This window comes from Leucobacter sp. NPDC015123, assembly GCF_043080205.1.
Classification (GTDB): Bacteria; Actinomycetota; Actinomycetes; order Actinomycetales; family Microbacteriaceae; genus Leucobacter; species Leucobacter aridicollis_A.
The window spans coordinates 1-230,686 of the sequence record NZ_JBIBVH010000005.1; the positions used below are offsets into that span (position 1 = coordinate 1).

Consider the following 230,686-nt stretch of genomic DNA (forward strand, 5'->3'; position numbering starts at 1 on the left):
CTGACCCCGGTTGAGTTCGAAACTATAGTGAGAAGTGCGGTCGAGCTGGCTGCCTAGGAATGGAAACCCGGGTCAACTAAACCTTCAGCAGACCCCTGATCCAGGAACCGATCCGGGTACTGACCCTGGCACGGACCCAGGTACTGATCCGGGTACGGACCCTGGCACTGACCCGGGTACGGACCCTGGCACTGACCCGGGTACTGATCCGGGCACGGACCCCGGCACCGATCCTGGCTCTGACCCAGGTGTTGAGCCGGGTGTAGACCCTGGTGCGGAGCCTGGCGCTGACCCTGGTACCGATCCTGGAACTGATCCGGGTACGGACCCTGGCACCGATCCCGGCGCTGACCCGGGCGCCGATCCGGGTACTGATCCGGGCACGGAGCCGGGTACTGACCCGGGTACTGACCCTGGCACTGATCCGGGTACCGATCCGGGTGCTGATCCAGGAACCGATCCGGGTACTGACCCGGGCGCCGATCCGGGTACTGATCCAGGAACCGATCCGGGTACTGATCCTGGTACGGACCCCGGCACTGATCCTGGTACGGACCCCGGCACTGATCCTGGTACGGACCCCGGCACTGATCCTGGTACGGACCCCGGCACTGATCCTGGCACCGATCCCGGTGCTGATCCAGGAACCGACCCTGGTGCTGACCCAGGCGCGGATCCCGGTACTGATCCGGGTGCTGAGCCTGGTACGGACCCGGGCACGGACCCCGGCGCCGAGCCAGGCACTGATCCCGGTACTGATCCGGGTGCTGAGCCTGGTACGGACCCGGGTACTGATCCCGGCACCGATCCGGGTGCCGATCCTGGAGCTGACCCGGGCACCGATCCCGGCGAGGACCCGCGAGTAGACCCGGGCACTGAACCGGGTGCTGATCCTGGCACCGATCCGGGTACTGATCCAGGAACCGACCCGGGTACGGACCCCGGTACGGATCCGGGCACCGAGCCAGGCACTGATCCCGGTACTGATCCGGGTGCTGAGCCTGGTACGGACCCGGGTACTGATCCCGGCACCGACCCTGGTACGGATCCGGGTACTGATCCCGGCACCGATCCGGGTACCGACCCAGGTGCAGATCCCGCATCAGAGCCTGGCTCTGATCCTGCCGCTGACCCCAGCTCTGATCCCGGCAGCCAGCCGGGCGGCAAGCCAGGAGTGGGCTCGAAGGGTAACGGGAAGGGACACCCGCTGTCCGCGACAGGTGGAGTGGACCTTGGTGGCCTCGGCATCCTCACCGCCGCACTCCTCGTGGCGGGCGGCGCTCTGGTAGCTACTACCCGGGTGCGAGCCCGAGCACGAGCGACGCAGAGTGAGAGCTAAGCCATAGCGCAGCGCAGCGCGGCGATCCGGTGAGAAATACTGGGTCGCCGCGTTGCGCTTTTGCGCTACGGTGAATTCAGGCGGACTTTCAGAGAAGAAAGAGCGGGCAATTTGGCTACTTCAGATACTCCACGAGAACGCTCCTCGGGGGCTGTGAAAACAAGCTCGGGGAAGCGCGTCCCCAAAGCCGCTCGCGGCGTGGCTGCCGGCGCCATCGCGTTACTCGCGGTGCACATGTTTTTCACGGGGGTCTACAACACCCCATACACAGACCTCAAATATCAGGTGCTGCCGGGTGCTGCCGCGGATCAGTACGTGCGCCCCTACCTCGTTCAGGACTACAAGATCTTCGCCCCTGACCCGGTCGACACAGACAGACAGCTCTGGGTGCGCGCCTGGGTCGAAACCCCCGGCGGCGAGCGGACTCGTTCCGAATGGGTGAACGCGTCTGCTGTGGAGCTCGCCGAGCCCTACCGGCGCACGCTCCGCAAGCAGCTCTCCGTCGTCGGCGCGGAACGCCTGATGGCAACCTATCGGGCGCTGAGCGAGGAGCAGCAACAGGTTGCCTCCAAGAATCACCTCGACGGTGACGAACTCTACGGACTGCGAGACGCGCTGGTGGCTGCCGACGATTCGAACAGTGCAGAGGTGCGCGCGTTCATCCGAGCAACAAACTACACGGCCTCGTACGCGACCCAGGTTGCCCACGCGATGTGGGGTGACGCCGGCGACGTACAGGCCGTGCAGGTCCGGGCGGTGTACGACCCGGTGATTCGGTGGGCCGACCGTCATGATCCTGACGCAGAACGGCCTCCCGCCAAGTACACGGACCTTGGCTGGGTGCCAGCGATGGAGTGGCCAGGACAAGACCGTGAGGCCTTCGCTCGAAGCTTCCGGAGTTGGGCCGACAAGGCCGGTGTGGAAGCCGGGCTCGAGCCCGCGGGTGTGGTCGAAGAAGAGCAGGGGGAGTGATCATGGCACGTGCGATATCGAACACCTGGGATCGGCTCATGAACTGGTTCCTCGAAGCCAGGCACGCGACCTACGGTCTGGCGCTGCTGCGCATCGGGCTCGGCGCCTCAACGGTCGTGATCCTCGCCATGTATCTCCCGAACTTCTCATACACGTTCGGACATGGCTCGCAGTGGGGTTCGGCGATGTTCCGCGACTCGTCGGTACACTCCTACATCTGGCCCATCTCGGCGTTGTTCTCCCGAGCCGACCCCGACCCGCTGATCCTCGCCAAGATTCTCGTTCTCATGGCGGTCGCGGTGGCGTACACGCTGGGGTGGCGCATGCGGGTCGTGTCGCCGCTCTTTGTTGCGCTCTGGCTGGGGTTCACCACGCTCGACCCCGTGGTGACTAACACCGGGCACTATCAGACGTTCCGGCTCTTCATCATCTTCCTGCTGTTCGCCGACACTTCGTACCGCTGGTCGCTCGACGCGCGGCGGCGCGCGAAGCGTGTCGGTCGTCGGGGCCTCGATCCGCAGCGGTTGGGGGTTGGGAAGTGGCGGGTGCCGCAGTGGTTCCCAGTGCTGAGTAGCAACGTTGCGGTGGTGCTCATCGGCTACCAGCTCTGCGTCATCTACGTCACCAGCGCACTGTGGAAGCTGCAAGGCTCGACATGGGTGACGGGCGTCGCGTCGTACTATCCGCTGCAGGTCGAGGAGCTGACGCTCGTGCCGTGGCTGAATCACCTCGCCTGGCAGGTGACGCCGGCGGTGTTCATCGCGTCGTGGCTCAGTGTGTACGGCCAGCTGCTGTTCCCGGTATTGCTGCTCAACCGGTGGAGCCGCATCGTTGGCCTCGTGCTGGTGACGGGCATGCACGCGTCGATCGCGATTCTGCTCGCACTGCCCTGGTTCTCGCTGATGATGATTCTCGGTGACATGATCTTCGTCCGTGACCGCACCTGGCGGCGCCTCGCAGACTGGCTGAAAGCCAGGTTTGGGAAGTCGCCGCTGCACACCGCGCAGCGGGAGGCGGCAGAGCCTGAGCCGAAGCAGGCGGGGCTCGCCACACCCGCGGCGGCGGGCGCGCCGCCCGCGCCCGAACTCATCGCGAACTAGCGCGAGCGCGCAACGGCCGCGGACCACACCAGGTGGGCCGCGGCCGTTGCTGTGTGCCTGGGTAGACTCTGGCGACACGAGTTAGGAGTGTGTGACTTGAAAGTTCGGCGCGCCGAAGTCTATAGTTGTGACCGCCGATACTTAGCGGCGGTCGCGATTGAGGCCGCCGCGCGCCGACTCACCTGGAGGTCCCGTTGCCCAACACGTCCCACACTCATCACCGGCGCCGCGCGCCGCTTCTTGCGGCCACCGTCGCGGCCGCGGCGTTCCTCCTTGCCGGCTGCGCGAGCCCGGGCGCAGGCAGCCAGACCGGCGCCGGCGAAGGCGGGGCGCGCGGCAGCGGCGCCGACGACCGGCCCGTCGTGCTCACGACGTTCACCGTGCTCGCGGATATCGCCGAGAACGTCGCCGGCGGCCACCTGCGTGTCGAATCCATCACCAAGGTGGGCGCCGAGATTCACGGTTACGAGCCCACGCCGGGCGACATCCGCCGGGCGAGCGAGGCCGACCTCATCCTCGACAACGGGATGGGGCTTGAAGCCTGGTTCGAACAGTTCGTGAGCGGCCTCGACGTGCCGCACGCTGTGGTGAGCGACGGGATCGAACCGATCGACATCCGCGAGGACGCTTACAGCGGCATGCCGAATCCCCACGCGTGGATGAGCCCGCTCAACGTGCAGGTCTACGTCGACAACATGGCCGAGGCATTCGCGCGCATCGACCCAGAGAGCGCGGGGGCCTACGCGGCAAACGCCCAGGCGTACAAGGCCGAACTGCAGGAGGTGCAGGACGAGCTCGTGCTGTCCCTCGAAGCCCTGCCGAGACAGCAGCGGGCACTCGTCACCTGCGAGGGCGCCTTCTCGTACCTGGCCCGCGACGCGCGGCTCACCGAGAAATACATCTGGGCGGTGAACGCGGAACAGCAGGCGACGCCAAAGCAGATTGCCTCGGCGATCGAATTCGTGCGCGAGAACGATGTCCCCGCGGTCTTCTGCGAGTCGACGGTGTCAGACGCTCCGATGCGCCAGGTGGTGGAGGCGACCGATGCCGTGCTCGGCGACGTGCTGTACGTCGATTCGCTCTCGGAGGCGAACGGGCCCGTGCCGACCTATCTGGATCTCATCCGGCACGACGCCGACGCGATCGTCGCTGCGCTCTCGGGTGGAAAGCAGTGAGCGCCCCGGCGATCGTCGTCGACGACGTGACGGTGCACTACGGCGAGGTGCTCGCGCTTGACGGCGCATCGCTCACGCTCGAACGCGGCCGCGTCTGCGGGCTCGTCGGCATGAACGGCTCTGGCAAGTCGACACTGTTCAAGACAATCATGGGCATGGTCCGACCCGACCGCGGTTCGGTGCGGATCGATGGGCAGAGCCCAGCGCGGGTGCGCAAGACGGGCGCGGTCGGCTACGTGCCACAGAGCGAAGACGTGGATTGGGGCTTCCCACTCTCGGTGCGCGACGTCGTCATGACCGGCCGCTACGGCAAGATGGGGCTGACTCGCCGGCCGAAGGCAGTGGACCAGCGCGCCGTCGACCACGCCCTCGAACGCGTCGAGCTCACTGACTACGCCGATCGGCAGATCGGCCAGCTATCGGGCGGGCAGAAGAAGCGAACGTTCGTCGCGCGCGGGATCGCCCAGGGGGCGACGACCCTCCTGCTCGACGAGCCATTCGCCGGCGTCGACAAGCGCTCGGAGGCGACAATCACCCGGCTGCTGCGCGAGCTTGCTGGCGAGGGGGCGACGATACTCGTCTCGACGCACGATCTGCACGCGCTGCCGAGCCTCGCGGATGAGGCAATCCTGCTTATGCGCCGTGTGCTCATGCACGGCCCGCCCGACGACGTGTTGCGCCCTGAGAACCTCGCTCTCGCTTTCGGGCTCGACGTGCTCGACAGGAGTGCTGACCAGTGACCCTCATCGATCTTGTCCTCGAACCTTTGAGCTACGACTTCATGGTGCGCGCGCTTGCGACGACGCTCATCGCGGCGGTGGTGTGCGCGGTGCTGTCGTGTTGGCTGGTACTCATTGGATGGTCGCTGATGGGCGACGCCGTCTCGCACGCCGTGCTCCCCGGAGTCGTGCTCGCTTACATCGCTGGTGCGCCATTTGCGCTCGGGGCGGTGCTCTTCGGGTTCCTCGCGGTTGCACTCATTGGCGCGGTCAGGGATACGAGTCGGGTGAAGGAGGACGCGGCGATCGGGATCGTGTTTACCACGCTCTTCGCCCTTGGTCTCGTGCTCATCTCGGTGACGCCGTCGCAGACCGACCTCAACCACATCATCTTCGGCAACCTGCTCGGCGTCTCCGAGGGTGACCTGCTCCAGATTGTCGTGCTCGGCGCCATCACGCTCGTGGTGCTTGTCGCAAAGCGGCGCGACTTCACTCTGTTCGCGTTCGACCCGACCCACGCGCACGCGATCGGGCTGAACCCGCGGCTGCTCGGGGCCGCGCTGCTCGGGCTCCTCGCGCTCACCTCAGTCGTGGCCCTGCAAGCGGTCGGCGTGGTGCTCGTCGTCGCGATGCTCATCATTCCGGGTGCGACCGCGTACCTCCTTACCGATCGGTTCTCGCGGATGCTCGTGATCGCTCCGGCGATCTCCGCCGTTTGCGCGATCGCCGGGCTGTACTGCAGTTACTATCTCGACACAGCCTCTGGCGGCATGGTCGTTCTCGCGCAGGGCACCGTCTTCGCGTTCGTCTACCTGTTCAGCCCGCGGCACGGACTCATCGGCACGCGGCTGCTCGCCCGACGGCGGAGGCGGCGGGCTGCGGCGGGTCGGGCGGGCGAGCTCCAGGACGTTCGCTCGTAACGCACGCCTCGAGCCTGTCGGTGACGGGGCGCACGCGCAGGTCGTGGCGGCTCGCCGGCCCGACCTGCGCGGCGGGATTAGTCCGCGTCGGCCTCGGGCGCGACGGCAGGTTCGCCCTCGGCCTGCTTCGCGAGCTGTGCCCGCACGTCGTCCATATCGAGGCCGCGAACGGCATCGATGAGCTGGTCGAGCGTCGGCGCGGGCAACGCTCCGGCCTGCGCGAACACGTTGATACCGTCGCGGAACGCCATGATTGTCGGAATCGAGGTGATGCCGAACATGCCCGCGAGCTCCTGCTCGGCTTCGGTGTCGATCTTGCCGAATACGATGTCTGAGTTCGCCTCGGACGCGGTCTCGAAGACCGGGGCGAACGAGCGGCACGGCCCGCACCAGGCAGCCCAGAAATCAAGGAGAACGATCCCGTCCGTGCCGATGGTCTGCTCGAGGTTGTCTTTGGTGATTTCGACTGTAGTCATAGTGCTTGGCGGCGAGGAATCTCGCCGGTCCCCTCTCTGTTCCTTCCAGCGTACGCGGCGACCGGCCGCGCTGGGGAGCGGTGTTCTCGGACGGCTAAACCGTGCGCGCTCGGCCCCGCACAGGAGTATTCAAGCTCGGCCCGCGTACATTACTCAGCAACGCTGTCGAGTGCTCGGGCCGTCCCGCGGCTCGGTGAGTTCGTCGCGGCAATCGGCGGGGAAGGATAGGTCAGGTGGGTAGGGGCAGGAACGTTGCCGCAATGCGTCAGCGGAGTGAGCTCGCGTTGCGGGCGCTGCGCGCCTGGGGGCCGCGGCAGGTGTTCGTCGCGGCCGGGGTCGCCATCGGATTCGCCGTGCTTGTCGGGGTCGCGACTGTGCTGATCCCGAATCCGTGGTTTGCCCGGGAGATCGAGACAGTGTGGTGGAACTATCCGGTGTGGATCCTGACCGCGATCGGCGTCGGCCTGCTCACCGCGACCTACATGCGGCCAGCGGGGACTGGCGGGGTCACCGAGACCCCGACTGAGCGCAGGAGCACGCGCATGGGCCTCGCCGGCGGCGTACTCACCTGGTTCGCGGTCGGGTGCCCGGTGTGCAACAAGATCGCTCTTATCGCGCTTGGCTACTCTGGCGCGATCACCTGGTTCGCGCCGCTCCAACCGGTGCTGGCCGTCGCGGCGCTGCTCCTCACCGCGATCGCGCTCGTCTGGCGCCTGAGCGGTCAGGTCGCGTGCCCGATGCCGACGAAGCGGGAAGTGAGAGCGCGAGGCGCGGCCACGGAACTCGCCCGCTGACTCCCGCAGCAGCACGGCCTCGCAGTTCTCTGCACGTCCCGAACCGGGGGAGCCGCCAGATACGGCCGGACCACGGTTCTACTCGACCCCGAGGCCGCCCGACAGGCGCTCGTGCAGGGTGCGCGTCGCCGCGTTCATGCCGACAAGTTCGACCGTCGCGCCGCGCCGCGCGTACTTCGTGGTGATCGCGTCGAGCGCGGCGACCGAGGATGCGTCCCAAACGTGGGCCTCGCTCATATCAATGATGACGCGCGGCGGGTCACCCACGTAGTTGAACATCGTCGTGAGGTCGTTGCTGGACGCGAAGAACAGCTCTCCCGTGACACGGTAGGTAACGGACTCGTCGCCGGGTTCACGCTCGACAGCGACGACGTGCGCGACGCGGCGGACGAACAGTACCGCTGCGACGACGACCCCGGCGATCACGCCGATCGCGAGGTTGTGCGTTGCGAGGACGACAGCTACTGTCGCCACCATCACGAAGGTCTCACTCTTTGGAAGCCTGCGGAGCGTGCTCGGGGCGATCGAGTGCCAATCGAACGCGGCAACGGACACCATGATCATCACCGCGACGAGCGCAGCCATCGGGATGAGGGAGACGAGGTCGCCGAGCACGAGGATCAGGATCAGCAGGAACGCGCCCGCGAGGAAGGTAGAGACGCGGGTGCGGGCACCAGACACCTTCACGTTGATCATGGTCTGCCCGACGACCGCGCAGCCGCCCATCCCGCCAAACATCCCGGCGAGCAGGTTCGCGACGCCCTGCGCCCAGGTCTCGCGCGTCTTGTTTGAGGGGGTGTCGGTGATGTCATCGACGAGCTTCGCCGTGAGGAGCGACTCCATAAGCCCAACGAGCGCCATGCCGAGCGCGAAAGGACCGATGATGCTGAGCGTCTCCCATGTCAGGGGAACGTGCGGGAAGAAGAACTCGGGGAGGCTATCGGGCAGGTCGCCTTTGTCACCGACCGTTGGTACGTTGATCGCGAGAACGGCGGCCGCGGCGGTGATGATGATCACCGATACGAGTGGTGCAGGGACCGCCTTCGTGATCTTCGGCATGAGCACCATGATGACGATTCCCGCGGCCACGAGCGGGTACACGGCCCAGGGAACTCCGATGAGCTCGGGAAGCTGCGCGCCGAACACGAGCAGCGCGAGCGCATTCACGAAGCCAACCATGACGCTACGTGGGATGAACCGCATGAGCTTCGCGACTCCGAGGGCTGCGAGCCCAATCTGCAAAATGCCCGCAAGCAGAACAGTGGCGATGAAATAGTCAAACCCGTGGTCGCGCATCACCGGGGCGATCACGAGGGCGACTGCTCCCGTCGCGGCGGTGATCATGGCGGGCCTGCCGCCAAGAAACGCGATCGAGACCGCCATGACAAAGGAGGAGAACAGACCGACCTTTGGGTCGACGCCGGCAATGACCGAGAAAGCGATTGCCTCAGGGATCAGCGCGAGCGCGACAACTAGGCCGGCGAGGGCCTCGCGGAGGAGTAGGCGGGGCGAGCGCAGCGCCTGCAGTGTCGTCGGAGAGGCGATGGGTTGTGCGGCGGGCATAGCTATCGGGTCCTCTCAAGACACAGTGCAACGGTCTGTGAAGCGGAAGCCGCCACAGCGACGCCTCCAGTTACGGTCGTTGGTTCTGAACTGCCCACTCGTCAGCGAGGAGCGCGTACAGGACACCGTCGATCCATCCAAGATCGCGGTGCAGCGACTCGCGAACTGAGTACGACTCACGGCGCATTCCAACGCGCTCCATGAGGCGCCATGACGGCGCGTTGTCTGCGAAGGCCCCAGCCTCGACGCGGCGCAGCCCGAGCTGCGTAAAGCAGACTTCGATCACCGCACGAACGGCCTCAGTGGCGAACCCCTGACCGGCGACATCGGGGGAGAACGTCCAGCCAAGCTCGGCCTGCACGCCCGTCGCTTGGTCGCGCACCTCACGCTGGCCCCAGCCGTCTCCGGTGGCGAGCATGACGTCGCCGATAATCCGTCCGTCGAGCTCGACGACGAGGCAGTTGAGGTATTTCTCCGGGTATGTCGCAATCCAGTCTGCGTGGTCGACAGGATGCCACCCTAGCCACTTGCCGACCTCAGGGAGCTGCCTGTGTGCCCAGAGAGCTTCGGCGTCTGAGAGCTCGGCAGGCCGCAGCGATAAGCGCTCAGTCTGTAGCGGCCAGTCGAGGCTTCGGAACGCAGGCTGAGGTGCGGAATCGTCTGACACGAATGTAAGTGTAGCGGTTTGAACTTTTCCTGCTTCCTCCGTATCCGCCCAGGAAGCACGGCATGTACGGCACTTCGCATGGTTGGCCGGATAGTGTGAGCGAAGCGATCGGCAACCGCCCGTGGCTTGACCAGAGTGGCTTCCCGGCAACTCGCAACCGAATGGGTACTGATCTTGACGATGACCGTTACCCCCACGCTCGAGGGCCTCGGCCCGCTCCGCTACACGAGAGCGCGAGCGGAGGACTTCCCACCTGTCGCGAAGGCATACACGACGCTCTCGCAGATCGCGCGGGAGTCAGGCCTCTTTGCGCGTACCCCCTGGTTTTATGCGCTTGTAGGAGTTGCAATTCTGGTCGGTCTCGTCGCGACGACCGCCGGATCGATCCTGCTTAGAGACTCCTGGTTCCAGTTGCTGATGGCTGCGGCCTATGCCCTGCTCTTCACCCAGGTCGCATTTCTGACTCACGAGGCAGCTCACAGGCAGATCCTCTCGAGCGGGCCCTCCAACGACAGGCTTGCGCGCGTTCTCGCAGCGAGCATCGGCATGAGTTATGCGTGGTGGGACTCCAAGCACACACGGCATCACGCCAACCCGAACCGGGTGGGCAAGGACCCAGACATCGAGATCGACACGATCTCGTTCATTGAAGAAGACGCGGTGAAGGCGCGCGGATTCATTCGGTTTCTGACCCAACGCCAGGGCTGGCTGTTCTTCCCGCTGCTCACGCTCGAAGGGCTGAACCTGCACCGTCACTCCATCGTCTACCTGCTGCAGCGAGGGCCCGTGAAGGGTCGGTGGATTGAGCTTTCAATCATCGTCGCCCGCTTCGCATTGATCCTCGTGCCAGTGTTTATGTTTCTGCCCATCGGGATGGCATTCGCGTTCATCGGCGTGCAGCTCGCAGTGTTCGGCGTCTACATGGGTGCGTCGTTCGCTCCGAATCACAAAGGCATGCCTGTCATCGCTCACGACGCGAAGCTCGATTTCTTCTCGAAGCAGGTGCGCACGTCGCGGAACATTCGCGGTGGCTGGTGGGCGACCTCACTCATGGGGGGCTTGAACTACCAGGTCGAGCACCACCTGTTCCCGAGTATGGCGCGACCGAATCTCTCAAAGGTACGCGTGCTTGTGCGGGAGCACTGCGAGAAGCTTGGCGTTCCCTACACCGAAACCTCGTTGCTCCGCTCCTACGCGATCGTGATTCAGTACTTGAACCGCGTCGGACTTGCCGCGCGTGACCCATTCGAGTGCCCGATTACGGCGACCTACCGGAAAGCCTGACCAGGTAAGCCTCCCGCACTACACTCGGGAGCATGCAACCCTCACTCGGAGCAGCGGTCGTCGGCTCAGGGCCGAACGGCCTGGCAGCCGCGGTGACGCTTGCGCGTGCAGGGATCCCCGTTACGCTCTTCGAAGCAATGGAGAGCCTGGGTGGAGGCGCCCGAACGCTTTCACACGTCACCCCTGGAGTTGTGCACGACGTGTGCTCGGCGATCCACCCAATGGCGCTCGCAACCGGTTTCTTCCGAGAGTTCGAGCTGACCAGACGGATGAACTTCGTTGTACCCGACGCCTCCTACGCGCATCCCCTAGACGGCACTGCTGGGAGTACCGCCGCCGTCGCATACCGTGACATCGAGCGCACGGCGAGCGAGCTTGGCCGCGACGGCGCCGCATACGCGCGGCTCTACAAGCCCCTCCTTGAACGCCTCGACGGTGTGCTTGACGTTGCTCTTGGCGGGCCTGTGCTTCGGTGGCCAAGCGATCTCCTCGCTGCTGCTGCGTTTGGCGTGCGAACGCTTGAACAGGGCACCCCGCTCTGGGACTTGCGGTTCCGCGAAGAGCACGCCCCGGCGCTTGTCACTGGAGTCGCAGCGCACAGTATTGGCAGATTGCCCGCGCTCACACACGCGGGCGTAGCGTTCGTGCTCGGTGCGCTCGGTCACGCTTCGGGCTGGCCGGTGCCCGTCGGAGGCTCGCAGGCCATCACCGACGCGCTCGCCGCAGATTTCTTGATGCACGGTGGCCGTATTGAACTCGGCAGGCGGATCGCACATCTCGACGAGCTGGCAGGCTTCGAAGTCAAACTTTTCGACACGTCAGCTCGAGGGCTGGTGGAGATCGCCGGTGACGCGTTGCCGAGTGGGTATCGGAAGCGATTGATGGGGTTCAGGTACGGCAACGCCGCAGCCAAACTTGACCTTGTGCTTGACGGCCCGATCCCGTGGCGCGACGCGCGCGTCGAACAGGCGCCGACCGTGCACCTCGGCGGCACTCGGGCTGAGATCGTCGCCGCCGAAGCGGAGGTCGCGCGCGGACGCCACGCCGCACGTCCATACGTGCTCGTTGCGCAGCCGGCGGGCTGTGATCCCGGGCGGAATCCCGGTGGCGTGCACGCGGTGACGACCTACACCCACGTGCCAAGTGGCTCAACTGCCGACGTGACCGAGACAGTGCTGTCGCAACTCGAGCGCTTTGCGCCGGGGGTGCGTGATCGTGTCTCAGCGGTTCGGATGACGACTGCCGCGGAACTCGGGCGCGAGAACCGAAACTACGTCGGTGGTGACTTTAGTGCGGGGCAGGTGTCACTCCGTCAGCTTGTCGCGCGGCCTGTCCTTGGCAGTGAGCCATGGCGTACGCCAACGAAGGGCGTGTACCTGTGCTCGTCATCGACGGCGCCGGGACCTGGCGTACACGGCCTCGCTGGCTGGTATGCGGCGAAGTCGGCGCTGCTCCGTGAGTATGGACTCGATGTGCCATCGCTCGCTTTCGGCGGCTAGACATTCCAGATGCTCACGCGTGACGATCGCAGCACGTTGAAGCAACCGGCAGCCGTGGCCGTTGACAGCTAGCCTTCATGCGGGCCCGTGGCAGTTACGGCCGGAACGTCGAGGGGGAATGGTGTGGTGTGTGGAGAGTCGCAATATTTGGGGGAAGCGATGGGGGGAAGCCCACTCCCCACACACCAGACCTATCTCACCTGATACCACATTGGGGGAAGGTACCGTCATCATTGATGTGGGTGAGAAGTCCTACAGTGAGAATCACCGGGACTAATGAAACAGTACTTGAGTTCCGGCGGCTTCGGGAGTGCTTTGAGTGATATTGGGTGTCGAAAACCGACTCTTAAGTAGTGAAATCACTCCGCACAGCTGTCAATTATGAGTATTTAGGTGCAAATCTCACGCGAATAGGGGTAACGGCCCTCAGTCGTTAGCCGTACCCGCCGCCGCAATAGCGGATGACGGGAGTGCAGTACTCAGCTCTCGCCGGGATGACAGGCCGAGCTTCTTCATCGATCGGGCGATGTGGTTCTCAACGGTGCGGATGCTGAGGGTGAGTCGATCAGCAATCTCGCGATTGCTGAGCGTGGCAGTAAGCGGCGCTATCTCGAGCTCCCGGGGTGTGAGCGACTCCACCGCCGGCCGCCGTTCCGGGCGCGGACCTTGCGGCAGCGGCTCCTTGAACATGTGGAAGGCCTGTCTCGCCTCCGCGACGGCCTCCACATAGTCAGGGTCGATAGGTGCGCCGTTGTCTCGATGCGATTGTTCGATATCGTCGAGAAAGTCCGCCGCAGTGGCAATCTCAGACAGTGTCGTGAGGCGGGAGATGAAAAGAAAGATCTGGGGATCCTGTCTGAGCGCGGCTCTGGCGAACGTTGACAACCGGGTCGACCAGGCGTACGCAGGGAGCGCGGCGAGCTCGTCGAGGAAATCTAACGCGGCGTCGTTCGGGTTGAGCTGAAACGCGAACCTTGCCATCGACCAGCTGGCGTCGACGAATGACCGGTCGTAGCAGGCACGTGCCTCGGCGAGAAACGCCTCGCTGGCTGTGCGTGGCCCATCTTCAAAGAGCACCTCGAGCGCGTCGCCAAATTCAGGTCGCATCCCGGGCATCGGGCCGCGCAGCTCTGGGTAGGTGCGACTCTCTTTCAGGAGGGACTGAGCGATGTCGGTGCGACCGTCGCGATAGTGCAAAAACGCAGACCATCGCAGCATCGCCGCGTACAGCACCGCGAAGCGAAGATCGAGACTGCCAACCGAAAGTGCCTGGCTGAGCGTCGACCGCGCATCAGAGAGCCTGCCGAGGCCGAGGAGAATCTGTGACCTGACGTATGAGTCGACAAGAAACGGCACTGGATCGTCGCCAGGGAGCAAGCTGATCGGATCGGCGAGCAGGCGCTCGAGAGAGTCGTCCACCGCGCTGTGTCGAACGACTGTCATGAGGTGTGTCTGCTCCGCGATGAGTCGCTGCAGCGGAATCCTTGCCGGGGTGTCGGGTGCCTCAGCCATGGGGAAAATGCGGCCGGCCGACGCGTCGACATACTCAGCGATGGTCTGGCTGAACCCAACGGGGTCGACGCCGGGGTTGGCGAGCCACGTTTGAACACGTTCGGTGAGGCCGTCATTCGAGAATTCGGTGTACATGTCGAAAGCGTCAAGCGCCGCTGCGAAGTCTGCGTGACGCGCGCGAAGGGCAGAAGTGTGGCGCGAGCTCGAGCGGTGCCCGGGGGTGGCTAACGCCTGTTCGTGCAGTGCGAGCTGGAGCATCTCGACGGCGTTCTCGGAGGAATCGGGGGTGTGTTCGATGACCTCTGCTGCGGTGCCAGGGTAGCCCCCCGCCTGGACCAGCGCGTCGAGGTACGAGATTGCATGCGGCGGATTGGGGAGTCGTCGCCAGTCTTGGGCTGCAACCGCGAGCCGCTGTTCTGCTTCTTCACGAATGTAACGCGCGAGCCCCGCGTTGTGGGTCTCTTGCGCCGTCGTGTGTGGTGTGCGGGCTCCTGTGTGCTTGCCGGTCGCTGAAGGCGGCGATTGGCCTCCCGGCGGGAGCTGCGAGAGTTCCTCCAAGAGGTCTGATGCCGAAAGGTGCAGCACATCAGCCCGCCGCTGTCTAAAAAAATCGGTGATGAGCGCGGGGCGCGGCGAGATCCGTGACTCGCCCTGTGGGTCCCGGAACATCGTCACAAGTCCGCGGTGGGTGAGCATGATGGCTGAAGCGGGGTCGTAAGCGTGCACGCGTTCTGCGGGGAGACTGCCCGCGAGCGCCAAAGCGTGGAGCAGTCTGAATGCCTCGTCAGAGAGCTCAGCGATCACTCGCTCGACGCTTTCCTCGAGGTGAACGCTCCACAAGCGGCTCTGTGGTGAGGACCACTTTTCAGCCCCTGGGTCGATGAGGTTTGCCGCATGAGAGGCGCGAATAATGTCAGCAGCAATCCCGGTGATGCCAGATGACATTGAGAAGATCTCGGAAATAATCTCGGGGCTGACAGCTGACCCGAGAATGCTCTCAGCAAGCACCCCGACCTGCTCAAAACTGAGCGAATGTAGCTCTACTCGGGCGTCTGCCCTGATAAGACGAGATGCAGTGCGTTGCTCAGTGCTCAGCTGTCTGAAGGGCGCTGACGCTAGCACCCCCGCGACGGCGCCACGATTCATGAGTGGGGCGATTGCTTGCGTGGAGGCCAGGTCGAGCCACTCAGCGTCGTCGAGGAGAAGCACGGAATTTGTCGTGCGAGTGAGCTCTGCAGTAAGGGACGCAGTGACCTCAACCGGTGAGCTGGTCTGGTGGAACCGATCTGATGAGAACCACGACTCCCTGAGCGCGCCGTACTTCACAGAGGCGAGCGCCGGGTCTGCTGCGATACGCAGAACGTTGAAACCGAGCGCGCCCAGGGAAGCCTCGAGGTCGTTGAGTAGCGACGTCTTGCCAAGCTCCTGCCCGCCGACGAGCCGAACGGTCTCTCTGGCGCGTACATGGGCGAGTAGCGTGTCAAGTTCTTTGGCGCGCAAAGTCCGGCCCCTTTCTTTAGGCCAGGCGTCGCAGCCTGGTGATGCTGGAGCCCGAACCTAAGTTGCGATTGTGATGCAATTCTACCGCGCGCGTATGATCATGAATTTCGCTTGCTTGGATAATTCAAGCCGCGTGTGGGGCTATTAGTGCTTGGTGGCCCGGTCGGTTATGTGAAGATCGAGTCTGAAATCAACTACCCCAGTGGGAAAGAGGAGATTTCCGGCTCGGGTCGCGGCTGTACGCACAACTTCCGCAACCTGTGCTGCCTGTCCTTCAGGTGTGTGCACGATGATCTCGTCGTGCAGGAAGAATGCGAGGTGGGGGCGCCGTGAAAACACCGTGCCGGAGCCCTTGGCCGATTCGGACTCGGCGCACTCTGGGAACTCGGAGAGTTGCTTCCGGATCTCAGCGAGCCACGCGAGCGCCCACTCGGCGGCAGTGCCCTGAACGACGAAGTTTCGCGTGAATCTGCCGCGCTCGCGAGCGCTCCGCCTGGCGAGGTCCTCATCCTTACGAGTTGCTCCGGGAGCGCTTGCACGTGACTGAGCCTCATGCCATTCCGCGTCGGCTTCCGGCGACGACCGCCCGAGCCAAGTGGTGACGATTCCACCTCGCTCTCCAAGCTCTGCGGCACGGTCGACGAGGCCCATTGCTTGAGGAAAAACCCGCCTGAGCTGCGGCACGAGTCTGCCGCTGTCGCCCGACGTCGCCCCATACATTGCCCCGAGCATTGCCAGCTTTGCGTCGTCACGGTTCTCGATGGAGCTCGTTGCGACGATGCCGGCGTACAGGTCGGTATCGCGCCCAGCCGCCGCCATGCCGGTGTCTTGTGACATCGCGGCGAGCACGCGCGGCTCGAGCTGCGATACGTCTGCAATAACGAGTTTCCAGCCGGGATCTGCGCGCAGCGCTGGGCGCAACGCGCGGGGCAGCTGGAGAGCTCCTCCGCCGTTGGATGCCCACCGGCCCGTGACAACGCCTCCGGGGACATAGACGGGGCGGTACCGACCACACTGCACCCATTCGTCGAGCCACGCCCAGCCGTTGGCAGTCAAGAGTCGCGACAGCTTCTTGTACTCAAGCAGTGGTTCGAGTGCTGGGTGGCTGTGCTCCGCCAGCTCCCACTGAGATGTTGAGGATGTGTCCACTCCGGCTGCGCGCAGAGCGCGGAGCAATTTGGGTGGCGAATCCAGTGATAGAAGGGGATCGTCGAGTGCCTCGCGAACTCGTGCTGCTGCCGCGGCGAGCAACGCAGGCTTCTCTGCGTAGCTTGCGGGTCGGGGACCGAGGGCAGCGGTGAGGATTCTGTCGTGCTCTGCCGCATCCCACGGGATGCCAGCCTCCGCGAGTTCCGCCGCGATGAGCGAGCCCGCAGATTCTGCTGCCAGTAACAACGAGAGCCTGCCCGGGTGACTCGATTCGGTAACTGCAGTTCGCTGTCTGGAATACTCGGCAAGGACCTCTGCAAGCGTGGCCAGTTGACCGTGCCCACCTTGCGCGACGTCAAGGTCGAAGAGTGCTGGGCCTGAGGCGGCCGGGGCCGGGGGTTCGGATTCCAGGTCGACGTGCCACTGCCGCGCGGCGAGGAGCGGCGAGCGATCGCGCACATAGCGAGAATTGCGGAGGATCTGGTGGCACAGCCGGAGGTCGTGGCAGCGTGCAATGCTGATGCCTGCGGCGAGGAGCCGAGGATAGATTGCCGCTGCGCTCTGCCAGATCCAGCGCGGGGAGTGGGCGAGCTCGAGCTCTCGGATGAAGCCGGGAAGCTCACTGGCGGCGACTTCAACGAGTCCCGACTCGGTCCCGTCATCGTGGTGCAAGAGTGCTTCAAAATCGCCCTGCCTCGTGCGGCCAAGGGCGCACCAGCGCACAGCAGTGGCGGAGCTATTCGAACGCATGTTCTAACGTTAGTGGGTTCCGGTGGGTGTCGTGAGTCGACCCTGACAGTGACCGTTTTGCAATCGTGCCGGACCCGCTGCAGGGTTAGCGCATCGACAACGCAAAAGTTAAGGATTTATCACGAAACTTGCGTCAGCCGTGTTTTGGGCGGGCGTGCGGTATGGTTGCACGTATCGGCGCCTTCTTTCCGATCGCTTCGCCTCAGTGTCTCACAGCCGCTGGTGTGTTTCCCCGGGCTGTCCCGCTGATAAGTTCAATCCGCGCCTCGGCGCGACCATTATGAGCCGCCCCGGCGGCTCCGCATCACAAAGGAATGCTCTTATGGCAACCGGCACCGTCAAGTGGTTTAACAGTGAAAAGGGCTACGGGTTCATTGCACCCGACGATGGCTCGGCAGATCTCTTCGCGCACTTCAGCGCTATTGAGGGCACCGGCCGTCGTGACCTGGAAGAGAACCAGCAGGTCGAGTTCGACACCGAGGATGGCGCTCGCGGCCCGCAGGCCGTGAACATCCGCAAGCTGTCCTAAGCGACGTCTTCATGGGGGTGTCATCCGCGTTGCTCGCGGGTGGCGCCCCTTTTGCGTCTCCGCGGGGTTCGGTCTGAGCGATCCGGCGTCGACGCAGCAATTGCACGGCTCCCTCTGAAAGAATACCCACTATGGGTATCCGTACTGCTGTTCTCACGCTCCTCGCAGGCGCGCTCCTGCTCACCGGCTGCACTGCTGCCGCCGAGCCCGAGACGGAGGCTCCGGCCGCCGCTCTCGAACAGGTTGCCGCGCTTGGCCTCGCCACCAACGATGCACAGGCAATCGTGGAGGGCCTCGACAGGTTGCCTGTCGATAAGCGGCCGAGCCCCGACGCTCTCATTGCGTCAGTCCGTCCGACCGAGCTCGTCCTGCAGCCGGGAGACGTGACCCTCCCGCTGGAGGACGCAGGGTTCTACCTGTCGATCGCGCCGTACGTGAACCAAACGCACCCGTGCGACTTCCACAGCCTGACGACGTGCCTCGGCGAGTTGCAGAACACCCCTATCGAACTCACTGTCACCGACGCGCAGACGGGCGAGGTCGTGGTGAGTGAGATCACGGCAACCGCAGACAACGGCTTTGTCGGCGTCTGGTTGCCCCGTCACGGCGAATTCGATGTTCGCGTCGTCGGCGAGCAGGGGGTAGCCGAACAACGCGTGACGACAGGCGACACCGATCCGACCTGCCTGACCACAATGCAGCTACACGCCTAGTCCACCGAACAACGAAACGACTCCCCGGGGTATACCCCGGGGAGTCGTTGTGTGTTCGATGGCTATGAGAGCCGAGACGCTGCAGCCCGGTCGAGGACGTACACCACGTTCGGGTGCCGCTGCGCGACGCTCGCGGGCATCGCCTCGGTGACTGGCCCCTCGATCGCCGCGGCGACCGCCGCGGCCTTGGCCTCGCCAACAGCGAGGATCACGAGCTTGCGGGCCTCCATGATCGTGCCGAGTCCCTGCGTGATGGCCTCCGTGGGAACATCCGCCGCGCTGTCAAAGAAGCGCGCGTTGTCCTCGATCGTCTCGGCGCTGAGCGCCACGCGCCGTGTCCGCGAATCGAGCGCCGATCCTGGTTCGTTAAAGCCAAGATGGCCGTTCCGACCGATCCCGAGGATCTGCACGTCAACGCCGCCAGCCGCCGCGATCGCCTGCTCGTAGTCCGCCGCAGCTGCCTCCGTTGCCTCAGCGGACGGCACGAAGACCTGCTCCGGGGTGAGCCCGACAGGTATAACGACCTCGTTTGAGATAACCGAGTGGTAGCTCTCGGGGTGCGCCGGAGCGATGCCGGCGTACTCGTCGAGAGCAAACCCGCGTACCGCCGAGAGGTCCGTACCGCGCTCGCGTGCGAGCTCGGCCCAGGCCGCGTAGAGCGACAGCGGTGACGAGCCGGTTGCGAGACCGATCACAGCGTCAGCCCTCGTCTCTATCGCCTCGAGTACCTGCTCCGCTGCGAAGCGACCGAGTAAGACCGCGTCATCGAATACGCGTACCTCCACCGGGGCGAGCCTCAGTGTCCCTGTGCTGCGAGGCGCTCCTGCGCCTCGACGATCAGTCGCTCAGCCTCTGCCGCGGAGCCCCAGGCGTCAACCTTGACCCACTTGCCCTCTTCGAGATCCTTGTAGCGCTCGAAGAAGTGCGCGATCTCCTTGCGGGTGTACTCAGGGATGTCGTCGACGTCCTGAATGTGTGCCCAGCGCGGATCCTTGTACTGCACAGCGATGACCTTGTCGTCGCCACCCGCCTCATCGCTCATCTTCAGCACGCCGACGGGGCGAACCTTGACGCCAACACCGGGAAATACTGGGTAGTCGAGCAGCACGAGTACGTCGAGCGGATCGTTGTCCTCGCCGAGGGTCTCCTCAAAGAACCCATAGTCGGCGGGGTATACGAAGTTCGTGTAGAGCACACGGTCGAGGTAGACGCGCCCGGTCTCATGATCGATCTCGTACTTGTTGCGGCTTCCCTTGGGGATCTCGATGACGGCATCAAATGCGGCGGTCATGCGCGCTCCTTCGTGCTTGTGGTCGACACGTGTCGACCTGGTTGCGAATTATTGCCGAAGCTAAGGCTACCCGATGAGATGCTCGGGTAGCGTGGAGCCGTGGAGCATCCGAGGTTTATGCAGATTCGGCGGGCCGTGCGCCCCACCCTTGCTGCGCTCGGGGGCGTCGGGAAAGATGACGCGCTCGCACTCGTCGGGCTGTCTGGCGGGGCCGACTCGCTCGCGCTCGCTGCGGCAGTCGCCGCGGAGGCCGGTCAAGCCGGAGTGCGCGCTGGCGCGGTCATTGTCGATCATGCACTCCAATCAGGATCGAAGCGCGTCGCGGACAGCGCTGCAGCGCAGGCACGCGGGCTCGGGCTCGCGCCGGTGGTGATTCGGCGGGTTGAAGTCGCGGCAGCGGGTGGGCCAGAGGCCGCCGCCCGCGACGCGCGGTATGGCGCGTTCGTGACTGTGGCCGCGGAGCTCGGCGCCGCAGCGGTACTGACTGCCCACACTCGAGATGACCAAGCCGAGCAGGTGTTGCTCGCGTTGGCGCGCGGTTCAGGAACGAGGAGCGTTGCTGGCATTCCGAGCAGTCGTCCGCTTTCCGACGGCGTGGACCTGCTGCGGCCGCTGCTCGGTGAGACCTGGAAGATCACGCGTGCCACCACCGAAGCCGCGTGCGCCGAGCTGGGGCTCACGCCGTGGAATGACCCGCACAACCTTGACGCCTCGTATGCGCGAGTGCGCGTCCGCGAGACAGCGCTGCCGACGCTCGCCCGCGAGCTCGGGCCCGGCGTCGTCGCGGGGCTCGCACGAAGCGCAGACCTCGCCCGCGAGGATGCCGACGCGCTTGACGATTGGGCGGGCAGGGTCGTCGCGGCACTGTTGCCGACCGTACGGCCCCTGCCCGAGGGTGGGGAAGCAGCGCAGCGGCGGGCGGCGGAGGGCCCCGCACACCCTGGGCCCGCCCCCGAACGACAGGTCATCGACGCCGGGGGAGTGAGCGTGCTAGAGGGCCTCCCTGCCGCGGTTCGGCAGCGGGCGATTCACCAAATGGCGAGGGAGTACTTCGGGGCGGCCCTGACGCGCGAGCACACGTTGAGCATCGCTGCACTCATCACACATTGGAAGGGGCAGGGCCCTGTGTTCGTTCCCGGAATCAGGGTCACCCGGGTTGCAGGTGAACTGGTGTGCGACCCACAGAGCGGCTCGCCTCGAGACACGCACAGCATGCTCGCAGAAAGCTGATCGGACACTGCTTCTGAGCGCACTACGATGGACGCATGGACGCGAAACATCTTGGCGATAACCTCACTGTTGTACTGCACACCGAAGAAGAACTTCGTGTGCGCCTCGCTGAACTGGCGCGCGAAATTGAGCGCGACTACGCTGAAGAGCCACCGCTCCTTGTCGGTGTGCTGAAAGGCGCCGTCATGGTGATGGCTGATCTCGCTCGCGAGCTCAACTTCCACGCCCAGATGGACTGGATGGCGGTCTCGTCGTACGGCGTCGGCACCAAGTCGAGCGGCGTTGTCAAGATTCTGAAGGATCTGGACGCAGACATCACTGGGCGCGACGTGCTGATCGTCGAAGACATTATCGACTCGGGCCTCACGCTCTCCTGGCTGAAAGATAACCTCGAGAGCCGGGGGGCGAAATCGGTTCGTATCTGCACGATGCTGCGAAAGCCTGAGGCGTTGAAGGTTGAGGTCGACGTCGCCTATGTTGGCTTCGACATCCCTGTGGAGTTCGTTGTCGGCTACGGTCTCGACTACGCAGAGGACTACAGGAACCTGCGCGACGTCGCGATCCTCGCCCCGCACGTGTACTCGGGCAAGTAACGTTAGGTTCTCCGCCCTGAGCGGACAAGCGCACTGTGGCGGCAGAAGTGTCAGACGCCTCGGATACGCTTAGCTCGCTGTAATCTGCCGATCGAAAGGCCCAGACTTGGCTGAAAAATCGTCCGAGACGCCGACAAAGGGTCGGCGCCTGCTCAAGGGCCCGTTCGTGTATATCGCGATCGCGGTCGTATTCCTGCTGCTCGGGTGGTCATTCCTCTCAGGGAGTAATACACGGGAGGTGAGCACCGAACGAGGCCTCGAGCTCATCGCCGAGGGCAAGGTCAAGCAAGCTGAGATCATCGACGGTGATCAGCGCGTGAACCTTGAGCTGGCGAAGGCAGATAAGAAGGCGGGCAGCGACAACGTCTTCTTCTACTACGTCAACCAGCGCGGTGCAGAGGTGATCTCGGCGATCGACGAGGCACAGCCAAAGGACGGATTCAACGACGTCGTTCCGAAGCCGAATCCATTCTGGTCGCTCCTTGGATTCCTGCTCCCGCTCCTGCTCATCGGTGTGTTGCTGTGGTGGATGATGTCCTCCATGCAGGGCGGCGGCCGCGGTGTCATGCAGTTTGGTAAGTCGAAGGCCAAGCTTGTCTCGAAGGAGACACCTGTCGTGACGTTCGCCGACGTCGCTGGCGCCGATGAGGCCGTCGAAGAGCTCGAAGAAATCAAGGACTTTCTGCAAGACGCCTCTCGCTTCCAGGCTGTCGGCGCTCGCATTCCGAAGGGTGTGCTGCTGTACGGCCCTCCGGGAACCGGCAAGACCCTGCTTGCACGCGCGGTCGCAGGCGAGGCCGGTGTGCCGTTCTACTCGATCTCGGGTTCTGACTTCGTTGAAATGTTTGTCGGGGTCGGCGCGAGCCGCGTCCGCGACCTGTTCAAGGAAGCCAAGGCGAACGCCCCAGCGATCATCTTCATCGATGAGATCGACGCTGTCGGCCAGCGCCGTGGCCAGGGCATGGGCGGCGGTCACGACGAGCGTGAGCAGACCCTGAACCAGCTCCTCGTCGAGATGGACGGCTTCGACCCGAAGGCGAATGTCATCATGATCGCGGCCACGAACCGCCCAGACATGCTTGACCCTGCGCTGTTGCGTCCGGGCCGATTCGACCGCCAGGTCGGAGTCGACGCGCCTGACATGCGCGGCAGGCTCATGATTCTGCAGGTGCATGCGAAGGGCAAGCCGCTTTCGAAGAACGTCGACCTTGAGGTCGTTGCGCGAAAGACCCCGGGGTTCTCTGGCGCTGACCTCGCGAACGTGCTGAACGAGGCGGCTCTGCTTACCGCGCGCTCGAACGCTCAGCTCATCGACAATCGCGCGCTTGACGAGGCGATCGATCGCGTTATTGCTGGGCCGCAGCGCCGCACGCGTGTCATGAAAGACCAGGAAAAGCTCATCACCGCCTATCACGAGGGTGGCCACGCCCTCGTCGCGGCATCGCTGAACCACACGGATCCCGTGACCAAGGTGACGATCCTTCCACGCGGCAGAGCCCTCGGCTACACGATGGTTATCCCGCTCGAGGACAAGTACTCGGTGACTCGAAACGAGCTGCAAGATCAGCTCGCGTACGCCCTTGGAGGCCGCGTTGCTGAAGAACTCGTCTTCCACGACCCGACCACGGGCGCAGGCAACGACATCGAGAAAGCGACGTCAACTGCGCGCAAGATGGTGACTGAGTACGGCATGACGACCGCGGTCGGGCCCGTGAAGCTCGGACAGGCGCAGCCTGGCGCGTTCATGGGTGACTTCGGTCAGTCCCGCGATTACTCGGAGGGTCTCGCTGTGCAGATTGATGCCGAGGTGCGCGCGCTCCTTGAACAGGCGCATAACGAGGCTTACGAGGTGCTTGTGGCAAACCGTGACGTGCTCGACAAGCTCGCGCGGGAGCTGCTCGAGAAGGAGACACTCGACCACCTGCAGCTCGCTGAGATCTTCCGCGATGTGCGGAAGCTTGGGCCGCGTGCGACGTGGCTTTCCCACGGAGACCGTCCCGTCTCCGATCGGCCTCCGATCGAGGTGCCTGCCGCGGTGCGAACCGACGGACCGACAGCCGAGAAGGTTGCCCAGAGCGAGGGCGACTCACCAGCCCCAGCCGACGCCACGCAGCCAGACACACCCGGCGAGTAGGCGACGTGAGCGCAGGAGTGGATCGGGACCGGGTCGCGAGGGCAGTTCGCGAGCTGCTCAGCGCAATCGGTGCCGACCCTGAAAGTGACGAGTTGCGGGCAACACCCGGACGCGTGGCTGACTCGTACGCGGAGTTCTTTGCCGGAGTCGGGGTTGACCCACAGCAGTTTTTGCGCGACGCGGTACCCGTTGACGGTGAGACCGGCGAGCTCGTGCTCATGCGCGATATCGCCCTGCGCTCGATCTGCGAACATCACCTGCTCCCGTTTCGGGGGAGGGCGCACATCGCCTACCAGCCGCGCGACCGTGTTGTCGGGCTCAGTGCGTTACCTCGAGTCGTCGACGCCCTCGCCGCGCGGCCGCAGGTGCAAGAGCGCCTGGGCGAGCAGATCGTTCAGGCGATTGTCGATGGCCTCGATCCGATGGGAGTGCTCGTCGTGCTCGAGGCGAGCCACGGCTGCGTGGCAGACCGAGGAGTGCGTGAGACTGAGGCCGAGGCCGTCACAATCGCCTCGCGCGGCAACCTGGCAGAGGCCGCCGCGCGGTCAGAAATCATCGCGCTTATTGCGCCTGGCGGACCAAGGAACCCGTTGTGACAGAGACCCGAGTGCGCCCCGCCCCGCTCATCCTTGGCGTTCTCAACACCACCCCTGATTCGTTCAGTGACGGGGGAGAGTACCTCGATCCTGAACGCGCGGTCGCCCGCGCCCGTGAGCTCGTCGCGAATGGCGCTGACGTGATCGACGTCGGCGGCGAATCTACGCGGCCAGGGGCGACCCCTGTGCCGCGCGCCGAAGAGCTCGCCCGAGTTCTCCCGGTGATTCGCGAGCTGACCGCAGCAGGGATCGTCGTGTCGATCGATACGATTCACGCAGAGACAGCCGAAGCAGCCGTCGCCGCAGGCGCAAGCTACATCAACGATGTCTCGGGCGGCTTGAACGACGCAGACATGCTCAAGGTGGCTGCGCGCGCGGCTGCATCGTCGGGCACGAGGCTTATCCTCGGGCACTGGCGAGGCATCCCCGATCCCGCGAACGAGCGGTCTGTGTATGGCGACGTTGTTCGCGAGGTGCGCGACGAGCTTGCACAGCGGGCATCTGAAGCGATCGCTGCTGGAGTGGCGGCCGAACTCATCGTGCTCGACCCAGGGCTCGGGTTCGACAAGACTGGAGAGCAATGCTGGGAGCTGTTGCGCAGGCTCGGCGAACTCCAAGATCTGGGGTACCCGGTGCTCGTTGGTGCCTCCCGGAAGCGGATGCTTGGTGAGGTGCTCAGCGAGCTACCCAGTGCGCCTGCGGGTCCCGCTGGGCGCGACGGCGCGACAGCTGTCGTGAGCGCCCTCTTGGCGCGAGCCGGCGCGTGGGGGGTGCGAGTACACGACGTCGCCAGCACGGCGGCGGCGATCGCCGTCGAACGTGCGTGGTCAGGGCCAGCAATCGGCGACAGCATCACGCTCACTGGCCTCGAAGTGTATGCCCACCACGGCGTGTTTGACTTCGAACGTGACGCCGGGCAGCGGTTCTTCATCGACGCGACGCTGCACGTGGATCTCAGCGCAGCGGCGGCGGGCGACGATCTGGCGAGCACCGTGCACTACGGAGAGTTCGCAGATGCTGTCGTCGCAGCGGTCGCCGCTGACCCGGTCGACCTCATCGAGACCGTTGCTGAGCGCGTCGCCCAGCTCGCGCTTGAATACCCTGGGGTGAATAGAGCGCGCGTCACCGTCCACAAGCCCGACGCACCGATCCAGGCGCCGTTCGCCGACGTCGCTGTCACCGTTGATCGAGTTCGGGGGGCCAAATGATTGCCCAGGTCGTTCCAGTGCTCCTTGCGTTCGGTGCGAACCTCGGCGACCGCGGCGAGACAATTCGTGCGGCGCAGCGAGAGCTCGCCGGGCTCGACGGCATCGCCGAGTTTGTTGCCTCCCCGCTGCACGAAACAGTGGCACTCACGCTTGATGGGCCGGACCCGACCGCTCCGAAGTACATCAACGGCGTCGCGTCACTTCAGACGACCCTCGCCCCACACGAGCTGCTCGATGCTCTGCAGCGGGTAGAGACTGCGCACGGCAGGGTCCGAGACGCCAGATGGGGCGACCGGACGCTCGACATTGACCTCATTCTCTTCGGCGGTAGAGTAATCGCTGACGACAGGCTGACTGTGCCCCACCCGCGGGCGCACGAACGCGACTTTGTGCTCTCGCCGTGGCTCGCGCTTGACCCGGACGCGGTGCTCATGGGGCACGGACGCGTCAGCGAGTTGCTCGACAGAATCGGCGACACGACAGTGCCGCTCGCTCACTCTGCGGCGGACCCGCTCGAGCCACTCGCCACGCCATGTGAGGGCAGGCCAGAGTGAGCGGACAGCAGAAGCTTCGTGGGCTAAACCCGCTGCATCTTCTCGGGACGGGGGCCGTCGGGGCCGCGTTGGCGCTCCTCATCCAGGCATGGCTCTCTTCGCGGGGTCGCCCCTCGATTCTGCTGCCCTATTCAATGGCGATCACACTCATCGCACTCGCCGTAGTGCTCGTCGTGCTCGGGTTGAGGCTGCGCAAGCACGTTGCGAAGGGCACTGGCGCAGTGAACCCGTTCCAGGCCGTGCGGCTGCTCGCGACGGCGCGCGCAGGCCAGCTTGTCGGGGCGGTCTTTGCGGGCTTTGGCGGCGGACTACTGTTGTCCCTGCTCGGCCGGAGCGTGCCTGCACCCACCCCAACCTGGCTTCCGATGCTTGTCACTGCACTTGCCGGCGTCGTGCTTCTTGTGTGCGCGCTCGTCACCGAGCGACTGTGCCGCGTGCCGCCAAGCGACGACCCCGAGGGCGAAGGCGACGCGGGCCTGGCTACACTTGAGACGTGACCCACCAGACTTTTCCCGCGCTCGAGCCCACGTGGCACAGAGTTTCGCCAAAGTACGCTGTCTCTGATCTCATCATCAATGTGGTGATGTCGTTCTTTCCGCTCGTCGGAGTCATCATCGTGTCGCTCACGAACCACGGCGACGTTCCGCTCTGGCTGACGCTCGGCCTCTGGGGCCTCGTCGTGTTCTTCCTCGTGAATTCGCTCTTCGCGTTTCGTCGAGTGAAAGCGATCGGCTACATTCTGCGCGAAGACGATCTGCTGTTCAGGCGTGGCATCATGTTTGAGCGGGTTGTGGCTGTCCCGTACGGCAGGCTTCAGCTCGTCGACATTACGCGTGGACCGCTGCTTCGCGCTCTCGGTCTTTCGACCCTGAAGTTCGTAACGGCGTCCGCGGCAACGGGTGTGCAGCTGCCGGGCCTGACCGCAAGCGACGCAGAACAGCTGCGTGACCGCCTGGTTGAGCTCGCCGAGTCCCGGCGGTCGGGGCTGTGACGTCCCCAGGTTTCCCCGATCAGGATCCGTCGGCGCGCCACGGGGAGCAGCCCGCCGCGTCCGTCGAACCAGCCGGCGCCGACGCGATGCCAGGCACTGCAGACTCCGACGGCTGGCGGCGGCTGCACCCGATCTCGCCGCTCTTGCGCGGCGGGCTCGTGCTGCTCGTGCTCATCGGTGTCTTCATCGCGAACTTCCGCGATCTGTTCGTGCGAATGTTCGTCGCGGCTTCGACCCATGAGCCAGTCGAGGACGACGAGTTCACTGCGATTCTGGGGATGCTGTCGAACGGTCAGACTCTGCTGCTTGTGCTCGGTGGTGTGGTGTTGCTCCTGCTCGTCATCGTTGGAGCCTCCTGGGTGGCGTGGCGTTTTCACACCTATCGGGTCTCGGGTGAGGCAGTGGAGTCGCGCTCTGGCGTGCTCTTTCGGCAGCACCGTCGTGCGCCGCTTGACCGCGTGCAGAGTGTCAACCTGCAGCGGCCGCTCCTAGCGCGGCTTCTTGGTCTCACAAAGATCGAGGTGCTGACTGGCGGCCAGGGCGGCAAGGTTGAGCTCGCGTATCTCGGCCACCGCGATGCGAAAGCTGTCAGAGAGCGTATCCTGCAGCTTGCCTCCGCCCGGCGTTCCGGCGCCGCCCCAGAAGCAGATCCCGGTGTGATTGCTCCCGCGGCTGCGGTCTCGTACGACGGCACACGTTACGCGGAACCGTCAGACGCGCTCACAGGGCGCGTGCAGGACTTCGCAGATTTCGACGTCGACCCTGAGGCCGCCGCGGCCCAGGCCCTCGTGCGGGTGCCGCTCGGCCGGCTCCTCGGTTCGATCCTCTTGGGGTGGGAAGCTGTCATCACGGTGATCCTCCTGCTCGTCGCCGTGTTCTGGGGGCTGATCAGCTCGGCGATTGGCGCAGTGACCGGCAACAGCGGCTTCCTGGCTGCCGGTGGGATCTCGCTACTCACAGTCATCCCGCTCATTCTTGTGACTCTCGGCATGATGTTTGCCCAGTTCAACAAGGGCTTCAACTTCACCCTTTCGAGGGGGCGGGAGTCTATTCGGGTCGGCTCGGGCCTCACCTCGACTGTCACCGATTCGATCCCGTTCGGCAGGATCCACGCGATCGAGGCTCGGCAACCGCTGTTCTGGCGCCCGTTCGGATGGTGGCGGGTTCGTGTGACGCTCGCCGGTCACTCAGTCTCTGAGGCCGGCCAGAGCGTCACCCAGAACGTCGTGCTGCCAGTTGGCAGACACGATGACGTCGTCAGGGTGATTGAGACGCTCGTGCCGGGGGCGGCGACTGGCATCACTGAGGGACTTATCGGGACAGGTGAGGACTACGTTGGCGCTGGCAAACGCGCAGGTTGGCTGCTGTGGTTTGGCAAGCGTCGCGCGGGAGTTCGTATCGACGTTCCAGCGGATCCGGCAGCCCTCACCGACGCGACGCTTCGCATCAGGCGGGGCGCTTTGACCCGCTCGTTTGCGATCATGCCGATCGTTCGGGCGCAGTCCGTGCAGCTGAGCCGGCCGCTCTGGCACTACGTCTTCAAGCTCGCCTCGCTGCAGGCTCACACCGTGCTCGGGCCGGTGCGTGTCTCCGTGCGTGGGCTCGCACTCGACGATGCTCGCATCGTCTTCGATCGCCTGTCGGCCGCGGTGCTGGCGGTGCAGCGCGCGGAGTCTGACGGCCACCCGACAACGATGAAGCGAAACGAGACCGATGAGCGGCCTGCAATCTAGCCGACTCGGAATCGGTATTGTCGGCGCCGGCAAGGTTGGCCCAGTACTGGGACGCGCGCTCGCTGGCGCTGGCCACGCAATTGTCGGTATCAGTGCGCTGAGCGAAGAGAGCCGGGAACGCGCCGAGGCGATGTTGCCAGGCGTTCCCATCCTCGACGTGCAGGAAGTCGTCAGGCGGGCTGAGATGGTGTTGCTCGCTGTGCCGGGCAGCGAACTTCCTGGCCTGGTCTCCGGGCTCGCAAAGCTTGGCGCTTGGCAGCCAGGCCAGCTTGTCATTCATACGGCGCCTGAATACGGCACAGCGGTGTTCAGTGACGCCCCAGGGGTCATTCCCATCGCGCTGCACCCTGGCATCGTGTTCACCGGCACAAGCCTCGACCTCACACGGCTCTCGGGGGCGACTGTCGCCGTGACTGCCCCAGCAGTTGTGCAGCCGATCGGGCAGGCGCTCGTCGTCGAGATGGGTGCGGAGCCGGTGCTCGTTGCCGAAGCGGATCGGGCCGAGTACGCGCGCGCAGTCATCATGGCGAGTGAGGCAGCGCGGGCGTCGGCGGGGGAGGCGATTGCAGCGCTTGAGGGCATCGGTGTCGCCGGCGCCGATCGGGTCATCGGTGGGACCATGCGCGCGGCGCTCGAAGAGGAGCTGACCCGGCACTCGAGCGACCCTGGACTGCTCTCGTAAGAGTGTTCAACTGAGCGGGCCCGCGCGGCCTGAGGGGGCCGGGGACGTGCTGTAGGTAGTTGGCTTCGACTACGTACTACCAGTGCCTTGGCTGTGGGGCATAAATGCAATCTCCTACTTAGGGACCCTGCTGGGTAGGTCGTTGCAGATACTCAGTTGCGTATGGATTGCTACTCAGCGGCTCGTCAGCGTTGTCATTCGCAATACTCACCCCACATTCCTTCGGTCAGGCTGTTCTTGTAAGGGAAGAACAGCGATTGGAAGGGGACACCTCGACATGCGACATCGAGCGAGCACAGGCGGAGCGGCCGCAGCATCACGCCACGCGGCCGGACGTCTACACAGGCGGCGCGGAGGTGCGTTTGCTGCCGCCGCTCTCGCGGTAGCGCTGATCGCGAGCCCGTTCCTGCCGGCGTCGTCCGCTCAGGCTGTCACCCACACATTCGAGCTGAACTCGGCCGATGTGAGCGCCAATGCAAAGGACGCGAACCCCGGCGACGGAGTCTGCGCGACCGCGGCAGGTACGTGTACCCTGCGGGCTGCGCTTGAGGAATCGAACGCGTTGAACCTCGCGCCTGGCGCGGTGCTCATCACTCCGGCTCCCGGCTTCACTGGCAACATCGACCCTGTTGGTACGAGCTATCAGTACATGCAGACCGGGCTTGTGTCTAACCAAGACTCCGGGGTCCACTTCCTTGTGACCAGCCCGGTGACGATCGACCTCAAGAATGAGGTCACAGTTGAGGCGTCACGTGACGTTGGCGGTGCACTGTTCCACGTGAACGGCAAGGACATCGTGTTTAAGAACGTCACGCAGATGCTTTCTGCTGAGTCGTCATTTGTGATGGGGCCGAAGGCCGATGGTGTCACCATTGACGGCGGCTCTTCGGTGACTCAGGCCCACTACGGCCCCGAGCGCTTCATCGTGTTCCGCGAGGGCTCCAAGAACATCACCCTGAAGAACTACCGTGTGCAGGGGTTCTACGACGCTGGCACCGCGACGGGTCTGTTCTACTTCAATGCGCAAAACAACACCCCGATCGAGAATGTGACGATCGACAACGTGCGCGTCACCTATACGGTTGGCGGACGGTGCACAGCTAGCGATGGCTCTGGTTGCCGCACGAGCCTCATGCAGTTCCTGCCCCGCAATCAGAACGTCGTGCTTGATGGGTTTACGTTTAAGAACTCGTTCGTGTCGAACCTCACGAACCAGGTCGCATTCCCGTTCACGACCAACGCAGCCGCCGGCTACAGCGTTAAGGCCTCGAACATCAACATCACTGACAACGAGTTTATTAACGTTCAGGGCTACGGCACCGGAGTGTACAACGCGTTCATCACGCTGCCCTATGGGCAGATTGGTGGAAAGAACCAGATCACTGGGAACCAATTCGTGCGTGCGACGAGTGGGCAGAGCCACGCGATTGCCTGGAACGGCAACACGACCACTGGCAACGCCGGTGACATGCGCATCGCAAACAACTACTTCAACGGATACACCGGCAACTCGGTCTACCTGCAAAACACGGGCAATGTGAACGTGGAGAAGAACACCTTTGGTGCTCGGAGCGCGAGCCAGAACCGGCCGGGAACGGCTGAGGAAGGCCGCGACGGAGTGACTGCGCTCGTTGACAACAACACGAATGCGAACGGCCGCGTAATGACGTGGTACCCGACAGGTACCGCCGCGGTGCTCACCAATGATGCACCTGCAGGTTCGATCCAGGTCGAATCGCCGCTCGCTGAAGACGTGCCCGCATGTGTTGCGACGCTTGACGTATCGGCGCCGAGCGACCTCCCGCTCCCTGAGAGCACGGTCGATCTCGACCTGTACTGGACCGCGGACCGTACCGCAGAGGTATACCTCGGCCGCGTCGAGGGCCTCACAGGCGCAAGCGCCAAGCTGCTGCTTGACCTTCCTGTCGGCCCGCAGAAGTTCCCGTCGACGGTCGTCGGCGAGTTCGACGAGGCGACAATTGTTGATGCGAACACTGGTGCTGGCCAGGGCTATGTTCGAGTTCAGACCGTTGGCGCGACCACTGGTCAGTCATCGCAGTACTCGCGAATGGTCGGCTTCAGTGGTAACTGCCGCCCGGAGATCTCAATCGATCAGTCGGCGACGCAGAACGATTCGACAATGGCACGCGACCTGCACTACACAGTCAAGTCGTCGCTGCCGCTGAACCCCGCGAGTGTGACCGCTGGTGTCGTCGACGTGACCGCTGCTGCGGTCTCCGAGACCATCGATGCGGGCCGCCTGAACCCTCGTTCAGTGTCGGTGAAGCCAGTTTCGGGAAGCGCGAACCGCGAGTTCACCGTGATAGCACGGGTTGATGACTCGGCGAAGGTGACCGCTGGTATCGCGGCTGAGAAGGTGACGAGCTCGGGTGGGCTCACGAACCGTGACGCTGCGACGAGCACCGACCCTGACATCACGTTCATCAACCCCGTGCAGGCGAAGCCTGGCTCGTTCACGCTGGTAACGGGTGAGCCGTCTGGCAAACAGTACGAGTTCACGGTCTCGTCTGGCGCCCCGAAGCCCGCATCTGATCTGAACTTCGTTGCGACGCCTGACCAGGCTGCGACAGAAAACAGCGTCGAACTCTCGAACGTCAACGCGGTCATCGCAGCTGGCGCGACAAGCTCGGGCAAGATCAAGGTGACCGCTGCAGCTGGCGACGTCCCCGCGAATACGCCGGTGCGCTTCAGCCACACGGTGTCGTCTGACGACACCAACTTCGATGGGCTTGTCGTGAACGACCTTCTTGTGAAGCTGTTCTCGACGGATCCCTCGGTGAAGATCACCAAGCGTGCCTTCACTGACGTCACGGACGCGTCGTCGCCGGCGCAGATCATGGCAACCGGGACAGAGGCTCTTGCAGGGGCACGACTCACTGACGGCCAGGCTGTCTGCTTCGTCTACGAGGTGTCGAACATCTCAGCTGACGACTGGGCAACAGAGCTGACGGATATCACTGTCACAGACACTGACACCCGGCTGGGTGAGAACGGTGTCATCGGTACGGTTCCGTCGCTCGCGGTTGGCAAGAGCACCCTGCTCTCCGCCTGCGGCAGCCTGATCCCTGAGGATACGACTGTCGGTGGTTCCAGGTGAAACCCAGAAGCGCCTTCGGCGCGGCCCGAAAACGGGTCCAAGGAATGAGCTATAGAACACAGCTCATTGCGGGTGCGACGATCGCAGCGGTTGGCTTGCTCGCGACAGGTGGAGCCGCATACGCCCTCTGGAATGCGCAGGACAACTTCGCAGGCGGAAAGGTCGCGGCCGGTGACCTGAACCTGAGCTACGGCGAGGGTACGTGGGCGCAGATCACCCCTGAGGTGGCTGCCCCCGCCGCGGGCACACTGGCAGGCGGCACCGCCGGCTTCCACTCGATGCCTGGCGACATCGTCGAGATCCGAGTCCCGCTCACCACTGTGCTTCAGGGTGACAACCTCAACGCTCGCATGAACGTTGAGATGGGGTCGGGCGCGGAGCAGAGCATCGCGGACGGCACACTCGCGGCAACCTACGTTGTCGAGAATGCGCAGTCAGAGCCCGCCTCCGAGGAAGCAGAGCTCGGCGAGCCGGTACGCGTTGCTGGCCTCACCGGCAGCAACGACGGAGTGACCGCGAACTGGACCGTCGTAGTGACGATCGAGGTGCTCGGTGACTACCGCTGGACAGACAAGGCGCCACTCGACGACCTCGACAAGTGGTCGGTTGACGGCATCAATGTGACGCTCGAGCAAATCCGCTCAGGCGATGGCTACAAGAACGGGGAGGGCTGATCCATGAAGCGCAGTACCCGTAACGTAGTCACCGCCGGCGCGGTTGTCGTGCTCCTCGCTGGCGGCCTCGCGGCCGCAGCTCTCTGGAGCGCTCGGGTCGGTGCAACTGTCCCCGACGTATCGCTCGGCGCAGTCCGGTTTGGCGCTGCCTCTGAGACAGTGACTGAGCCTGGCTACTCGGCCGGTGGCGCTCCGGTGACTGTGACGCTGCCCGGCAAGAAGATCATCGAGGTGCTCGATCAGACCACCATCGACGCGGACCCGGTTATCTGGCGGTTCACCGCGAGTGGGAACGCGCTCGGTATTGCAGGGCTGAACTACGACGTCGCCGTCACTGAACAGGTGAAGGATGGCGAGGAGCCTCACAGCGTGGCCTCTGGCGTGGCGAAGCCTGGCACGGTGCTCGAAAAGTCGACACTCAAGGTGTTCCGCGCTGGTGACGGCGGTGACTGCTCTGCAGTTCCCGCGACTCCCGAGACGCCAGAGGGTGAGGAACCAAAGAACATCTATCTCTTTGGCAATGCTGATGTCGAACTTCAGGCTCCCGGCACCGCACTCGACGGCACCGAGACGAGCCAGGAGTGGTGTGCGGCGATCAGCTGGAACTCGATCGCTGACGGCACGTACATCAACGACGTACGGGTCACCAGCGTCGCGGAGGATGGCAGCGCGAACGGCGCCATCGCCCGCTGGCACTCCCAGGTCGGCTTCCCGCCGGCACTCGAACTTCTCGGCGTGTACCGCAACCTTGCGAACGTCGAGGCGACGGCAGAAGACACGACGAAGGCGAAAGCCTCCGCCGAGTGGGACGCCGATATTTACCCAGACCCGTCAGGCGAGCCAGACCTCGTCATCTCGCTTGACCCGATCGTCACGAACGTGAACCCCGCTTTTTCACCTCGCGACTAATCCCCCCCATAAAACGTGGCCTTGGCGCTGAGCGCCGACCGAGGTCTGCATCCCCCTGCGCTCAACCAACTAGGAGAAACACCATCATGTCGAACACGAACCACGACCAGGTCATCGTTGTCACCGAGCAGAACAAGCGCCGTAAGGGCTTCATGTGGGTAGCTGCAGGTACCGCTGCGCTCCTCATCGGCGGCTCGACCTTCGCCCTCTGGTCAGCATCCGACACGTTCTCGGGCGGCGACATCACCGCCGGTGATCTGAACCTCGTTCAGTCGGCCGACACCTCGTTCTGGGATGTGTCGAACGACCGTAAGGACGCAACTGACCCGGTAACCGGCACCGACGGCACCCAGCAGCCGGGCCACGAGATCACCGACGTTGCGACCTGGCGGATTGCTCCGGGCGACAAGCTCGCTGCATCCTTCAGCGCTACGGCCACGCTCGACGGCGACAACCTCGTCGCTCGCGTAGGGATCGACGGTCTTGACAAACTGCAGGAGAACGTCTCGGGCATCAACTACAGCTACGAGGTCTACTACGACGGCAAGCTGCTCGTCACTGAGACCGCGCTGCCGAAGACCGCTGACGCACCCCTCCTGTACCTCTCGGCTCCTGCAACCGGCCAGGACGCAGGCGCCGAGGATGCTACGAACGGCATCCTGGGTGCAGCAACCGCAGTAGGCGGCGCAGCAGCGCAGTCGGCAGTGTTCGGTATGCCGACAACCTCCGAGGACCTCACCGTTGTCATCTACGCTTCGTTCTACGAGGATCAGAACGGCGACTTCCGTTACCAGGACACCGATGTGACCGTTGAGGATCGCATCGACGTGACCGCTGTTGACACCCTCGGCGAGCTGACAGTTTCGCTGAACCAGGTCCGCGACACCGGCGCACAGTTCAACTAAGTGCCCCAGTTCGCGCATCGCGCGAGCACCAGGACCCCCGCAGGCCAGGCCACTGGCAGGGCCTGCGGGGTTCCCCCTCACACTTCATCCCGCACATCACGCACAGTCCTTGAGAGGAGGATCCGATGAGTACCGCTACGAACGCACGCAGGAAGCCTACGCGCTCGGTAGTCCGCAGGAAGACCCGCGACTGGTATGACTCGCCCTGGCAGATTGCTGCCCGCGCGATCGGGTCCGCCTTCGCCATTCTTGTCATCGCGGCTCTCGCGGCACTGCTTGTTGTGCCGCGGGTGCTCGGCGGAGACTCGCTGACCGTGCTCTCTGGCTCTATGGAGCCGACGTTCTCCCCGGGCGACGTTGTTGTCGTCAAGGGAACTGACGAGGCGAAGGTCTGCAACGACGTGTCGGTTGGGCAGATTGTCACCTACTTTCCAGAACCGAATGACCCGACACTCATCACACACCGCGTGATCGGTAAGACGATTGGCACTTTTGAGGATGGGACCTCCTGCCGTCTCATCACGCAGGGCGACGCAAACTCCGCTGTCGACGAGCCAGTTTCGCCAGCGCAGGTCCGCGGCGTATTCATGTACGGCGTTCCCGGGCTCGGCTGGGCCCGCCAGTGGGTATCGCAAAACCCGATGATCGTTGCAGCCATAGCTGCGGCAGTGCTGATCGGCTGGGGAGCGCTGAGTAGCTTCCGCAAGCCCCGCACGACTGTCGTCTCGGTGCCGCGGCCTCAGGGAACTGGGCCCGGAGCGCCTGGCGCCTCAGGAGCCGCGCCTGTCGCGGGATATCTCGCCCCGCCTGCGGAGCCGCGAGAGCAAGAGCTTCGAGAGCGAGAACTCGCGCTGCGTGAGCGGGAGATCGAGCTCAGGGAACGCGAACTTGCGTTCGCAATGGGCGGGCGAGACGCAGTCACAGAGGCAGAAGCCCTCCTGAAGTCAACCGAGCCCGAAGCGTCAGCTGCAGACGCGAAGCACTCACACGTTACGCCGAACCACCGAAACGAGGGATGACCTTGCGTATCTCCACAGACGACCACGCGACGCGCGCTGCCAGTACGGTGCTCACCGTCGACGCCGGCCATGGGATGAGCGCGCGAGGCAAGTTCATCGCCGGTATTCTCACTGTGTTGCTGCTCCTCGGAGCCGGTGTCGCGCTCGCGATGGCCGACTCGCTGCCGATGTTTGGTGGCCGTACGAACACTGTCGCCGCTGGCGGGACGCCGCAAGCGCCTGAGCGGTTGGGTAGCGGGACGACTGTACAGGGCGCGACAACGCTTCCCGCGGCGACGATTCAGGCGGAATGGGACGGCCCGGCCGTTCACCTGGATTGGACCGGAGCCGAGTACGCGCGGGCGGAGACCACATTCATCGGCGACCGGAAGGCGTCACCCGGTGACCGTGTGACCCGCACCCTGAACGTCGTGAACGCAGGCCCCGGTGAGGGCGTTGCCGCCGTGACGCTTGACGTGACCGAGCTCATCCCTGAGGGAGCGTTGAACCCTGAGCTTGCGAAGGACGTCACGCTGTTCTGGGATGTCGCTGGCGTGACTGGCGAGGAAACGTTCGAGGCGTTGAAGGCCGGTGACCGCGTTTCAGTTGCCGAGGTCGCGGTTGCGAAGGGCGCAACGGTGCCAGTCACATTCGGGTTCGCGATGGACGCGGGCGTTGAGACGTCGAACGCGTCTGGTGCTCCGTCGACCGAGCTGAGCTTTGATGTTGGTGTGAACCTCACGGGCGAAACGTCGACCCCCGAGATCAGTGTGACAGGCGGCACTGGCATGCTCGCCCTGATCTGCATCGCACTCGCGCTACTGCTCATCGGTTTCATGCTGTTCGCAGCGAAGCGGCGTCGTGATGACGAAGACGAGATCCAGATCGAGGCGAGCTAGACCCGGTTAGTCACAGGTCGCCTCGCGAACCGCACGGCAATGTAGACGCCCGCGGCAAGCGAGGCAATCCCGAGCGGAATGTGCAGCGCCATTCCGAGGCTCAGATGCCCAAGCGTGAACTGCACGAGCTCGAGCCCGAGTAGCATGAGTGACAAGTGGAACGCGTCGCGCGGCCACCCTGCCCGGCCCTTCCACGCTGCAAGCGTGACGAACACCTGCACGATGGCGATGGCGACGACCGTCATCGCGACAATCCGGTGCATCGTCTGCGGGCTCGGGCTCATCGCATCAAGCATCGCCCCCGCGAGAAACGGCTGCGCGGCGAGCAACGCCGCGTGCAGGATCAGAGTCCAGCGGGCGACCGCCGCAACCGCGCGGCCCGCCGGGATTCGATCAGTGGCCGGCATGTGAACCTCCATCGCCGATTGCTTGTGTGTCGAGCGGCCCGGCGGTTTCGCCCGGGCGCACGACGACGAACTGGGCCATCATGCCCTGATCTTCGTGCTGGAGCAGATGGCAGTGGAACATGTAGGGCATGTGCGGGTCTGTCGACGTGCCGAACTCAACATCAATGATGACTGTGCGGCTCGGCGGCGCGTACACGGTGTCCTTCCAGCCGCGCAGCTCAGCCGTGGGCTTTCGGCCATCGATCGAGTACACCCTGAAGCGCGCGTTATGGATGTGCAGATTGTGGGGGAGGAAATGCTCGTTCGTGATCAGCCAGCGTTCGCGACTGCCGACTGTGACGACCTCGTCGATCCGTGCCATATTCATCCGGCGATGATTGATCTTGTTGTCTTGCAAAGTGACAGTGCGCCGCACGTCGGGCTCGGGCGGATCTGTGAGTGGCGCGGCGAATGCCCCGCCCGCCGCAACCCAGGCGTTCATTTCCGTGAGCGTCGCGGGGGCTGTCGACGCCGTCCCCGGTGGCGCGCTGTCGTCCGCGTTGGCTCGGCTGAGTTCGAGCACGTCGAACGTGTCGCGGGTACCGCTCGCGCGTTCAGTGGTGCTCAGCAGGCCAAGCGTGTGCGGCACGGAGCGCAGCATTGCGGTCTGGCCAGGTTCGAGCGCAACGATAACCTCGGCGCGTTCTCCGGGGGTCAACGTGAGTCCGGCGACCGATACCGGTTTCGGCAGCAGCCCGGAGTCGGTCGCGACGAGCACTAGCGGGCCTGTATCGAGCTGGAAGCGATAGCTTCGCGCGGTGGAGCCATTGAGAATGCGCAGTCGCGTGAGTTCCCTCGTAGCGCTGAAGCGCGGCGACACGGTGCCGTTGACGAGGAGCGTGTCGCCGAGCATTCCCGAGGCGTCTCGCCTGCGCTCGTCGAACGCGCCGTCGGCCGTGAAGCTTCGATCTGTCACGACGACTGGGACGTCGTCGACGCCGTAGTCGCGCGGCAGCGGAAGGTCGGCCGGAGGCTTCTCATCCTCGATGAGGAAAAGCCCGGCGAGTCCGCGATACACGTGTGCCTCGGTTGTCCCGTGGTTGTGCGGGTGGTACCAGAGCGTCGCGGCGGGCTGTTCGACTGTCCACTCCGCTGTCCAACTGTCGCCGGGGACTATCGGCTGGTGTGGGCCGCCGTCGGCCGCTGCGGGAACCTTCATGCCGTGCCAGTGGGTCGTCGTCACCTCGGCGAGCTCGTTTCGCACGACGACGCGCACCCGTTCGCCCTGTGCCGCGCGGAGCGTCGGGCCGCCGAATGCACCGTTGTATCCCCACGTTGGCGTCTGTGTGCCCGCAACGAACGAACTCGTGCCGGCGCCCGCGACAAGCTCGAAGGCGCGCACGCCGTCAGCGCCAACCGTGCCGGTGTCAAGCCGGGGAATGGCGAGGTCTCTGCGGTCGAGAGCGTCTCCGGCTTGTGCTCCCGATCCTGACCCCGTCTCGGGCGAGAGAACCGGGCGCCTCGTCACCCGCCAGCCTCCGAGCGCGACGATCGACGCGGTCACCGCGCCCGCCGCTGCCGCAGCAAGCACACCCCTGCGCGTGAATCGCGATGAGTCAGGCATGAGCCTCCTTGAGCCAGTGATTGACGTTCACGCCACCCATCAAGTATCGCCCATCCGTTCGCCCGAAATGTGGGAACACTCTGCGCCTCGCGTAGGATGGATGTCTACGTCTACACTACGGAGGAACCCGCCAAATGAGCGAGCAGACTGCGCCGAACCCCGCCACTGAAGAAGTTCAGAGCGAGGAGGAAATCTTCGAGCAGAAGCGCATCCGTCTCGAGAAGCGGGAGCGGCTGAACGCCGCGGGTGACCTCGCAGGCGGCGCGTACCCGGTCGCCGTGCCTGTGACCACCACGATCCCGGCCGTTCGGGCAACGTGGGGGCACCTGGAAGAGAACCCCGACTCGGCGTCGGGAGAGATCGTCGGGATCGCTGGTCGTATCGTCTTCCAGCGCAACACTGGCAAGCTCTGCTTTGCTTCGATCCAGGCAGGCGACGGCACTCGCATTCAGGCCATGCTGTCGCTCGCCGAGGTTGGTGAGGAGTCGCTCGCCGAATACAAGGAGCTCACCGACCTCGGTGACCACCTGTTCGTGAGGGGGGAGGTCGTCTCGAGCCGCCGCGGCGAACTCTCGGTGATGGTCACCGAGTGGCAGGTCGCCGCGAAGGCCATCGCGCCACTTCCGAACCTGCACGCCGAGCTCAACGAGGAAACGCGGGTGCGCCAGCGCTACCTCGACCTCATCGCCCGCGAGCAGGCACGTGTCAACGTGATCACCCGCGCACGCACAATGGCGAGCCTCCGCGACACGTTCGCGAAGCGCGGTTTCATTGAGGTCGAGACGCCGATGCTCCAGACAATGCACGGAGGAGCTTCGGCACGTCCATTCGTGACGCACTCAAACGCGTTCGACATGGAACTCTACTTGCGCATCGCGCCTGAGCTCTTCTTGAAGCGCGCAGCAGTTGGCGGGCTTGAGCGTGTCTTCGAGATCAACCGCAACTTCCGCAATGAGGGCGCCGATTCGACCCACAGCCCCGAGTTCGCCATGCTTGAGTCGTACCAGGCATACACCGACTACAACGGTATCGCCGACCTCACGCAAGAACTCGTGCAGAATGCGGCGCTCGCTGCAAACGTCGGCTCCGAGCGCGAGGGCACTCACGTCGTGAAGTGGGCAGACGGTACGCTCTTCGATCTCGGGGGCGAGTGGAATCGTATCTCGATGTACGACTCCCTCTCAGAGGCCGCAGGCAAGCAGATCACGCCCGAGACGAGTGTCGCTGAGCTGCAGGCCCTCGCGGACGCCGAAGGCGTCGAGGTGCCACTCGCGAACCACGGCAAGCTTGTCGAAGAGCTGTGGGAGCACTTCGTGATTGACTCCCTCACGACCCCGACGTTCGTCATGGACTTCCCGGTCGAGACGAGTCCGCTCACCCGCCACCACCGTTCGATCCCGGGCGTCGTCGAGAAGTGGGACCTCTACATTCGCGGCTTCGAGCTCGCGACAGGGTACTCCGAGCTCATCGACCCAGTGGTGCAGCGCGAGCGCTTCATGCAGCAGGCCGCCGAGGGTGCGCGTGGCGATGTCGAGGCGATGAAGGTTGACGAGGACTTCCTCCGAGCGCTCGAGCACGCTATGCCTCCGACCGGCGGCATGGGCATGGGCATGGATCGTCTGCTGATGGCGCTCACAGGCCTGGGAATCCGCGAGACGATCCTCTTCCCGCTCGTCAAGTAGCGGCCGCGGAACACGGCACCGAAGGGCCCCGACCGCGCGGGGCCCTTCGTGCGCCCGGCCTGCGCTTTCCTGTGCGCGGCCGCGGTGCCGGATTGGCAGGGAACAATCGTGTCGCGCCCAGGTAATCCCAGGGGCGCTGGGGGTAAAGTTGGCAATTATGGATAACTGGTGGATGAATGCAGTCTGGTCGCTCACGCCGACCGTGCTCATCGGGCTCTTCTTCTGGATGGTTATGAGGCTCATTCTCCGGGCCGATCGCACCGAGCGACGCATCTACCGCGAGATCGAGAACGAGGAACGCCAGAAGGCTGGTCTCCCGGCCCGCGAGGAGTAGCTCCCGCTTTTTCGCTACAGTTAATGCAAGCGCGAGGCTTCGCGCAATCATTGCATTCTCAGGGAAAGGGCCGATATGGAGTTCTTTTCCGGCTGGAACTGGGCCTACATTGGCGCCGTCGTCGCCCTGATTATCGACAACGCGATCCGCATCACCGCGCTGTTTGTCGTGCCGCGCAACAGGCGTCCAACCTCAGGCATGGCCTGGTTGCTCGCGATCTTCCTGCTCCCTGTGCCTGGCCTGATCGTCTTCCTCATCATTGGCTCGAACCGGCTCCCCAAGCATCGCGAAGCGAAGCAAGACGCAATCAACGAGCTCGTTTCAAGCCTCGCGGAGCGCGAGAACCAGGGCCTGATCTCCGATATAGACGCGATGTCGCCCGGGCTCGAGAGCGCCGTCAGGCTCGGCCAGACCCTCGGTGCGCAGCCGATGCTGCGCGGCAACCTCGCGACCATGACGATCGACTACGAACTGTCGTTTCATCAGATCGCTGCCGCAATCGACAGGGCAACAGAGTACGTGCACGTACAGTTCTACATTCTCGTGCACGACGAGACGACCGACGTTGTCTTTGAGGCGATGCGAAACGCAGTCGGGCGCGGCGTGAAGGTTCGCGTGATGCTCGACCATATCTCGGCTGTGCGCAACCCGGGCCGCCGACGAACTGCGCAGAGCCTCGAAGACATGGGGGCGGAGTGGACATACATGCTCCCGGTGCGCCCGTGGCGCGGCGAGTACCAGCGCCCAGACCTTCGCAACCACCGCAAGCTCGTTGTCGTTGACGGCAAGGTCGGGTTCACGGGCTCGCAGAACCTTGTCGACTCGAGCTACAACAAGCGCGGCAATATTCGACGGGGCCTGCACTGGCGAGACATCATGGTTCGAGTCGAGGGTCCGATCGTGCTCGGCCTCGAGGCAGTATTCCAGGCTGATTGGTACCTCGAGACTGACACGTACCTCGAGCAGCTCGATATTGATTCGTTCGAGACTGAGTTTCCGGGCGACCTCGACTGCCAGATCGTACCGAGCGGCCCCGGCTACGCGGCAGAGAACAACCTGCAGGTCTTCGTGTCGCTGCTCTACACCGCGCGCCGCCGGATCAGCATCACGAGCCCCTATTTCGTGCCTGACGGCTCGATCATGAACGCGCTTCGGGCCGCGACTGCCAGAGGGGTTGAGGTCGAGCTTTTCGTCTCAGAGATCGGCGACCAGGCGCTTGTGTATCACGCGCAGCGCTCGTACTACGAGGAGCTTTTGAACGCCGGGGTGCGTATCTGGATGTACCGCCCGCCCTTCATTCTGCACTCGAAGCACTTCACGATCGACGACGATGTTGCGGTGGTGGGATCCTCGAACATGGACCCGCGTTCGTTCGGTCTGAACATGGAGATCTCGATGGTCGTACGCGGGGCGAGTTTCGTGCGCGACCTCGACGAGGTCACCGACTACTATCGGGCGAACTCGCGGGAGCTGCTTCCCGCCGAATGGGCGAAGCAACCCGTTCGGTCGCAGTTGCTCGACGGCCTCGCCCGACTGACCTCAGCCTTGCAGTAGCGGCTTCGCTTCGGCCGCTTCCAGTGGCGTCGCAGCGTAGCCTGTCGCCTCGCGCCGGAGTAGCCAGATTTCGCCGTTCAGGATCCGCGGCACGTCGACGCCAGTGAGCCGCTGGATGCCGGCGCGCAGCATTGCCCCGTGCGCAACAATAATGCCGCCGGGTGAGGTGTCGTAGAGGCTGGCGATCGCTGTTGCGGAGCGCTCGGCGACTTCCCTGAGCGGCTCCGCGCCAGGGATCCCGCTGAGGCCTGGCCAGCGTGCCTCAATGTCAGGAACTGAGAGTCCCTCGGCCTCGCCGAAATCGCGCTCCCACAGCCCATCGTTGATCGCGGGAGAGCCGAGGCCAAGGGCGGCCCCAATGATGTCTGCGGTCTCGATTGCGCGGCCGAGGGGTGAGGCGTGCACTGACGTCCAGGTGTGTGCCGCGAGGGCCGCGGCCGCGGCGCGAGCCTGCGCCCTGCCAGTGTCGTTCAGCGGCACCTCTGTGCGGCCCTGAATGCGCCTGGCCCGGTTCCACTCAGTCTCGCCGTGGCGGACGAGGGCGAGCACGGGCGTATCGGTGGCAGTCATACCTCAACGGTAGTCGGTGGCGCAGGCGCCCGTCCTGAGAAGCGTGCCGCTAGACAATTCAGTTAGTGACCGCTAACCTAATTGCGAACGGGTGCACGGACGCACCCGACCGTGAACCGGAAGGGGACGTCGATGGAGACTCTCGCGAGCCAGGCGAGACCTGCAAGTGCCGAGTACCGCGCGAACGAGGACGCACACAGGGCGGCAGTGAATGCGCTGCGCGAGCGCCTCGCTGAGATCGCGCTCGGCGGCAGCGAGGCGTCGCGCGAACGCCACGTCGGGCGTGGCAAGTTGCTCCCGCGAGATCGAGTCGAGCGCCTCGTCGATAGGGGGAGCCCGCTGCTCGAAGTCGGAGCCCTGGCTGCCGACGGTGTCTACGACGACGACATCCCGGCCGCAGGGCTCATCACCGCTGTCGGCGAAATCCACGGCCGCAAGGTCATGATCATCGCGAATGATCCGACAGTGAAGGGCGGCACCTACATGCCGCTCACGGTGAAGAAACACCTTCGTGCGCAGGAGATCGCGGCCGAGAACGAGCTGCCGTGCGTGAGCCTCGTCGACTCGGGCGGCGCCTTCCTGCCGCTGCAGGACGACGTCTTTCCAGACCGCGAGCACTTCGGCCGCATCTTCTACAACCAGGCCCGCATGTCGGCGCGCGGCATTGCGCAGATCGCCGCCGTGATGGGGTCGAGCACCGCCGGCGGCGCCTACGTTCCCGCGATGAGCGACGAGGTCGTCATCGTGCGTGAGCAGGGCACCATCTTCCTTGGTGGCCCGCCGCTCGTGAAAGCCGCGACGGGTGAGGTCGTGAGCGCAGAGGAACTCGGCGGTGGCGTCACGCACACCCGCGACTCAGGGGTCGCAGATCACCTCGCGGAGAACGACGAGCACGCGCTCGAGATCGTGCGCGACATCATTGCGCAGCTACCGGCCCCCCCGCCGCGCGCCTGGGATGTCACCGAGCCGGAGGAGCCGGCGGTCGACCCGAGCCAGCTCTACGGCGTCGTGCCGCCCGAGCCGCAGTCGCCCTACGATGCGCGTGAGATCATCGCGCGAATCGTCGACGGTAGCCGCTTCCATGAGTTCAAGCGCGACTTCGGCTCGACGCTCGTCACTGGTTTCGCCCGCATCGAGGGGCACCCAGTCGGCATCATCGCGAACAATGGCGTGCTGTTCGCCGAGTCGGCCCAGAAGGGCGCGCACTTCGTGCAACTGTGCGACACCCGCAAGATCCCGCTCGTGTTCCTCCAGAATCTCTCGGGCTTCATGGTCGGCCGTGAATATGAGCGCGGCGGCATCGCGAAGCACGGCGCGAAGATGGTGACAGCCGTTGCCTGCGCCCGCGTGCCGAAGCTCACTGTCATCGTCGGCGGATCCTTCGGGGCGGGCAACTATGCAATGAGCGGCCGCGCCTACTCCCCGCGCTTTCTCTGGATGTGGCCGACGTCGCGTATCGGCGTGATGGGCGGCCCGCAGGCTGCATCCGTGCTCGCGACAGTGAAGCGGGATCAGATTGAGGCAAAGGGCGGCACGTGGAGCGCAGAAGAGGAAGCCGAGTTTTCGCGCCCAACCCTTGAACGCTTCGCCGAGCAAAGCGACGCACGCTACGCGAGCGCCAGGCTGTGGGACGACGGGATCATCGATCCACTCGACACTCGCGCGGTGCTTGGCCTCGCGCTCGATACAGTTTCGCGGGCGCCGCTCGCGGATCAGGGCTACGGAATCTTTCGGATGTGATGGCGATGTTCTCTTCAGTACTTATTGCAAACCGCGGCGAGATCGCCTGCCGGATTATCAAAACCCTGCGCGAGCTCGGCGTCCGCTCGGTCGCCGTATACAGCGAGGTCGACGCGGAAGCGCCGCACGTGCGGCTCGCGGACGAGGCAGTCGCGCTTGACGGCTCAGAGGCGGGGAGTGCTGGCGGCTACCTCAGCGTCACGCAGATCGTCGCCGCCGCGAAGGCCACGGGGGCCGAGGCGATCCACCCGGGCTACGGCTTCCTCTCGGAGCAGCCTGCACTCGCACTCGCGTGCGCCGAAGCAGGGATCGTGTTCGTTGGACCCTCGGTCGAAGCCCTCGAAGTGATGGGCGACAAGATTCGCGCCCGCGAACGGGTCTCGAAGCGTGGCGTCCCTGTCGTACCCGGCGTTTCGGAGCCCGGGCTTTCAAACGATGAGCTCCTCTCGCGCTCTGCCGAGCTCGCTTTCCCAGTGCTCGTGAAGCCTGCCGCTGGTGGCGGCGGCAAAGGCATGCACGCAGTCGCGAAGCCCGAGGACCTCGCCGATGCGCTCGCGACTGCGCGGCGGGAAGCGAAGGCATCCTTCGGCGACGACACGCTCTTTCTTGAGCGACTCATCACGCGCCCTCGCCACATCGAGGTGCAGGTCGTCGCAGACAGCCACGGTACTGTGATCCACCTCGGCGAGCGCGAGTGCTCGCTGCAGCGCCGCCACCAGAAAGTCATCGAGGAGGCGCCAGCGCCGAACCTCAGCGACGAGTTGCGCGCCAAGCTCGCGGAGGCGGCTGTCGAGACTGCCCGTAGCATCGACTACCGCGGCGCTGGCACCGTCGAGTTCATCGTGTCGGCAGACGACCCGAACGACTTCGCATTCATGGAGATGAACACGCGACTGCAGGTCGAGCACCCAGTCACTGAGGAGGTCACTGGCGTCGATCTCGTCGCAGCGCAGCTGCGCGTCGCCGCTGGCGAGCCGCTCGGCATCGAACAGGCAGACGTGCGCCTCGACGGACACTCAATCGAGGCGCGCATTTACGCTGAGGACCCGCGCTCAGGCTTCCTGCCGACGGGCGGCGTGCTCGAGGCAGTCTCGCTGCCGCAGGGCGAGGGCATTCGAGTCGATGCGGCCCTGACCGAGGGATCAAAGATCACGTCTGACTACGATCCGATGCTCGCGAAAGTCATCACCTGGGCACCTGACAGGGACGGCGCGATCCGGCTGTTGCGCGGCGCACTCACAGACACCGTGACCCTCGGCGTCAACACAAACGTCGAGTTCCTGCGGCTGCTGCTCGACAATGCCGACGTCCGCGCTGGCTTGCTCGACACCGCGCTCATCGAGCGGGTCACACCCGAGCTCGCGTTCCGTGACCCAGACGATACTGTGTTCGCCGCGGCTGCCCTCGTGCTCTACTCGCGTGAAGCCGCAGCCTCGACACCCAGAGCCGCTGGGCTCGGCTGGCGCGTCGGCGAACACGCGGCGGCGCGCTTCCGCCTGCGAGTCGCAGGTCAGACTGAGACTGTGCGCACCGTGCACGTCGCGGGTGAGCCAGGCGTTGCGCGCGTGCGCGTCGAGGGGGGCGAGTGGCGCGCTGCGGGAGTCCGCGTAGCCGAGCGGGCAGACAGCACCCAGCGTCCGAGCGGAACCGCACAGGTCAGGATCGATGGGCGGACCGAGCACATCCACTTCGTCTTCGACCCCCGCGCCGTGAGCGCAAAACCAGGGGCGATTGATGGGGCGCTGCGACTTGCGAGCGGCGGTGCCGCCTGGAGATTCGAGGACGTCGTGCTCGAGCGCGTGACCCGCTCTGACGCTGCAGCCCCCGAACTCCTGTCGCCGATGCCTGGCGCAGTCGTCGCGGTGCACGCCGAGGACGGCGCAGCGGTGGCTGCTGGCCAACCGGTGCTCAGCGTTGAAGCGATGAAGATGGAGCACGTCCTTCGCGCTCCAGTCGCAGGCACGCTCGTGCTCCGCGTCGCCGCGGGGCAGCAGGTTGGCGCGAATGAGGTGCTCGCCGAGGTCACTCCTGACGCAGACGCCGCCGGGGCGGAGACGAGTGAACTAGGATCGGCGGAAGACACGCCGAGCGAGGCAGCCAAGGAGGGCGTAGCACGATGACGGGGCGCATTTTTGAACAGCGTGGTCGATACTTCGAAGAGTTCGAGGAGGGCGACGTCTACGTGCACGCGCCAGCCCGCACAGTCACCGAGGCCGACAACGTGCTCTTCACCACACTCACGATGAACCCGCAGTCGCTGCACCTCGACGCCGAATGGTCTGCGTCGACAGAGTTCGGTGAGCGGCTCGTCAACAGCATGTTTACCCTGTCAACAATGGTTGGCCTGTCGGTCGCGCAGCTCACACAGGGCACCATCGTCGCGAACCTCGGCATGACTGACATCCGTTTCCCGTCGCCGATGCGCGCTGGCGACACGATGACCGCCGAGACCCGCATCCTTGGCAAGCGCCTCTCGAAATCGCGACCGGGCCAGGGAGTCGTCGAGTTCGAGCACACTGCGCGCGACCAGCGAGGCAACGTCGTGGCAGTCGCCAAACGATCCACTCTCATGCGCTGCCGCCCTGAGGGAACTGCAAGCGTCGACGCGACTGGCTCCGCCGAGTCCTCGGCACATCGTACTGAGGGGGACGCGTGATTACAGGCCCTGCACTGCTGTTCTGCCCAGGGGATCGCCCAGACCGATACGCGAAGGCGTTCGAACGAGCCGACAGCGTCATCATCGACCTTGAAGACGCAGTCGCCCCTGGTGACAAGGAGACCGCGCGAGCTGCGCTTGTGGCGACGCCACTCGATACTGAACGGGTCATCGTGCGCGTGAACCCACGGACCTCCGAATTCTTTGCAGCCGACCTCGCCGCCCTTGCGCAGACGGCGTACCGTGCGGTCATGCTCCCCAAAGCCGAGCAGTCGAGCGACCTTGACGGGCTCGAGGGGTACGAGGTGATCGCCCTCTGCGAGACCCCAATCGGCATTCGCGACGTCGACGCGCTCGCCGTAGACCCGCGGGTGGCGGCGCTCACCTGGGGTGCTGAAGACCTCGTTGCCGGGATCGGGGGCTTCAAGAGCCGCACGCCAGACGGTCAGCTCGGGCAGCTCGCACAGTACTCCCGTTCGCGCGTGTTAATCGCGGCGTCGGCCGCGGGTAAGCCCGCCTACGACACAGTGCATACAGATCTTGCGAATGATGAGGGGCTTCGCTCGGAAGCCTCTGAGGCGGCTGCCTCCGGGTTTCGCGGCGCGATGTGCCTCCACCCGCGCCAGGTTCCGATTCTGCGCGAGGCCTACTCGCCAGACGCGACGGCGATCGCGTGGGCGACAGGGGTGCTCGACGCCGCGGCCTCCGCGGCGAGCGGTGTCTTTGCATACAATGGCCAAATGATCGACGAACCGCTCATGCGCCAGGCGCGCCGCATTGCAGAAGTCGCGGCATCTGCTCGTCGCCCCGACGCCGGGGGAGTCCCGGAGGGCTGAGGCTGACGCATGGTGTTCGAAGCGGGCGGGCAAGGAGCGGCTGAACAGTCGCCCTCGCCGGTTGTGCCGCGACGGTCGGCGTCGCTCCTTCTCGTGCGTGATGACCCGCTGAGAGTGCTCATGCTCAGGCGGGGGAGCACGAGGGGTGCGTTTCCATCGGCGCTGGTGTTTCCCGGGGGCGTGCTCGAAGCGGCTGACGGCGCTACTGCGGTCGCCCACGGACACGCCCACGACGACGAGTCGGCCGCGTTGCGGGCGACGGCGATCCGTGAGACCTGGGAAGAAGTTGGCGTGTTGCTTGCCCGCGACCCAAACGGCCGACTGCTGACAGCGCCGCAGGTCCCCACCCCCATTGCGGCGGGTGCCGCGGGGCTCGGCGGCGTGCTCGGGGCAACCGCGGCTCGGCTCGCCCTTGACGAGGTCGTACCGTTTGGGCGGTGGATTACCCCGCTCGGCGGCAAGCGCCGGTTCGACACCGATTTCTTCATTGCCCGTGCCCCCGAGGGGCAGGAGCCGACCGCTGATGGAGTTGAGGCTGTCGCGCTGCGCTGGGTCGAACCAGCAGAGGTGCCCTCGTTGACGAGCGAGATGCTGTTATTGCCGACGCGCATGAACCTCAGGAGGCTCGGCTCATTTCGCTCTGTCGCCGAAGCCGTTGACGCGGCACCCGGTTTGCCCCGCGTGGCGGTCATGCCGACCGTGGGGTTTGACGGAGCGGGCAATCCTGTCGTGCGAATCCCCGCAGATGCGGGCTACGGCATTACTGAGTTTCACCCGAAAGACCCAGGGCACTTCCAATTCGAACGATAGGAACTCAGGTACTGGTCCGGCTCCACCCCGACGCAGACCCAGGAAGGCTAGGGAGAATCGGCAGTGAAGAGCGCGCTGAGCGCGAGGTCGGCCAAGATGTCTCGCACCCTGGACGGTGATGCGAGCGAGCCGCTGTACGGGGTCGAATTGAGCAGGCCGAAGACGGCGTGCAGCCTGACCGTGAGATCCGCCCTGCTCGCGTCCGGCATGAGACGTTCGGTGATCTGCACCCATCCGTTCACGTAACGGCGCTGGAGGCTGCGCACTCGGCGGCGGGGCTCTTCCGGGAGGTTCACGAGTTCGCGCTCCTGCGCGAGGATCACGTCTCGCTCGTTCGTCGCAAAATCGAGGTGGAAGCGAACGAGTCTGCGCAGGGTTTCCTCGTCACCGAGCTTCTCCGCGATGATCGCCTCGTAGCCTGCGAGGAGCCGCTCACTCGCGCCGACGAGCAGCTGCGTGAGAATGTCTTCCTTGCTCGAGAAATGCCTGTAGAGCGCTGGGCCGCTGACTCCGACAGCTGAGCCGAGCAGATCGATCGAGACGCCGCTGAAACCCCGTTCGGCGATGAGGGCCGCCGCCGCCTCGAGGTAGCGCTCGCGACGCTCTGCCTTGGCGGCCTCCCTCGGTGAACTTGCCATGGCCTCATCGTATCCCAGGGTCACGACTTCCGCAGGATGCCGCGACTCGTCGGTTATCGCACGGTAACCTTGCCGGGTGCCGGGGGGTATGTGATGAGCCTGGTTCTTACTCAGTGACGACGAGCAGGTCTCCTACCTCGCACTCGAGGGCGCGACAGATCGCGGTGAGCGTCGTGAATCGAATCGCCTTTGCTCGATCGTTCTTGAGTACCGAGAGGTTCACGATGCTCACGCCGACGCGATCAGCGAGCTCGGTGAGCGTCATGCCGCGCTCCGTAAGGAGCTCGTCGAGTCTGCAGTGGATTGAGTGCCCGTCTTCGGGCTCGGCCGGGGTCATACGAGCCCCTCTGTTTCGCGCTGGAGGCGAGCGCCGACAGCGAAGGCTGTCGCAACGACGGCGACTGTGAAGGCAGTGAGGAGATAGACGAGAGGGTCGGCTGCGAACACTGTCGTCGCGAGGTTCTCGCCGGCGGCGGACCTGACGGCTTCGTTTGCAAGCATCGTGCTGGCGAGATTCGCGAGTGAGTAACCGATCAGGCCGGTGATGCCTGCGGTGACGACGAGCGCCGTGTTGCGCCGCGAGAAGATGCTCCCGCGAAGGATCGAGGCTGCGAGCGCGAGGAGGCACGCCGTCACAACGATCGTTGTCACCGCGGCGAGGATTGGGCCGGCGACGCCCGGGATGAGTGCAGGGGTGGGGAGCGTGTCAACCCGGATCGTGCCGCTCGCTTCGGTGAGTGCGAGTATCTTGCCGGTTCCCACCTCTACTGAGACGGTTGCCTCCGGGGGGAGTGCCACGAACACCTCGTGCGGGCCCTGGCTGAGTACCGCCATGGCTCGCGCGACAGCCTGGACGGCGGTGAACACAACTATTGCCGCGCCCGCGACGACGAATGCCCAAATCGCGACTCTGTCGCCCCGCGATACCTCTGGGGTGTGGTGTGTCTGTTGCACAAGCGGCCTCCGCTGTCGGGCCGAGCCTCGCGATGAGGCCCGGCGATCCTTATCGATAATCGTTGTTATCGCTAATCGATAACATACGTGAATCCGCGGCGCGGCGTCAAGCCTGCCGCCAGCGAAGGTGTGCTCCGGGAACGCGCAATCGGGCGCCGTAACGCCTCTGGCGAACACGGCCCCACAAAGCCCCCGGTGCGCGTAGCCTTTAACCATCGGCGGTTCCATACCCCGTGGACCGTCAAGGAGGGTATAGATGTTTGAGAGATTCACTGACCGCGCTCGCCGCGTGATCGTGCTCGCCCAGGAAGAGGCGAAGCTGCTCAACCACAACTACATTGGTACTGAGCACATCCTGCTCGGCCTCATTCACGAGGGCGAGGGTGTCGCGGCGAAAGCTCTCGAGCAGCTCGACATCTCACTTGACGCTGTGCGCGCGCAGGTCACCGAGATTATTGGAACGGGTCAGCAGCCGCCGTCGGGTCATATTCCGTTCACACCGCGTGCGAAGAAGATGCTTGAGCTGAGCCTGCGCGAGTCGCTGCAGCTTGGCCACAACTACATCGGCACAGAGCACATTCTGCTCGGCCTCATTCGCGAGGGCGAGGGTGTCGCAGCCCAGGTGCTCGTGAAGCTCGGCGCCGACCTGAACCGCGTGCGCCAGGCAGTCATCCAGCTTCTCTCCGGCTACCAGGCCGGCAAGGAGAACGCGACTGTCGGCGCTCCCGAGGCGGGCGACGCCCCCAAGGGCTCGCAGGTGCTCGACCAGTTCGGCCGCAACCTCACGCAGGCCGCCCGCGAGGGCAAGCTCGACCCCGTTATCGGGCGCGAGAAAGAGGTCGAGCGGGTCATGCAGATCCTCTCGCGCCGCTCCAAGAACAACCCCGTGCTCATCGGTGAACCGGGCGTCGGCAAGACCGCCGTCGTCGAGGGCCTTGCGCAGGCAATTGTTAAGGGCGAGGTCCCTGAGACGCTGAAGGACAAGCAGGTCTACGTGCTCGACCTGTCGTCGATGATCGCCGGTAGCCGCTACCGTGGCGACTTCGAGGAGCGCCTGAAGAAGGTCACCAAGGAGATCCGCAACCGCGGCGACATCATCATCTTCATCGACGAGATCCACACGCTCGTCGGCGCCGGTGCTGCCGAGGGCGCGATTGACGCGGCGAACATTCTGAAGCCGATGCTCTCGCGCGGCGAGCTGCAGACGATCGGTGCGACAACGCTTGACGAGTTCCGCAAGCACTTCGAGAAGGACGCAGCGCTTGAGCGGCGTTTCCAGTCGATCATGGTGAACGAGCCGTCGCTGCCGCACACGATCAACATTCTGAAGGGCCTGCGCGACCGCTACGAGGCGCACCACAAGGTCTCGATCACTGACGGTGCGATCGTCGCCGCCGTGAATCTCGCGGACAGGTACGTGCAGGATCGCTTCCTGCCCGACAAGGCAATCGACCTGATCGACGAAGCTGGCGCTCGCCTGCGCCTCTCGATCCTGTCGAGCCCGCCCGAGCTTCGCGAATTCGACGAGAAGATCGCCGTTGTCCGCGCCGACAAGGAGCAGGCAATTGAGGCGCAGGACTTCGAGAAGGCGGCGAACAAGCGCGACGAAGAGAAGAAGCTCATCGCTGAACGCCTCCGCCTTGAGAAGCAGTGGCGCGCAGGCGATGTCGCGACGAACGCCGAGGTTGATGAGGGACTCATCGCCGAGGTGCTCGCACAGGCGACAGGCATTCCCGTCTTCAAGCTCACCGAGGAAGAGACCTCGCGTCTGCGCTTCATGGAAGATGCCCTGCACCAGCGGGTCATCGGCCAGAACGAGGCGATCTCGGCACTCGCGAAGACGATCCGCCGCCAGCGTGCAGGGCTCAAGGATCCGAAGCGCCCCTCGGGCTCGTTCATCTTCGCAGGCCCCACGGGCGTCGGTAAGACCGAGCTCGCCAAGGCACTCGCCGAGTTCCTGTTCGACGACGAGGACGCGCTCATCTCGCTCGACATGTCCGAGTACGGCGAGAAGCACACGGTCTCACGCCTGTTCGGTGCCCCTCCCGGGTTCGTCGGGTTCGAAGAGGGCGGCCAGCTCACCGAGAAGGTGCGCCGCAAGCCGTTCTCGGTCGTGCTGTTCGACGAGATCGAGAAGGCACACCCCGACATCTTCAACTCGCTGCTGCAGGTGCTTGAAGAGGGGCGTCTCACCGACGGCCAGGGCCGCGTTGTCGACTTCAAGAACACAGTCATCATCATGACGACGAACCTCGGATCGACAGCGATTGCTGGCGGCCCGGTCGGCTTCCAGCTCGAGGGCGACTCTCAGGTCGGGTACGAGACGATGAAGGGCAAGGTGAACGAGGAGCTCAAGAAGCACTTCAAGCCCGAATTCCTGAACCGTGTCGACGACACGATCGTGTTCCCGCAGCTCTCGAAGCCCGAGCTGCTGCAGATCGTCGACCTGTTTGTGAAGCAGCTGAAGGACCGGCTGCTCGACCGCGACATGTACATCGAGATCACCACGCCTGCGCGCGAGCGACTCGCAGAGATCGGGTACGACCCGACGCTCGGCGCTCGCCCGCTGCGCCGCGCGATGCAGCGGGAGATCGAGGATCAGCTCTCAGAGAAGATCCTCGGGGCCGAGCTGCTCGCTGGTGACACAGTGATGGTTGACGTCAAGGAGGGCAAGTTCACCTTCGACACGAAGCGTGACCAGCAGAAGTCGCACGGCGAGGCTTCGGCTTCGGCAGCGGCTGCCGCGGCCTCGACGGGGCTCACGCCCGGTCAGGCCGAGTAGCCCGAGTTCGTCCACACCCAAGAGGGGGTCCGGCATCCAGCCGGGCCCCCTCTTGCATTGCTGGGGTCGTATCCGACGTATCGGCCGTATGCCTGGGATCTGCAGAGGGTATGCCGCTCTTACCCGGGACACGGCCTTCTGCTGCAGATCCCATACGATGCATTCGAGTGTCGAGCGCCCTTGCGCACAGGGCCAGCTAGGCGATGGCGCCCTCATGGTCGAGAAGCCGCTGCTTTATCGCCGAGCCGAACAGGTACTTGCCGACACCGCCATCGGCGCGCACGATGCGATGACACGGAACGATGACCGCGACAAGATTCGTGGCGCAGCCAGACGCCGCGGCCCTGACTGCACCGGGTCTGCCCGCAAGCGCGGCGAGCTTCGTGTAGGTCACTGCATCGCCTGCTTGTACCTTTCGCAGTGCCCGCCACACCTCCCCGCGGAAGGGGGTCTCACGCTGTGAGACGGTGATCGCATCGAGCGCCGTGAGGTCGCCGCCGGCGTATGCCCGAAGCGCGTCTGGCACGGCGCCAGCTGTCTCGGGCAGTTGGGCAAGCCCCCGCGCAGCGAGGCCTGGATCGCTTGCGATGAGTCGGTCCCAGAGCGGGTCGGCGGCGACGTCTGGGTGGGGCTCGTCTCGCGTCTGATCGGGGACCGCCAGGAACCCGGCAGCGCACACCGCGTCATCTTCTGGGCGCCACACCGCAAGAAACGGACTGCCGACAATGTCGACGATTGTGTATGACAGGGGAGTGCTCATTGCTGTTCCTTCTGAGAGTGTGGGGGTGCGGGTGCAGTTGCGCCTGGTGTTGCGCTGGCGAGGAAATCCGCCCACAGAAACTGGGTGGCGTATCCGCGGAACGGGCGCCACGCGTCAGCGGCACGCTCGGCCTCCTTCGCCCCGGCGACGCCGAGCGCCCGGCGTAAGATCAGGTCGCCCGAAGGGTACGCGTCAGGGTCACCGAGGGCGCGCATCGCGATCAGCTCGACGGTCCACGGTCCGATGCCCCGCAGCGCGATGAGTTCGGCTCGTGCCCGCTCGCGGTCTGCGCCGGGGGTGATGTCGAGGCCTTCCTCGAGCGCGAGAGCGAGGCCCTGCAGCGTCGCAGCGCGGGCATGTGTGATTCGGAGCGTCGATTGCAGCGCCTCGGGGGATTCACCGGCGATCCGAGATACGTCGACACGGCCCGAAAAGCCCCGTTCGGCGCGTCTGTTCGGCTCGGCGTACTCGGCGAACAGGCGGCCCTGTAGTGTGCGGGCAGCTGCAAGCGAAACCTGCTGCCCGAGCACAGTCGCGAGCGCGAACTCGTGTGGGTCGCGTGCGCCTGGCAGGCGGAGCCCCGGGCGGGCTGCGACGAGTGGACCGAGGACGGGGTCGGCGGAGAACGCCTCCGCGAGCTGCGCCGGGTCTGCGTCGAGGTCGAGCATGCGCCTGACGATCTGGATCGCAGGCATAGTGTCTGCGAGGCTCGGGAGGGCGAGCACGACTGGGATACCGAGCATGCCTGGTCGTTGGTTGGCGACCTCGGGAACGTCGGACCACGAGATTGTCGCGTGGGCCGTGCCGCCAGGCACGTCGATCGCGTGAGAGGTCTGCGCGGGCGCCCCTGTGCCTGTGTCAGTCCCAATGAAATCCCTGACTGGGATCGCGTGCGCGGCGAGGAACGACCGAGTCGCGCGTCCATCGAATGGTGCTCGCGTCTGGAGCCTGAGCGTCACCCTTGGACACTCCTTCGACTCGGGACCCGGAGGTGAGTGCTGCCCAGGGGAAGCAGCGCCGTCTGGCTTCGCGATGCCCTGCCCGGGGGCACTCTGCCCGGTGCGGCGGGTGATCGCCGAGGGCGGCATGCCGAACTCCTCGCGCATCGTATCGCCGAACTGGCGCACGCTTCCGAACCCGGCGGCGAACGCGACGTCGGTGAGTGACAGGTCTGTCTGTTCGATGAGGATCCGTGCGGCGTGTGCACGCCGAGTCCGCGCGAGCTGGAGGGGGGTTGCTCCGATCTCGTCAAGCAGCATACGGCGGAGGTGGCGCTCGCTCACCGCCAGCGACTGCGCGAGGCCTGAGACGCCGCCAGCGTCGACGGCGCCGTCTCGGATACCGCGCACCGCACGTGCGACGAGGTCACTTCGGTGATCCCAGTCTCGACTGCCTGGGAGAGCGTCAGGGCGGCATCGCTTGCACGCGCGAAACCCGGCAGCAACGCAGGCAGCGGCGCTCGGAAAGAATCTGCAGTTCTCTGGCTTGGGTTTGCGTGCGGGGCACGACGGGCGGCAGTAGATACCTGTGCTCGTCACTCCAAGGTAGAACCTGCCGTCCCAGCGCCGATCGCGGCCTGACGCGGCGCGATAGCAGGCGTCGAAGCTAAGGGGCAGAGCTGCGAGTTGAGTGGACACGGATTCATTCTGCCGGGAGCGGCCGAGATGGGCACGCGGAAATCGGACACGACGGTGGGAGTCTGTGTGCGGACTAGACTTTGTGCATGAGTGTCAGCGACATTAGCGCCATCCGTGTTCGGCCCGCGACGACCCACGACGTCGTGGGGATCGTGAACCTTATGGAACCGCTTGTCGCGAGGCGAATCTTGCTCGGCAAGGACCTTGTTGAGCTCTACGGTGCAGTGCCAGGTTTCATGGTCGCGGAGGACGCCGATGGCAACGTCATCGGGTACGGTGCGCTTCACGTGATGTGGGAGCATCTCGGCGAGGTTCGCACTCTCGGCGTTTCCGAGGAGTATCTCGGTAAGGGCGTTGGCCGGGCCGTGCTCCTCGCGCTCGAAGAGCGCGCGCGTGGGCTCGGGCTGCAGCAGCTGTTCTGTTTGACGTTTGAAACTGAGTTCTTTGGGCGCAATGGGTTCGAGGAAGTCGGTGAGGATACCGAGCTCGTCGCCGCCGAGGTCTATGCCGAGCTGCTCCGGTCGCATGACGAGGGCATTGCCGAGTTTCTTGATCTTGCCCGAGTGAAGCCGAACACGCTTGGCAACACCCGCATGTTGAAGCGCCTGTAGTCAGGGGTCGGGGGTACGCTGAGGCCATGGCCAGGCGACCAGTTCAAGATCCGTCGGAGCAGCACGGAGCGCGGTCGGCCCTGCGTGACCCGGTGGGACCGGAGGATCGAAGCGTCTACGTCAAGCGCAGACTCATCGTCTTGCTCGGCCTTGTCGCAGTCATTGTCGCGATCGTGTTGATCGTGGTGCGACCCGGGGCTGCGGCACCAGACGATGCACAGGATGTCAAGATTCCGTCTGATGTCGCTGAGACCCCGAAGGCTGACACCGCGAAGGCCGGTGAGCCAGTCGCGTGCGCGAAGGCGGCGCTCGAGGTGACGCCGGTGACAGATCTGGGCTCGTACGGCGAGGGCGAGTTTCCTCAGTTGTCGCTCACTGTGAAGAACACTGGCAAGGACTCCTGCATCGCCGACCTCGGCACAGCGGGCATGAGCTTCACCGTGTCGAGCGGCAGCGACGACGTGTGGCGTTCGACTGACTGCCAGACGAATGCTGAGTCGCTTCCCGTGGTGCTGAAGGCCGGGGAGACCTTGGAGAGTGAGCCTGTCTCCTGGGACCGCACGAGGTCGAGCACTGAGACTTGCGAGATCACTCGTGATCCTGTCGTTGCGGGTGGCGCCTCGTATCACCTGAGCGCCGGTGCTGGTGGGGCTGAGAGCGAGGAGACGGCTCAGTTTCTTCTGTACTGACGACCTGCATGCCGCGGACAGAGGCGAGGCGCCCATGCTTCACTGGGTTTCGATAGCAGCGCCCGCGTAGACTTGCGATATGACACAGCTGCCTCCTGACAACGACCCGAACCAGAAGCCCGAGGACGGTACGACCGACCCCAGCGCCCCTGCCGTCCAGTCGTTTCCGCAGCGGCCCGCACAAGCGTGGGAACAGCCGACCGGTCAGCCGACGTCTGAACAGCCGGGCGGCGCACAGCCGAGCTACCAACAGCCGAGCTACGCGCAGCCAGGATACGGCCAGCAGGGATACCCTGTCGGGCAGCAGTATGCGCCCGCCGCGCCGCCAACGAACGTCTTCGCGATCGTCGGGTTCATCGCCGTATTCTTCTCGGGAATCGTCGGCGTCATCCTCGGCCACATCGCGCTGAGCAAGATCAAGCGCACCGGCGAGGGCGGGCGCGGGCTCGCGCTCGCGGCGACGATCATTGGCTACGTGCGCATTGGGCTGAGCATCCTCGGCACGATTCTGTTCTTCGTCTTCATGGGCGTGTTTGGTGCGTTCGGTTCGGCGTACAACTCATCGTACGACTCCGGCACCTATGACCACGGAGACAGCGAATTTCACAACGGCGAGGTCGGCCCGGGCGACGGCATGATTGAGGAATGGGATCCGCGCTTCACCGACATGCCGTGGATCGGCTCCGAGAATGAGGCTGTCTGCACGGCGCTCCTCGCGCCTGAGGTCTCGGTCTTTGATGACCCCGCGACCTACTACGGTGAGCTGCTCGCGGTGTCTGACGACGCCGAGTTCTCGCAGGTCGTTTCTGACATGTTGACGTTTGCCGAGATGGAGGGCCAGCTGACTATGGACCAGTTGAAGCAGCGCGCTGATGCTCAGCAGCAGTGGGCGGAATCCAGCTCACAGCTTGCCGAGGTCTGCATGAACGAGGGCTCGAGCGAGCGCTAGCCACAGGTCCGACGGGCGATTAGCTGCTCCACAGCGCCGACAACGGCGGCTGGGCGCCGAGGATTCGCGCTGCCACACGCCGGCCGGACTCGAGGGCTGCGGTGACCGTAGCCGGATCCTCCTGCCACGTTGCCTCGCCCGCGAAGTGCAGCGTCGCCGACGACCACTCGCGCGCGACTCCCTGTGGCTCGGAAGGACCGCCAAGCGGGGTTGCGATCCGTTCGTGGTCGGCAGGCGACGACCCAACAGTCATGTAGGCGTAGGAGCCGCGCGAGAACTCGTCGTCTTGCCACCGTGTGACACGAACGCGACTGGGATCGGGGATGCTCGCGCCGTAGATGTCTCGGAGCGCGCTCATCACCGAGTCGGCAATGCGGTCGTCGCTCCAGCCACGCGTCGCGAGTGCGCAGTCAGCCGCGGCAAAGGTCAACAGCGTGGGCTCACCACTCAGCCGCGTGAGATCGTACCAAGAGTGCCACCACGCTGCGCGCTCACCCTGCCTTCGGATCGCGTACACGTCAGGTTCCCAGAACCGCTCGTCGAAATGCAAGAAGACTTTTTCGAACGCGTTCATCGTGAGGCGAGACAGCGGGCCGCTGACTTCTTCTGGCAGCGGCGGATCGAACGCAATCGCGCCTGATCTGAGTACCCCGACCGGCGCCGTCACGACCACCCGGTCGGTATGGAAACTTGCGCCATCGGTTGAGACAGCAACGGGTGCGACAGTTGAGCCGGGCGTAGGCGGGGCCGACCATCTGACTTGGCGCACAGCGTGTCCGAGCTTAATGTCGATCCCGCTCGCTATCCCGCTCGCGAGCGCGTCGTAGCCGCCAGGGAAAACGACCTCGTCACCCTCAACCTCGTCGTCGTCAAGCCCGTGCGCATCAAGTCGAGACGCGTCGACGCCGTACTGCTCCTCCGCGCGGTGCCGAAGATGCTCAACGACGCGGGTCGCCCGCTCGCCGTCCCAACCACCGGCACGCGAGACAGCGTCGACCGCGGTGGCCGCTGCCTCCGCGTACGTGTGGCCCGCGGGTAACGAGGCGATGACCGTCGACAGGCGTCGATCGACCGCGGCGACGTCAGCGACAAACGCGTCCCGGGCAGCGGCACTCAGCGGTTCGCCCGATGGGGCGTAGTAGGCGATGGGTCGCCCGCCTGCTTGGTAGCTGCCGACAGTGAACTCGACCATGTCAAGGCCGAGCCCCAGCGCGACGGCCCGAACTGAGCTGTCGGTGATCCCGTGAATCCAGGAGCCGCCAACGTCGGTGACGCTCCCACCGACATGCTCTGAGTGTAGCCTGCCGCCAACCCTGTCGCGTGCTTCGAGCACGGCGACCCGTTGACCAGCGTGCGCGAGCAGCCGAGCCGCGGTCAGGCCCGCGACGCCAGCCCCGACAACGATCGTGTCGTAGCGCTCCATGGGCTATCGACCTGCGACTGCGCGCCCTGCAGCGCGCCCCGAGAACAGGCAGCCGCCGAGGAATGTCCCTTCGAGCGCGTTGTAGCCGTGTACACCGCCGCCACCGAACCCGGCCGCCTCGCCAACGGCGTAGAGCCCCGGAATCGGCGAACCGTTCGTATCGAGCGCTCGCGACGACAGGTCAGTTTGTACCCCACCGAGCGACTTACGGGTGAGCACGTGCAGCTTGATGCCGACGAGCGGGCCAGCTGACTCGTCGAGAAGCTTGTGCGGCTTTGTCGTACGGGTCAGCCTGTCGCCGAGGTAGCGGCGCGAGTTATGCACGCTCATCGCCTGCGCGTCTTTCGAGAAAGGGTTCTCGAACTCGGCGTCGCGGGCGCGAATAACCCGCTCGACAGCCGCCGCATCGAGCAGCGGCTCGTCCGTGAGGTCGTTCATCTTCGCGACGAGCTCGGCGACGGACTCGGCGGTGACAAAATCCACGCCTCTGTCAATGAAGGCCTGCACAGGCCCCGGTGCCCCCTTCCCGAGGCGGGTCTTCATGAGCAGTTTCTTGTCTCGGTTCGTGAGGTCAGGGTTTTGCTCCGAGCCAGAGAGGGCGAACTCCTTCGCGGCAATGCGGCTCGTCACGATGAACCAGGAGTGGTCGTGCTCGGAAAGACCAGGGAGCGTGCGCAGCAGCTTCAGCGTGCCAAGAGTGTCATGGCCAGGCAGGCCCGGAGCTGGTAGGCGGCGGCCGAGTGCGTCGAGCCAGAGCGGCGACGGACCGGGCAGGATGCGAATCGCATGCTTCGGCCAGACGGGATACCAGTTCTTGATACCTTCGGTGTAGTGCCACATGCGATCCTGGTTGACGATTCTCGCTCCCGCATCACCCGTGATCGCGAGCATACGCCCATCGACATATGCAGGGACGCCTGTCACCATTTCCCGCGGGGGAGTGCCGAGGCGTTCGGGCCAGTGCTCGCGAACGAGATCGTGGTTGCCGCCGATGCCGCCGCTCGCGACGATGACGTTCGGCGCCCGCAACTCGAACGTATCGACCTCGTCGCGGTTCGACGCGGCACCGCGGTCGCCGTTGTCTGGCGCGAGCACCGCACCCCGCACGCCAACGACCGCGCCGCTCTCGACGATGAGTTCGTCGACCCGGTGCCTGTGCTTGAACTGGGTACGGCCCGCCGCGACAGCCTCCGATGCCGACTCTACGAACGGCCGCACGACCCCGGTCCCTGTGCCCCATGACACGTGAAAACGTGGCACCGAGTTTCCGTGACCCGTCGCAGTGAGATCGCCACGCTCGGCCCAGCCGACCATTGGGGTGAGATCAATCCCGACCTCGCGCAGCCACGCACGCTTCTCGCCCGCCGCCCATTCGACGTAGGCGCGACCCCACCGCGCCGCCCAGTGATCCTCAGCCGGTGGGCCTTCGGTCCCGCTCGGACCGTCGGCAGCGTCGGGGATCCTGTCCCACTTGGCGCTGCCCTGCCAGTCCTGCCAGGCGAGCTCGAACGAGTCCTTGACTCCGAGCCGGCGCTGCTCAGGGGAGTCGACGAGGAAGAGCCCACCAAACGACCACCATGCCTGGCCGCCGACGTTCTGCGGGCCTTCCTGATCAACGATGATCGTGCGCAGCCCGGCAGCGTACGCCTCCCGCGCGGCGACAAGCCCGGAGAGTCCAGCACCTACGACAATGACATCAGCGTCCATGCCGCAATGCTACGCGGAGGTGCTGCCTTCGGCGAACTTTTCGGCGCGATCCTGACCGGTGAGCTCGTGAATCGCCCCCATTATCCGCGCAGTCGCTTCTCGCCTCGCGCGGCCAGCGGGGAGGCCGCCGAGGTCGCGGAGATCGAGCGGGCCACCGAACTCGATCGACACCCGCGTTCGCCGCCCAGTGCGGGGGTCGCGCAACTTCCGATTCGTGCCGCGGAGCCCGACAGGCACGACAACCGCCCCGGTCTCGTTGGCGAGCCAGGCCGCACCGCTGCGCCCGCGGTAGAGCCTGCCGTCCTTTGACCGGCTGCCCTCGGGGAACACGACGAAGGCGCTCCCCGCGTCGAGCACCTCCCGGCCCGCGTCGAGTGCGGCCTGCGCGGTCGAGCTTGAGCCGCGGTGCACAGCAACCGCGCCAATGCCAGTGAAGAACCAGCGGCCGAGCCGACTGCCGAAGAGCGATGCCTTCGCGAGAAACTGCACGCGGCGCGGAGTGAACGACGGGATCAGGATCGTGTCGAGCATCGACTCGTGATTGCTCACCAGGAGGAGCGGGCCCGTGTGGGGGACGTGCTCGCGGCCGGTGATACGCGGGCGGTAGAGCACCCACAGCACGGGCTTTAAGATGGCGCGCCCGATAAAGAAAATGGGGCCTGTGCGCGCCGGTTTCGCGGGAGTAGTCACCGCACGAGTGTAGCGGCACTGGTATGCCGCGGCCGGGTGCGCGTGCCCGCGAGCGCTCCTGGACACCGCGCTGCGCGAGCTACGAATAATCCGGCGCCGCAGGCAGCCCAAAGAACTCCTCGAGCGTCGCAACCCCCTGCTCGCGCATCTCGAGCGCGAGCTCAGTGCCGACAAACCTGAAATGCCAGGGCTCCGGCATGAACCCGGTGACCTGCTCCTTGCCGTCTGGATACCTGATGACGAACCCGTAGTCCGCCGCGTGCTGGGCGAGCCAGGAGCCCGTGGGCGTATCCCCGAAGCAGCCGTCGAGGTAGCAGTCGCCATGGTCATCGAGATCGACGACGAGCCCAGTCTGGTGTTCCGAGTGCCCCGGCCGTGCCGAGTACCGGTCTGCAGCCTCGGCGCCGTCGCGGTCGACGTAGCCGTCGTAGAGGGCGACCTGGGTGCTGTAGTCGCGGTAGGCGCTGATGATCCACACGGTGTGGCCCGCATCGGAGGCAGCGCCGATGAGTGCCTCAACTGCTCGGGCAGCTGGTTCCCGCAGTGGCTGGGCGAACTCGTTCTCGACGCCAGATGTTGCAACGAGATCGCTCGGCGCCCAGTCAACCGGCTGCAACGGCCGTGTCTTGTTTGTTACGACCCAGAGCGATGCCGGGTCATCGATCGACTGCGCACTCTTGTCGAACCCTGGTTCCACCGGTGAAGGATCTGGTGTCTGCGAGGTCTCAGGCTTTGGCGAGGGCGTGGACCCTTGGGTATCCGGCGCTGCTGGCCCGCCTGAGGCACACCCTGTGAAGAGGGTCAGGCAGACGAGCGCGGCTGCGCCGGCCGAGGCAGCATTGCGACGCACGCCTGAGCGGCGCACAGCGCCTGTGGAGGCGGCCGTGACCGGGACGTTGCCGAGCGAGACGAGCTTCATAGGCTCAGCCTAACGAAGCCTTTAAGCTGAACCTGTGGCTGACAACACGCAACTTGACCCCCGCCGTAGCGATTCCGCTCGCCCGAAGCGCACCGCGCTCATCGCCGTCATCATCGCCGCAGTGCTGCTGCTCGGCGGGGCGGCGGTCGCCGCGGTGCTGCTGCTGGGAGGATCGAGCGATCCTGACCCCGCGCCGAAGCCCGCGCCCAGCCCGTCGCCGACGGCCGACTCGGCTGAGGAACCCGCCGGTCCGGCCCCAATCCACGTCATTGCCATGGGCGACATGCTGCCGCACGACTCCGTGAATGAGAACGCCAAGCAGCCCGACGGAAGCTACAGCTACGCACCGTTTTTCGACGGGATCAAGACGCAGCTCGACGCTGCAGATGTCACCTTCTGTAACCAGGAGGTGCCAAGTGCCGGCGTTGACTTCGGCATCAGCGGCTACCCGACATTCAACGCCCCGACAGAGTTTGCGCGCGACTTGCGCGAAGCGGGAGGGTGCGACCTGATTAACCTCGCGACAAACCATAACGCGGACAAGGGGATCGAGGGGATAGCTGCGACGCGCGCAGCGTGGGATGCGCTTTCGCCCGCAATTGTGAGCGGCGCAAATCGTAACGCCGAAGAGCAGGGAACCGTCGACATTTTCGACAAGGATGGGACGAGCATTGCCCTCGTTTCGTTTGCAGAGTTCTCAAACGCGCCGGTCGACAAGGTCTCCATGAACTTCATGGACGACGACGCGCTCGTCGACAGGCTGATGGCGCAGGCTCGCGAGAAGGCCGACGTTGTCATCGTTTCCGCCCACTGGGGCACCGAAGACTCGCATGAGGTCAACGATGCGCAGCGGAGCTTTGCAGCGAAACTCGCCGGGCTTGGCGCTGATGTGGTCGTGGGCACTGGCCCTCACGTGCTGCAGCCAGTGACGTGGCTCGATAAGGCGGGGGGCGGAAAGACTCTCGTTTGGTACTCGATCGGCAACATGCTGAGTACGCAGCTCGAACTCGATCAGCGCACTGGGGTCATCGCCGGGTTCGACGTCGTGCGAGGCGACGATGGAAGCGTGAAAATTGAGAATCCGACAGCGATTCCCACCTACATGCACTACGACTGGAGCGCGGAGCAGGAGATAGCCGGCGAACTTGCTGCACGCCACAATCTTTCACTCACTCCGCTCGCCGACTCAGACGACCTCCTGAAACGCACACGCTTTGGTGTCACCGCAGCCGCTCAGCTTGCAGCAACAACGAGCATTCTTGGCCCGGACGTGCGGGTCGTGGAGCGATAACCGGCGGAAGCGCCTGAAACGGATCTTTCACTGGCAGAATAAGAGCATGGCGATAGGAACCGCAGACCTTCCAGACCCCGACGGCCCGGAGGATCGCCCCGCGCCCGCAGGGAATCCGGGCTGGCTCAACGAGGAAGAACTGCTCTTCGTGCGCGGCCGGATTCCTGTGCTGTACGTCGAGGCCGTGCCAGTGAGGCTCGACGGCCTCGGCAAAGTCATCGAGGTTGGCTTGCTGCTCCGCAGCACACCGGAGGGACACCTGACGCGGGCATTCGTCTCCGGTCGAGTGCGGTTCGGGGAGCCGTTGCGTGAGGCGCTCTTTCGCCACCTCGAGAACGATCTCGGGCCGATGGCGTTTCCACAGATGCCGACGACGCTGATGCCCGCACAGGTCGCCGAGTACTTCCCGATGCCTGGCATCTCGCAGTACGTCGACGAGCGTCAACATGCCGTCTCACTCGTATACGTTGTGCCAGTGACGGGCAGCTGCGACCCCCGCCAAGACGCGCTTGAGGTGACCTGGATGACCCCGGAGGACGCGCTTGCTGCTGACACCCTTTCAGAGCTTCCAGGCGGGCGCGGCGAGCTGCTGCGCCAAGTTTTGAGCACTGTCGGCTGCTGAGGTGTTGAGGTGCTGAGGTGCTGAGGTGCTGCGGGCTGCTGGTCTGCGAATCGCGGGTACTTACGCGGCCCGGCGCTCCCACACGATGAGGTGCGCCCGTGAGAACCCCCTGGAGCACTTCGCGCACGACGCTTCGCGCACGGGCTTGCGGAACCGGTAGTGCTCGTGCCCGCCTGGGCAGCGACCCACCCAGGGCGCGCGCTCGTGGGCGATCTCGCCCTGATGCGTGCGCCCGCCAACGTATCCGAGATCGCGGGCGATGCGCGCCCACTTCGGTCCGTGAGCGGCTGCAGGCCCCGCGATCGCATGTGCGACCTCGTGGAGCAGGATTTGGTGGACCTCGTCGTCGTCAAATTTCTCGGCAAGATACTTCGAGACGCTGATGCGGCGATCCGTGTAGTTACAGAGCCCCGCACGCCGCTTCGCATTGTCGAATGCGAACGTCCATTCGCCGGACCCGAATAGCGGGTCTAGGTGATGCCTGATCAGCGCGTTGGCCCAGTGCCTGACGCGGTCGAGTTCACTCATTGCTAGGCGCCGAAGATGCCTGGCGAAGGCGCGGGAGAGTCGACGGCCGTCGCATCAGTGACGGCTCGGGTCGAACCTACGAGCTCTGTGAGCTCTCGGCCCTCCAGCAGCCGCGCCGGGTGAGGTCCGCCTGCGAGGAGCCGCGGGAGCCAGTCGAGCTCGCCAACGGGGGAGCCTGGAGCCGCGTTTGAGGCGATGATGACGACATTGCCAAACCGGCGGCCCTTCAGCACCTGGGGTTCGGCGACGGCGACGACCTCAGAGAACAGCGCTTTGAGCGTCGCAAGCTGGCCGCGCACGAATGGAAGTCCGGTTCCGTCAGCCGCGTTGACAACCACCAGACCGTTCGGAGCGAGGAGCGGGCGCACGAGCTCATAGAACTCCACACTCGAGACGTGGGCTGGAGTTTGGGAGCCCGAGAAGATGTCAACAACAACGAGGTCCATTGCGCCATGCATTCCCGCGGGGAGTTTGCCGAGTACGGCGCGCGCGTCGCCGTGGCGCACCCGGATACTTGCTCGCTTTGGAAGCGGGGCGGCCTCGCGTACGAGATCAACGAGCGCGCTTTCAAGCTCAACGACCTGCTGGCGGCTCCCAGGCCTCGTCGCCTCGACGTAGCGGGGAAGTGAGAACGCCCCGCCACCTAGGTGGAGCGCCGAAATGGGTTCGCTTGGGGGCCGAAACAGATCGATGACGTGGCCGATGCGCCGCATGTACTCAAAGAAGAGATCGGACGGGTCACGCAGGTTCACGTGTGACTGTGGGGTCCCGTCGATCACGAGCTCGATGGCGCCGTCGACCCACTTATCGGCCTCAATTGATGCCGTGCGCCCAGAGGCGAGTGTGACGGGCTCGGGGAGGATCACACCAGCCCAAGCTCGGCGAGCTTCGAGCGCATATCTGCATCGCTCGGCTCGACCTGATGGGTGCCATCTGGATACGTGATGACAGGGATATTCTTGCGACCGCTGATGTCGGCAGCAACGTCCGCCGCCTCCGGGGTCTCGACAAGGTCAATCCACTCGTAGGCGACCTGTGCTTCGCCGAACACACGCTTCGCGCGTCGGCAGTCGCCGCACCAGTCAGCGCCGAAGATGCGGATGCTGGGGGTCTCGGTCTGCTCGTTCTCGCTCATGCCGCTAATCTTACGTTCTTCACCATCGACGTGGGGCGGGCTTCGCGCACCTGTGGATTATCTCGTCGGCGGTCTGTGCCATACCCTGCGAGCGATGACAGCCGCGGAAACGCCGACAAGTGCGCCAGCGACAGTGTCGCTCAGATAGTGCACGCCGAGTGCGGTCCGGCTCCACATCATCGCAAGTGTCCAGGCGACAGCAGCGATCCAGATCCAGGCCACCGACGACTTTGTGACAAATGTCGCCCCGCTCTCGTACACGGAAGAGACCGCGTAGGCAAGCGATACCGCGAGCGCGGCCGCCCCCATCGAATGCCCAGACGGGAAGGAGGACCCATCCCACGGATACAGTGCCTCCATTGGACGCGGTCGCGCAACCAGGTACTTCAGAGTCTCTGAGAGTGCGACGCCGAGGAGCAGAGCGGTCGCGAGCGCGGCGGCCTCCCGCAGAAACCGGCGGGTGAGCAGTAGCGCGCAAGCGACGGCACCGCACGCAGCGACGCCGACACCCGAGCCGATCTCTGCCATGAACGCTGCGACAGTGAAGGAGACCGACCCCGGCGAAAGCCGTGCTGCCTCGCGCCATGAATTGTCGAGGGGGAGTGGTCCGCTCTGGACGAAATGGAAGTACGCACCGAGCCCGGCCACCGCGAGGATCGCGAGAGACGCCCAGAGAACTGGGAGCACGGGCTTGGAATGCATTCCTTCACAGTAACGGCCGTGCCTGCCGTGTGGCTGGTAGGGAGCTTCGGGGAAGCTGAACCCCGCGAGGATCAGCCGGGGTAGGGCCCCGGCGGATCAGTCGGAACCGGGCCAGCCGGTGGAGAGTAGGGGCCGGCCGTCGGTGTTGGCGGAGCTGGCGGCGCGGCGACAAACGGATCTGCAAGCTGTGCTGGCGCGTACCCGGCCGCCCGCGCTGAGTGATAGTTGTACAGCGAGAACGCCAGCGCATCGCTTCGCGTGCGAGCGTCAAGGTAGGCGTTCGCGGCCACAACGGCCGACACCGGCAGAAGCCCGGCGCTGCCGATGAACACGGGGAGGCTCCCGAGGTAGGTGGCGAGTACGCGCGGGCCGGTGATCCCTGTCTCTAAGACAGCGTTCGGCAAAAGCGCGGCGATAAGTACCACGACGATGAGCGTGAGCACGCCGACGAAGGCAATGTACGCGAGCCCAAGGAGGACGTACACGCCTACCAGCCGCCAGCCGCGCCCGCGAGTGAGCTCCCACGAACGCCGAAGTGCAGCCCACGCGGTGACATGCTCGCAGACGATGATGGCGGGGGCGAGGGTGATGCGCACCGACAGCCACGAGAGCGGGACCGCGATTCCGAGGCCCAGGAGCGCGAACAGCAGTAGGGCAGGGCCTACGGCCGAAGTCGCGGCGGCGACCGTAGCGACCACGAATGCAACAACGAACACGACGATACCCATGACAATGGCCAAGGCGATCCCGAACGCCAAGAGAAGGCCGCCGTACCCCATGAGCCTGCCAAGCTGCGCGCGAGTCGCCGCCCACAACTCGCCTGCGGTTGCGCGGTGCCCGAGTGCCTCAAAGCGCACGCCGTTGGCCACGTAGCCCTGCAGGACCGCTCCGCCAAGCATCGAGATCACGAGATAGATGATCGACGTGAAGAATGTCAGCAGGGCGATGCCGATAGTGCTTGCGTCTGCGCGGGGGCCACCTGGTTCCCCGATGCCAGCAGCATCGAACACTGCTGTCGGCACTGCAAACACAAGGTGAACCGCCAGGGGCAGAAGCATCGCCCACACCACGAGGGGTTTCAGGTTCTGGGTAACCGCGGTGAATCCTCGCGAGATGATCGTGCCGACTGAGAGTGGCCCGGGCAACAGGGGTGGGACGGGCGTGCCTACCGGGCGGGGGTTGTGCGCTGATGCGTGAGAAGTCACTCGCTTCACTGCTCCTGGGGTGCCGGAATGTTTGGTCCGTGCCCCCACACACGTTGTACAGTCTTGCACGCTTGCGGGAGACCCTCGCAACCGGGAGCAAAGAAGTCCTTGTCAGCAGGTAACGATGGTGTTACAGTAGAAAGCTGCACTATGGACACGAGTCTGCCTTCATATAGCGGAAGGCCCCGGGAGTTGGCGCGAAAGCGCATATGAACCCCGTGTGACCGCAGAGCATTTCTTCGCAAGACCAAGTCAATCGGCCCGACGGGGCCCACGGAGGTACTTCCTTGGCTGCTGCGCGCAACGCATCGTCCACCAATAATCCGAAGAACGGTCGCAACCACTCGCGACTCTCATTCGCCAAGATTTCCGACACGCTGTCGGTGCCGAACCTGCTGGCACTACAGCTCGAGAGCTTCGACTGGCTCGTCGGCAACGACGCGTGGTCTGCACGCGTCGAAGAGGCACAGGCTCAGGGGCGCGATGACATCGCGCTGAAGAGCGGTCTCGAGGAGATCTTCGAGGAGATGTCCCCGATCGAGGACAACGCTGGCACCATGCAGCTCTCGTTCGAGAACCCGATCCTCGACGAGCAGAAGTTCTCGATCGACGAGTGCAAGGAGCGTGGCAAGACCTACTCGGCTCCCCTCTACGTTGAGGCGGCGTTCTACAACACCGAGACCCAGGTGCTGAAGAGCCAGACTGTCTACATGGGCGACTTCCCGCTCATGACAGACAAGGGCACCTTCATCATCAACGGCACCGAGCGCGTCATCGTGTCGCAGCTCGTCCGTTCGCCCGGCGTCTACTTCGAGCGTCAGCAGGAGAAGACCTCCGATAAGGACGTGTTCTCGGCACGCGTCATCCCGAGCCGCGGTGCATGGCTCGAGTTCGAGATCGACAAGCGTGACCAGGTCGGCGTCCGTATCGATCGCAAGCGCAAGCAGTCGGTCACCGTGTTCCTGAAGGCGCTCGGCATGACAACCGGCGAGATCCTCGAGGAGTTCGCAGGGTACGAGTCGATCGCCCTCACCCTTGAGAAGGACGGCATCGTCGAGAAGGAAGGCGTCAGCCTTCAAGAGGAAGCCCTCAAGGACATCTACCGCAAGCAGCGCCCGGGCGAGCAGGTTGCGATCGAGGCTGCGCGCGCGCTCCTCGACAACAGCTACTTCAACCCGAAGCGCTACGACCTCGCGAAGGTCGGCCGCTACAAGATCAACCGCAAGCTCGGCCTCGAGGCTCCGATCACCGACTCGGTGCTCTCGCTCGAAGACATCGTTGCGACGATCAAGTACCTCGTCGGCCTGCACGCAGGCACCGAGACGCTTCCCGGCACCCGCGAGGGCAAGGCATTCGACAACCGCCTGGACACCGACGACATTGACCACTTCGGCAACCGTCGTATCCGCGCCGTTGGCGAGCTGATCCAGAACCAGGTCCGCACGGGCCTCAGCCGCATGGAGCGCGTCGTCCGCGAGCGCATGACCACGCAGGACATCGAAGCGATCACGCCGAACACGCTGATCAACACGCGTCCCGTGCTCGCAGCGATCAAGGAGTTCTTCGGAACCTCGCAGCTGTCGCAGTTCATGGACCAGAACAACCCGCTCGCGGGCCTCACCAACAAGCGTCGTCTGTCGGCGCTCGGCCCCGGTGGTCTCTCCCGTGACCGCGCAGGCGTCGAGGTGCGAGACGTTCACCCGTCGCACTACGGCCGCATGTGCCCGATTGAGACCCCTGAAGGCCCGAACATTGGTCTGATTGGTGCGCTCGCAACGTTCGCACGCATCAACGCCTTTGGCTTCATCGAGACCCCGTACCGTCGCATCGTTGACGGCACCGTCACCGACCAGGTCGACTACCTCACCGCCCACGAAGAGGACGAGTTCCTCATCGCGCAGGCCGGTGCTCCCGTCGACAAGGACGGCAAGTTCGCCGAGAAGCAGGTCCTCGCTCGCCCCCGTGGCTCCGAGGTGCAGCTCGTCGACGCCGACCAGGTTCAGTACATGGACGTCTCGGCCCGCCAGATGGTGTCGGTTGCGACTTCGCTGATTCCGTTCCTCGAGCACGACGATGCGAACCGCGCGCTCATGGGTGCGAACATGCAGCGTCAGGCTGTTCCGCTCGTTCGCTCCGAGTCGCCGCTTGTCGGCACCGGCATGGAGGGCTACGCAGCCATCGACGCCGGCGACGTTATCGTCGCTGAGCAGGCTGGCGTGATCCAGGACGTGTCGGCTGACGTAGTCACCGTGATGCTCGATGAGGGCGGCACGAAGAAGTACTACATGCGCAAGTTCGACCGCTCGAACCAGGGCACGAACTACAACCACCGCGTCATCGTCAAGGCTGGCGAGCGGATCGAGGCCGGCGAGGTTATCGCCGACGGCCCCGCAACCGAGAACGGTGAGCTCGCGCTTGGCAAGAACCTCCTCGTAGCGTTCATGCCGTGGGAGGGTCACAACTTCGAGGACGCGATCATCCTCAGCCAGAACCTCGTGAAGGACGACACGCTGTCGTCCATCCACATCGAGGAGTACGACGTCGACGCGCGCGACACCAAGCTCGGTAAGGAAGAGATCACTCGCGATCTCCCCAACGCGAGCATGGAAGCGCTGAAGGATCTCGACGAGCGCGGCATCATCCGGATCGGCGCAGAGGTCAACCCGGGCGACATCCTCGTCGGCAAGGTGACCCCGAAGGGCGAGACCGAGCTCTCGGCCGAGGAGCGCCTGCTCCGCGCAATCTTCAACGAGAAGAGCCGCGAGGTTCGCGACACCTCGCTGAAGGTGCCGCACGGCGTTGCAGGCACCGTCACCTCCGTGAAGGTGTTCGACGCTGAGAACGACAACGACGATGACCTCGGGTCGGGCGTCAACCAGCGCGTAGTGGTCTACATTGCGCAGAAGCGTAAGATCACCGAGGGCGACAAGCTTGCTGGCCGTCACGGCAACAAGGGCGTCATCTCGAAGATCCTGCCTGTCGAGGACATGCCGTTCCTCGAAGACGGAACGCCTGTCGACGTGATCCTCAACCCGCTCGGTATCCCGGGCCGAATGAACTTCGGTCAGGTCCTCGAGATCCACCTCGGCTGGATCGCGAAGCAGGGCTGGAAGGTCGACGGTTCGCCTGAGTGGGCTGCGAAGCTTGCTGAGTCGGCGCTCCAGGCTGAGCCGAACACGAAGGTTGCGACCCCCGTGTTCGACGGCGCCTCGGAGCTCGAAATCGCGGGTCTCCTCGACTCGACGACTCCGAACCGTGACGGTGAGCGCCTCATCGACTCGAGCGGAAAGACCCGTCTGTTTGACGGTCGCTCGGGCGAGCCGTACCCGTACCCGATCTCGGTCGGCTACATGTACATCCTGAAGCTGCACCACCTCGTCGACGACAAGATCCACGCGCGTTCGACTGGCCCGTACTCGATGATCACCCAGCAGCCCCTCGGTGGCAAGGCGCAGTTCGGTGGACAGCGCTTCGGTGAGATGGAAGTGTGGGCCCTCGAGGCCTACGGTGCCGCGTACGCGCTCCAGGAGCTGCTCACGGTCAAGTCCGACGACATCCTCGGCCGCGTGAAGGTCTACGAGGCCATCGTCCGTGGCGAGAACATTCCGGAGCCGGGCGTGCCCGAGTCGTTCCGAGTGCTCATGAAGGAAATGCAGTCGCTCTGCCTGAACGTTGAGGTGCTCGGAGCCGACGGCAACGCCGTCAGCCTGCGCGACAACGACGACGAGGCGCACCGCACAGCGGAAGAGCTCGGTATTAACCTGTCCACTCGCTTCGAGGCAGCTTCGGCTGACGAGATCTAAGTAGGCTGCGCCCCGCCTACGGGCGGGGCCGCCGCCGCTTCAGAAATTTTAAGTTTTCACCAAGGAGAACATTTTGCTCGAGGGTACGAGTTTCAATGAGCTGCAGATTCGTCTGGCGACCGCCGAAGATATCCGTGGCTGGTCGTTCGGCGAGGTCAAGAAGCCGGAGACAATCAATTACCGCACGCTGAAGCCTGAGAAGGATGGTCTGTTCGGCGAGCAGATCTTCGGTCCTAGCCGCGACTGGGAGTGCGCGTGTGGCAAGTACAAGCGTGTGCGTTACAAGGGCATCGTTTGTGAGCGTTGTGGCGTAGAGGTCACCAAGTCGAGCGTTCGTCGTGAGCGCATGGGCCACATCGAGCTCGCAGCTCCCGTGACCCACATCTGGTACTTCAAGGGCGTGCCGTCACGCCTCGGCTACCTGCTCGACATGGCGCCGAAGGACCTCGAGAAGGTCATCTACTTCGCCGCCTACATGATCATCGACATCGATGAAGAGGGCCGCCACGAAGACATGGCAGAGCTTGAGGCCGAGCTGCGGCTCGAGCTGAAGGCACTGTCCGATCAGCGTGACATCGCTGTTGCTCAGCGTCAGCAGCAGGCTGAGACCGATCTAGCTGCGCTCGAGGCTGAGGGCGCGAAGGCTGACCAGCGCCGCCGCGCAGAGGCCTCGGCTGAGAAGGACATGACCTTGATCCGCCGCGGCTTCGACGACGACATCGCTCGTCTCGAGCGCGTCTGGGACGACTTCCGCAACCTCAAGGTTGGCGACCTCAAGCCCGAGGACGCTGTCTTCGCAGACCTCATGGACCGCTACGGCGACTACTTCGAGGCCTACATGGGCGCGGAGGCCATCAAGAAGCGCCTTGAGGCGTTCGACCTTGAGGCAGAGGCCGAGACGCTTCACCTTCAGATCGCCGAGGGCAAGGGCCAGAAGAAGATCCGTGCGATCAAGCGCCTGAAGGTCGTCAGCGCCTTCCTGCAGACCGGTGCAAGCCCGGCCGCTATGGTGCTCGACGTCGTTCCCGTGATCCCGCCCGAGCTTCGCCCGATGGTGCAGCTCGACGGTGGCCGCTTCGCGACCTCGGATCTCAACGACCTCTACCGTCGTGTGATCAACCGCAACAACCGTCTGCGCCGCCTGCTCGATCTCGGTGCCCCCGAGATCATCGTGAACAACGAGAAGCGCATGCTGCAGGAAGCCGTCGACGCACTGTTCGACAACGGCCGCCGCGGCCGCCCCGTTACGGGCACCGGCAACCGTGCGCTCAAGTCGCTCTCTGACATGCTCAAGGGCAAGCAGGGTCGTTTCCGTCAGAACCTGCTCGGTAAGCGCGTTGACTACTCGGGCCGTTCGGTGATCGTCGTTGGCCCGCAGCTCAAGCTGCACCAGTGTGGTCTTCCGAAGCAGATGGCGCTCGAGCTGTTCAAGCCGTTCGTTATCAAGCGCCTCATGGACCTCTCGCACGCACAGAACGTGAAGGCCGCGAAGCGCATGGTCGAGCGTTCGCGCTCAGAGGTCTGGGACGTACTCGAGGAGATCATCCGCGAGCGCCCAGTCATGCTGAACCGTGCACCTACCCTGCACCGCCTCGGCATCCAGGCGTTCGAGCCGCAGCTCGTTGAGGGCAAGGCTATCCAGCTACACCCGCTCGTATGTGCAGCGTTCAACGCTGACTTCGACGGCGACCAGATGGCAGTTCACCTGCCGCTGTCGGTTGAGGCGCAGGCTGAGGCACGCGTGCTCATGCTCGCATCGAACAACATCCTGAAGCCGTCTGACGGCCGCCCGGTCACCCTGCCCTCGCAGGATATGATCATCGGTCTGCACCACCTCACCACGGTGAAGCCTGGTGCTGTCGGCGAAGGCCGTGCGTTCGGCTCGATCGCCGAAGCGATCCTGGCCATGGACGAGCACACGCTCGACCTCGGTGCGCTCGCGAAGATCCGCCTGACCGGATACACCGACGCTTCGGGTGTCACTTCGGAGAAGCCCGTGCTCGTCGAGACCACTCTCGGCCGCGCGATCTTCAACGAGGCGCTGCCCGCTGACTACGTGTACTTCGAGCAGGTTGCCGACAAGGGCACGCTCTCGACGCTTGTCAACGACCTCGCAGAGCGCTACCCGAAGGTGGAGGTCGCTGCGACCCTCGACCGCATCAAGGATGCCGGTTTCCACTGGGCAACCCGTTCGGGTGTGACCGTTGCGCTGTCTGACATCGTGACACCGTCGAACAAGGCCGAGATCCTCGCCGCACACGAGACCGAAGCAGCCGCAGTGCAGAAGCGCTTCGACCGCGGTCTCATCACCGAGCAGGAGCGTCACGCAGATCTCGTGAAGATCTGGACCCAGGCAACCGACGAGGTCGCCGAGGCCATGCGCGACGCATTCCCCGCAGACAACACCATCTTCCGCATGGTGTCGTCGGGTGCTCGTGGTAACTGGCTGCAGATCCGTAACATCGCCGGTATGCGTGGCCTCGTGTCCGACCCGAAGGGCGAGATTATCCCGCGCCCGATCATTAACTCGTACCGCGAGGGCCTGTCGGTGGCGGAGTACTTCATCGCGACCCACGGTGCACGTAAGGGTCTTGCCGATACCGCGCTTCGTACCGCCGACTCGGGTTACCTGACGCGTCGTCTGGTTGACGTCTCGCAGGATGTCATCATCCGCGAGGAAGACTGCGGCACGCGCCGCGGCCTCGACCTGCCGATCGCGGCTGAGGTTGACGGCCAGATCGTTCGCGACGAGAACGTCGAGAACTCGGTCTACGCTCGTACCCTCGCTGCTGACGCGGTGAACGCTGCAGGTGACGTTGTTGCTGCTGCGGGCTCCGACGTGGGCGACGTTGCGATCGACATGCTCGTCGGCGCTGGCGTGACCGAGATCAAGGTGCGCTCCGTGCTCACCTGTGAGTCTGCGGTTGGCGTCTGTGCGACTTGCTACGGCCGTTCACTCGCGACCGGCCAGCGCGTTGACATCGGCGAGGCCGTCGGCATCATCGCGGCACAGTCGATTGGTGAGCCGGGTACCCAGCTGACCATGCGTACCTTCCACACCGGTGGTTCGGCTTCGGCTGACGACATCACGCAGGGTCTTCCCCGCGTGCAGGAGCTCTTCGAGGCTCGTACCCCGAAGGGTGCGTCGCCGATCGCTGAGGCCGCAGGCCGTATCACGATCGAAGACACCGAGAAGAGCCGCCGCCTGATCCTCACACCTGACGATGGCACCGAGGAGAAGCAGTACCCCGTACTGAAGCGTTCGACGCTCATCGTCGAGGACGGTCAGCACGTTGAGCTCGGCCAGCCGTTCATCCAGGGAACGCTCGACCCGAAGGACATCCTTCAGGTCGGTTCGACCGAGGGCGGCAAGCACATCCCAGGTGAGCGCGCAGTGCAGAAGTACCTTGTTGAGGGCGTGCAGGGCGTCTACCGTTCGCAGGGCGTGCCGATCCACGATAAGCACATCGAGGTCATCGTTCGCCAGATGCTCCGCAAGGTCACCGTTGTCGACCACGGCGAGACAGAGCTGCTCCCGGGCGAGCTCGTCGACCGGTCGCGCTACCAGCGCATCAACCGCGAGGCACTCGTTGACGGCAAGCGTGCGGCGACCGCGCGCCCCGAGGTCATGGGTATCACCAAGGCATCGCTCGCGACCGAGTCGTGGCTCTCGGCGGCCTCCTTCCAGGAGACCACCCGCGTGCTCACGCAGGCTGCGATGGAGGGATCGAAGGATCCGCTCGTCGGCCTCAAGGAGAACGTCATCATCGGTAAGCTCATCCCGGCTGGTACGGGCCTGAGCACCTACACCGACGTCGAGGTTTCGGCTACGGAAGAGGCTCGCGCCGAGCGTTACCCGAACCGCATGTACGCGGGCGAGGGCACGTTCGACGAGAACGACTTCTCGTTCGTCGACTTCGACACCTTCACCTCTGACGAGTTCAACCCCGGCAACTACAGCTAGCGGGTTCGGCTGCCCGCCTCGCGGGTAGCCGGTCAGACCGAAAAGCGGGCCTCCACCTTCGGGTGGGGGCCCGCTTTTGTGTTCGTTGGGTGCTCCCGCGTGGGGGCACCTGGCCAAGTCGACCTCGTTCACTTGCTGCCGGCCTTGCAGCCCGGGGCGTCCAACAAGCGGTATGGGATCTGCAATTGTGATGTAGCTTCGGCGCTGAATCGACATATGGTGTGCAGATCTGCCGGGCACTGGCCGAGGGCCGGAGGTCGGCGGCTCGCGGGCAGGCGGTTGGTAGTTGTGGCTGGATTGACTGTGGAGACTGCCCTCACACGCAATGGGATCTGCAGTAACAATGCCTGTGTGGTGCCGGATCGACATTGGAATTGCAGATCTGCCGGGCGCGGGCCGGGGCCGGAAGCAGGGTGAGGCCACCGCCCCTGAGATGAGTTGCAGCGCCACCGGCTTGTTCGCGAGAAACACTGTTTCGCACCCCATTCCCGCGCGGGATCGCCCATTTTCACTGCGGAGCTTGTATCGTGGCGGCAGAAAGTAAGGCACGCGAGAGGTAGAGCGATGAGCGATGAGCGCGAGACACCCGTCGATCCCGGTGCGCCGGTCGAAGAACAGGCAGCCAGCGATACGGCTGTGCAGGACGCGGTCGACCGCGCGACGGGAGCCGTCGAGGACCCGGCAAAAGAGGTCATCGTCGTTGATGCATCGGGCGCAGTGGTCGACTCGTCAGTAGGCGACGCGCAGACGGCCGTGGCCGCTGGCGCTGAGGCTTTCGCTGAGCAGGCGCACCGTGAGCAGGCTGCAAGCGTGGATACGCAGCTCGATATTGAGACGCCGGGGGAGCAGCCGTCGCGCATCCCGCCCGTCGAGGATCTGCCGTCGGCCGCGGCCGCCCCTGAGGTACCTGTCGCCGCGCCAGGAGTGCAGTTCGCAGACCCTGCCCGTGATGGCGAGATCAGGATCAGCGCTGATCATCCGATGGCTGCGCTCTACATGCAGTCGCCGATGCCGCCAGACCTCAGGGGCAACCGCGCTGCGGGCGTGCTGATCGCGTTGCTCGGGGCCGTCGCCTTCGCCGTGCTGTACGCGGGCATCGTTTCGGCGATGATCGCGCGAGACTTCCCGCCCTCGACGTTCCTGACCGAGGGGCTTTTGCCGTGGGTCACTTCGTGGGGATTCATCGCGGGCGTTGTCGCGTTCTTCGTCGGGCTCGCGATTCTGGTGCTCATCTTTGGTCGTGCGGGCTGGTGGGCCTACGTGATCTTCAGCCTGTTCGTTGGCATTATCGTGTGGGTCGCGACGACCGCGACATTCGCGCTGACAGGCGGCCCGTACGAGGCTGTCGATGGGGCTAAAGGGTTTGTGGAGACAGCACGGCAGCTCGCGTTCACGGTGCCGACGCTCGGAGCCGCGATTCTCGCTCGCGAGGTCGCAGTGTGGTTTGGAGCCTGGATCGGTTCGCGCGGCCGCCGCATGACCGCGAAGAACGCGGCCCTGCTCGAGGAGTACGAGGCTGCCCTTGCCGAGGTGCGGGCGAAGCAGTAATGACCGAGGGCGCCAAGCGGGGAGTGACCCGAGGGTATGTCCTCGGGCTGCTTGGCGCGACCCTCGTGGTTGCTGCGGCGATCGTTGTCGCCGTGTGGGGGCTTCTCGGAATGGCGCTCGGGCGCGAGCCTATCGAGACTGAGGACGTGCCCCTCTGGTTCGGCATCGTCAGTATTGGGCTCGGGCTGGCGCTCCTTGGAGCGCTGTTGTGGCAGCAGGCGCTCTCGCTGCTGCGCGGCCGTAAGACCCCGGTGGGCGGAATCATGGTGGGGGCTGGGTTCGGTGTCTATCTCGTGTGGGGCCTCTGCGGCATTGCGGCCGGGCTGAGCACTGGCGAGACATGGTTCAGCCCGTTTGCGATCGTGCTGATCCCGATTTGGGTCATCGCCGTGACGTTGTTCTGGCTCGTGCTTGCGCGACGGATCTACACTGACCGTCCCACGCCGCAGTGGCCGTGGGAGCGGCGTGAGGGCCAGGAGTAGCTTCGGTGGGTGCGATTGATGAGCGCGTAGACAGTGCGGTTGACGCGTGGCTCGAGTGGGTTCCGAGATGGGAACCCGCCGGGTATCGGGCGCGCAGCCGGATCTGCCGTCGGTGCACTGGCTCTCCAGTGCTTGTCGCCTCAGGGATCCCAGACGGAACGCCACACCAGGTGAAACACGCCCTCGTGTCTCGAGTTCAGCGGATCATTGACCGCGTCGTTGACGAATACACGGCCGAGCACCTGCCGGTGCTTCACGCCGAGCTGAGCGGTGCCGACATGTGGCGCGTTGGCGGATACGATCCCGCAGCTGGCCTTGACCCAGAATACGACGGTCTCGACCCTGATCCCGAACCAACTGAAAGCGGGCAGCCCTTCCTCTTCACGCTCGCTGGCCTCGCCGCCGAGGTCCAGCCGGAGCCGCCGCTACCGCGGCCCCCGCTGAGCCATGAGGAGAAGGAACAGCTGCGCCGGGAGATTCACCTCGCCGACCTGCAGGCAACCAATGCGGGGAATGATGTGTGCTTTGCGCTCATGGCCCACCGTCCCAGGATCGCGGCAGCGATTAACAGGTTTGTCGAGCCGCAGGTGCAGGCGATGCTTGACGACTTGTCGCGGCAGCTCGAGCCGCCGACGTAGTCCGCGTACGCACCCTTGCGCCGAGACCTAACAACGCGTAAAGTTGTTCCTTGGTGCACTCCACCTGCTTCGCGCGTGCGCGGACGCGGGCGGAGGACTCCAAGGGTCACTCGCTCCCAGAGCTGAAACCCCCACGGCATAGCTGCACTCGGTTCTTCGGTTTCGGCCGGAGGTCCAGCAGCTCCGCGTGAGTGCAAGCTCGTGCAAATGCTCGCCCATTTGAAGCATTCCTGTCACCGTGCAGGACCTACTAGGAGAATCAGTGCCTACTATTCAGCAGCTGGTTCGCAAGGGGCGGACGCCGAAGGTCACCAAGACCAAGGCTCCCGCACTGAAGGCGAACCCTCAGCAGCGCGGTGTGTGCACCCGTGTGTACACCACCACCCCCAAGAAGCCGAACTCGGCGATGCGTAAGGTCGCTCGTGTGAAGCTTTCGAACGGTACCGAGGTCACGGCCTACATCCCAGGTGAGGGCCACAACCTGCAGGAGCACTCGATGGTGCTCGTGCGCGGTGGTCGTGTGAAGGACCTCCCCGGTGTTCGTTACAAGATCGTGCGCGGCGCACTCGACACGCAGGCGGTCAAGGACCGCAAGCAAGCTCGTAGCCGCTACGGTGCAAAGAAGGTGAAGTAATGCCCCGTAAAGGACCTGCTCCCAAGCGTCCCGTAGTCGCCGATCCGGTTTACGGCGCACCCATCGTCAGCCAGCTCGTCAACAAGATTCTTGTTGACGGCAAGAAGGGCCTCGCAGAGCGCATTGTGTACAACGCGCTCGAGGTCGTTGCTGAGAAGAGCGGCCAGGATGCCGTGGTCGTACTCAAGAAGGCGCTCGACAACGTGCGCCCCACCCTTGAGGTACGTTCGCGCCGTGTCGGTGGCTCGACCTACCAGGTGCCCGTTGAGGTCAAGCCGCACCGTGCGAACACGCTCGCACTGCGCTGGCTCACGAGCTACGCAAAGGCCCGTCGCGAGAACTCGATGACGGATCGCCTCACCAACGAGATTCTCGACGCATCCAACGGCCTGGGTGCCGCTGTGAAGCGCCGCGAGGACACGCACAAGATGGCAGAGTCGAACCGCGCGTTCGCTCACTACCGCTGGTAGTCATCTGAAGTGGGAGGTGGCTCGCTATCCGAACCGCCTCCCGCTTGCGGGTTCGCCCGCAACCCACACTCTTAAATCCCCACCCCGGAGGAGACCCCCGTGGCACAAGACGTGCTCACCGACCTGAGTAAGGTCCGTAACATCGGCATCATGGCCCACATCGATGCCGGCAAGACCACCACCACCGAGCGCATCCTGTTTTACACGGGTGTGAACCACAAGCTGGGCGAGACCCACGACGGTGGCGCGACGACTGACTGGATGGAGCAGGAGAAGGAGCGCGGCATCACGATCACGTCTGCCGCCGTGACCTGCTTCTGGAACAAGAACCAGATCAACATCATCGACACCCCCGGCCACGTTGACTTCACCGTCGAGGTGGAGCGCTCGCTCCGCGTTCTCGACGGTGCTGTCGCAGTGTTCGACGGCAAGGAGGGCGTTGAGCCCCAGTCGGAGACCGTCTGGCGTCAGGCTGACAAGTACGGCGTTCCGCGCATCTGCTTCGTCAACAAGATGGACAAGATGGGTGCCGACTTCTACTTCACCGTAGATACCATCATCAACCGCCTGGGCGCGAAGCCGCTCGTCATGCAGCTCCCGATCGGTTCGGAGTCTGACTTCATTGGCGTCGTCGACCTGCTCTCGATGAAGGCGTTCGTCTGGGAGGGCGACTCGAAGGGTGACGTTACTCTCGGGGCGAACTACGAGACCCAGGAGATCCCCGCTGACCTCGTCGAGAAGGCGAAGGAGTACCGCGAGAAGCTCGTCGAGACCGTCGCCGAGACCGACGACGCGCTCCTCGAGAAGTTCTTCGGCGGCGAGGAGATCAGCGTTGACGAGATCAAGGCTGGCATCCGCAAGCTCGTCGTCAACAACGAGATCTACCCCGTCTACTGCGGCTCGGCCTTCAAGAACCGTGGCATCCAGCCGATGCTCGACGCGGTTGTTGACTTCCTCCCGAACCCGCTCGACGTCGGCGCTATCGAGGCGCACGACCCGCGTGACGAGTCGATTGTCATCGAGCGCCTCCCGAAGTCGGACCAGCCGTTCTCGGCGCTCGCGTTCAAGGTTGCAGTGCACCCGTTCTTCGGTCGCCTCACCTACGTTCGCGTGTACTCGGGTCAGGTTGAGTCGGGCGCGCAGGTCGTGAACTCGACCAAGGGCAAGAAGGAGCGCATCGGCAAGATCTTCCAGATGCACGCCAACAAGGAGAACCCTGTTGACGAGCTCACCGCGGGCAACATCTACGCTGTTATTGGTCTGAAGGACACCACCACCGGTGACACCCTCTCGGATCCGAACAACCAGGTTGTGCTCGAGTCGATGACCTTCCCCGAGCCCGTCATCGAGGTTGCAATCGAGCCGAAGACCAAGGGCGACCAGGAGAAGCTCGGCACCGCGATCCAGAAGCTCGCTGAAGAGGACCCCACGTTCCGCGTGAGCCTCAACGCCGAGACCGGCCAGACCGTTATCGCGGGTATGGGCGAGCTCCACCTCGACATCCTTGTCGATCGCATGAAGCGTGAATTCAAGGTTGAGGCGAACGTTGGTAAGCCGCAGGTCGCATACCGCGAGACCATCCGCAAGGCTGTTCCCAAGTACGACTACACCCACAAGAAGCAGACCGGTGGTTCCGGTCAGTTCGCAAAGGTGCAGATCTCGCTCGCACCGCTCGAGGTCGAGTCGGACAAGATCTACGAGTTCGAGGACAAGGTGACCGGTGGTCGCGTTCCTCGCGAGTACATCCCGTCGGTCGACGCCGGTATCCAGGATGCAATGCAGTACGGCATCCTCGCTGGCTTCCCCGTCGTGGGCATCAAGGCGCAGCTGCTCGACGGCCAGTACCACGATGTTGACTCGTCTGAGATGGCGTTCAAGATCGCCGGCTCGATGGCCTTCAAGGAGGCCGCACGCATGGCTCAGCCCGTGCTGCTCGAGCCCATGATGGCCGTTGAGGTCCGTACTCCTGAGGAGTACATGGGCGACGTGATCGGCGACCTCAACTCCCGCCGTGGCCAGATCCAGTCGATGGAAGACGCTTCGGGCGTCAAGGTCGTCCGTGCGCTGGTTCCGCTTTCAGAAATGTTCGGGTACATTGGCGACCTCCGGTCGAAGACCAGCGGTCGTGCAGTGTTCTCGATGACCTTCGACTCCTATGCTGAGGTGCCGAAGGCCGTGGCCGATGAGATCGTTCAGAAGGCTAAGGGCGAGTAACATTGCCCCATCGATCGGGGGCGGGCGTGTCTCGCCCCTGATCACCCGGCTCAGGTCGCGCAGATAGGCCAGAGCTTGTAACATAAGTACACACCCTGTGATCGTGCCCTCTCGAAACCGTCAAGAGGGAAAACGGCACATGACTGTCCTGAGGAGGACCATAGTGGCGAAGGCCAAGTTCGAGCGGACCAAGCCGCACGTAAACATCGGAACGATCGGTCACGTTGACCACGGTAAGACCACCCTTACCGCAGCAATCTCGAAGACGCTCGCCGACAAGTACCCGTCGGACACGAACGTCCAGCGTGACTTCGCGACGATTGACTCCGCTCCCGAGGAGCGCCAGCGCGGCATTACCATCAACATCTCGCACGTTGAGTACGAGACCCCGAAGCGTCACTACGCTCACGTTGATGCACCCGGCCACGCTGACTACATCAAGAACATGATCACCGGTGCTGCTCAGATGGACGGCGCGATCCTCGTGGTTGCTGCTACTGACGGCATGATGGCTCAGACCAAGGAGCACATCCTCCTTGCAAAGCAGGTCGGCGTTCCTTACCTCCTCGTTGCGCTCAACAAGTGCGACCAGGTCGACGACGAGGAAATCCTCGAGCTCGTCGAGATGGAGGTCCGTGAGGAGCTCTCGAAGCAGGGTTACCCGGGAGACGACGTCCCCGTCGTCCGCGTTTCGGGCTACCAGGCCCTCCAGGGCGAAGAGAAGTGGGTTAACTCCGTTCTCGAGCTCATGGAAGCTGTCGACAACAGCGTTCCCGACCCCGTACGTGACCGTGACAAGCCGTTCCTCATGCCTGTTGAGGACGTCTTCACGATCACCGGTCGTGGCACCGTTGTTACGGGTCGCGCCGAGCGTGGCACGCTGAAGATCAACTCGGAAATCGAGATCGTTGGCCTGCGTCCCACGCAGAAGACCACCGTGACCGGTATCGAGATGTTCCACAAGCAGCTCGACGAGGCATGGGCAGGCGAGAACTGTGGCCTCCTGCTTCGCGGCACCAAGCGCGAGGAAGTTGAGCGCGGTCAGGTTATCGTCGAGCCCGGCTCGATCACCCCGCACACCAACTTCGAGGGCACTGCCTACATCCTGAAGAAGGAAGAGGGCGGCCGCCACAACCCGTTCGAGACGAACTACCGTCCGCAGTTCTACTTCCGTACGACTGACGTGACCGGTGTTATCACGCTGCCCGAGGACAAGCCGATGGTTATGCCCGGCGACACCACCGACATGACGGTCGAGCTGATCCAGCCGATCGCTATGGAAGAGGGCCTCGGCTTCGCTATCCGTGAGGGTGGACGCACCGTTGGCGCCGGCACCGTGACCAAGGTTATTTCCTAAGTCACAGCCGACAGTCTCTGAACTGTAAAAGAGCCCCGGAGGGAAACCTCCGGGGTTCTTTGCGTCTCCCGGGGAGTGCGTCCCGTGCACAGGCTCCACCGCGCTATCCTTGAACCTATTCATTCATAACGTTCGGGTTACGCCGAGCGTTTGGGGCCGAGTGCCCACGGAGACGAGGAGGGCGCGTGCGGAAGCCTGCGAGCGGTCGGTTTGCACACTTCGTTGAGACCTACGGTGGCCTGTACCTGCTCGACGTGATGGCGTGGGCGCTTGGCATCATCATCGCGCTCGTGCTTCGCTTTGACTTCGCGTTCACGCGCATTCACTGGGGGTGGACGCTCGCTGTCATCGGTGTTGCGGCCGCGTTGCAGCTTGTGTTCGGCTGGGTCTTCTGGGTGTATCGCAGCCGCTACCAGATCGGCAGCTTCGACGAAGTGCGAGCAGTGGTGTTTAACGTCACTGCGGTCACTGCGGTCACCTGGGTGTTCGCCTTCCTTGTTGGGTACGGCAATGGTATTCCGCGCAGCACGCTCGTCATCGCCGCGCCGATCACCTTCTCGGTGATGGGCGTCGCGCGCTACATCATTCGAATCTTGAAAGAGCGTAACCTGAAGCCGGCGAAGGCTGAGCGGGTGCTGCTGTATGGCTCTGGCTATCTGGGCGTGCAGACCGCGAAACGCCTCCTGACCGATGCGAAGTCGGAGTATCTGCCCGTCGGCTTTCTCGACGATGACCCCGATAAGAGCAACCAGGAGGTTCGCGGGGTCAAGGTCCTTGGCGGGATCCAGGATCTTGAGCAGGCGGTGCGCGCGACTGGTGCGACGGCGATTCTTGTGTGCATCGGCGACGCCGATGCGGGCATGCTCCGCAGGCTCGACGAGGACGCGGACAAGCTCGGCGTGAACGTGATGGTGCTTCCGCCACTCAACCAGCTGCTTGACAATTCTGCGTCTATCTCGAACGTGCGTGAGCTATCGATTGAAGACATTATCGGACGCCATCCGGTTCGACTCAGCACCGAGTCGATCGCGGACTACCTGCAGGGCAAGCGTGTACTCGTGACTGGCGCAGGCGGCTCGATCGGATCGGAGCTGTGCAGGCAGCTCATCAACTTTGCGCCGAAAGAGCTCATCATGCTCGACCGCGACGAGACTGCGCTGCAAGAGGTGCAGATTTCGATCGCTGGGCACGGCCTGCTCGACACGAACGATGTTGTGCTCGCCGACATCCGTGACGCCGAGGCAGTCCGTGAGATCTTCCAGGAGCGCCAGCCCGAGGTCGTGTTCCACGCTGCTGCGCTCAAGCACCTCCCGATGCTTGAGCAGTACCCGGACGAGGCATGGAAGACGAACGTCGTCGGCACGCTCAATGTGCTGAACGCCGCCCGCTCGGTGAACGTCGGCACGTTCGTGAACATTTCTACGGACAAGGCTGCGAACCCGACGAGTGTGCTCGGCCACTCGAAGCGGGTCGCGGAGAAGCTCACTGGATGGATGGCGGAACAGACTGGCGGCCGCTACCTCTCGGTACGGTTCGGAAATGTCATTGGCAGCCGGGGGTCTATGCTCCCCACGTTCCGCAATCTCATTGAGAAGGGTGGGCCGGTGACGGTAACACACCCCGAGGCGACACGCTTCTTCATGACGATCCCGGAGGCATCCCAGCTCGTGATCCAGGCAGGCGGCATTGGCCGCCCGGGGGAAGTGCTCATTCTCGACATGGGGGAGCCCGTGCGCATTCTGGATGTCGCGAAGCGCATGATCGCGCAGTCGGGTAAGGAGATTGACATCGTCTACACCGGTCTCCGCCACGGCGAGAAGTTGCACGAAGTGCTCACCGGCGACGGCGAGGGCAACGAGCGGCCATTCCACCCGAAGATCTCGCACGCGCACATCGGTGTGATTAGCCCCGACATTCTTGACCACGATGGCTGGGTTGCGCGCCTCGACCTCACCGACGAAGCAGAGGGGCGGGTCCAGTGAACATCTCGGGTCTCGCTTTCGGCGCCGCATTCATGTTGAGCGTCCTGTTGCCGTTCGCGGTCAGGCCGCTGCTCGTGAAGCTTGGAATCGTCGACGTGCCGAATCACCGGTCGTCGCACGAGCGGCCTGTGCTCCGCGGTCTCGGACTCGCAGTGCTCATCGCGGTTGTGGCCGTTGAAGCCTGCTTCACTTGGCTCGCGTTTTCGCTTGAGCCAGCTGGTGCCGACTGGCGCTTTCTGCTCACAGTCACGCTTGCGACGCTCGCCGCGGGGCTGCTTGGCCTGAGCGAGGATATCCGGGGGCTGAGCGTGCCGATTCGAAGCGCTGTGCTGCTCGCGATTGCAGCTGGCTCAGCGCTCGCGCTGCTCGTGCTCGCCCGAGCGGCGGATCGCGGAGCCGTACAGGGGATCGACGCGGCGACCCTCCCCGTGTGGGCGCTCGCGGCTCTCTTCGTCTACGCCGTGCTGTTCATCTCGAGCTACATCAACGTCGCGAACTTCATGGATGGGCTGAACGGAATCAGCGGGCTCCACGGGCTCATCGCTGGCCTCGCGTTTGCTGCCGCTGGATGGCTGAGCGGCCAGCACTGGCTCGTTATCGCTGGGCTCGTACTTGCCGCCGGCTGGGCGGGCTTTCTTCCGTGGAACCTCACAAAGCCGGGAGCGTTTCCCGGTGATGTCGGCAGCTACATGCTTGGCGGCGCAGTCGCAGTGACGAGCTTTGCCGCACTCCTCACCGGTGTTCCCGTTCTCGCGACGATCGGCCCGATGGTCATCTACTTCGGTGATGTCGGTACGACGCTCGTGAAGCGAGTGCGCGCCGGCCACAAGTGGGACGAGCCGCACAAGGAGCACGCGTACCAACGCCTGCAGCAGCTTGGCATGCCGCACCTAGCGGCTTCCGGCATCAACGCCGGGTTCACCCTCGCGGCTTCGGCTCTCGGACTTGCCTCGTTCTTCGTGGGGCCGATCTGGTGGCTCTTGCTGCTCGCGCTCGGGCTCGCGCTCGTTGTGGCGTACCAGCTCATGCCGCGGCTCCTCGAGAAGAAGTTTCCCGCATCGTCCAGCTGACTCATAGGATGAACCCTGTGAGTGAGACAACCCGAACCGTTTCAGAGCGCCTTGATGCGCTGTCATTTACCCGGAAGCACCTTCGCGTGCTCTCGGGATCGGGGCTCGGCTGGGCGCTCGACGCCATGGACGTCGGGCTGATCTCGTTCATCATCGCCGCGCTCACCCAGCACTGGGGGTTGACGAAGGGTGAGGGCGGGCTCATCGCCTCGGTCGGTTTTCTTGGAATGGCTATCGGCGCGAGCCTCGGTGGTCTTCTCGCCGACCGGATCGGGCGCAGGCAGGTCTTTGCGCTCACGCTACTCGTCTACGGCCTCGCGACCGGCGCGAGCGCGCTCGTGGGCGGGCTTGCGCTCCTGCTCATCTTCCGATTCCTCGTTGGTCTTGGCCTCGGCGCTGAGCTTCCTGTCGCCTCCACGTATGTCTCGGAGTTCGCCCCTGCCCGTATCCGCGGCCGCATCATCGTCATCCTCGAGGCGTTCTGGGCTGTCGGTTGGACAGCGTCCGCGGTCATCGGCTACTTCGTGGTGCCGGCCTCGGAGAACGGCTGGCGGTGGGCCTTCGCAATCGGTGCGGTGCCGGCGGTCTATGCGCTCGTCGTACGTCTTGGCCTCCCCGAGTCCCCGCGCTGGCTCGCCTCTCGGGGCCGCACTGCCGAAGCCGAGAGTGTCGTCGCCGAGTTTGAAGCCTCAGCGCCTCTCCGCGCCACCGCCGCGCACGCTGGCGCGGTCGGCGCCGAGACTGCAACTGCGTCGCGCAGCGAGGAGCTCGCTGAGCCTGCCGCATCTGTCCGAGCCGATGCAGCGGTAGTTCAGCCTGTGCGCAACAGACTCGCGGCGATCTGGGCGCCCGCGTATCGCACCCGCACGGCCGCGATCTGGGCTGTGTGGTTCTGTGTGAACTTCGCGTACTACGGTGCGTTCATCTGGATTCCGTCGATCCTTGTCGACGCTGGGTTTGGCCTGGTGCGCTCGTTCGGCTTCACGCTGCTCATCACGCTTGCGCAGCTCCCGGGCTATGCCGTGGCAGCTTGGCTCATCGAGAAGTGGGGGCGCCGACTCACCCTGTCGGTGTTCCTTGTCGGCTCCGCGGCGTCTGCGATTGCGTTCGGCACGGCGGAGACGGAGACAGCGATCGTCGCCGCGGGCATGGCGCTCTCGTTCTTCAACCTGGGTGCCTGGGGTGCGCTGTACGCGGTCACCCCCGAGATCTATCCAACGTCGCTCCGCGGCACGGGCGCTGGCTGGGCCGCGGGGTTCGGGCGAATCGCCTCGATCGCGGCGCCACTTCTCGTACCCGTGATGCTCGCGGCCGGCGGTGCAGGCCTGACGTTTACAGTCTTCGCTGTGTTCTTCCTACTCGCGGCGGCCGCAGCGTGGGCGCTCGTTGAATTCAGGGGCAAGTCACTCGACGAAGCCTAACTCTCGGGGGTGGGAGCCAGGGAGTGAAGGATCCCGGCGATTCTGCGTTCCCGGGTGTCGGATCGCTTGGCGCCGTTGACCGCTGCCACGTGCTCCTTGCGTTGCGTGTACGACAGCGCGTCGAACGCGTCACGCGCCCCGACGCGGTCGGCGAGGGCTGAGGCCAACTCGGGAGGCACCTCGACAGTGCGCTCGACAGCGTCGACAGAGATCGTCGCTGTCACTGTGTCGCCGATCTCAACGCCGAGAGCGACCCGGTTCGCTTTCGAGATACCGATGACGTAATCGCCACCCATACTCGCGATTCGCATGCGGGCGGTTCGGCCTCCGATGTCGACGACGACTGGGGCGCGCTTGCCCGCGCCGAGTAGCACGACCTGCTCCTCAGTGAGTGTGATCGCCGTTGCCGGGCCGACGGGTTCGAGGGTGAGAGTGACAATGAGGCTCATGGGCTCAAGTATGCACCCAGGCGCGCTGGACGTAGATGGAATTCGATCACGCGTAGATCTCGGCGAGAGACCCCGCAGATTGACCCGTAACCCGTGGGGGCACCCTGCGCGGCCTGTTGACTCGTATTCGAGGCCAGCGCGAATCGCACAGTCACTCGCACGGCCCGCTCACACACCCCCTGAGAAAGGTATCCCCATGGCTACGCAGACATCCACCAAGAAGAAGCTCGCGATCGCTGGCGGCTCGCTCCTGCTGATTGCCGGCGTCACGGTCGGCGGCGCGCTTGTCACCGCAAACAGCACGATTTTCGACAACGTGTTTGACACCAAGATCTCGGACACCTCCGCCGACGGCGAGCTCAAGGTTACCGGTGCCCCGATGACGAACACATTCACTGGCGGGATGGACGGCGAAGCCGTGACCGGCTACTACACGGCTACGAACACCTCGACGAACGCCACCCTCACCGTGACCCTCGCCTCGCAGCTGCAGCCGGGCGGTGTGAACGGCGCTCAACTCGCCGGTGCCCTTGACACCCGCGTCGCAATCGACGGTGGAGCGGTCGTCAGCACCGGAAAGCTCGCCGACATGCGACTCGACGGCGCCGACTCGTTCGAGCTCGCCCCGGGCCAGAGCGCAAAGGTACGCGTCGACGTGTTCGTTGAGGATGCAGCGGCGTTCAATGCCGCAAACCTCGACGAGTCGAAGGTGACTGCTGACTACCTCTTCAACAGCATCGCAAAGAGCAACTAGCAACGGATAAGTGACTAGACGCGGCGCCGAGCAGCCCCCCCCCCGATTCTGCTCGGCGCCGACGCGTATCGCCCGTAGCGCACACCAAACGAAACGTACCGACACCGACAAGATCACCACCCACCCTGGAGGACGACATGCGAAGCATCATCTTGACCCTGCGAACGCTCTCGAGCATCGCGCTCGTGGCCCTTGCGGTTCCGTTTCTCTGGTCGACAGTGAGTGGCGACTACTACATGACTGTCACCGGGGTCTCTATGCAGCCCACCTATGAGGTCGGCGATGTCCTCGTTGTGCAGAAGCCGACTGGTGACGAGCTCGAGACCCCTGGCCAGCCCGTGGTTGTCTCGTTTGCTGCCGGCGATACGTCGGACCAGTACGTGCATCGGGTGGAGACCGTGATCGACGGCGGCGCAATCTTGAAAGGCGACGGCAACGAGATCAGCGACCCACTGCCGGTTACGGCGGAGCAGGTGCTCGGCACGCCACGGTTTGCGCTCCAGGGAGCCTGGGCAACGCTGTTTCGCGTGTCCGAGCTGTGGGCGGTGCGGCTGATCGTCGGCGCTGTCTTTCTGATCGCGCTTTTCGTGCCGAGCAGGCGACGCGACCGCGAGGCACTCTCCGCAGGCGACGATTCAATGCCCCATGCCGCGCAGCGAGGCGGCTCCTCGGGCGGAACAGGTGCCGAGCTTTCCATGACGGGTCACGCCCGATGATGAGACAGCGGGCACTCGCGGCGCTCCTCACCGCGGGCTTCGGTGTTGCAGCCGCCACGGTGCTGATTGCCGCTCCTGCGCAGGCCGCGGCCCGGTCGGCGTCACTCACAGTGTCACCCGCCAGGCAGCTCTTCAACGTGACCCTGCATCCAGGCGAAGACGCGCGCGCAGTTGCCACCGTGCGAAACGACGCGGCTCAGGATCTCGAACTCGCGCTCACCCCGATCCTCACCCGCGAATCCGGAGACGGAGCGGGCGCCGACGCGCTCGTGCTCGCGTCGGAGCGTACGGTGGAGTGCTCCGCGGCTGCCATGGCCGGTGCCGACGAAGTCACGCTGGCTGCGGCCATGCCGTTACCGCAGGGCACGATCGCCTCCGGGGAAACGATTGATCTCTGCGTACAGGTGCGCTACCCGGCAGCCCAAGGTGCCGCAGGCGCCGCCGTCTCAATCGTCGACCTCGCCTTCACCGGCATCGAGCGTGCCACTTCTCCCGACGGGGGCCTCTCTGGAACTGGCGGCACGCCACAGAGCGCACTGCTGTTTGGGGCTGCGGGGCTGGTGACAGCGGGAGCGGCCTCGCTCATGCGCCACACCCGGCGCCCCAACCCTGCGAAGGAGAACTGATGCGCGGTATCCTGCCTGTACTGAATGAACGGGACGGACGGCCCATGTCGCTACTGCAGCGCGGGCTGCCTCCCTGGCAGCAGGAGGGGGAGCCTGTGTACGCTCGCAACACAGAAGTTCAGCGGATCGTGCGCTACGTGATCGACGGCACTTCAGTGTCTGTGATCGGACAGCACTGGTCTGGGAGAACTGAGTTGCTCAAGCGAGTCGGCGATGCTCTCCGCGGGATCGGGCTCGCGCTCGTGCAGTTGCGCGGCATCGAGCACGCCAGACCGCTTGAGGCCTTCAAAACCGCGCTGCCGAATCTGCCAGCGAGCCGCCGCCCTGACGCTGACCTATCGGTCGAACTGCCGCGCGCCGTCACCGAGCTGCTCACGGAGGGGCCGGCAGTCGTGCTCGTCGACGACATCGACCTGCTCGACGATGCGTCGTGGGTGCTGCTCGAACAGATCCATAAGGCAACTGGCGTGCCAATCGTCGCGACTGCGGAGTCGCGCGGCGATATCGACCCTGACGAGCGACTGCTCATCAGAATGGCACAGCCGGTGGTGAAGCTGACGCTCGAGGAACTGCGGCTCGACGCGATCCATGACCTGCTTGAAGAACGCCTCGGCGACCAGGTCGCCCCGTCGCTGAGCGGCAGGGTTCACATGAAGTCCGGTGGGCTGCCCGGTTACGCTATCGCATTCGCAGACAGTGCGAAACGACGCGCCAAGATTCGCAAGCAGGGGGGCGTGTGGCACGACGGCGCCGACCTCTGGTCTGACGAGCTCGAGGGCGCCTTCGAGTCGCTCTTGTACCGCTACCCGGAGGAGATTCGCGAGGCGCTCGAGATGCTCGTCGTGACCGGCCCGCTCGCGGTCGACCAAGCGACGACGCTCGTGGGTCAGGAGGAGCTTGAGCGCCTCGAGGGCCGCGGGCTTGTGCGACTCTTCACCGCGGGCGCTGGCCCACGGGTCACCGTGAATCCGCCGGGCGTCAGCGACTACTTCAGGCATCGGGCCCCTTCGGTGCGGGGGATCCGGCTCAGGCAGCAGATCGAGGAAGTGCTAGGGGCGGAGTTCGGCATCGAGATCGCTGAGCAGCCGCAGGTTCCGCGGCAGTTTGCAGACGTCATCCCGCAACCAGACATCCCGCTGCTCGCCCGTGCGTTTCGAGACGCCTTTGACGCGGACCTCAGCCGCACCTGGAACAACTGGTCTGAGCGGCCGACAGTCGGCAACGGCATCGCTGCGCTTGAGCTTCGCCTGACTGGTGACGCACCAGCCGGCCAGATCGAGGCGATCGTCTCGGAGACCCAACTCGATGATGCCGCGCCGGTCGAAGCGCTCTACTTCAGGTACCTCCACGCGAGGTGGCTCGTCACGCAGCTGCAGCCGCGTGAAGTCGTTGAGGAGGCACTCACCGGGACGGGTGACCTTGGCTACCCTGCGGCAATCGAAGCGCTGACGATCGGCTTCCACGCTGAAAGGACGGAGATCACCGAGCCGATGCTTGCACGTATCGAGGAGATCTCGGAGCTGCCGGGAGTGGAGGGCGACGTTGGCGGGCTGATCCTGATCGCCATGCACGCCCTTGGCGGGCGCCCAGCGACTGCGCTCGAGCAATTCGCGAAGCTCCCGAACACCGGCTGGGTGCCACGCTTTGCCGCGCCGTTGCGTGGCCTCGCGCTCGTGACCGCCGGACGACCCCAGGAAGCACTCGAGTGGGCCTCATCGCAGTTGACAGTCGCCCGCGAGCGTTTCGATCGTTCGGCGATCGTCGCTCAGGCGTACGTCGCGGTCATGGCGCTGCTCACGATGAGCCGCTATGCCGACGCGACCGCGGCAGGCAGCATCGCTGCGAGCGGCCAGTTCCAGGCGGCGAACTTGCTCTTCGGGCCCGATCGCGCGCTCATGAATGCGCTCGCGATCGCCGCCCGCCGAAGCGGGCGGATTAGCTCGGTCGGTACGCTCATCGAGCGAGGCGCATCGTATGCGGGGCGGAGCGAGGCCGTACCCATGGGCGCGGTCGGATTCCCGGCGGCGCTCGTCACTGAGATCGATGGGACCCCCGAAGAGACAAGTGCGAGCTATCAGGCGCTCGCGGGCGAGCTGCGTGAGCGGGGCTACGAGTTCTCCGCTGCGGGGTCATCGATGCTCGCAATGCTGCTCGACTTCGACGTCGACGCCGCCATCGCCGAGCGGGCCCGACTTGAGTATCTCGGCGGGACAGTATTCCTCGCGTACCTCGACGCGCGTATCGCGCACCACAAGCGCGATGCGCCCGGTCTCGTGGAAGCCGCGAGATGGCTACGACGCGAGCACGCGAACGATTCGGCGCTGAAGTACTTCCTTGCTGCAGCTCGGCTGTACCGCGAGGCGGGGGATGAGGACCGCGCCGCTGAAGTGCGGGAAGAGGTCGCTGCGCTCATGACGTCGGAGGACCCGGCGACCGAGGTTGCCCTCACCCAGGTTGAGTCGAGCCTCGGTTTCACCCAACGCGAGCGCGAGATCATTGACCTCGTCGCGGAAGGTATGAACAATCCTGGCATCGCCGCCGCATTGAACCTGTCGGTGCGAACTGTCGAGACACACCTGCGAAACATCCGCCGCAAGTCTGGCGCGCTCGAGCGCGAGGAGATCGGCGAGTATTCGATGCACAGGTAAGGCTTCAGGCCGTGTCCGCCACCCGCAGACGGTAGACCTGGCGATACCTTTTTGCCGGAAGCTCGGGCGAGGGCTACGCGGCAGCAACCGTGCACGTAGCCTAGGAGCATGAAAGCTCAGACAGTGTGGCAGGCGCTCATGCTGTCGCCATGGAGCTATCTCTCGTCAGGCTGGCCGTGGCGATCATTCGCGTTTGTCGTGTCGAGCGCGGTACTCACCCCGATCCTCATCGCCGTCTTCGTGCCGACGATTCTGCTGTTGCCTCTGTGGGGGATCGCGCTCGGGTGGCTCGACCGTCGGAGGCTCACACTCCTCGGACTGCCGCGCCCGCCGAGCGGGCACGTGCCAGTGCCGCGCGGCGAGCGCCAGAACTGGCTCGGTGTGCGCCTCACCGAGCCCGCGACCTGGCGCGAGATGCTGTCGCTTCTGACAGGTATCGGGTTCGGGGCGGTGTCGGTTGCTGTTGTCTGTCTACAAGGACTTGTTATCGGTGCGGGCGTTGCTCTTGTCGTCATGGCGCTGCAGGGCGCCGTGTCGGCGAACCTGTTCAGCGACATCGTCATCGAGCTCGGGCCCGAAAACTGGTGGCAACCGATTGTCGTCGTGCTGCTTTCGTTGCCGGTGTTCGGCTACGTGACCGGGCTTCTCTCGGCGCTGCAGGGCGGTTGCCTCCGGTGGCTGCTCGCGCCTCGGATCGCGGAGATTGACGAGCGTGTTGCCCGGCTCACGAGGTCCCGGGCCACGATCGTCGCAGCGAACGAAGCCGAGCGCCGCCGCCTCGAGCGTGATCTGCACGACGGCGTTCAACAGGAACTCGTCGCTATTGCAGCACGGCTCGGCATTCTCGAACTCGAGCTGAACCACGGGGATGATGCCGCACGCAGAACAGCGCTCGAAGCAGCCCAGCGGCAGACCGAGCGCGCGCTCGAATCGCTGCGAAACACCGTGCGGGGCATTCACCCAGCTGTGCTCTCGGACCATGGCCTCGCCGCCGCGCTCACTGAACTCGGTTCGCGAAGCGCGATGCCGCTGCGCCTTGAGGATCGCGGGTTTCCCAGGCTGAGCCCCGAGCGAGAGGCAGCCGCCTACTTCGTCGTCGCCGAGGCGCTCACGAACGCCGCAAAGCACACGTCCGCCTCCGTCGTTCGGGTTGCGCTCGCCGCAGACGAAGAACGCGCGTACGTGGTGGCGAGTGATTCCGGCCACGGTGGCGTAGACATTGACGGAGGGACGGGGCTCAGAGGGCTGCGTGAGCGTGCGGACGCGCTCGACGGTACCCTCACGATTGAGAGCCCGGTTGGCGGGCCCACTCGGTTGACGCTGTCATTCCCACTTGTCGAGGCTCAGCACTCGCTGCCGGGACGCGTGCGTGCGGTCGTCAGCCCGGCGCCTAAAGACGGGAGGGGCATCCGTGCGGATTCTGCTCGCCGATGACGCGGCCTTACTCCGAGAGGCGCTCCAGGCCCTGCTCGAACGGCTCGGGCACGAGGTCGTTGCCTCCGCCAGTGACGCCACGGAGCTCGTCGCCGTCTACGGGAGCCTGACAGTCGCGCCCGACCTCGTCGTGACCGACGTGCGTATGCCACCTACCCGCACCGATGACGGGTTACGTGCAGCGCTTCAGATCCGCGAGCTCGCCCCCGCACAGCCAGTGCTCGCCCTCTCGCAGTACGTCGCCGACAGGTACGCTCGAGTTCTTCTGACGCTGCCCGAGGGCGGCGTCGGCTACCTGCTCAAGGAGCGCGTCAACAGGGTCGCCGACTTCGACCAAGCGCTCGCAGCTGTCGCCGCTGGCGGCACGGTGATTGATCCGGAGGTCACGCGACACCTCTTGCGGCAGGACCAGCCCGGGCCGCTCGCCGTTCTCACGGCGCGCGAACGCGAGGTGCTCGAGCTCATGGCGAAGGGCGAGTCAAACGCCGAAATCGCGGCGCAACTGTACGTGAGCGATGCTGCCGTGCGGAAACACATCGGCAACATCTTCGCGCGCTTAGGCCTGCAGCCGAGCGACGAGAATCGGCGAGTGCGCGCGATCTTGACGTATTTGCAGGCGAGGTAGGCCCGCAGAGGTGCCGTTCGGCGGCACCGGATCGCGATGCTAGAGCGCGTCGTGCACGAACCGACCATCGACGACTGTCGCAGCGATCGCGAGTGACACGAGTTCGTCGGGAGTCGCGGCAACGGGGTCGCCGTCCCAGATCGTGAGGTCTGCGAGCGCGCCGGGGGCGAGCACACCGCGGTCATCGTACCCGCGAGCCAGGGCTGGCCACAGCGTGTACGCGAGAAGCGCCTCCTCCCCGGTCAGTCGCTGCTCGGGCTCGAACACGTGTGCATCAGCGACACCTGGAGTGCTGCGCCCGCGAGCCCATGCCATCCCGATGCGGGGGTCGTAGTGAGCAACGGGCCAGTCTGAACCGAGCGTCACGCGTGTGCCTGTCTCGAGAACGTCGCGAACCCGGTAGCCTGTCGCCGCGCGCTCGCCAAGCCGTACCGCCCAGTTGTCGCTGTCGTCGCCCTCTCGCCACTGCATGTGCAGCGGCTGCATTGACGCCGTGACGCCCGAGCCCGTGAGCTTCTCGAGGTCCTCATCCGCGAGCACCTCGAGGTGCTCGATTGAGTGCGGCCGCGCGTCGCCGCGAGCGGGGAGCTCAGCGTAGGCGTCGAGCACGCGATTCACGGCGAAGTCGCCGACAGCGTGCGTCGCGATGATCATGCCCGCGTCGTGATACGCCCGTACAACACTTCTGTAGCGGTCCCAGTCTGGCCAGAACGCGTGTGTGCCGTCGCCACAGGCGTCGGGCTGATGCAGCCAGGCAGTGCCGGTGTCGATGACGCCGTCACTGAACAGCTTGATGCCGTCTGACTCCCAGAGATTGCCGCGGCGATCTTTTGAGGCGATCACGCGCGCGACCGCCTCGTCGTCGTCGGTGACAGCGTGCCAGTGGTGTACGACGAGGCGATGGTCGAGTTCCCCGCGCTCATCGAGTTCCTCGATGAGATCGACTGTGCGCGGCTTGCCGTCCATGATCGCCCCGCCGGTGAGGCCCGCCGCAGCGAGTGTGCGGAACATGTCGCGGAGCGAGTCACGCTCGTCGTCGTGTGAGAGCGCCGGCACTGCGTCGAAGACGAGCTTGTAGGCGCTCGGCTCACGAAGCTCGCCAGTGAGCGTCCCCGCCTCGTCGACAACAACCTCAGACATGTCCTCGAACACCGGTGCCTCGGTGACCCCCGCTGCTGCAAGGGCGGCGGCGTTCGCGAGTCCCGAATGTAGGTCGTAGAACATCGCGGCGAACGGGCGGCCAGTGACGGCGGCGTCGAACAGGTCGCCCCGCACACCAGTCGCCTCGAACGGTTCGAATTCAAGGTTCCAGCCGAGCACCCAAGCATCTGCAGGAAGTGTCGCGGCGTAGGATGCGACGGCGGCCTGGATCTCCGTGATGGTTCCGAGCCCTCCGAGGTCGACGCCGCGTGTCACGTCGGCTGCCCAGTGCGGGTGGGTGTGCGAGTCGAAGAGGCCGGCCGTGACTGTCGCGCCGTTCGCGTCGCGGACTGGGTACCCGGCGGCGATCGCCAGCGCCTCAATCTCAGTGTCGTCACCGAGTGATGTGATCCGGCCGTGCTCGACAAGCAGGGCTGTCGCGCCAGCGTGGTCAGGCGTGTTCGTGATGAGGCGCGCGCCAGTGAGAGCGAAGCCTGTCGATGGGGTGAGCGTCATGAGCGCATTCCTTCGTGTGAGGGGTGTGAAGACTGTGCGGGCGCGCCGATGCTGACCTGTGCGCAGCGCATCCGTCGGAGCTGAGGGCGTGGGGAGGTGGGCCGCAGTTCTAAGCGGCGATTCTGGATCGGCCCGCGCCGGGCGATCGCCACATCACGACAGTGCTCACTGCCGGGCTCGCAAGTTCGCACTGGTGCGAAAAGCCGAGGGCCTCGTACTGGCTCACGTGCTGCGGAGTGCGTGCCTCAAGGGATGCGAGCGAACCGGCCTCGTCGATTTCTCGGAGCCTGTGGGACACGAGTGCCGCCTCGATGTCGGGTACCGTGGCGGGCCTGGTGCCGCGTGCGTGTGCCTGGGCAGTGCCGACACCGACGAGGTGCCAGTAGGGCTCACTCGGGTGCTTGTCTGCGCATGCTGCGTCATGCGCGCCGAGCACACGTAAGCCTCGACGGCCGACACCGCGAAGCAACACGCCAGTCTTTGCGGGCAGTACGGGGAGCCAGCGCGACACGTGCCCGGGGGCGCGCCACAACGCGACACCAACGATCTTGTCGGCTTCGATGGCGACGTCGACAGTGCGCAGCCCCGTGCGGCGCATGCTCCAGACGAAGTAGTCAGCTATCTTCCGTTGGCGGTGGAGAGTTCCGAGGGGGAGGAGCTGGGTGACGAGCGGTTCGTCCGTAAACGCCTCGGCGAGGACCTTCGCTGCTTCGCGCACTCTTTTCGGCTCAAGGGTACGAATCTCCAACTATCTCTCCTCTGTCGGACCCGCCTTTGGGTCGAACCGGTGTTCGCCACCATGCTACTGCTCAGGGAGCCTGGGCGACTGAGAGCTGGGTGGGTGTCGCGGGCGGCGGGGCGAGGCGCTGGCCGCACGGCCCTGCTGTTCCGGCCTGGTCCGCGCGACAGACGCGGGCCGGCCCGCGATCCCGAAGGATCGAAGGCCGGCCCGCGAGTGCTGTATTCCGTGGCTTACTCGGCGAGACGCCTGCGGCTGCGGACGACGAGGTACGCGCCTGCGCCGGCGATTGCGGCCGCGCCAAGCGCGAGTCCTGCGACCGTGCCGCCGGTCGCGGCGAGGCCCTCGCCCTGACCGTCGCCGCTACCGGGAACGCCACCCGTGCGGCCGGTACCAGTACCGGTGCCAGCGCCTGCGCCGGGCTTGGTGTCGGGGGACTCCGTGTCGGTGTCTGGCTTCGTCCCGGGATTCTCCGGGTCCGGCTTTTCCTCGGTTGACGCCGCGGTCACTGTGACCGGTTGGCTGAGCTCGGTGCCGTCCGGGCGGATCGCGACGACTGTGTGCTGGCCGGCGGGGGTCGCGGCGGGGATCGTGAGCTCCTGCGAGAGCGCGCCGGTGGCGTCGGCCGTCGCAGTGCCGAGGCGCTGTGGCGCGGAGCGCAGCTCGAACGCGACGACTTCCTCTGGCGCGAACCCGGTGCCCGACGCCGTGACGGTCTTGCCCGCCTCGACTGTAGCGGCTGAGATGCTCAGCTCCGCTGGCATCGCGGGCGCCTCGTCCTGGCTGACGCTGACCTGATCGATGGCCCAGAACGCAGAGTTGTTGCCGCCGTATTCAAAGTGCAGGCTCGCGGTTCTCGGAAGATCGCCGGCCTCAGACCGCGGCAGTTCCAGTGTGAAGCGTTCCACCTGGTTGACAGGGTTGAGGCGGGTGCCGTCGCCTGGGTATGTGACGAGGGTGTGCGGGGCGATGCCTGAGGCCTCATCGAACACGACCCTGACGATTGCCTTTTGCGGGCCGTCGACAGCGTAGTCAGACACGAACGAGATGTCGAGCTCCGCCGCGCCGTTCAGTTCGTAGGCGGGGCTTTGCAACGTCGAGTCGAACATGTTGCCGCCGCGGGGGCTCACATCGGCCCACTCGTCGGAGTCCGCGACGGCGAACACGTCGCGCGAGTAGACGTTGTTCTCGCGCAGCTGGCCAAGCTCGACGTTCGAGAAGAACTCGTCGGTCATGAACGTCCAGCCGCTGAACTCCGGGGCCCCGCCGGAGGGCATCTTCGAGTTGTCGACGCTCCATCCCTCGGGCGTCGCGGCGGTCCAGCCGAGAAGGTCGGCCGGCCCCTTCTCCTGCACTGCAGGCTGCAGCTGCGGGCGCAGCGTATCGAAGTCGTCGGGAACGAGCTCGTTCACGACTGAGCCGTCGAGGTCCCAGGCCGGATCGTTCGCGAGGCCGACGTGAGCGAGTACTGTCGGGGCGATGTCGGTGACCTTGACGTCGTGGCGGACGGTGCCGGGGGCGAACGGCGAGCCGTTTGCGGCGACAAACGTCTTGCGTTCGAGCTTCGTCGAGCCGCCGTGGCCGCCGGTCGGCGTGTGGCCGTGATCGGAGGTGACAACGACGAGCCAGTCCTCGGACCCGTAGGTCGGGCGCTGCGTGATCGCGTTCACCATCTCGCCGATCTGGCCGTCCGCCTTCTGCAGCGCCTTCCGGTACGCCTCCGAACTTGAACCGGAGCTGTGGCCCGCGCCGTCGACCTCGTCGAGGTGTACGAAGACGTCGTCGGTGGCTGGCGCCGAGAGCGACGAAACAGCAGCCTGCGTGGTGAGCGTGTCGTTGCCGAACTTGCTGCGACTGTCGACTGCCGCCCCGAAGATCGTCGTCGAGATGGGACCCCAGGTGCCGACAACGGTCGTGTTTCTGTCTGGAAGGTGCTGTTCGATGCGCGTGAGATAGTCGGGGAACGCGCCATAGTTCGGGCTCGTGAAGTTGTTGTCGGTGACGCCGTGCTTGGGTGCCCAGACACCTGTCGCGATCGTCGACCACCCGGGACCCGACACTGTCGGCGACATGGGAGCGCCAGCGAGATTGCTCGTCGCGCTGAGGCCGCCAGCGCGCAGTGCGCTCACTGTCGGGGTGATGCCCTCGGCCATGACGTCGAAGGAGGCGCCATCGACGCCAATGACGAGCGTCTTGGGGGTCTGTGCCGTCGCTTGAACGGTGTCCTCGGCGAGTGCCGGGGCCGCCGCCGTCGCGATACCTGTCGCCCCGAGGAGGAGCGCGGCCGCCGCCGCGGTGATGTGAGTGTGTTTCAAGTCAGTCTCCTGGAAGTCGGATGGGCGCTGGCTCGCGTCCCGGAGACTGAGTTTTCCGCGGGAAAGTTGTCCATACAAGCGGATCGCCAGTTGTATTGACAACCTTCAAGTTGCGGCAAGGTGGCGTTCGCCTCCGCGATGACGGGCCGTAACTTTCGGGCGGCTACGGCGGAAAACTCGGGCTTGCAAAGATACCCTAGGGGGGTATATTGTTCTGGGTGTGGAGATACCCGGATGGGGTATCCTGATGAAGGAGGAACAAGCTATGGCTACAACCGAGTATCAGGTCACCGGAATGACGTGCTCCCACTGCGAGCTGTCGATCCGCGAGGAAGTCGAGCAGATCGCCGGCGTCACTGACATCGATGTGAGTGCCGCGAGCGGCACACTCGCAGTGTCCGCCGACGGCACGCTCGACGATGCGGCGGTGCTCGCCGCTGTGGAAGAAGCTGGCTACACTGCGGTGCGCTCCTCGTGAAGCCCGCAGCACGCCTCGCCATCTACGGTGCCGGCCTCGTCGTGGCGTTCGGCGCTGCGTACGGGCTCGCGGGCCTGATTGTCCCGGCAGATTTCGTTGCCGACTGGGTCGCGAGCGGTAACGCGCACGAGCCCGATCAGCAGGCGCACCAGAACTAACCAATGCTTCCCGCTCATCCACACAGTGGGCACAGGTGAGAATGAAGGAATTCGAAATGAGTACATCCGCGCTCCCCGGCGCACACTCCGGAGTCGAACTCGAGATCGGCGGTATGACGTGCGCATCGTGCGCGAACCGCATCGAGAAGAAACTCAACAAACTCGACGGTGTCGTCGCGACAGTCAACTACGCGACAGAGAAGGCGAAAGTCACTGTGCCCGAGGGCTACGACCCGGAGCTGCTCATTGCGGAAGTCGAGAAGACTGGCTATACCGCGGTGATGCCTGCGCCACAGGGCGTGAAGGGTGACGACCGGAAGAAAGACGGGGTCGGCGAGGAGGATGCCGAACTGACCTCGCTCCGCCACCGCCTGATCGGCTCGATCGTGCTCACCGTACCGGTGATCGCGATGGCGATGATCCCGGCGCTGCAGTTCACGTATTGGCAGTGGGCCTCGCTCGCGCTCGCAGCTCCCGTAATCGTGTGGGGGGCCTGGCCGTTCCACAAGGCAGCCTGGGTGAACCTCAAGCACGGCGCCGCGACGATGGACACGCTCATCTCGATGGGCACCTCGGCTGCTTTCCTCTGGTCGCTGTACGCGCTGTTCTTCGGCACGGCAGGGGTTCCCGGGATGACACATCCTTTCGAGTTCACGCTCGCTCCCTCTGACGGCGCGGCGAACATCTATCTTGAGGTCGGCGCGGGCGTCACCATGTTCATCCTCGCGGGCCGCTACTTCGAGAAGCGATCCAAGAAGCAGGCAGGCGCAGCCCTTCGCGCTCTGCTCGAGCTCGGCGCGAAAGAGGTCGCGGTGCTCCGTGGCGGCGTCGAGACCAAGATCCCTGTCGACAACCTTGTCGTGGGCGACGAATTCGTCGTACGCCCTGGCGAGAAGATCGCGACGGACGGCGTCGTCGTTTCCGGTACCTCGGCCGTAGACGCCTCCATGCTCACCGGCGAAGCAGTCCCAGTCGAGGTTGCCGAGGGCGATGCAGTCACCGGCGCCACCACCAACGTAGGCGGGCGACTCGTCGTGCGCGCGACAAGGATCGGGGCAGACACGCAGCTTGCGCAGATGGCGCAGCTCGTCGAAGACGCGCAGACTGGCAAGGCCGAGGTGCAGCGGCTCGCCGACAGGATCTCGGGCGTCTTCGTTCCGATCGTGATCGTCGTCGCAGCGGTCACGCTTGGCGGCTGGCTCGGCGCTGGCTTCCCAGTCTCGGCAGCTTTCACCGCGGCAGTCGCGGTGCTCGTCATCGCATGCCCGTGCGCGCTTGGGCTTGCGACTCCCACCGCGCTGCTCGTTGGCACTGGCCGTGGCGCCCAAATGGGGGTACTCATCAAGGGGCCCGAGGTGCTCGAATCCACCCGCAAGGTCGACACTGTCGTTCTCGACAAGACAGGCACTGTGACGACGGGCAAGATGACTCTTGTCGACGTGGTGACCGAGCCTGGCACCGACCGTGCAGAGCTGCTGCGGCTCGCTGGAGCGCTCGAAGACGCGTCGGAGCACCCGATCGCGCAAGCCATCGCAAAGGGTGCGACGCAGGAGGTCGGAACGCTGCCCGCAGTCGAGGGCTTCGCGAACATCGAGGGCAAGGGCGTCCAGGGCGTCGTCGACGGCCACGCGGTGCTCGTCGGGCGCGACTCACTGCTCGCTGAGTGGTCCCTCACACTGAGCGACGAGCTCGCAACGACGAAGGCGCGCGCGGAGGGCGAAGGCAAGACAGTTGTCGCCGTCGGCTGGAACGGCGAAGCGCGAGGGATCCTGATCGTTGCCGACACCGTGAAAGACACAAGCGTCGAGGCGATTCGTCAGCTGAAGGCGCTCGGCCTCTCACCAGTGCTCCTCACCGGCGACAACGCCGCGGTCGCGCGCCACATCGCCGCCGAGGTCGGCATAGATGAGGTCATCGCCGAGGTGCTGCCCGCAGAGAAAGTTGATGTCGTTCAGCGGTTGCAGGCAGACGGCAAAGTCGTCGCGATGGTCGGAGACGGCGTGAACGACGCCCCCGCCCTCGCTCAGGCTGACCTCGGCCTCGCAATGGGGACGGGAGCCGACGTTGCGATCGAGGCCTCAGACATCACCCTCGTGCGGGGAGACCTGCGCAGCGCGGCAGACGCGATCAGGCTCTCACGAAAGACGCTCGGCACCATCAAGACGAACCTCTTCTGGGCGTTCGCCTACAACGTCGCGGCGATTCCCGTCGCGGCCCTCGGCATGCTCAACCCGATGCTCGCCGGTGCGGCGATGGCGCTCTCGAGCGTCTTCGTTGTCGGCAACAGCCTGCGGCTTCGCGGCTTCAAGAGCACGGCTGTGTAGCGGCCGCACCGCACAGAGAAACACTTCGAAAGGACACCCCGATGACCGAACAAACGATTCCGACTGCGAGCTGCTGCGGTGGCGCGAAGGCCCCCGCCGTCTCCGCCGATGGCCGAACCGACATGCTTGGCGGTGCGGGCTCCGACGCAGAGACGACAACCTGCCCTGTGATGGTCGGGAGCCCGGTGAACAAGGCGAAGGCTGTTCAGGCTGGGCTCTACCGCGACTTTGAGGGCGAGCGGTACTACTTCTGCTGCGCCGGTTGTGGCCCCGCGTTCGATGCTGACCCCGCGAAGTACGCGGCGAACATGGCGTAGCCGACAGCCGACAGCCGACAGCCGACAGCCGACAGCCGACAGCCGATAGCCTCGATAGTCATCGCAAAGGGGCCTGTGGACACACAGGCCCCTTTGCGTGTCGTGCGGAAGACTTGCCCCAATTCCCGGCTGGCAGCCGGTCCGCGACGACGGGAAAGGGGACCCGCATGGAAACTGCAGCACACACCTCAACCGACTACGACCTGATCGTTATCGGCGCCGGGCCGGTTGGCGAGAACGTCGCCGACTACGCCGTCGGCCCGAACGTTCGCGTCGCGATCGTCGAGGCTGAACTCGTGGGTGGCGAGTGCTCGTACTGGGCGTGCATGCCCTCGAAAGCGCTACTCCGGAGCGGCCACGCCATCCGCGCGGCGGGGCGGCTCCCCGGGGCACGCGAGGCGGTCACTGGTGGCCTTCAGGCCGCGGAGGTGCTTCAGCGGCGTGACGCATTCACAAGCAGCTGGGACGATTCCGGCCAGGTCGAGTGGGTTGCCGCAGCAGGAATCGACCTCATTCGGGGCTTCGGCGAGCTCGTCGGCAGGGGCCGCGTGCGAGTGGGGGAGCGCACGTTGACGGCCCGGGCGGTCGTGCTCGCGACAGGGTCGGTGCCGGCGTTGCCGAAGATCGCGGGCCTCCCGGAGTCGCGCGCCTGGGGCACGCGTGAGGTGACCTCCACCGAAGAGGTGCCGCAGAGTCTCATCATCCTCGGAGGCGGCGTCGCCGGGACCGAGATGGCGTTCGCGTTCGCCGCGCTCGGGGCCAGCGTGACGCTGCTCTCGCGCGGGGCGCTGCTCGGGCGCGAAGAGCCGTTCGTCGGCGCCATGCTTGCGGCCGCGCTCGCCGCCGAGGGTGTCGACGTTCGGATTGGCGACGAGCCCGTGCGCGTCGACCGCGGGGCAGACGGCAACGTGTCAGTTGAGCTCGCTGGTGGCGCGACCGTGCGGGCCGCCGAGCTTCTTGTTGCGACCGGACGCCGCCCCGCGACCTCGGGCCTCGGCCTCGAAACTGTTGGAGTGGACTCGGAACTCCCTGTCGACGACACCATGCTGGTTGCGGGTACCGACTGGCTGTACGCCGTCGGCGACGTGAACGGTCGCGCGCTGCTCACGCATCAGGGCAAGTACCAGGCGCGCGCGGCCGGTGCGGCGATCGCCGCGCGGCTTGCGGGCGCTGAGGTGGACGGCGGGCAGTGGGGAGCCCACGCTGCGACGGCCGACCACGTCGCGGTGCCGCGGGTGGTGTTCTCGGACTCGGAGGTCGCCGCAGTTGGGCTCACCGAGGCTGAGGCGCGCGGGGCTGGACTCGAGCTCAGAACTGTCGAGTACGACATGGGGAAGGTAGCCGGCGCCGCGCTTCACGCTGACGGCTATGTTGGCAGGGCAAAGCTCGTGATCGACGCGGCGCGTGATGTGGTCGTTGGCGCGACATTCGTGGGGCAAGACGTGGCCGATCTTGTGCACGCGGCGACAATCGCGATCGTCGGGGAGGTTTCGATGGACCGTCTGTGGCACGCAGTTCCTGCGTACCCGACGATCAGCGAGGTGTGGCTGCGACTGCTCGAGGCCGACCGTGGAAAGGGAGGGTAGTCGCCGATCCGCGGCAACGTGAAGCCCAGAGCGAAACATCCCCTACGGAATACCCGGAGGGGGTATCATGTGGGGGATGTGAGCTATCGCAGTTGAGGAGGGGAATCGTGGAGGCGACACCGGACACGCATGAGAGCCCGCACGGGTACATCACCGACAAGGAGAAGTACCTGCAGCGCCTGAAGCGCATCGAGGGTCAGGCACGGGGCATCTCGCGCATGGTTGATGAGGAGAAGTACTGCATCGATATCCTCACCCAGATCAGCGCCCTCACGAGCGCATTGCAGGCTGTGGGTCTTGGGCTGCTTGACGACCACTTGTCGCACTGCGTCGTCGACGCGGCACGCAAGGATGGCCCAGAGGCGCAGGAAAAGCTCAAGGAGGCGAGCGACGCGATCGCCCGCCTGGTGAAGTCGTAACCGGCAGCAGGGCGCCGGGGCTCAACGCGTCCGCGGTTGTCTGCTGAGGTGGGCGTAGACGGCAACCGCGTAGACTGCACGCATGTCAACACGCGATGTGCCGGAGCGGGTCGGGGACCTGCCGCGGATTGGTCGGCCGGCGACTTCTGCATTGCTGCTGGCGGGAATAGCGTCGCTTGCGGAGGTCGCCAAGCTGTCGCGAGCGGAGGTGCTGTCGTTGCACGGTGTGGGGCCGAAAGCAGTGCGAATCCTCGAGGTGGCACTCGCCGAGATCGGGTTGACGTTCAAGCAGTGACGACGTGGCGCTGGCGGCCTACTCGTGCGCTGCAGGGGTGATAAATCTGCGAACGGGTTCGCGCCGCTCGAATCCGAGACGTTCGTAGATTCCTGCGCCGTCGGGTGAGGCAGTGAGGATTGCGTTCTTGGCTCCGTACTCGCGGCCGAGCGTGAGAGCCGCCTCGGTGAGCTGGCTGCCGATGCCGCGCCTGCGGTGCGATGCTGCGGTGACGATGTGTTCGACGGCCAGAGTGCTGCCGGCGACGACGGCCGCGCCGCACCCGACGGCGACTCCGTCGACCTCCGCAAGGAGGTGGTGTGCCGAGCGGCTCGCGCCGAGCCCAGCCGATGCAAGCGCGCGATGCGTCGCTGGCTGTGATGCCCCTCCCGTCCAGATCTCCTCCCAGGTGGCGAGATCGTGTTCGGTGTCAACTAGGCGGATAGTGGCTGCGCCCTGATGCGGGGCAGCGGCTACTTCACGTTGCGGGTCGAGTTGCTGTGTCAGCGCTGGCTCTTCTTCGACGAACCGAAACTCACGGTCGCGAAGCTGCGCCTCGACGTCGAATTCAGGGCGTTCGGGCCAGGAGTGCCAGAGCGCCTGAACGCCAGCCAGCCTCTGTAGCGCGTCGTCCACGGTCGCAGCGGTCGCGTAGAGCACCCCGTTGAGCTCTTCGTGGGGCGCCCCCGTGGTGAACCAAGCGAGTTCCTCGGCGCGAAACGAGTCGCGCGCGCGGGCAAGGTGCGTGTCGACGTAGAGCGACAGTGGGTCTGGCTGACGGGGTTCGGTGATGTTCATACTCTGTCGAATTCTACTGAGACGGGAGCGTTCGCCCACCGCCAAAATAACTTGCACACCAATGTGCAAGTATCGGGTACACTATTTCGGTGCGGCAAAGTTGGAACATCTTTCGGAGAGACGTCGGGCGGCTCGCCCGACAGCGAAAAAGCTGGGTTATCGTCATCGGTATCCTCATCACGCCTGCCCTCTACGCGTGGTTCAACATCAACGCGTTCTGGGACCCGTACGCAAACACTGCAAACGTGAACATCGCCGTTGCGAACCTCGACTCCGGCGCCGAATCTGAGCTCACGGGTGAGGTGAACATCGGCGACGAGGTTGTCGACCAGCTCAAAGCAAACGATCAGCTGGGCTGGCAGTTCATGAGCGAAGCGAACGCCAAAGACGCCGTGAAACGCGGCGACGTGTACGCCACAATCGTTATCCCTGAAGACTTCAGCAGCGATCTTCTCAGTATGACCTCGGGCGACTTTACTCAGCCCGCACTCCAGTACTTCGTGAACGAGAAGGCAAGCGCAATCGCACCGAAGATTACCGACGTCGGTGCGTCAACGCTCGACAAGCAGATCACGAGCGCGTTCAAGGAGCAAGTCGCCAAGGCTGCGACCGAGGCAGTGAAAGATGCGGGTGACTCGGTCGAGCTGAAGCTGCTCAACGCACGCGGCGACACGCTCAACGCCTTCGACCGTACGACGAAGACCCTCGATGAGGCTGAGAAGAACATCGACAGAATGCGCGCGGGCCTCGACTCCTCCCGCGACTCGCTCGCGTCGACGCGGGCTACCCTTGTCGACGTCGGAACGACGCTCGGTGACGTGCAGGTCGGCGTACGCCAGGCGCAGGCGATCGTCGCCGAGACCCAGCAGCAGGTCGTCGCCTTCGGAGACACCGCGTCTTCCGCCTACCTCACGGGGACCACAGCGCTCGCAGACGCGGCCGGCTCGGCGAACGCGTCGGTAGCCGAGCTGACGCAGCAGCTGAAGCAGGCAAACGTGCGCATCGACGCGTCGATCACTGAGGTCACCGCCGTGGTCGACGCGAACAAGCGGGCGATCGCGCAGTTGCAGGATCTCCTTGACGAGGCCGACCCGAGCTCGCCCGTCGGGAGCCAGCTCAAGGGCGCCCTTGACTCGCTCGAGGCCCAGAATGCGGCTCATGGGGAGGTGCTCAAGACGCTCCAGCAGGCGAACACCGATGCGTCTGGCGCGGTGCAGGCAGTCTCAGACGCGTCGAGCGCGCTGAGCCAGGCGATGAAAGATACGCGCGCCGCTGCCGCGGGGATGCGACAGGTGCTCAGCAGCACGGTGCCCACGCTCAATGCGGCCATGTCGCAGCTGTCGGCAAGCGCGGGCGCGTTCGCATCTGCCCTCACCGCGCTGCAGGCTGTGCTCGAACAGGCTGACTCGCTGCTTGGTGGCATCGATACCCAGCTCGGCTCGACGGGGGATGCACTCGACAGTTTCAAGGCCGACCTCAACGGTATCCGGGGAGGCATCACGACTGCGCGCGCCGACGTGCTCGCGCTGGGTGCAGCGTCTGAATGGGGCACCCTCAACACGCTCACTGGGCTCGAGCCTGCGCAGATCGCCGAGTTCGTTGCGTCACCAGTGACTGTCGACGAGCACGTCGTCTTCCCGATTAACGCCTACGGTTCGGCTATGGCTGCGCTGTTTACGAACCTGTCGCTGTGGATCGGCGCGTTCGTGCTCATGGTGATCTTCAAGATCGAGGTCGACACGGAGGGGCTGCGCGACGTGACCGTGCGGCAGGCCTACTTCGGCAGGTTCTTCCTGTTGGCGGCGCTCGCTGCGCTCCAGGCGCTCATCGTGTGTATAGGCAACCTCGTGATCGGGATCCAGACTGCGAGTGTCATCGCCTACGTCGCGACTGGTGTGTTCACCGCACTCGTCTACGTGAGCATCATCTACGCGCTGTCGGTTGCGTTCGGCCACGTTGGCAGAGGACTGTGTGTGCTGCTCGTCATTATGCAGATTCCCGGTGCCTCGGGGCTCTACCCGATCGAGCTGATGCCCGGCTTCTTCCGTGCGATATACCCCTTCCTGCCGTTCTCGTATGGAATTGACGCGATGCGCGAGACGATCGCCGGGTTCTACGGTGGCCACTACTGGCGGTTCATTGGGGTGCTCGCACTCATGGGTCTGCTCGCGATCGTGCTCGGTCTCGTGCTGCGTCGGCGGCTCGCAAACTTCAACCTGCTGTTCAATCGCCAGATTGCGTCGACCGACCTCCTCATCGGTGAAAAGGTGCAGGTCGTCGGGTCTGGCTACCGTCTGAGCGACGTGATCCACGCGCTGCAGAACCGGGGCGAGTACCGCGAAGACCTTGAGCGGCGGGCGAAACCGTTCACCCAGCACTATCCGGCGATGCTGCGCGGCACGCTCATCGTTGGAGCCGTCGGGATGGTGGTGATCGGCGTTATCGCGTGGGCGTTGCCCGGTGGGAAGGCTCCGCTGCTTGGGGTGTGGGTGCTCTGGTGCCTCATCATCATGGGGTTCCTCGTCGTCATCGAGTACATCAAGCAGAGCTTCCTGCACGCCCGAGAGGTCGCCACGCTTGACGACGACGAGCTGCGCGACGCGGTACTCACTGACCGTACAGGCCTGCACACCGATCCTGAAATGGCGCTTGCCACCGCGCAGCCAGAGACGGTGCCGCTCTCCGCGAGCGGGACGACAGATCCTGGCGGCGGCGCGCAGCCACCGGCCGAGGTGGCCGACATCGATGACGTGATTGCCGAACTCTTCGGCGATCCGCCCGGGCACAAGGCCGACCCACCCGGCCCGACTGACACAACCGACACATCCGACACGAACGAGGGTGGGAAGCGCGCATGAACAACGTACTGAGTCTCGTGAAGCGCGACCTGCGCCACGCCACCCGTAACGTGATGGCGTCGATTGTGCTCTTCGGCCTCGTCATCATTCCGTCGCTCTTCACCTGGTTCAACGTGATCGCGAGCTGGGACCCATTCGCGAACACGAGCAATCTGAAGGTCGCCGTCGCGAGCACAGACGCCGGGTTTCAGAGCGATCTCATGCCCATCCCGATCAACGTGGGGGAGCAGGTGCTCTCGGAGCTGCGTGGAAACGACGGGCTTGACTGGGTCATCACGACGAAAGACGACGCGATCGACGGCACAAAGTCGGGCGCATACTACGCCGCGATCGTGCTGCCGCCGTCGTTCAGCTCAGACATGCTGACGTTCTACGCCGACGGCGCGGAGCGCACGAGCATCAAGTTCTACACGAACGAGAAAAAGAACGCGCTCGCGCCGAAGATCACCGAGCAGGGGGCAGAGGGCGTCTCGTCCCAGATCAGCGAGGCCTTCACCGTGACGCTGAGCGAGGTCGCGCTCGGCCTCGTCTCGTCAGTGTCCGACTACCTCACCGACGACAACACTCAGGCGGCGCTCAACCGGGTCGAGTCTCGGATCGGGAACATCGCGACGCAGCTGCGCGGCGGGGCGCGCACCGCCGAGACCCTCGGCGCGCTCATTGAATCGAGCGTGCCGCTCGTCGACAGTGCTGAGTCGCTCGTGACTGCCGCAGGAGCCGCGTTTGACGACTCATCGACGGCTCTCGGCAACGGATCTGCCGCGGTTGGCGATCTGAAGGGGGCGCTCACGGGTGCGACCCAGTCACTCGTCGACGCGCTTGGCGCGACGGCTGGGAGCTACGATGCTGTCGCGGCGCGGATTGACGATCTCTACGCTGAAGCGGGCAAGGTTGGCGGTAGCCAGGCCGCAGCGTTGAACGCGCTCGCCGATGCCGTCCAGGTGCAGGTAGACCAGACGACCGCGCTCAAGCAAAAGCTTGTCGACGAGGTGCAGCCGCTCGTGCCCGAGTCTGGCCAGGCCGCGTTCGCCCGGGTGCTGACGAGTCTCGACGAGTCGATCGCCAGGCAGGAGGGCGTGCGCGATCGCATGCGCCAGTCGGCGACTGACATTGCGAACGGGGCGGGATCCGCGGGGGAATCGCACGACGCGATCGCCGCGGCGGTGGCCGAAGCGAAGAAAGCGGTGACCGACGCGAAAGACGCGTACGCCTCGGGCCTGAAGCCGCAGCTCGACACGCTCGCGGGCACGCTCGACACGATCAGCGGAGACATAGCGGGCATCCGGGACAGCCTCGCCGGATCCTCTTCGAGGCTCGCTGGCGCTGCCGGCTCCGTGCGCACGGTGCTCACTGAATCTGGTGAGGCCACCACGAAGCTCGCAACCTCGCTGAATGAAACCGCCGACAAATTCGGGGAGCTGCAGCGCGCGATCGCGAAGGCCGCCGACACTGGGGACCTCAGCGAGATCTCCGAGATTATCGGTGCCGGGCCTGCCGTGCTCGCGACGTCACTTGCTGAGCCCGTACGCGTCGACCGCACTGCCGTGTTTCCGATCGTCGGGTTCGGCGCGGGTATGGCGCCGCTCTACAGCGTGCTCGCCCTCTGGGTCGGTGCGTTGCTCATGACAGTCACGATTCGCGTCGACGTGAATCAGGAGACCCTGCCAGATAGGCCTGAGCTCACCACGACCCAGAAGTACCTCGGCCGCTACGGAGTCTTCGCGCTCGTTGGCCTCGCCCAGAGCACCCTGCTGACGCTGGGGCTCGTGCTCTTCGTGCAGATCGAACCAGCCCACCCGCTGCTGCTCATCCTCGCCGGGTGGGTGATCTCGCTCGTGTTCACACTCATCGTCTACACGTTCGTTGTTGCCTTCGGAAACGCTGGCAAAGCGCTCGCCGTGCTGCTGCTCGTGATCCAAATCTCGGGTTCTGGGGGCGCGTACCCGCTCGAGCTGCTGCCACAGTGGTTCCAGAACATCAGTCCGTTCCTGCCCGCGACCTACGCGATCCAGGCACTGCGCGCCGCGGTTGCGGGCGTCTACGGCGGCGACTTCTGGATCGCGCTCGGGATGCTGCTGCTGTTCGCGATCCCCGCGCTACTGCTCGGACTTGTGCTGCGCCGCCCGATGATCCCGTTCAATCGGAAACTCATGGCCGCGCTCGAATCTACGAAACTGATGTGAGGATCGAACATGTCTCTGGACCACACAGCATCCATGCCCGCGACTGAGTCAGGCCCTGACGTGCGCCGGAAAGATGCGACGAAGAACCGTGAACTGCTGGTTGGGGCGGCGCGGGCGGCGATCGCTGACCAGGCGAACGCCTCGCTTGACACCATTGCGCAGGCAGCCGGCCTCACAAGGCGCGCGGTCTACGGCCACTTTCCGGATCGCGACGCGCTCGTCCGCGAGGTGATCGCCGACGGCGCACGCGAGTTCGGTGAGATCGCCGCACGCGCGACAGCCAAGGATCCGCGGCTCGCCCTCGTCTTCCTCGCAACTGAACTCTGGCGCGCCTCAACAAGTGTGCGCGCCTCTGCGAACGTCGCCGCCACTGAGTCGTACCGCGACGCGGCGGCTCAGGCATTCGAGCCGTTGCGAACACGGCTGGCTGAGATCACGCGCAAGGGCATCGAATCGGGAGCGCTTCGTGGAGACATGAGTGCGGAGGTGCTCGCGCTGCTTATCGAGGAGGCGGCAAAGGCGACGCTCCGCGATCAGCGGATCACCGCCGGGCACACGGCAGAGACCGCAATCAAGGTTGTACTCAGCATCGCAGGTCTCTCGTGGCGGGAGCAGGCCGAGCTGCTGGGTCCGCAACCGAACAGGTTGGAATCAGCGGCAGTCGAAGCCAGCTGAGCGGAACGGGCCAGCCTGGTGGAGCGGGCCTCTCGATTCGTCCGCATGATCTTGCCGACTGTCGGTGCGCGTCCACGCCACTACGTACGTAGTGAGATACGCGCGTAGATCGACGCTTGGCCCCCCGTAGTTCCCGCCTGGACTCCTGCGCAAGCGGCGGACGTTTGCTTCGCTAGTGGAGACGGAGGGACTTCACCATGGAGCAGAGCACACAGCGCCGCACGGACACACCGAACGACATCGCCCCTCAGCGAAAGCGCCTGAAGGTGGTTGCAGCCATCGCTGCAGCGCTGGCGGTTGCAGTCGGAGTGAGCGCTGGCGCCGTCGGAGCCATCTCCACGAGCAACTCGACAATCCGATCGAACGAATTCGCAAAGTCGCTTCGAGTTGACGCCGGTGTGTACGACCTTGGCGTGACCGCAACCGATGGCGCAAAGTTCGGGTCCACTCCAGCCGCTGGATCTGTCTCGTTTGAGATGCACCCCGCCGGTGCAGGCCCACTCTCGCTCGAGCCAGGCGACCTCGTGACCTCATCCGTCGTGCTCCCCGCTGGGATGGCGCCGGGAGAGCTGCCGGCGCCCGAGCGCACCACCACCTACCTGCGGACGTGGGCCGCGGCTGAGCAGCACGGCATCTGGACGGTGACCTCGACGCTAGCCGCTGAGGCGGCAGCCAAGTTGCAACTGCCATCGAGCGAGTTCGCCGTCACCGCCGCGTTTCCCATGATTGTGGGGCCTGAGGACCTCGAGCTGCGGGCCGAAATCGGCCTGCCAGAGCGACTCACAAGCACGCACGCAAGCGACACAACGCGCGTGCCTGTCGAGTGGGAGGTTCGCAGTGGAGTCTACGACCTCGCGTTCACGCGAGGAAAGAGTGGCGGCGGGGAGATCTCGTTCGCAAACCTCCCCACACAGGCAGGGGAGAACCTCCACCTCAGGGCTGGCGATTCGCTCGTCACGTCGATCACCCTCCCCGAGGGGGTGACTGCAGGCGCCCTCCCTGCGAAGTCGACAGTGCAAGGACGGACGATCGAATGGGAGTCGCACGCGCGAGACGCCGCGACAATCGTGACTCGCACCGAGACGATCTCGCGTGACACCCAGCAAATCCCGAGCACGCGTTCAGCATTCGATGTGGTCGTCGCCGAGCAGGCGTTGAGCGACGGATTCACAGTATCTGCAGCGGCGGAGCTGCCTGAAAGGTTCGTGAGCGCCCAACCAACGGCCGAGCTGTCGGTCACAGGCAAGATTGGGCCACCACCGGCCTCAAAGGTGGCGGCGGGACACGGCTATTCGATGGCCACAACCACCGATGGCGCAACTTTCGCGTGGGGTGCGGGCCAGGTCGGGCAGCTCGGCTCGGGAACTGAGAAAAGCTCTGACGTTCCCGTCGTCACGAAGTCTCCAGACGGACGTCAGTTTGTCCAGGTCGTAACTGGCTGGGAGCATTCGATGGCGATCGCAGACGACGGCACGCTGTGGGGATGGGGCGACAATACCTTCTCCCAGACCGGGACAGGCGAGTCGTTCCTCGTGCCCGTGACGACACCGAAACAGGTCACTGCCATTGACGGGAACACGCAGTTCCAGTCGGTTTCTGCGGGCTGGAGGCACACGGTCGCGCTGTCAACCACAGGGCAGGTGTACGTGTGGGGCGATGGCAACCGAGGAGTGCTCGGTAACGGCTCTTCCGCTGGGCATAGCGAGCGCCCAATGCTCATGCCCGGGCTTCCGAACAAGCCATTCGCTGCGGTCGAGGCCGGGTTCGACATCACCTTCGCGGTGACCGAAGACGGCGAAGTGTGGGGCACCGGCTCCAACGAGTATGGCTTCCTCGGTCTCGGCGAGAGCGTTTCCGAGATCTCACGCCCGCGCCGGATTCCGATGCCCACGGCAGATCCTATAATCCAGGTCTCCGCAGCAAGCACGACAAACAACACCCACGTGCTCGCGCTCACCGACTCTGGGAAAATGATCGGATGGGGAGTCAACGCGTCTGGGGAAAGTGGTGTGCCGGTGGACGGCGAATCATCGTGGGCGTACTTCGAGCCAACTGAGCTGCAGCAGCCCGAGAACGTCCGGTTTACGAAGCTCGCCGCCGGCGATCAGTTCAGCCTCGGTCTCACAGAGTCAGGTCAGGTGTACTCGTGGGGCGGGCGAGCCCTGGGCAACGGACGCGGTGGCACGAGCGAGGTTCCCGTGCTCGTTCTTATCCCATCGGGGGAGCGGATCGTTGACATCGCGGCTGGAGACGCGCACGCGTTCGCGCTGAGCGCCAGCGGTCGCCTGTACGGCTGGGGAAGCGGCCAGGGCGGACGCTTAGGGAACAGCAACTACCTTGAGCAGCGGTCACCAATTGTCATCAAGCTCGTGGCCCCGCGCGCTGCGGGGGCGACAGATGACCGTCAGGCTACTCAGGAGGAAACTGAGTCGTCGTCAGAGCCCCGCAGCGAAGAAATCCCCACCGACACCAAACCGGATACTGCAGGTTCGGAGACCGTTGAAGACGAAGCGACGGGTCCTGTGACCCCTGGTGAAGAGGAAGACTACGCCGAAGCCGCACTCGAAGAGAAATAGTCGGGCCGGGCCAGCATCGGTCTGGCCCCCCTCAAAGCGGCTCGAAGGGCTGCTTGGCAGACGCACGAAACAGTTGTCCCGTGGGCACATCGTGAAGTATTTTGCTAGAGCAACGTAGTCCTTTGAATCTCAACGCTGAGGGGAAAGCGATGGATCAGACGCACAGACTCCTGGAACCACAGGTTCCGGTCGACCGGCGCATTGCAGGGTTCGATAAGCGCTCAATTCCGATCGCCAGCGTTGTGCTTGCGCTCTTTCTCGTGATGACGTTCGCGCTACCGGCAATCGACCGGAGTATCGAGTGGGACGACCCAATAGTGGCAGGGGATCAGCTTGCGCTTTCCGCCGAGGTCATCGTGACGCCAGCGCCAGGATGGAACCTTGAATCCGGGTATCGGGTCACCGACGACACTCGGGAACCAAACGGGCCGGCGACTCTCGCATCGGCAGGCATCACGATCGAGTTCGTTGCAGACGCTTTCTCGGGCACGCCCGCTGAACTCCTCGCGCAGTCGGCAAGCGTCGCTCAGGGCGCCGAAGACCACACCTTCCATGCGCGTGGAACGGTTGACACCGTGTCCACGAGTGCCGGAGTTGCGGGTGTTCGGCAGTCGTTTGTGAGCTCATCTGGGGACGGTCAACTTGTCGCGTTGGTGCTCGGGGACACAGGAGTGACAATCACCGTGCGCGGCGCTTCGCAGCAACTTCACCAGTCCAGTTCCGCGATTGACCAGATGATCTCGAGCGTCCGCGCGATGCCTGCAGGAGGCAGACAATGAATCTTCACGCAACGGGCACATCAACCGAAACCCCGTCACGCGACGCTCTTGATGTTCAGGCGGCGGCGATCTCCCGGTCTGGGTGGGGCGCAAAGTTCGAGTTCGTGCAGCCTCGGAATCTGTGCTTCTGGCTGTACCTCATTCTTACCGGCGTCGGGGCAGTGAACCTCTGGCAGTACGTCGCGCCGAAAGCCGCATTCTTCGCCGAGAGTCTCACTCTTGGCGCTGTGGTTGTGGGGCTGGCCGGCCTCGCCTGGGCGCTGTGGTTTCACCACATCGATAGGTGGGAGAGGCAGCCGCTTGGGGTCGTGGCCACCGCGCTCGTCTGGGGCGCCGTCCCCGCAAGCTTCGGCTTTGCGCTGACCGCAAACTCTGCCCTTCTCAGCATCTATCCCAAACTGTTTGGGCAAGAATGGGCGGCGAGCTGGGCCGCTGGTCTCATCGCGCCGTTTACTGAGGAAACAGCAAAGCTCTGTGGGTTTCTTCTCATCATGGGGCTCGCGCCCAAGCTGGTACGTACGGCAAACGATGGTCTGCTGATTGGCGCGTTCATCGGGCTCGGGTTCGCCGTCTTCGAGGACTTTCTGTACGCCGTGAACGCGACCTTCGATTCATTTGGGGTGAACCCAGACGCGAGCGTGCTCAACGTGTCGGTGTTCCGTATTGCATCGAGTGCCGTATCACATCCACTCTTTAGCGCCCTTGTCTGTAGCGGGGTCATCTACCTCATCGGCACAGTCGCACAGCCTCGACGAGTCGTAAGGGGCGTCGTCTTCGTGCTCGCGGGCATGGCGCTTCACTTCGTCTGGGACGATGCAGCTGGTCTGGCGGGCGGAAACGGGCTCAGCATGTTGCTCGTATTGTTTGGCGCGACTGTTGTGGCCCTTGTCGTCCTTTCGATCGCCTTCAGGCTTGCGCTCCCGGTGGAAGCGCAAGTTCTGAGCGAGATTCTCGCGCCGGAGGTCGAATCCGGGGTCGTGAGCGCTCCCGAAGTAGCGAGTGTTGCAGGTCGCCGCGCGCGAAGACGCTTCATTCGATCGGGACACGGGCATGCGCAGCGGCGAGCGCGTAGGCATCTGCGGCACGCGGTTCTGGGGCTTGCACATGAGCTCGCGAGCGCGCACGGTGCACACACCGACTCGGTAGAGCGGGCTCGGGTAGAAGTTGTGAGGCTCCGTGAGGCGGCGGGCGGAGAGCAGCCCGGCGCCGGCGCGGAATGACCGACAGGCATCGACTCCGGCCAGCGTCAGGTACCCACAGGGGCTGAGCTGAAGCTCGCCCTGCTCGTAAGCGTCTACAACCGGATGGTGAGCGTCTGAGTGAGCGTTCCCACGGGCCCGTGCTCGTCGTGCACGACCGACTCCGTTTGGCCGATCGCGTCAGCACCGAACGAGACGGTGCTGTCGAGTCCGAGCCAGCTCCCTGAGGGCACGCGAAACAGCGATACGTTGAGGTCGACGTTCGGGAAGCCGACCTCTGACGGATCAGCGCGGGGCACCATCCCGTTCGCGAAGTCGAGCATGCCGATCATGCGTGCCTGGGTGCTCGTCTCGACGCCGTCGATCAGCGGAGTGGAGGTGCGGACCCAGCTGCGCGCGCGTCCCGGGCCAACGTACTCGCGTCGGGCTTCGACGGTCTTGACACATTCGCCGTTCCACGTCTCACCAAACGGGAAGGCTGGTATCGACTCGACGGTCGGCATCGCGGGGAACGACGTACCTTCGATTGCCGAAGTGTCAGCGGTCTGCAGCATCCACGCACGCGCTCTCACGCCCGTGCGCCCGTTGCTCGTGAGTACCGCTTCGACGAGCTCGATCGTTCGCCCGGGGCGAATCACTGTGACCTCCACGTCAAACTCCCCAATTGGGAGCACGCCAAGAATGTCGCACGACAGTGAGGCCAGCCGCAGGCTGCCGCCGCGGCACCCGTGATCCTGTTCGATGAGGTGGGCGAGCAGGCCGATCACCGGGGCGATGTGCTGCTCAGCCGTGTTCCAAGCACCGGCTGTCGCCTGGGTTGCCTCGAACCGGGTCGGTGAGTGCTGCCGGAAGTACGCTGTGTGCGAGGCTGTCATGCCAGGAAACTACCTTTCGCCGGGACACGATGCGCTGCGGTCGCGGGGCGACGGGCGCACTCAGGCAGTGGCCGAGGGCGGGCGCATCGCTGCGCATGGTGAGCCGGGGTTGACGAGGGGACGTATTCGACTCTATCGTCAGCGAGCGTCGTGACGCTCCCCACTTCCAGGGGTGATCGGCAGGCTGACGCGGGCACGCTCGACGCGTGCCCGGAGGTCGGTCGTCGACTTCGGTTCGGGCACCGACGTGAGGCCTGTGACAACGTCACGAGGGATATAGCCGAAGGAACCACCTGGGTAGGCGGGCGTGCTGATCTCGGTGTACACCCTGCCGCCTCGCATCGTGGGCACCTTGTGGACGACGCTCGTCACCCGGTCGAGCGGGATGCGCCTCCGCTGTCTGCCAACGAGCAGGGCGTCGCCTGCATCGAGTACCAGGGGCGTGTACCCAACGCCGAGAAACCACAGCGCGCTCGCCGCAACGAGTCCTCCACCAACCGTGTAGAGCGCGCGGTCGACGCGCGGCGACTCGAGAAGGAGCTGACTCGCCCCGAGGGCTACAGCGGCAACGAATAGGGTGACCGCGAGCGCACGCGTGACGACGACGAACTTGAGCGAGGAAATGCGTGTGGGGCGGGTCACAGTGCTCCGCCTAGCTCCGCCATCGCCGTTGGCGTCGTCAAGTGCGGCTGCGGCCCGTTTCACTCCCGTGCGTCTGGCGCGGGGTCGGCGCTTCGGGCACCAAACCGGGGGATGAGCCGCGGGGTTCGCGCCTTGTAAGCAAGGTAGGCCGGATGGTCGCCCCACTTGCGCTCGGCCTTCGCTTCGAGCAGCGGGATTCCGCTTACTCGAGTCAGCAAGACGACGACGAACACGGGTGAAAGCAGCGCGACCCACTGCCACCCTTGGAGTGCGGGGGCCGCGATGATGAGCACGCCAATCCAGAGCACGATCTCGCCGAAATAGTTGGGGTGGCGAGACACCGACCACAGTCCGGTCTGAATGAACTTCCCAGCGTTGGCCTGGTCGGCCTTGAACAGCCGCTTCTGGTTGTCGGCGACGACCTCGATGGCGAAACCGAAGAGCCAAATTGCGAGACCTGCCCAGGTAGTCCAGCCGAGGGGAGCGTCGTTTGCCGAGGTGATCGCGATCCATGCGGCCGCCGCGGTCAGGCTCACCCACAGGCCCTGCACAGTCCACACGGAGAGGAACCGCAGCTTTGATGTCTTGATCTCGTCGAAGCGGTCGTCAGTGCCCGAACGCCGGTTTCTTGCGAACAGAAAGGAACCCAGGCGGGCTGCCCAAATTACGACGAGGGCGGTCAGGATCACGCTGCGCGGATCGAGCCCGGGCGAGCTTGCGAGGAGGAGGATCGTCACCGAGATGTAGGTGAGGCTGCCCGTCAAATCGAAGTACCTATCGGTCTGTGCGATGGCCGCCGGGATGTAGGCGATCCACTGCACCGCGAAAGCGACGACGACTGCGAGCGCGAACCCGGGGAAGCCGCCGCCATCGGCACCGCCTCCGATGGTCCAGCTGTTGTTGCTCCCAGCGAGGGCGAGCAATCCGCCGAGCACGATGGCCGCGACAGTGAGTATGAGTGAGCGACTGTTCGCCTGAGACATTGTGAATCCTTCGAGGGAGTCGAATCGTGGAGAATGGGCGGACCTGTGATGCGGCGGTTCGCTTGGGGCTGAGCTAGCGGTACAGTTCGGAAATGATCGGCTCTGCCTCTGCGAGGAGTACCTGTCGTTTCAATTTCATCGTGGGTGTCACGAACTCGTCGAGGCGATCACCGCCGATGACGAGCCCGCGCCAGGACTGCACGCGCTCCGCCGGCGATACGGCGGCGTTCGCGCGGTCGATTGCCGCGGTGATCTCTTCGAGGAGCCGGCCGTCCGAGCACACCACCAGACCACACGCGCTGAGCGCGCTTGCCGGCGCATCGCCGCGATCCTTGAACCACGCGGTGGCCGCCTCGGTATCGATGACCACCACTGCAGTGAGGTAGGGCCGATCCGTGCCAACGAGCGCGGCGTGAGCTACGAGCGGATGCTGCTCGACAGTGTGTTCCCAGTGTTCCGGGGAGACAGTTCTGCCTGTCGACGTGACGAGCACGTGCTTGAGCCTACCTCTCAATGTGAGCGAACCGTCGGGTGCGAGCGCGCCAAGGTCGCCGGTGCGAAAGTACCCGTCGACGAACGCATCTGCGTTGTGTGCCTCGTTCCGGTAGCCGGCGAAAACGCCCACGCCCTTCGCAAGGACCTCGCCGTTGTCCGCGATCCTGACCTCGTTGCCAGGCAGCGGCGTGCCGACGCTTCCCGCGCGCAGCGACCCAGGGCGACCCCCGGTGAGTGGCGCGGTGGTCTCAGTCAGGCCATACCCCTCGATCACGGGAACGCCGATACCGCGGAAGAACGTCGCGAGCGAGGGGCGCAGAGTGGCCGCGCCCGAGAGGAGGTACGCGAGCCGCCCACCCATGACGGAGCGGAGCCTACGGTAGAACACTCGGTCGAAGAGTGCGCGGCGGAGCCGCAAGGTGGCTGGCGCGCGCAGCGAGTGATCCTGGTCGGCGGCTTCCAGGTACTCGCCCCATTCAAGCGCGGTGCGGTGAGCCGCCCGCCACAGTGGGAGAACCCGCTTCTGTGCCGCCGATGCCGCAGCAGCGCCCTCGATTTTTTCAAGGACGCGGGGTACCACGACAAGGAACGTGGGGCGCAGGACCGCGAGCGACTGCACAACCTCCTTAGGGTCTGACAAGAGCGCGACCCGCATGCCGTTTGCGATGCAGATCAGCTGCAGCGCTCGGCCAAGCACGTGAGTGAGCGGGAGGAAGAGCACAGTGTTGCCGGTCTCGCGCACAACCTCCGAGTAGGCGGCGGCGGTGTTCAGCACCTGGCCCACGAGGTTCCGATGCGTGATTTGAGCGCCCTTCGGATCGCCGGTGGTGCCAGATGTGTAGACGATAGTGGCGACGTCATCGAGCGAGGCGCTGAGGCGTCTGGCCTCGAGATCGGAGTCGGCAACGTCGGCGCCGAGGGCCACGAGATCTGAGAGGGTACCTGTCGCGGGTGCCACCGTGCTTTGCTCTGCCGATGCAGAAAGCGGCTCAGACGACATGACTGAGATCCGCGGAGCGCGTGCTTCAGAACTGCTCGATGCGTTTGAGGCCGCCTGCGCGAGGCGCTCGCCGTCGGCGGCGGTTCCCACGAACGCGTGTACGGGCCGCGAATCGACGAGGATCGCTTCCAGCTGCGTGGCTGAGGCCGTGTCGTAGACAGGAACGACAACCGCCCCCGCGAACAGCGCGGCGTGGTCAACCACAGCCCAGAGGTACTGCGTCTGGGCCATGATCATTATCGTGTCGCCCGGCTTCACGCCCGTAGCAATGAGTCCTTTCGCGAGCTCGGAGACAGCGTCGGCAAAGGCCTGGGTGCTGACCTGTGTCCACGGTGCCGTGAGCGGTTCTCCGGCCGGCCGGGTCTCGAAAGCGATGTGCGCTGGCGCCGTGCGAACGCGCTGCATGAGGAGTTCAGTGACGTTGCGTGTCTGCTCGATATCGACAGTTTGTGGGGTGAATGCGTGCGGCACATTGGCAGTCGGCGCCATTGCCTCTGCATGGTCTGCGGCCTGGGTGTGGGGAATCTCTCGATTGATCACGGAATAGACAATACAGGAATATTACTAGACAAGCTAGCTAATTGTTGTGGGGGTTGGGTCTGTTCTGAGTGTCCGATCGCAAAGGTTTGATGCGTTCTTTTGCTGGCATGCGACATGGATAGATTCTGCTTGTCTTGAAGGATGAACCCATCCCGCTCGTTGCCAGAAAGAGTTCTGCGACGACAACGTAAACATCCTGTTGGGCGGCGCCCCAAACGTGACACTCACGCAGATCGCGAAGGACTTCGGCATCCACGTTGGCAGGTTCGAAAAGTGATGCGAGGGACTGCGGCAGCACGTTGTGGCCGACAGGCCTTGCGGAATCTCAAGAGCCGGAGTGTGCGTGGGTCAGAGGTCGATGAAGCCCGCGACGATGTCGCGGACCACTCCGTCAGCGCCCGGCGTACCGAAGAAGTACGCGACCCCGTACCCCCATAGGTACTCCTCGATAACGTTCCCCAGGTCTCCGTCGACAGGCCACCCGTCCTCGTCGATCTGGAACAGGAAAGAATGCCCGTCTGCCAGAACAGCGTCAGCGTACGCGTTCTCCCGTTGTGCCAGCTCCGGCGCGTCACCAACGCGGACCAATGCTGGCCTAGAAGTGGAGTCAGGCATATTCTCCAACGCGGCCGCGCGCAGCCCAGGCCAGGTCGCACCTTCCCTGTTTCCGCGAGGCGACGGTGCATGCATAATCGCGCGCACCGGCAGGTTCGGATACTCCAGGTCGTCATCCCCAACAGAGAACCCCGTGCGGAGGAGCAATGACACCTCGGCTCCTCCGGTCCAGGGAGCGATTTCGGCGGGCAGTGTCATCAGATAGCGGTGAGTGTCGAGCAGTGGGTGCCCATCAAGAGCCATCGGGGGAGTGCCACCGAGGCGGCCACCGTCAACACGATCCGGCAGCATGGGGGTGAGGAGCCTGACCATGCCCAGCATTCTAATTCCGCTGTCTGCATCCGAATCGACAACTCGTCGATAGCCGCGACATCGGCTTGGCGGGGAAGGCCCTGGGGTGGTGTTTCCCGTTCTGCTTTGAGCGTGCTCCGAGGCAGCCATCTTGAGTCTTGGAGCGTGAAGGCGATTATGGTCGTCGTGATCGAGCCAACGACGACCGCCGCCCCAACCACCTCCGTAAAACAGAAACGGCCCCAGCGCTGAGCGCTGAAGCCGTGTCACAAGTGCCCCCGGAGGGATTCGAACCCCCGACCTACGGTACCGGAAACCGGCGCTCTATCCCCTGAGCTACGGAGGCGAGCAGATGTAACTCCCCAAGCCTAGCGCACCTCCAGCGGCGTTTTTTGCATAGGGTCGGGCGCGAGCTGGGCTGGCGGTAGACTTGACCCTCGTGACGCCTCTAGAACTTGCACAGGCCCTTGCCCAGATTCTCGCAGCCAACTTCGCCACCCGCGGCGGGGACGCAGCTGAGATTGTCGTGTCCGAGCAGGACACGCAACTGGAGCGACCCAAGAGCCGAGAGCATGGTGACTGGGCGTCGAACGTCGCGATGAAGTTTGCGAAGCGGATTGGCACGAATCCGCGCGAGCTCGCGCAGGAGCTTGCGGCCGAGATCGAGAAGATCGATGGCGTCGCAAAGGTTGATGTTGCCGGTCCCGGCTTCATGAACATCACCCTCGATGCCGCGAGCGCGGGCGAGACCGCGCGGCGCGTCGTCGAGCAGGGCGCGGACTACGGTCGGAACGACTCGCTCGCCGGCCAGCGCATCAACCTCGAGTTTGTGAGCGCGAACCCGACGGGTCCGCTGCACATGGGCCACACCCGCTGGGCTGCCTTGGGCGACTCGACCGCGCGCGTGCTTCGTGCCGCGGGCGCAGAGGTGACGAACGAGTACTACATTAACGATGCCGGCTCGCAGATGAACAAGTTCGGGCGCTCGGTGCTCGCAGCCGTACTCGGCGAGGAAGCGCCAGAGGACGCGTACCCGGGCGAGTACATTCAGGCGCTCGGCGCGAAGGTGTGCGAGCAGCTGCCTACCGTTGGTGAGCTCGCGGCGAACGACCGCGACGCTGCCCTCGAGCAGGTGCAGGAGCTCGCGTACCAGCTGCAGCTCGCCGAGATCAAGGATTCGCTCGAGCGCTTCAACGTGCACTTCGACGTGTTCTTCTCGGAGCGCACGCTGCACGCGAAGGGCGAGAACGGCGAGCCGAGCCCCATCGAGCTCGCTGTGGATCGGCTGCGCGAGCAGGGCCACGTCTTCGAGGAGGACGACGCGATCTGGGTGCGCACGACCGCATTCGGCGACGATAAGGATCGCGTGTTCACGCGCGGCAACGGCATCTACACCTACTTCGCCGCCGACGCGGCCTACTACCTCGACAAGATGGATCGGGGCTTCACCGAGAAGATTTACCTGCTCGGCGCGGATCACCACGGCTACATCGGTCGTCTGACCGCGATCGCGGGCGCAGCTGGTGACGACGTTGAGAAGAGCATCACCGTGCTCATCGGCCAGCTCGTGAACCTCAACGGTGCGAAGCTGTCGAAGCGCGCGGGCAACATTATTGAGCTCGACGATTTGCTTGAATGGCTCGGCTCAGACGCGCTGCGCTACTGGCTCGCACGCTACCCGGCTGATTCGCCGCTCTCGCTCGACGGCGAGAAGGTGCGCAGCCGCACGAACGACAACCCTGTCTTCTACGTGCAGTATGCGCACGCGCGTACATGTGCAGTTGATCGCAATGCGGCCGCGGCTGGGATCACCCGCGAGGTGTTCGCGCCGGAGCTGCTCACGCACGAGACCGAGACCGATCTGCTCGGGAAGCTGCAGCAGTACCCGGGAATTGTTGCTGGCGCCGCCGAGCTGCGTGAGCCGCACCGGATCGCCCGTTTCCTTGAGGAGCTCGCCGCCGTGTACCACCGCTGGTACGACAACTGCCGCGTGATTCCGCTCGGCGAGGAGCCAGTCGAAGACGTGCACCGTACGCGCCTGTGGCTGAACGACGCCGCGGGACAGGTGCTCCGAAACGGCCTCGACCTGCTGGGTGTGTCGGCGCCAGAGCGGCTCTAGCGTATGCGGCGCGCGCTCAAGATTGTCATCGCCCTCGTCGTGACGTTGGGAGTGCTCGCTGGGCTCGGGGAGTGGGGGCTGCGGCTCGCGATTCCTGGCGTGGTGAAGACGATTGCGCAGGAGCAGCTCGGCATTCCGAGCAGCCATCCTGTCGAGGTCGACATGGGCGGTTCGGCACTGCTGCACGCGATCGGTGGTGGCGTCGGCGATATCACCGTGGAGATTCCCGACGCACCCGTCGCTGACGGAGTGCGCGCGACGCTCATTTTCTCGGCTGACCGGTCGCCGTTCGACCCGTCGAAGGGTGACATGACGGGTGCGACGGCGGCGATCTATGTGCCGACGGCCGACCTCGGCCCGATGATTTCGCTGCTTACGAACGGCGTCGTTGATTCTGGCAAGACAAGCAGCGGCGAGCTCGTCGTTGGCAGGCAGCTCGAGGCGCTCGGGTTCACCGTGCCGATCGAGGCGACGCTTGGCCTTACGGCAGTCGACGGTGAGGTGCTCGTCGAGCCGCGCGGCCTGTCGGCTGTGGGTTTTGATCTGTCTGTTGAGCAGCTTGCCTCGGCGACAGGTGGCCTCCTCGACCCGCTGCTGTCGGAGCGTCAGCTCTGCGTGAAGGAGTGGCTGCCGGCGGGCGCGACGCTCAGCGATATCAGGATCACGAAGAACGGCGCCAGGGTCGAGTTCGCGCTCTCACCTGACTTCCTGTCGAACCCGCAGCAGCAGGAGCTCGGCACCTGCGGCTAGCGCGAAAGCCGCCGCAGGCACCGCGCCCGCGCGTTACTGCATCGTGTTGACGATGAGCCCGATGTGGGTGAAGAAGTTCATCGCGCCGAAGAGTAAGAAGATGATGCCGGTGACGAGCCATGACACGCCGACGAGCTTCGCGACGCCTGACAGCGGCTGCTTCGACGAGAACCCGCGTAGCGCGATGGGGAACAGTGCTGCGCCGAGTCCGACGAACGCGAACAGCAGCGACATGAAGATCGCCTCGATCATCGGGTAGTCGGCGACGATGCCCGAGATGGGCTCCTCCGCGGGTGCAGCGAACAGCTGGAAGACGAGACCGGCAAGTGCGATGCCGAAGAGCGCGAGGCCCATGCCGAGCACGAAGATGCTCATCGGGCGGGCCACTGCGGCGGCTTCGGCTGCACGGTCCTCCGCTGCAACGATTTGGTCGCCGCGCTTCCAGAGGTACAGTGATGCGGCGAGCAGCAGCACACCGAACGCGAGGCTCGGTTCGCCGAAGACGATGTTGTCGAACGGGAAGTACATCGCGAACGGCCACTCGAGCGTCATGTGCAGGCCGGTTGTGGTGAGGATCAGGCCGAGTACGCCGGCTGTGAGTGCCCACCCCTCGGCCTTGAAGTCGCGGTCACGAACGAGGGCGCGGCCGAGCATGTACACGAAGATGAGGCCGGCACCGGCGGCGACCGCCATGATCGTGTTGTACGTCGGCATCTGCGTCCAGTCAATGACGAGTCCGGTATCTCGGCCTTTGAAGAAATCTTCGATGAAGCTTCCCATGATGGGGTCCTTTCGATGGGCAACCGATGGAGCACCATGCGTGCTACTGGCGGTTGCGTGGGTGTACCGTGTGTAACCAATTAGAGTCGATTTGTATTCGCTTGCATGCATTTCCCGGGTGTGTCCGCGGAGTTACCACCAGCGAGGGGTTGGGCAGCAACCGCAACGTGGGCATATGGTGGCAAGGCGCACCCTGTTCAACGATGTACCGGAGGAACCCGCATGCACCACCCGCTCGACGTCGCCAAGACCATCGCAGTTCTCGAAGCCGCAGTCGCCGACTACGCTGGAACGCTTGCGCCGGCTGTCTCCGTTGCGGCGTTTGATGCGACCGGCGTCATCGCCTGGCACGGGGTGGGGGAGCCGCGGCTCGACGGTTCGGCCGTGAGCCGAGAGACAGTGTTCAGGATCGCCTCGATGTCGAAGAGCTTCCTCGCCGCAACGGCGCTCGCACTCGACGAGGCCGGCCTTCTAAACCTTGCCGCGCCAGTTGCGCACTATCTCCCAGGGATGCGGTTCATGTACAGGGACACCGACTACCCGGTTACCGTCGGTGAGCTGCTGTCAAACCGATCTGGCATGCCCGAGGACAACGCGTGGGCCGACAGGCAGCTGGGGTCGAGCCGCGACTACATTGCGAGCCTGTTCGCCGAGGGAATCGAGCTCACCGCTGCGCCCGGCGTCGGATACCAATATTCAAACCTTGGAATGTCGCTCGTGGGGCGCGTCGTTGAGGCCGTCGTCGGCCGCCCCGTCGAGGAAGAAGTAAAAGAGCGGTTCATTGAGCCGCTCAAGCTGACGGGCACGCGGTTCGCGGTCGACAAGTACGACGCAGGCACGGATGTCGCCTCCGGCTTTCGAACTTTTGACGTCGGCGCGACGTTTGTCGAGGAGCCGTTCATCGGCGAGGGGGCGCTCGCGTGTATTGGCGGCTTATTCAGCACAGTCGACGACATTGCAAAGTGGTCCTGGTTCCTCGCTTCCGGGTACACCGACGAGCCAGTCGCGCCCGAGTTGCTGAGCGCCCGCGGGCGGGTGGAGATGCAGCGCGTGCACACCCCAATCCCCGTTCCCCAAAGCACCGAGTTTCGCGACCTCACGAGCCTCGGCTACGGTCTTGGGCTCTTCCCTGCGCACGATAGACGACTCGGCGCGACTGTTGATCATTCGGGCGGCCTTCCGGGGTTCTCCTCGAACATGCGCTGGCACATTGACTCCGGCGTCGGAGTTGTCGTGTTCGGTAACTCAGACGCGTTTCGCGCCGACACCCTCGCGATGGCCGCACACGCGGGGGTGCTGCAGGCGAACGCGATCCCGCCCCGCACGGTGAGGCCATGGGGGCTCGCGTTCGAGGCCGGGGCCCTGCTCGACACACTGATCCGCGAGGGAGAACCGCTCGCCGGCGCGGCGCACGTCACCTCAAGTAACTTCTTCGCCGATGTACCAGACGCGGTACGCACGAGCCGGATCGCCGAACTGACGCAGGCTGTCGGTGCACCCGTAACACAAACCGCGTTCTCGAACCGGATCGTCGGTGCTTCCGATGCTGCCCATCTGCGCTGGCGGATCGATTGCGCTCAGGGCGCGCTCGTGTGTGACATCCGCCTCATCGGCCTGAGCGCACCGCTCGTGCAGAGCTTGACTGTCGCCATCGCCGACGACACAGGTACGAAGCCGCTTGCGGGGGAGCCGGGACTGCAGGTGCTCGCGGCCGTCGCCCGTGACACGAGTAAGACTGTCTGACGTCCCGGCGTGGCGAGGGCGAGCTTTGTGTCCGAGAGCCCGCCGATCGTCTGAAAATCATGCCGATATGCGCGCATGCGTCGGTTGAGGACTCGCTTTGTGCGATGAATACTCGTGATTACCGCAACGGAGCGGTGACTTAGCGATCGGAGATGATCATGACAACGCATACTCATACACCGCCCCCTTTCGATAGTGAGCTCGCTGCGGCCCTCACGGTGCTCGGTGCAGCACTACCAACAGGTGTCCTCCCTGACGCCATCCCGATGCTGCGGGAGATGCCGGTAGATCCCGCACTCCACGAACAGATAGCGGCGTCCGGGGCAACCCGGGAAGACCATGTCATTCCCGGGTTTGAGGGCGCCGAGATCGAAGTCTCGATCTTTCGCAATCCAAGCCAGTCCGTGCCCGGTCCCGGAATCCTCCATCTGCATGGAGGGGGCATGATCGCTGGAAACCGTTTTATGGGCGTCGACGGTTTCTTGCCACTCCTTCGCGATCACGGTGCGGTCATTGTTTCAGTTGAATACCGGCTTGCACCGGAGTTTCCTGACCCTGTACCAGTCGAAGACGCATTCGCTGGGCTGCTGTGGATGGCTGAGCATGCTTCTGAGCTAGGAATCGATGCCGATCGGCTGATTGTCGCGGGCGCGAGTGCTGGCGGTGGACTTGCCGCCGGTGTGACACTGCTGGCGCGCGACAGGAACGGGCCAAAGCTCCTCGCATCGCTCCTCATCTATCCCATGATTGACGACCGGAACGACACTGTTTCAGCGCAACAGTTTGAAGGAATCGGTGTGTGGGACCGCACGAGTAACTACACAGGCTGGAATGCGCTTCTTGGAGAGCGGCGTGGCGGCCCAGATGTGTCGGCGTACGCGGCACCCGCACGGGCAAGTGATCTGTCTGGGCTCCCACCAACCTTCATTGATGTCGGGAGCGCGGAGGTGTTCCGCGACGAGAATGTTGCGTACGCAACAGCGATCTGGGCGGCTGGCGGCGAATGCGAACTACACGTCTGGCCCGGCGGGTTCCACGGCTTCGATGCCTTTGCGTCGCACGCACAGCTCTCGAGAGAGATGGTGAAAGCCCGCAACGCATGGCTCAATCGGATGCTCGAAAGATAGCGAAGCAGCGGCCAAGCGCCGAGGATCGCATAGGGTGGGTGACACTCAAGACGAGAGGTGATTGCGTGCGTGAGCTTGCAGGACGCCTCAGCGCTCTCGACGCTGCGGCCAGTGAGTCCCTGAAAGTCATCGAGTACTTCGATGCACTCGTCGATGGTCGGGCCTCAGCGGAAGGGATGCTTCGTGGCGCCGCGGCGCTGAGTGGCGTGGTGGTGGGACGCGAAAGGCACACCGGCGAGAGTCGTCGGTATTTCCCTGACGGCGCGGTGAAGCGCGGTGGCGAACCGGCGAAATGGCCGTCGAGGAGGGTGAGCGACGGGGGCACAGTATGGCTCGAACGTCCAACTGCATCGTTTGTGAATGACGCGATGATCCTTGAACGCCTGGCGATCTCTTTGGCGGTCTGCTCACAAAGGCTCGATACCGCAGCCCCCACGCGTCGTGCAGTCGAACTGCTCATCTCCGGTGACGGCAGCGCCGAGGAACTCGACGAGGCGCTAGCCAGGCTCGCCATACCGGCTCGCAGCGAGGTGTTCGCAGTGGCAGCACCCCCGACTGAACCTTTGGCTCAGGCTCGGGGGCTGCCTCACGCAATGATCGCGACGCGTTTCGGCGTGCTTCGTGCGGTGCTCGCGGGGAGTTCAGAGCCGATCGCTGGGCGTATCGGAATTGGTCTGCCCGCCCTCACGTCCCGCGAAATCCGTGACTCATGGCGCACTGCGATTATTGCGCTCAGACTGACATGCAGTGATGTTCCGATCGTGAAGGCTTCAGAGCTAGGTTCCCTGCTGCTGCTTGCCGAACAGGCAGACAAGGAGCCACAGCCGCACCACGACAGCGTTGCAGTCGGCAGTGCGCTCGCCGCAGGCTGGACGCCGACTCAGCTGCGCCAGGTGAGCGCGGGTGTGAGTCGCCGAGCCCTCGCGCGTATGCTTGAGATACACCATTCCTCAGTTGAGCGACGGCTCGACAAACTTACTGAGGTACTTGGCTTCGATGCCACAAGCGAGCAAGGGCGACTCCGGCTTGGGGCCGCGATCATGTTGCACCGCCTGTCTGAGTACCTCCCCGACTAGGTCGTAGGGCATCGGCGAGGTTTCGTAACATCCGTGTTCGGGAACGCTACGCCCATTAAGATAGAGAGGTTCGTTCGGACTCGTTATCCGTTCGCGCGGCTTCAGGGGCCAAGCCGGGTCCGCTCGCCACGGGGTGCAAGTGTGCAGCCCTCCGAGCGTCCGAGCGTCCACGCGACACCCACCCAGAGCCGAGGAGCGTCAAATGACCGATCACCGAACCCGCGACGTCAATGCGATCGACGACCGTGTCTTTCCCCGCGGTGCCCGCCGTGGTAGCGAATGCGGCGTACTGAAGATTGGTGGCGTCCGAGCCACGGAACTCTTCGAGCAGTTTGGTTCGCCGCTCTATGTCATCGACGAGGACGCAACGCGAGCGACAGCTCGCGAGATCCGTGACGCGCTTCGCGGCGAGGCACAGCGCGTTGGCACCGACGCAACCGTGTACTACGCAAGCAAGGCATTCTTGAGCGTGCAGACAGCGCAGTGGATGGCCGAAGAAGGCCTCGCGATCGACGTCGCCAGCGGCGGGGAGCTCATGGTCGCGCTCGCTGCAGGCGTTGATCCCGCGAAGATCGGATTTCACGGAAACAACAAGTCTGAGAGTGAGATCGCCCGAGCTGTCGAGGCCGGCGTCGGAACAATCATCATCGATAGTGAGATTGAGGTCGCGCGCATCGCTGCCGCGACTTCCGCCGCCGGGAAGCGTCAGCGCGTTCGTCTCCGCGTGAACAGCGGCGTGCACGCGTCGACTCACGACTACCTCGCGACGGCGCACGAGGATCAGAAGTTCGGCATGCCGCTCACAGACGCGCCCGCGCTCGTTCGCGAGATCGTGTCGCATGACGGCCTCGACTTCGTCGGCCTGCACTGCCACATCGGTTCGCAGATCTTTGCGACGGAAGGGTTCCGTGAGTCGGCGCGCCGCCTCCTTGGCGTCTACGTCGAGCTCGCAGAGATCGCCGGGCGACAGATCCCTGAGCTCAACCTCGGCGGTGGCTTCGGCATCGCCTACACGCCCGAACAGGCAGGCGAGGCGCCGAACGTGGCCGACATTGCGAAGCAGCTCGCCGACATCGTCGCAGAGGCGTCCGCCGAAGCAGGGATCGCGATCCCGCACCTCGCGTTCGAGCCCGGTCGCGCCGTCGTCGGCCAGTCAGGTGTGACGCTGTACACGGTTGGCACAACCAAGCGCGTCGATCTCACTGGAACGGGCGCCGCAGACCCGATCGACCGCGGCTACACCGAGCGGCTCTACGTGAGCGTCGACGGAGGAATGAGCGACAACGCGCGCCCAGCGCTGTACGGCTCGGACTATCACGTGCGGATCGCGAACCGAGCGAGCGAGGCAGCTCCGGCACTCGTGCGCGTCGTTGGCAAGCACTGCGAATCCGGCGACATCGTCGTGTACCGCGACGAGCTCCCCGCAGACGTCCAGCCCGGCGACACGCTCGCCGTCGCCGTGACAGGCGCGTACTGCTGGGCGCTGTCAAGCAACTACAACTTCGTTCCACGTCCGCCAGTTGTCGCAATTCGCGGCGGCGAGAGCCGCGTCATCGTGCGCGGCCAGACCGAAGAAGACTTGCTCGCTCAGAGCGTTGTCGCCTAACCGCGACAATCAAAACGTGACTTCACAGAAAACAGGAGAACAACGGTTGAACGCGTATCGAGACCTTCGAGTTGCACTGCTTGGCTGCGGGTCGGTGGGCGCCCAGGTGGCCCGCCTGATTCTCGAGAACGGTGACGAGCTCGCCGCCCGTATTGGCGCGAATCTCGTACTTGACGGCATTGCCGTGCGCTCCCTCGACGCTGAGCGCGACGTTGAACTGCCACGCGAACTGTTCACGACTGACGCAGAGCGCCTCGTACAGGGCGCTGACATCGTCATCGAGCTCATGGGTGGCATCGAGCCGGCGCGCTCACTGATCCTGCTCGCCCTCGGCGGCGGCGCTGACGTCGTCACCGCGAACAAGGCGCTCATCGCCGCGCACGGCCGCGAGCTCTCCGACGCCGCCGACCAGGTCGGCGCGCAGCTGCTCTACGAGGCGTCTGTCGCCGCAGCGATCCCGATCCTTCGCCCGCTGCGCGAGAGTCTCGCAGGCGACCACATCACCCGCGTGATGGGAATCGTGAATGGGTCGACAAACTACATCCTGGACCGCATGGACAGGTTTGGCGAGTCGGCCGAAGACGCGATGAAGCTCGCGAGCGACCTTGGCTTCCTCGAGGCGGACCCGACGCTCGACGTCGAGGGGTTTGACGCTGCGCAGAAGGCGACAATCCTTGCGAGCATCGCGTTCCACACCGAAGTGCCCGAAAGCGCGGTGTACCGCGAGGGCATCACCGCGGTGACGCTCGAGCAGATTACTGCCGCTCGCCACGCCGGGTTCGTTATCAAGCTCCTCGCTGTCGCAGAGCGGCTTGCCGCGTCCGACGGCACCGACGGGGTATCGGTTCGGGTCTACCCGGCGCTCATCCCGCGGGAACACCCGCTCGCAGCCGTGCACGAGGGCAAGAACGCGGTGTTCGTTGAGGCTGAAGCCGCAGGCGAACTCATGTTCTACGGCGCCGGCGCCGGCGGCAACGAGACTGCCTCAGCCGTGCTCGGAGATCTCGTCTCGGCGGCCCGACGCCACGTTGTCGGCGGCCCAGGCATCCCTGGATCAACGCACGCCGAGTTCCCCGTGCTGCCAGTCGGCGAGGTGCTCACCGCCTACCAGGTCATGCTCGAGGTACGCGACGAGCCGGGCGTGCTCGCTCGGGTAGCGGGAATTCTCGCCGCGCACGGCGTCTCGGCAGCGAGCGTCGAGCAGAACACCTCGGAGGAAGGGCGCGCGACGCTCGTTATCGGCACGCACACTGCGCGCGAAGCCGACCTCGCAGCGACAGTCGAGGCGCTGCGTGCTGACGACGCGGTCGCCGAGGTCGCGAGCGTGCTCCGCCGGGAGGGCCGCGCATGAGCCGCGTCGAGCGAGCGCTTCGCGTCCACGTTCCAGCGACGAGCGCGAACCTCGGGCCCGGCTTTGACACCCTCGGCATCGCGCTTGCGTACGGGGACGAGCTCATCGTCGTGACCCGCCCCGAGCCTGGCGCAACTGTCACGGTGATTGGCGTCGGCGAGGGCGAGGTTGACACCGACGAGCGCAACCTCGTTGTGCGGTCGGCCGCATTTGTGTTCGAGCGACTCGGGCGCGATATGCCCGGGCTGAACATCGAGGCGCACAACCGTATCCCGCACGGCCGAGGCATGGGCTCATCGGGCTCCGCGATCGTCTCCGGCGTCATGATTGCGGCCGGACTCCTCGCGAGCGACCCCGTCAACCCGCTCGAGCTGAGCGAGGCCCAGATCTTCGCCTTTGCGACTGAACTGGAGGGGCACCCTGACAACGTCGCGCCAGCACTTTTCGGGGGGCTGACGATCGCCTGGACGAACGAACAGGGGCCGCGATTCAAGCGCCTCCTCGTCCACCGTGGCGTCGCGCCACTCGTTCTCGTGCCGACGTTCACGATGTCGACCGAGCACGCACGCAGCCTGCAACCGAAGCAGGTGCCGCACGAAGATGCAGTCTTTAACGTCTCGCGTTCGGCGCTCCTCATCGCGGCACTCACGCAGAGCCCCGAACTCATGCTTGAGGCGACGGAGGATCGGCTGCACCAGAACTACCGTGGGGCTGCAATGCCAGCGACGCGGGATCTCATCGGCGCGCTCCGCGAGGCCGGGCATCCTGCGGTCGTGTCGGGTGCCGGGCCCTCGGTGCTCGTGCTCTCGAACGGGCCGCGCGAACGCCTCGCGGCGGCGGATCTTGTCGCGCAGATCGCGCCCGAATGGCGAATTCTTACCCTCGCTGTCGATATCAAGGGTGCTACAGTAGAGGAGATCCCGGTCGACTCTGCGTTCTCTTCGCGAGTGTGACACTTCCTAGTTTGTGTCCCGGATCGAATTCCCAGCCGGGGTATTTGTCCCCGAGCTTCCCGCACTCTCGTGCCTGTTTCTGGCCTGAGTGCTCAGACTCGATAGGTTCCGGAAGGAATACACGTGGAACAACACACTGAAGACCAGACGCCTGCCACGGAGGCGGCTGAAGCCGCTCCAGTTCGCCGCCGCGCATCGCGGCGCGTCTCGGCAGCAGCTGGCGCGGCCCCCGAGGTCGCAGCTGATGCAGCTGTGGCAGCCGGAGAGCCCGCAGCAGCTGCGGCCGCACCCGCAGCTGCCCAGGCTGACGCGCCAGCCGAGGCCCCTGCTGAGGCCCCTGCTGAGAAGGCAGCGCCGAAGCGTGCGAGCCGCGCCCGGAAGAAGGCGGAGCCCGAGGCTCCAGCTGCCGAGGCCGACGATGCGGTTGCCGCTCCGAAGAAGACGCGCGCCTCGGCGAAGGCTGAGGCTGTCGAAGCGCCCGTGACCGCAGAGGTCGACACGGAGAACACCGCCGACGAGAAGCCAGTTGAGGCGCCGAAGAAGCGCGCAAGTCGCTCGCGCAAGGCAGCAGCTGCCGAAGCCACAGTTGACGCAGAAGCGGCAGAACAGCCCGCCGCAGCTTCAGAATCGAAGGCCGCAGAGGTGCCGGCAGATGAGGCCGAAGCCGCTCCCGCAAAGCGTTCGCGCCGCCGCTCGAGCCAGACGGCCGACCAGGCCGAGGGCGAAAGCCCGGCGCAGACTGACGAGCCGAAGGGCCGCGGTCGCGGTAACCAGAACGGCGCTAAGGGCGATGCTGCAAAGGCAGACGGCTCGAAGTCAGACGCTGCGAAGGGCGATGCAGCGAAGGGCGATGCTGACAAGCAGGGCCAGAACGAGAAGCAGGCCCAGGAGAAGCAGGGCCAGGGCGACCGCTCAGACAACAAGCAGGAGAACGGTTCGCGCTCGAGCCGCACCCGTCAGCGCGACCGTAAGCGTCGTGGCGGCGATGACCTCGAGCCAGAGATCGCGGAAGACGACGTGCTGCTTCCCGTCGCCGGTATCCTCGACGTGCTCGACAACTACGCTTTCGTGCGCACGAGCGGCTACCTCCCCGGGGTGTCAGACGTGTACGTCGCACTCGGCCAGGTGAAGAAGTACAGCCTCCGTCGTGGCGACGCCATTGTCGGCGCTATCCGCCAGCCCCGAGAGGGTGACAGCGGCGGCCGCCAGAAGTACAACGCGATCGTCAAGATCGACTCGGTCAATGGAAAGCCCGTTGACGAGACCGAGAAGCGCGCAGACATCGCAGAGATGACCGCGATCTTCCCTGAGCAGCCCCTCCGCTTCGCAAACGGCGAGAAGGGTCTCGGCGCCGCGATTGATGCCGCAGCTCCGATGGGGTTCGGACAGCGCGCGCTCCTTGCGCTGCCCGCCGAGGTTCCAGCCGCGCGCGTCTTTGCCGAACTTGCCGCGGCAGTCACCGCGAACGCTCCCGACGCGCACCTTCTGCTCGTGCTGACGAACGCGCGCCCCGAGGAAGTCACGCACCTGCGGCGAACCGTCAGCGGCGAGGTCATTGCGGCTACGTTCGATCGGGCGTCTGAAGACCAGACCACGATCGTTGAGCTTGCGCTTGATCGCGCGAGCCGACTCGTCGAGCTCGGGCACGACGTCATTGTGCTGCTCGATTCGCTCACCGACCTCGCGCATGCGACCCAGCAGAACCTGCAGGGCACCCGCACGACTCCTGAGGCAGCTCAGGCCCTGCCGATCGCTCACGCGAAGCGTCTGCTTGGCGCCGGTCGGAACCTTGAGAACGGTGGGTCGCTCACGCTCCTCGCCACCGCGCGCACGCACACGGGTGTCGACAGCGACAAGGACCTGCTCCGTGCGCTCGTTCCAGCGGTGAACAGCTTCGTGAAGGTCTCGGGCAGCCGTCAGGCTCCTGAGGTCAACGCGGAGAAGTCGTACACCCTCTCGTTCTAAGGGGAACCGTACGTGTTTGAACAGGTTGCTGGGCTGCTCGCTGAGCATGCATCACTGCAAGAGGACCTCGCGGATCCCGCGCTGCACGCTGACGCAGCGCGGGCCAAGAAGGTCAACCGCCGCTACGCTGAGCTCAGCAAGATCAAGTCGGCCCACGAGCACTGGGTGCAGCTGGCAGACGACCTCGAAGCCGCGCGTGAGCTCGCGAAGGAAGACGAAGCGTTCGCCGAAGAGGTCCCAGACCTCGAGGCGCAGCTCGCCGAGGCTCAGGAGAAGGTTCGCCGACTGCTGATCCCGCGGGATCCCGACGATGCTCGTGACGTCATCCTTGAGATTAAGGGCGGCGAGGGCGGAGCTGAGTCGGCGCTGTTCGGCGCTGACCTGCTGCGCATGTACATGCACTACGCGGAGTCCAAGGGGTGGAAGACCGAGATTCTTGAGAAGGACGAGAGCGATCTCGGCGGCTACAAGAACGTGCAGGTCGCGATCAAGGCCAACGCAAGTGATCCGTCCCAGGGCGTCTGGGCGCACCTCAAGTACGAAGGCGGTGTGCATCGCGTGCAGCGCGTGCCAGTCACCGAGTCGCAGGGGCGCATCCACACTTCGACGACAGGCGTGCTCGTGTACCCCGAGCCCGACGAAGCCGAAGAGGTCGAGATCAGCCAGAACGATCTCAAGATTGACGTGTACCGCTCGAGTGGCCCCGGTGGTCAGTCCGTGAACACGACAGACTCGGCGGTGCGCATCACCCACCTTCCGACGGGCATTGTGGTTGCGATGCAGAACGAGAAGTCGCAGCTGCAGAACCGTGAGGCTGGCATGCGCGTGCTTCGCGCACGCCTGCTCGCTCGCCTCGCCGAGGAAGCTGCTGCCGAAGCAAGCGCTCACCGGTCGAGCCAGATCCGTACGATGGATCGCTCGGAGCGGATTCGTACGTACAACTTCCCCGAGAACCGCATCGCCGATCACCGCACAGGGTACAAGGCGTACAACCTTGACCAGGTGATGAACGGCTCGATGGAACCGCTTATCGAGTCCTGCATCCGCATGGACGAGGAAGAGCGGCTGAAGGCGCTCGGACAGTAGTCTTCGGGCTATGGACCCTGGCGGTCGGTGGGAAGTCTTCCTGCCGGCCGCCAGGGTTTTTGCGTGGCGCACAGTGTGGCGTACGCAGTACGCTGTGTCCATGTCTACACCCGTACTCCCCGCAGGGCCCATCGTTGGGCCGCTCGTCACCCTCCGCGCGCCGAAGCAAGCAGATCTCGAACCGCTGTTCGAGATCCTGTGCGAGCCCGAGGTCGCCTTCTGGTGGGTTGGTTACACGCGCGAGCGGGTTCAGGCCGAGTTCATCGACGCCGCGGAGACCACGCGCATCATCGAGGTCGCGGGGGAGTGCGCAGGCGCGCTCTACGTGCTGCGCGGCGAAGACCCCGAATACCCGACAACGGTGATGCACCTCTTCATCGGCACCCGCTTCAGAGGGAACAGGGTCGGCGAGGAGGCCCTCGCGCTCGCCATCAAGCACGAGTTCGCGAACGGGATCACTCGAATCACACTCGACCCGAACGAGAACAATGATGGCGCAATTCGCAGCTACGAGCGGCTCGGGTTCAAACGAATTGGTGTCTTGCGGGACTACCAGGTGCGGCCGAACGGCGCACTCGAGGGCGCCATGTTTCTCGATCTCACCCGCAGCGACTTCCCAGACGGGCCGCCGCTGCCGCCGCGAGACTAAGCGGTGCGCCTGCGAGCCGAGAGATCAAGCCAGATCTCTCGGCTGGTCTGCACGTGATCCAAAGCAGCCCGGGCGGCGAGCTCAGCGTCGCCGCTTCGGATTGCGGCGAGAATAGCGACGTGCTCCGCCTGGAGACGGCGCGGGTCATCATTCTGCCTGAGTAGCCAGTGCATGCGGCCCTCCAGAGGCTCCATGAGCGACGACAGGAGGGAGTTGTGCGCCATCTTCCAGAGCAAGTCGTGGAATTCCTGATTGCATTGACCGACAGCAGCAGTGTCTGCGCGTTCCCAAGCCACTTCGGAGGCCGCGATTGACTCCCCGAGCCTGTCGATCTCGTCGGGCGTCGCGCGCTCCGTAGCCCGGCGTACCGCGAGCACCTCGAGCGACTCGCGCACCTCAAACAGCTCCTCGACGTCCTGTGGCGACAGCGCCGCCACCGTCATGCCACGGTTCGGGAGCGCGGAGACGAATCCCTCGCCGCGAAGAATGTTCAGGGCGTCGCGCACCGGAATCCGTGACACCCCGAGCTCGCTCGCGAGCGTACGCTCGACGAGCCGCTGCCCCGGCGCGAGCTCGCCGTGCAGGATCCTGTCGCGCAGGATGGACACCAACTCGTGCGGCTGCGGCGTCCCGCTCTCGGCGGCGCCAGCCTCGGTGCGAATAGTCGGGCTCATAGATTCCTAGGATAGTCGGGAAGTCCTCAGCTGAGGTCGAGAGCCGCGCCTACGCTGGATCGGCGTCGCACAGGACTAGCATTGAATTCATGCGAGCCTCAAAACCATTCCTCCCCTGGGTGGTGTGGGGAGTGGCGGTCACGCTCTACGCGATCGCGATCGTGAACCGTTCATCGCTCTCGGCGCTCGGTCCCGCGACGCAAGACCACTTCTCGATCGACGCGTCGACACTCGCAGCCTTCCCGGTGATCCAGCTCCTCGTGTACGCCGCGTGCCAGATACCAGTCGGGATCCTGCTGGACCGCTACGGATCCACGATCCTGATCCTCGCGGGTTCCGCGCTGATGCTCACCGGCCAGATCGTCATGGCGACAGTCGCAAATGTTGAGTTCGCCATCCTCGCGCGCATCCTCGTCGGGGCAGGCGACGCGTGCACATTCACGGCAGTCATGCGGCTCCTTCCCGAGTGGTTCAAGCCGCGCCAATTGTCGACGCTCGGCCAGGTGACCGGACTGATCGGTCAGGTCGGACAGCTCGTTTCAGTCGCGCCGCTCGCCTTCGTCGTCGACACCTTCGGATGGGCAACCGGCTTCCTGGGTATCGCTGCAGTCGGCGTGCTATCGTTCGTGCTCGGATTCGTCGTACTGCGGGATGCCCCTGGGCGCCGCACAGCGTTCGAACGCCTCACCAGGCGAACTGGCAAGATCACGAAGAACTCAGAAGCGTTGGCTGCGGCCCCGATCACGACCGTGACGATGGCTCCGCCTGCGACGAACATGATTCCCGTTGTTGGGCGCGGCCGCGCGGGCCGAAAGAACACGGGCGGGAAAGAGGGGATCCTCTCCCGGGTGCGGCGACTCCTGTCGATTCCTGGAGTCAGACTCGCGTACTGGATTCACTTCGTGACACCGTTCTCTGCTCAGGCATTCCTGCTGCTATGGGGCACGCCGTTCTTGACTGGCGGTCTCGGGATGAGCGCGCCCGCGGCGAGCGGCCTGCTGAGCCTCACGGTGATCTCATCGATGGTCGCGGGCCTGGTACTTGGTCCGATCAGTTCGCGCTTCATCGAGCGTAGGGTCTTGCTGGTTATCGGTATCACCGTGCTCATTATGGTGACGTGGCTTGCGGTGCTGCTGTGGCCGGGCATGCCGCCGGGCTGGCTCATCATTGCGCTGCTCGTCATCCTGCCGCTTGGCGGACCTGCATCGATGATCGCCTTTGAGGTCGCTAGGTCCCACACCCCACGCAGCTTCGCAGGTTTTGGCACTGGGCTCGTGAACACCGGGGGATTCACCGCTGCGCTACTCCTGGTGATGCTCATCGGCATCATCTTGGATCTTCAGGGCGCAGGCTCACCCGAGACTTACTCGCTCACTGCCTTCAAGGTAGCGTTTGCCGCACAGATCCCGTTGTGGCTTATTGGGCTCGCAATGATTTTTGTGGAGCGTCGCCGCACCGGAACCTGGATGGAGCGGCACGGTCGTACCCTGCGCTGACTCAGCCCCAGTGCTTGTCGCCCGGCTGGAGGGGTCCAGAGTGTGCCTGCCGCCCAGTCTGCGGGTGAAGCAGTGACCTAAGTTGGCTCCGAACCGTATCGATCGACAAGGGAGTCTCGTTGGAAACCACTTCAGCTGCTGCGGCCCGGACCACCGGACCTGTCGCGCTTCAAGACGTCTACGAGCACATGCGGTTCACACCCGCACACGTGCGGATCGTGATCGCCATGTTTGTGATCTTCGTCATTGAATCGTGGGAGCAACTCGCGCTCGTCTACGTCGCGGGCGACGTCTCGAACCACTTCGGCCTCGACGAGACAAAGCTCGGCCTCGTGCTCTCAGCTGTGGCAATCGGCATGATTCCCGGCGCACTCATCTGGGGGCCGATTGCCGACCGTGTCGGGCGGCGGCCCGTCACCATCGTGAGTTTCATCGCGTATGGCATCGTTGCCGCCATCGTGCCGCTCGCGCCGAACTTTGAGATGCTCGTCGGGCTGCGGGTGCTCTCGGGCTTTGCGCTTGCGGGCGCATACACGGTCGTGTTTCCGTACTTCCTTGAACTGATGCCCTCACGGCAGCGCGGACGAGCGGCTGTGCTGCTGTCGATCGGATGGCCCATCGGCACTCTCGTTGCGATCGGTGTCACCTCGCTCTTCCACGACGCGGGCTGGCAGGTTGTAGCCTTTGCAGCAGCGGTCGCGTGCCTCTGGGTGATCGTCGTTGCATTCTGGGTGCCCGAGTCGCCCTATTTCCTCGTCAGCCGCGGTGAACACGGTAAAGCCGCAAAGGTACTTCGTGGTCTCGGCGTTGATGTCGCTCCAGGCACCGAGTTCGTACGCGAAGCGCAGGCTGACCAAGCGGGGAACCCTCTGCAGCTGCTGCGTCGCGATATGCGGCGTCGCACACTGCTGATGCTCATCGTGAACTTTGCGTTCAACTGGGGCTACTGGGGGCTGCAGGTGTGGCTGCCCACACTGCTGCAGGAGCGGGGGCTCACACTTGCAGACTCGCTCGGCTTTGTCGCGCTCAGCGCCGTGATCATGATTCCCGGCTACCTTGCCGCGGCCTGGTGCACTAAGCGGTTCGGCCGCAAGCTCACCTTCGTTGCCTTCCTCGTCGGGGCGATTCTCGGCGGTGTGCTCTTCGCGGTGTCGTGGGACCTGCCGTCGCTGTATGTCGCAAACTTTGTGATGTCGTTCTTCATCCTCGGTGGCTGGGGCGTCTGGAACACGTGGAATGGGGAGTTCTACCCGACCCGGGTACGCGCCGCGGGCTACTCGTGGGCCACTGCGGCTCAGTTGATCTCGAACGCTATCGCCCCCGTCGCCGTTGGCTCGCTGCTTGCCGCGTCGGTGTCGTTCACAATGACGGTGCTCTTCATTCTCGTCTTCCTTGTTATCGCAGTGCTCGCAGCGGTGACGCTTCCTGAAACTGAGGGGAAGCCGCTCGACTGACGAGAGCCCCTCTAGGCGAGACAATAGATGTATGCAGCTCGGTATCGATCTCACAGCGTCAACTGTCCGCCTGGCGGTTGCTGACGGCGAGCAGCTGCGCTTCACTGCAGAGGTGCAGCCTCAGGTGGGCCTCGTAGAGACACTCGCCGCCGCGCGGGCTTGCCTACCGCCCGAGCTTGACAGCGCAGTCACTGCGGTTCGAATCGCAATCGTTCCGGGCAAACGCGATTTGCAGCTCACAGACGTGGGCGTGCTCAGGATCGCGCCGCGGTCAATGGCCGCGCTTCGGCCCTTTGCCGCGTGGCCCGGCACAGCGGGCGCTAGTCTGCGGGCGCGGAGCGCTGAGGTGCCCGGAGGCAGCGACTTCGTCGGGAACCACAAGCTTCCAGCCGATCCGACGCAGCTCTGCGAGGCTGCATCCGGGGTCGTGGCAGCTGGCGCGTCACGGCTCGTCGTCAGTGCTGCGGGAGCGCCGTCGGCGCCGTGGCTTGAACGCACCGCAGCCGGCGTGCTGCGCACGGAGCTCGGGCTCCACGTTGAGGTTGCACACGAGCTTGGGGGAACGGGAGTGCGCGAGCGTGAGCATGCGGCGGCCCTGAACCTGGGGCTCACGTCTTGGGCCGAGGCCGTTGTGGCCGATGCCCGGCGTGCGTTCCCAGACAGCGACCTTGGATTCGCGCACGGCATGGGAGGCTTCGGCTCAGCCGCAGAGTTTGTGCGACAGCCGCTTGGCGTGTTTCACGGGGTTGTTCGTGCGGCGGTGCTGGGTGTGAGCCGGGTGACCGGGCACACTGACTTCATTCTGGTGAGTGCGCGCGACGACAGCACAACCCTTGTCGGCGTGACAGGCGGCGAACCCGATCGAGCCGACGTCGAGCAGCTGTGGGGCGTAACGCACAACCACCTTGCTCTCGACAGCGTCGAATTGCCGCTGGGCGCCGGCGCCGATCCTGCGACCTCACCTTTGGGGCGACGTATGCTTGCGCGCCGGCCAGGCTACCCCGTCGTGGCCATCGGTGACGCGGCAGCAAGCGGAGCCGAGCCCGCAGGCCTCTCAGGCGTTCTGCAGTGGGCGATAGCGTTCGGTGCGACCCAGGGCAGGGTGACTGTGCTGATTGAGCGCGTGCTGCGGCGCGGTCTAGGAACCCACGCCGCTGCTGAGCAGACGCTCGCGCTTGTCGAAGAAGCCGTCACCCGCGCAACGCTTGCTGGCGCCGCACCATCGCCAGAGCCGAGAAGCTCTGCAGACGTCCGCCCGTTGGCGTACGTCTCAGACCCCGTCGACACAGTACGGGTTCGCGTGAGCGGGGCACCAGCGTGACGGGGGTGCTGCGGCGAAGCGATGTTGCGCACTTGGTGCGCGGTGCCCGGCCGTTTGCGAGCGGAGTGAACAGTGCTGCTCTGCAGGTACTTGGAGACTGGGCCGAGGCAGAACTCGATACCCGGGCTGTTACGCTCACGGCCCCGGCAGCGGTCGCCGATGACGCGATGTATGCGGTTGTGACGGTTGTCGGCTCGCCGACGGCCCTCGCCGAGAACCTCCCCAATGGAACGGAGCCTGTTCGGGCGCTCAGGGCACTCGAACGCACCATCGGAACCCGAGTACGGGGTGTGCTGCCTATCAATACCGCGGGGGAGAACGCCGTACTCGCCCTCGCTGCGGCGGCGGCCCTCGGGATCGAACTCGTGGATGCCGACGGGTGCGGCAGGGTGCGCCCGACAGTCGAAGATACGCTGTTTACCCTCGCCGGGGTCGAGATGGGGCCGTGCGCGGTCGCGTCGCCGTTCGGCGAAACCACTGTGCTCGAGGGCACGACGGGCAGGGTCTCGGAGATTGTGCCTCGGCTTGTCGGCGCGAGTGGCGGCTGGGCGTTCTTCGCAGGCTACCCCGTGACGGGTAGCGAGCTGCGCGAGCACGCGAACCCGGGCACGATTGCGCGCTACCTTGACGCTGAACCGGGCAATGAGCTTGCCGGGGTCGCGCACCGCACGCTATTGCGGGCGACGATCACCAACATCGAGCACGGGCCCGCGGGCAGCGAGCGGATCAGCATTCTCATGACTGAGCGTCGCGTATCAGGTTCTGCCCGGCGCATCAGGGTCGACGCAGACGAGGCATACCTGGGCGCGCTCGCTGACGGGGTGCCGCTACAGTCACCAACACAAGAGCTCTTTGTTATTTCAGAGAGCGGCGAGGTCCTCGATCCCGAGCGCTGCCTGCCGGGCATGCGCGTCGACCTTGTCGCTGTCGAGCTGCCCGCTGCGTGGTCTGTGCTCAGCGACGACACGATGAAAGTTGAGGGAAATGCCACGTAGTCTCACTGTCAGAGAACTCGCGGTTCGTCTGGGCACTCCCGTCACGCTCAACGGCCCAGTCGATACCCGGGTCGACAGCGTGCGGGTCGTTGACAACCACGCAGACATCCTCTCGGTAGCCGCCGGCTGCGCGCTCGTACTCACCGGGGATGCGACGCGCGAAGCGTGGCGGCTGGAACGGGGGATCAGGCTCGCGTGGGAACGCGCAGTCTCGTGCGTCGTTATCAGCGCAGCCGACGTGACGGGGCCAGAGCCCGCCGAGCTCGCAGCCAGGCTCGGGGTCGCCCTCATCACGCTCGACACTGGTGTCCTCGACGCGACTGTGAGGTTCGCGGCGATCATCGCAACCGATGAAGCCTCTGAAGCCGGAACTCTCGCGGAAGCGGCTCGTGCATTTGGCGTCGCCAAGATGAGCCCGCGCCGCGCTCTCGCAACGCTCCACCGGCTGCTTCCCGACCACGAGTTTGCGCTGACCGATCACGCAGGCGCACATGTCGCCGGTGAGCAACGCGTCAGCGAGGCAGGGTCGCACGAACTTCACGTTCGCGTCCCGTTTCCAGACCCGCGGTTTCAAGCGCGACTCGTCGGAAGGCCTCGACGCGGCCCGGGGGAGCGCGATGCAAGCAACGCTACTGCCGCGACAGTGGCGCGCCTCGCGATCGCTCCGCTCACATCGTGGGCAGCGCTCAGACACATCGCCTTCGGGCGTGACGTCTCGCGGGCAGAAACTCTGTTGGCAGGCGTCATGGCGGCAGACGGTGCGCCAAGCGAGAAGCTGCGTGGCGGGCTTGCTGCCGGCGGCTGGCCGCTCGGCTCAAGGTATCGCGCTGCGAAACTGCTCGCATCCGGCGGCAGGAGCGCCGCCCTTGACGAGCTCGTGCTTGCACGGGTATCTGAGCTTGCTACCCAAGCGTTTGCGTCACCGCACGGTGACGGCTGGGCGGTCTTCTTCGCCGTGCCCCTGACGGGGGAACAGAAAGTCGCGCAGGCCACTATCGCGCAGCTTGTCGCAGCGGATCCGAGAGTCGCTCGCATCGCCGTCGGCGTTTCGACGGCCTGCGAATCGACCGAGCCGCCCGAACCCGCACTAGCTGAGGCAGACCGGGCCGCGTATATCGCGCAGAGCACGCCGAGCCTTGTGATGTTCTCAGAGGGCCTCACCCCAGAGGCGGCGCTGCCAGCGCTGCTCGGCGCTGACGCCGAGGTCGCTGCGAGGGCGTTGCTCAAGCCACTTCTTGAGGTCGATCGCGACGGGGCACTGCTGAAGACCCTTGTTGTGTCACTCGACCACAACGACAGACCCGCTCAGGTAGCCCAGGTGCTTGGAGTTCACAGAAATACAGTGACGGCGCGACTCGAACGGGTTCGCGGTCTCGGTATTGACCCGTCGAACCCGGGCCACAGGCTTGCGATCCACATCGCGGCACGGCGCGTACTCGACGAGTAGCGAAACCACGCGGCGCGCCGCTCGCGCCGCACTCAGCCGTGGTAGCCGGGTGCGGCGCGAGTAGCGGTTAGGCGGCTCCGAAGCCGCCGCCACCGCCTGACTCGCAGCGCAGCACGTCGCCAGCAGCAACACGCATGGCATTCGCTTTGAGGAGCGAGCGTTCCTGTGGCGTGCCGGGGTTGAGCGTCACGCGTGGCGCGGCGCCTGCTTCACCTCCGAAGAGCCCCCAGGCTGGCGTTACTGATCGCTCCCACCAGAGTGACAGATCTTGGTCAGCTTCGAACGTGTACTCGCGGATGACGCCGTCGCCGCCGCGGAACTCGCCAGCGCCACCAGACCCCTCGCGTACCTCGTAGCGATCGACGCGCACTGGGAACAGTGTTTCGAGTACCTCTACAGGCATATCTCGGAGCGAGCCGTTGACGTTGTTGATGAGCGCGGTTTCGCCATCGCTTCCACTCCACGCACCCCACCCGCCAACGGTTGCTTCCTGGGACAGGAAGTCTCTGCCGGTTCGGGGGTCGAAGCCCATCATCTGCACGATGAGGGAGTCGCCGTAGCTCGCGGCGGCGACAGCGTCAGGCATCGCCTCTGCGAGCGCACGGGTCACGAGGTCGATGAGCAAGCCCAAATGCGAGTAGTAGTACTGCACGGGAGCCGGCTCGACCGCGGCGAGCACCGACCCCTGGCGCACGGTGACGTCGAGATGCTGAAACGACCCGCCGTTGAGCGCCACGTCGGGGCTGAGGAGGGCCTTGTAGGCGACACGGCACGCGGCGACTGCCTGGGCGGCACCGCAGTTGACCGGGCCGCGTGTCTGGTCAGCAGATTCGGTGAGGTCGATGGCGATGCGACCTGCCGAGACGCGCACGCGCACGCGGATCAGGACCGGGGTTTCGAAGTCAATCCCGTCGTTGTCGAGTGTGCCCTCAGCCATGTACTCGCCATCGGGGAGCCCGGCGAGTGCTGCGGCTTCGAGCCGCTCAGTCTGCGCGAAGAACGCGTCGCGCGCGGCGTGTACAAGGTCGAGCCCCCACCGCGACACGATCTCGCGCATGCGATCTGCCCCTGTGCGAATGCACGCTGTTTGTGCGCGCAAGTCGCCGAGCAGCGGCTCGGGGAATCGTGAGTTCGTGGCGATGAGCCGCAGTACCTCTTCGACGGGCTCCCCGCCGGCGTAAATCCGGGTCGCGCCGAGCCGGAGGCCCTCCTGATAGATGGATGTCGAATCCATCGACCCACCGGGATCCTTCGATCCGAGATCAATCCAGTGCGCGCGGCTGGCCGCGAAGCCGATGAGCTCACCGCCGTCGACGCGTTCGAAGACGGGCCCGAAGACCGTGACGTCGTTGAGGTGAGCACCGGCAATGTATGCGTCGTTGAGTACCCAGACGTCGCCGGGCTCCCACACGTTACGGCCGAAGCGCTCCTCGGTGTCTCGTGTGACCTCCTCGAGGTTGCCAAGGAAGATCGGCAGGCCACTCGACTGTCCGAGGACCTGGTGGTTGCGGTCCATAATCGCGACAGCGCAGTCTTTTGCCTCGTAGATCGTAGGAGTGTAGGCCGACCGAATGAGGGTCGTGTTCATGTCTTCGGCGGCCTGCAGCAGTGCGCTGCGAATGATCTCCGTGCGTACGGGGTCGATTGAGAGTGTCATGCCTGCACCTCCATGGTGAGATGTCCGAGAGTTTCGCGTCGGATTGACGCGCGGGGTGATACGACCGTTGTGGTCGTGTCTTCGACGATGAGCATGGGGCCCGGTATTGTCTCGCCGACAGGGAGTGCATCGCGGCGCCGGATCGGGGTCTCCCAAACCGCGCCATCGAATCTGACCTGAGCGCTTCGCTCCCCGATGGCGTCCTCGCGGTAGCGCTCGCCCGTGAGGTGACCGAACTCGTTGGTGCCGAGGCCCGTGACTCGGAGGCTGACGCACTCGACCTTTGCCTCGGGCGTCGAGTGCCCGTAGCGCCGCCTGTGCTGGTCGCTGTAGCGTGCTGAAATCACTGCCGTGAACCCAGCCTGACCCGGCTCTTCGCCGTCTTCGAGTGGCACAGTCAGCGTGTAGTCCTGGCCTTCGTAACGCATATCGATCGCCCGCTCGAACCGGCGGAGCTCCTCACGCACACCCTGCTCGGCGAGCTCGGCATCGGCGGCGGCAACGAGCCCCTGCAGCGCGTCGCCGAGGTGCACGGTGTCAAGCTGATCCTCGTGCACGTAGTACTGCGTGCTCAGGTCGCGACGCACATCTGAGCCGAGCATGCCCCATGCCGAGAACGCACCCGGAAACTCGGGAATGAGTACCTCGTGTACGCCGAGCTCCCGCGCGATCGCTTCGGCGTGCATCGGGCCCGCGCCGCCGAAGGCGACGAGTGAGAAGTCGCCGGGCTCACGCCCGTGGTCGACTGTCAGCGTGCGGATCGCCTGCGCCATCTTCGCGTTCGCGATGTCAAGGATTCCCTCGGCGAGATCGGGCGTCGTCATTTCGAACTCAGCGGCGAGCCCCGAAATTGCGCGCTCCGAAGCGACAACATCGAGCGCGAACCTGCCGCCAGCGAAATGCTCGGGATCAACACGGCCGAGCACGGCGTTCGCGTCGGTCACAGTCGGCTCGGTGCCGCCACGACCATAGCAGGCTGGCCCCGGCTGGGCGCCGGCTGAGCGCGGTCCAACCCGCAGCGCGCCAGACTCAGAAAATGCCACTGAGCCGCCTCCTGCACCGATCGTGTGCAGATTCACGAGCGGCATGAGAACGGGGAACCCGTCGGCCTCACCGTCGGTCGAAATGTCTGGCTGACCATCGATCACGAGCGAGGCGTCAAACGAGGTGCCACCCATGTCGACGCAGATCGCGTTCTCGCGTCCGAGGAGCTGCATGAGTGCGACTCCGCCCGCCGTGCCGCCAACAGGGCCCGAGAGCAGCGTCTGCAACGGGTGCTCGGCTGCGAAACCTGCCCCGACGATGCCGCCAGACGACTGCATGACCTGCACGCCGCTCGTGATCCCCTCGCCCGCGAACCTGTCCTCGATGCGCGCGAGGTAGCGGCGAACAACGGGGCCCGTGTACGCCTCGAGCACCGTCGATGACGTCCGCTCGTACTCGCGCCACTCTCGGGCGACGCGGTGCGAGAGCACGACTGCGACCTCGTCGCCGAGCTCCTCGCGGAGAATCGCCTCGGCCGCTAGCTCGTGCGCCTCGTTTGCGTACGCGAACAGCAGGCAGACTGCGACAGCCTCGTAGCCGCCCGCTCGAGCCACCGCTGCGGCCGCCCGGACGGATTCCTCGTCGAGCGGGTGCAGTTCGCTGCCGTCGTAGCGGAGCCTGCCGCCAACCTCGACGGTGTCCTCGCGGCTCACAAGGGGTTCTGGCTTGCGGTAGTGAATGTCAAACATCCGGGTGCGGTTGCCGCGTGCAATCCGATAGACGTCGCCCATGCCGCTCGTCGTCACGAGAAGTGTCCGTGACCCCCGTCGCTCAAGCAGCGCATTGAGCCCTTGGGTCGTGCCGTGAACAAACGAGAGGATCTCTGCGGGTGGCACCTCTAGCTGCGCGATAGCGGTGAGCACGCCGTCTGTCAGATCAGCCGGGGTCGTGTCTGCCTTTGAGGCGCGCAGAGTGCCCGTTTCAGTGTTGTGTACGACGATGTCTGTAAACGTGCCGCCGATATCCATTGCAACTCGATAACTCAATGGTGCCTCCTGCTTCATTGCCGTTGGTGGCAGCGTACGGGCAACAAAAAAGGGTGGGCAGTGCGCGCTGCACTGCCCACCCTTGCGAGGTGTGCGAACGGCTCGGCTGTGGCGACGGCGATGTGCGGCATCCCCGCGGCGACCTCATCTCGGAGATACTGGATTACGTCTTCGCGCTCAGCGTGCGGATCGTTGAGCGCATCCATTTCCAGTTCATCGGTCTGAAGATGCTGTCGACGCTGTGAGCGACAGATCAAGGACGGGCGACATTATCCAAGCCACCGTTCGTGTAACCGGCGTAAGCCATGTCGGTACGTTCACGTACGCGAACTGAGGATTCAGGTTCCTTTATGGGTTAAGGACATGGACGATTGCGTCGGGGGCTCGGTCCGTTCCCCCAGAGACGTGCTGCTAGATGACGTAGAACCCGGCAGTGTTTGGGTGCTCCGCGACAGGGGCGCCCCGGCGGGGCCTACCCGAAGCGGGAATTCCGGTGAGTGTCGTCCACGGCTCGGCCGAGCGAACGACCACGGCGTTCGCCCCAACCGCGGAATCCGAACCGATGACGATGTCACCGAGAAGCTTTGCTCCGGCGCCAAGGACGACTCTGTCTCCGACAGTCGGGTGACGTTTGCCGCTTTGGTGGCCCGTGCCGCCGAGCGTGACGCCGTGGTAGATCAGCACGTCGTCGCCGACCTCTGCAGTTTCGCCGATGACAATGCCCATGCCGTGGTCGATAAAGAGGCGGCGGCCGATTGTCGCGCCCGGATGGATCTCAATTCCTGTGAAGAAGCGAGTGATCTGCGAGATTGCGCGTGGCAAGAATCGCATCCCCTTCTTCCAGAGGGCATGCGAGACGCGGTGCCACCACACCGCGTGCAGGCCCGAGTACAGAAAGAACACCTCAACCGGCCCGCGCGCAGCTGGATCGTGCGCGCGGGCCGACGAGATGTCCTCACGAATACGTGAAATCAGGTTCAAACTGCGAGATCCTCGTAGAGCACCGTCGAGAAGTAGCGCTCGCCAAAGTCTGGGACGATGACGACGATCTTCTTGCCTGCGTTCTCGGGACGCTTCGCGACCTCGACAGCGGCCCACACTGCTGCGCCGCCAGAGATGCCGGCGAGCACGCCCTCGTCGGTGCCGAGTGCGCGTGCCTTCGCAATCGCGTCGGGCAGGGCGACATCGATGACCTCGTCATAGACGTCACGGTCGAGGATGTCGGGGACGAAGTTCGCGCCAAGGCCCTGAATCTTGTGGGGGCCAGCTGTGCCCTCAGTCAGCAGGGGCGAATCGATCGGCTCGACGGCGATCACCTGAACGCCGGGGTTCTGCTCCTTGAGGTAGCCGCCCGCGCCGGTAATCGTTCCACCCGTGCCGATGCCTGCAACAAAGATGTCGACCGTGCCGTCGGTGTCGTTCCAAATCTCGGGGCCGGTGGTTGCTCGGTGAATTGCGGGGTTCGCGGGGTTGCCGAACTGCTTCGCAAGGATCGCCCCAGGCGTGTTCGCGACGATCTCTTCAGCCTTTGCGACCGCGCCCTTCATGCCGAGGGGGCCCTCGGTGAGAACGATTTCTGCGCCGTAAGCTGCGAGCAGCTTGCGGCGTTCAACGCTCATGGTCTCGGGCATCGTCAAAATGACCTTGTAGCCGCGCGCTGCGCCAACGAATGCGAGTGCGATGCCTGTGTTGCCGCTCGTGCCCTCGACGATTGTGCCGCCAGGCTTCAGCTCTCCCGACTGCTCAGCGGCGTCGATGATCGCGACACCAATGCGGTCCTTCACGCTCCCGGCGGGGTTGTAGAACTCAAGCTTTGCAAGCACTTCGGCTTCAGCGCCGTCGGTCACGCGGTTGAGGCGGACCAGGGGAGTGTTGCCAAACGCCTGGGTGATGTTGTCGTGAATGCGAGCCATGCGGAATGACCTCCGTGTCGTGATGTGGTTCAGCGTAGGTGAGTTATGCCACCAGGTTATCTGAAACTTTCTGAATGCTTATGCTCATGCTCGTTGTGTTACAACGCCTTACGCGAATGGGTATTCCCGAAGTCGCGAAGTCTGCGTGGCGGTGAGGCCCCGTGCGAGAGAATGAGCAAGTGACTGACGCATTCGGACCCCAGGTCGACCAAGTTCTTCGCGTGATGCGCGACAGGTTCTCGGAGGCGGGGATCGTCGACCCAGAGGTCGACGCCGAGCTGCTCGTCGCTCATGTGCTTGATGTGAGCCGCGGCAGGGTGCAGGCGCTGGCGATCATGGGTGAGCGTCTGACGGAGGCTGAGGGAGACCGGCTGCGCGACCTCGCTGAACTCCGCGCCTCGCGACTGCCGCTGCAGCACCTGACGGGGAAGGCGCCGTTCAGGTCCCTCGAGTTGCGCGTCGGCCCAGGGGTGTTTGTGCCGCGGCCTGAGACCGAGACGGTCGCTCAGTTCGCGATCGACGCGCTTGCGCTCGCACCGACGCCGGAGCCGCTCGCTGTCGACCTGTGCACAGGCTCAGGCGCCATCGCGCTCGCCCTTGCAGCAGAAGTGCCAACCGCGCGCGTCTGGGCGGTCGAGAAGAGCGCCGACGCTCACGCGTGGGCCGCCGAGAACGTTTCAGCGCTTGGCGATGGTCGGGTCGAGCTCATTCACGGAGACCTCGCAGACTTCGTTCCGGGCAGGCTCGCTCCGGCGCGGCTCGCCGGGCGAGTCAACGTGGTTGTGTCGAACCCGCCGTACGTGCCGGCCGCAATGGTGCCGCGGGACCCTGAGGTGCGCGACCACGATCCTGATCTCGCGTTGTATGGGGGCGACGACGGGCTCGATGTGATCAGGATCATCAGCCGTATCGCAGCGAACCTGCTGGCCCCTGGTGGCGCGCTTGTGCTCGAACACGCCGAGGGTCAGGGGGCGGCGATTCGCGAGCTGCTCGCCGCCGATGGGTGGCGTGCTGCCGCCACTCATCCAGATCTCACGGGCCGCGACCGCGCCACAACCGCACTGAAGTAGAATTGCGAACTATGTCCGAGGTATTTGACTGTTCAGACGGCGCCCAATTGCTGCAGGGGACGAGACTCGCTCGCCAGTCGCTCGGCCGGGGCGAACTCATCGTTATGCCCACAGACACCGTCTACGGCGTTGCGGCTGACGCGTTCTCGCCCGAAGCCGTGCAGCGACTGCTTGATGCGAAGGGGCGCGGAAGGCAGTCGCCGCCGCCGGTGCTCATTCCAAACGTCGGTACCCTTGCGGCCCTTGCTGCCGAAGCGACCGAGGCGCTCCACGACCTCGCTGACGCTTTCTGGCCTGGCGCCCTCACCATCATTACGCAAGCGAATCCCTCGCTCAGCTGGGATCTCGGCGAGACTGGCGGAACCGTTGCGCTGAGGATCCCAGGAAACGAATTCGCGCGCGAGCTTTTGCAGGAAACTGGGCCGCTGGCGGTTTCCTCGGCGAACAAGACTGGTCTGCCAGCGGCTGGTTCCGCACAGGAGGCGCGTGACATGCTCGGCGACTCGATCGCCGTGTACCTCGACGGCGGGGATGCCCGCGGTGAAGCCTCCACGATTATCGACGCCACGCTTCTCGCTGGTGACGGCACCGGAACGGTGCGGGTACTGCGGCAGGGCAGCATCACTGTTGCGGACCTGCAACGAGTGCTCCCGGACGCTACAGTCCTCGAGCAGCCAGCCCCTTCAGCGACTCCGCTCGCTGAGACTGAAGCCGAGTCTGAGCCTGCGGGCGGGGCCGAGCTAGTGCGTGAGGTGAAGCCCGCGCACTCGGGTGGCGAGGATGCTTCCAAGGGCGACGAGAATTCTGAGGCGCCGCGAGTCAGCGACTAGTCATGTTCCCCTACCTTCCGGTGTTCGCGGTGGCGGTCGTCGTGACCGCGGCGGCGTCGTTCGGCGTGCTGTGGCTCGCCAGACGCTTCAAGCTGGCGCCGGAAGTGCGAGAGCGAGATGTGCACAAGAACCCGACTCCGCGCCTTGGCGGCGTCGCGATGTTCATTGGGTTGCTTGCTGGGCTCGGCGCCGCAGCCCTGTTCCCCGAGTTCCAGGGGCTCTTCAGGGACGGCTTGAAAATGTGGGCGCTCATCGGGGCATGCCTGCTTATCGCAGTGATCGGGTTTCTCGATGACTTGCTCGACCTGGACTGGATGATCAAGCTCGGTGCCCAGCTCCTCGCCTCGGGCGTGCTCGCCTGGAACGGCGTGCAGATCGTCTCGATTCCTATCGGGGACACCCTTGTCATCGGCTCGTCAACTGTGAACTTCGTGCTCACCGTGTTCCTCATTACCCTTGTGATGAACGCTGTCAATTTCGTCGATGGCCTTGATGGCCTCGTTGCAGGTGTGGCGATCATCGCGAGCGGGACATTCTTCGTCTATACGCTCATCCTCAACTCGCAGCTTGGCAACTCACAGGCAGTGACATTCGCGAGCCTGATTGCCCTCGTGCTCGTCGGGATCTGCGTGGGCTTCATCCCGTTCAATTGGCATCGCGCACGAATGTTTATGGGCGATACGGGAGCCCTGCTTGTCGGCCTGCTCATGGCGACGTCGACGGTCTCGGTCACGGGCGACCTCGATCCCGCCGCCCTCGATCTTAAGCTCGTGCTTGCGAGCTACATTCCCATCCTGTTGCCATTCGCGGTGCTCGCGATGCCGTTGGCTGACTTCGTGCTCGCAGTGCTTCGGCGCCTCCGTGCCGGAAAGAGCCCGTTCGAGGCAGACCGCCTCCACCTGCACCACCGCCTCCTAGATATGGGGCACTCGCCGGTCCAGGCGGTTTCGATCTTCTACCTCGGCACCGCGGTACTCTCGGTGGCGGGCCTGCTCGTCTTCACGAGTCAGAGCTTCGCCCTGCCCCTAATCGTGCTCGTCGTCGGCATCGTGGCGGGAGTACTGCTCGTCAGGTTCCCGGCAAGCCGGGTACGCGCAGCACTCGCGCAGCGCAGGTTGGTAGCGTTACAAGAGCGGGGTGGCCCCGCACCTGGCCCGGACGTACGCGCAGACCTCGGCGCGACGCCCAACGAAAGGACCACCGAGTGAGCACACCTGTGCACCCCGAACCCGCACAGTCGCCGGAGCTTGAACCCTCCACGTATGGCAGCGGCGAGTACCCGATGCCATCTTCACAGCCCATGCTGCTTCGCGGTGTACGCTGGGGCATCATCGCGACTGTCGCCTCGATGCTCGTGTTTGCGGCCGTCGGTTTCCTGGTGAGTGGCACGAACGGCCTCGTTGGTGGGCTCATCGGGGCCGCAATTGGGGGAGCGCTGTTGCTCGCCACTGTTGGAAGCATCGCGTTCGCGAACCGCTTTGTGCAGAGTCCGGTTTACCTGCAGATCTTTATGGGGATCGTCATGGGCACCTGGGTGCTGAAGCTCATTGCATTCGTCGTCGCCGCGTTGCTCCTTCGGGATCAGCCCTGGCTTGATCCGAAGATGCTGTTCATCGCGCTCGTGGCTACAGTAATTGTCTCGATCGTGATCGACACAGTGATTGTTGCCAAGGCACGCGTACCATACAGCGCAAATCTGCCGTAATTCTGGGCGGGCTTGAGGGGAGATTCTCAGCCACCACAAATTCTTGACCCGCGAGGGCCCCTCCCGAGTTTCGCTCGGGGTGAAACCTTGTTAGGATAAGTTCGTTCCCAGCCCCGTGGCGCCATTTCTGAGTGCCCGCGAGCAGGGCGCACGACCATCGTTCGATGCCGTGCGGCTGACGCCGCGCCCCGAATCAGGAGAATGGCCTGTTCGCTAACGCTATGCACCTCGTTGCCCCCGGACTTATTCGTGCCGAGGAGGGTGGCTTCCACGGTCCTACTCTCAATGACTTCTTCCCGCCGGCAGTCCTCTTCGAAGGCACACCATTTGAGATGAACCGGATCATGTTGATCCGTATGCTCATGGTCGTCGTGCTTCTCGTGCTGTTCTGGCTCGGAACGCGCAAGCTTCGCGTGATCCCCGGCCGCGGGCAGGGTGTCCTTGAGTTCGCCCTCGATTTCGTGCGAAAGAACACGATCGAGTCGCAGCTCGGCGTGAAGGAGGGGCGCCGCTTCGCGCCGCTGCTCATGACGATCTTCTTCCTCGTCTTTGCGTTCAACATCACTGGTGTGGTTCCGGGGCTGAACATCGCTGCCTCGTCGGTCGTTGGCTTCCCGATCTTCATGGCTGTCGTCGCGTACGTCACGTTCATCTACGCGGGAATCAAGAAGCACCCTGGCAAGTTCTTCAAGAACTCGCTCTTCCCGGCTGGCGTGCCGAAGGCAATGTACCTCCTCGTCACCCCGATCGAGTTCATCTCGACGTTCATCGTTCGCCCGGTGACACTCGCCCTTCGACTGCTCATGAACATGCTCGTCGGCCACATGATCCTCGTGCTTCTGTGGGCTGCAACGAACTTCTTCATCCTGTACGCAGGCGGCCTGTTCCCCGCACTCGGTGCCGTGACCTTCACATTTGGTTTCGCGTTCACCCTGTTCGAGATCTTCGTCGCAGGCCTCCAGGCCTACGTCTTCACCTTGCTCACCGCGCTCTACATCCAGCTCGCGCTGGCCGACGAGCACTAAATCAAACCTTGGGTTCGGCAACCGCCGCGCTCACACACGGAAGGAAACACATACTGTGTCTGTTCTCGCTGAAATCTCGGGCAACATTGCAACCGTCGGCTACGGCCTCGCTGCCATCGGACCCGCCATCGGTGTGGCAATCGTGGTCGGCAAGACCATCGAAAGCACCGCACGCCAGCCTGAGCTCGCCGGCAAGCTCCAGGGCATGATGTGGATCGGCATCGCGTTCACCGAGATGCTCGCCCTCATCGGCGTTGCAACCTACTTCATCTTCCAGTAAGCAACCTTTCACTAGTCTCGAAAGGGAGGCAAGATGAATCACGCAGTGCAGTTCGCCGCTGCAGAGGGCGCTACTCAGAACCCGCTGCTTCCGGCAACGTACGATATCGTCTGGTCGGCGATCGCGTTCTTCATTATCCTCATCGCATTCTGGAAGGTCTTCCTCCCGAAGGTGCAGGTCATGCTTGACGCTCGCGCCGAAGCGATTGAGGGGAACATCGCAAAGGCCGATGAGGCTCAGGCAAAGGCAGAGGCTGCCTTGCAGGAGTACACCGCGCAGCTCGCAAGCGCTCGCCAGGAAGCTGGCGAGATCCGCGAGGCGGCACGTCTCGATGCGACCAAGATCGTGTCGAAGGCAAAGGAAGACGCCACAACCGAGCAGGCCCGCATCACGCAGGCAGCTCAGGTGCAGATCGAGGCAGAGCGCCAGAGCGCCCTCGTTTCGCTGCGCAAGGATGTTGGCTCACTCGCAATCGATCTCGCTTCTGGCGTGGTCGGTGAGAGCTTGAGCGACGACAAGAAGGCATCGGCTCTCGTTGACCGCTTCCTCGTCGACCTCGAAGCGTCCGAACGGGCGGCGAAGTAATGGGCAGCGCGTCACGCGAGGCACTCGCGAAGGCGAAGTCCGCGCTCAGCGGCCGCCTCGGGAAGGCAGTCGGTTCAGAGCTTCTTTCGGCGTCTGCGCAGATCGAGGGCTCACCTGCCCTCGTGAGTGCTCTCGCTGATGCATCGCTCCCGGCTTCTGCGAAGGCAGAGGTCGTCGGCAAGCTCTTCGGCAGCCTGTCGGCTGGCGCGCGCTCTGTGCTCACCGCAGCAGTCGAGCAGAACTGGTCGACCGCGGCTGAATTCGTTGATGGCGTCGAGGAGCTTGGCTTCCGTGCGCAGGCGCTTGCAGAGCCCGGCCTTGCCGATGAGCTGCTCGCGGCGTCAGCGACGATCAACTCGAGCCATGAGCTCGAGCTCGAGCTTGGCAACAAGCTCGGCGATCCCGCAGCGAAGGCGCAGCTCGCGTCGAAGATCTTCTCTGGCAAGCTCTCAGCTGGCGCGCTCGGTGTCGTGGCCCACGTGGTCGCAAACCCGCGCGGTCGTCGCGTCAATGCAGCGCTCACTGAAGCGGCTCGCGTGGCCGCTGACCAGGGTGGGCTTGAGCTCGCGACGGTGACCGTTGCGGCTCCGCTGACAAGCGCGCAGCAGGAGAAGTTGGCTGCTCTGCTCGAGCAGAGCGCTGGCCGCAAGGTCAAGGTCACCACGGTTGTGGACCCTGCCCTGATCGGCGGCGTCCGTATCCACATGGCTGACGACGTTATCGACGGAAGTGTCCGGGCTCGCCTGGAAGACCTCCGCCAGCGGCTCGCTGCGTAGAGCACAACATAGTTACTTGCCGGAGAGTCTCTCCGGAACAGATAGAGGAAACGAAATGGCAGAACTCTCAATCAGCCCGGACGAGATCCGTAGCGCGCTGAATGAATTCGCAGCATCGTACGAGCCGGCTCAGGCAGGGAAGACCGAGGTCGGAACTGTCGTCGACGCGGCTGACGGCATTGCACACGTCTCCGGGCTTCCCGGAGTGATGGCCAACGAGCTCGTTCGCTTCGCAGACGGCACGCTCGGCCTTGCACAGAACCTCGAAGAGGACGAGATCGGCGTTGTCGTGCTCGGCCAGTTCACCGGTATTGAGGAGGGCCAGCAGGTCACCCGCACCGGCGAGGTTCTCTCGGTTCCCGTGGGCGAGGGCTACCTCGGCCGCGTGGTCGACCCGCTCGGTAACCCGATCGACGGCCTCGGCGAGATCACCGGCATCGAGTCGCGTCGCGCCCTCGAGCTTCAGGCTCCCGGCGTCATGCAGCGTAAGTCGGTTCACGAGCCGCTGCAGACTGGCATTAAGGCGATCGACGCGATGATCCCGGTTGGCCGTGGCCAGCGCCAGCTCATCATTGGCGACCGCCAGACCGGCAAGACCGCTCTTGCGATCGACACGATCATCAACCAGAAGGCGAACTGGGAGTCGGGCGACCCCAACAAGCAGGTTCGCTGCATCTATGTTGCTATTGGCCAGAAGGGCTCGACCATCGCTTCGGTGAAGGGTGCGCTCGAGGACGCAGGTGCGATGGAGTACACCACCATCATTGCTTCGCCCGCATCTGATCCCGCAGGCTTCAAGTACCTCGCTCCGTACACCGGCTCGGCTATCGGCCAGCACTGGATGTACGACAGCAAGCATGTTCTCATCATCTTTGATGATCTTTCGAAGCAGGCTGAGGCATACCGCGCCGTTTCGCTGCTGCTCCGCCGCCCGCCGGGGCGCGAGGCATACCCGGGTGACGTGTTCTACCTCCACTCGCGTCTGCTCGAGCGTTGCGCAAAGCTCTCGGACGAGCTCGGCGCGGGCTCGATGACCGGTCTGCCGATCATCGAGACGAAGGCGAACGACGTTTCGGCCTACATTCCGACCAACGTGATCTCGATCACCGACGGCCAGATCTTCCTCCAGTCGGACCTGTTCAACGCGAACCAGCGCCCCGCAGTTGACGTGGGCATCTCGGTGTCTCGCGTTGGCGGCGACGCGCAGGTGAAGTCGATCAAGAAGGTCTCGGGCACGCTCAAGCTTGAGCTCGCTCAGTACCGTGCGCTCGAGGCATTCGCGATGTTCGCATCCGACCTCGACGCGGCAAGCCGTAAGCAGCTCGAGCGTGGCGCACGCCTCACCGAGCTCCTCAAGCAGCCGCAGTACTCACCGTTCGCGGTTGAGGAGCAGACGGTTTCGATCTGGGCAGGCACCAAGGGCTTCCTTGATGACGTCCCCGTCGTAGACATCCTCCGTTTCGAGCGCGAGTTCCTCGACTACCTCGGCCGCAACTCCGAGGCGCTGTCGACGCTTGCGAAGACGAATGTTCTCGACGACGACATCGTTGCTGAGCTCACCGCTCAGATTGAGAAGTTCAAGAGCGAGTTCCTGACCGCTGAGGGCAAGTCCCTCAACGAGCAGTTCGACGCGCTCGACGAGGCAGAGATCCAGCAGGAGCAGCTCGTCGTCAAGAAGTAGCTGAGACGGTGGGGGCGCCAGCGCCCCCACCCCTCGCCACTTGACAACTTGCAAGCACCGAACAACACAGGAGAGACATGGGAGCGCAACTTCGGGTCTACAGGCAGCGCATTCGCTCTGCCCAGACGACCAAGAAGATCACCCGTGCGATGGAGCTCATCGCTGCCTCACGCATTCAGAAGGCACGGGCTCGCGTTGACGCCTCAAACCCCTACACCCAGGCGATTACCCGGGCTGTATCGGCGGTTGCGACGCACGCGAAGACCGACCACCCGCTGCTGACCGAGGCTGACACAGTCGAGCGCGCAGCAGTTGTGATCTTCACCTCCGATCGCGGCCTTGCAGGCGCGTTCAACTCGCAGGTACTGCGCGAGGCCGAGGAGCTCAGCGAGCTGCTTCGTGCCGAGGGCAAGGAGATCTCGTACTACCTCATCGGGCGTAAGGCGCAGGGGTACTTCACCTTCCGCCGTCGCGCTGCTGAGCGCGTGTGGGTTGGGGACACCGAGAACCCGGTGTTCGAGACCGCCAAGGAAGTTGCAGAGGCTGTCGTCTCGGCGTTCCTTCGCAACAGCGACGAGGGCGGTGTACAGGAGATCCACCTCGTATACAACCGCTTCATCAGCATGGTCACGCAGGCGCCGCAGGTTACCCGCCTGCTGCCGCTGCAGATCGTTGAGGGCGTCGCAGAGGCGAACGACCTGAACCCGCTGTACGAATTCGAGCCAGAGGCAGACGTCGTGCTCGACAAGCTGCTGCCCGACTACATCGAGTCGCGTATTTTTAACGCGATGCTTGAGTCCGCAGCTGCAAAGCACGCGGCAACCCAGAAGGCGATGAAGTCCGCGAGTGACAACGCTGACACACTCATCCGCGACTTCACCCGCCTTGCCAACAACGCACGCCAGGCGGAAATCACCCAGCAGATTTCCGAGATCGTGGGCGGCGCTGACGCGCTGTCCTAAGTTCAGACTGAAGAGAGAAGAGACATGACCGATACGGCCACCACCAAGGTCACCGGGCGCATCGCCCGCGTTACCGGCCCCGTCGTCGACATCGAGTTCCCGCACGACGCGATCCCCGGCGTGTACAACGCACTCGAGACGACTGTCAACATGGGCGAGGGCTCTGAGCCCTTCACCCTCGTCCTCGAGGTCGCACAGCACCTCGGAGACAACCTCGTCCGCGCAATTGCGCTGAAGCCCACCGACGGCCTCGTCCGTGGCCAGGAAGTTGTTGACACCGGCGACTCGATCACCGTTCCCGTCGGCGACATCACCAAGGGCAAGGTCTTCGACGTTGCCGGTAACGTTCTGAATCTCCCCGAGGGTGAGACGATCGAGGTTACCGAGCGCTGGGGTATCCACCGCACCCCGCCGGCATTCGACCAGCTCGAGTCGAAGACTGAGCTCTTCGAGACTGGCATCAAGTCGATCGACCTCCTCACCCCCTACGTGCAGGGCGGCAAGATTGGTCTCTTCGGTGGTGCGGGCGTCGGTAAGACCGTCCTCATCCAGGAGATGATCCAGCGTGTTGCTCAGGATCACGGTGGCGTGTCGGTGTTCGCTGGCGTCGGCGAGCGTACCCGTGAGGGCAACGACCTCATCCACGAGATGGATGAGGCAGGCGTCTTCGACAAGACCGCACTCGTGTTCGGCCAGATGGATGAGCCCCCGGGGACGCGTCTTCGCGTTGCGCTTTCGGCGCTCACCATGGCTGAGTACTTCCGTGATGTGCAGAAGCAGGACGTGCTCCTCTTCATCGACAACATCTTCCGCTTCACGCAGGCCGGTTCTGAGGTGTCGACCCTTCTCGGTCGTATGCCGTCGGCTGTGGGCTACCAGCCCAACCTCGCGGACGAGATGGGCATCCTCCAGGAGCGCATCACCTCGACCCGCGGCCACTCGATCACCTCGCTGCAGGCAATTTACGTTCCTGCAGACGACTACACTGACCCGGCCCCGGCAACCACCTTCGCGCACCTTGACGCGACAACCGAGCTCTCGCGTGAGATCGCGTCGCAGGGTCTGTACCCCGCAATCGATCCGCTGACCTCGTCCTCGCGCATCATGGATCCCCGTTACTTGGGCGAGGATCACTACCGCGTGGCAACCACCGTCAAGCAGATCCTGCAGAAGAACAAGGAACTCCAGGAGATCATCGCGATCCTTGGTGTCGACGAGCTCTCGGAAGACGACAAGATCACCGTCTCGCGCGCACGCCGCATCCAGCAGTTCCTCTCGCAGAACACCTACATGGCGAAGAAGTTCACCGGTGTTGAGGGCTCGACGGTTCCACTCAAGGAGACCATCGAGTCGTTCGATGCAATCACCAAGGGCGAGTTCGACCACGTCGCTGAGCAGGCATTCTTCAACGTTGGTGGAATCTCCGACGTTGAAGAGAAGTGGGCTCAGATGCAGAAGGATATGGCCTAATCATGGCGCTCAACGTCAAGGTTGTCTCGGCAACGAGCGAGATCTGGTCTGGCGCAGCCAGCCAGGTTGTCGCGAACACTGTCGAAGGCGAGATTGGTATCCTCACCGGCCACCAGCCGTTCCTCGCTCTCCTCGCGAAGGGTGAGGTACGCGTGACGACTTCGGCGGGCGAGAAGGTTACCGTGAACGCTGAGGACGGGTTCCTGTCTGTCGACCACGACACCGTCACCGTCGTAGCCGGCGACGCCGTGCTCGTCGCGTAGGCTGGCTGTCACAGAAACGGACGGGCTGCTGCCCGCACCGCGCTAGGCTAGAGTCACTATGCGTATCCTGTTGCCGCCCTCTGAGACCAAACGTCTCGGAGGGCGGCTTCCGTTTTCCCCCCGCGAGCTCTTCCTCGGGGAGCGGCTCGCCGCCCCGCGCGCCGCGGCCCAGCGGGCACTCGAATCAGTAAGCGGCGATGAGAGCGCGGCGACGAAGGCGCTCAAGCTTGGCGTGAAGAACCGCGACGAGCGGCTGCGAAACCTTGAACTCGATGCGAGCGGCGCAATGCCGGCGATTGAGCGCTACACGGGCGTGCTGTACGACGCCCTCGACCCCGATACCCTCGCGCCTGAGGCACTCGCTTGGCTCCGCGATCATGTGTTCGTGCAGTCAGCGCTCTTTGGTCTCGTGCGTGGTGGAGACGCCATACCTGCGTACCGCGTCTCGGCATCCTCTCGGCTCCCAGAGCTTGGCTCACCGCTCGCAAAGCTGTGGGCTGCGCCACACGAGGGCGCGCTCGAGGGATCTGCGTACGTTCTCGACTTGAGGTCAAAGGACTACGCAGCCCTCGCTCCGCTCGGCGCGCTCGGAGCGGAAGAGACTGACTACCTCGAAGTGGTGGCGCGCTCAGACGATGGTGAGGTTCGCGCTCTGAACCATTTCAACAAGGCAGCAAAGGGCGACCTCGTTCGACGTCTCGCAGAAAGTGCGCCTGCGATCTCGTCTCGGTCTGAGTTGCTCGAGTGGGCCCGCGCAACTGGGCTTGAGCTCGGCGCGGGCGCCGACGCGTCAGCGCTTCGACTGGTGACGCTTCAGGGCGTCCCGGCAGCGAGCCGCTAGAATACATGAGTGCAGGAGATGAGCTGGTGACCACCCACGGTGAGAACGCGGTGAGGCGACGCCTCGCGTACCGTCAGGGCGGGGAGGCCGACATTGAGCTCTCCTGGCACGCTATCACGCACGTCGGCAACCGCCGAGAGACGAACCAAGACAGTTTCATTACAGTGCCGCCGGTGTTCGCCGTCGCTGACGGCATGGGCGGTCACTCGGCTGGCGAGGTTGCGTCGGCTGCGGTGGTGCGCCGGCTGAACGAGCTCGCCGGCGACCTCACGGTGACGGAAGACGACATTCTCGAGATCCTCACTCAGGCCGTCGATGACATCGAAATCGACACTGGCGACACCGAACTTGGTGCGGGCACAACAGTGACTGGCGTCATTGTGAGTGAGCAGAGCGACACCCCCGTGTGGAAGGTCTTCAACATCGGAGACTCCCGCGTTTATCAGTACTTCAAGGGCGCGCTCAGCCAGATCACTGTCGATCATTCGGTCGTACAACACCTCCTCGATACCGGTGCGATCACCGAGGAAGAGGCCGAGGTTCACCCGCACGCAAACGTAATCACCAGGGCTGTCGGGCTTGGCGAAGCGCCGCTGCCCGATTACACGACGCTCGCCCTGATTCCGGGCCAGCGCATCCTGATCTGCTCAGACGGGCTCACCAAGGAGCTCACAGAGGTCGGTATCCAGTACTTCCTCTCCACTCAGCACAGTGCTGAAGACGCAGCGAACACACTCGTTGAGCAAGCACTCAACAACGCCGGCCGCGACAATGTTACGGTCGTGGTGATCGACGTTCACGCAGTTGGTGACGTGATCGACACCGGAAGCCTTGCTTCGAGCGGTGTCGAGTTGGAACCGAGCGGCGACGCTCCATCAGTTGAGGAGAAGAGTGCTGACGAAGCTTAGCCCCCAGGCCACCAAGCGAACAGGCAAGGTCGCGGCAGTGATTGTCGCCGCTGCGCTCGCCCTCACGGGATGCAGCGGTGGTGGTGACACCACGGGTGAGACCACCGAAACGACGCTCACTCGTTCGGTCGAGGGCGCTGAGCTCACGGTGACCTACGTCGCCGACGGCGACAAGGTGACCAAGCAGACGACCAAGAACGTCGTCAACTATGAGGCCAGCGGTATCGCAGATCGCGCGGCTGCCGAGGAGTCGGTTGCTCCGCTCGCCGAGCAGTACAAGGGAATCAAGGGTGTCGAGCATTCGATCGACTTCGGGGACGATGAGCTCACCGAGACAGTCACACTCACCTACGCGGATCTTGATCTCGAGAAGCTGGCGTCTGTCACCGGCGGCGACCCCGGGGAGAACCCCGAGGAGGCGCGCGACGTGAGCCTCAAGGAAGCAGTGAAGACCCTGACTGACAGCGGATTCACCGAGGCCAAGTAGACCCGATCCTGATCGCTGCGTGATGACACCGGGCGCCCGCATGGGGCGCCCGGTGTTTCGCTATCCGCGGCGGCGCAGCGCCAGCACGGCAGCTGCGACGGCAGCTGCGCACCAGACAACCACAGTGACGAGGTCTCGTGGTGTCGCGTCGAACGCCTGGCCGGCGAGGCCAGCGCGCATGAGGTTCGCCATTGGCTCGATTGGAAGGATCTCGTGCGCCGCGCGAAGCCAGTCCGGCAGGTTGGCGGCTGGGAAGCTGACTGGCGAGAACAGCAACAGCAGAAAGACAAGCATCTGCGAGACGAGCTGAGTGATCATTGGTGGCAGCAGCGCCGCAAACGCGTACCCGATCGACGCGGCTGTCAGCGAAATCAGAATCGCGACGGGCAGCACCCACGGCGCCAACTGGTAGGTGATGTCGTAGCGGAGCGCGCCAACAATCGTCCCCAGGATCAGGCCGGGGAGCGCGAGCAGCGTCCACACCGTGAGGTCTGCGGCGAGAAACGCGCCGCGGGGGAGTGGGAGCGTTCGCAACCAATCGGCGCTCCCCTCGGTGCGTGCCTGCACCATCGCCTGCGGAGTCATCACGAGGCCGATCACGATAAGCGTGATCGTCGGGGCCCCAGTCGCCAGGAACAGTGCAGCCTCATGGTTGACGTCGCCAATGAGTAGCCCGTAGCCGAGCACAGTGGACACGGCGAGCGCCGTCTGGACGACTGCCATGAGCGGGAGGAACTGTGCTTGGCGTCTGACCTGCCACTGAATGAGAAGCAGCGTTCCGCGGAGGCCGCGCAGTGTGCGGGCGGCGGGGGACCCGCCCGGTGCGGGCGTGCTGACGAGCGTCGGAGCGGTCGTGAGGGAGGAGGTCATGCTGCGACCTCCGTCCCCGCGCCGACGAGCTCAAGGTACGCGTCCTCAAGCGAGGCCGGTGTGAGTGAGAACCGCTCGACTTCGCCTCGCTCGACCGCTGTCTGTGCCCACGCCACAACCTCGGCTCCGCGTGCGGCGGGGACAGGGACGATGCTCTGCGCTGGGCGTGTGACGCTCGGGCGAAGCCCCGGTGGAAGAGTGGGAAGGTCTCGGCCGTCGAGCTCAAGAAAGAGCTCGCCGCGAAGGTGCGCCGTGAGCTCGGCGGGGCTGCCGGCCGCGAGCACCCGACCGCCGTCGAGCACCACCAGGTCATCGACTGTGCGCTCGGCCTCCCGGACGTTGTGCGTGACAAGGAGCACTGCCGCGCCGGCCGCGGCTGTCTCGCGAATCGCATCCCAGAGGAGACGGCGCCTTGCCGGATCGACGTCGTTTGTTGGCTCGTCAAGAATCACGAGGTCGGCTGGCTGAACGACGGTCATGCAGAATGCGGTGAGCCGCGCGACCCCGCCAGAGATCTTCTCTGCCGGGGTGTCTGCCCAGGGGCCGAGATCGAGCGCTTCGAGGAGATTGTTCGTGCGGCGGCGTACGGCTTCTGGCGCCCCGCCACGAATACGGCCAACGAGTTCGACCGCCTTTCGCGGGGTGAGCCCGGTGATGGGCACGTTCGCCTGGGCCTGTACTGCGACGATCTCGCGCGCTCGGGCGGGATGGGCGACGGCGTCGACGCCGCTTACGCGAATGGTGCCCGACGTGGGGCGAAGTAGCCCGACGATCTGGTTCACCATCGTCGTCTTTCCTGCGCCATTGTGCCCGAGCACACCGAGAACCCGGCCGGCGTGAGCGGTGAGTGAGACGTCGTCGTTCGCGGGGGCCTTTTTGCCGCCGTACTGCTTCACGAGGTGCTCGATTGAGAGCACTGGCTCGCCTGTCGCACTCGCCGCTGGCAGCAGTGCTGGGTCGCTGGCAGGCGACGAATGGATGGGGGACATCGAGATGCTCCTAACGAGTCAGATACTGATTGGTATGAATATACTCATAGGTATCTAAATGACGCAAGGGGATCTTTCCGGGTATCTCGGGTACGCTTGTGACATGGCTACACAACCTCCTGGGGGACCAGACCTGAGCGGCGAACAGCGCCTGCGCGACGCCGCCAGGGCGCTAGCTGAAGCCGCTGGCCAGTTTGGGCAGTCGCTCGGCAGTGCCGGCGCGCAGGCAGAGACCGGGGTGACGAAGGGGCTTCTCGCTGCGGCTCAGGCCCTTGCGCAGGCGAGCGCCTGGGTTGAACAGCGAGCAAAGCCGCTGACTACCAAGGAAAAACTGCTCGAACAGGCAGTGCGGCTCTTCGCCGAACGTGGCTACGCCGGTGTCTCGCTTGAGGACATCGCACAGGCAGCTGGGTTCACGAAGGGTGCTGTTTACAGCCACTTCGGGTCGAAGGAACAGACGTTCCTCGCCGCACTCCGCGCCGCTGCAGAGGAACTCGCTGGCCTCGGCCTTCAGGGGGCGGCTGAGAGCGGGAGCGCGCCAGATGAAGCACGGGCCGCAGGTGGGCCCGTGTCGAGTACCGTGACCGGTGCCGCGGCGCAGCCCGAATCGCAGCGGCTTGCCCAGGCGGTCACGCTGACTCTTGAGGCGATGCTGTTCGGGCGGCGTACCCCCGACCGTCGAGAGGAGGTCCGAACCATCGTCGCGGAACTCATTGCGGCACTTGCGGCCGCGGAGCGCAGACTCGGTGATGCGGGGCTCACGCAGTCTCGGGCGCTCGATCGAGACGAGTCTGCCGTCGCGGAGTTGGCGCTGCGGACACTGTTGCTTGGGGTGACACCAGAGGAACGGGCGGGCGGGCCCTCAACGGCCTAGTATTGCAGGGGTCGCCTGCGCTGTGACCCTCAACCCCTCACTCCGCCAACCCCGGCCAGAGAGCCCCATTCTTGCAAGACCGCCACATCCAGACGGTTGGCAAGGGGACCTGCTGCAGGGATGTGGCTCTTCGGCGGAGCCTCGGTGGGGTGTGGTGCGTGAGGCGTGAGGGGTGGTGCCTGGGATCGAGAACGCAGAAGGGGCCCAGGCCAACCGTGGACCGGACCCCTTCTGCGTTGCGTGGAGGTGCTACGCGGTGGCCGGGAATGCCTCTCGCAGCACGCTCACAACGTCGAGCAGCAGCTCGTCGCTCATCTTCAACGACGGCAGGAAGCGGATCACCTCGCCGTACAGGCCAGCCGACAGCAGGATGACGCCCTGCTTGCCCGCGTAGTCGATGATCGCGTTGACGCGGTCTGCGTCGGGCTCAAGGGTGCCCGGCTTCACAATCTCGATCGCGAGCATGGCGCCCTTGCCGCGGACCTCGGCAATTGCGTCGAACTCGCTCTGGAGCTCGCGCAGCGCCCCGCCGAAGGTCTGCTCGATGCGCTTCGCCTCTGCAAGCAAGCCGAGGCTCTCGACGCGCTCGAACACCGCGACCGCGGCAGCGCACGAGACTGGGTTGCCGCCGAAGGTGCCGCCAAGGCCACCGGGCATCGACTTGTCCATGATCTCCGCGCGTCCGGTGATGCCCGCGAGCGGAAGGCCGCCAGCGATGCCCTTCGCCGAGAGCACGATGTCGGGCTGCACACCAAACTGCTCGATCGAGAACATGGTGCCTGTGCGGGCCATGCCGGCCTGCACCTCGTCAGCGATGAAGACGATCCCGTTCTCCTTGCACCACGCGGCGAGCGCGGGCAGGTAGCCGTCAGCGGGGACAACGAAGCCGCCCTCACCCTGGATCGGCTCGACGACGAGGCACGCAAGGTCAGACGCGCCAGCGGTCTTCTCGAGGTACTTGATTGTGCGCTTCGCAGCCTCCTCGCCGGTCAGACCGTCGTGGAGGGGGTGCGAGTTCGGTGCGCGGTAGATGTCGCCGGCGCGGGGGCCGTAGCCGAGCGCGTACGGTGCACCCTTATGGTTCATGCTGCTCGTGAGCATCGTGCGACCGTGGTAGGCGTGCTCGAGCACCGCGACACCAGGACGACCCGTGAACTTGCGGGCGATCTTGACGCCGTTCTCGACAGCCTCCGCGCCTGAGTTCATGAGCAGCGTCTTGTAGTCGCCGTCGCCGGGAACGTGCTGGGCAAGCAGCTCAGCGACTCGAACGTAGGGCTCGTAGGCGTTCATTGTGAACAGCGTGTGAGTGACTTTGCCGACCTGCTCGCGAGCGGCAGCGACGACAGCCTCGTCGGTGTGGCCGATCGTGGTGACGCCAATACCACCGCAGACGTCGATGAGCTGGTTGCCATCAACGTCAACGACGATCGAATCGTGCGCACGATCGATGTAGACGGGGAAGACTGTGTGGACGCCCGGTGGGATGACTCGCTGACGACGCTCGTGGATCTCGCGTGAACGCGGTCCTGGAATCTCGGTGACGAGCTTACGCTCCTGAGTAATTTCTGCTTCCAACATGTCTGAGGTCATGGAGCAAGCTTACTCCCGACTATCCGAGGACTCTACGATAGGGCTATGCAAAACGAGCACGAATACCAGATCGAAGTCGAGTGGCAGGGAAACCGTGGGACCGGCACGAGCGGCTACCGTGACTATGGTCGGGAGCTCGTCATCCGCGCAGCAGGCAAAGAAGAACTCCAGGGGTCGGCTGACCCGACGTTCCGGGGTGATCGCGGTCGCTGGAACCCCGAGGAGTTGCTCGTTACGGCACTGGCCCAGTGCCACATGCTGTCGTACCTGCACATGGCTGTGCGTGCGGGTGTCGTCGTGACCTCGTACCGTGACGCCGCAGTCGGCGTGATGCGCCAGGAGGGGCTCGGGGGCGAGTTCACCGAGGTGACGCTCAGGCCGCAAGTGACCGTCTCTGATGCATCCATGATCGATGCTGCACGCGCCGCGCACCGTGACGCGTTCGAGAACTGCTTCATTGCGAGGTCGGTGAACTTCCCGGTCACGCACGAGCCGACAATTACAGTCGGCTAGTCAGCTTCCTCGGTGCGTGGCGCTGTCGGCGTAACACGGCCCCAGGCGCCCCGCGCTCCCAATAGAATGGAACTCATGGCCCAGTCCTCTTCGTTCTCCGTCTCCACGCCGATCTTCTACGTCAACGATGCCCCGCACATCGGGCATGCCTACACCGAGGTGGCTGCCGACGTGCTTGCTCGCTGGCACCGCCAGGCTGGCGACGAGACGTTCTTCCTCACCGGCACGGACGAGCACGGGCAGAAGATCCTGCGCACCGCGACGGCGAACGGCGTGCACCCGAAGGAGTGGGCAGACCGCCTGGTTGAGTCGTCGTGGCGCCCGCTGCTCGACACCATCAACATCTCGAACGATGACTTCATTCGCACGACCGATGAGCGACACAAGGTTGGTGTCGGGACGTTCTTGCAGCGGCTGCACGACGACGGCCACGTCTATGCCGGCGAGTTCGAAGCGCTCTACTGCGTCGGGTGTGAGGAGTTCAAACCGAAGAGCGAGATCGTCGACGGCGAGGGTGCATTCGAGGGCGAGAAGGTCTGCGCGATCCACTCGAAGCCTCTTGAACTGCTCCAGGAGAAGAACTACTTCTTCAAGATGAGCGCGTTCCAGGATCGGTTGCTCGCGCTCTACGAGGAGCGCCCCGACTTCGTGCAGCCTGCGAGTGCGCGCAACGAGGTAATCGCCTTCGTGCAGCAGGGCCTTGAAGACCTTTCAATCTCACGCACGTCGTTTGACTGGGGTATCCCGATCCCGTGGGACTCTGCGCACGTTACTTACGTGTGGTTCGACGCGCTGCTCAACTACATCACCGCGCGCGGCTACGGGCAGAACCCCGCCGATCCGACAGCCGATCTCAAGCATTGGCCGGCTGTGCAGATCGTCGGCAAGGACATTCTGCGCTTCCACGCCGTGATTTGGCCCGCGATGCTCATGGCAGCTGGCCTCGAGGTGCCGTCAAATGTGTTCGCACACGGCTGGTTGCTCGTCGGTGGCGAGAAGATGTCAAAGTCGAAGCTCACTGGCATCGCGCCGAACGAGATCACTGACACCTTCGGTGCCGATGCGTTCCGCTACTACTTCATGCGCGCAGTATCGTTCGGCCATGATGGCTCGTTCAGCTGGGAGGACCTCGCAGCGCGCTACCAGGCAGAGCTCGCGAACGGCTTCGGAAACCTCGCGAGCCGTCTGCTTGCGATGAACGTCAAGTACTTCGACGGTGTTGTTCCCGCCGCTGGGGCCGAGGAGCCGGCTGATGCCGCGATCCGCGAGCTCGCCGCGAAGGCAGCTGCCGACGCTGACGCCCACATTGAGGCGTTCGCTATCCATGAGGCGCTTACCTCAATCTGGGAGCTCGTCGACGCGCTCAACGGCTACATCACAGAGCAGACGCCATGGGTGCTCGCAAAGGACGAAACCAAGCGCGAGCGCCTCGGCACCGTGCTCTACACCGTCTCTGAGGGCCTGCGCGTGCTCGCTGAGCTCTTGCACCCCGTGATCCCTGAATCGACAGGCAAGCTCTGGGCAGCGCTCGGAGCGGAGGAGAGCCTCGGAGCGCTCGCCGCGCAGTCGCTACGCGACGCTGGCACCTGGGGACGCCTGCCCGCGGGCGCGACCCAGCATCCGCTTCCCGTTCTCTTCCCCCGGATCGAGACCGAGGGCGACGGTAAGTGAGCCCCGCAGCTGAGGGGGCGACCCCTTCGCAGACTCCTGCTGGCGGAATCCGCAAGCGTCGCGAAGCGCCCGACGGGCCTGGGAAGCAGACGCGTGACTTGACGCGACCTGCAAGCCCGGAGCCGCTACCGTTCCCGCTGTATGACAACCACACGCACCTCGAGTTTGAGGATGGCGTCACGCAGCTCGACCCGCTCGAATCGCTCGCGCGGGCCGAGGCTGTCGGCGTGCGCGGAGTCGTGCAGGTCGGCACCGATCTCGAGACGAGCCGTTGGAGTGCTGAGTTCGCCGCGAACGACGCGCGCGTTCTCGCCGCGGTCGCGCTGCACCCGAATGAAGCGCCGCGGCTCGCAGCAGCTGGCACCCTCTCAGAACACCTCTCGGAGATTGCGCGGCTTGCCACCCAGCCCCGCGTGCGTGCGGTGGGGGAGACAGGCCTCGACTTCTTCCGCACGGGCGAAGACGGGCGCGAGGCGCAGTACGAGTCGTTTGAGACGCACATTGAGATCGCGAAAGCGAACGGCATCGCGTTGCAGATTCACGACCGCGATGCGCACGACGAGGTCGTCGCGACGCTCACCCGCGTGGGAGCCCCCGAGCGCACGGTGTTCCACTGCTTCTCGGGCGACGCGGCGCTCGCGAAGATCTGCAACGAGCGTGGCTGGTACATGTCGTTCGCGGGAACCATGACGTTCAAGAACGCGCCGGCGCTGCGCGAGGCGCTCGCGACAGCTAAGCCAGAACTCGTGCTCGTCGAGACCGACGCGCCCTTCCTCACACCCGAGCCGCTGCGCGGCCGCCCAAACGCGCCCTACCTCATGCCGCACACTGTTCGACGCCTCGCCGAGGTGCAGGACCTGCCGCTGGAAGACGTGTGCCGCCAGCTCGCGGCAAACACTGAGCGCGTGTATGGCACGTGGGAGATGGATACCAATGAGTAGCGCGCTGCTCGGCCCCGTCGAGGTCCGCGAACTGGCGGAACGGCTCGACGTCTCGCCGACGAAAAAGCTCGGCCAGAACTTCGTGATCGACCCGAACACCGTGCGCAAGATTGTGCGGCTCGCGGGCGTCGGAGCGGATACCGCAGTCATCGAGATCGGACCCGGTCTCGGGTCGTTGACGCTCGGCATCACCGAGGTCGGCGCCGACGTCACCGCGATCGAGATCGACTCTCGACTCGCTGCCGAGCTGCCGGCCACCATTCGCACCATGCAGCCGGAGGCGGCCGAGCGCTTCCGCGTGATCCACACAGACGCGCTTGACCTTTCGGCCGAGCACCTCGCGGGCCTTCCAAGCCAGCCGACTGCCGTCGTCGCGAACCTGCCGTACAACGTGTCTGTGCCGATCCTCATGCACCTCCTCGAGCTCATTCCGACGCTCGATCGCGGGCTGGTGATGGTGCAGGCCGAGGTGGGGTACAGGATCGCTGCAGGGCCCGGAACGAAGGAGTACGGCGCGCCGAGCGCGAAGGCCACCTGGTATGGGGAGTGGGGGATCGCGGGCACCGTGAGCCGTCGAATCTTCTGGCCAGTGCCCGGCGTCGACTCGGTGCTCGTTTCCTACGAGCGACGCGCCGAGCATCTCGGAACCGAGGCCGAACGTGGCCACACGTTCGAGCTCGTGAACGCGGCCTTCGCGCAGCGTCGAAAGATGATTCGTCAGGCGCTCCAGCCTGTGCTCGGGGCAGAACACGCCGTCGAGATCATCGAACACGCCGGCATTGCTCCCACGGCGCGAGCAGAGCAGCTACACATCACCGACTTCCTCGCGATCGCACGGTCACGAGCGGCCTCAGACTTGCGCTAGCGTAGGAAGCATGCGGAGCGACCAGCGAAGATCGATCACCGTGCGAGCGCCCGGCAAGATCAACGTCTACTTTCGCGTTGGTGCGCTCCAAGACGACGGCTACCACGAGGTTGCCTCGCTCTACCAGGCGGTCTCGCTGTTTGAAGAAGTGACGGCGACCGAGTCCGACACGTTCTCGCTGCGCTTCGGGGGCCCCATCGACACGACTGGGCTCGCGACAGACGACTCGAACCTCGCGATTCGAGCGGCGAAGCTGCTTGCGGCTCACACTGGCTACGAAGGCGGGGTCGATCTCACCGTGCTCAAGCGCGTACCGATTGCGGGCGGCATGGGCGGCGGGTCAGCCGACGCAGCGGCGACCCTGCTCGCGTGTGACGAACTGTGGTGCACGGGGGTTGGGCGCTCCGGGCTCGCCTCGCTTGCTGCAGAGCTCGGCGCTGACGTGCCGTTCGCGCTTGAAGGCGGCACCGCCGTCGGCACTGGTCGCGGCGACGAACTGAGTCAGGCGCTCGCGAAGGGGACCTTCCACTGGGTGCTCGCCCTGTCCGACGGCGGGCTCAGCACGCCGGAGGTCTATAACATGCTGGATCGCCACCGCGACGACCACGCAAATGAGCTCGGCGAGCAGCCCGAATACGTGAAGGTGGAGACCGCAGTGCTGCAAGCCGTGCGAGTCGGTGACGCCGAGTCGCTCGCTGACTCCATGCACAACGACCTGCAGGCCGCGGCGCTGCGCCTCGCGCCAGAGCTCACGAAGCTCCTTGAACTCGGGGAGTCGCGAGGTGCGCTCGCCGGGATCGTGTCCGGCTCCGGACCGACCGTCGCGTTCCTGGTCGAGAGCGCGCAAGAAGCGTCGGAACTGAAGTCGGTGCTGACCCGCGCTGGAGTCAGCGCCCTCACTGTTACCGGTCCGGTGCACGGCGCTCGCGTCATCGAAGGCTAGAACTTCGTCGCTCTTCCGAGGAATACTTCGTGACGACGCAGGGTTTAACGGGACGTGAGTAATACGATTCGCATTGACATTTGGTCTGACATCGCCTGCCCCTGGTGCTACATCGGGGCACATCGCTTTCGCCAGGCCGTCGCGCAGTTTCAGGCCGACAACCCAGAAGTTGAGTTCGAGGTCGAGGGGCACAGCTACGAGCTCGCCCCAGACACCCCGCTGAACTTTGAGGGGAGCGAGATCGATTTTCTCGTCAAGCACAAAGGCATGCCCCGCGAGCAGGTCGAAGACATGCTCGGGCAGATGACCGCCATGGCCGCTGCCGAGGGCATCACCTTTGATTTTGACAAGGTCGCGCATTCGAATACGGCTGCCGCGCACCGAGTGCTGCACCTCGCCAAAGAGCAGGGCATCTACGACGAGGTGCTCGCGCGTCTCTTCAAGGCCTACTTTGAGGAGGGCGTGAATGTTGGCGACCCCGAGCAGATCGCACAGGTCGTCGACGAGGTCGGGCTCGACCCCGACGAGGTTCGCGACGCCTTCGAAGATGAGAGCTACGGCGAGGCTGTCGAGAGCGACATCACGCGTGCGCGGATGCTCGGGGTATCTGGTGTGCCGTTCTACCTCATCAACGAGAAGTACGGCGTCTCGGGTGCCCAGCAGCCTGAAATGTTTGTGAGCGCATTCGAGCAGGTGCTCACCCTCGAAGCCGAGGCCGCCTCGGCAGACTGAGCCTCCACTGAGAGAACAGTGGGCGGGCGGCCGTACGTCGGTCAGCCGAACTACAATTCACCCGAGAGAGGATCGAGTATGAGCGATACAACAACCGAGAAGACCGAGACCCCTGCCGACATTGTCGAGCTGAACACTGACGCGAGCATCGCAGGCGCTGCGGCGTTCGCGGGTGCAGAGACCGCGGAGATCCTGAATCTCCTCGGTGATAGCGCTACGGGTGGCTCCTGCTGTGGCGGAAGCTGCTGCATGCCTGGCGAGGGCTAAGGATTCACGCAGTTCGGCGGCGCACTCTTCGGGGTGCGCCGCTTGTGTGTATTCGGAGGTTGTTTCAGGGGTGCCCGTGCTCCGTCTGAGGGCCGCACTTGCGCCTGTAATCTGCGATAGGAATGCCCCACAAAGCCGAAAGTGGCATGGGGTCTGCAGATCACAGATGTAGTGATTGAGGAATCCAGTTCGCAGGTGTTAGCCCTGCTGCGTCTCGCAGTTTGGCGTCGCCGCCTCGCCCGCGGCCCGGGCAAGTGTCCATTCGACGAGCTGCGGTGTCAGAGGCGACTCCGCGGCGACGAGCGAGAGATGATCGAGCCCCGCAAACTCTCGGTAGTCGAGGTCAGCGCCTGCGGCGCACCGGGCGGCAACCCACTCCCGTTGCTGCTCGGGGCGAACAAGCGGGTCAGCGAGCCCCTGGGCTACGAGCACAGGGGCTGGGAAAGGACCAACGGGAGTCTGGGCCCTCAGCAGGTCGCCGAATTCGCCGTCGAGCAGGGAATCTGGGAAGATCTGGTTTGGCACCTGGGTGCCGTGAAGGATCGCCGCGAGCACGTCCTGCCCGTTGAAACACAGGTCCTTGACCTTTTCAACGCCGCGGGCAGACCCGGGCGTGAGCTGAGCGGCGAGGCCAAGCTGCGGGTACAGCTCACCCCAGGTCGCGGCGATGTAGGCCGAGACTGTCTTGCCTGCTGCGTCGTTCTTGTTGACTTCGGCGAGCCCGAAGAGGTCGGCCGCTGGCGCGAAGGCGGCGATCCCTTGCACGGTGATATCGGGTGCGTAGCTCTCTGCGAGCTGCCCCGTCCACAGCGAGCCCTGGCCGCCTTGCGAGTGGCCCCAGACGACGGTCTCGTTCGTTACCGAAACCTCCGAGAACTCTCGAGCTGCTCTCGCCGCGTCGAGGACGTTCCGTGCCTCGGCGTCGCCGATGAGGTACGGGTGTGCACCCGCGGTGCCGAGACCGATGTAGTCCGACGTGACTGCGGCCCAGCCGTTGTCGATAACAAGCTGCTCGAGCGCCGCGCCTGCGCCGTCCGAGAACGGTGTGGCGCTGAGCGATGGGGCGCACTTCGCTGCAACACCGGTTGTGCCGTGAGCGACGGAGAGGAGCCGAAGCGGCTCATCGCCTCGGGTTTTCGGCGCGATGATCGTGCCGCTCGAGATTGCGGGCGAGCCGTCTGAGCGTGTGGTCGTGTAGAGAATTCGCCAGGCTTCTGCGCCGCGCGGCACTCCCTCGCGCAGCGGCTCGGAACGAATGAGTTTGCCGGGCTCTTCGGGCACGCTGGCAGGCGCATTGTAGAAGGCCCCAGGCTGCGGGAGCGGCACGCCACCGAGCGCCCAATTCGAGCCGCTCGCGACGACGACGGCGAGCACGAGAGCGAGGCTTGCGCCGATTGTGCGAGACCAGCGCGCGAACTTGCCGCGAGGCCTGCGCTGCTCAGGGCTGTGCCTGTACAGCGCTGCCATGACGAGCTGCAGCCCGAAGAAGACGAACCACGCACCAACGCCGAGCCTGAAGAACGTGAGTGTTAGTACTGGCCAGGCGAGCGCGACGACACCGAAGAGGATGCTCGCGAGCGCAATCACAACGCTCGTCGCGCGCTGATCGCCACCGTGCCGGATCACCTGGACTGTCTGGAGTACCCCGTGCCCGATGAGTGACGCTCCAACGATAAATGCGATCCAGGGCGCGCCGCCTTCGGGCCAGACCGCGATGATCGCGCCGAGCAGAAACAGCACGACGCCGAACACGCGCGCTGACACCTTGGTGAACCCATCGAGCGTTGGAAGCAGGGCAGCTGCAACACCCGCGAGAGCGAGACCAATGCCCGTGACCACCGCGATCTGATGCGTCGACAGTGGGGCAAGAACGAGCAGCACGCCAAGGGCGACACCGGCGATGCCGATGAGCGCACGCACCGGACCCGCATACGATGAAAGTGAGGCGGTGATCGTGGATTTCAGCGGCACTCCGCCTCCCTCGTTTGGCTCGGTTTCGCCCTTTGGTCGAGCGGGTAATGCGTGCGGTATAACGCGTTCAGACTACCTCGCTGTCACGCCTCCACGGTGACGTCGAGCACCTCGTTATCGCCCCCAAGGTAGACCGCGGGCCAGCGACCCTCCGGGAAGTGTGTGCTTGTCGTGTCATCGAGATGCAGCACGAGCCGCCCGTCGGGGAGCACGGCAAGCGTCTGTAACGCGAGATCCCTGGCTGCCTCGTCGCGGTCTGCCTCCGTGGGATCCTGATCGCTGAACTCGGCGACGATTGCATCGGTGGCGCGCCGCACGAGCCTCGGCAGCTGCGCGAGGGCGGCCGCGAGCCGTTCGGAGAGCTTCTCCACGACCGCGGGGTCGCTGCTTTCAACGAGCAGCTCCACTGCCGTTCCCGCAAGGTCGATCTCGCCGGCGTAGCTCTCCATGTACTGTGTCTCGCCGTCGGTGAGCGTGAACGAGGAACGGCGCAGCGTACCGAGTGCGGGGTGCGTGACGTCGGGGTATGCGGTCATGCGGTAAGCGTACCGGCACCATCCTACGGCGTCGCGCATCGACCCGGGCCGGGCGGGCGAGCTGCCCCAGCGCGTCGGCGCACAGGCCAGTCGACTATTCTCGATACGTACTCCTTCCGGCGCGCACAGCGAATCGGGCGGCAACGCCCCAGGCGGTCTCATGCGCCGGGGGATCCACGCGACTATTGAGGCAGGTATGGCGCATATTCTCGGGGCTGAGGCCCTGCAACTTGAGGTGCCCACGAAGACGGTGTTCGACTCAGTGACGCTCGGCGTCGATGAGGGCGATCGTATCGGGATCGTCGGCCGCAACGGCGACGGCAAGTCGTCCCTGCTCATGATGCTTGCGGGGCGGCGGGAGCCAGACTCCGGCCGCGTGACGTACCGGGGCGGCACGACCATCGGCGTGCTCGACCAGGCCGACAAATTCGATGACGGTGAGACTGTCGGTAATGCGATCGTTGGCGACACCCCAGAGTACGAGTGGGCGGGCGATCCGAAGGTGCGCGAGGTTATCGCGGGCCTCGTTTCGGACCTGCCGTGGGACGCCGAGCTCGAGTCGCTCTCGGGCGGCCAGCGCCGCCGCGTTGCGCTCGCCCGGCTTCTCGTCGGCGACTGGGACGTGCTGTTTCTCGACGAGCCAACGAACCACCTCGACGTCGAGGCTGTCGCCTGGCTCGCCGATCACCTGAAGCGCCGCTGGCCGAACGGCCAGGGCGCGCTTCTCGTCGTCACGCACGACAGGTGGTTCCTCGACGAAGTGTGTACCGCGACCTGGGAGGTCCACGACCGTATCGTCGAGCCGTTCGAGGGCGGCTACGCCGCCTACATCCTGCAGCGCGTGGAGCGCGATCGGCAGGCGGCGGTGATTGAGCAGAAGCGTCAGAACCTCGCTCGAAAGGAGCTTGCGTGGCTCAGGCGCGGCGCGCCAGCGCGCACTGCGAAGCCGAAGTTTAGGATCGACGCTGCGAACGAACTCATTGCCGACGTCCCCGAGATCCGCGACAAGGTGTCGCTGCAGTCGATGGCTGTCTCGCGCCTCGGCAAGGAGGTCGTGAACATCCTCGACGCCGGTGTCACCTACGCAGACCCGAAGACTGGCGAAGACCGGGAGGTGCTGCGCGACGTCGAGTGGCGGATCGCTCCGGGCGAGCGCACGGGTATCCTCGGCGTGAACGGCGCGGGCAAGTCGACGCTGCTCGGCCTCATTTCGGGTGCGGTCGAACCGACGAGCGGCACCGTGAAGACCGGCAAGACAGTGAAGGTTGCGCAGCTCACGCAGCGCCTCGACGAGCTTGAGGCGCACCTCAATGAGCCAGTGCGTGTCGTCATCGGCAGGCTGCGCACGAGCTTCACCGTCGGGTCGGGTTCGAAGGCGCAGGAGCTCACGCCCGGGCAGCTGCTCGAGCGCATGGGCTTCACAAGTGCGCAACTGTCGACCCCCGTGAAGGATCTCTCGGGCGGCCAGAAGCGCCGACTGCAGCTGCTCTTGATCCTGCTCGACCAGCCGAACGTGCTCATCCTCGACGAGCCGACGAACGACCTCGACACCGACATGCTCGCGGCCATGGAGGATCTGCTCGATTCCTGGCCTGGCACCCTCATCGTCGTTTCACACGATCGGTACTTCCTCGAGCGCGTGACCGACCAGCAGTACGCGATTCTCGACAATCAGCTGAGGCACCTGCCGGGTGGGGTCGACGAGTACCTGAAGCTGCGCCAGGCGGAGGAGCGTGCGAAGGAAGCCGCTGCCGTGGGCGGAGGGTCGACGCAGGCTGATCGGGCTGTCTCCCAGGCATCCGGGACGAAGGCCGCTCAGCCAGCGCAGCCAAAGCTATCGGGGCGTGAGCTGCGCGACGCTCAGAAGGAACTGTCGTCGGTGGAGCGCAAGATGGAGAAGCTGCAGGACGACATCGTGAAGTCGCGTGACGGACTCGCTGACCTTGACCAGGCAGACTTTGCGCTGTTGAACGCCGAGATGGCGAAGATCACCGCTCTTGAGGCAGAGGTCGAGGGTCTCGAGGAGCGCTGGCTAGAGCTCTCCGAGACGCTCGGCTAACACCCTCGGGACGCGGCCACCTGGTTAGCCCTCGGTGGTCGGACGTTCGCCGGATTTTATCGCGTGCGGGATGAGCACATCGAGGTTCTGGAGTAACTGGCCGACGTCTGCGGGATCGATGGAGACGTAGGTGCCGATCCTGAGTTGATTGCGCCCGACACCGACGTATCCGTCGGTGTCGAAGATACCTGCGCTTCGGAGCAGGGCGGCAAGAGTGCGAGTGTCTGCTCTGGGGTCGATCTCGAGGGTTACGTTTGTTGGAGAACGGAGCGCTGGGTTCGTAACGAAGGGCGCTGAGTACCGGCTGCGTTCCGCCCAATCGTAGATCTCGGTGGACAGCGAACGAGTGCGTCCGGCCGCCCATGCGAGGCCTCCGTGCTCCAGAATCCAACTGATCTGGTTCTCAAGGAGCATGAGTGTCGCGAGCGCCGGAGTGTTCAGGGTTTGCTGCTTGCGAGACTGCTCGATCGCGAGGTAAAGATTCAAGAAATCAGGAATGTATCGCCCCGACGTCGCTATCCGGCTCGCGCGATCAATCGCGGCTGGGGAGAGGAGCGCGATCCATATTCCTGCGTCAGAGCCAAAGTTCTTCTGCGGTGCGAAGTAATAGACGTCGGCGTTGCGGGCATCGAATTCCGTGCCGCCCGCTGCGCTCGTGCCGTCGATGAGTGTAATGGCATCTTCAGTCGCGCCCACCCGGCGCACGGGGGCAAGCACGCCTGTCGAAGTCTCATTGTGGGGCCATGCGTAGGTGTCAATCCCTTCCAGTTCTTCGGTGAGGACGAGTTCGCCATGAGGAGCTGTGCGCACATCCGGGGGCGTCAGCCATGGCGCTGCCGCGGCCCGCGCGAAGCGGCTGCCGAAGACGCCGAAGTCAAGGCATTGGGCGCGCGTATCGACGAGCGAGAATGCGGCAATATCCCAGAATGCCGTAGAGCCGCCGTTGCCAAGCACCACCTCGTAGCCCTCGGGTGCGTCGAAGAGTTCGTGTAGCTGTTCCTGGATGCGGCCTACGAGTCGGCTCACGGGTGGTTGTCGATGAGAGGTGCCCAACAGTCGAAGGGGATCAGCTACAAGGTCTTGGAGTTGTGTGGGCCTGATCTTTGCCGGGCCACTTCCGAACCGTCCGTCGCGCAGTGGATAGCGGGGAAGCGTGCTGGGGTAGGTGAGGTCCATGGGTGAATGACCCTTCGCGTGTCTGTCAGGCAGAAGATCTGCGTCGAACTTTTTGTCCTATGACAAAGTGTAACATTGGCTTGATAGAACGAACCGGCGCGAGTGCGCCGAGCAGGGACGAGGACTATGACAGCACTAGGCACAGTGACAGCCCACCCGGTAATCGGCGCGGGGGCGCAGGTCCCCATTGCAAGCCAGCATGTTGGTGGCGCCACGTCTCCGTACGAGGCGGCGACGCTTGAATCGCCTCTTGTGGCGAATGCTCTCGACGTGCGCTCGGCGCTGCGGGAAACGATCCGCGTGCTTCGGGCTGACTGGCGGCGCCACTACGGCGAAGAAATGAATCTCGCCGCCACCCTCCCCGAACAAGCGCCCACGCGTGCCGAAGCCGCGCCGCGCACGCAAGCAGAGCGTGACGCGCAAGCGTCAATCGCGCACGGAATAGCTTGTATGCGCGAACTGTCAGAACAGTGGGAACGGCTGCTCTCCGATCCCGAGGTCGCAGAGTTACTTGCCTCCGCGAGCACGGCGCGGGCTCGGGTGCTGCGCCAGGCCATTGCTTTAGTGCGAGCGGTCGACGGCGCTGAGGGCGAAGCGAGCATGAGGGGTCGCTCCGCATCCCCTCATGCGCAGGCTACTCGCCTGGGGCCCGTCGACGCCCTCGTGCGGCACGCCGCTCGGCGATCGCGGCCGCTCACGAGGGAGGAACAGGCGACGATCGCAGCGGCAGCGAATCACGTGACACAAGCGCGTGGATCGCAGAGCCCTGCGGTCCGGCTCGGGGAGGGCAGGCCGGGCATGCAACTGGAAGCGGGCGAAGACCATGCGGTGCTCGACGCGGTGCTCCAAATTCGCATTCGGCAGGCCCGTCGTGAGCTCGACGCGGGGCTTGTGCTCAACGAAAAGATGCGTGAGCTTGTTGCCGCGGCAACGCCCGCGGTGCTGGCGGGAGCGCCGATCCTGCTGATCGGTGAGACCGGAGGTGCCAAGACCGCCCTTGCCGAGTACCTCGCTGGTCTGGAAGGCGAAGCCCATGAGTTCGTGTCAGGCTATGGCGACATCACCGGCGCCCAGATCGTTGGCACCCACGAGCTTCGGGCAGTGGGCGATGCGACGGTAACGGAGTTTGCACCGGGGCCCCTGCTGCGTGCGATGCAGCGCGGCGTGCCGATTATTCTCGACGAGATAAACGCCATGCCGCCCGAGTTTCTCAAACGCCTGAACCGGGTCCTACAGTTACGCCCAGGTTCGAGATTTGCGGTGCAGGAGCAACCGGGACTTACCATCGAAATTGCCAGCGGCTTCGTCGTCTTGGCGACCGCAAACGAATACTCACCTCACAGATACCGCGGCATTGAACCGTTGAGCACTGAGCTCGTCAACCGATTCGGTTCGGCCACATTTCGGGTGCACTACCCTGACGCTGGAGCGAACATCGAAGATGTCCCAGCAGAGAACCTCCTATTGGCGGCAGCCGTCGTTGCTGGCCCGGATGGCTCGATGCCGCCCGGGCTCGGCCTGGCGGAGCTGACCCCACTCGCGCGCGCGGCCTTCATCAGTCAGCAGGTGTTCGTGGGAAATCCCGATGAGGCCCTCGACCGCTACCGTGGAACCGAGCATGAGTTCGACGAGCAGCCAGGGCTTGCGGAGACCGTCATCGCCCCGCGTACGCTCGCTGCTGTGCTCGAAGGAGTGATGCTCCAGGGTGGGGCGTCCGCGCTCACGGGCGCGATGGAGCGGTTCGTGGACGGGGTGATGCACACGGAGGACCGGGCAGTGCTCCGGCTGATACTCGCCGGACAAGGGCTGCTCAGATGAGCGAGGAAGGCTGGGTTGAGCGAAGCCAGACCGGCGAAACTTCTCTGTTCGACGGCGAGTTGGCCGCGACTGGCCGGCTCCTCGGCCTGCGCGTCACCGTTGTTGCTGGAGAGGAATGGCGAGTCGACGGCGGGCAGCTTGCGGTGGGGCGGGAGTATTTCACGCGGCGCGGGCATGACGTCGGTGCAGCGGTCGCGTTGACTGTGCGCGAACTCTGGTTTGTTTCGGGTGTGGGCCGCTCCATGGGCCGCGAGCACAGGCGATCACGAGTGCTCGTTGCTCGCCCCGATCTCCACGTACTCATGGTCACTCTCGACAGGGTGCAGGCGCAGCGTGCGTTGCTCGACGTCGTACCTGGGTTTGGGAAGGAGCTATTTCGGGCAGTTCGCCGCGATATTCCTCAGACGCTTGTGGGTTGGCCACCCAGCGCTCAGTGGCTTGGGCTGTTGCAGCGCGCATCGCTGGGGCTTCCAGCACACGTTCACGAAGTGGTCGGGCGACAGTTCACCGCTGTGGTCCGCGCTGCGCTTGAGGGGGCGGCAGCGGTCGACCCCGTGGAAGGGCTCGATCAATTGCTTGCTGTTGCTGTGCCCGTGCACGAGGCGCTCGCCGCAGGCAACGGGCTAGGTGATGCCGCGGATGGGGCCGCGGGCAATCGCCAAGGAGAGCGCGTCGAAGGAGAAGGAATCGGCGACCTGGGGAGCCCTGGAGCGGCGGAAATCGGCGCAGATGGCGCAATGGACCAGGAAGAAGAACGCGGAACCGGAAACGAAGGGGGACCTGAGAGCGAGGTCCCCCCACTGGTGCCTCCGGATCCGCTGCTATCCGTCACGGCCATTCAGGACCCCCTCGTTGAGATTGATTCGGGCGACACGCCACTGGTGCTGAGTGAGACACCGCTCTCCTCTCTGCGACCGTCGCTCGCGCCACCACACGGGGACCTGGGGACGCAGACAGAGGACGGCGGAGTTGCGGTGCGCGGCTTTCCCGAACCTGGGCCGACGAATGGTTGGCGGCACGGACGTGCGGCCGCGCTCGCTGAGTACCGGCACCGGCTTGCTACCCACCGTGACGAGGTGCGAGCTGTCGGTGACGTGTGGCGGCGATTGCTGCGAGAGAGCCTGCGAGTCGTGCGGCCCGAGACCGGTGCTGCCGGGCCCGAGCCTGGATCGATCCACACAGGTCGGCTGGCCGAAACTGTCGCGGAGTCTCGCGGCGGCGTCCCCAGGCCGAGCGCTTACCGTATTCGCAAGCCGTTGACAGTGCGCGGCCCTGGTCTCGGGCAGACAGACACCGTGCTTGTGCTCGACAGGTCAGGGTCTATGCGGGGCCAAGCGGCGCAGCTTTCGACGGATGCTGCGATGGTCTTTCTGGAGGCACTAGCGGGCGCAGCGAGAGAGCTCCGTGAGCTTGAAGCCCGGTTCCCCAGTCGGGCTCCGAGTATCGTGCGCTCCGGGCTCGTCGTATTTGATAGCGTGGCGACTTTGGTCAAGCGTTGTGGTGAACAGCTCACGGACCTTCACCGGGTTTCCCTGCGCGAAGCGCTGGCGACAGCGGAGGGGCAGACACACCCGGTCCCGGCGATCGAACTCGCGATGCGTGAACTGCTGACTGTCCAGCGGACTGGGGGTGCGACGCAGCGTCGAGTGCTTGTCTTCGTGAGTGACGGGGGGTTCGAGGCTAGCCAGGAAGACGCTGAGGGTCGTGCACTAGCGGGCGTGCTCGCAAGAGCGCGATCTGCAGGAATCGAGGTGTGCGGGGTCGGAATCGGTGCGACTGGTGGGATGGAACTCTTCCGGCCCGACCTCACGTCGATTGGGTCTGTGCGGGAGCTGCCCGCCGCGCTCGCACAGCTGCTCAGCGAGCACCGGCGTTGGGGAGCATAAGGTAGCCACCCTTCGGCCTAGCACACCCTCCGGGTGCCCACGTGGCTGCCGTGGTCAGATCTCACCCTTGTGCTGATTCGAATTGATCCCGTGGTGCCGTCGAAAGTGTGTCGCGCTGCGAGGGTACGGTCTGGGAGAACTCCGGCAAGCCAGGTGAAGGTGCGCCCGTCGACCAGTGGAGCGGCAAGGGATCGCTGCCTGGCCTGCAGTGCGAGCATCTCCGGGAGCGACGGCCAAGCCTGCCCGGCCGTAAGCTCTGGCGTCGGAGACGCTACTGAAGTCCCACTCGAAGGGGCAGCGGATGCTGAGATCCAGCGGAGCGTCCAAGTAACTGAGCCGTGGACGCTCGCGTTTCGTACCGTTGGCGCCGCTGACTCGAGTGCCGGCCGATCGAGTGCGGCAAACCAGCGAAGCACTTCGGTGGCGCACTCAATCGGCGGAAGCACACCGTTTGCTGCCGCTACCCGCTGCCAGACTGCCGCGCCGAGTCCATGCGGCGCGAGGACGGGAACAAGTTCACCCGCGGCCGCCTGTTCGAGCGAAGGGGCCTCAGCGCCTAAGGCAAAGAACTCCTCGAAAGGGGGAGCGGTGACCTTGAGCTCGCGCGCGAGTAGTTCCGTGGCGAGGCGGGTCTCGGAGAATCTCACGCTGAGCTCCGCAGACGCTGTCGTTTGCAGCCCTTGGCCAAGGGCGCCTATCCGCAGCGCCCGCACTCGCTCGGCGAGTTCCGTTTCAGCCTCGGAAAGCGCTGACGGCCGCGGTGATACGCCCGCTGCGGCTGCTTCTCGGGCGACAAGGGCGAGCCGGGTCGCGCTTGTGTTATCTGTCACGGTTCGCGGCAGCGGTGGCCGGCCAGAGAGCGGGCGTGCGCGCGTGGCCCGGGAGACGCCCGAGCCACGCGCGCAGCACTGCTCGGCCTGCTGATTCGAGCGCGGGCCCGTACTCGGACGCTTGTGCGCGGATCGCGCCGGGATCAATGCCCGCCGTGCGGAGTTCGAGAGCGTGCCCAATGAGCCACTCCTCGATAGCCGCGTGATCGGCTTCAATGTGGAACTGCAACCCGAGTACGTGCTCGCCACGCGCAAAAGCTTGTACGGGCGTTGCTGAGGTCTGCGCGAGCCGCCGCGCACCTGGCGGAAGACCCGCATGCTCACCGTGCCAGTGCAGCACAGAGAGGTGTGCGAGCGGGCCGAGCACGCTGCGTGCGCCCGCCTGTGTGAGTGTTAGCGGTGCGTAGCCGATTTCAGGGGAGGGGAGCGCACGGATTTCGGCCCCCATCGCTTCAGCTATGAGCTGGGCGCCAAGACAGATGCCGAGCAGAGGGCGTTCAAGCTCGAGCCACCTACGGATCAGGCGCTTTTCTTCATGCAGAAACGGGTACGCTGCGGTTTCTGCCGCCCCGATTGGGCCGCCGAACACGGCAAGGAGGGCGCCGTCGGAGAACGAATTGACGTGAAGCGAGTCGAGACCCGCAAGACGCACCCTCACCTCGTACCCAAGCTCAGTGAGCACGCTGTGGAGCGTGCCAGGCCCTTCGAAGGCGACATGTTGTACCACGTAGGCGACGGGCGCTTGTGCTTCCTTCGCCGCCACAGTTGTGCGCATATTGCGGGAGATTTGCATTGTCATAGGACAAACAATAACATGGGTTATGTCGATGGAAATATTCCGCGAACCCGGTGGGGTGACCGAGTGGCGAGGTAGCAGTCCGCAAGGCTGTGCACGCAGGTTCGATTCCTGCCCCCACCTCGAAAAGCGCGCTGGTGTGTGGGTCCCGCGAAGCGCGCAACGGAGTCGTCTTTGTAATCGAATTCTCATGTGTCAGCCGGCTCGGTAAGCCACTCGAGACCTTTTCGCATCCGTCGCGGTGTACAGCCCGGATGCTGCCCCGGGGAGTCTTCCGTGCCGCGCTCCCAGCGGTGTAGCCGTCGCGCACGCGATGGAGAATCAGCCAGAACCCGCGCGTGCGTGCCCGGTCGAATTGCTCAAGGAGCGCGCGTTAGTGCGGACGGCACGACCCTGCATCGTGCGACATGCACCAATACTGTCAGCCGTCTGCGCCCAGGATGCACGATCTCCACGCAACGTTCGCGAATGTGTCTCGTGCATGCCAGACTTGCGCTGAAATCGACAGCACAAAGGAGTAGCTATGACACTTCACGGGAAGACGATCCTCATGTCGGGCGGCAGCAGGGGCATTGGGCTCGCGATCGCGCTGCGCGCCGCGGCCGACGGGGCGAACGTCGCGATGCTTGCGAAGACAGATACCCCGCACCCAAAGCTCGCGGGCACAGTGCACACGGCGGCGGAAGAGATTCGGGCCGCGGGTGGCAATGCGCTCGCCATCGTCGGCGACGTGCGCAGCGATGAAGACATTGCGGCCGCCGTCGAACAGACGCGCGCCGAGTTCGGTGGGGTCGATATTGTCGTGAACAACGCGAGTGTCATCGACCTGTCGGGCACGCTCGATCTGAACCCCAAGAAGTACGACTTGATGCAGGACGTGAACGTGCGCGGCACTTTTATGCTCTCCCGTGCGGCACTTCCGCTCCTCAAGCTTGCCGAGAACCCGCACATCTTGTCGCTCTCGCCGCCGCTGAACCTCGATCCGAAGTGGCTTGGCGCGCACACAGGCTACACGCTCGCGAAGTACGGCATGACGATGTCGACGCTTGGTATGGCAGCCGAGTTCGCGGAAGCGGGCGTTGCGGCGAACACGCTGTGGCCAGCCACAACTATCGCGACCGCAGCAGTGCAGAACCTCCTCGGTGGCGACAAAGTCATGGCCGCGAGCCGCACGCCAGCGGTCTACGCCGATGCCGCGTACGCAGTGCTCACGAAGCCCGCCCGAGAGTACACAGGCCAGTCGCTGATTGCAGAGGACGTGCTTCGTGGTGAGGGCGTCACAGATTTCTCCGGGTACGCCGCGGTACCGGGAACACCAGACAGCGCCCTCTACCCTGACATCTTCCTGGGTTAGGCTTCCGCTCGCCGGGGTAGCGGCACTAGCGTTGGCACATGGTCAACTATCGCTACCTCGGAAACAGCGGCCTGAAGGTCTCTGAGATCACCTACGGCAACTGGATCACCCACGCCTCTCAGGTCGCAGACGAGGCCGCGACGAAGACTGTGCATGCGGCGCTCGATGCCGGCATCACGACCTTCGACACTGCTGACACCTACGCAAATCAGGCCGCCGAGGTTGTGCTTGGCAAGGCCCTGGCTGGTCAGCGCCGCGAGGGCCTCGAGATTTTCACGAAGTGCTATTTCCCTGTCGGCGCAAAGGGGCCGAACGACACTGGGCTGAGCCGCAAGCATATTTTCGAGTCGATCAATGGCTCGCTCGCCAGGCTCGGTACCGATTATGTCGACCTGTACCAGGCGCACAGGTTTGACTACGAGACCCCGCTTGAGGAGACGTTCCAGGCCTTCGCCGACGTCGTCAGGCAGGGTAAAGTGCTCTACATCGGTGTGTCTGAGTGGACAGCCGAGCAGCTTCGCGAGGGCCATGCGCTCGCGAAGCAGCTCGGTATTCAGCTCATCTCGAACCAGCCGCAGTATTCGATGCTCTGGCGAGTGATTGAGGGCAAGGTAGTGCCTGCCTCCGAGGAGCTCGGCATCTCGCAGATTGTGTGGTCGCCGATGGCGCAGGGCGTGCTCACCGGGAAGTACCTTCCGGGCCAGCCGCTCCCGGCGGGCTCGCGCGCGACGGATGAACGCAGTGGTGCGAGGTTCATTCACGACTTTCTGCGTGAGGAGCTGCTCGTCGCGGTGCAGCGGTTGAAGCCAATTGCCGAGCAAGCCGGGCTGACGATGCCGCAACTCGCAATCGCGTGGGTGCTGCAGAACCCGAACGTTGCGGCTGCGCTCGTCGGGGCTTCGCGCCCGGAGCAGCTTGCCGACACCGTTAAGGCTTCGGGGGTCACGCTCGACGCATCAACGCTCGCGGCGATTGACGAGGCGCTCGGCGACGCTGTGTATAGCGACCCGCAAGACACCTACTCGGTCTCACCGAAGACGAGGCTGAGCTAACCCTCGAGCGCCGGCGCGTGCGTTGCGAGTAGGTCTGCGTAGGTCTCGCGCCGGGTGACGAGACGCGCCTCTCCGTCTGCGACGAAGACGATTGCAGGCTTGAGCGCGCCGTTGTAGTTGTTTGACGTTGTGTATGAGTACGCGCCTGTCGTTGCCATGACGACAACGTCGCCGATCCGAGCCGCCGGAAGCTCGGCGCCGTCGATGAGGAGGTCGCCCGACTCGCACTGGCGGCCCACGAGTTGCACGGCCTCTGTCGCGGGCTCAGTCGCTCGGTTTGCAATGACGGCCTCGTATCGCTGCAGCGTGAGCGCGACGTCAAGCTGGTCCGCCATCCCGCCGTCGACCGCAACGAAGACTTGCCCGGTGCGCTTCACTGAGACGACGCGATAGGCGGAGACTCCGGCGCGGGCAACGAGTGAGCGGCCGGGCTCGATGAGCAGTCGCGACCCCTCGGGGAGGTGCGCTTTCGCCGCGGCAACGATCTCGTCGAGGTACTCTTCGACGGTCGGTGCCTCATCGGCGTGCGTGTACTTCACGCCAAGGCCGCCGCCGATGTCGTAGGTGGGGAAGTGGCCCGCGCTCGAAATGTTCTCGACGGCCTCCGCGAACTGTGCGGTGTTGAGAATCTGCGAGCCGATGTGTAGGTGCACGCCTTCGAAACGCATGAGCGGGTGCGTGCGCATGCGCTCGATCGCGGCGAGCGCCTGGTCCATCGGGAGGCCGAACTTCGAGCGCGCGCCGCCGGTCGCCTGCGAGGCGTGGGTCTCGGCCTCGACACCTGGAATCACGCGAAGCAAGAGCGCCTGCGGGGTGGTGAGCAGCGTTTCGAGCCTGTCGAGCTCATCGGTGTTGTCGACGATGATCGTGCCGACCCCGCGATCGAGCGCGAACGCGAGTTCCTCAGTTGTTTTTGCGTTCCCGTGAAAGTAGATGCGTGCGGGATCGACGCCGGCGGCGAGCGCAAGATGCAGTTCGCCTGCCCCCGCGACGTCAACTGCGAGACCCTCCTCCTTGGCGATCTGGTACATCCCAACGGCGGGGAGTGACTTCGATGCGAAGAGTACGTCGGAGTTTGGCCACCTGTCGCGAAGCCCAATGACGAAGCGGCGCGCCTGCTCGCGAAGCCCGGCTTCGTCGAAGACGTGTAGTGGCGTGCCGTACTGTTCGACAAGCTCGGTGACAGGCACTCCGCCGATCGCCAGGGTGCCTTCGTCGGTGATGGAGCTGTGCTCAGGGAGCATCTCGCTCAGTCGAGCGGCGTGGGCGGCTGTGGCGTGCGCTGCGGTCATCTCATCTTCCTCGATTCTTATTATACCTAGCAGTATATGGCGTGAGATTAGCTTTCTGGCCCAAGCTTGTGAATAATAAGTTCATATCGGTACACGGGAGGTAGTACGTTGACGGCGACAAAGACGGGCCAGGCGGTATCGGCCGAGCAACCGGCTGGGCGCGAGCTTCGCTACCAGCGGGTCTACGACCTCGTGCTTCGCCTCATTGAAGAGGACGGCCTTGAGCCTGGTGACAAGCTCCCGAGCACCGCCGAACTCACAAAGCTCGCTGATGTGAGCGTCATTTCCGTCCGCCGCGCGCTCGACGAGCTCGACCACGACGGAGTCATCGAGCGCCACCAGGGCCTCGGAACATTTGTCGCAAAGCCCCGCCTCATCAGCCAGCCGGGGCGCGCGGGCGCGCTGCTCGGCACGATCTCGCAGGACGAGCAGCCTGTGCAATTCACAACCCGCCTGCTCCGCATCGCCGTGGGCATGCCGAGTCGTAACCATGTGAGAGCGCTCGACATTCAAGAAGGTCAGCCGGTGTGGGAGATCTCCCGCGTCCGGCTTCGCGACGGGCGAGAGACTGTCGCAGAGCGCGCTACCCTCCCGCTCAGCCTGGTCCCAGCGCTTGACGAGGCGGAGCTCGCCGAGGGGCGCTCACTCTACGAGTTGCTCGAGGAGTTGCACGGCATCACTGAGGCATACGCCGAGCAGGTCTTCCAAGTTGACCGCCCGAGCCAGTGGGAGCGCGAGCAGCTTGGCCTCGGCCCGAACGACACCGTGATGCGCGTCCGCGGCGTGAGCTATACCGAAGACGACATCGCGTTCGACTCATACCAGCAGTCGTACCGCGCAGACGAGTTTCTGTTCTACGTCCAGGGCGCGCGCTCGACACCGCGGCTGCTGAGCCCCGACAGCGCCGGCACCTGGGGCGTGCGCGCACTCGGCACTGAGTAGCCGAGCGCGCGCCTTATCACGCCCGACTGTGGGCTGGGTCAGGGCTCGGGATGCTGTTGATGAGCAGCTGGGTGTATGGATCCTGCGGGCGATTCACGACGTCGTCTGGGGTGCCCGATTCAATGATCCTGCCCTCGCGCATCACCATGATGCGGTCGGCGTACTCCGCGGCAGTTGACAGGTCGTGCGTGATCATCAGGATCCCGAGGCCGGCAGAGTCCTTCAGCTCGGCGAGCAGCTGCAACACTCCCGAGCGCACCGACACGTCGAGCATGCTCACTGGCTCGTCGGCGAGCAGCAGCGACGGCGTCAACACGAGCCCCGACGCGATTGCGACGCGCTGGCGTTGCCCGCCTGACAGCTGGTGCGGATAGCGGTCGAGGTACTGCTCCACGGGTGTGAGGCCCACCGACTCGAGCGCGGAGACAATCCGTGCCATCCGCTCCTCGCGGGTCTTGCACACCTTGTGAATGAGTAGGGGCTCCTCAAGCGTGTCCGCGACAGTGAAGCGCACATCGAGAGACTCGTACGGGTCTTGAAAGATCGGCTGCACGAGCGACCGCAGCTGCTTGCGCGCCGCGCGCCGAGCCCCAAGCGCGCTGATCCCGGCAACTTCGATGCTGCCAGCGGCCTCGGGGATGAGTCCCATGATCGACTGCATCGTTGTCGTCTTGCCGCACCCCGACTGGCCGACGAGCGCGACGAGTTCACCCCGATCGACATCAAACGAGATCCCGTCAACGGCGCGATGCTCACGGCGACCGGCGTAGTGCACGGTGAGGTCGCGCACCGCGAGTAGTGGCTCGGCGGCGGGCGCGTGTGCGCGGCTCGCGTTCGCAACGGCAGCGATGTCGGGCGTCGACTCGAACAGCGTGCGTGTGTATTCGTGCGCGGGGGCGCGGTAGAGCTGCTCGACTGCGCCGATCTCAACGATCTCGCCCGCACGCATCACCGCGGCTCGCGAGCAGCTTTGCGCAACGACGCCGAGGTCGTGGGTAACGAGGATCACCGCAAGCCCCAGCCGCTCCGAGAGCTCGACGAGGAGCCCGAGGATCTGATCCTGCACAACGACATCGAGCGCCGTTGTCGGCTCATCGGCGAGCAGCACCTTGGGCTCACACGAGAGAGCCATCGCGATGACAGCGCGCTGCTTCATGCCGCCAGATAGCTCGTGCGGGTATCGCTTTTCGGTGCCCTCGGGAAGGCCGACGAGGCCGAGCAGCTCACGCACCCGTTCCTGCATTGTTGCCTTGGGGAAGCCGTGGAAGCGCAGCGCCTCCTCAATCTGCCAGCCGATCGTCTTGACCGGGTTAAACGCGCTCATCGCGCCCTGGAACACCATCGCGATGTCTTTCCAGCGGTGGGGGCGAACGGTCGCGTCGCCGCCCGCAATGATGTCGACGCCGTCGAGCAGAATCTGGCCGCCCACTGTTGCGTTCGCTGGCAGCAGGCCCAGGGCGGCGAGAATTGTTGTCGTCTTGCCGCAGCCCGACTCGCCGACGAGGCCGAGCCGCTCGCCTGGCGCGAGCGCGAGGGAGATGCCGTGGACTGTCTCGGTCTCGTCGCCGCGGTCGTTTGCGAACCAGACCCGCAGGTCGCGGATTTCAAGCACGGGGGTGGGGGAAGGTGCTGCGGTCATTCGCCCGCTCCGTTCGTAGCAGTAACTGAGTGTGTCGGGGGTCGCTTCGTCGTCGCGCGGGCCTTCGCGTCTTCGGTCGACCCGAGCGGGCGGATCGCCCACGTGCGCAATGCGAGGTGAGAGATCTTCAGGCGCGGGTTGAGCGCGTCCTCGATGGCGCGGCCGACGAGGTAGCAGCCGAGGATGAGCAGCGCCACTGCGACGCCGGCTGGAACGATTGCCCACCAGGCGCCTGTGCTGATCGCGGCGCGACTAAACGCGTGCTCCATGATGACGCCCCACGTAACTGTGTTTGGGTCAGACAGGCCGAGGAAGGCAAGCGCCGTCTCGTTGAAGATCGCGACGGTGATGGCGAGCACGCCGCTCGCCGCGAGGAGCGGCCCGAGCTGCGGCAGGATGTGCCGCATGATGATGCGAAGGTGGCTGCCGCCGAGCGCCTCAACTCGCTTGACGTACACGCGCTCGCGCAGGCTCTTCACCTGCGACCTTACGATGCGGGCGGTGCCCGTCCACATGAGTACGCCGATCACGATGATGACGTGGTTGAGGCTTGGGCCCCACACCGCGGCAATGACAATCATGAGTACGATTTGTGGGATTACCAGGAAGTAATCGGTGATGCGCATGAGCACGGTGTCGACCCAGCCGCCGAAGTAGCCGGAGAGGATGCCGACCGCCGAGCCGATCACGATCGCGATCGCCGCCGCCGTGAAACCCACCCACATTGACACTCTGCCGCCCTCAAGCACCAGCGTGAGCACGTCGATACCACCGTCGTCGCAGCCGAACCAGTGCGCTGGCGAGGGTGCCTCGAAGACTCCGCAGCTCACCTCGTTTCCCGCGTAGGGGGTGAGGAGTGGTGCGAAGATTGAGACGAGGAGGAAGAAAGCGATGATCGCGAGCCCAATGATGGCGCTCGGTTGCCTGAGCGCGGTCGCGAACGCGCCGCGGCGGCGGTCCTTCGGCCTGCGCCTCCGGGGGAGCGAGAAAAGTGTGGTGCCTGGTGCTGCCATTGTGTGCTCCTTGCTCAATCGGAGACCCGCGGATCGAGCCACGCATATGCGAGGTCGGCGAGGTAGTTGAAGACGACGACGGTGATTGTGATGACGAGGAACCCGCCTTGGAGCATCGGGTAGTCGCGCTGCAGCACCGCCTGGTAGAGCTCGCGGCCGATACCCGGCCACGAGTAGATGACCTCGATCAGGATCGCGCCGCTCACGACTGTCCCGAGCGCAAGCGCGACCATCGTGACTGTGGGGAGCATCGCGTTGCGCACCGAGTACGAACGGATGATCCTGCCACGCGGAAGCCCCTTCGCGCGTGCAGTCAGCACGTAATCCTCGCCGAGTGTCTCGAGAACTGACGAACGCATGATGAGGAGGTACTCGGCGTAGAGGGTGAGGGCGAGTGTCGCGACCGGGAGTATGAGGTGTCGAAGTCTGTCTGCGAACTGCTCGCCGGGACCCAACGCGATTGCGAACGGATCTGCCATGCCGGCTGAGGGCAGGACACCGGCGAAGAAAATGAGCAGCATTGCCCCGACGAACTGGGTCGGAAACGCGTAGAAGATTACCGAGATGTTCGTCATCGCGTGGTCGAAGACGGTGCCGCGCCGCACGGCGCTCAGGATGCCGAGTGTGATGCCGATAGCGAGCGCGATGATGGTGCCGCTCAGCACGAGGGGGAGCGTGTTGAGGAAGGCCTCCGCGAGATTTGCCGCGACCGGTTGCCTGTTCGAGAACGAGATGCCAAGGTTTCCGGTGAACAGCCCCTTGAGGTAGAGCAGGTATTGCTCCCAGAGCGGCTTGTCGATGCCGAATTGCCGCTCAAGGGTTGCCTTCATCTCGGCTGAGGCGCCTGGCACGCGTGAGAGACGATTGGCCGCCGATCCTGGCAGTACGCGAAATAGCAGGAAGTTAATTGTGACGGCCACGAAGACCGTGACGAGCGCGAACAGAGTCCTGCGCCAGATATATCTTCCTCGATGCATCGGGGGTCCTTTCAGTGCAGCGACGGTGCATGCGGCCCGAGATATCCTCGGGCGATGGAACTACTTTACTGCCTATATGAGAAGTAGCGCCATATAGTATGCTAAGTCTACTGAGAGAGGTGCGCGGGCCGCGCGCACCGATCAGTCGATGGAGGATCAATGAAGATCGCAGTACGCGCGGGCCTGGCTGTCGCAGCCGCGGCCGCACTTGTCATATCAGTCTCCGCCTGCTCTCCTGGCGGATCAGGAAGCGCAGGCGGGGGCAGCAACTTCCTGCGGGTCGGGGCGACCGCGGTTGTCGACTCGCTCAACCCGTTTGTGTCGGACTCCGACTACTCGAGCGTGATGTACCAGTACATCTACCCGCACCTCACCGAGTACGACGAGAACCTCGAAATCGTCCCGTCATTCGCAGAGTCGTGGGAGTCGAGCGCAGATGGCACCACGTGGACGTTCAATACAGTGAAGGACGCGAAGTGGAGCGACGGTGAGGCGCTTGACGCCGAGGATGTCGCGTTCACCGCAAACCTTATCCTTGAATACGCAGACGGGCCCACTGGCATTCTGTCGGGGTGGGTGGCGCACTTGAATAAGGCGGAGGCGACAGACGCCAACACTGTCGTCTTCACCTATGACGCGCCAGTCGCTAACGTGCTGACGCAGGTGCAGGCTCTCCATATTCTCCCGGAGCACATTTGGGCGCCGAAGGCGACAGGTGACGGCATCGAGCTCACGAATTTCGACAACGCCCCGCCGATCGTCTCCGGCGGCCCATTCACGCTTGAGTCCTACAAAAAGGACCAGATGATGATGTACAAGACAAACCCGAACTGGTACGGCAAGGCTCCAGAGATAGACGGATGGGGGTTGCAGTTCTTCGCGAACGACGACGCCATGGTGTCTGCGCTCAAGAGCGGCCAGGTCGACATGGTTGGCCTCACAACGCCGCCGACAGCGGTTGAGAAGCTGAAGGCAGACGGCATGACTGTGCAGACCGGGCAGAGCGTCTCGATCAAGAACGTCGTCATCAACACGAATCCCGAGAAGACCGCGCACCGCGAGCTGCTCAACCCCGAGGTGCGCAAGGCGCTTGAGTACGGCATCGACAGGAATGAAATTGTTGAGCAGACCTACCTCGGAAACGCGGAGCCAGGGTCGACGCTGCTGACCCCGATCTCGGGATTCAAGAACGAATCTCTTCCAGGGCTCCCGTACGACATTGAGGCTGGAAACAAGATCCTCGATGATCTCGGTTACCTACCTGGTGACGATGGTATTCGCGTCGCCGACGGCGAGAAGATGGCGTACGAGCTTGTGTTCCCGACGGCTGAGTCAGGGTCGGGTGACCGCGCGTTCCAGACGATGCAGCGCGGCTGGGAGAAGCTCGGCATCAAGGTCGAGCAGCGCAAGATGGACTCAGACGCCGCCTGGGACGCGATCACAGCCCCAGACAACAAGTACCTCGACTTTGACATTGCAATGTGGAACTGGGCGCCACCGTACGAGCCTGACTTCATCCTCAGTACGCTGACGTGCGACTCCCTCGGAGGAAACTCAGACAGCGGCTACTGCAACCCGAAGTACGACGAGCTCTACAAGGCGCAGGGCACCGAGCTTGACGCCGTAAAGCGCCAGGAGATCATCAACGAGATGCAGCAGATCATCTTTGACGACCGGCCGTACATCGTCTACGCCTACCCGAATGTGATCGAAGCGTTCAACCCCGCCTGGGACGGCTTCGTGTTGTCTCCGCTCGTTGGATCGATCAATAACCTCTCGACGCAGACCCTCACGGGTGTGCACAAGGCCGAGAAGTAGCGAGGGGTTCAGATGCAGGAATCACTGCTGCTGCTGGGTGACGGGTGGCGCGTTGGTGGGCACGCGCCTGAGGGTGATGGGCTTCACCGCCTCGCCGCCGAGTTGGGCGTTACCGACTCCGAACTCGCCGCTACGGTCGCCGGGGCCGTGGATGCGCGTGCGGGGAGCGAGCCCAGCAGGATCGTGATTCCACTGGCCTCGGGGCCGGTCACCGTGGTTGTGTGCCGGCTCCCCGGCGCACGCCGCGGCCCCGGAGCGCCGAGCGACGAGGAGCGATTCTTCGAGGCGGGGTTACGGCTCGGGGCAGCAGGTGGCGGGCGAGCGCAGCTGTGGTTCTCGGGCCGGGCAGCTGCCGATGTCGCGCTCGGCGAGCTCCCGGGGCCGCTGCGTGATGCACTGTGGAGCGGTGCGTGGCTTGCGACCCAGCGGCCGGCTGCCGCCCTCGACGAAGATCTCATGCCTGTATTTGGGGACGGCGTGGCGCAGTCGTCTCCCGCGGTGTTTCGGGCGCGCGCCCGCGGGTGGGTGCGCGAGCTCACTGAGCGGCCGGCGAACCTGCTCGGACCGCAGGAGCTTGGCGATGAGATCGCGAGGCTTGCCGAGGCTCACGGCAAAGGCGTGACGGTCGAACTCTGGTCGGCTGATGACGCCAGCGAACGGGGTTTCGGCGCGCTCGTCGCGGTGGGTGCCGGCTCGAGTCGCCAGCCTATTGTCGTGCGGCTGCGCTGGTCCGCTGCGGGCCAGGGGGGCCCAACACTCGGCGTTGTCGGGAAAGGGGTCACCTTCGACTCGGGTGGGCTCAATGTGAAGAAGGACCCGGGTGAGCTCGCCTGGATGAAGAGCGACATGGCGTCGGCCGCCACTGTCGCCGCCGCGCTTGTGCTCGCGTCTCGCTTGGGGAAGCCCGGCGCGCCAGTCGAGGCGATTCTTCCGCTGTGTGACAACGCGGTGTCTGGGAGCTCTGTCAGGCCGGGCGATGTCGTCACGCACCCCGACGGCCGCACAACAGAGGTTGTGGATACCGACTGCGAGGGCAGGCTCGTGATCGCCGACGGACTCGCCTGGCTGCGCGCGGAAGGGGCGGCGGCTCTGCTCGACCTGGGCACGCTCACTGACGGCGGCGCGGGGCTCCGGGCCGCCGGGCTGTGGTCGAACGATGCGCTTCTTGCGTCGCGGCTGCAGGCAGTCGGGGGCGGCGTCGCAGACCCGCTCTGGCCCATCCCGCTTCCGTATGGCGAAGAAGTGGTGCTTGAGAGCCGCGTCGCCGACGCAAAGAACGCGCCACTTGACCGCCCGGATCTTGGTCGCCACGCAGCGGGGTTTCTCGCCGAGTTTGTCGGTGAGGTCCCGTGGGCGCACCTCGACATCGGTGGGGTCGCCTACCTTGAGGCGCCGATTGCCGGGTGGCCAGAGGGGCCAACCGGTGCGGCAACGCTCGCCGTCGCCGCCGCAATTGGAGAGTGGGCTGCCGGATCATTGCGCTAGGTATTGCGCACCGTCACCACTCTGTATATGCTTAGTATGACAAGCTAGCGGCGGAGATCCTCCCCGCGGTAATTGAAAGGCTCAACGTGGACCTCACATTCGATTCGGCGTTCCCCGCGCGCACCGCGCGCTCTCGCGAACTCTTCGAGCGCGCAAAGCTCACGATTCCCGGCGGCGCGGGCAGTACCGCCCGCCTCCCGCGCAACGGCTGGAACCCCTACCCGCTCTTCATCGAGCAGGGTCAGGGCTCGCGCATCACCGACGTCGACGGCAACGAGTACGTCGACTATCTGCTCGGCCTCGGCCCAGACATCCTCGGCCACCGCCACCCAGTCGTTACCGAGGCCGTAGTGAAGGCTGTGCAGGAACAGGGCACGAGCTTCGGCCTTCCATACGAGCTCGAGATTGAGGCTTCGGAAAAGGTTGTCGCAGCAGTTCCAGGCGTCGAACAGGTGCGCTTTGCGAACTCGGGCTCCGAGGCAGTCGGCCAGGCCGTACGCATTGCTCGCGCAACGACGGGCCGCCGCATCATTGTTCGCTTTGAAGGCCTCTACCACGGGTGGCAGGACAGTGTGTACTGGTCGAATCACGTCGACCTCGACAAGGCGGGTTCCGCAGATCGCCCCCGCCCCGTCGCGATGGGGCTCGGGGTGCCCGCGGAGCTCGAAGAGACGCTTGTCGTGCTCACCTGGAACGATGCTGAGAGCTTCGTTAAGCTCATGGAAGAGCGCGGCGAGGAGATTGCCGCCGTTATTACCGAGCCGGCGGTGCTCAACACGGGCTGCATCCTCCCCGAGCCTGGTTACCTCGAGCTCCTCCGCAGCGAGACGACCAAGTACGGCGCGATGCTCATCTTTGATGAGGTCATCACCGGTTTCAGGATCGCACGCGGCGGTGCGCACGAGTACTACGGCGTCATCCCCGACCTCACCACCTACGCTAAGGGCGTCGGCGGCGGCTTCCCAGTTGCCGCAATTGGCGGCACGACCGAAGCGATGCGCCTCATCGCCGACGGTACCTACTCCCACTCGGGTACCTACAACGCGAACGTCGTGCAGTGCGCGGCTGTCTCGGCAACGATGGACCTGCTCGCTGAGCCAGGGCTCTACGAGCGGCAGCGCGCGCTCGGCGACAGGCTCGCGCGTGGGCTCGAATCGATCGCCAATGAGAACGGGATCGACGCGTACGTGACTGGCCTCGGCACCGTATTCCAGCTCTGGTTCGCAGACGGACCGATTAAGAACTGGCGCGACGCCGTAGCCCACACCCGCGAGGGCGTTTTCAAGCGCTGGTACGAAGAAATGCTTGTGCGCGGCGTGCTCTTTCACCCGCTACAGTTTGAGAACCTCTTCGTGTCGCTCGTTCACGACGACCGCGACATTGACGACACGCTTGAGGCCGCTGCTGGCGCCATGAAGGTGCTGAAGCAAGAATTCTCGCGCTAAGCGATTCAACGACGAAAGGGCGCGGCATGACGCCTCCCGAGGGCATCGCGATCGGACTCGACCTTGGCACTTCAAGCCTCAAAGCAATTGCTGTTGGGGTTGAATCCGGTCGGGTGCTTTTTAGGGAGCGTCAGCCGTACCCGACGCACAGACCAGAGCTCGGGGCAGCTGAACAGGCGCCCCAAGACTGGATGGCGGCGGCGATCGGTGCGCTCGCGCGCCTCGCCGCCGCGACCGGGGCCGAACGTTGGGTGGGCATCGGGCTCTCGGCGATGCTGCCGACGCTCGTGTGTCTCGACGCCGACGGAGAACCTGTTGGGAGCGCTATCGTCTGGGAAGACACACGCGCCGAGACAGAGGCCGAGTGGCTGCGACGCGAACACGCGAACGCGGTCGCTTATGAGCGAACCGGCCAGCAATTTGACGGCCGATACCTCGTGCCGATGTTTCTCCGGCTGCGTGACAGCGATCCCGAGGTCGCATCCCGAACAGTTCGCCTCGCGGGAGCAAAGGATTACCTGTTCGAACAGCTCACCGGCGAACTGCTTACGGACCCCTCGACGGCCGCGGGGAGTGGCGTCTACGATCTCACCACTGGCGCGTACGCCGCTGGCCCGTGGCCGGAGCTTCCACCAATTGCGCAGTCGAGCGAGTCTCGCGGGCTCGACGCCGGCGTCGCCAGGCTCATCGGGGTACGCGCGGGAATTCCTGTCGCTCTTGGAGGCGCCGACTCGGTGCTCGGCGCCGAGGCTCTCGGAACGCGGCCAGGGCTCGACGTCGCAATCATCTCGGGGACGAGCACCGTCGTGCTCGGCACCAGGCGTGAACTCGAACTGCGAGCAGAGGGGCAGGCGCTCGTCACTCCGCTCGCGCTCGGGGGCTACGGCCTCGAAATGGACCTCGTCGCGACGGGCTCCGCCTTCCAATGGTTGACAGGCCTGACAGGCGCAACGAGCGTTGCCGACCTCATGGCAGAGGCGAGCACTGTCGACCCGCTCGCCGCGCCTGCTGTACTTCCATACGTGGGGCCCGGAGAACAGGGAGCGCTCTGGGAACCAGGTATCTTCGGTGCGTTCCACGGACTGACACTCGCCACAACGCGAGGCGCACTCATGCGCGGGCTTCTCACGGGCGTGATCCTCGAGCTTCGACGGTGCATCTTCGCGATCGGGCCAGACGTCGACGGGCGCATCATTGCCTCCGGTAGCTCGCTCGCGTCGCCGCTGGCGCTCCAAGACCTCGCCGATGCGTGCGGCAGGGAAGTGCTCGCAGATGAGAGCGACGCGGACCACTCGGCGCTTGGGGCGATCGCAACACTGCTCGTCGGCCTCGGCAAGAAGCCTCCAACGCGTGCCGCCACGCTTTCGCGTTACGCGCCGGATCCAGGCCGCGCGGCGGTGTGGGAGGCTCTTGCTGCGCGACACGACAGCGACCTCGAGCGCGAGCGGTCCCGTGCCGCGGTAGCGCGTGCTGACGATCCCGCCTGGCGTGCAGGGGAGGGAACGCTGTGAGCGCCTCGTCGATGCACAACGTACTTGGCAGCGATCCCGTCACTGGTCTCCTCAGGCAGTTGCTCGCCCAAGCGCCGGTCACAGGGGGCGCTGTCGCGCTCGCCCGCGGCGACTTCATCGAGCAGCTTGCGTTTGGCACGAGAGGCCCCGGGGGCCTCCCAGTTGAAGTGCACGATAGATTCGAGATTGGTTCGATCTCAAAGACGATCACCGCGCTCGCCGCCGCCCGGCTCGAGGTGGAGGGCGTCGTGCGGCTCGACGACAGGGTCCGTTCGTACCTGCCGTGGCTTGAGCTGCCGGAGGGCGCCTCGGAGCCGACGCTGCGCGAGTTGCTTTCGCACACGGCTGGCTGGATCGCAGGCAACTCTGCCATGCCCGGAGAAATCGCGCAGGCGCTTGAGCTTCCGGGTACGCGCGCCATCACCGCGCCGGGTGAACGCTTTCACTACTCGAATGTGGGATACGTCGTGCTCGGCCTCGCGCTCGCCGAGGCGGCGGGCACACGCTTTCCGCACCTGCTCAGGGAGCGCATTTTTGAGCCCCTCGGGCTGCCTGGGGCGCTCGGGAGCATCACGGGTGCCGAGCGGGCCAGGCTGTGCCCAGGAACGGTGCCGACGCGCGATGACGCGCACTGGGCACCCGGCGATCCGCTGAGTCAACAGAATTGGGTCGAGCCCGCGGGCGCCGACGGCAATGTCGGTGCGAGCGCCCGAGAGCTCCTCCAGTTTGGGCTCGCGCTCACCCGGCCCGCCGCATTCCCGCGCGAGCGCGCGTGGCTCCCCGCCGCCGTCGCCGCGATTGCGACGCCTACGGCGCCCAGCGGTGAAGACATCCTTGCGGCAGGGCCACACCTGCAGGTGCATGGTGCGCGGTACGGGCTTGGTGCGAACGTCGAACCGACGGCGCTCGGCTCGATGCTCACTCACGGCGGCGGCATGATCGGCTACGGCGCCTTCCTGATTTCGCACCCAGATCTCGACCTCACTGTTGCCGTCGCCCTCAGCACACCGGGGGAGTGGCCGCACGCTGAGCTGCTCGCACGGGCAATCCACGCCGAGCTCGTAACGTGTGTGGAGAGCGGGGACGCCGCAGGCGGCGCGGTCGCGCCTGGTGCGACCGATCCCGTCGCGGCCATTCGCGTCTCGCGGGGGCCGCTCTCAACGGGGGGTGCGGAGGTCTCCGGGTTGAGTGGCCATTATCGGAGCTACACACCCTGGTGTCCGCACTACGAGGTCGGCGTTTCAGCCGAGCCCGGCACCGCTGGGCATCTCGTGCTCCGGGCGTATAGCGGAGTTGAGGCTCCAACCGAAGATACGCCGCTTGTGGCGCTCCCAGAACCGGCAACGTTCGCTGTTGGAGCAGAGCCGGGCACGCCCGAGCGGGCGAGGTTCAGAAACTTCATCGATGGCGTCGCGCAGACGCTCGATATCGACGGCTGCGTGTACTCGCGCGTTGTCGATCGCTAGTGCGCCCGCAAAGCGCAGAAAGTGAGTACTACAGTGCACATTCACGTCTTCACGACCGAGGCTGAGCTCGCGCAGGCCGCGGCCAAACGAATCGTTGATCGCGTGCGCGCAGACGCCTCGGCTGTCGTCGGGCTTGCGACCGGCTCGTCTCCAGTTGCGGTGTATGCGGAGTGGGGCAGGCAAGCGCGCGAGCTCGGGCTTGACCAGTCGGGCGTTCGAGGCTTCGCGCTCGACGAGTATCTCGGGCTTGACCCGTCTGACCCGCGAAGCTACCACGCCGTCATTCGGCGGGACGCCGTCGCTGGGGCTGGGCTCAACGCCGAGCTCGTGCGGATCCCTGATGGTTCGGGCAGACCCGATGCCGCCGAGGAGTACGAGCGAACGATCATGGAGGCGGGTGGCGTCGATGTCCAGGTGCTCGGGCTTGGCCGCAACGGGCACCTTGGGTTCAATGAGCCGGGTTCGTCTGCCACATCACGGACGCGCGTTGTGAGTCTCGCGGAGACGACGATCTCAGACAATGCACGATTCTTCGAACGGCAGGAAGACGTTCCCACGGCGGCGATCACGCAGGGGCTCGGAACGATCTTTGAAGCACGGGAGCTGCTTGTGATCGCAGTAGGGCCGGCGAAGGCCGCGGCAGTTCAAGCGGCGATCGAGGGCGAAGTCACCGAGGCGCTGCCAGCGAGCCTCTTGCAAACCCACCAGAACGTGCATTGGTTCCTCGACGAGGCTGCAGCTGCTGGCCTCGCGGCAGTCGGGTAGTCGCCGCACGTCACAGCCACTCTTCACGTCAGACGTGGGTGAGGTTTACCTAACTCGGTGCTACTATCTGGTGAAAGCAATCATCAGATGAATTGAGTCGTTGTGCAAGTTTCGCACCGACACTGAGCACTTCGGCGCGGCCGCGCTCGTTAGGGGAGACATGATTACGTGCGAAGGCCTCACCGTCGGCGGTGCTGCTGGCGCTGCCAAGCCCGTGCTCCGAGGCATCTCGGCCCGCATCGAGCACGGCAAAGTTCGCGCTGTCGTGGGCGGCAAGGGCGCCGGCAAGACTGTACTTGGCTGGGCACTCAGGGGTGCGCTCTGTCCTGGCCTGCATCGGACGGCCGGAAGCGTGCGTGTCGGTGGGTTTGATCCACTCGATAACGCAGGCCTTGCAGCGACCCCAACGCACGTCGCCTGGCTGGGGGACGACCCCGAGGGCGAACTTCGCGGGGAGCCCACGGTGCGCGACGCACTCGCCTCGTCGCTTTCGGCGCGCTTTCCAGGGCTCGCCTTCGACGACCTCACGCTTTACGCCGCACTCGCCAGGCTCGGTATCAACGATCCGAGAGTCCTTGACCGCGAGCCCCAGCAGCTGCCGCCGGGGCTCCGGCGCCGGGTGGCACTTGCGCAAGCGCTCGCCCGGCCTGTCAGCGTCGGCTCACCCAAACTTGTCGTTCTTGACGAGCCGCTTGCTGGCCTGGAACGCCCAGTTGCAGTCGAGGTGATTGAGGCGCTCGCGGGGATGCGTCGCGCAATCCGCACGACCGTGATAGTGCTCACACGAGACCTCGAGCTCGCGCAGCGATTTGCCGACGAGATCTCCGTGCTTGAGAACGGACAGATAGTCGAAACGTTCTGCCCAGAGAGTGCTCTCGGGCGGCGGACTGCCCAGGCACCGCGGCGCGCGCTCGCGCAACCGGCCAGTCTTCCCCTTTGCATGCCTACGTCGGTGGCTTCTGCAGGGAACGCGATCACGGCGCGCGGCGTCGTTCGCCGTGCGGGCGCCGAACTTGGCGGCGGCGAGGACCCGGCATGTTCGCGAGCGGTGAGTCACTCGCTCGAACTTCGTGACTTAGCAGTCGCTCTGCCAGCTGTGCCAGGGTCGACGGCTCCGCTGTCGGTAGCGCTTGGGCGTGGGGAGGGGCTCGCGGTGACAGGCCCCACCGGCAGCGGCAAGAGCATGCTCGCACTCGCGATCGTCGGCGGGCTGAGCCCGAGCTCGGCGCTGCGAATTGGGGGTGGGCTCCTGATCCATGGAGTTCAGCAGCAACCGCGCGCAGCCGTGCGAACGCCAGAAGAGCGCCGGGCGATCCAGCTTGTTTCATACTCCTCCGACCGTGCGACATCCGAGACGCACACGGTCCGCACGCAACTGCGGCGAGCAATCAGGCGCGCGCGGCCGGGCGCGTCCTCGAGTGCGGTTGGATCCAGGGTCTCTGCCATCCTCGCGCTCACTGAGCTCAGCCCAACGCTGCTGCTCGAGCGGGTGTGTGACCTGCCTCGAGCCGAGCAGCTCAGACTCGCGCTTGCTCGCGCGCTCGCCCACGACCCGAGTGTGCTCGTGCTCGATGGGGGCGAAGCTCAGCGTGAGGCTGGTCTCTTCGCAGCCTGCGCACGTGCGCGCAGCGTCGACGGGGTTGCGCTTCTCGTGTTCGCCCGCAGCTCGGACGGACTCGGTGGGTGCTGCGACGGGGAAGTCCAGTTGGGCGGTGACGGCAGCATCCGAAGACTCGATACTGCCCGAGGCGTGGATTCCGAGCAGCGCCAACACGCGGCCTGAGCGCCGGGCACGAATTCACACCCAGAAATGTTGTAGCCACCCAGTCTCCATATGTTGCAATCTGGGCACATCTGGTCAAGTTTTCCGGCGAGTCTTTGAAAACCAATGGGTGTTATGACAGCGTGGTCGGATAACTATCGTCTATTTCCACACGTTTTTGCGTGCTCAATTCTGCTAGGAGAACTCAATGAAGATGAAGCTTCGCGCCGCCGCAGTTGTGTCAGCGTCCGCCCTGTTGCTCGCCGGTTGCAGCACCGGTGGGGGAGGCGAATCCGGCGGTGAGGCGGGCGGCCTCGTCGGAACCGGATCGGGCGACAGCTGCGTCATCGACAGCCCCGTCAAGATCGGTGCGGCGCTGAGCCTGACTGGCGGCGCTGGTAGCTACGGCGCGTCGCAGCAGCAGGGCCTCGAGCTTGCGCTCGCCGAGCTCAACGCTGCCGACGGCATCGAGTACAAGCTCAGCATTGAAGACGACGCGTCCGAGCCGCGCCAGGGCATTAGCGTGATGGAGACATTCGCAGGCGACGGCACAAGCATCGTGCTCGGCCCGACGCTCTCGAACACCGCGGTCGCTGCAATGCCAATCGCCAACGAGGCAGGCATGCCAGTCATGGGCATCTCGACGACGGCAGGCGGCATCATCGACATCGGCGAGTTCGTTTTCCGTGACTCGCTCACCGAAGCACAGGTGATCCCGCAGACGATCGACGCCGTCATCGACGAGTTCGGGCTGAAGAAGGTCGTCGTGATGTACTCGAACGACGACGCCTTCACCGAATCGGGCTACGAAGTCATGGCAGAGACGCTCGAGGGCACCGACGTCGAGGTACTCGACACTCTCACATTCTCGAAGGCAGATACCGACTTCCGTAGCCTCCTCACAGCGGCAAAGGACAAGAACCCCGACGCAATCGTCGTCTCGGCGCTGATCGAGGCAGCCATCCCGCTCGTCACGCAGGCGCGCGAGCTCGGCATCGATCAGCCGATCATCGGCGGCAACGGGTTCAACAACCCGAAGCTCATGGCAGACGCGGGTGATGCGGCAGAGGGCGTCGTCGTCGGTGCTGCGTGGAACTCGGCGTCGGACAACGCTGAGAACCAGGCGTTCCTCGCAGCATACGAAGAAAAGTTCGGCGCGCAGCCCGACCAGTTCGCGGCCCAGGCGTACTCGGCGCTCTACCTCATCGACGACGCGATCCGTAGCACCTGCTCGGCTGAGCGTGCCGACCTTCGCGACTCGATCGCTCAGCTCAAGGATGTCGCAACGCCACTCGGCGCGGTCAGCATCAACGAGAACCGCGACGCAGAGCACCCGGCAGTCGTGCAGATCGTCAAGGACGGCAAGTTCGCCGTTCTGCGCTAAGCACGCACCACCCCTGAACGAGGATCACCCATGCAGCAATTGCTTAACGGCCTATTCATAGGCTCGATCTACGCGCTTTTCGCCATCGGCTTCACACTGGTGTTTGGCATTCTGGATCGCCTCAACTTGGCGCATCCAGCCGTGTTCGCGGCCTCGGCGTTCGTCGGCATCGGCCTCGCCGAAGCGTTCGAACTATCGATCTGGGTGATCCTCGTTCTCGTGTTTGTATCCGGGGCGCTCCTCGGCTTGGTGATCGAGCGGGTGGCCTTCCGCCCGCTCAAGAACCGGCCAGACGCCCACTTTGCGGGGCTGATCGCGTCGATCGCGATGGCAGGAATGATCGTCGCAGTGCTGCAAGCCTTTTTCGGCCCGCAGACGCGGCGATTCCCCGAGGGCACAGCGCCCGAGGGGAAGGTCGAGCTGTTCGGCGCGAGCGCCACCTACGTGCAGCTCGCAATCGTCGTGATCTGCATCGGCCTCGTCATCGCACTCAACGTGCTCGTGAAGCGCTCGTCGCTTGGCCGCTCGATGCGCGCAGTCGCCGAGAACCCGACCGCGGCGCGCGTACTCGGAATCAACGTTGACCGCGTCACTGCAATGACGTTCTCAATATCGTCGGCACTCGGTGCCGTCGCAGGCGTCCTGTTCGCGCTCAACGTGAACAGTGCACAGCTCGGCATGGGAACCGCGATCGAGCTGAAGGGCCTCGCTGTCATCATCGTCGGCGGAATGGGGTCGCTGCCGGGCGCACTCGTCGGCGGACTCGTGCTTGGAATCGCTGAAGTCTTCGCGATCCAGTACATCGGATCGAGCTGGCGCGACTTCATCGCGTTCGCGCTGCTGTTTGTCATCCTGCTGCTCATGCCGCAGGGAATCTTCGGCAAGCGGAAGGTGCGCGAGGTCTAAACACATGTTTACAGAATCAGTTCTCGTCTTCATCGCCCTCAACGGCATCTTCGCCTACTCGTTCTACGCAGTGCTCGTCGCTGGCCAGCTCAGCCTCGGCCAGGCCGGCTTCGCAGGTATTGCAGCCTTCGTTGCCGCCACCCTTGCACCCACCCCCGCGTCGTGGGGCCCAGTGCCGACACTCATCGTCGCGATCCTCATCGGCATGGTCGTTGGCTCGCTCGCAGCGGTGATTCTCGGCATCCCGACAATGCGACTGCGTGGCGTCTTCCTCGCGATCGCGACGCTCGGTTTCGCCGAGGGTATTCGAATCTTCATTCTCAACCAGTCTTGGACCGGCGGCGCTCAGGGCATGTCGGTGCCGAAGATCGTCGGCCCCGAGCTTGCCTGGGTACTGCTCGTAGTCGTCGCGTACTGGTTCTGGCGTCAGGGCAGGTCACGCTACGGTCGCGCGCTCGAAGCTATCCGCGAAGACGAGCTGGCCGCTCGCTCGATCGGGATCGATGTCGGCCGCCATCGCCTCGCAGCCTTCGTGTCGGCTGGTGCAATCGCTGGCCTGTACGGCGTGCTGGGGGCATACTTCATGCGTATCATCGCACCCGAGGACTTCAGCTTCTCCACCGCCATCGATGGCCTCGTCACGGCTGTCGTCGGTGGCTCAACGAACTTCTTCGGCCCGATTCTTGGCTCTGGCTTCCAGACAATGCTGCCCGAGCTGCAGCGGGCGGTCGGAATCGAAGCCGGGTGGCTGCGCCCCTTCATCTCCGGGCTGCTCCTCCTCATCGTGATCCTGTACCTCCCCGGCGGCATCGCGAGCCTCGTGCCGCGCCGCAAGCAGAAGATTGACGTCGCGGCTCTCACCGCGCCTGGCGCTGCCCCCGCAGCAATGCGTTCGCACCCAGCCAAGGGCGAGGTCGTCGTGCAGCTCGAAGGGCTCGCTAAGGAGTACGGCGGAGTACACGCGGTGCAGGGCGTCGACCTCACGATCCGAAGCGGCGACGTAGTCGGCCTCATCGGGCCAAATGGCGCAGGTAAGACAACGCTCGTGAACATGATCAGCGGACTCATCCCGCCCTCGAGCGGGTCGGCGACAGTGCTCGGCGTCGAGGTGGGGCGCACCCCGGTCCACAAGATTGCAGCGGCCGGCGTCACTCGAACGTTCCAGCACTCGAAGCTCTTCAACAGGCTGACGGCGCTCGAGAACGTTCTCATCGGCACCCACCTCGTCGCGAAGCCGACATTCCTGCGGCGCCTCCTGTGGCTGCCGTCGGCGCGCCGAGACGAGCGTGCGGCGCTCGCTCAGGCCGCTCGCTGCCTCGACAGAGTTGGTCTCGTCGACAAGGCGAACGTCGAAGCGAAGGGGCTTTCGTACGGCGACCAGCGGCGACTCGAGATCGCACGGGCCCTCGCGGCTGACCCCTCTGTCCTGATCCTTGACGAGCCAGCCGCAGGCATGAACCACGTCGAGGCCGAGGCACTTTCCGAGCTCATCAGGTCACTCGCAAACGACGGGCTGACAATCATCTTCATCGAGCACAACGTCGGAATGGTGCTGGGCACCTGTGACCACATCGCGGTGCTCAACTTCGGCCAGCTCCTCGCGAGCGGCACGCCTGCAGAAATTGAGGCTGACGAGCGAGTCATCGAGGCGTACCTCGGCGCGGTGCAGGAACCAGACGCAGACGCAGCTTCGGGCTCCGACTCGACAACCGGGAGGGCCTAACCATGACAGAGCCAATTCTTCGCGTCACCGACCTCAAAGTGTCATATGGCAAGGTCGAAGCTGTGCGCGGTATCTCGTTTGAGGTGCAGCGAGGGTCACTTGTGACGCTCGTTGGCGCGAACGGCGCCGGCAAATCGTCGATCATTAATGCGATCTCTGGCATTGTGAAGCCCACCGGCGGAAAGATCTTCTTCGAGGGGCAAGACATCACGAAGACAAGCGCGCACAAGCTCGTTGGCCGCGGCCTTGTGCAGGTTCCTGAAGGGCGCCAGGTGCTCAGCACGCTGACGATCGGCGAGAACCTGCAGCTCGGAGCGCGAAAACTGCGCGGAGGTGCAGCTGCCGCGATCGACGGTATCTACGAGCGGTTCCCCGTGCTCGGCGAGCGGCGGCAGCTGCCCGCCGGATCCCTGTCAGGCGGCGAACAACAGATGCTCGCGATCGGACGAGCAATGCTCGCTGAGCCGCGCGTGATCTTCATGGACGAGCCATCGATGGGACTCGCGCCGAAGATCGTCGACGAGGTGTTCAAAGTCATCGAGGAGATCCGCTCAGGCGGTACCACTGTCGTGCTCGTCGAGCAGAACGCACGCAGGGCACTCCAAGCAGCAGACGAGGGCCACATCCTCCAGAACGGTGAAATCGTGCGCTCCGGCACGGGGGCTGAGCTTCTCGCAGACGACGGAATCATTCAGGCATACCTCGGAACTGGTGGTGGAGACAAGTGAGTAGCGAGAACGCTGACTCCCTCGGAACTCGCAAGATTGCACGCAAGCTGCCGAAGTGGAGCGAAATCTCGCCATTCCTCGGCTTCAAGAAGCCCGAACTCGACCCCGTCGAACGTCGACTCCAGCGTGCGCTGACTGTCAAGGACCTTGCGGAGGCGGCGCGCAGGCGCACCCCAAAATCGGTGTTCTACTACGTACACGGCGCGGCAGAGGGAGAGCTCTCGATCTGGCGTGCACGCGACGCGTTCTCGCGAGTCGAGTTCGAGCCGCGCGTGCTGCACGACGTCGCGAACGTCGACACACGAACCACCATCCTCGGCAAGGAAGCGAGCTTCCCGCTTATCCTTGCCCCCACTGGCTTCACCCGGATGATGCAGCATGAGGGCGAGGTCGCCGTTGCGCGGGCCGCGGCTCGCGCCGGTGTGCCGTACACCCTTTCGACGATGGGTACCACGGCCCCTGGAGATCTGCAGTCGGCCGTGCCCAGCGGCGACAACTGGTTCCAGCTGTACCTCTGGAGAGACCGCGCAGCAACGAAGCAGCTCATCGACCAGGTACGTGAAGCCGGCTACGACACCCTCGTACTGACTGTAGACACTCCGGTGGCGGGCAACCGCCTGCGCGACACACGAAACGGCCTGACGATCCCGCCGTCGCTGAGCGTGAAGACCTTTGTCGACTTTGCCCTGTACCCGAATTGGTGGGCAAACATCCTCACGACAGAGCCGATCGAGTTCGCCAGCCTGAAATCGTTTGACGGCACAGTCGCGGAGCTCGTCGGCAAGATGTTCGACCCGAGCCTCAGCCTTGATGACGTGAAGTGGCTCCGCGACGAATGGGAGGGTTCCCTCGTTGTGAAGGGCATCCAGTCAGTCGATGACGCGAAGCGAGTCGTCGAGCTGGGTGTCGACGCGGTCGTGGTATCGAACCACGGCGGGCGTCAGCTCGACCGCGCGCCAACACCGCTCGAGCTGCTGCCGCGGGTGGCTGAGGCGGTGAACGGGAGGGCCCAGGTCTTCCTCGACACCGGCATCCTCTCGGGCGCAGACGTGCTCGCTGCCGTTGGCTTGGGCGCCGACGCCTGCATGGTTGGGCGGGCGTACCTCTATGGCCTTATGGCCGGGGGAGAGCGTGGCGTCGACAGGATGTTCGAGATCATGAGGTCGGAAGCCGTGCGCACCATGCAACTGACCGGCGTTGACAGCGTGCAAGAGATGCGCGGGCGGGTGACGCTCAGGGCCTAGGCGCGCCATCCCGGGGGTGTGCCCGCGGCTGGGGCGTCGGCGCGTAGGTCTGTGATCTGCAGAAGATCTGCTGCTCCGCCCAGCGTTTGGGCATGTGTAGTGCAGATCCCAGGCGTAGTAGAAAGCCCGGGGAGCCTGCGCAGCGCGTAGTGCGTCGCGGCGCCAACGCACTACACAGGCGCCGCCTAGGGGGTCTCTGTGGCCAGGCCCTGTGGGTCGTAGCCGGCCCCGATGAGGCTTTCTGCGCGCTCAGTGTTCGGGCTGAGATCGAGCATGTCTGCGTGCACCCCGAGGTCGCGGTCAGCGTGCAACGCCATTGTGTGTGCGGCGTCGCGCACGTCACGCTCCTCGATAGCCTTCAGCAGCGCCCCATGGTCGACGTGCATCGTGTCTGAAGAGATGCCAAGAAATACAACCCCGCGCGCCACGGCCCGGCCGAGGACAGTCATGACTCCCGTGTACAGGTCGAGCAGGAGTTTGCTGCCGCTCGCCTCTACGATCAACCTGTGAAAAGAGTCGGGCCGGGCGATATCGTTGCAGCGCTCGCAGTTTGCTGGGTTCATCGCTGCACCCTCGGGAGCCTCGTCGAATGTGAGACTCCGCTCGTAACTCGCACGCAGCGCAGCCAGCTGCGCGTCACTGCGCTTGACCGCCGCAGTCTGTGCCGCCTCGATTTCGAGTGAGCGGCGGTAGATGAGCACCTCTTCAAGGTCTTGCTCGATGAGAAACTCGGTGAGCAGTGAGCTCACTGGGGTCCGAGCGCGCACGAACGTTCCGACGCCGGGAACTGGCTCGAGCATTCCGAGGGTCGTGAGCGAGCGGACAGCTTCGCGCACTGTTGACCTGCCAACGCCGATGAGGTCCATGAGCTCAGGCTCTTTCGGGATGAGCTGGCCGATTGGCCACTCACCCGTGCTGATGCGCGAACGGAGGAAATCATGAGCCTCGCGCACCTTGTGCGAACCGAGCTGTGTGGAGGACATGCACTGAGTGTATCGAGCGCGCACCGCATTGGGGGCGGCACGCGCTCAGGTAGTGTGCGGGGCTACCCGAGTGTCGCCACCCAGTCGGTGAGAGATTTGAGGCCGCCGACGGTCGAGTCGAGGCCCAACGCCTGCACTTCTCGGCCCGTGACCCGCATGAGCATGTCGTCTGCCGCGGCAGGAACGGTGGCGACTGCGGGGTTCGCGAGCAGCTCCGCATACATGCGGTCGCCTGTGCCATTCATGTCGATGAGTACGATGCCGTCTGGGTTCGCCTCGACAATCTGCTCGGCGCTGATCGGCCCAGTTGTCTCCATCCCGAGTTCATCAGACACGCTGACGGCGCCCGCAAGATCGAGGAGGTGCAGCGGGAACGCGTCACCTCCTGTCGCGAACGGTCTGCCGGCCTGGTTGGTGAGTACGAGCACTCGCGGGGCGTCAGACGCTTTCGCCCCGGAGACTTTCGCCGCGCTCTCGGTGAGCCCGTCGTCGATCGCCGCAACAAGCGCGTCCGCGTGTGCCTCAGTACCCGTCGCCTGGCCGATGAGGGAGACGTTTTTCGCGAGGATGCTCGGACTCGTCCAGGGGTCTGGCAGCTGCAAGGTCGGGAGGCCGGCCTCTGCAAGCACTGCACCGATTGACGATTCCGCTCCGTGCCGAGGGCTCATGATGACGAGGTCGGGCGCAGCAGCGATCACCGTCTCGGTATCGAGGTTCATCGCGACGGGGAATGTGGCTGGAACGTTGGCAAGCTCCTCAGTGTGACCGCCGAGCGCCGGATTGAGTACAGCCTCGGGGATGAGCACGACACTGTCGGCGAGCCCGAGATCGGCAAGCACCTCGGCGCTTTCGTAGTCGAGGGCAGCGATCGCCTTCGGCTGAGCCTCAATCGTGAGGCTGTGTGCGTCACCGCCGCGACCCGCGGGAATCTCGATGGTGCGCGGAAAGCCCTGTCCTCGCTGCGCGCCCGTGTCGTGCTCAGACGATCCTGATTGCTCGGCAGGTGCTGCTGCAGCGCAGCCTGTGAGCGCCATCGCCGAGAGGGCGATGAGCGCAACCGTGGTGAGCGTGCGAGTTGTCTTCATGTCTTCCTTTCGCGAGGGGCGCCTGGCGCTCCCCGATCAGTCATCCGCCGCGAGAATGCGGCGGCCCTGCGGGGTGGTGTGGATCGTGGTGCGTACTCCATACGCTGCGAACACGCGCTCGGGCCCGAGCACCTCATGAGGCGGACCGCTGTGCGACGCGCCGCCAGGATCGAGCAGGAGCACTCGTGTGCACGTGTTGAGTGCGAGGCTGAGGTCATGAATTGCGGCGATCACGATCCGGCCCTGGTTGCCGAGGCCTCGCATGATCTGCTCGACCGCGCGTTGGTGGGCGAGATCGAGCGCGCTCGTCGGTTCGTCCATGACCACAATTGGGGTGTTCTGTGCGAGCACGCGCGCGAGTTGAACGAGCTGGCGCTGGCCTCCAGAGAGCGTCCCGTACCGGCGGTCGGCGAGGTTCGATATCCCGGCGCGCGTGAGTGCCGCCGCGACAGCTTCGGACGGATCCTCCCGCCCCGAGGCCCAGGCGCCAACCCCGACAAGCTCGTTGACGCGCAGCTCGCCGGGCGCTCCGTGATCCTGCGCCATGAGCGAGACGACCTGGGCACGGCGTTTCGGGCGGAGCCTGCCGAGATCCTCACCTCCGAACACCGCTCGACCGTAGCTTGTGACGCCCGAGTGCGCGATCGCGCCGAGCAGGGAGGACTTTCCGACGCCGTTCGGGCCGACGATCCCCAGCACCGTGCCGGGCTCGAGCCGCAGCGACAGCGGGTCGCTCAGCGAAACGCTGCCGCGTATTGCACCGAACTCAGTGAGCTCTAGCGACTGCAGCACGCTCGGGGCGGGGATCACGAGCGGCCCTTTCGAAGCAGGAGCGCGAGGAACACGGGCGCGCCGACGAGCGCGGCGACGACGCCTGTCTGCACGACGACTGCTCCGAATGCGGTGCGCGCGACGGTGTCGGCGGCGATGAGGAAGAGCGCCCCACCGAGTGCCGCGAGAGGCAGGAGTCGCGCGTGCGACGCGCCGACGAGTAGTCGAAGAAAGTGGGGTACAACGAGACCGACGAAGCTGATGATTCCGCTCACCGCGACTGCGGCTCCTGTGACGAGCGCGGCGACGAGCAGAAGTACCGTGCGCTCTCGCGTGACGTTCACCCCGGACGTCGCGGCGATTTCTTCGCCGAGCGCGAGCGCGTCTAGCGCACGCACTCGCGTCGCGAGGTAGGCGACGCCGATCAGGATTGGGGCAATGGCGAGCGTGACGTGATCCCAGCTCCGCAGTTCGAGGTCTCCGGCGAGCCAGAACATTGCGCTGCGTACGAGCGCGTCGTCTTTCGCGTTCGCAATGAGAACGTTGATGAGCGCGCCGGCGAGGGCACTGATTGAAACGCCGACGAGGATGATGGTGCCTGGTCCAAGGTCGCGACGGCTCCGCAGCACGCTGAGCAGAATTAGGGCGACTGTGGCGGCTCCGGCGAATGCTGCGACCGGGACTCCCCACTGATGCGTGCCAGAGAACCCGAGAGTGATGCCGGCGACAGCCCCGACTGCAGCGCCTGCGGACACGCCGGTGATGCCTGGCTCTGCGAGCGGGTTTCGCAGGATGGCCTGCATGACGGTTCCGACGACGGCGAGCGCCGCGCCGACGAGCGCTGCCACGGCAATCCGGGGGAGTCTGATCGACCACACGACAGTCGCCGCCTGCATTTCTGCGTTGGCTGGCGCGAAGAGGGCGCCGAGCGTCTCGGTAGGGCTAAGGCGTACGATGCCAAGCATGAGCGAGAACAGTGCGCATACGCCGAGCGCGAGTGTTCCGACGATTGCGGTCCACATCGCTGGGTGTCGTGTGCGGCTCACGGATCTCCTGGTGCCGATTGAGTGCGGGCGTCGAATGGCGCCTGGTCCACTCTAGCCATAGATCAGATCTAATAAGTCAGATCTTTCACATCAGACGTTCAGGTTCGGTCGAATAGCGTACGGAGCGTGACTGAGAATTCGCCCGCCGCACTCGCGGCTCCTTACGATGCCCTGCTCCTCTGCTCCTTTGGCGGCCCCAACGGGCCCGACGACGTGCTTCCGTTCTTGCGCAATGTCACCGTTGGCAAGAACATCCCGGAGGACCGACTCGTCGAAGTGGGTGAGCACTACGGGCACTTCGAGGGCAAGAGTCCGATCAACGAGCAAAACCTTGACCTGTTGCGGGCGCTGCAGGTCGAGCTCGAACGCCGCGGCATCGAACTGCCGGTCGTCTGGGGCAACCGAAACTGGCACCCGTACACAGTCGACACTCTTCGCGATGCTGTTGCGTTTGGCGCGAAGCGCGTACTCACCATCGTCACGAGCGCCTACGCCTCGTACTCGGGGAGCCGCCAGTACCGCGAGCACCTCGCTGCGGCGGTCGCCGATCTCGGTGACGCGGCCCCAGAGATTGATATCGTTCGACCGTTCTTCAATGACCCGGGCTTCGTCGCCGCAAACGCAGACGCAATTGCGGAAGCCGCGGTGAAGCTCGACGGCGGTCTCGCCGGCGCCCACGTCGTCTACGTCACCCACTCGATCCCGGACACGATGCAGGACGCGTCGGCCGAGACCGGACCCGGGTACCGTGAGCAGCACGAGGATGTGCTTGCGACGATCAACGCGCTTCTCGCTGGCGATGTCGCGCCGGCATTCGAATCCTCGCTCGCGTACTGCTCGCGTTCAGGCGACCCGCGGACCCCGTGGCTCGAACCTGACGTCAACGATCACCTCGAAGAGCTTGCAAAACAGGGCGTGCGCAAGGTTGTTATCGCCCCGATCGGTTTCATATCCGACCACATGGAGGTCGCATTCGACCTCGACACCGAGGCGATGGAGACAGCTGGCGAACTCGGGATTCAGGCCGTCAGAGCCGACACGGTCGGAGTGCGAGACAAGTTCGTGTCCGGCCTCGTCGACCTCGTCGTCGAGCGTGCCGCCCGTGAGCGGGGCGAGGACGCCAGGCCAGTGACCGTCGGGGAGTACCCGGCGCTGCCAGACGTCGCCCCACCCGGGAGCTGCCGTATGCGCCACGGCGAGGTGACAGGCATTCCTGTGCTCGCCGGGGCCGAGGATTAACCGAAGGAGAGATCGTGACCGAGACTGTTCGCCCTGTCATTGACCACAGCGCAATTGCCGAGTCCATCAACGAGGCGGTGAACTACACAATGTTCGCGGTGTTCCGCGAGGAGCGCGCCGCCGCCGCAGTGGCGAATCCCGCGGCAGCGGTCTCTGCGACTGTCGCGGCGCTGGCTGCGGTCGACGGACTGAGCGTCCGCGGATGGTACGACGTCGCCGGCTTCCGCGCGGACGCCGACGTGCTCGTCTGGCTCCACGCCCCCTCGACCGAGGCACTACAAGCGGGCTACCGTGCGATCCTCACTGGCGCAGGCGGCAGACTCGCACCTGTGTGGTCGAACATCGGTGTGCACCGCGCAGCCGAGTTCAACAGGGCACACATCCCCGCCTTTCTTGCGGGTGAGACCCCGGGCGATTACCTCTGCGTGTACCCGTTCGTGCGCAGCCGCGAATGGTATCTGCTGCCAGACGAGGAGCGCTCGAAGATGCTCCGGGAGCACGGTGCAGCGGCGCGTGACTACGGAGACGTGCTCGCGAACACTGTCGCGTCGTTCGCGCTCGGCGACTACGAGTGGCTGCTCGCGTTCGAGTCGGCCGACCTGACGCGCATCGTGGACTTGATGCGTGAGCTTCGCGCGACAGAGGCCCGTCGCCATGTGATCGAAGAGACGCCGTTCTTCACTGGTCCGCGTGTCGAGCCCGAGATCCTGCTCGATCGCGTGCTCGGGGGCACCGCCGAGTAGCGTCGCCGCACCGAGCTCTCGAATGGGTCAGGCCGTCGTGGGGGCGGGCTGACCCATTCGAGTTGTGCGGGGCCTAGCTGTTTGCAGCCGGCCCCGCACTTGCGATCTAGGCTGTCGTGCGGCGCCTCCGCGCGAGGAGCCACATCGCGCCCGCGGCGACGAGGGCCGCGCCAACTGCCAGGCTGATCGGTACGCTAGAGCCGCTCTGTGCCAGCGCGTTAGCGCCGCCTTTCGGGGTCTGATGAGTGCCCGAGCCGTCGCCGCCAGTGCCGGGGGCCGTCGGGCCGGTGGGGGCGGGGTTCGTGGGATCTGGATCGGTGGGATCTGGATCGGTGGGGTCTGGATCGGTGGGATCTGGATCCGGAACCTCAGCGAGCTCAACCTGCGCCGCCGCCAAGGCGGTGACTGCCGTGCCGTCGGGTGCGACCCCGACCACAGAGACGGAGTTCGCAGCCGTGAGGTCCGCGAGATGTGCCTCGGTCAATGGCGTGACGATCTCGACCCGCGTCGACTCGCCCACCTCAAGGTCACCGACCGCGACGGTCTTAGCCACGCCGCCAGTGTCACCCTCAAACACCGCGGCGACGTCAGCGAGCGGCGTATTGCCTGGATTGGTGATCGTCGCTTCCCACGTCACGCCCGCGCCGAGTGCGGTCACCTCAGGAGCCGTCCCGGTGAGCGTTGTTGCGACAGCGGGCGCTGCATCGGCCGCAACAACGGCGTCAACGATCGCACTGTCGCCCCTGCCGGCCTCGCTGTACGCGCTCACGCGGAAGTCGTACGCGCCGGGTGCGAGACCGTCGATCACCGCAGTGGTGCTGAGGCTGACGTCTCGTTCGATTGCCTGCCAGGTCGCCCCGCCGTCGTGAGAGCGCTCGATGACGTAGTCGAGTACGGGCGCCTGACCGTAGGTAGTTTCAACCGCATCCCATGACAGCTCGACGGTTCCCGCGGCGGCACCAGTCTTGCCGGCGAGCCCGGACACTGGCGAGGGGCTCTCCGCGAGAATGCGGAGGCTGTGTTCGCCTTTCGCTGTCATCACGATCCAGCCCTCCTCCGTGATCGCGAGATCGCGCGCCGAGGTATACGGCACGTCACGCACCTGCACGTCTGCGACGTACTCGCCGGCGTGCGTGAACCTCTGCACGGGGCCGCTCTGCGGAATCGTGTACAGGCCATTCGCTGGTCCGATGACCGTGTTGTACATCATGACCCCCGGGAAGCTCAGCGCGCCGTCTTCCGCGAACGTGTGGTCGAGCTGCCAGTCGGATCCGTCGTCGGTGAGGGTCCATCGCTGCACCATGCCAGCGGCGGGGGTCCTGTCGTACCCGAGGTCGGTTGTGTAGATTGACAGGCCGTCCGTGGACACTCCGTAGATGTCGCTCAGCCCGCCTGGCCCGTTGGTCGCGGCGGGGTTGGGGAATGCCCCGGCAGTCTGGCCCTCGCCGGTGAGCCGGTGGAGCGGTTCGCCGTCTGGCACTGAAAAGACACTGACGACGTTGCAACCTTCGTAGGGTGCGTAGAGCTTGTCGTCGAGCACCGCAAAGTAGGGTCCCCATGCCAGCTCGCCCTCGGCGAGCTGGGTGCATCCCTGGTCGCCGCCGACGCCAGCGTTGCCGATGACCGTGTGGCCCTCGTCGTAGAACAGGATTGTGCCCGTCGGTGTCGAGACGTTGCCGTTGGTGTCTGAGACGGCGATGCCGCCGCCAGGGAGGGCCTCGATGCCGCGCGGCTCTGCCCACGGCTCGGTGCCGCCAGCCGGATTGTCGCGGTCGGAATCTCGATTGGCGTAGTGCAGTGGGGCGTTCCAGCCGGCGCCAAGGTACCCGGTTCCATCCGCGTACTCGCCGTTGCCGAGGTAATCGCCGGCGTTCGGGTCGAGCGTTCCCGGCCGGTACTCGGTGATGCCGCGCGATGCGCCGTCGGTGACTGCGTACCAGATGCTCCCGGCATCGTCGATTGTGACGCCGTAGATGTTCGGAATCGTCTCGAGGCTGTCGCCGATGAGCCCGTACTCGCCGCTCCCTTCGGCCTTGCCGTCGGGGAGCGGGTCCTGCACCGCCTGCGCGGCACCGGGTGCGATCGCGAGTGTGGAGGCTGCAAGCGTCGCAGCAAGGAAGCCTCCGAGGCGGGTGGAGTGTGGCATGCGTGATCCTTCGAGTTCGTTGTCTCGCGTCGGTTGTAATCGACGACGGCACGGCTACGCGGTGCTTGAAGAGCGTAAATCTAGTGCGTCGTCTCACTGCATGGCAGGTGGAGTTTTCGGCAACATTTGTGATATTGGGGCTGTCGCTTGAGTAGTCCAAACCTGGAATCCGGCGCCCCAATGCGGCGTCACTGAGCAGTTTGATGCTCAGTCATGGCGATCGACGCTAACCGAGGGCTCAGGGGAATGGCTGGTACTTCGCTGGCCCCGCACTCACGCAGCCAACGCTCACTTCCACTGGCTGGGCTGGCGAAACGACGAACCGAAAACGCCGGTGAGGCCACGGAAAGTCGTGGCCTCACCGGCGTCGCCCAACGGCTGTCGAGAAGGGCTTCCCCGCTACTTCTCGGTCGCCGGAGGCAGGAGAACGCTGTCAACGAGATAGACGACAGCGTTGGCGGTCTGTACGCCGCCACAGATCACGTTTGCGTCGTTCACCTTCAAAGCGTCGCCCTCGCCAGTCACCGTGAGTTCGGCACCGTTGACTGTTGTGTGCGTGCCGGCGATGTCGGCTGGCTCGATCTGGCCGGGCACTACGTGGTAGGTGAGGATTGACGAGAGCATCTCACTGTCGGTCTTCAGCGTGTCGATCGTTGCCGAATCGACCTTGGCAAAAGCGTCGTCAACGGGAGCGAACACCGTGAACTCGTCGCTGTTCAGCGTGTCGACGAGGTCGACGTCAGGGTTCAGGCCGCCGCTCACTGCGGCGACGAGCGTGGTGAGCAAGGGATTATTCGACGCCGCAACGGCGACTGGATCCTGAGACATGCCGACAATTGAGCCCGCGCCGGACGGCACTGCTTCGGCGTATGCGGCGCAGCCGGTTCCGACGAGATTCGCAGCGGGATCCACTTGCTGCTCGGTCTCACTCGGCCCCGACTGTTCGGTCGACGGGGCCTTCTCTGGCTCCGCTGAATCCATCGAGCATCCGGTGAGCGCTGCGGCCGCGACGAGCGTGAGTGCGAACGCAGTGCCGAGAGTCTTCTTCTTGGTGAACATGGGTTGCTCCTTCGAACGTTGTTCCGCGGATTTTCGCGGCTTATTGGGTTCTTCGGAGTCGCCCGATCATCGGATTGGAAATTGTGAAAAGAATTTTTTCGTCGGTGCGAAAGGGCTAGCAGCAATCCGCGTAGTCCGTGGCTCCGAACACCTCTGTGACAACTCACTTCACGGCGACGTCTCGCGTCACAGAGACAGAAAGGGGAGCGGCTCATGGACACAGTGCTTATTGGACTACTCGGCGGGCTCATCACGGGAATATCACCGTGCATCCTCCCGGTACTCCCAGTGATCTTCCTCACAGCCGGCGCAACGCAGGCAGGTCCTGGCAAGGCGCCTGTGGTCATTCCCGCCAAACGCAGCAGGCCATTCTGGATCATTGGTGGACTCGTGTTGAGTTTTTCCGTGGTCACCCTGATTGGTTCCCTGCTGCTCGGCCTGCTCCACATCCCGCCGACCGCCATTCGGTGGGTGGGCGTTGCGGTGCTGTTGGTTATCGGAGTAGGGATGCTGTTTCCAGGGTTCGAGCAACTGCTTGAGAAGCCGTTTCAGCGGTTGCCGCGTCGCAAGGTCGGCGATGGCGGAAACGGATTTGGTATGGGGCTCGCCCTCGGCACGGTGTTTGTGCCGTGCGCCGGGCCGGTGCTTGCCGCGATCATCGTCGCGGGAGCCACAGGTTCGATCGGCCCAGACACGGTTCTTCTTACGGTGTCGTTTGCGATTGGCGTCGCAGTGCCGTTACTCGTGTTTGCGCTCGCGGGGAGTAGCGTCGCGCAGCGAATTCGGGGCTTTAGGCGACGCGAACGCGGCATCCGGATCGCCGGCGGGATCGCGCTGATCGCGCTTGCCGCTGGTCTCGCGTTCGATGTGCCGCAGGCGCTCCAGCGTCTCGTGCCGGACTACACGGCTGGGCTCCAACAACAGCTCGCCGGAAGCGACGCCGCCGAGCGCACGCTCAGTCTGGGTGGCTTGGTCACTGATGAGAACCGGGAGCTTGACAACTGTGCAGCCAACGCCGAGGAGCTTCGCTCGTGCGGTACCGCGCCAGCGCTCTCCGGCATCGAGGCGTGGCTGAACACTGAGGGCGGGGCTCCGGTCGACCTCGACGACCTCCGGGGTAACGTTGTGCTCGTCGACTTCTGGGCCTACTCGTGCATCAACTGCCAACGCTCGATCCCGCACGTTGTCGCGTGGGATCGGGCCTACCGTGATGCTGGGTTGCGGGTGATTGGCGTGCACTCGCCCGAGTACGCGTTCGAGAAGGACGCTAGCAACGTTGAGGCTGGGGCGAACAAATTTGAGATCGAGTACCCGGTCGCCCTCGACAACAGTCTTGCGACCTGGACCAAATACCGTAACCGCTATTGGCCGGCCCACTACCTGATCGACGCCACGGGTACGGTGCGCCACATTTCGTTTGGTGAAGGAAACTACGAGACCACCGAACGCTTAATCCGCGAGCTACTCGTTGAAGCAGATTCCGATGTCGATCTCCCGGCCACCACCAACACGAGCGACGTCACGCCCGAGAACGGGAGCACCACCCCCGAGACATTCCTCGGTTCTGCAAAAGACCACAACTACGCAGGGGCTGGCAGGTACGGGCCGGGCGAGGGAACGTTCGATTTTCCGGCCAAACAGGGCCCGGACACGTTCGCCCTTGCAGGTGCATGGGACGTCCAGACCCAATACGCGACACCGCTATCGAACGCGGGTGAGCCCGCGGCCGTGCGGCTCAACTACCGCGGGTCAGAGGTGAGGGTGGTTGTGGCTGGGGACGGCGAACTCACAGTCACGCTCCCAGGTGGTGGCGTTCGGACAGTCGCTGTTGGTGGTACTCCGCAGTCCTATCGCTTGGTTGAACCCGGCGATGCTTCGGAAGGGGCACTTGAACTGCAGGTCCCGACGGGTATTGAGGTCTACTCATTCACGTTTGGGTAGCGCTCGTGCGAGCGCTTGCGTCAACGAACACGCGGAGCAGTTGCTCGCGAGGCGACTCGCAGGGTCACACAGCACGACGAACGGAGGTGAATGCGTCATGCTAGGGGAGATGGTGATCGACGGAGTGGAAGTATCGGAGGACGGCGAGCGCGCCGATCCTGCCGATGACGCGCTCGTGCGGGCAGCAGCCGGCGACGGAGAGGCCTTCGCTGCACTGTACGACATGCTCTCCGGGAGAGTCTTCCGCTTGATACTTCGCGTGCTCGTTGACAGGGCGTTGAGCGAAGAAGTCTTGCAAGACGTGTTCCTTGAGGTGTGGCAGGGAGCGACATCGTTTGATCCTGAGCGTGGGCATGCACGCGCGTGGGTGCTGACCATAGCGCATCGACGGGCTGTAGACCGGGTGCGTGCGGTGCAGGCGTCGCGTCGCCGAGATCTTCTTGCCGGCGCCAGGGAGCAAGCGAGTTCGGGCCCGGTTGTCGAGGAGGAGGTCGAGCTCTTGATTGACGGTTCAGCGGCCGTCGCTGGGCTTTCCGAATTGCCAGAGGCTCAACGGCAGGCGCTCGTGCTCGCTTACTTTGGTGGGTACACCCAGAGTGAGATCGCGGTGCTGCTTGCCACGCCGCTTGGAACGATCAAGACCCGGTTGAGAGACGGGCTGACGAGACTGAGAACAGTATTGGAGGTGGCGCCATGAACGAACAAGAGTTCCGAGTGCTCTCCGCGGGGCGCGCGCTACACGCGCTCTCACCCGACGAGGAGCAGGCCTTTGCGGCCGCGCTCGCCGCGAACCCAGGCTGGAGCGAGATCGTTGATGCGGACCGCGAGGTTGCAGCGGCGCTCGGTGAAGCGGCCGCAGACGCTGGCGCTGGCACGGTCGAACCGTCGCAGGCCTCGCGGAACGCTATCCTCGCTGCGATTGCGGGCCTTCCGCAAGACCCCGCATCTGGAGAAAACCACGGCGATAGGCGTGCAAGCGAACACGACGACCGTGATGGGCGGACGGCCGAGGCATTGCCTGAGCCTGAGCGTCGTGTTCGCGACGAGTTCGCTCCTCGGCCAACTCGACGGTGGGCAGGCTGGTTTGCCCTCGCCGCGTCAATTGCAGTGCTGGCCACGTTGAGCCTCACACCGTTTGCGCGAGACCTTTTTCTCCCGAACGACCCAGTTGCGCTCGCGCTTGAGCAGATCGCTGATGCCCCGGACGCAGCCGTCGCGACTGCGACCTTCGGGGAATCGGGCGAGGCGAGCGTACATTGGTCGGACTCTGCGCAAACAGCGGTGTTCGTGGCCGAGGGACTGCCAAGTCTCGACGACCAGCGGGACTTTGAGCTGTGGATCGTGCGGGGGGAAACCCCTATCTCGCTCGGCGTCGTGCATGCTGACGGCGACAGCGACACTGCCATGATCGCGACGGGATTTCGGCCCGGCGATGCAGTCGCCGTGACGGTGGAAGCGCGGGGCGGTTCTCCGACCGGGGCGCCGACGAGCGATCCGATCCTCGTCGTGGCGTCCGCCTAGGCGTAGTCGCCGGCTCTCTCACTGCGGCCCTCGGCCCGCGGGCGAGGGGTTACTCCGAGAGCCGGTATCCCATGCCGGGCTCGGTGAGAATATGCACGGGATGAGCTGGGTCATCCTCTATCTTCTTGCGCAGCTGCGAGACGTACAGCCTGAGATACCCGGTGTCCTCGGCATGTTCGGTGCCCCAGATGCTGGTGAGGAGTGTGTGTCGAGTCACGAGCTTCCCCATGTTGCGGATGAGGATGTCAATCACCTGCCACTCCGTGGGCGTGAGCTTGATCTGTTTGTCGCCCGTTGGGGTCTCGCGCACGATGCTGTGCGCCGCGAGGTCGACGGTGACCGCGCCGAGCCGCGCGGTGGGTGCGGCCTCGCCCTGTGGGCTGCGCCTGGTGAGTGCCCTGATGCGCGCGAGCAGTTCTCCAACCGAGAATGGTTTCGTGACGTAGTCGTCGGCGCCAGCGTCGAGCGCTTCGATCTTGTCGTCGGCTCCTGCCCGACCCGAAACGACAAGTATGGGGGCGTGTGACCACCCGCGAAAGGCTTGGATCACTGCGAGCCCATCGAGCTGCGGCATGCCGAGGTCGAGCACCAACAGATCCGGGTCGTGATCGATTGCCACCGCAATCGCATCCTTCCCGTCGGCCGCAGTAACAACTTCGTAGCCCTTCGCTGTGAGCGTGATTCGCAGTGCGCGCAGGATCTGTGGGTCGTCGTCAGCGATGAGGATCTTCATGCAGTGTGTCCTTCGGGGCGTGTGAGTGCAACGACCATTGTGAGGCCCCCTCCCGGTGTCTCTTCTGGTGTGAGAGTACCTCCCATCGCCTCGACGAAGCCACGCGAGAGCGCAAGCCCAAGGCCGAGCCCTGTTTCGTTGTCTGTGTCCCCGAGGCGCTGGAACGGGACGAAGATGTCTTCGAGCCGGTCACGGGGTACACCTGGACCGTGATCGATAATACGAATCTCGAGCACATCGCCGAAGACGCTCGTGCTGACGATGATGCTCGAGCCTGCGGGAGAGTGCCGCAGTGCGTTCGCCAAGAGGTTCACGATCACGCGCTGCAGCAGCACAGGGTCGGCATTCGCGCGGCCTTCGCCGTGACCGAGGGCGAGACGAACCTCACTGGGGCCGAGTCCAAGCTCGTCGAGTGCGGGGGCAATCGCTTCTGCTGGGTCGGTCGGGAGGTTCGCGATGCTGAGTACGCCGCCCTGCAGACGGCTCACGTCGAGGAGATCGGTGAGCAGCGTACCGAGGGCTCCGAGGCTCTCCTCGGCGGTGTCGAGCAGCTCGGCGCGGTCTTCGAACGTGAGCCTGGCGCCCGCAGCCCGGAGCCCGCCGACGGCTGCAGTCGCGGCAGCGAGTGGGCGACGGAGGTCATGGCTGAGGGCGGTGAGCAGCGCGCCGCGTACACGGTCGGATGCCGCAATCGGACCGATCTCTCGGGCGGTTTCCTCGAGCTCCTGGCGGGCGAGGGCCGCCGAGAGCTGTGCGACGACGACTGAGAGCAGACGCTGCTCGCCAGCGGCGAGCGGCTGGCCGTAGAGTTCCAGCCAGGCGTGCTCTCCGAGCGCCGCCCGGGTGCGCTTGTCGCCGTCGATGACTGCGCCCGAGGCTGCAACTATCCGCCCGGTGCCCTCGTGCACGACTCGCACGGCCTCGAGCTGAAACGCTTCGCGGGTGCGATCGGCGAGTGCCTGTGCGGCGTCGTCACCGCGGAGGACACTGCCCGCGATGGTTTGGATCAGTTCTGATTCTGCAGCCGATCGGCGGGCGGCCCTCGTATGGCGGGCAGCGCGATCGACGATGAAGCTGACGAGGCTCGCAATAATCACGTACAGGCCGAGCGACAGCAAGTGCAGCGGCTCGTGAATGTGCACAGTGAAGATCGGTTCGATGAAGAAATAGTCGAGGGTGAGCCCCGAAAGCACGGCGGCGAAGAGGGCAGGCCAGATCCCGCCGACGAGTGCAACGATGACAGTCAGCAGCTGATAGCTCAGCACGTCTGCGGTGATCGAATCGGGGCTGCGTGAGAGCGTGAGGAAGTATGTGAGAACGGGTCCGCCGACGAGCGCGACGACGAAGCCGAGGATTCGTCGACGCGCCGTGAGCGCGCCAGTGAGTGGCGGCAGTGCGAACCGGCGGGCCGCGGCCGAATGATTGACCATGTGGACGTCGATTTCACCCGACTCCCGCACCACCGTCGCGCCGATCCCTGGACCAGTGAGGGCGGCGGCGAACCTGCCGCGGCGGCTCGCTCCGAGCACGAGCTGTGTCGCGTTCACGGACCTGGCGAATTCGACGAGCGCCGTCGGCACGTCTTCGCCGACGACCTGATGGTAGCTGCCGTTGAGCTTCTCCACGAGCGCGCGCTGGTTCGCGAGCACGTCGGGCGCGGCACTCCTGAGCCCGTCTTGACTCGTGACGTGTACCGCGAGCAGCTCGCCGCCAGATGACCTCGCGGCGATCCGTGCACCGCGACGCAAGAGGGTGTCGCCCTCGGGGCCGCCAGTCAGCGCGACGACAACGCGCTCACGTGCCTCCCACGTGCCGTCAATCCCGTGCTCGGCGCGGTAGCCGCGGAGCGCCTGGTCAACCTCGTCTGCGAGCCACACGAGCGCGAGTTCGCGAAGCGCGGTGAGGTTGCCGAGCCTGAAGTAGTGCGAGAGCGCGGCGTCGATACGTTCGGCCGGGTAGACGTAGCCGTCGGCCAACCTGTCACGGAGCGACTGTGGCGCGAGGTCGACGAGCTCGAGTTCGTCCGCTCCCCGGAGGAAGCTGTCTGGCACCGTCTCCTGTTGTGGAACTCCGGTGATCTGTTCGACAACATCGTTCAATGACTCGATGTGCTGCACATTGAGCGTTGAGATGACGTCGATGCCCGCCGCGAGGAGTTCTGCGACATCTTGCCAGCGCTTCTCGTTGGCAGCCCCGGGAGCGTTTGTGTGCGCGAGTTCGTCGACGAGAGCGATCTCGGGCCGCCGTTCGAGTACCGCGGCGAGGTCCATCTCGTCGAGGGAAACGCCGCGGTGGCTGAGACGCGCTCGGGAAATGTGGGGGAGGCCTTCGGTGAGTGCGGCGGTCGCTGCGCGTCCGTGAGATTCGACGATGGCGACGACGACGTCGCGCCCGTCGGCGAGGAGACGTCTTCCCTCTTCGAGCATCGAGAAGGTCTTTCCCACGCCGGGGGCGGCGCCGAGAAAGACCCGCAGCCGCCCTCGCTTGTCCATGCTCACCTCCGCAACTGTTCGAGCGCCAGATTCAACTCGAGTACGTTCACCCTACTCTCGCCAAGGAAGCCGAGGTCTGGGGCCTGCGTGTGGGCGCGTACGAGGTTTTGAACCTCGCTTCGATCGAGTCCGCGTGCGTCCGCGACTCGGCTGATCTGCACGGCGGCGTAGTCGGCGCTGATATGAGGATCCAGGCCGGAGGAGGACGCTGTCACGGCGTCGGCCGGGACCTCGGACTCCGTGACCCCATTGAACCTCGCAACTGCAGCCCGTCGTTCGGCGATTGCCGCGACGAGGTCGGGGTTTTCGGGCCCAAGGTTTGAACCGGAGGACGCGGCGCCGTCGTAGCCGTCGCCGGCTGCGGATGGGCGGGGCTGGAAGAACTGCGGATCGGGTTCGCCGCTTTCAGTGAGGAACTGCTGCCCGAGGTGGGCCGATCCGACAACCTCGCCGGTTGCGTTGGCTCGCAGCGAGCCGTTTGCCTGCCACGGGAACGCGAGCTGGCCGATGCCGGTGAGTGCGAGCGGGTAGGCGATGCCGAGCAGGAGGGTGAAGATCACCATCGCGCGAATCGCGACCCACAGTGTGCGGCGGGTGGTGCGTGGTGCGGCATTCATTGTGTGTGCCTCTTTCTGATGGGTTAGAACCCGGGGATGAGTCGGACGAGTTGGTCGATGAGCCAGATCCCGACGAAGGGGGCGACGACACCGCCGAGCCCGTATACCGTGAGGTTGCGGCCGAGAATGCTCGCGGCAGTGCCTGGCCTGTACTTCACCCCGCGCAGCGCGAGCGGAATGAGAAACACGATCACGATGGCGTTGAAGATGATTGCGGAGAGCACGGCGGATGCCGCCGAGTGCAGGCCCATGATGTTCAGCGCGGCGAGGCCGGGGAAGATCCCCATGAACATCGCGGGAATGATCGCGAAGTACTTCGCGATGTCGTTCGCGATCGAGAACGTTGTGAGCGCGCCACGGGTGATGAGCAGCTGCTTGCCGATGCGGACGATATCGATGAGCTTCGACGGGTCGGAGTCTAGGTCAACCATGTTGCCAGCCTCTTTGGCCGCCGAGGTCCCCGAGTTCATGGCGACGCCGACGTCTGCCTGCGCGAGTGCGGGGGCATCGTTCGTGCCGTCTCCGGTCATCGCGACGAGGTTGCCGCCCGCCTGTTCTGCGCGAATGTAGGCGAGCTTGTCTTCGGGAGTTGCCTCGGCGAGAAAGTCGTCGACGCCAGCTTCGCGCGAGATCGCGGCCGCGGTGAGTGCGTTGTCGCCGGTGATCATGACTGTTCGGATCCCCATTGCACGCAGCTCGCGAAACTTCTCCGGGAGCCCCTCCTTCACGACGTCCTTGAGATGAACAACGCCGAGGAGCTTCCGCTCGGAACCGGCACGCGTGGCGACGACGAGCGGCGTGCCGCCGCTCTCAGAAACCTCGGCGATGCGTTGCTGGAGCTCGGCCGACCGTTGCGGAGGGAGCGGGGCGCCGCCATCTTCGAGCCACGCAAGCACTGCGGAGCCGGCGCCCTTACGGATCTCTGTGCCGTCTGGGAGGTTGAGCCCCGACATTCGGGTCTGCGCGGTGAACGGCACGATCTCACCCGTGGTGTTCGTGTCGTACGTCGCCCCGAGTGTGTTGGCGAGTTCGACGATCGAGCTTCCCTCCGGGGTGGGGTCTGCGAGCGACGACAGCGCTGCTGCGGCAATGAGTTCGGTGTCTGCGATTCCGAGGAGGGGGATGAAATTGCTTGCTCGGCGGTTGCCGTATGTGATGGTGCCTGTCTTGTCGAGGAGCAGCGTGGTGACGTCGCCAGCCGCCTCAACCGCGCGCCCCGATGTGGCGAGCACGTTGCGCTGCACGAGCCTGTCCATGCCGGCGATGCCGACGGCGCTGAGGAGCGCGCCGATTGTTGTGGGGATGAGGCAGACAAGCAGTGCGGTGAGCACTGCAAGGCTGACAGGTGCGGCGGCGTACGACGCAATCGGGTTGAGCGTGAGCACGACGATCACGAACACGATTGACAGGCTCGCGAGCAGGATGTTGAGGGCGATCTCGTTCGGAGTCTTCTGTCGCGCGGCGCCCTCGACGAGGGCGATCATCCTGTCGACGAAGGTGTCGCCAGGCTGTGAGGTGATTCGCACGACGATGCGGTCAGAGAGCACCCGGGTGCCGCCTGTGACAGCGGACCTGTCGCCGCCCGACTCGCGCACGACCGGTGCAGACTCTCCGGTGATCGCCGACTCATCGACGGAGGCGATGCCCCAAACAATGTCACCGTCGCCAGGGATCAGCTCGCCAGCGACAACCACGACTGTGTCGCCGATGCGCAGCTCGGAGGAGGCGGCCGGGGTCACTGCCGAGTCGGCAGCAGCGGGGTCGGAATCGGGGGTGTACTGGTCGACGCGGTTCGCCGTGGTGCTCGTCCGCGTCTTACGGAGCGATTCAGCTTGCGCCTTGCCGCGGCCCTCGGCGACCGACTCGGCAATGTTCGCGAAGAACACTGTCAACCACAGCCACACGGCGATCGCCGCCGTGAATGAGACTGGCACCGAGCTGCCGCCTGAATCAGATGGGCCTCCGAGGAATGGCTCGGCGAGCGCGAGTGCGGTCGTGAGCGCGGCGCCGACCCAGACGATAAACATCACTGGGTTGCGCCACTGCTGAATCGGGTCGAGCTTTCGCAGCGCCCCGGGGAGTGCGTGGCTGAGCTGGGCGAGCGAGAACCCGCTGCGGGTGGGGAGAGTGTGCGTTGACATGGTTACATGAGCCCTTCAGCTAGGGGGCCTAGCGCGAGAACGGGGAGGAACGCGAGCGCGGAGAGGAGGATGGTGACCGCTGCAAGCAGCCCGACGAACAGCGGGCGGTGGGTGGGAAGGGTGCCCGAGGTCGCGGGGACTGTGTCCTGCGCCGCGAGGGAACCCGCGAGCGCGAGCACGAGCATGATGGGGAGGAACCGGCCGAGCAGGATCGTGACGCCAAGCGCCGTGTTCAACCACGGGGTGTCCGCGGTGAGCCCGGCGAACGCTGAACCGTTGTTGTTCGCTGCTGAGGTGAACGCGTAGAGCACCTCGGACATGCCGTGGACGCCGTCGTTGAGGATCGAGTCTTCGGTGACGCTCTCGCGTACCCCCGGGACAGCAAAGCTGAGTGCGGTTCCCGTCAGCACGAGCATCGGCATGACGAGGATGTAGAGCGCAGCAAGCTTGACCTCTTTCGGCCCGATCTTCTTCCCGAGGTACTCGGGGGTGCGCCCGATGAGGAGCCCTGCGATGAACACCGTGATCACGGCGAGCACGAGCAGAGCGTAGAGGCCCGAGCCGACCCCGCCAGGCGAAACCTCGCCGAGCATCATGTTGAGCGTTGGGAAGAAGCCGCCGAGCGCGGTGTACGAGTCGTGCATCGAGTTCACCGCGCCCGTTGAAGTGCCGGTGCTCGTCGTCGCGAACAGCGTCGACCCAATGATCCCGAAACGCTGTTCCTTACCTTCGAGCGCCGCTCCCGCGAGCTCCGGTGCCGTGCCGTTGCCTGCGAGCTCGACAGCGGTGAGGGCGGCGAATGATCCGAGATACAGCACACCCATCACTCCGAGGATCGCGTACCCCTGACGGTTGTCACCAACAATCCTGCCGAAGGCTCGCGGCAGCGCGAACGGAATGGCGAGCATGAGAACAATCTCGAACAAGTTCGTCCAGCCCGTTGGGTTCTCGAATGGATGCGATGAGTTCGCATTGAAGAACCCGCCGCCGTTCGTGCCGAGCAGCTTGATCGCTTCCTGCGACGCAGTGGGGCCACCGGGGATCGACTGAGATGCTCCGGCAAGCGTTGTCACGTCGGTGAACCCGTTGAAGTTCTGGATCACGCCGGCGCTGATGAGCACAACGGCGCTCACAGCTGCAACTGGCAGCAAGAGCCTGAGGATGCCGCGAGTGACGTCAACCCAGAAGTTGCCGATCGTGCCAGAGCGTCGGTAGGCGAAGCCGCGTACGAGCGCGACGGCGACAGCGATTCCGACAGCTGCGGACGTGAAGTTTTGTACGGCGAGGCCGGCCATCTGTGCCGCATAGCCGAGCGTTGCCTCGGGGGAGTACGACTGCCAGTTCGTATTCCCGACAAACGAGGCTGCGGTGTTGAACGACAGGGGCGCGCTCGGTGCGGGGAGCCCGAGCGAGAGCGGCAGCACATGTTGGAGGCGCTGCATCCCGTAGACGAGCAGCAGTCCCACGACCGAGAACGTGAGCACGCTGCGCAGGTACGCCTGCCAGCTTTGCTCGGCCCGCGCGTCGACCCCTATCAGGCGGTAGATCCCGCGCTCAACGCGCGAGTCCCGCTGCGACGTGTACACCCATGCGATGTAGTCGCCGAGGGGGCGGTACAGGACGGCGATGATTACCGCGACAGTGCCGACCGCGAGAAGCGCACCGACCCACCCCATCAGAACTTCTCCGGTCGGGTGAGCGCAACTCCAAGAAAGACGAGGGCCGAGATTGCGAGGAGTGCGGCGAGAATGTCGAAAACGATCACAGCTTCTCCACCGCCTTTGCAACAACGCCAATGAGCGCGAAGAGGGCGATCGCGCCGAGCGCGTAGACCACATCGAGCACGATGATCTCCGTTCGAAATATGCCTCGCTGAACGCTGTCAGGGGCGGGCGCCGCGGTGGCGCATGCCTTGATTGAATACCCGCGAGCGAGGGAAATCACGCGTCCTAACGGAATCCATACGGGCAACCGATGTTCCCTAACGAGAAACGCACGACGCAGCGTCGAAAGAGCTTGATGACCACGAACTCTTGGTGCGCTAATCTCCAGCTATGAGCAGATTCTCTGGAGGTCCACAGGATGACTCGGCGCGACAGGCCGTGACCCGATGAGCGGGCCAGGCGGTGAGCTCGAGGAGCTGCGCGACCGTGTAGAGGCTCTCGAGAGCGAGAACACCGAGCTGAAACGCGCTACCGGCACCCGGGCTGGCGCTCGCGCACGTTCGGTGCTCGCCGTAATCCTGATCGTCGTCGCCGCGCTGCTTGCGCCCGCCGCGGTCGTGAGCACGTGGGTGCGGGCCGAACTTATCGACACAGATCGCTTCGTTTCCGGGCTCGCGCCGCTCGCCGAGAAGCCGGCGGTGCAGTCGTTCATCTCCGACGAAGTCGTCGACGCGATCGAAGAGAGCCTCGATATCGAGGCAGTCGTGCACGACGCCGTGAGCGGTTTGAGTGCGCTCGATCTGCCGCCGCAGGCCGCGGCAGCGTTCACGATGCTTGAGGGCCCCGCAGTGCACGGCATCCAGTCGATCCTGCGCACCACTGTCGACCGCATGGTCACGTCGCCGCAGTTTGCACAGATCTGGGAGGTCGCGCTGCGGCAAACCCACGCGCGCGCGATCGCCGTGATCCAGGGCGACCCCAACAGTGCGCTCCAGCTCTCTGACGACGGGACCGTCTCTGTCGAGCTCGGCACGATCATCGCCGAGGCCAAAACAATGCTCCAAGCTCAGGGCGTCGACCTCGCAAGCTTGATCCCGGAGATCGATCGCTCAATCCCGCTGGTGACCTCTGACTCGCTCGCATCCGTACGCACCGCGTATACGTTCGCCACGGCGGTCGGATACTGGCTCCCTTGGCTTGTGCTCGGGCTGCTTGTCGCAGCGATCGCGATAGCTCGCAAGCGTGCCCGCGCGACGCTGGGAGCGGGAATCGGGCTTGCTGCCTCCTTCCTGCTGCTGATCGCAGGGATCGGCACGGGTAAGCTCTTCTTCGTTGCGACAGTGAGTCCGGCGTTCATGCCCGTCGCTACTGCCGAAG

201 protein-coding genes and 2 tRNA genes (1 of these 203 cut by a window edge) are annotated in these 230,686 nt (G+C 64.8%); 137 read left to right on the plus strand and 66 right to left on the minus strand.

All coding sequences use genetic code 11. The annotated features are described in order from the left end of the window. Positions 1-34 precede the first annotated feature (34 nt). The 6 genes from ACF07D_RS10660 (at position 35) to ACF07D_RS10685 (ending at position 6,225) form a co-directional block, all read left to right on the plus strand. Positions 35-1,339, plus strand: a complete 1,305-nt coding sequence (locus ACF07D_RS10660; RefSeq protein ID WP_391504896.1) for a hypothetical protein — start codon at positions 35-37, stop codon at positions 1,337-1,339. A gap of 153 nt (positions 1,340-1,492) precedes the next feature. Then, positions 1,493-2,311 carry a DUF5819 family protein gene (locus ACF07D_RS10665; RefSeq protein WP_391504897.1) on the plus strand — a complete coding sequence of 273 codons (819 nt, stop codon included), beginning with the start codon at positions 1,493-1,495 and terminating at the stop codon, positions 2,309-2,311. Between the two features lie 2 nt (positions 2,312-2,313). Further along, positions 2,314-3,411 (plus strand): HTTM domain-containing protein, encoded by a 1,098-nt coding sequence (locus ACF07D_RS10670; protein WP_119284832.1) that lies wholly within the window; start codon positions 2,314-2,316, stop codon positions 3,409-3,411. Between the two features lie 194 nt (positions 3,412-3,605). Then, on the plus strand, positions 3,606-4,586 hold the full coding sequence (locus tag ACF07D_RS10675; RefSeq protein WP_391504898.1) for a metal ABC transporter substrate-binding protein: 981 nt from the start codon (positions 3,606-3,608) through the stop codon (positions 4,584-4,586). Next, positions 4,583-5,326 carry a metal ABC transporter ATP-binding protein gene (locus ACF07D_RS10680; RefSeq protein WP_255808301.1) on the plus strand — a complete coding sequence of 248 codons (744 nt, stop codon included), beginning with the start codon at positions 4,583-4,585 and terminating at the stop codon, positions 5,324-5,326. Before ACF07D_RS10675 ends, ACF07D_RS10680 begins: the two co-directional genes overlap by 4 nt. Before the next feature lie 5 nt (positions 5,327-5,331). Then, positions 5,332-6,225 carry a metal ABC transporter permease gene (locus ACF07D_RS10685; RefSeq protein ID WP_391505057.1) on the plus strand — a complete coding sequence of 298 codons (894 nt, stop codon included), beginning with the start codon at positions 5,332-5,334 and terminating at the stop codon, positions 6,223-6,225. 77 nt (positions 6,226-6,302) lie between these two features. On the opposite strand, the gene trxA is transcribed toward ACF07D_RS10685, so the two are convergent. After that, the gene (gene trxA / locus ACF07D_RS10690; protein WP_391504899.1) at positions 6,303-6,701 is read right to left on the minus strand and encodes a thioredoxin; all 399 of its coding nucleotides are present in this window, start codon (positions 6,699-6,701) and stop codon (positions 6,303-6,305) included. A gap of 233 nt (positions 6,702-6,934) precedes the next feature. Here trxA and ACF07D_RS10695 point away from each other — a divergent pair, with 233 nt between their 5' ends. After that, the gene (locus tag ACF07D_RS10695; protein ID WP_391504900.1) at positions 6,935-7,495 is read left to right on the plus strand and encodes a hypothetical protein; all 561 of its coding nucleotides are present in this window, start codon (positions 6,935-6,937) and stop codon (positions 7,493-7,495) included. A 78-nt stretch (positions 7,496-7,573) separates the two neighbouring features. Here ACF07D_RS10695 and ACF07D_RS10700 read toward each other — a convergent pair whose 3' ends face one another. Both ACF07D_RS10700 and ACF07D_RS10705 read right to left on the minus strand, forming a co-directional pair. Next, positions 7,574-9,058: a SulP family inorganic anion transporter gene (locus tag ACF07D_RS10700; protein WP_391504901.1), complete on the minus strand. Its 1,485-nt coding sequence runs from the start codon at positions 9,056-9,058 to the stop codon at positions 7,574-7,576. Positions 9,059-9,128: 70 nt separating this feature from the next. Continuing rightward, positions 9,129-9,725 carry a GNAT family N-acetyltransferase gene (locus tag ACF07D_RS10705; protein WP_391504902.1) on the minus strand — a complete coding sequence of 199 codons (597 nt, stop codon included), beginning with the start codon at positions 9,723-9,725 and terminating at the stop codon, positions 9,129-9,131. A gap of 180 nt (positions 9,726-9,905) precedes the next feature. Between ACF07D_RS10705 and ACF07D_RS10710 the strand changes: the two genes are divergently transcribed. Together ACF07D_RS10710 and ACF07D_RS10715 are read left to right on the plus strand one after the other, a co-directional pair. After that, positions 9,906-11,009: a fatty acid desaturase family protein gene (locus tag ACF07D_RS10710; RefSeq protein WP_391504903.1), complete on the plus strand. Its 1,104-nt coding sequence runs from the start codon at positions 9,906-9,908 to the stop codon at positions 11,007-11,009. Positions 11,010-11,041: 32 nt separating this feature from the next. Continuing rightward, positions 11,042-12,508 carry a phytoene desaturase family protein gene (locus ACF07D_RS10715; protein WP_391504904.1) on the plus strand — a complete coding sequence of 489 codons (1,467 nt, stop codon included), beginning with the start codon at positions 11,042-11,044 and terminating at the stop codon, positions 12,506-12,508. A gap of 426 nt (positions 12,509-12,934) precedes the next feature. Here ACF07D_RS10715 and ACF07D_RS10720 read toward each other — a convergent pair whose 3' ends face one another. Together ACF07D_RS10720 and ACF07D_RS10725 are read right to left on the minus strand one after the other, a co-directional pair. Then, positions 12,935-15,520 (minus strand): LuxR family transcriptional regulator, encoded by a 2,586-nt coding sequence (locus tag ACF07D_RS10720; protein ID WP_119284823.1) that lies wholly within the window; start codon positions 15,518-15,520, stop codon positions 12,935-12,937. A 144-nt stretch (positions 15,521-15,664) separates the two neighbouring features. Continuing rightward, positions 15,665-17,419, minus strand: a complete 1,755-nt coding sequence (locus ACF07D_RS10725; protein ID WP_119284822.1) for a bifunctional 3'-5' exonuclease/DNA polymerase — start codon at positions 17,417-17,419, stop codon at positions 15,665-15,667. Between the two features lie 322 nt (positions 17,420-17,741). Between ACF07D_RS10725 and ACF07D_RS10730 the strand changes: the two genes are divergently transcribed. Together ACF07D_RS10730 and ACF07D_RS10735 are read left to right on the plus strand one after the other, a co-directional pair. Next, positions 17,742-17,948 carry a cold-shock protein gene (locus ACF07D_RS10730; protein WP_119284821.1) on the plus strand — a complete coding sequence of 69 codons (207 nt, stop codon included), beginning with the start codon at positions 17,742-17,744 and terminating at the stop codon, positions 17,946-17,948. A gap of 131 nt (positions 17,949-18,079) precedes the next feature. Next, positions 18,080-18,661, plus strand: a complete 582-nt coding sequence (locus ACF07D_RS10735) for a CueP family metal-binding protein (RefSeq protein ID WP_119284820.1) — start codon at positions 18,080-18,082, stop codon at positions 18,659-18,661. A 62-nt stretch (positions 18,662-18,723) separates the two neighbouring features. Here ACF07D_RS10735 and ACF07D_RS10740 read toward each other — a convergent pair whose 3' ends face one another. Continuing rightward, positions 18,724-19,446, minus strand: a complete 723-nt coding sequence (locus ACF07D_RS10740) for a glucosamine-6-phosphate deaminase (protein ID WP_255808295.1) — start codon at positions 19,444-19,446, stop codon at positions 18,724-18,726. Between the two features lie 11 nt (positions 19,447-19,457). Then, on the minus strand, positions 19,458-19,952 hold the full coding sequence (locus ACF07D_RS10745; protein ID WP_119284818.1) for an inorganic diphosphatase: 495 nt from the start codon (positions 19,950-19,952) through the stop codon (positions 19,458-19,460). Between the two features lie 117 nt (positions 19,953-20,069). On the opposite strand from ACF07D_RS10745, the gene tilS reads away from it, so the two are divergent. The 16 genes from tilS (at position 20,070) to ACF07D_RS10825 (ending at position 37,176) form a co-directional block, all read left to right on the plus strand. Then, a complete protein-coding gene (gene tilS, locus ACF07D_RS10750; RefSeq protein WP_391505058.1) occupies positions 20,070-21,182 on the plus strand; it encodes a tRNA lysidine(34) synthetase TilS in 1,113 nt (370 codons plus the stop codon). A 35-nt stretch (positions 21,183-21,217) separates the two neighbouring features. Next, the gene (gene hpt / locus ACF07D_RS10755) at positions 21,218-21,775 is read left to right on the plus strand and encodes a hypoxanthine phosphoribosyltransferase (RefSeq protein ID WP_391504905.1); all 558 of its coding nucleotides are present in this window, start codon (positions 21,218-21,220) and stop codon (positions 21,773-21,775) included. A gap of 106 nt (positions 21,776-21,881) precedes the next feature. Further along, positions 21,882-23,909 (plus strand): ATP-dependent zinc metalloprotease FtsH, encoded by a 2,028-nt coding sequence (gene ftsH, locus ACF07D_RS10760; RefSeq protein WP_391504906.1) that lies wholly within the window; start codon positions 21,882-21,884, stop codon positions 23,907-23,909. Between the two features lie 5 nt (positions 23,910-23,914). After that, positions 23,915-24,505: a GTP cyclohydrolase I FolE gene (gene folE, locus ACF07D_RS10765; RefSeq protein WP_119284814.1), complete on the plus strand. Its 591-nt coding sequence runs from the start codon at positions 23,915-23,917 to the stop codon at positions 24,503-24,505. Further along, positions 24,502-25,713, plus strand: a complete 1,212-nt coding sequence (gene folP / locus ACF07D_RS10770) for a dihydropteroate synthase (RefSeq protein WP_119284813.1) — start codon at positions 24,502-24,504, stop codon at positions 25,711-25,713. Before folE ends, folP begins: the two co-directional genes overlap by 4 nt. Beyond that, positions 25,710-26,267 carry a 2-amino-4-hydroxy-6-hydroxymethyldihydropteridine diphosphokinase gene (folK, locus tag ACF07D_RS10775; protein WP_255808292.1) on the plus strand — a complete coding sequence of 186 codons (558 nt, stop codon included), beginning with the start codon at positions 25,710-25,712 and terminating at the stop codon, positions 26,265-26,267. The genes folP and folK overlap by 4 nt, the downstream gene beginning before the upstream one ends. After that, positions 26,264-26,764, plus strand: coding sequence for a DUF3180 family protein (locus ACF07D_RS10780; protein WP_255808290.1), 501 nt, complete (start codon positions 26,264-26,266; stop codon positions 26,762-26,764). Before folK ends, ACF07D_RS10780 begins: the two co-directional genes overlap by 4 nt. Beyond that, entirely contained in the window at positions 26,761-27,258 is a 498-nt protein-coding gene (locus tag ACF07D_RS10785) for a PH domain-containing protein (protein ID WP_255808289.1), read from the plus strand. The genes ACF07D_RS10780 and ACF07D_RS10785 overlap by 4 nt, the downstream gene beginning before the upstream one ends. Continuing rightward, positions 27,255-28,991, plus strand: coding sequence for a PH domain-containing protein (locus tag ACF07D_RS10790; protein WP_255808288.1), 1,737 nt, complete (start codon positions 27,255-27,257; stop codon positions 28,989-28,991). The genes ACF07D_RS10785 and ACF07D_RS10790 overlap by 4 nt, the downstream gene beginning before the upstream one ends. Next, entirely contained in the window at positions 28,972-29,673 is a 702-nt protein-coding gene (locus ACF07D_RS10795; protein ID WP_119284811.1) for an NAD(P)-binding domain-containing protein, read from the plus strand. Before ACF07D_RS10790 ends, ACF07D_RS10795 begins: the two co-directional genes overlap by 20 nt. 277 nt (positions 29,674-29,950) lie before the next feature. After that, positions 29,951-32,791, plus strand: coding sequence for a right-handed parallel beta-helix repeat-containing protein (locus ACF07D_RS10800; protein WP_255808287.1), 2,841 nt, complete (start codon positions 29,951-29,953; stop codon positions 32,789-32,791). A gap of 44 nt (positions 32,792-32,835) precedes the next feature. Beyond that, entirely contained in the window at positions 32,836-33,465 is a 630-nt protein-coding gene (locus tag ACF07D_RS10805; RefSeq protein ID WP_119284809.1) for a hypothetical protein, read from the plus strand. A 3-nt stretch (positions 33,466-33,468) separates the two neighbouring features. Further along, complete coding sequence (locus ACF07D_RS10810; protein WP_391504907.1) at positions 33,469-34,374, plus strand: hypothetical protein; 906 nt, start codon at positions 33,469-33,471, stop codon at positions 34,372-34,374. 86 nt (positions 34,375-34,460) lie between these two features. After that, complete coding sequence (locus tag ACF07D_RS10815) at positions 34,461-35,279, plus strand: alternate-type signal peptide domain-containing protein (protein WP_119284807.1); 819 nt, start codon at positions 34,461-34,463, stop codon at positions 35,277-35,279. A 125-nt stretch (positions 35,280-35,404) separates the two neighbouring features. After that, on the plus strand, positions 35,405-36,298 hold the full coding sequence (locus tag ACF07D_RS10820) for a signal peptidase I (RefSeq protein ID WP_391504908.1): 894 nt from the start codon (positions 35,405-35,407) through the stop codon (positions 36,296-36,298). A 2-nt stretch (positions 36,299-36,300) separates the two neighbouring features. Next, positions 36,301-37,176, plus strand: coding sequence for a hypothetical protein (locus ACF07D_RS10825; protein WP_255808284.1), 876 nt, complete (start codon positions 36,301-36,303; stop codon positions 37,174-37,176). On the opposite strand, the gene ACF07D_RS10830 is transcribed toward ACF07D_RS10825, so the two are convergent. Then, complete coding sequence (locus tag ACF07D_RS10830; RefSeq protein WP_119284804.1) at positions 37,173-37,583, minus strand: hypothetical protein; 411 nt, start codon at positions 37,581-37,583, stop codon at positions 37,173-37,175. The genes ACF07D_RS10825 and ACF07D_RS10830 overlap by 4 nt on opposite strands. Then, positions 37,570-39,186 carry a multicopper oxidase domain-containing protein gene (locus ACF07D_RS10835; RefSeq protein ID WP_119284803.1) on the minus strand — a complete coding sequence of 539 codons (1,617 nt, stop codon included), beginning with the start codon at positions 39,184-39,186 and terminating at the stop codon, positions 37,570-37,572. The genes ACF07D_RS10830 and ACF07D_RS10835 overlap by 14 nt, the downstream gene beginning before the upstream one ends. A 134-nt stretch (positions 39,187-39,320) precedes the next feature. Between ACF07D_RS10835 and lysS the strand changes: the two genes are divergently transcribed. From lysS to cls, 3 genes are all read left to right on the plus strand, one after another. After that, positions 39,321-40,868, plus strand: a complete 1,548-nt coding sequence (lysS, locus tag ACF07D_RS10840) for a lysine--tRNA ligase (protein ID WP_391504909.1) — start codon at positions 39,321-39,323, stop codon at positions 40,866-40,868. 157 nt (positions 40,869-41,025) lie between these two features. After that, positions 41,026-41,202 (plus strand): hypothetical protein, encoded by a 177-nt coding sequence (locus ACF07D_RS10845; protein WP_170219657.1) that lies wholly within the window; start codon positions 41,026-41,028, stop codon positions 41,200-41,202. A gap of 75 nt (positions 41,203-41,277) precedes the next feature. Further along, positions 41,278-42,756 carry a cardiolipin synthase gene (gene cls / locus ACF07D_RS10850; RefSeq protein WP_119284801.1) on the plus strand — a complete coding sequence of 493 codons (1,479 nt, stop codon included), beginning with the start codon at positions 41,278-41,280 and terminating at the stop codon, positions 42,754-42,756. Here cls and ACF07D_RS10855 read toward each other — a convergent pair. After that, positions 42,742-43,326 carry a histidine phosphatase family protein gene (locus ACF07D_RS10855; RefSeq protein WP_391504910.1) on the minus strand — a complete coding sequence of 195 codons (585 nt, stop codon included), beginning with the start codon at positions 43,324-43,326 and terminating at the stop codon, positions 42,742-42,744. The two genes, cls and ACF07D_RS10855, sit on opposite strands and share 15 nt — an antisense overlap. Positions 43,327-43,458: 132 nt before the next feature. Between ACF07D_RS10855 and ACF07D_RS10860 the strand changes: the two genes are divergently transcribed. Genes ACF07D_RS10860 through ACF07D_RS10880 form a run of 5 tightly spaced genes read left to right on the plus strand, consistent with a single transcriptional unit; the run spans position 43,459 to position 49,368 of the window. Continuing rightward, positions 43,459-45,066: a carboxyl transferase domain-containing protein gene (locus tag ACF07D_RS10860; protein WP_391504911.1), complete on the plus strand. Its 1,608-nt coding sequence runs from the start codon at positions 43,459-43,461 to the stop codon at positions 45,064-45,066. After that, entirely contained in the window at positions 45,066-47,186 is a 2,121-nt protein-coding gene (locus ACF07D_RS10865) for a biotin carboxylase N-terminal domain-containing protein (RefSeq protein ID WP_391504912.1), read from the plus strand. Before ACF07D_RS10860 ends, ACF07D_RS10865 begins: the two co-directional genes overlap by 1 nt. Continuing rightward, positions 47,183-47,722 (plus strand): MaoC family dehydratase, encoded by a 540-nt coding sequence (locus ACF07D_RS10870; protein ID WP_119284797.1) that lies wholly within the window; start codon positions 47,183-47,185, stop codon positions 47,720-47,722. Before ACF07D_RS10865 ends, ACF07D_RS10870 begins: the two co-directional genes overlap by 4 nt. Beyond that, complete coding sequence (locus tag ACF07D_RS10875; RefSeq protein WP_391504913.1) at positions 47,719-48,558, plus strand: HpcH/HpaI aldolase/citrate lyase family protein; 840 nt, start codon at positions 47,719-47,721, stop codon at positions 48,556-48,558. Before ACF07D_RS10870 ends, ACF07D_RS10875 begins: the two co-directional genes overlap by 4 nt. Before the next feature lie 9 nt (positions 48,559-48,567). Next, entirely contained in the window at positions 48,568-49,368 is an 801-nt protein-coding gene (locus tag ACF07D_RS10880) for an NUDIX domain-containing protein (protein WP_119284795.1), read from the plus strand. Positions 49,369-49,415: 47 nt separating this feature from the next. On the opposite strand, the gene ACF07D_RS10885 is transcribed toward ACF07D_RS10880, so the two are convergent. From ACF07D_RS10885 to ACF07D_RS10895, 3 genes are all read right to left on the minus strand, one after another. Continuing rightward, complete coding sequence (locus tag ACF07D_RS10885; RefSeq protein ID WP_119284794.1) at positions 49,416-50,006, minus strand: TetR/AcrR family transcriptional regulator; 591 nt, start codon at positions 50,004-50,006, stop codon at positions 49,416-49,418. 106 nt (positions 50,007-50,112) lie between these two features. Beyond that, positions 50,113-50,343, minus strand: a complete 231-nt coding sequence (locus tag ACF07D_RS10890) for a helix-turn-helix transcriptional regulator (protein WP_119284793.1) — start codon at positions 50,341-50,343, stop codon at positions 50,113-50,115. Continuing rightward, complete coding sequence (locus tag ACF07D_RS10895; protein WP_391504914.1) at positions 50,340-50,960, minus strand: DUF2975 domain-containing protein; 621 nt, start codon at positions 50,958-50,960, stop codon at positions 50,340-50,342. The genes ACF07D_RS10890 and ACF07D_RS10895 overlap by 4 nt, the downstream gene beginning before the upstream one ends. Before the next feature lie 256 nt (positions 50,961-51,216). Between ACF07D_RS10895 and ACF07D_RS10900 the strand changes: the two genes are divergently transcribed. Beyond that, complete coding sequence (locus ACF07D_RS10900; protein WP_119284792.1) at positions 51,217-53,742, plus strand: ATP-dependent Clp protease ATP-binding subunit; 2,526 nt, start codon at positions 51,217-51,219, stop codon at positions 53,740-53,742. Positions 53,743-53,938: 196 nt separating this feature from the next. Here the strand turns inward: ACF07D_RS10900 and ACF07D_RS10905 are convergent, their stop codons facing one another. Continuing rightward, on the minus strand, positions 53,939-54,502 hold the full coding sequence (locus ACF07D_RS10905; protein ID WP_391504915.1) for a methylated-DNA--[protein]-cysteine S-methyltransferase: 564 nt from the start codon (positions 54,500-54,502) through the stop codon (positions 53,939-53,941). Then, positions 54,499-56,139, minus strand: coding sequence for an Ada metal-binding domain-containing protein (locus ACF07D_RS10910; RefSeq protein ID WP_391504916.1), 1,641 nt, complete (start codon positions 56,137-56,139; stop codon positions 54,499-54,501). The genes ACF07D_RS10905 and ACF07D_RS10910 overlap by 4 nt, the downstream gene beginning before the upstream one ends. 86 nt (positions 56,140-56,225) lie before the next feature. On the opposite strand from ACF07D_RS10910, the gene ACF07D_RS10915 reads away from it, so the two are divergent. The 3 genes from ACF07D_RS10915 (at position 56,226) to ACF07D_RS10925 (ending at position 58,388) form a co-directional block, all read left to right on the plus strand. Beyond that, positions 56,226-56,750 (plus strand): amino-acid N-acetyltransferase, encoded by a 525-nt coding sequence (locus ACF07D_RS10915; RefSeq protein ID WP_255808273.1) that lies wholly within the window; start codon positions 56,226-56,228, stop codon positions 56,748-56,750. A 26-nt stretch (positions 56,751-56,776) separates the two neighbouring features. Next, positions 56,777-57,439, plus strand: a complete 663-nt coding sequence (locus tag ACF07D_RS10920; protein ID WP_255808272.1) for a hypothetical protein — start codon at positions 56,777-56,779, stop codon at positions 57,437-57,439. Between the two features lie 79 nt (positions 57,440-57,518). Then, positions 57,519-58,388: a DUF4190 domain-containing protein gene (locus ACF07D_RS10925; protein ID WP_391504917.1), complete on the plus strand. Its 870-nt coding sequence runs from the start codon at positions 57,519-57,521 to the stop codon at positions 58,386-58,388. Positions 58,389-58,407: 19 nt separating this feature from the next. On the opposite strand, the gene ACF07D_RS10930 is transcribed toward ACF07D_RS10925, so the two are convergent. From ACF07D_RS10930 to ACF07D_RS10945, 4 genes are all read right to left on the minus strand, one after another. Then, a complete protein-coding gene (locus ACF07D_RS10930) occupies positions 58,408-59,811 on the minus strand; it encodes a flavin monoamine oxidase family protein (RefSeq protein WP_391504918.1) in 1,404 nt (467 codons plus the stop codon). Positions 59,812-59,814: 3 nt separating this feature from the next. Then, positions 59,815-61,518: an FAD-binding dehydrogenase gene (locus ACF07D_RS10935; protein ID WP_391504919.1), complete on the minus strand. Its 1,704-nt coding sequence runs from the start codon at positions 61,516-61,518 to the stop codon at positions 59,815-59,817. A gap of 9 nt (positions 61,519-61,527) precedes the next feature. Next, a complete protein-coding gene (locus ACF07D_RS10940; RefSeq protein WP_391504920.1) occupies positions 61,528-62,208 on the minus strand; it encodes a lysophospholipid acyltransferase family protein in 681 nt (226 codons plus the stop codon). A 79-nt stretch (positions 62,209-62,287) separates the two neighbouring features. Next, a complete protein-coding gene (locus ACF07D_RS10945; RefSeq protein ID WP_391504921.1) occupies positions 62,288-63,127 on the minus strand; it encodes a M15 family metallopeptidase in 840 nt (279 codons plus the stop codon). 34 nt (positions 63,128-63,161) lie between these two features. On the opposite strand from ACF07D_RS10945, the gene ACF07D_RS10950 reads away from it, so the two are divergent. Together ACF07D_RS10950 and ACF07D_RS10955 are read left to right on the plus strand one after the other, a co-directional pair. Next, on the plus strand, positions 63,162-64,418 hold the full coding sequence (locus tag ACF07D_RS10950) for a CapA family protein (protein WP_391504922.1): 1,257 nt from the start codon (positions 63,162-63,164) through the stop codon (positions 64,416-64,418). 46 nt (positions 64,419-64,464) lie between these two features. Beyond that, positions 64,465-65,040 (plus strand): DUF4916 domain-containing protein, encoded by a 576-nt coding sequence (locus ACF07D_RS10955; RefSeq protein WP_391504923.1) that lies wholly within the window; start codon positions 64,465-64,467, stop codon positions 65,038-65,040. 60 nt (positions 65,041-65,100) lie between these two features. Here ACF07D_RS10955 and ACF07D_RS10960 read toward each other — a convergent pair whose 3' ends face one another. The 5 genes from ACF07D_RS10960 to ACF07D_RS10980 form a co-directional block, all read right to left on the minus strand. Further along, positions 65,101-65,568, minus strand: coding sequence for a SprT-like domain-containing protein (locus tag ACF07D_RS10960; RefSeq protein WP_119284782.1), 468 nt, complete (start codon positions 65,566-65,568; stop codon positions 65,101-65,103). Positions 65,569-65,570: 2 nt separating this feature from the next. Then, positions 65,571-66,434 (minus strand): spermidine synthase, encoded by an 864-nt coding sequence (locus tag ACF07D_RS10965; protein ID WP_391504924.1) that lies wholly within the window; start codon positions 66,432-66,434, stop codon positions 65,571-65,573. Continuing rightward, a complete protein-coding gene (locus ACF07D_RS10970; protein WP_119284780.1) occupies positions 66,431-66,703 on the minus strand; it encodes a glutaredoxin domain-containing protein in 273 nt (90 codons plus the stop codon). Before ACF07D_RS10970 ends, ACF07D_RS10965 begins: the two co-directional genes overlap by 4 nt. A 57-nt stretch (positions 66,704-66,760) precedes the next feature. Then, the gene (locus tag ACF07D_RS10975) at positions 66,761-67,405 is read right to left on the minus strand and encodes a phosphatase PAP2 family protein (RefSeq protein ID WP_391504925.1); all 645 of its coding nucleotides are present in this window, start codon (positions 67,403-67,405) and stop codon (positions 66,761-66,763) included. Positions 67,406-67,476: 71 nt separating this feature from the next. Then, a complete protein-coding gene (locus ACF07D_RS10980; protein ID WP_391504926.1) occupies positions 67,477-68,610 on the minus strand; it encodes a hypothetical protein in 1,134 nt (377 codons plus the stop codon). Positions 68,611-68,897: 287 nt separating this feature from the next. Here ACF07D_RS10980 and ACF07D_RS10985 point away from each other — a divergent pair, with 287 nt between their 5' ends. From ACF07D_RS10985 to ACF07D_RS11040, 12 genes are all read left to right on the plus strand, one after another. Next, positions 68,898-72,413, plus strand: coding sequence for a DNA-directed RNA polymerase subunit beta (locus tag ACF07D_RS10985; RefSeq protein ID WP_391504927.1), 3,516 nt, complete (start codon positions 68,898-68,900; stop codon positions 72,411-72,413). 73 nt (positions 72,414-72,486) lie between these two features. After that, on the plus strand, positions 72,487-76,377 hold the full coding sequence (locus ACF07D_RS10990) for a DNA-directed RNA polymerase subunit beta' (RefSeq protein WP_391504928.1): 3,891 nt from the start codon (positions 72,487-72,489) through the stop codon (positions 76,375-76,377). Between the two features lie 564 nt (positions 76,378-76,941). Continuing rightward, positions 76,942-77,925: a phage holin family protein gene (locus ACF07D_RS10995; protein WP_119284775.1), complete on the plus strand. Its 984-nt coding sequence runs from the start codon at positions 76,942-76,944 to the stop codon at positions 77,923-77,925. Then, a complete protein-coding gene (locus ACF07D_RS11000; protein WP_119284774.1) occupies positions 77,925-78,407 on the plus strand; it encodes a hypothetical protein in 483 nt (160 codons plus the stop codon). Before ACF07D_RS10995 ends, ACF07D_RS11000 begins: the two co-directional genes overlap by 1 nt. Positions 78,408-78,412: 5 nt before the next feature. Then, positions 78,413-79,045 carry a spermidine/putrescine ABC transporter substrate-binding protein gene (locus ACF07D_RS11005; RefSeq protein WP_255808260.1) on the plus strand — a complete coding sequence of 211 codons (633 nt, stop codon included), beginning with the start codon at positions 78,413-78,415 and terminating at the stop codon, positions 79,043-79,045. A gap of 262 nt (positions 79,046-79,307) precedes the next feature. Then, positions 79,308-79,679, plus strand: coding sequence for a 30S ribosomal protein S12 (rpsL, locus tag ACF07D_RS11010; RefSeq protein WP_119284773.1), 372 nt, complete (start codon positions 79,308-79,310; stop codon positions 79,677-79,679). After that, the gene (rpsG, locus tag ACF07D_RS11015) at positions 79,679-80,149 is read left to right on the plus strand and encodes a 30S ribosomal protein S7 (protein ID WP_042544729.1); all 471 of its coding nucleotides are present in this window, start codon (positions 79,679-79,681) and stop codon (positions 80,147-80,149) included. Before rpsL ends, rpsG begins: the two co-directional genes overlap by 1 nt. A gap of 99 nt (positions 80,150-80,248) precedes the next feature. Then, positions 80,249-82,363, plus strand: a complete 2,115-nt coding sequence (gene fusA / locus ACF07D_RS11020) for an elongation factor G (RefSeq protein ID WP_304941393.1) — start codon at positions 80,249-80,251, stop codon at positions 82,361-82,363. Between the two features lie 163 nt (positions 82,364-82,526). Then, entirely contained in the window at positions 82,527-83,720 is a 1,194-nt protein-coding gene (tuf, locus tag ACF07D_RS11025; RefSeq protein ID WP_119284771.1) for an elongation factor Tu, read from the plus strand. A gap of 185 nt (positions 83,721-83,905) precedes the next feature. Next, entirely contained in the window at positions 83,906-85,702 is a 1,797-nt protein-coding gene (locus tag ACF07D_RS11030; protein ID WP_391504929.1) for an SDR family NAD(P)-dependent oxidoreductase, read from the plus strand. Continuing rightward, positions 85,699-86,772 carry a UDP-phosphate alpha-N-acetyl-D-fucosaminephosphotransferase gene (locus ACF07D_RS11035; RefSeq protein ID WP_391504930.1) on the plus strand — a complete coding sequence of 358 codons (1,074 nt, stop codon included), beginning with the start codon at positions 85,699-85,701 and terminating at the stop codon, positions 86,770-86,772. Before ACF07D_RS11030 ends, ACF07D_RS11035 begins: the two co-directional genes overlap by 4 nt. Before the next feature lie 8 nt (positions 86,773-86,780). Then, entirely contained in the window at positions 86,781-88,193 is a 1,413-nt protein-coding gene (locus ACF07D_RS11040) for an MFS transporter (RefSeq protein WP_391504931.1), read from the plus strand. On the opposite strand, the gene ACF07D_RS11045 is transcribed toward ACF07D_RS11040, so the two are convergent. Beyond that, positions 88,190-88,642: a YdeI/OmpD-associated family protein gene (locus ACF07D_RS11045; RefSeq protein WP_391504932.1), complete on the minus strand. Its 453-nt coding sequence runs from the start codon at positions 88,640-88,642 to the stop codon at positions 88,190-88,192. The two genes, ACF07D_RS11040 and ACF07D_RS11045, sit on opposite strands and share 4 nt — an antisense overlap. Positions 88,643-88,838: 196 nt before the next feature. Here ACF07D_RS11045 and ACF07D_RS11050 point away from each other — a divergent pair, with 196 nt between their 5' ends. The 6 genes from ACF07D_RS11050 (at position 88,839) to ACF07D_RS11075 (ending at position 95,445) form a co-directional block, all read left to right on the plus strand. Next, the gene (locus ACF07D_RS11050) at positions 88,839-89,396 is read left to right on the plus strand and encodes a hypothetical protein (protein ID WP_119284767.1); all 558 of its coding nucleotides are present in this window, start codon (positions 88,839-88,841) and stop codon (positions 89,394-89,396) included. Positions 89,397-89,533: 137 nt separating this feature from the next. Next, positions 89,534-90,112: a S24 family peptidase gene (locus ACF07D_RS11055; RefSeq protein WP_391504933.1), complete on the plus strand. Its 579-nt coding sequence runs from the start codon at positions 89,534-89,536 to the stop codon at positions 90,110-90,112. After that, positions 90,109-90,738, plus strand: coding sequence for a hypothetical protein (locus ACF07D_RS11060; protein ID WP_391504934.1), 630 nt, complete (start codon positions 90,109-90,111; stop codon positions 90,736-90,738). Before ACF07D_RS11055 ends, ACF07D_RS11060 begins: the two co-directional genes overlap by 4 nt. Continuing rightward, the gene (locus ACF07D_RS11065; protein WP_391504935.1) at positions 90,738-93,386 is read left to right on the plus strand and encodes a LuxR C-terminal-related transcriptional regulator; all 2,649 of its coding nucleotides are present in this window, start codon (positions 90,738-90,740) and stop codon (positions 93,384-93,386) included. The genes ACF07D_RS11060 and ACF07D_RS11065 overlap by 1 nt, the downstream gene beginning before the upstream one ends. Before the next feature lie 108 nt (positions 93,387-93,494). Continuing rightward, the gene (locus tag ACF07D_RS11070; RefSeq protein ID WP_119284763.1) at positions 93,495-94,820 is read left to right on the plus strand and encodes a histidine kinase; all 1,326 of its coding nucleotides are present in this window, start codon (positions 93,495-93,497) and stop codon (positions 94,818-94,820) included. Beyond that, positions 94,798-95,445: a response regulator transcription factor gene (locus tag ACF07D_RS11075; protein ID WP_255808253.1), complete on the plus strand. Its 648-nt coding sequence runs from the start codon at positions 94,798-94,800 to the stop codon at positions 95,443-95,445. Before ACF07D_RS11070 ends, ACF07D_RS11075 begins: the two co-directional genes overlap by 23 nt. Before the next feature lie 39 nt (positions 95,446-95,484). Here ACF07D_RS11075 and ACF07D_RS11080 read toward each other — a convergent pair whose 3' ends face one another. The 3 genes from ACF07D_RS11080 to ACF07D_RS11090 all read right to left on the minus strand — a co-directional run bounded on the left by ACF07D_RS11080 (position 95,485) and on the right by ACF07D_RS11090 (position 100,155). Continuing rightward, positions 95,485-97,101, minus strand: a complete 1,617-nt coding sequence (locus tag ACF07D_RS11080) for an amidohydrolase (RefSeq protein WP_119284761.1) — start codon at positions 97,099-97,101, stop codon at positions 95,485-95,487. Positions 97,102-97,210: 109 nt separating this feature from the next. Beyond that, on the minus strand, positions 97,211-97,849 hold the full coding sequence (locus ACF07D_RS11085; RefSeq protein WP_162921343.1) for a hypothetical protein: 639 nt from the start codon (positions 97,847-97,849) through the stop codon (positions 97,211-97,213). 224 nt (positions 97,850-98,073) lie between these two features. Next, complete coding sequence (locus ACF07D_RS11090) at positions 98,074-100,155, minus strand: alkaline phosphatase family protein (RefSeq protein ID WP_391504936.1); 2,082 nt, start codon at positions 100,153-100,155, stop codon at positions 98,074-98,076. A 265-nt stretch (positions 100,156-100,420) separates the two neighbouring features. On the opposite strand from ACF07D_RS11090, the gene ACF07D_RS11095 reads away from it, so the two are divergent. From ACF07D_RS11095 to ACF07D_RS11125, 7 genes are all read left to right on the plus strand, one after another. Next, positions 100,421-100,633, plus strand: coding sequence for a heavy-metal-associated domain-containing protein (locus tag ACF07D_RS11095; protein ID WP_391504937.1), 213 nt, complete (start codon positions 100,421-100,423; stop codon positions 100,631-100,633). Then, positions 100,630-100,791: a hypothetical protein gene (locus tag ACF07D_RS11100; RefSeq protein ID WP_391504938.1), complete on the plus strand. Its 162-nt coding sequence runs from the start codon at positions 100,630-100,632 to the stop codon at positions 100,789-100,791. The genes ACF07D_RS11095 and ACF07D_RS11100 overlap by 4 nt, the downstream gene beginning before the upstream one ends. A gap of 56 nt (positions 100,792-100,847) precedes the next feature. Further along, entirely contained in the window at positions 100,848-103,115 is a 2,268-nt protein-coding gene (locus ACF07D_RS11105) for a heavy metal translocating P-type ATPase (protein WP_391504939.1), read from the plus strand. Between the two features lie 41 nt (positions 103,116-103,156). Next, positions 103,157-103,432 carry a YHS domain-containing protein gene (locus ACF07D_RS11110; RefSeq protein ID WP_119284757.1) on the plus strand — a complete coding sequence of 92 codons (276 nt, stop codon included), beginning with the start codon at positions 103,157-103,159 and terminating at the stop codon, positions 103,430-103,432. Positions 103,433-103,599: 167 nt separating this feature from the next. After that, entirely contained in the window at positions 103,600-105,018 is a 1,419-nt protein-coding gene (locus tag ACF07D_RS11115; protein ID WP_391504940.1) for a dihydrolipoyl dehydrogenase family protein, read from the plus strand. Positions 105,019-105,125: 107 nt separating this feature from the next. Beyond that, entirely contained in the window at positions 105,126-105,437 is a 312-nt protein-coding gene (locus ACF07D_RS11120) for a metal-sensitive transcriptional regulator (RefSeq protein WP_162921342.1), read from the plus strand. 82 nt (positions 105,438-105,519) lie between these two features. Next, positions 105,520-105,732 carry a hypothetical protein gene (locus ACF07D_RS11125; protein ID WP_391504941.1) on the plus strand — a complete coding sequence of 71 codons (213 nt, stop codon included), beginning with the start codon at positions 105,520-105,522 and terminating at the stop codon, positions 105,730-105,732. Between the two features lie 18 nt (positions 105,733-105,750). Here the strand turns inward: ACF07D_RS11125 and ACF07D_RS11130 are convergent, their stop codons facing one another. Beyond that, positions 105,751-106,509, minus strand: coding sequence for a GNAT family N-acetyltransferase (locus tag ACF07D_RS11130; RefSeq protein WP_391504942.1), 759 nt, complete (start codon positions 106,507-106,509; stop codon positions 105,751-105,753). A gap of 89 nt (positions 106,510-106,598) precedes the next feature. Between ACF07D_RS11130 and ACF07D_RS11135 the strand changes: the two genes are divergently transcribed. From ACF07D_RS11135 to ACF07D_RS11160, 6 genes are all read left to right on the plus strand, one after another. Beyond that, the gene (locus ACF07D_RS11135) at positions 106,599-109,367 is read left to right on the plus strand and encodes a YhgE/Pip family protein (RefSeq protein WP_391504943.1); all 2,769 of its coding nucleotides are present in this window, start codon (positions 106,599-106,601) and stop codon (positions 109,365-109,367) included. Next, the gene (locus tag ACF07D_RS11140) at positions 109,364-111,550 is read left to right on the plus strand and encodes a YhgE/Pip domain-containing protein (RefSeq protein ID WP_391504944.1); all 2,187 of its coding nucleotides are present in this window, start codon (positions 109,364-109,366) and stop codon (positions 111,548-111,550) included. Before ACF07D_RS11135 ends, ACF07D_RS11140 begins: the two co-directional genes overlap by 4 nt. Positions 111,551-111,559: 9 nt before the next feature. Beyond that, a complete protein-coding gene (locus ACF07D_RS11145) occupies positions 111,560-112,225 on the plus strand; it encodes a TetR/AcrR family transcriptional regulator (protein WP_391504945.1) in 666 nt (221 codons plus the stop codon). 197 nt (positions 112,226-112,422) lie between these two features. Further along, positions 112,423-114,801, plus strand: coding sequence for an RCC1 domain-containing protein (locus ACF07D_RS11150; RefSeq protein WP_391504946.1), 2,379 nt, complete (start codon positions 112,423-112,425; stop codon positions 114,799-114,801). 149 nt (positions 114,802-114,950) lie between these two features. After that, the gene (locus ACF07D_RS11155; protein ID WP_391504947.1) at positions 114,951-115,580 is read left to right on the plus strand and encodes a hypothetical protein; all 630 of its coding nucleotides are present in this window, start codon (positions 114,951-114,953) and stop codon (positions 115,578-115,580) included. Beyond that, on the plus strand, positions 115,577-116,800 hold the full coding sequence (locus ACF07D_RS11160) for a PrsW family intramembrane metalloprotease (protein ID WP_391504948.1): 1,224 nt from the start codon (positions 115,577-115,579) through the stop codon (positions 116,798-116,800). Before ACF07D_RS11155 ends, ACF07D_RS11160 begins: the two co-directional genes overlap by 4 nt. Before the next feature lie 74 nt (positions 116,801-116,874). Here the strand turns inward: ACF07D_RS11160 and ACF07D_RS11165 are convergent, their stop codons facing one another. From ACF07D_RS11165 to ACF07D_RS11190, 6 genes are all read right to left on the minus strand, one after another. Beyond that, positions 116,875-117,654 carry a thioesterase family protein gene (locus ACF07D_RS11165; protein ID WP_391504949.1) on the minus strand — a complete coding sequence of 260 codons (780 nt, stop codon included), beginning with the start codon at positions 117,652-117,654 and terminating at the stop codon, positions 116,875-116,877. Between the two features lie 138 nt (positions 117,655-117,792). Then, positions 117,793-118,296, minus strand: a complete 504-nt coding sequence (locus tag ACF07D_RS11170; RefSeq protein WP_391504950.1) for a hypothetical protein — start codon at positions 118,294-118,296, stop codon at positions 117,793-117,795. Positions 118,297-118,355: 59 nt separating this feature from the next. Then, the gene (locus ACF07D_RS11175) at positions 118,356-119,279 is read right to left on the minus strand and encodes a DUF1295 domain-containing protein (protein ID WP_391504951.1); all 924 of its coding nucleotides are present in this window, start codon (positions 119,277-119,279) and stop codon (positions 118,356-118,358) included. Positions 119,280-119,352: 73 nt separating this feature from the next. Then, complete coding sequence (locus ACF07D_RS11180) at positions 119,353-121,314, minus strand: AMP-dependent synthetase/ligase (protein ID WP_391504952.1); 1,962 nt, start codon at positions 121,312-121,314, stop codon at positions 119,353-119,355. 348 nt (positions 121,315-121,662) lie between these two features. After that, complete coding sequence (locus tag ACF07D_RS11185) at positions 121,663-122,241, minus strand: hypothetical protein (protein WP_391504953.1); 579 nt, start codon at positions 122,239-122,241, stop codon at positions 121,663-121,665. A gap of 252 nt (positions 122,242-122,493) precedes the next feature. Then, positions 122,494-122,566: transfer RNA gene (locus tag ACF07D_RS11190), tRNA-Arg, on the minus strand. A gap of 93 nt (positions 122,567-122,659) precedes the next feature. Here ACF07D_RS11190 and argS point away from each other — a divergent pair. Together argS and ACF07D_RS11200 are read left to right on the plus strand one after the other, a co-directional pair. Next, positions 122,660-124,339 (plus strand): arginine--tRNA ligase, encoded by a 1,680-nt coding sequence (gene argS / locus ACF07D_RS11195; protein WP_391504954.1) that lies wholly within the window; start codon positions 122,660-122,662, stop codon positions 124,337-124,339. A 3-nt stretch (positions 124,340-124,342) separates the two neighbouring features. Next, positions 124,343-125,089, plus strand: a complete 747-nt coding sequence (locus tag ACF07D_RS11200) for an LmeA family phospholipid-binding protein (RefSeq protein WP_119284739.1) — start codon at positions 124,343-124,345, stop codon at positions 125,087-125,089. A 33-nt stretch (positions 125,090-125,122) separates the two neighbouring features. On the opposite strand, the gene ACF07D_RS11205 is transcribed toward ACF07D_RS11200, so the two are convergent. Beyond that, positions 125,123-125,869: a DUF981 domain-containing protein gene (locus ACF07D_RS11205; protein ID WP_391504955.1), complete on the minus strand. Its 747-nt coding sequence runs from the start codon at positions 125,867-125,869 to the stop codon at positions 125,123-125,125. A gap of 222 nt (positions 125,870-126,091) precedes the next feature. On the opposite strand from ACF07D_RS11205, the gene ACF07D_RS11210 reads away from it, so the two are divergent. The 9 genes from ACF07D_RS11210 (at position 126,092) to ACF07D_RS11250 (ending at position 137,425) form a co-directional block, all read left to right on the plus strand. Beyond that, on the plus strand, positions 126,092-127,612 hold the full coding sequence (locus ACF07D_RS11210) for a serine hydrolase domain-containing protein (RefSeq protein ID WP_391504956.1): 1,521 nt from the start codon (positions 126,092-126,094) through the stop codon (positions 127,610-127,612). A 158-nt stretch (positions 127,613-127,770) separates the two neighbouring features. Further along, on the plus strand, positions 127,771-128,739 hold the full coding sequence (locus tag ACF07D_RS11215; RefSeq protein WP_391504957.1) for an alpha/beta hydrolase: 969 nt from the start codon (positions 127,771-127,773) through the stop codon (positions 128,737-128,739). 65 nt (positions 128,740-128,804) lie between these two features. Beyond that, positions 128,805-129,815, plus strand: a complete 1,011-nt coding sequence (locus tag ACF07D_RS11220) for a helix-turn-helix domain-containing protein (RefSeq protein ID WP_391504958.1) — start codon at positions 128,805-128,807, stop codon at positions 129,813-129,815. Between the two features lie 202 nt (positions 129,816-130,017). Beyond that, entirely contained in the window at positions 130,018-131,421 is a 1,404-nt protein-coding gene (gene lysA / locus ACF07D_RS11225) for a diaminopimelate decarboxylase (RefSeq protein ID WP_391504959.1), read from the plus strand. Between the two features lie 46 nt (positions 131,422-131,467). After that, a complete protein-coding gene (locus ACF07D_RS11230; protein ID WP_255809765.1) occupies positions 131,468-132,772 on the plus strand; it encodes a homoserine dehydrogenase in 1,305 nt (434 codons plus the stop codon). Continuing rightward, on the plus strand, positions 132,769-133,725 hold the full coding sequence (gene thrB, locus ACF07D_RS11235) for a homoserine kinase (RefSeq protein WP_119284735.1): 957 nt from the start codon (positions 132,769-132,771) through the stop codon (positions 133,723-133,725). The genes ACF07D_RS11230 and thrB overlap by 4 nt, the downstream gene beginning before the upstream one ends. Before the next feature lie 123 nt (positions 133,726-133,848). Continuing rightward, on the plus strand, positions 133,849-135,690 hold the full coding sequence (locus ACF07D_RS11240; RefSeq protein WP_391504960.1) for a hypothetical protein: 1,842 nt from the start codon (positions 133,849-133,851) through the stop codon (positions 135,688-135,690). A gap of 12 nt (positions 135,691-135,702) precedes the next feature. Then, on the plus strand, positions 135,703-136,776 hold the full coding sequence (gene prfA, locus ACF07D_RS11245; protein ID WP_119284733.1) for a peptide chain release factor 1: 1,074 nt from the start codon (positions 135,703-135,705) through the stop codon (positions 136,774-136,776). Between the two features lie 100 nt (positions 136,777-136,876). Continuing rightward, positions 136,877-137,425 carry a GNAT family N-acetyltransferase gene (locus tag ACF07D_RS11250; RefSeq protein ID WP_255808232.1) on the plus strand — a complete coding sequence of 183 codons (549 nt, stop codon included), beginning with the start codon at positions 136,877-136,879 and terminating at the stop codon, positions 137,423-137,425. Here ACF07D_RS11250 and ACF07D_RS11255 read toward each other — a convergent pair. Further along, positions 137,422-138,099: a GntR family transcriptional regulator gene (locus tag ACF07D_RS11255; protein ID WP_391504961.1), complete on the minus strand. Its 678-nt coding sequence runs from the start codon at positions 138,097-138,099 to the stop codon at positions 137,422-137,424. The two genes, ACF07D_RS11250 and ACF07D_RS11255, sit on opposite strands and share 4 nt — an antisense overlap. Before the next feature lie 89 nt (positions 138,100-138,188). On the opposite strand from ACF07D_RS11255, the gene ACF07D_RS11260 reads away from it, so the two are divergent. The 5 genes from ACF07D_RS11260 to ACF07D_RS11280 all read left to right on the plus strand — a co-directional run bounded on the left by ACF07D_RS11260 (position 138,189) and on the right by ACF07D_RS11280 (position 144,812). After that, positions 138,189-139,595: a nitrate/nitrite transporter gene (locus tag ACF07D_RS11260; RefSeq protein WP_391504962.1), complete on the plus strand. Its 1,407-nt coding sequence runs from the start codon at positions 138,189-138,191 to the stop codon at positions 139,593-139,595. Positions 139,596-139,714: 119 nt separating this feature from the next. Then, on the plus strand, positions 139,715-141,049 hold the full coding sequence (locus ACF07D_RS11265) for an MFS transporter (RefSeq protein WP_391504963.1): 1,335 nt from the start codon (positions 139,715-139,717) through the stop codon (positions 141,047-141,049). 31 nt (positions 141,050-141,080) lie between these two features. Then, the gene (locus tag ACF07D_RS11270; protein WP_391504964.1) at positions 141,081-142,370 is read left to right on the plus strand and encodes a hypothetical protein; all 1,290 of its coding nucleotides are present in this window, start codon (positions 141,081-141,083) and stop codon (positions 142,368-142,370) included. A 5-nt stretch (positions 142,371-142,375) separates the two neighbouring features. Beyond that, complete coding sequence (locus ACF07D_RS11275) at positions 142,376-143,365, plus strand: DUF917 family protein (RefSeq protein ID WP_391505059.1); 990 nt, start codon at positions 142,376-142,378, stop codon at positions 143,363-143,365. Next, complete coding sequence (locus ACF07D_RS11280) at positions 143,355-144,812, plus strand: PucR family transcriptional regulator (RefSeq protein ID WP_391504965.1); 1,458 nt, start codon at positions 143,355-143,357, stop codon at positions 144,810-144,812. Before ACF07D_RS11275 ends, ACF07D_RS11280 begins: the two co-directional genes overlap by 11 nt. A 67-nt stretch (positions 144,813-144,879) precedes the next feature. Here ACF07D_RS11280 and ACF07D_RS11285 read toward each other — a convergent pair whose 3' ends face one another. Further along, the gene (locus tag ACF07D_RS11285) at positions 144,880-146,469 is read right to left on the minus strand and encodes a hydantoinase B/oxoprolinase family protein (protein ID WP_391504966.1); all 1,590 of its coding nucleotides are present in this window, start codon (positions 146,467-146,469) and stop codon (positions 144,880-144,882) included. Continuing rightward, positions 146,466-148,499, minus strand: coding sequence for a hydantoinase/oxoprolinase family protein (locus ACF07D_RS11290; protein ID WP_391504967.1), 2,034 nt, complete (start codon positions 148,497-148,499; stop codon positions 146,466-146,468). The genes ACF07D_RS11285 and ACF07D_RS11290 overlap by 4 nt, the downstream gene beginning before the upstream one ends. Positions 148,500-148,588: 89 nt before the next feature. Between ACF07D_RS11290 and ACF07D_RS11295 the strand changes: the two genes are divergently transcribed. Further along, positions 148,589-148,744: a hypothetical protein gene (locus ACF07D_RS11295; protein ID WP_255808223.1), complete on the plus strand. Its 156-nt coding sequence runs from the start codon at positions 148,589-148,591 to the stop codon at positions 148,742-148,744. A 166-nt stretch (positions 148,745-148,910) separates the two neighbouring features. On the opposite strand, the gene epsC is transcribed toward ACF07D_RS11295, so the two are convergent. Both epsC and cysK read right to left on the minus strand, forming a co-directional pair. Beyond that, positions 148,911-149,480, minus strand: a complete 570-nt coding sequence (gene epsC / locus ACF07D_RS11300) for a serine O-acetyltransferase EpsC (RefSeq protein WP_119284723.1) — start codon at positions 149,478-149,480, stop codon at positions 148,911-148,913. After that, positions 149,477-150,412, minus strand: a complete 936-nt coding sequence (gene cysK / locus ACF07D_RS11305; RefSeq protein ID WP_119284722.1) for a cysteine synthase A — start codon at positions 150,410-150,412, stop codon at positions 149,477-149,479. Before cysK ends, epsC begins: the two co-directional genes overlap by 4 nt. A 224-nt stretch (positions 150,413-150,636) precedes the next feature. Here cysK and prmC point away from each other — a divergent pair, with 224 nt between their 5' ends. The 15 genes from prmC (at position 150,637) to ACF07D_RS11380 (ending at position 163,295) form a co-directional block, all read left to right on the plus strand. After that, on the plus strand, positions 150,637-151,482 hold the full coding sequence (gene prmC / locus ACF07D_RS11310) for a peptide chain release factor N(5)-glutamine methyltransferase (RefSeq protein ID WP_391505060.1): 846 nt from the start codon (positions 150,637-150,639) through the stop codon (positions 151,480-151,482). Between the two features lie 11 nt (positions 151,483-151,493). Continuing rightward, positions 151,494-152,312: an L-threonylcarbamoyladenylate synthase gene (locus ACF07D_RS11315; protein ID WP_391504968.1), complete on the plus strand. Its 819-nt coding sequence runs from the start codon at positions 151,494-151,496 to the stop codon at positions 152,310-152,312. Positions 152,313-152,314: 2 nt separating this feature from the next. After that, positions 152,315-153,520 carry an MraY family glycosyltransferase gene (locus ACF07D_RS11320; RefSeq protein ID WP_391504969.1) on the plus strand — a complete coding sequence of 402 codons (1,206 nt, stop codon included), beginning with the start codon at positions 152,315-152,317 and terminating at the stop codon, positions 153,518-153,520. Then, positions 153,517-154,017, plus strand: a complete 501-nt coding sequence (locus ACF07D_RS11325) for a 3-oxoacyl-ACP reductase (protein ID WP_255808219.1) — start codon at positions 153,517-153,519, stop codon at positions 154,015-154,017. Before ACF07D_RS11320 ends, ACF07D_RS11325 begins: the two co-directional genes overlap by 4 nt. Positions 154,018-154,238: 221 nt before the next feature. Then, on the plus strand, positions 154,239-155,042 hold the full coding sequence (gene atpB / locus ACF07D_RS11330) for a F0F1 ATP synthase subunit A (RefSeq protein ID WP_119284719.1): 804 nt from the start codon (positions 154,239-154,241) through the stop codon (positions 155,040-155,042). A gap of 55 nt (positions 155,043-155,097) precedes the next feature. Beyond that, positions 155,098-155,322 carry an ATP synthase F0 subunit C gene (gene atpE, locus ACF07D_RS11335; RefSeq protein ID WP_119284718.1) on the plus strand — a complete coding sequence of 75 codons (225 nt, stop codon included), beginning with the start codon at positions 155,098-155,100 and terminating at the stop codon, positions 155,320-155,322. A gap of 33 nt (positions 155,323-155,355) precedes the next feature. Beyond that, positions 155,356-155,907 (plus strand): F0F1 ATP synthase subunit B, encoded by a 552-nt coding sequence (locus tag ACF07D_RS11340; RefSeq protein ID WP_119284717.1) that lies wholly within the window; start codon positions 155,356-155,358, stop codon positions 155,905-155,907. Beyond that, the gene (locus ACF07D_RS11345; protein ID WP_391504970.1) at positions 155,907-156,683 is read left to right on the plus strand and encodes a F0F1 ATP synthase subunit delta; all 777 of its coding nucleotides are present in this window, start codon (positions 155,907-155,909) and stop codon (positions 156,681-156,683) included. The genes ACF07D_RS11340 and ACF07D_RS11345 overlap by 1 nt, the downstream gene beginning before the upstream one ends. Before the next feature lie 55 nt (positions 156,684-156,738). Further along, on the plus strand, positions 156,739-158,364 hold the full coding sequence (gene atpA, locus ACF07D_RS11350) for a F0F1 ATP synthase subunit alpha (protein WP_391504971.1): 1,626 nt from the start codon (positions 156,739-156,741) through the stop codon (positions 158,362-158,364). 77 nt (positions 158,365-158,441) lie between these two features. Then, positions 158,442-159,326: a F0F1 ATP synthase subunit gamma gene (locus ACF07D_RS11355; RefSeq protein ID WP_119284714.1), complete on the plus strand. Its 885-nt coding sequence runs from the start codon at positions 158,442-158,444 to the stop codon at positions 159,324-159,326. Between the two features lie 24 nt (positions 159,327-159,350). Beyond that, positions 159,351-160,796 carry a F0F1 ATP synthase subunit beta gene (gene atpD, locus ACF07D_RS11360; protein ID WP_119284713.1) on the plus strand — a complete coding sequence of 482 codons (1,446 nt, stop codon included), beginning with the start codon at positions 159,351-159,353 and terminating at the stop codon, positions 160,794-160,796. Positions 160,797-160,798: 2 nt separating this feature from the next. Beyond that, complete coding sequence (locus ACF07D_RS11365; RefSeq protein WP_162921338.1) at positions 160,799-161,059, plus strand: F0F1 ATP synthase subunit epsilon; 261 nt, start codon at positions 160,799-160,801, stop codon at positions 161,057-161,059. A 58-nt stretch (positions 161,060-161,117) separates the two neighbouring features. Beyond that, a complete protein-coding gene (locus ACF07D_RS11370) occupies positions 161,118-161,900 on the plus strand; it encodes a YaaA family protein (protein ID WP_391504972.1) in 783 nt (260 codons plus the stop codon). Positions 161,901-161,905: 5 nt separating this feature from the next. Beyond that, entirely contained in the window at positions 161,906-162,808 is a 903-nt protein-coding gene (locus ACF07D_RS11375; protein WP_255808216.1) for a PP2C family serine/threonine-protein phosphatase, read from the plus strand. Next, positions 162,792-163,295, plus strand: coding sequence for a DUF1307 domain-containing protein (locus ACF07D_RS11380; RefSeq protein ID WP_391504973.1), 504 nt, complete (start codon positions 162,792-162,794; stop codon positions 163,293-163,295). The genes ACF07D_RS11375 and ACF07D_RS11380 overlap by 17 nt, the downstream gene beginning before the upstream one ends. 60 nt (positions 163,296-163,355) lie before the next feature. Here ACF07D_RS11380 and ACF07D_RS11385 read toward each other — a convergent pair whose 3' ends face one another. Both ACF07D_RS11385 and ACF07D_RS11390 read right to left on the minus strand, forming a co-directional pair. Next, positions 163,356-164,165 carry an ABC transporter permease gene (locus ACF07D_RS11385; protein WP_119284709.1) on the minus strand — a complete coding sequence of 270 codons (810 nt, stop codon included), beginning with the start codon at positions 164,163-164,165 and terminating at the stop codon, positions 163,356-163,358. Beyond that, positions 164,162-165,154 carry an ABC transporter ATP-binding protein gene (locus tag ACF07D_RS11390; protein WP_391504974.1) on the minus strand — a complete coding sequence of 331 codons (993 nt, stop codon included), beginning with the start codon at positions 165,152-165,154 and terminating at the stop codon, positions 164,162-164,164. Before ACF07D_RS11390 ends, ACF07D_RS11385 begins: the two co-directional genes overlap by 4 nt. Before the next feature lie 103 nt (positions 165,155-165,257). On the opposite strand from ACF07D_RS11390, the gene ACF07D_RS11395 reads away from it, so the two are divergent. Beyond that, positions 165,258-166,028 (plus strand): TetR family transcriptional regulator, encoded by a 771-nt coding sequence (locus ACF07D_RS11395; protein WP_391504975.1) that lies wholly within the window; start codon positions 165,258-165,260, stop codon positions 166,026-166,028. 249 nt (positions 166,029-166,277) lie between these two features. Here the strand turns inward: ACF07D_RS11395 and ACF07D_RS11400 are convergent, their stop codons facing one another. After that, positions 166,278-167,618, minus strand: coding sequence for an aminotransferase class III-fold pyridoxal phosphate-dependent enzyme (locus ACF07D_RS11400; RefSeq protein ID WP_391504976.1), 1,341 nt, complete (start codon positions 167,616-167,618; stop codon positions 166,278-166,280). 45 nt (positions 167,619-167,663) lie between these two features. Between ACF07D_RS11400 and ACF07D_RS11405 the strand changes: the two genes are divergently transcribed. The 7 genes from ACF07D_RS11405 to ACF07D_RS11435 all read left to right on the plus strand — a co-directional run bounded on the left by ACF07D_RS11405 (position 167,664) and on the right by ACF07D_RS11435 (position 173,550). Continuing rightward, positions 167,664-168,131 carry an OsmC family protein gene (locus ACF07D_RS11405; protein WP_119284706.1) on the plus strand — a complete coding sequence of 156 codons (468 nt, stop codon included), beginning with the start codon at positions 167,664-167,666 and terminating at the stop codon, positions 168,129-168,131. Between the two features lie 75 nt (positions 168,132-168,206). Beyond that, entirely contained in the window at positions 168,207-169,802 is a 1,596-nt protein-coding gene (gene metG, locus ACF07D_RS11410; protein ID WP_391504977.1) for a methionine--tRNA ligase, read from the plus strand. Further along, positions 169,799-170,743, plus strand: a complete 945-nt coding sequence (locus ACF07D_RS11415) for a TatD family hydrolase (RefSeq protein ID WP_370647812.1) — start codon at positions 169,799-169,801, stop codon at positions 170,741-170,743. The genes metG and ACF07D_RS11415 overlap by 4 nt, the downstream gene beginning before the upstream one ends. Further along, positions 170,736-171,608, plus strand: a complete 873-nt coding sequence (gene rsmA / locus ACF07D_RS11420; protein ID WP_391504978.1) for a 16S rRNA (adenine(1518)-N(6)/adenine(1519)-N(6))-dimethyltransferase RsmA — start codon at positions 170,736-170,738, stop codon at positions 171,606-171,608. The genes ACF07D_RS11415 and rsmA overlap by 8 nt, the downstream gene beginning before the upstream one ends. A 10-nt stretch (positions 171,609-171,618) precedes the next feature. Beyond that, complete coding sequence (locus tag ACF07D_RS11425) at positions 171,619-172,551, plus strand: 4-(cytidine 5'-diphospho)-2-C-methyl-D-erythritol kinase (protein WP_119284703.1); 933 nt, start codon at positions 171,619-171,621, stop codon at positions 172,549-172,551. A gap of 54 nt (positions 172,552-172,605) precedes the next feature. Further along, entirely contained in the window at positions 172,606-173,283 is a 678-nt protein-coding gene (locus ACF07D_RS11430) for a DsbA family protein (protein ID WP_391504979.1), read from the plus strand. Between the two features lie 78 nt (positions 173,284-173,361). Beyond that, the gene (locus tag ACF07D_RS11435; protein ID WP_255808206.1) at positions 173,362-173,550 is read left to right on the plus strand and encodes a hypothetical protein; all 189 of its coding nucleotides are present in this window, start codon (positions 173,362-173,364) and stop codon (positions 173,548-173,550) included. A 198-nt stretch (positions 173,551-173,748) separates the two neighbouring features. Here the strand turns inward: ACF07D_RS11435 and ACF07D_RS11440 are convergent, their stop codons facing one another. Together ACF07D_RS11440 and ACF07D_RS11445 are read right to left on the minus strand one after the other, a co-directional pair. Beyond that, on the minus strand, positions 173,749-175,521 hold the full coding sequence (locus tag ACF07D_RS11440; protein WP_391504980.1) for a lipase family protein: 1,773 nt from the start codon (positions 175,519-175,521) through the stop codon (positions 173,749-173,751). Positions 175,522-175,604: 83 nt separating this feature from the next. Beyond that, positions 175,605-176,057 (minus strand): hypothetical protein, encoded by a 453-nt coding sequence (locus ACF07D_RS11445; RefSeq protein ID WP_391504981.1) that lies wholly within the window; start codon positions 176,055-176,057, stop codon positions 175,605-175,607. Between the two features lie 196 nt (positions 176,058-176,253). Between ACF07D_RS11445 and ACF07D_RS11450 the strand changes: the two genes are divergently transcribed. Beyond that, positions 176,254-178,116: an ABC-F family ATP-binding cassette domain-containing protein gene (locus tag ACF07D_RS11450; protein ID WP_119284699.1), complete on the plus strand. Its 1,863-nt coding sequence runs from the start codon at positions 176,254-176,256 to the stop codon at positions 178,114-178,116. Between the two features lie 24 nt (positions 178,117-178,140). Here the strand turns inward: ACF07D_RS11450 and serC are convergent, their stop codons facing one another. Beyond that, positions 178,141-179,292, minus strand: a complete 1,152-nt coding sequence (gene serC / locus ACF07D_RS11455; protein ID WP_391504982.1) for a phosphoserine transaminase — start codon at positions 179,290-179,292, stop codon at positions 178,141-178,143. Between the two features lie 126 nt (positions 179,293-179,418). Here serC and ACF07D_RS11460 point away from each other — a divergent pair, with 126 nt between their 5' ends. After that, positions 179,419-181,110, plus strand: coding sequence for an AAA family ATPase (locus ACF07D_RS11460; protein ID WP_391504983.1), 1,692 nt, complete (start codon positions 179,419-179,421; stop codon positions 181,108-181,110). Further along, positions 181,107-182,996, plus strand: a complete 1,890-nt coding sequence (locus ACF07D_RS11465; protein WP_391504984.1) for a vWA domain-containing protein — start codon at positions 181,107-181,109, stop codon at positions 182,994-182,996. Before ACF07D_RS11460 ends, ACF07D_RS11465 begins: the two co-directional genes overlap by 4 nt. Before the next feature lie 17 nt (positions 182,997-183,013). On the opposite strand, the gene ACF07D_RS11470 is transcribed toward ACF07D_RS11465, so the two are convergent. After that, entirely contained in the window at positions 183,014-183,826 is an 813-nt protein-coding gene (locus ACF07D_RS11470) for a hypothetical protein (protein WP_391504985.1), read from the minus strand. Beyond that, entirely contained in the window at positions 183,816-184,625 is an 810-nt protein-coding gene (locus ACF07D_RS11475; RefSeq protein WP_391504986.1) for a glutamine amidotransferase, read from the minus strand. The genes ACF07D_RS11470 and ACF07D_RS11475 overlap by 11 nt, the downstream gene beginning before the upstream one ends. A 49-nt stretch (positions 184,626-184,674) precedes the next feature. Here ACF07D_RS11475 and ACF07D_RS11480 point away from each other — a divergent pair. From ACF07D_RS11480 to ACF07D_RS11490, 3 genes are all read left to right on the plus strand, one after another. Then, a tRNA-Cys gene (locus ACF07D_RS11480) sits at positions 184,675-184,745 on the plus strand. A 400-nt stretch (positions 184,746-185,145) separates the two neighbouring features. Continuing rightward, on the plus strand, positions 185,146-185,976 hold the full coding sequence (locus ACF07D_RS11485; RefSeq protein ID WP_391504987.1) for an SDR family oxidoreductase: 831 nt from the start codon (positions 185,146-185,148) through the stop codon (positions 185,974-185,976). Between the two features lie 38 nt (positions 185,977-186,014). Next, positions 186,015-187,028 (plus strand): aldo/keto reductase family protein, encoded by a 1,014-nt coding sequence (locus tag ACF07D_RS11490; RefSeq protein WP_391504988.1) that lies wholly within the window; start codon positions 186,015-186,017, stop codon positions 187,026-187,028. On the opposite strand, the gene lysA (ACF07D_RS11495) is transcribed toward ACF07D_RS11490, so the two are convergent. Further along, on the minus strand, positions 187,025-188,320 hold the full coding sequence (gene lysA / locus ACF07D_RS11495) for a diaminopimelate decarboxylase (RefSeq protein WP_391504989.1): 1,296 nt from the start codon (positions 188,318-188,320) through the stop codon (positions 187,025-187,027). The two genes, ACF07D_RS11490 and lysA (ACF07D_RS11495), sit on opposite strands and share 4 nt — an antisense overlap. 108 nt (positions 188,321-188,428) lie before the next feature. Between lysA (ACF07D_RS11495) and ACF07D_RS11500 the strand changes: the two genes are divergently transcribed. Beyond that, positions 188,429-189,262 (plus strand): GntR family transcriptional regulator, encoded by an 834-nt coding sequence (locus tag ACF07D_RS11500; RefSeq protein ID WP_391504990.1) that lies wholly within the window; start codon positions 188,429-188,431, stop codon positions 189,260-189,262. A gap of 16 nt (positions 189,263-189,278) precedes the next feature. Here the strand turns inward: ACF07D_RS11500 and ACF07D_RS11505 are convergent, their stop codons facing one another. From ACF07D_RS11505 to ACF07D_RS11515, 3 genes are read right to left on the minus strand one after another with little or no spacing between them, the layout of a single operon-like run. Beyond that, the gene (locus ACF07D_RS11505; RefSeq protein WP_391504991.1) at positions 189,279-190,901 is read right to left on the minus strand and encodes a dipeptide ABC transporter ATP-binding protein; all 1,623 of its coding nucleotides are present in this window, start codon (positions 190,899-190,901) and stop codon (positions 189,279-189,281) included. Beyond that, a complete protein-coding gene (locus tag ACF07D_RS11510) occupies positions 190,898-191,914 on the minus strand; it encodes an ABC transporter permease (protein ID WP_255808194.1) in 1,017 nt (338 codons plus the stop codon). Before ACF07D_RS11510 ends, ACF07D_RS11505 begins: the two co-directional genes overlap by 4 nt. Before the next feature lie 14 nt (positions 191,915-191,928). After that, a complete protein-coding gene (locus ACF07D_RS11515; protein ID WP_391504992.1) occupies positions 191,929-192,891 on the minus strand; it encodes an ABC transporter permease in 963 nt (320 codons plus the stop codon). Between the two features lie 159 nt (positions 192,892-193,050). On the opposite strand from ACF07D_RS11515, the gene ACF07D_RS11520 reads away from it, so the two are divergent. The 12 genes from ACF07D_RS11520 (at position 193,051) to ACF07D_RS11575 (ending at position 209,128) form a co-directional block, all read left to right on the plus strand. After that, positions 193,051-194,709 (plus strand): ABC transporter substrate-binding protein, encoded by a 1,659-nt coding sequence (locus ACF07D_RS11520; RefSeq protein WP_391504993.1) that lies wholly within the window; start codon positions 193,051-193,053, stop codon positions 194,707-194,709. 12 nt (positions 194,710-194,721) lie between these two features. Beyond that, a complete protein-coding gene (locus ACF07D_RS11525) occupies positions 194,722-196,194 on the plus strand; it encodes a M17 family metallopeptidase (protein ID WP_391504994.1) in 1,473 nt (490 codons plus the stop codon). An 86-nt stretch (positions 196,195-196,280) separates the two neighbouring features. Beyond that, positions 196,281-197,639 carry an aspartate aminotransferase family protein gene (locus tag ACF07D_RS11530; RefSeq protein WP_391504995.1) on the plus strand — a complete coding sequence of 453 codons (1,359 nt, stop codon included), beginning with the start codon at positions 196,281-196,283 and terminating at the stop codon, positions 197,637-197,639. A gap of 26 nt (positions 197,640-197,665) precedes the next feature. Further along, positions 197,666-199,150 (plus strand): FGGY-family carbohydrate kinase, encoded by a 1,485-nt coding sequence (locus tag ACF07D_RS11535; RefSeq protein ID WP_391504996.1) that lies wholly within the window; start codon positions 197,666-197,668, stop codon positions 199,148-199,150. After that, a complete protein-coding gene (locus tag ACF07D_RS11540) occupies positions 199,147-200,616 on the plus strand; it encodes a serine hydrolase domain-containing protein (protein ID WP_391504997.1) in 1,470 nt (489 codons plus the stop codon). Before ACF07D_RS11535 ends, ACF07D_RS11540 begins: the two co-directional genes overlap by 4 nt. Before the next feature lie 21 nt (positions 200,617-200,637). Next, positions 200,638-201,381 (plus strand): glucosamine-6-phosphate deaminase, encoded by a 744-nt coding sequence (locus tag ACF07D_RS11545; RefSeq protein WP_391504998.1) that lies wholly within the window; start codon positions 200,638-200,640, stop codon positions 201,379-201,381. Between the two features lie 160 nt (positions 201,382-201,541). Further along, positions 201,542-203,164: an ATP-binding cassette domain-containing protein gene (locus tag ACF07D_RS11550; RefSeq protein ID WP_391504999.1), complete on the plus strand. Its 1,623-nt coding sequence runs from the start codon at positions 201,542-201,544 to the stop codon at positions 203,162-203,164. Between the two features lie 187 nt (positions 203,165-203,351). Further along, positions 203,352-204,527: an ABC transporter substrate-binding protein gene (locus tag ACF07D_RS11555; protein WP_391505000.1), complete on the plus strand. Its 1,176-nt coding sequence runs from the start codon at positions 203,352-203,354 to the stop codon at positions 204,525-204,527. 30 nt (positions 204,528-204,557) lie between these two features. Next, positions 204,558-205,433: a branched-chain amino acid ABC transporter permease gene (locus ACF07D_RS11560; RefSeq protein ID WP_391505001.1), complete on the plus strand. Its 876-nt coding sequence runs from the start codon at positions 204,558-204,560 to the stop codon at positions 205,431-205,433. Positions 205,434-205,437: 4 nt separating this feature from the next. Continuing rightward, a complete protein-coding gene (locus ACF07D_RS11565) occupies positions 205,438-207,156 on the plus strand; it encodes an ATP-binding cassette domain-containing protein (RefSeq protein ID WP_391505002.1) in 1,719 nt (572 codons plus the stop codon). Positions 207,157-207,158: 2 nt separating this feature from the next. Beyond that, complete coding sequence (locus ACF07D_RS11570; protein WP_391505003.1) at positions 207,159-207,884, plus strand: ABC transporter ATP-binding protein; 726 nt, start codon at positions 207,159-207,161, stop codon at positions 207,882-207,884. Continuing rightward, positions 207,881-209,128 carry an alpha-hydroxy acid oxidase gene (locus ACF07D_RS11575; RefSeq protein ID WP_391505004.1) on the plus strand — a complete coding sequence of 416 codons (1,248 nt, stop codon included), beginning with the start codon at positions 207,881-207,883 and terminating at the stop codon, positions 209,126-209,128. The genes ACF07D_RS11570 and ACF07D_RS11575 overlap by 4 nt, the downstream gene beginning before the upstream one ends. A gap of 185 nt (positions 209,129-209,313) precedes the next feature. Here ACF07D_RS11575 and ACF07D_RS11580 read toward each other — a convergent pair whose 3' ends face one another. The 4 genes from ACF07D_RS11580 to ACF07D_RS11595 all read right to left on the minus strand — a co-directional run bounded on the left by ACF07D_RS11580 (position 209,314) and on the right by ACF07D_RS11595 (position 213,013). Further along, positions 209,314-210,111, minus strand: a complete 798-nt coding sequence (locus tag ACF07D_RS11580; RefSeq protein WP_119284676.1) for a FadR/GntR family transcriptional regulator — start codon at positions 210,109-210,111, stop codon at positions 209,314-209,316. Between the two features lie 62 nt (positions 210,112-210,173). Next, positions 210,174-211,196, minus strand: coding sequence for an ABC transporter substrate-binding protein (locus tag ACF07D_RS11585; RefSeq protein ID WP_391505005.1), 1,023 nt, complete (start codon positions 211,194-211,196; stop codon positions 210,174-210,176). 36 nt (positions 211,197-211,232) lie between these two features. Then, complete coding sequence (locus ACF07D_RS11590; RefSeq protein ID WP_391505006.1) at positions 211,233-212,006, minus strand: ABC transporter ATP-binding protein; 774 nt, start codon at positions 212,004-212,006, stop codon at positions 211,233-211,235. Beyond that, positions 212,003-213,013 (minus strand): FecCD family ABC transporter permease, encoded by a 1,011-nt coding sequence (locus tag ACF07D_RS11595; RefSeq protein WP_391505007.1) that lies wholly within the window; start codon positions 213,011-213,013, stop codon positions 212,003-212,005. Before ACF07D_RS11595 ends, ACF07D_RS11590 begins: the two co-directional genes overlap by 4 nt. Positions 213,014-213,139: 126 nt before the next feature. Between ACF07D_RS11595 and ACF07D_RS11600 the strand changes: the two genes are divergently transcribed. Together ACF07D_RS11600 and hemQ are read left to right on the plus strand one after the other, a co-directional pair. Then, positions 213,140-214,252, plus strand: a complete 1,113-nt coding sequence (locus ACF07D_RS11600) for a ferrochelatase (protein WP_391505008.1) — start codon at positions 213,140-213,142, stop codon at positions 214,250-214,252. Between the two features lie 14 nt (positions 214,253-214,266). Beyond that, positions 214,267-214,995, plus strand: a complete 729-nt coding sequence (gene hemQ, locus ACF07D_RS11605; RefSeq protein WP_391505009.1) for a hydrogen peroxide-dependent heme synthase — start codon at positions 214,267-214,269, stop codon at positions 214,993-214,995. 106 nt (positions 214,996-215,101) lie between these two features. On the opposite strand, the gene ACF07D_RS11610 is transcribed toward hemQ, so the two are convergent. Together ACF07D_RS11610 and ACF07D_RS11615 are read right to left on the minus strand one after the other, a co-directional pair. Continuing rightward, entirely contained in the window at positions 215,102-217,141 is a 2,040-nt protein-coding gene (locus tag ACF07D_RS11610) for a hypothetical protein (protein ID WP_391505010.1), read from the minus strand. Between the two features lie 399 nt (positions 217,142-217,540). Further along, positions 217,541-218,200: a fasciclin domain-containing protein gene (locus ACF07D_RS11615; RefSeq protein ID WP_391505011.1), complete on the minus strand. Its 660-nt coding sequence runs from the start codon at positions 218,198-218,200 to the stop codon at positions 217,541-217,543. 213 nt (positions 218,201-218,413) lie between these two features. Here ACF07D_RS11615 and ACF07D_RS11620 point away from each other — a divergent pair, with 213 nt between their 5' ends. The 3 genes from ACF07D_RS11620 to ACF07D_RS11630 all read left to right on the plus strand — a co-directional run bounded on the left by ACF07D_RS11620 (position 218,414) and on the right by ACF07D_RS11630 (position 221,662). Beyond that, the gene (locus ACF07D_RS11620) at positions 218,414-220,141 is read left to right on the plus strand and encodes a cytochrome c biogenesis protein DipZ (RefSeq protein WP_391505012.1); all 1,728 of its coding nucleotides are present in this window, start codon (positions 218,414-218,416) and stop codon (positions 220,139-220,141) included. 97 nt (positions 220,142-220,238) lie between these two features. After that, complete coding sequence (locus tag ACF07D_RS11625) at positions 220,239-220,838, plus strand: sigma-70 family RNA polymerase sigma factor (protein ID WP_391505013.1); 600 nt, start codon at positions 220,239-220,241, stop codon at positions 220,836-220,838. Then, positions 220,835-221,662 (plus strand): anti-sigma factor domain-containing protein, encoded by an 828-nt coding sequence (locus ACF07D_RS11630; protein ID WP_391505014.1) that lies wholly within the window; start codon positions 220,835-220,837, stop codon positions 221,660-221,662. Before ACF07D_RS11625 ends, ACF07D_RS11630 begins: the two co-directional genes overlap by 4 nt. A 49-nt stretch (positions 221,663-221,711) precedes the next feature. Here the strand turns inward: ACF07D_RS11630 and ACF07D_RS11635 are convergent, their stop codons facing one another. From ACF07D_RS11635 to ACF07D_RS11665, 7 genes are read right to left on the minus strand one after another with little or no spacing between them, the layout of a single operon-like run. Then, entirely contained in the window at positions 221,712-222,395 is a 684-nt protein-coding gene (locus ACF07D_RS11635; protein ID WP_119284668.1) for a response regulator, read from the minus strand. Continuing rightward, positions 222,392-224,887, minus strand: coding sequence for an ATP-binding protein (locus ACF07D_RS11640; protein WP_255808178.1), 2,496 nt, complete (start codon positions 224,885-224,887; stop codon positions 222,392-222,394). The genes ACF07D_RS11635 and ACF07D_RS11640 overlap by 4 nt, the downstream gene beginning before the upstream one ends. Before the next feature lie 2 nt (positions 224,888-224,889). Continuing rightward, a complete protein-coding gene (kdpC, locus tag ACF07D_RS11645; protein WP_391505015.1) occupies positions 224,890-225,504 on the minus strand; it encodes a K(+)-transporting ATPase subunit C in 615 nt (204 codons plus the stop codon). A gap of 23 nt (positions 225,505-225,527) precedes the next feature. Beyond that, on the minus strand, positions 225,528-227,645 hold the full coding sequence (gene kdpB / locus ACF07D_RS11650; RefSeq protein ID WP_391505016.1) for a potassium-transporting ATPase subunit KdpB: 2,118 nt from the start codon (positions 227,643-227,645) through the stop codon (positions 225,528-225,530). A 2-nt stretch (positions 227,646-227,647) separates the two neighbouring features. Further along, the gene (gene kdpA, locus ACF07D_RS11655; protein WP_391505017.1) at positions 227,648-229,321 is read right to left on the minus strand and encodes a potassium-transporting ATPase subunit KdpA; all 1,674 of its coding nucleotides are present in this window, start codon (positions 229,319-229,321) and stop codon (positions 227,648-227,650) included. Then, positions 229,321-229,410 carry a potassium-transporting ATPase subunit F gene (locus tag ACF07D_RS11660; protein ID WP_119284663.1) on the minus strand — a complete coding sequence of 30 codons (90 nt, stop codon included), beginning with the start codon at positions 229,408-229,410 and terminating at the stop codon, positions 229,321-229,323. The genes kdpA and ACF07D_RS11660 overlap by 1 nt, the downstream gene beginning before the upstream one ends. Further along, positions 229,407-229,589 carry a hypothetical protein gene (locus ACF07D_RS11665; RefSeq protein WP_391505018.1) on the minus strand — a complete coding sequence of 61 codons (183 nt, stop codon included), beginning with the start codon at positions 229,587-229,589 and terminating at the stop codon, positions 229,407-229,409. Before ACF07D_RS11665 ends, ACF07D_RS11660 begins: the two co-directional genes overlap by 4 nt. A 166-nt stretch (positions 229,590-229,755) precedes the next feature. Here ACF07D_RS11665 and ACF07D_RS11670 point away from each other — a divergent pair, with 166 nt between their 5' ends. After that, positions 229,756-230,686 carry the 5' portion of a hypothetical protein gene (locus tag ACF07D_RS11670; RefSeq protein WP_391505019.1) on the plus strand. 404 nt of this gene lie beyond the right edge of the window, so 931 of the gene's 1,335 nt are visible here — the first part of the coding sequence; the start codon lies at positions 229,756-229,758; its stop codon lies off the right edge, out of view.

Bases quoted from the DNA above. Each gene is read 5' to 3' on its own strand.
- ACF07D_RS10670 (WP_119284832.1), top strand. From the start codon at position 2,314: ATGGCACGTGCGATATCGAACACCTGGGATCGGCTCATGAACTGGTTC.
- trxA (WP_391504899.1), bottom strand. From the start codon at position 6,701: ATGACTACAGTCGAAATCACCAAAGACAACCTCGAGCAGACCATCGGC.
- ACF07D_RS10700 (WP_391504901.1), bottom strand. From the start codon at position 9,058: ATGCCCGCCGCACAACCCATCGCCTCTCCGACGACACTGCAGGCGCTG.
- ACF07D_RS10710 (WP_391504903.1), top strand. From the start codon at position 9,906: ATGACCGTTACCCCCACGCTCGAGGGCCTCGGCCCGCTCCGCTACACG.
- ACF07D_RS10715 (WP_391504904.1), top strand. From the start codon at position 11,042: ATGCAACCCTCACTCGGAGCAGCGGTCGTCGGCTCAGGGCCGAACGGC.
- ACF07D_RS10725 (WP_119284822.1), bottom strand. From the start codon at position 17,419: ATGCGTTCGAATAGCTCCGCCACTGCTGTGCGCTGGTGCGCCCTTGGC.
- ACF07D_RS10730 (WP_119284821.1), top strand. From the start codon at position 17,742: ATGGCAACCGGCACCGTCAAGTGGTTTAACAGTGAAAAGGGCTACGGG.
- ACF07D_RS10735 (WP_119284820.1), top strand. From the start codon at position 18,080: ATGGGTATCCGTACTGCTGTTCTCACGCTCCTCGCAGGCGCGCTCCTG.
- ACF07D_RS10745 (WP_119284818.1), bottom strand. From the start codon at position 19,952: ATGACCGCCGCATTTGATGCCGTCATCGAGATCCCCAAGGGAAGCCGC.
- tilS (WP_391505058.1), top strand. From the start codon at position 20,070: ATGCAGATTCGGCGGGCCGTGCGCCCCACCCTTGCTGCGCTCGGGGGC.
- hpt (WP_391504905.1), top strand. From the start codon at position 21,218: ATGGACGCGAAACATCTTGGCGATAACCTCACTGTTGTACTGCACACC.
- folK (WP_255808292.1), top strand. From the start codon at position 25,710: ATGATTGCCCAGGTCGTTCCAGTGCTCCTTGCGTTCGGTGCGAACCTC.
- ACF07D_RS10795 (WP_119284811.1), top strand. From the start codon at position 28,972: ATGAGCGGCCTGCAATCTAGCCGACTCGGAATCGGTATTGTCGGCGCC.
- ACF07D_RS10800 (WP_255808287.1), top strand. From the start codon at position 29,951: ATGCGACATCGAGCGAGCACAGGCGGAGCGGCCGCAGCATCACGCCAC.
- ACF07D_RS10805 (WP_119284809.1), top strand. From the start codon at position 32,836: ATGAGCTATAGAACACAGCTCATTGCGGGTGCGACGATCGCAGCGGTT.
- ACF07D_RS10810 (WP_391504907.1), top strand. From the start codon at position 33,469: ATGAAGCGCAGTACCCGTAACGTAGTCACCGCCGGCGCGGTTGTCGTG.
- ACF07D_RS10815 (WP_119284807.1), top strand. From the start codon at position 34,461: ATGTCGAACACGAACCACGACCAGGTCATCGTTGTCACCGAGCAGAAC.
- ACF07D_RS10820 (WP_391504908.1), top strand. From the start codon at position 35,405: ATGAGTACCGCTACGAACGCACGCAGGAAGCCTACGCGCTCGGTAGTC.
- ACF07D_RS10830 (WP_119284804.1), bottom strand. From the start codon at position 37,583: ATGCCGGCCACTGATCGAATCCCGGCGGGCCGCGCGGTTGCGGCGGTC.
- ACF07D_RS10835 (WP_119284803.1), bottom strand. From the start codon at position 39,186: ATGCCTGACTCATCGCGATTCACGCGCAGGGGTGTGCTTGCTGCGGCA.
- lysS (WP_391504909.1), top strand. From the start codon at position 39,321: ATGAGCGAGCAGACTGCGCCGAACCCCGCCACTGAAGAAGTTCAGAGC.
- ACF07D_RS10845 (WP_170219657.1), top strand. From the start codon at position 41,026: ATGGATAACTGGTGGATGAATGCAGTCTGGTCGCTCACGCCGACCGTG.
- cls (WP_119284801.1), top strand. From the start codon at position 41,278: ATGGAGTTCTTTTCCGGCTGGAACTGGGCCTACATTGGCGCCGTCGTC.
- ACF07D_RS10855 (WP_391504910.1), bottom strand. From the start codon at position 43,326: ATGACTGCCACCGATACGCCCGTGCTCGCCCTCGTCCGCCACGGCGAG.
- ACF07D_RS10860 (WP_391504911.1), top strand. From the start codon at position 43,459: ATGGAGACTCTCGCGAGCCAGGCGAGACCTGCAAGTGCCGAGTACCGC.
- ACF07D_RS10865 (WP_391504912.1), top strand. From the start codon at position 45,066: ATGGCGATGTTCTCTTCAGTACTTATTGCAAACCGCGGCGAGATCGCC.
- ACF07D_RS10870 (WP_119284797.1), top strand. From the start codon at position 47,183: ATGACGGGGCGCATTTTTGAACAGCGTGGTCGATACTTCGAAGAGTTC.
- ACF07D_RS10880 (WP_119284795.1), top strand. From the start codon at position 48,568: ATGGTGTTCGAAGCGGGCGGGCAAGGAGCGGCTGAACAGTCGCCCTCG.
- ACF07D_RS10885 (WP_119284794.1), bottom strand. From the start codon at position 50,006: ATGGCAAGTTCACCGAGGGAGGCCGCCAAGGCAGAGCGTCGCGAGCGC.
- ACF07D_RS10890 (WP_119284793.1), bottom strand. From the start codon at position 50,343: ATGACCCCGGCCGAGCCCGAAGACGGGCACTCAATCCACTGCAGACTC.
- ACF07D_RS10900 (WP_119284792.1), top strand. From the start codon at position 51,217: ATGTTTGAGAGATTCACTGACCGCGCTCGCCGCGTGATCGTGCTCGCC.
- ACF07D_RS10905 (WP_391504915.1), bottom strand. From the start codon at position 54,502: ATGAGCACTCCCCTGTCATACACAATCGTCGACATTGTCGGCAGTCCG.
- ACF07D_RS10915 (WP_255808273.1), top strand. From the start codon at position 56,226: ATGAGTGTCAGCGACATTAGCGCCATCCGTGTTCGGCCCGCGACGACC.
- ACF07D_RS10920 (WP_255808272.1), top strand. From the start codon at position 56,777: ATGGCCAGGCGACCAGTTCAAGATCCGTCGGAGCAGCACGGAGCGCGG.
- ACF07D_RS10925 (WP_391504917.1), top strand. From the start codon at position 57,519: ATGACACAGCTGCCTCCTGACAACGACCCGAACCAGAAGCCCGAGGAC.
- ACF07D_RS10930 (WP_391504918.1), bottom strand. From the start codon at position 59,811: ATGGAGCGCTACGACACGATCGTTGTCGGGGCTGGCGTCGCGGGCCTG.
- ACF07D_RS10935 (WP_391504919.1), bottom strand. From the start codon at position 61,518: ATGGACGCTGATGTCATTGTCGTAGGTGCTGGACTCTCCGGGCTTGTC.
- ACF07D_RS10945 (WP_391504921.1), bottom strand. From the start codon at position 63,127: ATGAAGCTCGTCTCGCTCGGCAACGTCCCGGTCACGGCCGCCTCCACA.
- ACF07D_RS10955 (WP_391504923.1), top strand. From the start codon at position 64,465: ATGGCGATAGGAACCGCAGACCTTCCAGACCCCGACGGCCCGGAGGAT.
- ACF07D_RS10960 (WP_119284782.1), bottom strand. From the start codon at position 65,568: ATGAGTGAACTCGACCGCGTCAGGCACTGGGCCAACGCGCTGATCAGG.
- ACF07D_RS10970 (WP_119284780.1), bottom strand. From the start codon at position 66,703: ATGAGCGAGAACGAGCAGACCGAGACCCCCAGCATCCGCATCTTCGGC.
- ACF07D_RS10975 (WP_391504925.1), bottom strand. From the start codon at position 67,405: ATGCATTCCAAGCCCGTGCTCCCAGTTCTCTGGGCGTCTCTCGCGATC.
- ACF07D_RS10995 (WP_119284775.1), top strand. From the start codon at position 76,942: ATGAGCGATGAGCGCGAGACACCCGTCGATCCCGGTGCGCCGGTCGAA.
- ACF07D_RS11000 (WP_119284774.1), top strand. From the start codon at position 77,925: ATGACCGAGGGCGCCAAGCGGGGAGTGACCCGAGGGTATGTCCTCGGG.
- rpsG (WP_042544729.1), top strand. From the start codon at position 79,679: ATGCCCCGTAAAGGACCTGCTCCCAAGCGTCCCGTAGTCGCCGATCCG.
- ACF07D_RS11040 (WP_391504931.1), top strand. From the start codon at position 86,781: ATGAACCCTGTGAGTGAGACAACCCGAACCGTTTCAGAGCGCCTTGAT.
- ACF07D_RS11045 (WP_391504932.1), bottom strand. From the start codon at position 88,642: ATGAGCCTCATTGTCACTCTCACCCTCGAACCCGTCGGCCCGGCAACG.
- ACF07D_RS11050 (WP_119284767.1), top strand. From the start codon at position 88,839: ATGGCTACGCAGACATCCACCAAGAAGAAGCTCGCGATCGCTGGCGGC.
- ACF07D_RS11055 (WP_391504933.1), top strand. From the start codon at position 89,534: ATGCGAAGCATCATCTTGACCCTGCGAACGCTCTCGAGCATCGCGCTC.
- ACF07D_RS11060 (WP_391504934.1), top strand. From the start codon at position 90,109: ATGATGAGACAGCGGGCACTCGCGGCGCTCCTCACCGCGGGCTTCGGT.
- ACF07D_RS11065 (WP_391504935.1), top strand. From the start codon at position 90,738: ATGCGCGGTATCCTGCCTGTACTGAATGAACGGGACGGACGGCCCATG.
- ACF07D_RS11070 (WP_119284763.1), top strand. From the start codon at position 93,495: ATGAAAGCTCAGACAGTGTGGCAGGCGCTCATGCTGTCGCCATGGAGC.
- ACF07D_RS11080 (WP_119284761.1), bottom strand. From the start codon at position 97,101: ATGACGCTCACCCCATCGACAGGCTTCGCTCTCACTGGCGCGCGCCTC.
- ACF07D_RS11095 (WP_391504937.1), top strand. From the start codon at position 100,421: ATGGCTACAACCGAGTATCAGGTCACCGGAATGACGTGCTCCCACTGC.
- ACF07D_RS11105 (WP_391504939.1), top strand. From the start codon at position 100,848: ATGAGTACATCCGCGCTCCCCGGCGCACACTCCGGAGTCGAACTCGAG.
- ACF07D_RS11110 (WP_119284757.1), top strand. From the start codon at position 103,157: ATGACCGAACAAACGATTCCGACTGCGAGCTGCTGCGGTGGCGCGAAG.
- ACF07D_RS11115 (WP_391504940.1), top strand. From the start codon at position 103,600: ATGGAAACTGCAGCACACACCTCAACCGACTACGACCTGATCGTTATC.
- ACF07D_RS11125 (WP_391504941.1), top strand. From the start codon at position 105,520: ATGTCAACACGCGATGTGCCGGAGCGGGTCGGGGACCTGCCGCGGATT.
- ACF07D_RS11130 (WP_391504942.1), bottom strand. From the start codon at position 106,509: ATGAACATCACCGAACCCCGTCAGCCAGACCCACTGTCGCTCTACGTC.
- ACF07D_RS11140 (WP_391504944.1), top strand. From the start codon at position 109,364: ATGAACAACGTACTGAGTCTCGTGAAGCGCGACCTGCGCCACGCCACC.
- ACF07D_RS11145 (WP_391504945.1), top strand. From the start codon at position 111,560: ATGTCTCTGGACCACACAGCATCCATGCCCGCGACTGAGTCAGGCCCT.
- ACF07D_RS11150 (WP_391504946.1), top strand. From the start codon at position 112,423: ATGGAGCAGAGCACACAGCGCCGCACGGACACACCGAACGACATCGCC.
- ACF07D_RS11155 (WP_391504947.1), top strand. From the start codon at position 114,951: ATGGATCAGACGCACAGACTCCTGGAACCACAGGTTCCGGTCGACCGG.
- ACF07D_RS11160 (WP_391504948.1), top strand. From the start codon at position 115,577: ATGAATCTTCACGCAACGGGCACATCAACCGAAACCCCGTCACGCGAC.
- ACF07D_RS11165 (WP_391504949.1), bottom strand. From the start codon at position 117,654: ATGACAGCCTCGCACACAGCGTACTTCCGGCAGCACTCACCGACCCGG.
- ACF07D_RS11175 (WP_391504951.1), bottom strand. From the start codon at position 119,279: ATGTCTCAGGCGAACAGTCGCTCACTCATACTCACTGTCGCGGCCATC.
- ACF07D_RS11185 (WP_391504953.1), bottom strand. From the start codon at position 122,241: ATGGTCAGGCTCCTCACCCCCATGCTGCCGGATCGTGTTGACGGTGGC.
- ACF07D_RS11200 (WP_119284739.1), top strand. From the start codon at position 124,343: ATGCGGCGCGCGCTCAAGATTGTCATCGCCCTCGTCGTGACGTTGGGA.
- ACF07D_RS11205 (WP_391504955.1), bottom strand. From the start codon at position 125,869: ATGGGAAGCTTCATCGAAGATTTCTTCAAAGGCCGAGATACCGGACTC.
- ACF07D_RS11210 (WP_391504956.1), top strand. From the start codon at position 126,092: ATGCACCACCCGCTCGACGTCGCCAAGACCATCGCAGTTCTCGAAGCC.
- ACF07D_RS11215 (WP_391504957.1), top strand. From the start codon at position 127,771: ATGACAACGCATACTCATACACCGCCCCCTTTCGATAGTGAGCTCGCT.
- lysA (WP_391504959.1), top strand. From the start codon at position 130,018: ATGACCGATCACCGAACCCGCGACGTCAATGCGATCGACGACCGTGTC.
- thrB (WP_119284735.1), top strand. From the start codon at position 132,769: ATGAGCCGCGTCGAGCGAGCGCTTCGCGTCCACGTTCCAGCGACGAGC.
- ACF07D_RS11250 (WP_255808232.1), top strand. From the start codon at position 136,877: ATGTCTACACCCGTACTCCCCGCAGGGCCCATCGTTGGGCCGCTCGTC.
- ACF07D_RS11255 (WP_391504961.1), bottom strand. From the start codon at position 138,099: ATGAGCCCGACTATTCGCACCGAGGCTGGCGCCGCCGAGAGCGGGACG.
- ACF07D_RS11260 (WP_391504962.1), top strand. From the start codon at position 138,189: ATGCGAGCCTCAAAACCATTCCTCCCCTGGGTGGTGTGGGGAGTGGCG.
- ACF07D_RS11270 (WP_391504964.1), top strand. From the start codon at position 141,081: ATGCAGCTCGGTATCGATCTCACAGCGTCAACTGTCCGCCTGGCGGTT.
- ACF07D_RS11280 (WP_391504965.1), top strand. From the start codon at position 143,355: ATGCCACGTAGTCTCACTGTCAGAGAACTCGCGGTTCGTCTGGGCACT.
- ACF07D_RS11285 (WP_391504966.1), bottom strand. From the start codon at position 146,469: ATGACACTCTCAATCGACCCCGTACGCACGGAGATCATTCGCAGCGCA.
- cysK (WP_119284722.1), bottom strand. From the start codon at position 150,412: ATGGCTCGCATTCACGACAACATCACCCAGGCGTTTGGCAACACTCCC.
- prmC (WP_391505060.1), top strand. From the start codon at position 150,637: ATGCGCGACAGGTTCTCGGAGGCGGGGATCGTCGACCCAGAGGTCGAC.
- ACF07D_RS11315 (WP_391504968.1), top strand. From the start codon at position 151,494: ATGTCCGAGGTATTTGACTGTTCAGACGGCGCCCAATTGCTGCAGGGG.
- ACF07D_RS11320 (WP_391504969.1), top strand. From the start codon at position 152,315: ATGTTCCCCTACCTTCCGGTGTTCGCGGTGGCGGTCGTCGTGACCGCG.
- atpB (WP_119284719.1), top strand. From the start codon at position 154,239: ATGCACCTCGTTGCCCCCGGACTTATTCGTGCCGAGGAGGGTGGCTTC.
- ACF07D_RS11340 (WP_119284717.1), top strand. From the start codon at position 155,356: ATGAATCACGCAGTGCAGTTCGCCGCTGCAGAGGGCGCTACTCAGAAC.
- ACF07D_RS11345 (WP_391504970.1), top strand. From the start codon at position 155,907: ATGGGCAGCGCGTCACGCGAGGCACTCGCGAAGGCGAAGTCCGCGCTC.
- atpA (WP_391504971.1), top strand. From the start codon at position 156,739: ATGGCAGAACTCTCAATCAGCCCGGACGAGATCCGTAGCGCGCTGAAT.
- ACF07D_RS11355 (WP_119284714.1), top strand. From the start codon at position 158,442: ATGGGAGCGCAACTTCGGGTCTACAGGCAGCGCATTCGCTCTGCCCAG.
- atpD (WP_119284713.1), top strand. From the start codon at position 159,351: ATGACCGATACGGCCACCACCAAGGTCACCGGGCGCATCGCCCGCGTT.
- ACF07D_RS11365 (WP_162921338.1), top strand. From the start codon at position 160,799: ATGGCGCTCAACGTCAAGGTTGTCTCGGCAACGAGCGAGATCTGGTCT.
- ACF07D_RS11370 (WP_391504972.1), top strand. From the start codon at position 161,118: ATGCGTATCCTGTTGCCGCCCTCTGAGACCAAACGTCTCGGAGGGCGG.
- ACF07D_RS11375 (WP_255808216.1), top strand. From the start codon at position 161,906: ATGAGTGCAGGAGATGAGCTGGTGACCACCCACGGTGAGAACGCGGTG.
- ACF07D_RS11385 (WP_119284709.1), bottom strand. From the start codon at position 164,165: ATGACCTCCTCCCTCACGACCGCTCCGACGCTCGTCAGCACGCCCGCA.
- ACF07D_RS11390 (WP_391504974.1), bottom strand. From the start codon at position 165,154: ATGTCCCCCATCCATTCGTCGCCTGCCAGCGACCCAGCACTGCTGCCA.
- ACF07D_RS11395 (WP_391504975.1), top strand. From the start codon at position 165,258: ATGGCTACACAACCTCCTGGGGGACCAGACCTGAGCGGCGAACAGCGC.
- ACF07D_RS11400 (WP_391504976.1), bottom strand. From the start codon at position 167,618: ATGACCTCAGACATGTTGGAAGCAGAAATTACTCAGGAGCGTAAGCTC.
- ACF07D_RS11405 (WP_119284706.1), top strand. From the start codon at position 167,664: ATGCAAAACGAGCACGAATACCAGATCGAAGTCGAGTGGCAGGGAAAC.
- metG (WP_391504977.1), top strand. From the start codon at position 168,207: ATGGCCCAGTCCTCTTCGTTCTCCGTCTCCACGCCGATCTTCTACGTC.
- rsmA (WP_391504978.1), top strand. From the start codon at position 170,736: ATGAGTAGCGCGCTGCTCGGCCCCGTCGAGGTCCGCGAACTGGCGGAA.
- ACF07D_RS11425 (WP_119284703.1), top strand. From the start codon at position 171,619: ATGCGGAGCGACCAGCGAAGATCGATCACCGTGCGAGCGCCCGGCAAG.
- ACF07D_RS11435 (WP_255808206.1), top strand. From the start codon at position 173,362: ATGAGCGATACAACAACCGAGAAGACCGAGACCCCTGCCGACATTGTC.
- ACF07D_RS11445 (WP_391504981.1), bottom strand. From the start codon at position 176,057: ATGACCGCATACCCCGACGTCACGCACCCCGCACTCGGTACGCTGCGC.
- ACF07D_RS11450 (WP_119284699.1), top strand. From the start codon at position 176,254: ATGGCGCATATTCTCGGGGCTGAGGCCCTGCAACTTGAGGTGCCCACG.
- serC (WP_391504982.1), bottom strand. From the start codon at position 179,292: ATGGACCTCACCTACCCCAGCACGCTTCCCCGCTATCCACTGCGCGAC.
- ACF07D_RS11460 (WP_391504983.1), top strand. From the start codon at position 179,419: ATGACAGCACTAGGCACAGTGACAGCCCACCCGGTAATCGGCGCGGGG.
- ACF07D_RS11465 (WP_391504984.1), top strand. From the start codon at position 181,107: ATGAGCGAGGAAGGCTGGGTTGAGCGAAGCCAGACCGGCGAAACTTCT.
- ACF07D_RS11475 (WP_391504986.1), bottom strand. From the start codon at position 184,625: ATGACAATGCAAATCTCCCGCAATATGCGCACAACTGTGGCGGCGAAG.
- ACF07D_RS11485 (WP_391504987.1), top strand. From the start codon at position 185,146: ATGACACTTCACGGGAAGACGATCCTCATGTCGGGCGGCAGCAGGGGC.
- ACF07D_RS11490 (WP_391504988.1), top strand. From the start codon at position 186,015: ATGGTCAACTATCGCTACCTCGGAAACAGCGGCCTGAAGGTCTCTGAG.
- lysA (WP_391504989.1), bottom strand. From the start codon at position 188,320: ATGACCGCAGCGCACGCCACAGCCGCCCACGCCGCTCGACTGAGCGAG.
- ACF07D_RS11505 (WP_391504991.1), bottom strand. From the start codon at position 190,901: ATGACCGCAGCACCTTCCCCCACCCCCGTGCTTGAAATCCGCGACCTG.
- ACF07D_RS11510 (WP_255808194.1), bottom strand. From the start codon at position 191,914: ATGGCAGCACCAGGCACCACACTTTTCTCGCTCCCCCGGAGGCGCAGG.
- ACF07D_RS11515 (WP_391504992.1), bottom strand. From the start codon at position 192,891: ATGCATCGAGGAAGATATATCTGGCGCAGGACTCTGTTCGCGCTCGTC.
- ACF07D_RS11520 (WP_391504993.1), top strand. From the start codon at position 193,051: ATGAAGATCGCAGTACGCGCGGGCCTGGCTGTCGCAGCCGCGGCCGCA.
- ACF07D_RS11525 (WP_391504994.1), top strand. From the start codon at position 194,722: ATGCAGGAATCACTGCTGCTGCTGGGTGACGGGTGGCGCGTTGGTGGG.
- ACF07D_RS11535 (WP_391504996.1), top strand. From the start codon at position 197,666: ATGACGCCTCCCGAGGGCATCGCGATCGGACTCGACCTTGGCACTTCA.
- ACF07D_RS11550 (WP_391504999.1), top strand. From the start codon at position 201,542: ATGATTACGTGCGAAGGCCTCACCGTCGGCGGTGCTGCTGGCGCTGCC.
- ACF07D_RS11555 (WP_391505000.1), top strand. From the start codon at position 203,352: ATGAAGATGAAGCTTCGCGCCGCCGCAGTTGTGTCAGCGTCCGCCCTG.
- ACF07D_RS11560 (WP_391505001.1), top strand. From the start codon at position 204,558: ATGCAGCAATTGCTTAACGGCCTATTCATAGGCTCGATCTACGCGCTT.
- ACF07D_RS11565 (WP_391505002.1), top strand. From the start codon at position 205,438: ATGTTTACAGAATCAGTTCTCGTCTTCATCGCCCTCAACGGCATCTTC.
- ACF07D_RS11570 (WP_391505003.1), top strand. From the start codon at position 207,159: ATGACAGAGCCAATTCTTCGCGTCACCGACCTCAAAGTGTCATATGGC.
- ACF07D_RS11580 (WP_119284676.1), bottom strand. From the start codon at position 210,111: ATGTCCTCCACACAGCTCGGTTCGCACAAGGTGCGCGAGGCTCATGAT.
- ACF07D_RS11585 (WP_391505005.1), bottom strand. From the start codon at position 211,196: ATGAAGACAACTCGCACGCTCACCACGGTTGCGCTCATCGCCCTCTCG.
- ACF07D_RS11610 (WP_391505010.1), bottom strand. From the start codon at position 217,141: ATGCCACACTCCACCCGCCTCGGAGGCTTCCTTGCTGCGACGCTTGCA.
- ACF07D_RS11615 (WP_391505011.1), bottom strand. From the start codon at position 218,200: ATGTTCACCAAGAAGAAGACTCTCGGCACTGCGTTCGCACTCACGCTC.
- ACF07D_RS11620 (WP_391505012.1), top strand. From the start codon at position 218,414: ATGGACACAGTGCTTATTGGACTACTCGGCGGGCTCATCACGGGAATA.
- ACF07D_RS11625 (WP_391505013.1), top strand. From the start codon at position 220,239: ATGCTAGGGGAGATGGTGATCGACGGAGTGGAAGTATCGGAGGACGGC.
- ACF07D_RS11630 (WP_391505014.1), top strand. From the start codon at position 220,835: ATGAACGAACAAGAGTTCCGAGTGCTCTCCGCGGGGCGCGCGCTACAC.
- ACF07D_RS11635 (WP_119284668.1), bottom strand. From the start codon at position 222,395: ATGAAGATCCTCATCGCTGACGACGACCCACAGATCCTGCGCGCACTG.
- ACF07D_RS11640 (WP_255808178.1), bottom strand. From the start codon at position 224,887: ATGGACAAGCGAGGGCGGCTGCGGGTCTTTCTCGGCGCCGCCCCCGGC.
- kdpC (WP_391505015.1), bottom strand. From the start codon at position 225,504: ATGAATGCCGCACCACGCACCACCCGCCGCACACTGTGGGTCGCGATT.
- kdpB (WP_391505016.1), bottom strand. From the start codon at position 227,645: ATGTCAACGCACACTCTCCCCACCCGCAGCGGGTTCTCGCTCGCCCAG.
- kdpA (WP_391505017.1), bottom strand. From the start codon at position 229,321: ATGGGGTGGGTCGGTGCGCTTCTCGCGGTCGGCACTGTCGCGGTAATC.